This window comes from Nitrosomonas oligotropha, assembly GCF_009833085.1.
Taxonomy (GTDB): domain Bacteria; phylum Pseudomonadota; class Gammaproteobacteria; order Burkholderiales; family Nitrosomonadaceae; genus Nitrosomonas; species Nitrosomonas oligotropha.
On record NZ_QRBZ01000031.1, the window covers coordinates 1 to 184,737 of the forward strand.

Consider the following 184,737-nt stretch of genomic DNA (forward strand, 5'->3'; position numbering starts at 1 on the left):
AATCGGGTACGTTTGTGTATGTTCATCTACAGTATTCTCCTGAATACTGTAAACAACGCTAGAAATTCTTACACATTAGGTTGTTAAAGTACTTAGGGTATGTGATTCATTATTTCTAACCGGCGCAGAGCAAATAAATAGTAATAGAGCTTGAACTCACCAACTGTGCGAAAAATCACAGCGCATCGTTTATTAAACCCTGCGCGATTGATTTATCGGTATATCCGGAAACGGCTTTAGAAAGAAGAATATATCTTTTGGTAGATTTATCGGGTTGCAAATATTGTGGATAACTTTGTGAGTAATTCATGTATTTGGAAATTTAACTCATCGATTTCAAAAGATTTCCATCGGTTTGCTCACTTATTTTATACATTGATTATGGACTAATGATCATCAAGTTATTACTGATTTTCATGCTGCATGCTGATTGAATCAAATGGGATCCATAATTGATTCCGTTTGTGGATTGTTTAAATGATCGAATAAAAAATATGGTGGATTGAATCGATAGAGAATTTTCTGGGATGGAGTTTTTCGTTCAATACGTCGATATAAAGCCGATTTTTTGCTTTATTCGAGATATCGATGTAGGAAAATATGAGTATAATGGTAAGAAGACACACTAGGTGATGTTTCTAAGACGATGATTTTCTTAGAGCTGGTTTGATATCCGATGCGTAATAAATGACATAATTGATTTAAGATTATTTTAAGTTAGCGATGCTTATATTTTTCTCCCAAGAGAAGACCGGTTTATTGGATCCGTATAAGGATCTTTTTGAAATTCGCCATTTCAGTGATTTCTCGGATTGGGAGAAAAATAAAATCATTCCTTCCGCGTTTATCATCGCGGGAAATGATAAACAATATACTGCATCGATTCTTGGCAAGATACGCCGAGACGACGAAGTTTTTGCGTCACTGTGTTTTGCAGCGGACCCGGTTGCAGCATCTGATAACTTGTTGCTTGATGGCCAATTGCCACAGCCGGCGGTTTTACTGGAAGCGGTTAATCAAGTTGAAAACCTGCTGAAGTCGCTCAAGGGCAACGAGACCTATATCACCCACCAAGGGCGGTTAATAAAATACCTGTGGCTACGCCCTGATTTCATTCTTCAGCCGCACCATGAGTGGAAAAATCCGCGTTTTTATCGCTATCCTCTGTTGGAAGCGTTGAGTCAGGACAGATCCGATTCTTTCGAGTGGCTGCGCAATCTCGCTAATAACAAAATAATCGAAGCTTTGACGATGCTCGACCGGCAGCGCGAATGTGCCTATTGCCGCTCGGCGCACTTGAGCTTTATTGATATATGCCCGAATTGCCAGTCGATCGATATCAAGCTGCAAGCTTCCCTGCATTGTTTTACCTGCGGTTGTGTCGATGTGCAGGATAAATTCATGCATAGCGGCACGCTGGTTTGTCCCAAATGTCATACACATTTGCGGCATATCGGCAGCGACTATGACCGGCCGATCGAGAATTACCGTTGCCATTCTTGCAGTCATTCGTTTGTAGAAGGCGATGTGCAAGTCCGCTGCGCGATGTGTGAAAAAGAGATGAAGCCGGGCGAACTCATCTTGAATGAAGTACACAGCTGGCGCTTGAGCGATAAAGGACGAACGGTTGCTTTCCGGGGGGAAGTATTCGACTTGTCCTCGGGATTTGATCAGCTGGATTTTATTTCCCGTGAGTTATTCATGCACGATCTTGACTGGCAAATGGTCACGTCCCGGCGTTATCCCCATGTGCATTTCAGTTTGTTCGGGATCTACTTCGCCAATCTGCCGGATCTGGTCGAACTTTTTAACCATGCGCGTCTGCTGCAAATGCTCGAAGCCTTTGCGCAACGATTGAGAAGCCTGCTCCGGACCCCGGATCTTTCCACGCGAACTTCCGAGAATATGCTGTGGCTGCTGTTACCGAATACCGATGAACAAGGGTTGCGCGGTTTTCAAAAACGTATCGAAAGTAGTATGAATGTACTGCTGGAAGAAAGTGAGCATAAGCTGGATTTTCGTTTTATCGGTGTCTCCTCGCAGAATATACCTGAGAAGGAAAGTGCTCCGCTCCTGTTGGCGCGTCTTGCGGGCGAGTTGTTGTAGTTCATGGAAAGTCTGAATCAAGCCTGGAGCTTTTTTCTTATCGCAACGTCGCGCTTCCAGGATATCGAATACGTCTTCATGCTGATTCCATTCGTATTATTTTTTGAATTACCGCTGTATTTTGTCAATTGGATGAGCGTTTTCCGCTATCTGTTTAAGAAGTCGGTGGAAGCGCCGGTGTCGCTCCCTTATTATCCGCGTGTGACGTGTGCAATTACCTGCTACGCCGAAGGAAAGGCGGTGCAGAGTACGGTGATTTCGTTACTGGAACAGCTCTATCCGGGGCATATTGAAATCATTGCGATGGTCGATGGCGTGCAGAAAAATCTGGCTACTTATCAGGCATTGAAAGAACTCGTGCCGGTGGTTGCAAGATATCCCAAGCGCTCATTGGTCGTCATTCCGAAAATTCAACGCGGCGGCAGGGTCTCATCACTGAATGCCGGACTTAACCGGGCGCAAGGTGAGATTTTTTTCGCTTTGGATGGTGATACATCGTTCGATAATCAAATGGTCAATTCCGCTGCTTCTCACTTTCGCAATCCTGATATCGTCGCGGTGACGGGACCGATGCGCGTGCGTAACGCCAGAAAAGCGATTATCACCCGGTTGCAGAGTCTGGAATATATGTTGACCATGCAGGTAGGGAAGCTAGGGTTTGCGAAGCTGAATGTCATTAACAACGTTCCCGGCGCGTTCGGTATTTTTAGAAAATCCTTCATTCAGAAAATAGGCGGATGGAATACCGGAACCGCCGAAGATCTTGATATGACACTGCGTATTAAGCAATACCATCAGCGTTATCCGCATCTGAGAATTGAGTTTGAACCCGGCGCGGTTTCGCATACCGATGCGCCGGAGAGTTTCAAGGATTTTTTCAAGCAACGCCTCCGCTGGGATGGCGATCTTTGGTATATCTACTCGAATAAACACAAGTACGGTATTTCCGCAGCGACCATGGGATGGAGCAATTTTATATTTCTGCTCTGGTACGGCATTTTGTTTCAGATCGTCATGCCTTTTTCCATCGTGATTTATACCATCTACATGGCGGTAAAGCTGCCCATGCTCACTTTTTTTCTAAGCATGGTGCTGGTCTATTTGTTCTATTTAAGCTTGATTACCCTGCAATACATTTTTTATCTTGTGCTCGTCTCAGACAGAAAATGGGAGGACTGCGAAGCGGCTTTGATCCTGCCTATTTACCCGCTGTTCCAGTTTGTTTCGCGGGTCTGGAGCATTGTTGCAATCTCAAACCAGATACTGAACAAAGGGCACTTGGATTCCGCGATGGCGCCTTTGTGGGTGCTTAAAAAGGGAAAACAGTAAAAGTGCGCTTTTTCCCGCTACTGATGTTGCTTCTGATGCTGACAGCCAATGCAGCCGCTGAGGTTAAAATGCTGACCGAGTTTTATACGCATCTGGAGCAAGCCGCAACGGTTTTGAAGGCGAAGGCCGATTTAGAGGCGCAACGCTCGAATTTACACGTGCAGGAAGCGCAGAAAGGCTGGGAAGTATTTGGCGGGATATCGGCGGGTTATCAAAAAAGCCCTTTTGCCAGAGAGCCTTTCGGACATTTCTTCGATCCAATCGGCCGCATCGGAGTGCGTTATCCCTTGTTAGGCAGCGCGGAGAGACAGCAACGGGCGATCGATGACGCCGCAACGCAAGTAAAAATTGAAGATGTCCGTCTGGACTGGAGTAAACGGCTGGCGCGGCTTTTTATGGAAGAAAACTACGCGGCGTATTGGAGCGTGCGGAAAATGCTGGCTTTGACCGAAGCCTACTTGCGTTTGCGTGACGACGGCGTGATTTCCATACTGCATAAACGGCGCGAAGCGGGCTTGTTATTCACGTCGGATTATCTCGAGTTTCTTTCCGCTTTTGACCGCGCGGAACGATCGCAAATCGAATTCAGCAATAACCGCGATCAAGCATTGATCAGACTGGGGTATTTGACGAATTCGGAAATACGGCCATTCGAGCCGGTAAAGCCGGTTTTATATGCGATCGACAGTAATGCGCCGATCGATATCGAGCAACTGGATCTGAAAATACTGCAAGCGCGCATAGAAAATATTCAAAAGACCAAAGAGACCGAAAACTGGCGTGGCATTGATTCGGATGTCAACGCCACCGCTTTTGGCGGTCCGGCCATTCCGCATCCGTCGCCTGAATCCATGCAGATGGGCTATGGCGGCGCAGTCGGTTTTAATTTCCGTATGCCGATCGAAATTATGAGTGTGCGGAAGAATGAAGAGTCGCGCTTGAACAGTCTGTTGATCAGTCTGCGGGCGGACTACACGCATCGCGATCAGGAACTGCAACACGAATTCCGCGCTTTGCTCAGCAGTTATCAGCAGCTCGCGCAGCAAATCAAGTTTCAGCATACGCGCCTTGAAGCGGCGCGTGAATTGATCCGTGAAAGACATTTACGCCTGAAGATTCTGGATGGCGATGTGATCGAGAAATATTTTCAAGCGGTTAATACCTATTACCGGGTGGCTATCGAGAACGTCGAAACGGAATCGGAACAATGGAAGCTGCACATCCGGTTGCGGCAATTCATTACGCTGCTGGAGGGAAAAGGCCGGGATATTCACCCGGAAATCAATTTAAGCCACTTGGCCGATCCGCTGCACCAAGCGGCATCGTTTCTTGTCAACGGAGAAAAGACCAAGGCTGCGCCGAAGCGCACCAGTTTCTCTGCCACCGGTAATGCAGCAGCGTCGTCCGGGCGCGTGGCCGTGTATGTCTGGAACTTTGACAAATTGAGCGCGCAACCCGGTTTATGGGAGAAGAATCAAACCATCGAGATCGACCGTTTCCTGATTTCTTTGGATCAGCAGCAGATTGCAAAATTTGCCGCAAATCCTGCGCCGCTTAAGAAATTTCTAACCGAAGCGCAGCGGCGCGGGAAAAAAGTTGAATTGCTGCTGGGCGATCCCGATTGGATTCTGCCGGAGCAGCGCGAGAAGCTGCTCATGATCGTCAAGAAATTGAGCAACATCAATTTCGATGGCCTGCATCTGGATATCGAGCCGGATCAACTGGAATCGGACTTGCCTGGCAAGGCGCGTCTGGAAGAATTGATCGAAACGGTGCGCCAAGTATCGGCTGTTTCTCCGTGGCCGGTAGGCGCCAGTATTCATCCGCGCTATCTGACCAAAGCCGCATCATTTGATATTTGCGTGCCCTGCGAACTCAAAGCGAAAGGGATCAAAGAGATTACTGTCATGTATTACGCGATGAATCTGACGAATATCGTTACCGCGCTCAAGTCGGCCATGAACCAATATCCGGATCTGTCATTCAGTCTGGCGCAAAGCCTGGAATCAGAATTGGGTCCGGAGAATAGTTATGCGCATAAGCCGCAATCCATTTTTATCCATGCAATGAAACAATTGCAGGATCAACTTCGGGCCCCTAATTTTACCGGGCTAGTTATTCAATCATGGCAAGATTTGGTAAGCTATCTTCATGAAAATACGCTTTAATCAACCAGAAAATAAAGCTCTGGATATCGACCGGGGATTACGTGTGCAATATAGTGCCGCCAAGCGGACCAGCAAGCCGTGGCGCTGGTATTTGATCATTGCCATTTCCAGTCTCCCGGTGGTGTATTTGCTGGGGACGATAGTGTGGGACACGATCAGCATTGAGGCCAATGGCCGCATCCGGGTGCCCAGTTTTACCGTACGTACCGCTGTGGATGGCTATGTTGAGAAGCTTTTTGTCGAGCCGCTGCAGACCGTTTCCGAAGGCGCGCCGTTGGCTGCGCTGGCGAATAGCGCATTGCTGGATAGCCGTGACCGCTTGCAGGTGGAACTGGACGGGCTGAAACAGGAAAAGCACAAGATGTTGTTGCAAGCCGGCGATTCCAGAACAAGTTCGGCGCAGTTGCTGAAATTCGCGCACGAACAGAAGCATTTCGCATCTCAACGCTTGCGTCAGTATGAGACCCTTTACAAGCAGGGCGCTGCAACACAAGCTGAAATTGCGCTGGCGCGGAGTCAATTAAACTCGGCGCTGGAAAATCTGGTGGCGCTGGAGAAGTCGGAACGCCAGGAACGTGACCGGATGTATAGCCAGGAACAGGGCCAGTCTCCGGAAATACGCATGCTGTCTAACCGGATCAATCAGCTGCAACTTGAATTTGATAAGGTTCAGGATCAAGTCCTGCAGTTAAGCCTTTTTGCGCCATCGGGCAGCGGCATGGTGACAGAAATGTTCACGCAACCCGGAGAGTTTCTGGGCCGTGGCCAAGCCTTGCTTGAGATCATATTTCTCGAGAAAGTGCATATCGATGCATTTATTCCGCCCAAATACCAGGACTATGCCGTCGTGGGGCAGATGGTTACGGTCAAATTTCCTAACGGGGAAAAAGCCAAAGCAAAAATAGTTTCCGTGCCCGGCGTGATGCAGAAGTCTACGACGGCTGAAATTAATCCGCTGGAAACGGTCCGTTTTGCCATATTGGCGCAATTGGAATTTGTCGGGAACGTGAAAAACCGGTTAATCAATGGCATGCCGGTTACGATCTATTTAGACTGACAAACCAGCCGGGCAAAATGCGCTAAATCCCGGAGACCGGAAGCCAGCCGGTTTCTTATTCCACCAGGAATGTGCTCCGCCTCTTGAGGTATCATCTTATTTACCCTGAGCAATTTTGATTTATCCACATTTTTTGTGGATAACATTGTGTATAAGATTTATTTTCGATCATTAACTTGATGGGCGCTAAAGAGAATTCTCACGCTGCCTAATAATTTAACACTTTAATTATGTATTATGTATCATCCGGTTATAAGTGTTTTCTTTTTTCCTATAACAACCGGCTATGTATTGCATGGCATGTTAACATTGGCCGCGGTGTGCTTTGCATAAACGGATAATGGATACAACCGGCATTCGCAAGTTTGCTTTCCTCTCTTAAGCTGTTCAATCGGGTGTTCTGAAATTTTTACAATGTTATGCTGAATATTCAGTCTTTGACTTACCTGCAAGGCGGGACTCCGCTGCTGGAAAATTGCCATTTGCAGATTTTTGCCAATCAGCGTGTGGGTTTGGTTGGTAAGAACGGGTGCGGGAAATCCACTTTGTTCCGCTTGATCCGGGCGGTGATCAAGCCGGATAACGGCGAAGTCAGCTTGCAATCGGGCAAAACCGTTGCGTTCGTTGAGCAGGAGATCGCGAATTCGGCGCAGTCTGCCATTGAGTTTGTACTGGATGGTGATGTGGAGTTGCACCGGCTGGACAAGATTCTGGCTCAGGCTGAGCACGACACCGCTTGGTTTGAAGCGCAACAGCGCTATGAAGCCATTGACGGCTATACCGCGCGTGCGCGGGCGGCGCAGCTATTGAGCGGATTGGGTTTTGCCAACGCCGCGCTGGAACAACCGGTTGATCATTTCTCGGGCGGCTGGCGGATGCGCTTGAATCTGGCGCGCGCCTTGATGCACCGTGCCGATTTGCTGTTGCTCGATGAACCGACCAATCACCTGGATCTGGAAGCGATTCTCTGGCTTGAGCAGTATCTGGCGCGTTATCCGGGCAGTTTGATCGTGGTATCGCATGATCGCGAGTTTTTGAATGCGTGCGTCAATCGCATCGCGCATATCAACGACCGGAAAATCGACAGTTATAGCGGTAATTATGATGATTTCGAGCGCGCGCGCGCCGAGCGTCTACTGCAACATAGCCAGGCTTTGCAGCAACAACAAAGACAAATTGCGCACATGGAGGATTTTGTGCGGCGCTTCCGCGCCAAGGCCACCAAGGCCAAACAAGCGCAAAGCCGCATCAAGGCGCTGGAACGTTTGACGCGACTGGCGCCGCTGGCTGTGGAAGATGGCCACTACGACTTGCAGATCGAAGCACCGGAGCGCAGTCCCGATGTGTTGCTGCGCGTACAGGACATGAGTTTCGGTTACGGCGATCACCCGCTGTTTCAGCATGTTCATCTGATTCTGCAGGCGGGTGCGCGGATTGCATTGCTGGGACCGAACGGTGCGGGAAAGTCGACATTGATCAAACTGCTGACCGGAGAAATTCAACCGGCAACCGGTTCATTGGAGTGGGCGCAGAATATCCGTATCGGTTACTTTGCGCAGCATCAGCTGGAAAATCTCGACGGTAAGGCGACGCCTTTGCAGCATATGCAGAAACTGGCGCCGACGCAAACCGAACTGGATTTGCGGAAATTTCTGGGGCGATTCGGGCTTGGCGGAGAGGGTGAAGATCGCCCGGTCGCGAGTTTTTCCGGAGGTGAAAAAAGCCGTCTGGCGCTGGCTTTATTGGCCTGGCAAAAACCGCATTTGCTGTTATTGGATGAACCGACCAATCACTTGGATCTGGATATGCGCGATGCGCTCACGTTCGCGCTGGAAACCTATAGCGGCGCTGTGGTGCTGGTTTCGCACGATCGCAGCCTGGTGCGTGCGGTGGCGGATGAATTGTGGCTGGTGGCGGATGGCAAAGCACAGCTGCTTGATGGTGATCTGGAGGATTACAAAAACTGGATAGAAGCGCGTCGCTCTAGTGAGGCTGCGGAATCAAAGCCAGCTTCGCAGAAAATCCAGCCTAAACCAGCAGCGAAACCGAACAAAAAAGCATTGCTGTCCAAACAAGCCAAACTTGAAGCGGCTTTGGCGATTGCGCAAAGGGAATTAGCCGAAGCGAACGGCCGTTTAGCGGATCCGGCGACGTATACGAACTGCCCGCGCGATGAAATTGACAGGCTCAGCGCCCTTCATGCGGCACTGGAGAAAAAAGTGGCTGAACTTGAAGAAAACTGGCTGGAACTGGAAATGGCGATGGAGGAATGAATAAATGCGATTGAGGAAAATCAGGCCAGGGTCAATCCGACTTAAACCTGCATGTTCATGATTTCCTGATAGGCGGTCACCAGCTTGTTACGGACTTGAACCATGGATTGGAAAGATACGTTGGCTTTTTGTAACGAGATCATCACTTCATGCAAGTCGACATTCGATTGATCGCTGACAAATTGTTCACTGAGCTTATCTGCACTTTTTTGCGCATGATTGACTTGATCGACAGCCGCTTTTAGTTTCTCGCTGAAATCAACACCCGCAACTTCATCCGCGCCCGATAGTTTTTTTACACCGGAAGCCAGCGCCGATGTCGCTTGCAGCTGCTGCAAAATGTTATCAATTCCGGTCTTGTCCATGATTCACTCCAACATAAAGTTTTTTAAGTATCGCGTAAAAAATCATAAAATTCAAATGATCTTAGTCAGCTCTATCGGTCAAAGCTGAGGTTTTAATTAGCCCGACATGCGGTATTGTTGCAATTTATACCGTAGTGTCCGCTCGGAAATCCCCAGCTTCTTTACGGCCAGTTTGCGGGAACCATTAACGGCTGCCAAAGTTTCCAGAATATGTTTGCGTTCGAGCGTTTTCATATCTTCCGAAGATGATTCCTGCTGAATAACTTCCGCAACCTGGATGGGATCCGCGTGCGGCAAATGGAGATGCTCGGTGTCAATGATGTTATCCGTTGCCAGAATCATGGCGCGTTGCATGACATTTTCCAATTCTCTGACATTGCCCGGCCAGGGATAGTGCGTGAGTGTGCCGATTGCGGCTTGCGTCATTGTGCAGGGCGGTTGCGCCGAACCTGCCGTTGCTTCCGCAAGCACGCGCTGCGCCAGAGGTTCGATATCCAACGGCCGCTGCCGCAGCGATGGGATCTCGATGGGAAACACATTGAGGCGGTAATACAGATCCTCACGGAACCGGCCGCTTTTGACCATCGCCATCATATCGCGATTAGAAGTCGCCAGAACACGGATGTCCAATTTGATCGTTTTATGCCCGCCGACACGCTCCACTTCTCTTTCCTGCAGGACGCGTAGCAATTTGACTTGCAGTTCCAGCGGCATTTCGGAAATTTCATCCAGCAGCAAGGTGCCGCCTTGTGCTTGCTCAAACTTTCCGGGCTGAGCCTGTGCCGCGCCGGTAAAAGCGCCTTTTTCATAACCGAATAGAGTCGCTTCCAGCAGATTCTCCGGAATCGCCGCGCAATTGATCGCGACAAAAGGTTTTGCCGCGCGCTGTGAATGTTGATGAATAAAACGCGCGATAACTTCCTTGCCGCAGCCGCTTTCACCCGTCAGCATGACGGTTGCCGGTGATTGCGCCACGCGCTTGGCCAGGGATAGCAGTGCCCGTGTGCGTGGATCCTTGGCGACGACGTTGTCATCCTGTTCCGGTTCGGATAAGGCGTAGCGCTTGATATGCGCCAGTAAATTGTCCGGATCGAACGGCTTCAACAAATAATCGCATGCGCCTGTCTGCATCGCGGCGACCGCTTTTTCCACATCGCCGTAAGCCGTCATCAGCAATACCGGCAATTCCGGGTTGAATACCTTGATTCTTTTTAATAATGTAAAGCCGTCCACCGGTTGCATTTGCACATCGCTGACGACCATGCCCACCTGGGATTCTTGCAGAATAGCCATGGCAGTATTGCCGTTTGAAGCGGCCAATGCCGGGTAACCGGCCAATTTCATCGTGGTGCAGATCGCTTCCAGCAAATCCTGATCGTCTTCCACCACCAGAATGGGCAGTGCTTTCATGATTTCTCTCCTCTATTTCTTGGCAGCCGTATCATAAATTCGCTTCCCTCGCCCGGCGATGAATGGATTTTCACGTCACCGCCCATGGACTCGATGACACCGCGGACGATGGCTAAACCCAGTCCCGTACCTTCCGCGCGCGTGGTGAAGAAGGGTTCGAACAATCTTTCTTGCAGCGCCGCGTCGATGCCCGGCCCATCGTCATGAACACTCAGGATGATATGGCTTTCTTCCAGCCGGCTGGTCAGAATGATCCGTCCACCCGGAGACGAGACTTGCATGGCGTTTTCCAGCAGATTGATCATCGCGCCGCATAACGCCTGACGATCCGTAATCATCGCTGCCATTGCGCTCTGATCATGGACTACGAATTGCAAATTTTTCTGCACGATGTGAGGCTCGACCACTTGGCGCAGCTCGGCCAGCAAATCGCTGATCACGACATTTTCGCGCCGTCTGGCTTCGCCTTTGACAAAACGCAGCATGTCCTTGGTCAAACGCTCCAGATGATGCAGCCGCTCAATGGTTTTGGTTGCGAATGTGTGCCGCTCGAAGGGCGTTAGTGCATCACTTCCCAAATGGTTGGCATACAGTAATGCGGTCGAAAGCGGCGTGCGCAGCTGGTGCGCAAGATTAGCCGCCATTTCGCCCATCGAAGTCAGGCGCTGATTACGCCGGATCTGTTCCTGCATGGCATACGCTTCGGTGATGTCATTGATCAGCAAAATCTGTCTGCCCGCCAAATCGGTGGCGCTGCTCTCGATACGGATGCGCCGTTGTTCCATCGCTTGCTGCCGTTCCAGCAGCCATTCGTTGGTGATCGCGGTAGGCGCTAAGCGCTCCTGAACGACGCGTTGCCAGTTCGATCCGACCAGCGATTCGCCAAGAATGGCGATAGCAGCCGGATTGACTTGCTCGATACGTTCTTGCGCATCGAGCGCGATCACTCCCCCCGGTAAGGCATTTAATAACAGACTTAACTGCTGCGACAGGTTTTCTTTCGCGATTAACTGCTTGTGCAATTCACCGTTAGCAAGCGCCAATTCGCGCGTCAGTTGCGCGACCTGATGTTGTAACCCCTGATAGACGCCGGACAGCTGTTCCGATGCCTCGTTAAAGGCTGCAAACGCCAGCTTGAGCTGTTCCTGGTCCGCTGGTATCGCTTTAATTTCACTGACGGTTTTGGTTTGCACGGGTTTCAATGACGGTTGTTGGGGATGGTCAGTAGCTTACCACCGCTACCTGTTCCGATCATGTTGCGAATAAGGCAAGCAAACCTATTCTATTTAAGCATTCAGATTTTATAAGTTTATAGATAATCATCGCATCAATAGAAATCCATTCGCAGTGAATGGGGTTGATGTTGTTACGGCATGGCGATTGATAAGTTAAACAGCGGCTTTGCAAATCCTATGCCTGGTGATTCTGATTGGGTAACAGTCAGTTAATTAATTGTGAAAAGAAATTTTAAGTTTGTCATTGACAGTAAAGCGACCATTGATCAATGGCTTGAAACTTGAGCAGGAGAATAGCGCGTGGCCACAGTACCGAGTGAATCCAATACAACAACACCCGCCTCAGCAATGAGTTTGGGCCAGTTTAGCCAGTTATCCAATCAAAAAAAGCTTGGATTGATTCTCTCGGCGGCGGCTGTTATCGCGTTGCTGGTAGGTGCTTTGATGTGGAGTCAGACACCGGAGTATCGCGTGCTCTACAACAATGTGCCGGATCAGGATGGCGCTGCCATTATCGGCGCTTTGCAGCAAATGAACGTGCCGTACAAGTTTTCCGAAAGCGGCGGCGCTATTCTGGTGCCCGAGAAGCAAGTGCATGAAGCGCGGCTGCGCTTGGCGGGTCAGGGACTACCAAAAGGCGGTCTGGCGGGATTCGAGCTAATGGAAAATCAAAAATTCGGCGCCAGTCAATTCCTTGAACAGGTTAACTACCAGCGCGCGCTGGAGGGTGAATTGGCGCGTTCGGTTCAATCCATCGCCGCAGTGCAAAGCGCGCGCGTGCATTTGGCAATCGCCAAGCCATCCGTGTTTTCACGGGAAAAACAGCAGCCGAGTGTCTCGGTACTGCTCAATTTACATCCGGGCAGGGTGCTGAGTGTTGAACAAGTCAGCGCGATTGTGCATTTGATGTCCAGCAGCGTGCCCAATTTGCCGGTAAAAAATGTGACGGTGGTGGATCAGCACGGCAATCTGCTCAGTACACAGAACGACAAGCAAGATTCCAGGTTTGACGCGAAGCAATTGGAGTATATCCAGGAGCTTGAGGAAAATTATATCCGCCGCATCGAAGCCATTTTGACGCCGATTACCGGTGCTGCCAATGTGCGTGCCCAAGTGACTGCCGATGTGGATTTCTCCCGCGTTGAGCGCGCCGAAGAAATTTACCGGCCGAATAATACCGAGTCTGAAGCAGCTGCAATTCGCAGCCAGCAAACGCTTGAAGCGACTTCGACCGGTTCAAAAGTGGATGGCGGAATTCCCGGCGCATTGTCCAATCGTCCGCCCGAGCCAGCCTCTGCGCCCATTGAAGCGGGCGGGGAGAACAAGGAAGGCGGCGATAAAGCGGCCGTGCCGACGGACAAGAAGAAAGAATCGACGACCAATTACGAAGTCGACAAAACCGTGCAGCATGTCCAGCAATCGACAGGCAATATCAAGCGCTTATCCGCGGCAGTCGTGGTGAATTACCGCAAGAAAGTGGATGAAAACGGTGAAGTCACGAATGAACCGCTAACGGCCGATGAAATCAAGGAAATCAACAATCTCGTGCGCGAAGCCATGGGTTATAACGAGAAACGCGGTGATTCACTCACGGTAACCAACAATTTATTTACGCACACGGGCGACATGGTGCTGGATGTCCCACTCTGGAAAGATCCCGATGTGATCATGCTGGCCAAGGATATCGGCAAGCAATTATTGATCGCGGCTGTGGTTTTATTTTTCTTGTTAAAGATACTCAAGCCGTTCCTGAAAAGCTTGACGCCCCCAGCTGCTCTTCCGCCGCCAGCGGAGCAAGGGCAATTAAGCGATGGCAGCGCAGCAGTAGGTCAATTGCCGGGGCAAGTCGATGAAGCGGCCATTCAAGCGATTCAGAAATCGATTTTCGATGAGAATCTCAAGCGCGCCAAGCAATTGGCCTTGGATGAACCTGCTATTGTCGCTAATGTGGTGAAAGATTGGATGGGTAAAAATGGATGATGATGGAATCAAAAAAAGTGCGATTTTGCTGATGACCTTGGGCGAGCAAGAAGCGGCATCCGTGATTAAGCTGCTGGGCCCCAAGGAAGTGCAAAAGTTGGGCGAAACGATGTCCACCCTGCAAAACATAACACGTTCCGAGATCGAAGGGATCGTAACGGAATTTTGCAATGAAGCGGAAGGAAGAACCACGTTGGGGCAAGGCTCGGCGGATTATATCCGGAAAGTTCTGACCAGTGCGCTGGGCGATGAAAAAGCGGCCAATCTGATTGATCGCATTTTGCAAGGCGGCGATACCAGCGGGATTGAAGGATTGAAGTGGATGGATGCGCCCTCGGTGGCGGAGCTGATTAAGAATGAACATCCGCAGATCATCGCCACTATCCTGGTTCATCTGGAACGGGATCAGGCGAGCGAGATTCTAAGTTTGTTCAGCGAGCGGCTGCGCAACGATACGTTGCTACGCATTGCTACACTCGACAGTATCCAGCCCGATGCGCTGCGCGAACTCAATGACGTGCTGACAAAATTGTTATCGGGCAGCAATAACATCCGCAAAGCGGCGATGGGCGGCGTCCGGGCTGCTGCGGAAATTCTCAACTTTGTGCCGACTGCGCAGGAAGCCAGTGTCATTGAGAATGTCAAACAATATGACGAAGAGCTGGCGCAAAAAATCATGGATGAGATGTTTGTATTCGATAATCTGATCGATATCGATGATCACGGTATTCAATTGCTGCTGCGCGAAGTTCAGTCGGAATCCCTGATTGTTGCCTTGAAAGGCGCGCAGGAAGAACTGCGTAAGAAAGTTTTCAAGAATATGTCGCAGCGTGCCGCTGAAGCCCTGCGCGAAGATCTTGAGAGCAAAGGTCCGGTGCGCGTGTCCGAAGTCGAAGCCGAACAAAAAGAAATTCTCAAAATTGTGCGCCAATTGGCTGACGATGGGCAGATTGTATTGGGTGGAAAAGGTGACGATGGTTTCATTTGATCAATGCGCAATAGCCCGGTCTGTTTATTACTGAAATGCAGGTATATCGATGATTGCAAGTGACTTTGTTCCCAAAGAAAAGCTCAGTGCTTATCAACGCTGGGAAATGGATTCCTTTGAAACGGCGGATATGCCGCAAGAAGCCGGGGAGATTGACGCTGATTCGGGCGTACAGCCGGAAGATGAGCTGCAGGCTCCGCTGCCTGCCGAAGAAGTTGCCGCAGTTTTTCAAAACGCCAAGGATAAAGGGTATGCGGCAGGTGTGCAAGAAGGCCATGCGGCAGGGTATGCAGAAGGCAGAAAAATAGCGGAAGCTGAAGTTAAAACGGAAGTGGCGCATATTCAAGCGCTACTGCACAAGCTGGATCAGGATCTTCATGACATGGATCAGCGTGTGGCGGATGATCTGCTGGAATTGGCGCTTGCGCTGGCAAAAAAAATAGTAACGGAAGCATTGAAATTACAGCCCGAGCTGATCATACCGATCGTGCAGGAAGCCATCCGCAACTTGCCTAACAGCGTGCAGAATCCCCGTCTTTTCTTACACCCGGAGGATGCCAAATTGGTGCTTGCGCATTTGAGCGGCCAACTGGAGCAGGATCATTGGAGCATCCGTGAGGACGAACAATTATCCCGGGGCGGTTGCCGTATTGAAGCCAATGGCAGCGAAGTCAACGGAAGTCTGGAGGTACGCTGGCAGCGGGTATTGTCAGCCATCGGGCAGCAAGATGCCTGGCTCGATAGGAAAAATTAATATGTCGCGCCATGAGCAATGGGGTGGTTTTCTGAAGAACTGCACGCAACTGATTCACCCCTCGAGCCCATTCTTATTAAGCGGAACCATTACGCGCGTTTCCGGATTGGTCATGGAAGCAGTCGGGTTGAAATTGGCCGTCGGGAGCAGCTGCAATATTTTCCTTTCGAATGGTCATAGCGTATCAGCCGAGGTTGTGGGATTTTCCGGAGAACGCTTGTTTCTCATGCCATCCAGTGATGTGTATGGCTTGTCACCCGGTGCGAAAGTGGTTCCCGCCGAGCTCATGGGTGAATTGCCTCGTCTGGGTACCCCTCAGCATCCGCGCCGGCGCGCGGCCGACCGCGCCAAACATATTTCGGTCGGCCCCGAACTGTTGGGGCGTGTGCTGAACGGTGTCGGCGAACCGTTGGATCGTCTCGGACCTACTCGCGCGGAACACAGCGTACCGCTTTATAGCCGGCCCTATAATCCATTGGAACGAGTGCCAGTGAGTGAACCGCTGGATGTTGGCGTGCGAGCGATTAACACATTGCTGACGGTTGGCCGAGGTCAACGGATGGGATTGTTTGCCGGTAGCGGTGTGGGTAAGAGCGTATTGCTGGGCATGATGGCGCGTTATACCACGGCCGATGTCATCGTGGTCGGCCTGATCGGTGAACGGGGGCGCGAGGTTAAGGAATTTATCGAAAACATTCTGGGAGAAGAGGGGCTTGCGCGTTCCGTGGTGGTTGCTGCGCCTGCCGATACCTCGCCGTTGCTACGCCTGCAAGGCGCAGCCTATGCGACGGCCATTGCCGAATATTTTCGCGATAGCGGTAAACATGTGCTGCTCATTATGGACTCCTTGACACGCTATGCCATGGCGCAGCGTGAAATCGCTCTGGCCATCGGCGAACCTCCGGCAACCAAAGGCTATCCGCCATCGGTATTTGCCAAGTTACCGCAATTGGTGGAGCGGGCCGGTAATGGCAACCAGAATAGCGGTTCGATCACGGCCTTTTATACTGTGCTGGCTGAGGGAGACGATCAGAACGATCCGATCGCCGATAGCGCACGTGCCATTCTGGACGGTCATATCGTTCTGTCGCGAAGACTGGCTGAGTCGGGACACTATCCCGCCATCGATATCGAAGCTTCGATCAGCCGTGTCATGACCAGCGTGGTGCCTCAGCAGCAGACCAATCTGGCGCGGTTGTTCAAAAGTCTCTATTCACGCTATCAGCGCAGTCATGACTTGATCAGCGTTGGCGCTTATGTCGCGGGTACTGATCCGGAGCTGGACCGGGCTATCCGGCTTTACCCATCGTTGGAGAAATTTTTACTGCAAAATATGTTTCAACACGAAAACTTTGCCGATAGCCTTGCAACACTATCCAAATTGTTCGAGAGCGAAGGAATCCGCTAACCAAGGATAAATGATCATGCCAACAACGTCATCGCTGAAACTACTGCTGGAATTGGCGCAGCAACAAACGGATGCTTCCGCAAAGCATTTGGGAAAGTTAAATTTTCAACAGCAGGAAGCGGAAAAGAAATTAAATTTGCTATTGCAATACCGCCATAGTTATCAATCGCATTTTCAGAATTTCACCACAACGGGGATTGATCATATCGAGTGGCTTAATTTTATTGCATTCATGGATAAGCTGGATGCGGCCATCACGGAACAGCGTCAAGCGGTTTTACATGCGCAAAATAAAAGAAAAGCCGGCAACGATGAATTTTTATCCTGCCAGCGTAAATTAAAATCCTTCGATACCTTATCCCAGCGTCAACAAAGTGCTGAGAATCAAAAACAAATAAAACAAGAGCAAAAGATACTGGATGAATTCGCTCTGAATTCCTTTCATCGTAATGCTTCTGTCAGGGAAAGTTGATTACAACCATAGCAATAGCTGGATTGGTATAGATATTGCTTATTCATAGCATAAATTAATCGTACGAGACCATAAACCTATGTTAAACATATCGGCTGCACCTCAAATCAAATCGTCGGGTGAAAGCACAGCAGCGCTGATAGGTGCTGGCTCATCAGGGACTAACACTAACGATGCGGTGACGGAAGACTTCGGTAAAGTCCTTGATCGTCAAGTATCGGAAGCAACAGAAAAGCAGGATAAGCAGAATAAGCAGAATGATGCAACGAATGCTGCCGCTCAAGAGCGTTCGGATAACGCAATTCCTGAAAAAGATAAGGATACGGATTCCGCTGCGGATGCTCCCACGGAGGGTACTAACAGTTTTATCCAAAGCTTGTTGACTGATGCGACAACAGCATTTAAAACGACGCCGTCGTTACAGGCCATGGGAACCGTAGTCAATCCGGATGCGATGATGGCGGCATCCGCGCTGCCGCAAGGCGTAACTTCGTCACCGGTCAATACAGCATTGCCTGAGGAAGGTGAACAAATTGCCCATGCTGTGATTCCGGTTGTTAATCAATTACTGCAGCAAGGCCAAAGCCAGGCAAATTCAGTTGCGGGCAACCAGGCTTCGTTGCCCAATAACTATTGGCAATATTTCGGAACGGCAGATTCTGCCGCTTACGGCAAATTTTTACCCGCTTCAGAAATGAAGGAAGATATTCAACTCGATACTGCAGCACCGACATTTAAAATCCAGGAAGAGTCCATCACAACACCATCACTCGGCTTAAATAGCACCACAGCTGCAACTGCTCAGACTGCGGTTTCACCGGATGTCAAAGTCGATGCACCCGTAGGTCAGCACAGATGGGGCGGTGAATTTGCGCAAAAAGTTGTCTGGTTGACAACGCAGCAACACCAGGTTGCTGAGATCCGTCTGAACCCGGCTCATCTCGGACCGGTTGATGTGATGTTGAGTATTACGCAAGATCAAGCGACCGCGCAATTCGTATCGCCTCACGCAGCGGTACGCGACGCGATTCAGGAAGCTTTGCCGAGACTGCGGGAGATGATGGCGGAGAATGGGATTCAACTCGGCAATGTCATGGTTGGCGCTGATTCATTTCAACAGGAAAATAAACAGCAACAAGCGCAGTATGCTGGAAAAGACACGGGCAGTATGAGTGGCCTGCGGCAGGAAGTGACCAGCCAAATTCAAGCGGCTGCCGTGCCGGTCAGACATCAAGGCCTGGTTAATACCTATGCGTGATCATCGGTCCGGTCAGTTGGTTTTTACACAGTGACAATCCCGTATGCGTTATCGGTCACGCTCTCAGTCTTGTATTGGCGTGACCGATGTCCCTGATCTTGATCGATTGACCCGGATTCCGGTTTCCCTGCAATTCAAGCAGCAATTAACCGCCTGCTTCAGATTTATCAAAATTCCTTTTTTTTCAACCCCAAAATCAGTGCAGATGCGCTGAATCCCACGCCAGCTTTCCTAGCTGAAAATAGCGACATTATTTCATTGTTATTTGTGACATCGCTTTATGGTCATCTCGCCCATAATGGATTTCATTCAATGAGGAGTTGCGCAAAATGGCAAAAGCGATGGAAGCACCAGCTGCAGAAGGTAAAAAAAGCAAGAAGGGATTGATCATTATCATCTTGATAGCAACCATTGCGATCGGTGCGGGCGCCGGTGGCACATGGTACTTCATGAAGATGTCGGGCGGCGAAGAAGCCGAACCGGAAAAACCAAAAGCTAAGCCTACTAAGTTTATGGAGCTGGATATTTTTACGGTTAATTTGCAACCGGAAGACAACAGTCAATATCTCCAGGTCGGATTAACAGTCAAGGTCCGCGAAACCGAGGTCGTGCAAGAAATTACCAAACAAATGCCCGATATCCGCAACCGGATTCTGATGCTGCTTTCCAGCAAAAAGGCAACCGACATTGCGGGCATTCAAGGGAAACAATTATTGAGCCAGCAGATCGTTGAAGAAATCAAGCAATCGCTGGGTTCGGAAGATCTGCAAGAAGATGTGCGGGAAGTGTTGTTCACATCATTTGTGATCCAGTAATCATTCATGGCTGAAGATTTTCTTTCACAAGACGAGGTCGATGCACTTCTCAAAGGCGCCACGGGCGAGAGCGATGAAGTGCAGGAGGAAGAGGATCGTGGCGGGGTCCGGCCTTATAACCTCGCAACGCAGGAACGCATTGTTCGTGGCCGGATGCCGACCTACGAGATTATCAATGAACGTTTTGCGCGTTTCTTCCGCATTGGCTTGTTCAATTTCATGCGCCGCACAGTGGATATTGCCGTCGGTCCGGTCAAAGTAATCAAGTTTAGCGAATTCGTGCGTAACTTGGTGGTGCCGACCAACCTCAACATGGTGCATATGAAACCATTGCGCGGTACGGCGTTGTTTGTTTTCGATCCCAATTTGATTTTCCTGATTGTAGATAACTTGTTTGGCGGCGACGGCAGATACCACACGCGCGTGGAAGGAAGAGATTTTACCCAGACGGAGCAACGCATTATTCATCGTTTGCTCGAAGTGGTATTTGAAGATTATGAAAAATCGTGGAAATCGGTGTATCCGGTTAAGTTTGAATACATCCGTTCGGAAGTGAATCCGCAGTTTGCCACGATCGCAACACCGAACGAAGTCGTCGTGACCGTCACTTTCGATATCGATATGGGTAACCAAGGCGGTGAATTCCATGTCTGTATTCCCTATTCGATGATTGAGCCCATCCGCGATACTTTGTATAGCGCGCTGCAAGGCGATCACCTGGAAGTCGACAAACGTTGGATCAAGTTGTTGTCACAACAAGTACAAGGGGCGGAAGTGGAGTTGGTTGCTAATCTCGGACAGACAAAAGTGACTTTTGAACAGATTCTCAGCATGCAAGCCGGGGATATCGTCCCGCTGGAGATTCCTAAGTCCATTACCGCGCATATCGACGGAGTGCCGGTTATGGATTGCCGCTACGGCACCATGAATGGGCGTTATGCGTTGAGAGTCAACAATATGATTGCGCCGTCCGAGTCTGAATAATTTATTGGAGAGCAGTGAAATGTCTGAGACTACAGCAAACGATCAAACCGGGACCGACGACTGGGCTGCTGCGATGGCGGAACAGACGGCGTCTGCGCACAATGATTCCGCAGGACAAGAAACGGAAGTGGACGATTGGGCTGCTGCGATGGCGGAACAAGCAGCATCCGATCAAGGTTCACCGGCTGGCGCGGAGAAACATGGCACCCCCATCATGGGTGCGCAGACGGCATCCGCATCGGTTTTTCAGGAATTCTCAAAAGACGGTGTAGCGAATAATACCCGTCATGATATCGACTTGATTCTCGATATTCCCGTGCAGATGACGGTTGAACTGGGCCGCACCAAGATTGCCATCAAGAATTTGCTGCAACTTGCTCAGGGCTCGGTGGTGGAATTGGACGGCATGGCCGGCGAACCGATGGATGTACTGGTCAACGGGTGCCTGATCGCGCAAGGTGAGGTCGTGGTGGTGAACGATAAATTCGGTATCCGCCTGACCGACATCATCACGCCCAGTGAACGTATTCGCAAACTTAACCGCTAGAGTGCAGCTATGTTAATTCGCTATGGAATGTTCTTGCTGCTGACCCTGTCATTTTCCGCCCTTGCGGAAACCGGGAAAACCAGTTATGTGCCGCCTGCTCCGGTGATATCCACTGAAAGCACGGTGCAAATGATCGGCGCGTTATTGCTGGTATTGGCCGTGATCGTGGGAGGCACGTGGCTGCTCAAGCGCTTCTCATTGATACCCACAGCGGCATCGGGCGTTGTCAAAGTTGTCGCAGCTGCCGGAGTGGGGCAGAGAGAACGGGTGGTAGTGGTCGAAATCGATCAGACCTGGCTAGTGCTCGGTGTGGCGCCCGGCCGTGTCAATAAGCTTCACACCATGACCAAACCGGCATCCGATGCGCCCGGCACGAAGCCGGATCATCCTCCGGTGGAGACATTCGCCACGCAGCTTAATCAGAGTATGGAAAAAGAAAATGCATAACCGATGTGTGTCCGTCACTCGTTCCTTGTTTCCATGGCATGGATTCGGAATGGTGCTTGAGCGTAGCGTGCGTAACTTGAACATGCGTAACGCATTGCGGGCCATGCTGTTATTGACCGGTTTGATCGCCGTGCCTGCTTTCGCGCAGAAGTCCGGTTTTCCCGCATTCACCAGCTCACCGAACGTGGATGGAAGCGCGACTTATTCGCTCAGTCTGCAAACGCTGATCCTGCTGACCTCGCTGACGTTTTTACCGGCGGTGGTATTAATGATGTCGAGTTTCACGCGGATTATCATTGTCTTGTCGTTGCTCAGGTTGGCCCTGGGCACGCAATCCTCTCCTCCTAACCAGGTGTTGCTGGGTTTGGCGTTGTTTCTGACCTTTTTTGTCATGTCGCCGGTTATAGACCGGGTATACAACGAAGCGTATTTGCCGTTTTCGCAAGACAAAATCAATATCATGGAAGCGGCCGATAAAGCCAGCGTGCCGCTGAAAGAATTCATGCTGCATCAAACCCGGGAAACCGATTTGGCCTTGTTTGTGCAGATCTCCGGCAGTGAAGAAATTGAAAGCCGCGACAAGGTGCCGCTGAAAATACTGGTGCCCGCGTATATCACCAGCGAGTTGAAAACCGCATTTCAGATCGGTTTCGTTATCTTCATTCCCTTCCTGATCATCGATCTGGTGGTGTCAAGCGTGTTGATGGCGATGGGTATGATGATGCTGTCGCCGATGATTATTTCACTGCCGTTCAAATTAATGCTTTTTGTTCTGGTCGACGGCTGGCATTTAATTATCGGCTCGCTGACACAAAGCTTCTATACCTGAAAGGAAATTCATTATGACTCCAGAAAGTGCAATGACAATCGGCCGCCAGGCGCTTGAAATCACCTTCATGATTTCTGCGCCGCTGTTGCTGTCGGCGCTGGCAACTGGTTTGCTGGTGAGCATCTTCCAAGCGGCGACGCAGATCAATGAAATGACTTTGTCATTCATACCGAAATTGCTGGTTATGTTTTTGGTTATCGTATTGGCCGGACCTTGGATGATTACCCTCATGACCGATTATATGCAGCGCCTTTTTACCAGCATTCCTTGGCTGGCGGTCGGTTGATCTTGAAAAAATCTTCGTTAGTTACTGTGTGTGCCAGAAACCGGTTGCGCCGATCCGGTCAATGAGTGATCGATTGCCATGATCAGTATCACGACTGCCGAATTAAACACATTGCTGGGAGCATTTATTTGGCCACTCAGCAGAATTCTGGCATTGGTGGCAACCGCTCCCCTTTTGGGCAACCCGAGTGTTCCGGTACGGGTCAAATTGGGGCTGGCAGTGATGATTACTGTGCTGGTTATGCCGCTGGTGGAAAAGTCATTGCCGCAGATTGATCCCGCTTCAGGCGTCGGTTTCGCCATTTTATTGCAGCAAGTATTGATCGGCATTGCCATGGGTTTGGTCATGCGGATTGTTTTTGTGGCGGTGGAAATGGCGGGCGAATTGATCGGTTTGCAAATGGGGTTGGGTTTCGCAGTTTTCTTCGATCCGCAAAATTCCGGCCAGATCGATATTGTAGGCCGCTTCCTGGGGGTGATTGCCAGTTTGGCATTTCTTGCCATCGACGGGCATCTGATAATGATCACATTGATTTCGCAGAGCTTCAGCACCCTGCCGATTGGGCTGGAAGGAATGACGAATGCGACATTTACGACGCTTGCCAACTGGGGTGGTGAAATTTTTAAATCCGGCCTGCAATTGTCGCTGCCCGTTCTCACTGCATTACTGATCACTAACTTGGCTTTGGGTATCCTGACACGCGTGGCGCCGCAGTTGAATATTTTTGCGGTGGGTTTTCCCTTGACACTGTCCATCGGTCTGCTTGTGATGGCGCTGAGCATGCCTTTTTATGCGCCGATTCTGGAACATTTGGTGCAAGACGGCTTGAATCTGATGATGGGGATTCTAAATGTCAATAAAATCAATATGCCATAGCTGTTTATCCAATTTTGACAACAGTAATACGCTGTAGATTATTAAATAAACTGACTTTCTGCATCTCGGCGTATAAACAGACAATTTTTCCCTTCTTTTTCAATGCAAGCAATTTATTCAAAGCTGCTAAAGTGAGTATCTATATATCAAGAAAAGCTGCTGATTATTACTATGAGCGTGTTCCAATAATTGCTGGTTCGGTTAATCATTTATGACATTTAAGTCGCGTTTATTCAGTTCGTTGCGCAAGCTGTCGACATCACCGGAATCTCAACCCGGTGACGAGGTTGCCGCGTCTGATGATGAGTCACAGCCCGATCACGCGGCTGATTCCAGTCAGCAATTTGCATCGGCCGATGAGATCAAGCAGTTGCTTGATTCCGCTTACCGTAACCGGTTGAGCGCGGAGGATCAGGCCATCAAAGAGGCTCATAAGCGGATTGAAGCGGAAAATATTGCAAAAGTGGCTGCTGAAGCGCGGGCGAGAGCCGAAGCTAATGCCAGAATTGCGGCTGAAACCCGGATTCAAGCTGAAGCGATTGCTACCGATCAAGCTCGGGCTAGGGCCAAGCTGGAAACCATGGCTATCAGAGAAGCCAATGCGCGCCGGGAACTGGAGCTGAAAGGCAGACTGCTGGCGGAAGAAAAAATCAAAGCCGAAAAAGCGTTGAGTGCTTTACTGGAAGCCAAAATCAGAGCGGAAGCTTCGATTGTGGAAAAAATGCAGCGGCGCGTTGAGGAAGAAGCAGCCGCTTTGGATCAAGCGCATGCCACGGCATCAAAGGAAAGCGAGGCTGCGGAAGCTGCGCTGAATCGAAGCAAGGCGGCGGAGGAAGCGCGACTTGCTGCGCAGGCCGCGATTGAAGCGGAAACCGCTGCGGCAGCGCTGGAACATGCAAGGATTCAGGAAGCGCAAAAAGTAGCGGCATTGGCTAAAGCGCGCGAGGAGCTTGAGAAGCAGGCCATGGAAGATGTGCAGACCCGCTTGCAACTGGAAACGCAAGCGCTGGCGCAAGCCGACCGCCGTTTGTTTGAAGAAAGAAAAGCGAAAGAGAGAGAGGAAGATAGGTTAAGAGCGGAAACTGCCGCGGTACAAGCCGCGCTGGAGAAAGCCGAAGCCGAAGCCATTGCAGCCGAGCAAGCCGGAGAAAGAGCTGAATTGGACGCGCAAGCCGCCATAGCGGCACGTGATAGGGCCGATGCGGATAAAGTGGCTGCTGAAATGGCTGAATCGATCCTGGCAAAAGAACATGCCGCCGCCGATGCGGTAAAAGCTCGCTTGGCTGCGGAGTCCGAGTTGCTGGAAGAAGCCAATCAGCGGGTGCGAATTGAAGCTGAGGCGCTCGCTGCAGCGGAAACGGCTTTGCGTGCTGAGAAAGAAGCTAAAGCGATGGCCAGCGAGAAAAAGAAAGCGGAAGCCGCTGCGGCGAGAGAATATCAGAAACGGATCAAAGCGGACGAAGAGGCAACGAAGGAAGCTGAAGCTCGCGCCGAAGCTGAGAAAGCCGCCAGGAATGCAGCAAAAAGCAGATTGTCAGCCGAATTGCGATTGAGAGCCGCAGAGGAGGCGAAGGCGCAGATGGATATGCTTGCGGCTGAGGAAGCAAACACTAAAGCGGATTTGGAGCAACGTTTGCAGGAAGATGCGGAAATACGCACGAGAACGATAACCGATGCAAAACGGGCAGTGGCTGAACGCCTTGAAATTGAGCAAAAAATTACAGGACTGGCAATTACCAGAGCGCAAGCGAAAATTATCGCAACGAATAAAGCCAGAGCGCAGCTCGAGGCGGAAAAAAACGCAACGAGAATCGCGTTGGAAAAAGCCAGAAAAGAATCCGCTGCGCTAGTTGCCCTGCAGGAACGTATTGCATTGGAATCAAAAGCCCTGGAAGCGGCGACGGCAAGGGAGGCTGTTGAGGTCATGGCGAAAGAAGCGCTATTTGTGCGTTCCCAGGCGGATAAGGAAGCAACTGCGGCTGCAACTGCACGGATTCGAGCCGAGATTGCCGCTGCGGAACACTCCCGTAACCGGATTGCTTCTGTTCTGAAAAAGCAGCAATCAGATGATTTGTTACCTAAAACGGCAGTAAACGGTTCATCTTCCTATCGATCAAAGCGCTAAAAGGAGTTTGTTTTAGCGCGTCAGTAAATTGAGGGATTTTACTCAATCCAGGCTTCACTGAAGCTCTGTACCATGGTCATTTTCTTCTGTAAAAACATCTGCAAAAGGTGTTATCCGTTATAATCCGGAAACTATTTGATGTGCTGAAAATTGGTGATTAAACCGGTTGTTGTTTTGGTGCAACACCAGCTTAATATTGCCTTGACAGGGAAAAGCACCTTATATAAGCTGCGGATTGGTCAAATATGACACACTTATATTCATTAAGCAATGTCAGCGGTAAGCGTTTGAATGAAAATTTTCCAGCCAGCAAAAAGTGCATTATTTAAGATTAATGATCAGAGTTGGCACGCTCAACCAGAATTTCTTGCTAGTCAAAGCGAGATGACAAGTACTATTACTTCGAGGGGAAGATCTTGAGTTCGACAATAACCAAGTTGAACGCTCCGTTAACGCAAGCGTTTGATTTTCAACCTTCAAGCGAATTACAGTTAATGCCGACGCCGACGCTCAATACGCTATCGCAGCAATTGGCCGGTTTTAATACTTTAACGAGTGCATTAGAGTACGCAGCGGAAGGGGTAACGGGGTATAACTTTTATGACGCAAGAGGCAACTTGCGTTCGATTTTGCCTTACAGTGCGCTTCGGCATAACGCCCGTACATTGGCTCGGCGTTTGTCGGGTTTTAATCTGCCTCGTGGCAGCCGAGTGGCAATCGTTGCCGATACTTCGCCTGAGTTTGTCGAATTGTTTTTCGCATGCCGCTATGCCGGATTAGTTCCATTCGCGATGCCGATCCCAGTTAATCTTGGCAGTCATGCAATATACGTTCAGCAATTGAGAGGTATGCTTGAGAGTAGTCAAGCGAGTATAGCGCTGGCAAATATTGATTATTTTGGTTTTCTGGAAGAAGCCGTTGTAGGAGTCACTCACATACAGTGGGCGGGTACTCCGGGAAAACTAAGTGAATTGCCGGAGCTGGATGTCGAGTTACAACCCAATCATCCGGATGAAACCGCTTACTTGCAATTTACCTCAGGTAGTACGCGTACACCTAGAGGTGTAATTATTACTGAGCGGGCTTTGATGTGTAACTTGCAAGGTATAGTTCGCAATGGTTTGGAAATAAAACCCGATGATCGATCGGCATCGTGGTTGCCTTTTTATCATGATATGGGATTGGTTGGCTTGGTTCTGGCGCCAATGGTTACACAAATTTCTGTAGACTATTTGGCGACGCGGGATTTTGCTATTAGACCCTTGCAGTGGTTGCGCTTAATCAGCCGTAACCGTTGTACCGTAGCTTTTAGTCAGCCTTTTGGGCTTAAGCTTTGTACTCTTCGGGTAAGGGAATCGGATCTTAAAGAACTGGATTTGAGTTCTTGGCGAGCTGCTGGCATTGGAGCTGAAATGATCCGGCCTGAAACTTTGAGAAATTTTGCGGAAAAATTTGCATCAGCAGGTTTTGATGGGAATGCTTTTCTGCCTTGCTATGGTCTTGCAGAGTCAACTCTTGCAGTTACTTTTTCAAAGATTGGTGAAGGATGCAAAAGCATACAGGTTGATAGTAAGGCACTGATTGATAAAAGAATGGCTGTTAGATTGCAAGCTGATGGGCGTAAGCAAAATGAGTTTGTGAACTGCGGACAACCGTTACCTGGTCATATCGTCAAGATAGTCGATGAAGATGGTCAGCAATTATCAGAAATGATGGTTGGTAGTGTGCTAGTGCAGGGCGATAGCGTCATGACCGGCTATTACAATAATCCGGAAGAAACTAATAAAGCACTGAAGTCTGGTAATTGGTTGGATACCGGTGATATCGGCTTTCTGTTTGAAGGTGATTTGTACATTACTGGGCGCCGTACCGATGTCATCATTGTGAATGGTCGGAATATTCGTGCGCAAGATATAGAAGAATTAGCGGAACAACAACCGGAAGTCAGATCGCGCGAAGCATCTGCATTCGGAGTAAATGATGAGGATGGCACCACAACTATCGTGCTGGTTATTGAATGTAGGCTCACTTCTGTCGCAGAGCGTCAGTCATTGACAACCAGACTGCAACAGCTTGTTTATATGGCATTTGGAGTTAATTGCGTTGTGGAATTGGTTCCGCCGCATACTTTGCCGCGTACCTCTTCTGGAAAACTGTCACGTTTCGCAGCAAGACAAGGTTACATACAGAGGACAAACTTGACGGGGCAATTGTCTTTTGTAGAATCGGGTGATAGATAACGCGCGTACCAGAATAGTAGCCGTAACCGGTGCTACTGGCTTTATTGGTAGTGTATTAGTAAAAAAACTGATTCAGAGCGGATGGAATGTTCGTGCGCTCACCCGGACAAATCGATCTTCAAGTGATGAATCCATTCAATGGGTTCAAGGTGACTTAGATAATCTGACAGCGCTGCATCATTTAGTCGATGATGCAGCGTTTGTTATTCACTGCGCTGCAACAGTAAGGGGCAGCTCTTTTCGTGAATTTTCACATATCAATATCACGGGCACCCAGAATCTTTTACGTGCTATTGCTCAAAAGAAACAATCTCCTCGGTTTTTATTAATCTCATCTCTAGCTGCACGGCAACCGGAACTATCCTGGTATGCACAAAGTAAATACTTGTCTGAGCAAACGCTCGTTACAGACTCAGAGTCATTACGGTGGACAATATTCCGGCCGACGGCTGTTTATGGTCCCGGCGATAAAGAGTTAAAGCCGCTTTTCCAAGCAATGCATCGTGGAATATTTCCGGTTGTCGGAAAACTCAACAATCGGGTCGGGTTAATTCATGTCTATGATTTGGTTTCCGCTGTGGAAGCCTGGTTAGCCTCCGAGAATAACCGCAATGGAATTTTTGAGCTGGACGACGGTACACCGGGAGGATACAGCTATCAGGGTTTGGCTGAGATGGCGCAACGGGTATGGAAGCGTCCGGTGCATTGTATTACGGTACCCAATATGCTGATTCGGAGCATAGCTTCAACGAACCTTTGGTTTGCTCGATTGCTCCGGTATTCCCCCATGCTGACCCCGGGAAAAGTGAATGAGCTACAACATCCTGACTGGGTATGTGATAATACCCCGTTAATCCATGCACTTCCCGCGTGGCGGCCGAGTATTCGTTTACAAGATGTATTATCTGAAGTAATCTAACTTCAAATTTAACCACGCTGAATTTAATCTATGACTGAAAGTAATTACGATGAGATCATGCAATTGCTCTGTGATCGCCTTAGTAGTTTAACCAATTCCAATGCGCAAATTACTCCCGAGACCAATCTAATAAGCCAATTATCCATTGACTCAATCAAACTTCTTAATCTGATCATGGAAATTGAAGACACTTTTGATGTTTCAATTCCGATCAACGCGTTAACAGATGTGCAAACTGTCCGTGAATTGGTCGACTTGGTCTATAAAATTAAAACAGCGTCATAATGAATTTACTTGAGAAAATTGATGCAGCCGCAGCTGCAAGAATAGCGCTTCTGCCTAATGGTGTGGGAGCTTTTGGCATTCCGATCGAAGAAGTATATTCTGCGACAGAAGCCAGGATTGGAGATCGCCGCGTACTCTTGTTGGGTACTAATAATTATCTGGGTTTGACTTTTGCTCCGGAGTGTATCCAGGCCGCGCACGATGCTATTGATAAGGAAGGTACCGGCACTACGGGGTCGAGAATGGCGAATGGCAGCTATTTCGGCCATCGTGCTTTGGAAAGGGAATTCGCCGATTTTTATCAATGCAGTTCCAGCATCGTTTTTACAACAGGCTATCAAGCGAATTTGGGTACGATTTCGGGTTTGGTCGGGCCGGGGGATACGGTATTAATCGATGGCGATTCCCATGCGAGTATTTATGATGGCTGTATTCTCAGCGGGGCCGATATCATTCGCTTCAAGCACAATGATACGGCTGACATGGAGAAACGCCTGCGCCGGCTGGGTAATCGCATTGAAACTACGCTGATTATTGCTGAGGGAATTTATAGCATGCTGGGCGATCAGGCGCCTTTGGCAGAAATTGTCAGATTAAAGAATCAGTATGGTTGTCTATTGCTGCTTGATGAAGCGCACTCACTGGGCGTTTTGGGTGAAACAGGCCAAGGCTTGGTGGAAAAAACAGGGTTGTTGCAAGAAGTTGATTTTATTACCGGAACCTTCAGTAAAAGCTTGTGCAGTATCGGTGGATTTTGTGTGAGCAATCATCCGCAGCTCGAGCAATTGCGCTATATCAGTCACCCCTATATCTTTACCGCATCACCGTCCCCTGCAACGATTGCTTCAACCCGTGCAGCACTAGAATTATTGCGTAACGGAAGTCATCTGCGGAAACAATTGTGGAATAACTGCACACAGCTATATTCTGCCCTCAAGGAAGCCGGTTATGAGCTTGGTCCGGATCCTGGCCCGGTTATCGCAGCGGTTGTGGACACGCCGCAACAAGCCCTATTGCTGTGGCAAAGACTGCTTGAGCATAATATTTATGTGAATTTGATTTTGCCGCCCGCGGCACCGGAAGGTAAATCGCTGGTACGATGCAGCGTGAACGCGGCGCATACTCGCGATCAGATCCAGCATGTGGGCGATACTTTTACAAAATTATTTAAAGAAATAAACTGACATTGCTAAGTTCCGCGATGTTATGTTGTACCAGTTGTTTAACTGAACAAAATAGAAAAGAATTCCTGCTGAATACTGATTTTGCCGATACGTAACGAGATCTGATACGGTCTTTTTCTGGAGGTGCCGCCATGAGAATGTTGCAAGGATTGGTATTCGTATTTTTTTCTTGCTTCACCCATAACAATGTATACGCAATCAGCATTGTGTACCAAGGGTTTGAATGCCTGAATGCCGTCAATACGGAAGATCCGGCGCCGAATAACGGCACGCCCGTCCAGAGCAGATTTGAAGTCATTGAGGACTCCGGAGACGGAATATACCGTTTAAAGCTGACTGGCGGCATTCCTCGCTTCGTCAGTAACGATCGTACGGTATGTATTGATAAAGCGACGGCTATCGGCTATTCCGGCATTCCTGAAATCGATGGCTTGCCTCAACCCTTAGACTCAATCGATGCGACCGGTTATTTTGATGGGGAAGAGCTGATAATTGTCACCAGTTCACTCTATACCGACTTAAGCGCTAGAAGAAATCCATTTTCGTCATTCACGACCAGTTTTATTTTCCCTTTTACAAATACGCTGATCTTTAATTTTAATTCTACGGTATCTACTTTTAGATTGAAGAAAATGGTTCGTAATCGAGGGTTTGTGCATACCAGTGGGTCCACAAACTCGATCACGCCATTTTTTGAGACAGTGTTGCCATCGTTTAACAAGGAAGCGCAGGATAAGCCAGTCATATTGACTCCGTTCGCTACGATAGAATATAAGCTGGAGAAATGATTTGGTGATAAATATCCCAATGCGCTGATAGCAGTCTGCTTGTGTGTATTGTAAGTTGACAACGCCGCTTCTCCCTGGCCTTGATGATTTGGCAATCAATGGTTTCTTAGCAGGTTTTCGGCAAGCGCCAGTGATGTGAAATATAGGAGTGGGAATCGCGCCTCCAATCACCATAAAAGTTAAGCTCATCACTAAATAGTGTATTCGGATTGCGTTATGTGCCGAAAAGTGTGATAGTTCACATCGCAACATAATAAGTTAGTCCGCGTAATAATAAATAAAAAACATGTTGTGGTAAGTTTAAGGACTAATAAAATAAGGCGCTGAAGTTAAACAAGTTTGTCATTGAAGTATGTACTTGATGCAAATTTAATGACGTTTCACATATACATTTTCACTATGGAGGGTAGCAATGAAATCTAGTAAGATCAGTAAGTTAGTGGCTTATACTATTCTTTTGTTATCATTGGGATTATTGTTTGGCTGTAAACCAATTTTTGAAAAGAAACCAATTCCTAAAGATAACAAAGATGCAGCGGCAGCACCTGCTGCAGCGGCTGCTCCGGCAGCAGCTCCTGCTCCAGCAGCACCAGCCGCAACACCTGCTCCGGCCCCAGCTCCAGCTGAACCCGCAGCTAAAATTGAAGAAGTGCAAAGTATACAGAGCATAGAATCAGCAGCTTCGACTCAGGAAGCTCAGCCAAGCGCAGCCGCCGCACAATCAGTGGATGATGGTAATGATGTGGTGAAAGTGACTCCGGTAATTATGCGGAAAATACAGCAAGCACTTGCAAATGCAGGGTTTAATCCTGGTCCGGCAGATGGTGTCAGTGGTGCTAAAACAGTGGCAGCTATCGAAAGCTTCCAAAAACAAAATAACATTCCAACCGGTAAAATCACCAAAAGAACGTTACGCGCGTTGGGTGTTGATTTCTAAGCAGCAAATTACAGCATGAGATTTTATACACCAAGGATCATGGTCCTTGGTGTATTTTTATCGGCTGGGTAATTTTCAATAATCAGGCAATTTATTCTGCGTTGTAATATTATTGAAGCCAGTTCTTAGTTTTCCGGTTGATTTAAAAATATTTGCTATACGAGCAACCATGTTCTATAGTTAAATTTCAAATCCGGTTTCAGAGTTTATTCAGGTAATTATAGATCTAAAGATGCTGAACAATATCCATAGTCATTGGTTGTGAATATCTACTTTAGTTTTTAAATTCCACAGCATAAGTTGAGTTTCGCCAAATGGCGCAAACTGATTGCATGTATGTCAGCATTTTCCGGATAGATTTGCGTTAATTACGCGATTGGTTTTGTTAAATTTCGTTCAGTAGCATTAGTCATTAATTTGCTTTTGAAGTACTTTTGGAGGTTTTGCTCATGGGAGTTCCTTTACGTCAACAGATTGCGGTTGGCACTTATCTAATCAAACAGAAGTTAAAAGGGGTTAAAAAATATCCTCTGGTACTGATGCTGGAGCCTTTATTCCGCTGTAATCTGGCATGCGCCGGGTGCGGAAAAATTGCGCATCCGGAAGATGTGCTCGATCAACGTCTTTCGTATGAAGAGTGCATGGAGGCAGTCGATGAATGTGGCGCGCCCATGGTGTCAATCCCGGGTGGTGAACCGTTACTTCATAAAGAAATGCCGCAAATTGTCGCGGGCATTATTAAACGGAAGAAGTATGTTTATCTGTGTACAAACGCACTGTTATTAAAGAAACGGATCGATGACTATACACCGTCGCCTTATCTGACTTTCTCCATTCATTTGGATGGCATGAAGGAACGGCATGATGCTTCAGTTTGCCAGGATGGTGTTTTTGATCGTGCGGTTGAGGCGATCAAGCTGGCATTGGATAAAGGTTTCAGAGTGACTGTTAATTGCACGCTATTCCAAGGCGAAACACCGGAGGATGTTGCTGAGTTTCTCGACTATGCCATGGAACTGGGTGTTGAAGCCGCCACAATTGCGCCGGGATTCAGCTATGAGAAAGCCCCGCAACAGGATGTTTTCATTAAAAGCCAGGATACCAAAGTATTATTCCGCGGCATTTTTGAATTGGGTAAAAAATTAAAGCGCAAATGGAGATTGAATCATTCCGCGCTGTATCTGGATTACCTGGCCGGAAATCAGGATTATGAGTGCACGCCGTGGGGAAATCCGACACGCAATGTATTCGGTTGGCAGAAACCATGCTATTTGTTGTCTGACGAAGGTTATGCAAAAACCTTCAAAGAGCTTCTCGACGATACGCCGTGGGAAAAATACGGCACGGCAAATAATCCAAAATGCGCACAATGCATGGCTCACTGCGGATATGAAGCGACTGCGGTGGAAGATACCCTGCAACGGCCATGGAAAGCGATGGTAGCAGCGATGAGAGGACCCAGAACGACCGGTCCTATGGTTGCTGAGCCTACGCCTAAGTGGGCAACTGAAGAAAGCAAAGCATCCAAGAAGCTTTCAGATATAACGGTCACGCTGATTAACAAATAACAGATGCAGGTACTGAGACCGGTTTTTAGAATCTGCCCGGAATAATGGTGGAATTAGTTTTATACGCCTCTATTTTCGGCGCTATATGCTGGGTAGCACTGGCATTGCTCCCGTGGCGCCCCTGGAGCACGCGCGAGAAGATAGAAACGCCAGCATTATTCCAATCCGGTGAAGAATTGGGCGATATTACCGTACTGATTCCGGCGCGCAACGAAGGTCCTTACATCGGGCACACACTCAATGGTGTTAGAGCACAGGGCGTCAATGTGCGTATCATTGTGATCGATGATCAATCCAGCGACGATACCGCTGAACAAACAAGGCGCAGCGGTGCGCAGGTATTATCCGGTACCGCGCCGCCTGCGGGGTGGAGCGGTAAATTATGGGCGCTGGAGCAAGGATTGCGGGAAGTTAAAACTCCCTACACTCTATTACTGGATGCGGATATCGAACTGACCCCAGGGATTGTTCCTGAGTTGCAGCGCAAAGCACGCGCTGAGAATCTGGCATTGGTATCATTGATGGCTGAGCCGCCAATGGTGAACTTCATCGAGCGCTTACTGATGCCCGCATTTATATTTTTCTTTAAGCTGTTGTATCCTTTCGGTTTGGCGAATAAACCGCAATCCCGCATTGCAGCAGCAGCGGGCGGATGTATTCTGGTGGAAACACAAGCATTGCGCTTAACCGGGGCGTTTGCCAATCTGCATAATGCGCTGATCGATGATTGCACTTTAGCGGCGCATATCAAACGCGCGGGTTTGCGTACTTATATCGGACTCAGTCATGCGGCGCGGAGTCATCGCGGTTATCATGCATTGCAGCCGATTTGGGAAATGGTCGCTCGTACTGCTTTCACGCAATTAAAATACTCGCTGAATTTGCTCATCGTCTGCACGGTGTTAATGACTTCGATGTTTTGGGCCGCACCGTTTGCATTTTTGCTGTCATCAATGGAAGCCTATACAGTGAGCGCATTGGCATGGATAGCTATGTTTTTTACCTATGCGCCAACTTTAACTTATTATCATCGTTCTCCGCTCTGGGGGCTGGCATTGCCCGCAATCGGCACATTGTATCTTGCCATGACCTGGACATCGGCACTGCGCTACTGGCGCGGGGAGCGTGCTCGTTGGAAAGATCGTCATTATGAAAGTAAAACAAACTATTAAATTGTTGCTGGCAGGATGCCTGATGCTGGCGCTGCTGTTATCTGTATCTCCGGTATTAAGCGCATCTGGCGCTGGTCCGGACAATCCGGAACAAGTTATCGGCCAATTGCAATCTTCTCTGCTCCAAGTCATGCGTGAAGGTGAGAAGCTGGGGTATGAAGGACGCTATAAATTTCTCGAGCCGGTCATTGACCAGTCGCATGACATCGATCTGATCATCAAGACCATACTCGGTGCAACTTACTGGTCGCAATTGGACAAAACGCAGCAAGACCTGATTGTAAGCACTTTCCGCCAATTGAGTATTGCCACATACGCCAGCCGGTTTACCCAATACGAGGGAGAACAGTTTAAGATCATCGAGCAACGCGCCTTGCCGCGCGATCAAACCCTGGTGCGCAGCCAGCTGACAAAATCCGACGGTGGTACGGTAAATTTCGATTACGTGTTACATCAGGCGGAAGGACACTGGCGGATCGCCAATATCCTGTTTGACGGCGTGAGCGACCTTGCCATAAAACGCGGCGAATATCGTGCCGTGTTGCAACGGGATGGTTTTGCTGCATTGATAGAACTGCTGAAGGAAAAAATAACGTTAGCGCAGCAGCAGAACTAACAATCAGACCGTCTCAGCTTCACTGACGGGTTCCGGTTTACTATCTGTTTCCGCTGTTTCCGCACGCATTAAAGCCGCTGCAAAAAAGCCATCGGTCTGATGCAGCCGTGGAGATAGTTGTAAGAATTCCCCGGTATTGAGCGGTATTTTCTGCTGCGATAGCAATTCCGAACAATTCAATAAAGTAAATTGCGGATGTGTGGCAAGAAAATCGCCAATAACGGCCTGATTTTCTTCCGGAAGGAAGCTGCATGTCGCATAAACCAGGCGGCCGCCGGGTTTAAGCAAACCGGCAGCGGCGGACAGAATGGCCGCTTGTTTTGCCTTCAATTCTTCGATGCTCTGTGCGGATTGGCGCCATTTTAGATCCGGGTTGCGCCGCAAGGTACCGAGACCGCTGCAGGGCGCGTCGACCAAAACGCGATCTATTTTTCCCGACAATCTCTTGATCTTGCTGTCATTCTCATCCGAAATGCGCTGCGTATGCAAGTTCGACAAGCCGGAGCGCTTGAAGCGGGGTTTCAGATTACTCAATCTTTTTTCCGAAACGTCAAACGCATAAAGACGTCCTTTTGAATTCATCAAAGCGCCCAGTAGCAGCGATTTCCCGCCAGCACCGGCGCAGAAATCGACAACCATTTCGCCTCGCTTCGGCGCCAGTAAGTAGCCGAGCAACTGGCTGCCTTCGTCCTGTACTTCTATTTTTCCCGATAAGAAGAGCGCATGGCGATTGATCGCGGGCTTGCCAATGAGGCGGATACCGCAAGGGGAATAAGGCGTTGCTTGTGCTTCGATGCCTTCCTGCGCCAATGTTTCAAGTACCTCAGCGCGCTTGGCGAGAATAGTATTCACCCGCAGATCGAGCGGCGCCGGTTGTTGTAAGGAAAGCCCCAAATCAAGAATATCGCTATCCGGCATGCTGTGCTGCAATTTTTCCACCACCCATGCAGGAAATTCCGCCTGGATTGCCAGCGGTAACGTATCCGGTTTGCTGCCTTTGATTTCCGCCAGCCATTTGCTTTCCGTTTCGCTGATCAGCGGTGACAATTCACGTAAGTTCATGCCTTGAAATTTAGCCAGATAAGCGAGCACCAAAGCGCGTGGCGTTATGCCGTTTGTCAGGCTTTCAAGAAAAAAACGGTGGCGTAAAATGCCAAAAACAGTTTCCGCGATGAATGCCCGGTCTTGCCCGCCAAGCATGGGATTTTCCCGGAAAAAGCGGCGCATGATGGCATCGGCGGGATATTCCAGCGGCAGTACGGTACGCATGGCGACGATGGCCGCGTCTAATTGAGGAGGTATTAAATGCATTGATTTCCAGTGTGTAAGCTATCAGCGTAGCAAATGAATTAATGATCCGGTTTATAGCTGATATTAACTTCGGTCACTATTTTATCGATTTCCCTGCCATTATCCTCGACCGAAACAATACGCACGGGTAGCATGTGATTGTTCAGCGCGAGCCATATTTTCCTTTTAAGCTTGGAGTGTTTTTCTTCCTGCCGGGTTAATACCATTGTCTCCATTTTCCCAATCGGTGTATTGAGGGTTTCTTTCGATAGGGTATAGCGTGTTAACTGCAGGTTGTGGCCATTGGTAACGTACCGGTCAACATGGTGTTTCGGCAGCTCGGTAAACATAAAGTTGTACGACAAACTGAGACGATCCACCGTGCCATCCGGCAATTTTTCTTTGACATGATGACCTTGATGATTCAGTGTGATGATATGGTTATGCCAGTCAAATTCAGCGACGCTGGGTTGTTTCTTACCGCGTTTTTCATAAGCGCGCACTGGCCGTAAACCATTTTTGGTGACGATGCCTTCGCTATGGCGCATGATGCTATTCGGTTCGATGAGTTTATACATGCCGATGGCTTGCGCTTCGCTGTTGATCGAATAATGCGCCTTGCCATCGACGTGCTTGATCTCCATCACTTCATCGATTTCCCCTTCGCCGATATCAGTCGTCACCGCATATTTAATTTCGATGCGCGACGGCAAATCCGTCGCCATGACCGGGAAACTGAGCAATCCCAGCAGAAAAAGCAATGCCGCACATTTCATTCCGGCAATCCTGGTGAAAAGAGCGCAACTTCACTGACAGTGGCGCCGGTTACTTCAACCTGGTTTCCGTTCAGGCGGATCCGGTCTTCCATGAACCAGCGGACAGCCTGCGGATAAATGCGGTGCTCTTGCTGTAAAACCCGGGTAGCCAAGGTTTCTTCGCTATCTCCCGGTAATACTGGGACAGCAGCTTGAATCACAATCGGACCGTGATCAAGCTGTGGCGTGACAAAATGCACCGTGCAACCATGAATCCTGATGCCTTCTTGCAGCGCCCGCGCGTGTGTTCCTAATCCTGGAAAAGCAGGGAGTAAGGAAGGGTGAATATTCATTAACCGCCCTTGGTAACGTTGTACAAAGCGATCGCTAAGTATACGCATGAAGCCGGCCAGTGCAATCAGTTTTGGCTGACACGTGTCAATTTTCTCCGCCAATGCCGCGTCGAATGTCTGACGGTCCGGAAAATCGCGGTGATCCAGAATCAAAGTTTCCACACCCAGCTGCCGCGCAATTTCCAGCCCGCTCGCATGGAGATTGTTACTGATCACTGTAATACGATCCACCTGCAATTTCGCTTCCAGCAACGCCTGCATATTACTGCCGCGGCCGGAGATCAGAATGACCAGAGATTTCATATGATGCAGTTGCCGGAATAGGAGTTTATACGAGTACGGTGGCTGGCTGATTAGCCGTACGCGGCTTGATTTCTCCAATCCGCCATGCGGTTTCTCCCGCCGCATGCAAACTGCTCAGCGCGGTTTCGGCATGCTCGGGGGCGACAACGATCACCATGCCGATACCGCAATTGAATACGCGCGCCATTTCATGATCGGCGACATTGCCCTGTTGTTGCAACCAGCGGAACAATGGCGGCATTTCCCACGCATCGCGGTGTAAAACCGCCGCAAGCTGACCGGGTAAAATGCGCGGTACATTTTCCACTAGGCCGCCGCCGGTGATATGCGCCAGACCCTTGACCGGCAGTTGATTGATCAGCGCCAGCAACGGTTTGACGTAAATGCGTGTCGGCGCCATGATGACATCGGCGAGGGGCTGGCCGTGAAAATCTCCGGACAAGTCGGCGTGACTATGCTCGATAATCTTGCGGATCAGCGAATAACCGTTGGAATGTGCGCCGCTGGAGGCAACACCCAACACGATATCGCCCGCTTGTATCGCCGCGCCGCTGATAATCCGCTCTTTTTCCACCGCACCCACGGCGAACCCGGCCAGATCGTATTCATCGTGCGGGTACATGCCCGGCATTTCCGCCGTTTCCCCGCCGATCAGCGCGCAACCGGCCAGTTCGCAACCGCGCGCGATACCGCTGATCACTGCTGTCGCCGTTTCCACCTGTAATTTCCCGCAGGCGAAATAATCCAGGAAAAACAGCGGCTCCGCGCCTTGCACCAGAATATCGTTGACACTCATCGCCACCAGATCAATGCCGATGGTGTCATGCCGGTTGAGCTGGAACGCCAGCTTCAGCTTGGTGCCCACGCCATCGGTACCGGAAACCAGCACCGGGTTTTGGTATTTCTTGGAAATCTCAAACAATGCGCCAAAACCGCCAATGCCGGTAAGTACCTCCGGCCGCAGGGTGCGCTTGGCCAATGGCTTGATATTTTCAACCAGACGGTCGCCCGCGTCGATGTCGACACCGGCATCCCGGTAGGATAATGGCGTTGTGTTCGGATGATCAGATTTGGATGAGGTCAAGTTGGATTCCCATGCGGTTAAAATGAATGCTACCGGCAAAATGGGATTTTACCGCAAATGAGCGATGCGCATGATGCGCGCAGATAAAAATCTCCGTCCGGCTATGGTTTTCCTGGGGATTGTTTGGATTGGCTCTGTATTTTGTTGCTATTCCACCGGTTTGACTTATACTCAAGAAGCAGTTGAAGTAAAAGAAGTTCTATCAGTATACAGTGTGGTAAGAGTAGGTTGATCAACGTACTTTAATTGGAGGTGGAATATGAAAACAATTCACGGTCGTGGACTGGGCTGGCATAGAGACCTGCCCGATATGCGGGATCACACGCAATCGACATCAGCGGTTGCAAAAGTTCTGGCAAAATCGTCAGCGTTGAAAAAAGCCGCGAAGACTTTACCGGCTTCGGTCGATCTGCGTAAATACTGCTCGCCGGTCGAAGACCAGGGGCAGCTCGGTTCCTGTACAGCCCATGCGGGCGTCGGCATGGTGGAATACTTCGAGCGTCGCGCTTTTGGAAAACACGTCGATGCATCGCGGCTGTTTTTATACAAAGTCACCCGGCAACTGCTGGGATTCACCGGTGACGATGGCGCATATTTGCGAGACACCATGAAAGCGCTGGTGCTGTTCGGTGTTCCGCCGGAAAAATATTGGCCTTACGATGTCGCCAAGTTCAACGATGACCCTTCCAATTTCTGCTTTTCGTACGCGCAGAATTATCAGGCGATCAATTATTACCGGCTTGATCCACCCAATACACCCACAGCCACCGTGCTGAAGAACGTAAAAACCAGTCTCGCTGGGCAGCTTCCCGCGATGTTCGGTTTCTCGGTTTACAGTTCGATGCCGCGATCCGGCGATGGCAAAGGGGAAATCCCTTATCCCACCGGTGGCGATACCTTGGATGGCGGGCACGCGGTGCTTGCGGTCGGGTATGACGACCAGAAAAAAATCGGTTCCACCAAGGGCGCATTGTTGATTCGTAATTCCTGGGGAACGGATTGGGGCGACGGCGGCTATGGCTGGCTGCCGTATGCGTATATCGAAGATGGCCTCGCCGACGACTTCTGGTCGCTGGTCAAAGCGGAATTTGTCGATAGCGATTTGTTTAAATAATTGGTTTAAGAATTTCAAAGTAAGAGACTTGTAGTCAATGATTTATTCTTTGTTCTGGAAAATGTAAAGTAATTAGTTTCAGTATTTAAAATTGGTTTCGTGAATTTTTTGTAATTTTTTTGTGAATATTTTGTGAACTTTTGTGATTCCTGGTTGCCTCATTACATGTTTTTAACTGACTATCAATGAGGAGAGAATCTTGGAAAGATTAGGAAATGCTTATTTTGCAATCATATTTATTCTGTTTATGCTGCTTACTTTGGAATGGTTCTCGTAAGCAGTAAGCGGTAATCATTAATTTGAAATAGAGCATTTGCATCAAGAAATGCTCTATTTTTTTATGTTTCCCCGCGTAGCTGCGGCAAAATTCAAATCCGGTATGAAATCGTACCTGCCCTCAATGTAAAAAATCCACAAGCATGCCGCTCAACCATTTCTAAATTTGGGAGTGCTTGGCTTAAAAAGCTATCCATCAGCACTTTGCGTGGGATACAGGCATATCTTTGTTATTTGGGTTTATTGCGGCTTTCCGGAAGAATGAAATTTTATTCGGAAAAGTTGTTTCCCGAATGATTGCATCACTCGCATTCAAATCCATCGGTTCTGTATCTTGGAATTTTTCCCTCATTCAAATCCCCTCTTGTTTTTAACAGCAAAAATATGTGCAAGAATGGTATGATCTGCGCTAATTTTTGTTGTTGTAATACGGTTTTGCAGTAGTTTTTCTGGGTGGAGTCAATTAATCATTTTTCCAGCGTTGCTGGCTGGTTTTCCAACACCGGGGTAGTTCATGTCTTTCAGTATCGCTCATTTGTTATCGCAACATCGCACCGACAAATTTGATCTGCACGATCGTTACCTGAATGCGCAAATGGTCAGGGTGCTGAAGACAATCGGCTACGACCGCAATTATGAGCGCGCGATCGGGCAGTATTTGTACGACGAGCAGGGAAACGAATATCTCGATTTGCTGAGCGGTTTCGGGGTGTATGCCTTCGGCCGCAACCATCCGGTGATCGTCAATGCGCTAAAAGAAGTGTTGTCGCTTGAAATGCCCGATTTGGTGCAGATGGACGTGTCGATTTTGAGCGGTCTGCTGGCCAAGGAGATTTTGACCACGACACCGGATAATCTGGAACGGGCGTTCTTTTGCAACTCCGGCACCGAGGCCGTCGAAGCGGCGATCAAGTTCGCGCGTTACTTCACCAAGCGCAACCGTATCATTTGCTGCGATCATGCGTACCATGGCTTGACGATGGGGGCGTTGTCGCTGAACGGCGAGCAGATTTTCAAGGATGGCTTCGGGCCGTTGCTGCAAGATTGCGGTTCGGTGCCATTCAACAATCTGGCTGCCTTGGAGCAAGCGCTCAGCAGCCGTAATGTCGCGGCGTTCGTGGTCGAGCCGATCCAAGGCAAAGGCGTGAATATCCCGGACGATAACTATCTGCCCGAAGTCGAACGCATGTGCAAGAAATACGGCACCTTGTTTGTCGCGGATGAAATCCAGACCGGCTTGGGACGTACCGGTAAATTCTGGGCGGTTGAGCATTGGGGCGTGAAGCCTGACATGATTTGCATGGCCAAGGCGCTGTCCGGCGGGTTTGTGCCGGTGGGTGCGGTGGCGATGACGCAGCCGATTATGGATAGCGTGTTTAACCGCATGGACCGCGCGGTGGTGCATGGCTCGACATTCTCCAAAAATAATATGGCGATGGCGGCGGGATTGGCCAGTCTGGAAGTGATCAAAAGTGAAAAACTGGTCGAGAACAGCGCGAAGGTTGGCGCGGATGTGATCGCACGATTGAATGCCTTAACCGGGCAGTTTGAATTTCTGAAAGAAGCGCGCGGCAAAGGATCGATGATCGCGGTGGAATTCAAATCGCCCGACAGCTTCTCGTTAAAAGCCGCTTGGATGATGCTGGAAGCAGCCAACAAAGGACTGTTCTGCCAGATGATCACGATTCCGTTGTTCAAGGAACACAGAATTCTGACGCAAGTGGCGGGGCATGGCATGAATGTGGTCAAACTGCTACCGCCGCTGATCCTGACACAAAAAGATTGCGACCGCATTATCAGCGCGTTTACCAAGACAATCGCCGATACCCATCAAGTGCCGGGTTCCATTTGGGAGCTTGGCAAGAATCTGGCCAGCCATGCGCTGAAATCAAAGGCCGGGCAAGGCTAGAATCCGCATGAATACCGAACATTCCGACGAATTACATTATTTCTGGTGGCTGGCGCTGGCTTGCGTGTCGGGCGGGGTGCTGTACCTGCTGAGTCCGATTCTGACGCCCTTCTTGCTCGCTGCGGTCATTGCATATATTTGCAATCCGATGGTGACGCGCATGGCGGGCAGAAATATCTCGCGTACCGCAGGCACGATTTTGGTGATGCTCTTGCTGCTTGGCATGTTCGCGGCGCTGATTTTGATCATGGTGCCGTTGTTTGAGGAAGAAGCCAGACGGATGCTGAACAAAATGCCGGTTTATCTCGAAGTGCTGCGGACCAACGTGATTCCGTGGCTGGAGGCTCGGTTTAATATCAGCCTGCAACCGGACATGAATGTGCTGAAACAAGCGATATCGGAACACTGGCAAAGCGCCGGCGGGGTGGCGGCGAAAGTGCTGCCTTCGTTGACCAGCGGCGGCATGGCCATCGTGGAATTTCTGGTCAATATGTTGCTGGTGCCGGTGGTGTTGTTTTATCTGCTACGCGATTGGGACATGCTGATCAAGCTGATCGATGAAATGATCCCGCGCTACTGGCACAAGCAGATTTCCCTATTAGCCCGGGAAACTGACCAGATTCTCGCGGAATTCCTGCGCGGGCAATTGTCCGTCATCGTACTGATGAGCATTTGTTACATTACCGGCCTTTGGCTGGCGGGATTGGAGTTTGCGTTGCCGATCGGGCTGGTTGCGGGCATTCTGGTTTTCGTGCCGTATCTCGGCATGATTGTCGGTTTGACGCTGGCGACACTGGCTGCTGTGATGCAGTTTCAAGATTGGAGCGGATTGATACCAGTGTGGATCGTGTTTGGTAGTGGCCAATTGCTTGAAGGCATGCTGTTTACGCCTTGGCTGGTGGGTGACCGCATCGGCTTGCATCCGGTCATGGTGATTTTCGCGTTAATGGCGTTCGGTCAATTATTCGGTTTTTTCGGTATCCTGCTGGCGCTGCCGGTGAGCGCCGTATTGCTGGTATGGCTGCGGCACCTGCATCAGCATTATCTGGTCAGCAATTTCTACAATTCATAGCCCTGCCGGTTCAGAATCTGGCGGCATCCCTGAGTCATGATGATGCAACAATTGCTGCTCGATATTTTGCCGCCGCCGTCCCCCGCGCTGGAAAATTTTCAACCGGGAAAAAATGCCGAATTGTTGCATATGCTGACCGGTATTTTGTCCGGGCGGGAACAGGAACGTTTTGTTTATGTGTGGGGTAAACCGGGGTGCGGCAAAAGTCATGTGCTGCAAGCGGTTGTTGCTGCGTATACACAAAGAAACCTAAAAGCGGTATATTGCAGCGCCAAAAAGCAGCGTGAATTTCCGGTCGAGAACGACCTGGATTGCATCGCGATCGACGATATTGATGACCTGGACGCAGCGGCTCAGATCGGATTGTTCAATCTGTATAACCAGTTGCGCGACGAAGGCCATGCCTTGTTGCTGCTGAGCGGCACAGTTGCGCCGATGTATTTGAATTTGCGCCAGGATCTGGTGACGCGCTTGGGTTGGGGGTTGGTTTTTCAGGTGCATGAGCTGACCGAAGAGGAGAAAATCCAGGCGATGAAAACGCATGCCGCAGATCGCGGTTTTGAGATATCGCAGGAAATTTGTCTTTATTTGTTGCGGCACGGGCGGCGCGATTTACCGTCGCTGATGATGACGCTGGATGCTTTGGATCGCTATTCGCTGGTGCATCAGCGTCCCATTACCATTCCTTTGTTACGAGAATTATTACAGGTGGCTTCATGAATTTAGCATTATTTGATTTGGATAACACGCTGATTGCAGGCGATAGCGATTTTCAGTGGGCGCAGTTTTTGATTGAAAAGAAAGCGCTGGATCGCGAGTTGCACGAAGCGAAAAATATCGAGTTTTACGAGCAATACAAAGCCGGGACACTGGATATTCATGAATTTCTGGATTTTCAGCTCAAGCCGCTGGCGCGTCATCCGCGCACTCAGCTCGAAGCATGGCGTAAAGAATTCATGACCAAAAAGATCACACCATTAATTGCGCCAGGTACACGGAAATTGATCGAACAGCATATGCTGGATAATGACCTGTGCATCATTATTACCGCCACCAACAGTTTTGTCACCGCGCCCATCGCGCAAGCGCTCGGCATCGAGCACCTGATTGCAACCGAACCGGAAGAAAAGAACGGCGAATTTACCGGCCGGGTGTTCGGCACACCGTCATTCCGCGAAGGAAAAGTTGAACGGCTGGAGAAATGGCTGGATGCGCACAATTTGACGTGGCTGTCGTTCTTGCGCAGCTGGTTTTACAGCGATTCGCTGAACGATCTGCCGCTGCTCAGCAAAGTAACGCACCCGGTCGCGGTTGATCCCGATCCGACGCTGAAAAGCCACGCCGAGAGAAACAACTGGCCGATTATCAGTTTGCGTTAGTGTTAATCCGTGTATCGCCCATTGCTCTGCTGAGTTTTCGTTATGATTCAATCAAATTGCACGGAATAAAACAAATCGACCGCACTATCCTCACCGGCTTGAGTGACGATGGTAATTCTTGGTGTCAGACTGTAATTCAGCTTCGTTATACCGATCGTGGTTGCCGTTAGGCCCCGCTCGTAAGTCAAGTAAGCGCGCGATGAAATGCGCTTGCCGATCACGCCGATCTGCCCGGTCAATGAACTGCCGAAGCTTGCTTGTTTGAAAGTGATTTCATCCACACCGAGTGCTTGGGTGATTCGACCGGTGATACCGCTGCCGGATTGACCACCGAGTATCGATCCGGCGGCTGATAGCAGCACCGAAGTATCGAGTGGCGTCGGGTTTTCTGCCCAGCACGATCCAGGACAGCTTTTCGATGTCGGGTACCTCCGGCGACGATACCAATCTTACCCGCGGGTGGCGTACCGATCCGTCGATTTCAACACCGGCCTCGACTGCCAGCCCCTCCCGCACGGCCAGTACGCTCAGATTGGGATCGTCGAGCGGCCCCTGGAAACTGACGATGCCGCGTTTGACCGTCAAATTCTGCCCGTATGCTTTGAATGCAGTATCCTGCGCAGCGATCACACCGGTGAGCTTGAGCTGCTGATTGTTGTCGTTGCGGACTTGCAGCTGGCCGGCCAGGCGGCCTTCCAAACCGGCGGCGCGAATATGGAATTTCTCCCCCAGATTAAAGTTCATCGCAAGATCCAGCGCCAGTTTCTGCGTACGTTGCGGTGCTGGGGTATTGACCAGAACGACATCGTCCGGCAGTGACGGGCGATCTTCCGGCGGCTGCATGATCAAACCGGCGTCGGCCCGTAAATCGCCGGCAATGCTGAGGCGGTTTTGCTGCAAACGGGCGGTGCCGCTGCCGGAAGAGACGATCCAATAATCAGTTTTATGCACGAGCGGCAGCCGATCGATGGAGAAATCGAGGTGACTTGGGCCGCCGGTTAATCCGGCCTTGCCGCTGACAGTCACCGACCCTGCTGTATCTTGCAGCGCCAGATTGCCGAACAAGCGGCTGTCCGGCGGCGGCCCATGAGGACTGGCGAAGTGCAGCCGGTCGATGTGCAAATCCGCTTGCTGAAAATGCGCGGTCAGGGTGCCTTGCTGCAGGCGAATACCCTGTTCCAGTAAAGCCAGATGTAAATTTGCGCCGGACACCGTACCGCTGATATCGGGCTGTTGCAGTGTGCCCCGGATTCCAGCTTGAATGTGTAATTCGCCATCGGCGTGCAGATCGTTACTGAACGCATTGAGCCACTTCAAGCTGGCGATGCTGGCTTGGATATTCCCCTGCAACGGCGATTCTTTGGCCATGGACCATTGTGCTTTCGTTGGTTGCAGCGGCATCGTCACCTCCGCCTGAACGCTGCCCAGTGTTTCGCTATTCAGCGTGAATTGTCCGGATAGTTTTCCCTGCCGTGCGGTTGCTTGCAGCTGTAATTGTTGCAATCCCAATGGCTGCGGTATGTCTCCGGGCAAATACAAGTCGCCGCGTTCGCGCTGGATGTGCAATTCGCCGCTCAGCTGCGTGGCGGCATCGAGATGCCAGCGGCCGCCCAATTGTAACGGAGCTTCTTTTGCGCGCACCGGGGTGCCGGGCAGCAGGCCAATGCCGGTGAAATCACCGCTGGTTTTCAGGCTATCCGGGGTCCAGTGCAATTGTTCGATGCGGATCGATCCGCCAGAAAGCGAAAACCCGGCATCATGCAACATAAGCGATGCCGTGCTGGCCGCGAGTGTGGCCGGTGCCAGCAGGCGAACCGGCATGTCACCGATGGCAGACAGTTCAGTCAATTGGCCTTGCCAGCGCAGCGGCTGCCCCGGTTTTGCCTTGCTCAAACTGCCGTTTGCCGCCAATCGTACCGCGATATCCCGGTTGATAGCGGCATTGACCATGAGGTGGTGGTGGCCGGTTTTACCGTCGAGGGTAGCTAGCAACTGCCTGATCGTTGCTCGCTCATGCGCGCGGTAGGTATCGGCTGTTACGCTCAGCGCAATGGTGTCATCTTGCTGCCACCGCGCGCTGGCGGATAGGCCCGAAAATTGTTGTTTACCGGGTAATTCCAGATGTTTGCTGGTCAGTTTCCAGTCGAGATCCGGTGTTTTTAGAGTGCCGCGGAAACTAAGCTGCGTCTGCAAATCGCCCGATACGCCCAAACCCAGCTGCGCCAATGCAGGGACATTGACCGTCAATTGAACGTCGTGCCGTTCGCCGTCCTGGCGGCCCTGCGCCAGCAGCCGGTTTGAACCCGCCAGCAATTCGGCCTTGCCGCTGAAGCGGCCGCCAGCGGTGAATGCGATCTCTCCCGAGCCGCTGACAGGCGATTTCGCCAAGCGGCTTTTTTGCATAGCGTATTTCAAAGTACCGGTAACCGCCGGTAGCCGTTGGCCGGATAACTGTAAGGTGGCGTTCAGGCTGGAATCGACTGCTTGAATAAAATCCGCGCTGTTGAAATCAATCAACTCTCCCGACAATTCAAACGACTGATCTCCAGTCAACTGCAATTTGCCTTGACCGGCCAATCGGGACCGGTTGCGTTGCACATTGAACTGCTCGAGCATGAGCTGTTCCGGGGTGCGGGCAATGCTGGCAGTCAAACGCAACGACCGGTCGCGCAGATCGATGCGGGCAGATTGCTTTTCCGTACCGCCGGTGAGCTCAATCTTGCCGGAAATTGCGGCGGTTTGCAGGCGGCTGTCGAGCTGCTGCGGATCGAGCCGCTCAACCGCTAAGTTCGCGGTGAGAGTGTGCTTGCTCCAGTCCCAAGCCAACGCTCCGCGCACAACTCCATCCTTTCCGGATTGCGCATGCACATCCGGTAGCGTCAGCAATTCCGGAGAAATTTGCACGCGAGTATGAATGAGGGACAGCGGAATACCATTTTGATCGAACGGCGCGGGTGCATGATTTTCGATGTTGATGTTACCGGCCAATTGCCCGGTCTTGTTTTGCATCAACTGTGCCGACAGCGACAGCTTTGCTTGCGGCGCATTGGCCAGAAAATCGGCCGGATTCCACTGTTCCAGGATAGCGTGTAACTGCGTCAGCGGGTTCGCGGCAAACGGCTGCACTTGTGCTTGCAGTGTCATATTGGCCGCAGGCGGCTTGCTGGCGGATTGAATCGTGAGCTGTTTCAGATTACCGGTAACGGTTGTGTCGATACCGCCCCATGAGCCGTCAGCGGCGATGACGATACGGGCGGACAAGGCATACGGCGCGTTGCCTGCGAGTTCCGCCTGCAATTCGACAGTTGCCCAAGGCGTTGTGAAATTCAGCTGCGTGAGCCGGTGATACTTACCGTCGCTATCCAATGCCAGTACTAAATTGGATATGACCGGCGCGGCATTTTCCTGGGTTGCCGCGTTAAGATGAATTGAACCGGCAGTCAATTCCGCAATCGATAATCCGAACGGTAGCAGCAAACTGTCCGGCGGTTGCGGGGCGGCGGGCGTGGTCTCAGTCATATGCTGATTGATCCAGATTGATTCCAACGCCAGCCGGTTGATACCGATCCGCCGCTGCAACAATTGTCCGGGATTCCAGCGCATGTGGAGATTCTCCAGCGTCAGTGCCAGTTCACCGTTGTTGAAATGAATATTTTCAATGTGCAGGTCTTGCAGCGTGCCGTGTACACCGGTCAATTGAACCGTGCCGCCGCTCCAACGGTTAACAGCGGCGGCCGTCGATTGCAATCCGGATGAGCTATACAACAACCAATAACCGGCAATTACCGTTAACACCAGCCAAAGCAACAGACTGCCGACCAACGTGCGATAACGCCGGGCGGTTTTCGGGGAAGGCGGTTTTACGATGTGTTGCTCGGACATAAACGATCCTCAGCCGGTCAGAAAGCGACGGCCATTGAAAAATGCACGCGCAACGAACCGGTTTCGTGGCCGCGCGCCAGATCGAGCGCGAGCGGTCCCGCCGGGCTGCGCCAGCGGACACCGGCGCCGTAGGCGAGAAACATCCGCATGTCTTGCCAGCGGTCGGCCGCGCTGCCAATGTCGGCAAACGCCGCCGCGCCCCATTGCTGGGTCAGCCAATGGGTATACTCGGCGGTACCGGTCGCCATCACCCGGCCGCCGACGATGGCATTGCCTTCGTGGACACCGATGCCTTTGAAATCGTAGCCGCGCAGCGATTGAATACCACCGGCGCGAAACAGGTACTCCTGCGGAATGCCGAATCGTGACGATGCCAGGGTATAACCGGCTTCCGCGCGCAGGAAGAAAACGTCGCGCGATCCCACCGGCCACCAGCTTTGATGCCGCGCATACGTGCGGATAAAATCCTGATCCGATAGCAATTGCTGACTGCCGCCGCCGATGCGCACTTCGGTGATGTGGCCGCGCCGGATATTGACCGGATCGTCGACAATCTGCCGCCGCCAGCGCCAATCCAGCACCAGCGCTTCGTTAATCTGATTGATCGCGCCGTCGGGTTTTTTATGTTCGCGCTGCCAATTCAAACCGAATTGCATGAACATGGTTGGTGTCTGGTAATTGCGCGAAATACCGACTTTCTGGTAGACGGTTTGCAAGCCTTGAATATCGGTCATCTGCAGGCTGGCGCCGAGCGAATAATTGATCTGATTTTGATCGGGCAGGGTATCGATTCCCGCGAGAAACGTTTGCCGCTTTTGCTCGAGACGCAGCAAGCTGGTGAGATTCCAGGCGCGGTCAAGTAAATTATGATGATGGTAATTGACTTCACCGCGCGCGCCATTGTTGGAACTGTAGCCCACACCGAAAGCAAAGCGTTGCGCCTGCGCTTCCGTCAGCATGACTTTAACCGGTATCGACCGGTGCTGGGCGATATCGGGCGCGATACTGACTGAAACCGTGCTGAATTGCGGTTTTTTCTGCAATGCGAGTTGATATTGATGCAGCAAATCGCGTTGATAAATATCGCCTGGTTTGAAAGGCGCAAGCTGCGTGATCAGTGATGCATCGTAACGTTCCAGGCCGGAAACTTGAGTTTCTCCAAGATAGAAAACCGGTCCGGAATCGATAGTGACGGTAAGGTCAGCGCGCGCTGCGCCGGGGTCGACACTGGCTTGGCTGCCTTTGATGACGGCGGCGGCGAATGCTTGTTGGGTGATGCTATCAATCAAAGCGGATTTTGCCTGCTCCCAATCGGCGGAGCGAAAGGGCAGCCCGGTCTTTAACGGCCACACAGCGCGAAGCTGCTCGATGCGCTTGCGGTGTTCTTCATCGCCACTGGTAATATCGCCAGCAAATTCAAGGTTAACCGAGCCTACGCGGGTCACTTCGCCAGGATCAATTTTGATCTCGATTGATTGCTCTGGTGCCGGCTTTGTTACGGAAATCGTGGCGTTGAAGTAACCTTCAGTCGCCATAATTTCCTTGATTTCTTTCTGTAAGCGATGCACGAATATGTTTTCATCAAACTCGCTGGCGAATGACTCTGTGGGTAATTGAATATATTTATTGAGTAATTCTTGTACCGGTTGCGGCGCCGATAAGGAGACGATAGCCGTCTTACCGGGCAAATCGGAAGTTTCTTGCGCAACCGCGTGGAAACTAGACAAGACCAATAGCGCAACCAAATAAAAACGGATATTACGGAATCGATTAGGCAACTGATAATTAGATTAATAAATCCTGAATACTGAGAAATGAACTATCGCCATCGTTCGAGTGGCTTATTCTACAAGTATGGGCACGGCTAAAGGAAAAGGGTTCCCTCAGGCAGGAAAATAATGAACTTACTTTTACGGGGTTTTCATGAGCATGAATGCACTGACGGTACAGGAAAACCCCTTTGTCCGGTTGCTAAGAGGGTAGTGGTGTGATGATAAGATGTGATCACTTGTGACGGGTGATTGTTGGGCTTTCTTTGGCAGCTCAACTTACCGTACTTGATTTATTCTGCAATTCGATTGAACCAGTAACCGGGTTTTCTGCTTTGGTGCATCACGGCAACCACATAGATTTTTTCTTTTGATTGCCTGTAAATTACAGCAAATGGGAAGCGGGTAAGGATATAACGCCGGAATCCTTTTCCGAATTGAGGCCATACACCAGGAAGTTCGGCGATGGCTGCATAAGCGCTTTCAAGCTCATTGATGAAATCACCGCCTAATCCTTTTGCCTGCGATTCATACCAGACGACCGATTCACGTATATCGCGCGCGACTTCAGGATGAAAGTAAACGTTTGTCACAACTCACGGTTCAATTTCAGCTTGATTTCTTCCCAGCTAACCGGTTGCACCGCACCGGACTCAAGTTGCGCGAACCGGCGTTCTGCGATTTGAACCCATGCCTCATCAACATGTGCTTCGTTGGCGTCATCCAAACTTGAAATCAGGCAATGCGCGAGCGTCGCTTTTTCATGGGGCGACAATGTCTTGATATTTTCCAGAATCCATTTCATTTTATCGGGCATGATAAACTCTCCGAAACCTTCATTAACAGGCAGTTTATCATTGAATGATGAGTTGGGTTCCGGTATTGATATTTGGAAATTTATCCTGGATGACGCAAGCTTAGCCGGAATGATTGCTAGTACCAGGAGTTATTGCATCAGTCTCAATTTTATCTTCTTTCTGATTCTTAAAATCAGTTCGTTTGTTACTTTCAATAACTTGTACTAGTACTAAATCAGATACCCAAACGATAGCCTGTGATTTTTCCAGATTTTGAAGAACTTCGTAGGTAAAAAAAGCTTTTCTTGCCGGATCATGTACAAGCTCATGCCTTAATTTGAAGATATTCTGCAGTCCTATTAAATCGTCATCTTTTAAAACATGAATATTTTCCGGCTTAAAATCGGGGTCAAGTGATACATGAAGATTAAGTACAATTTTCCAGAAATTTCCGCTAGTGAAATTTGAGAATACTTTGTCAATTCTTTCCGCATTTTGAAACGATTGATTACTAGTAATTAACTCAACTGGGTGAATGCGATGTCGATAAATATCAAGAATATCAATGATGTCGTATTTCTCAGAATGCAAGTGTTTTAACTTTGGCTCAAGAAACTCTTCGGTGCAGTGCCTAAATATAGCATCAAGCATATCTCTATAATACACCTCGATAGCAGTCACTGCAGTTATAACAATTGAACGTTCCAGCAACAATGAAAATTGCGGAGAAACCTCTCCTTTAAGTAGTGCGCTTGCCCCTGTTATGCACTGCTGAATAGATTCATAAAAATTATCAAATGGGCGGGCCAGTCGCGTTTTTCGATTGGCCCTCGTTTTGAGAATCTGATCACGATTCATGAATTTATTTTATATATATTACTTTGGCAACACTGCTAGTTCATCCAGATAATTCGTCCACCAGCTCATCATTTTACGCCGCTCCGGCAAATGCTCAACATAGTTATAAACTGCAACCCTTTATTGCGTTCCACATCGGCCTGTTATCGTTTAGTCGCGTCATGGAGCCATCCAAGCAGCAATAAGTCGCGTTCTGGTATCACTCATTTATAAAATAAACAATCTTTCATTTTATTCACGAATTAATGCAGTGCTATCTATGCATGATCGGAACATTTACCATTGCACTTAATGACACCTTACATACTAATCTTCCCGTCGCAATTGGGGAAACAAAATCACGTCGCGGATACTGGGACTGTCGGTCAGCAGCATGACCAGCCGGTCGATACCGATGCCTTCCCCGGCGGTCGGTGGCAGACCGTATTCCAAGGCGCGGATATAGTCCGCGTCGTAGTGCATGGCTTCGTTATCGCCGGCATCCTTGGCTTTGGCTTGTTCCAGAAAGCGCGCTGCTTGATCTTCCGGGTCGTTTAATTCCGAGAATCCATTGGCGATTTCGCGTCCGGCGATATAGAGTTCAAAGCGGTCGGTGATCTCGGTGTTGTTGTCATTGCGCCGCGCCAAAGGGGATACTTCCGCCGGATAGTCGATGATGAATGTCGGTTCAAACAGCAAATGTTCGGTGGTTTCGTCGAATAGTGAGAGTTGCAAGCCGCCGATGCCGTCGTTCGGGTTGTAATGAATGCTTAGTAGATTCAATTGATAAGTCAAGAAATCACGGTCGTGCAGTTGCGCATTGGAATATCCCGGATGGAATTTCCGGATGGCTTCGGTGATGGTTAGCCGGGCAAATGGTTTTGCCAAATCGATGGTTTTACCTTGATACGTGACTTCGGTCGTGCCCAGTACTTTGTGCGCAATTTCCGCCAGCATTTTCTCGGTGAAGTCCATCAGATAGGTAAAGTCCTGATACGCCTCGTAGAACTCCACCATGGTGAATTCCGGGTTATGCCGGGTGGAAATGCCTTCGTTACGGAAGTTTCGGTTGATTTCAAATACCTTTTCCATGCCGCCGACCACCAGCCGTTTCAGGTAAAGCTCGGGCGCGATGCGCAAGTACAACGCCATATCGAGCGCGTTGTGATGCGTGGAGAACGGCCGCGCCGTGGCGCCGCCGGGAATCGGGTGCATCATCGGGGTTTCGACTTCGAGATAGCCGCGCGCCACGAAAAATTCGCGCATGGCTTGAATGATTTTCGAGCGCGCCGTGAACACCTTGCGCGCGTCTTCATTGGTGATCAGATCGAGATAACGCTGGCGGTATTTTTGTTCCTGATCGGCCAAACCGTGAAATTTTTCCGGCAGTGGGCGCAGCGATTTGGTCAGCAACTGTAAAGCCGTGACGCGGATCGACAGTTCGCCGGTTTTGGTTTTGAACAACGTGCCTTGCGCGCCGAGGATGTCGCCCAAGTCATGGTGCTTGAACGCTGCATGCACGGCTGCGCCGGTGTGATCGTCCGATATGTACAGCTGAATGCGTCCGCTCATGTCCTGGATCGTGGCGAAACTGGCCTTGCCCATGACGCGCTTTAACATCATCCGTCCTGCCACTTTGACCGTAACCGGCGATTCTTCCAGTTGTTCCTTTGAGGATTCATCGTACTGTTGATGCAGTTCCGCCGCGACCTGTTCGCGCCGGAAGGTGTTCGGGAAAGCATTGCCCGCCTGCCGCAATTCGGCCAATTTGGCGCGGCGCTCGGCAATAATTTGGTTTTCATCCTGAGGAGCGGCTGATTGATTTTCCTGAGTCATGTTCTTGTTTACGAAAGTAAGTAATAGATTAAATGGATTGTTTGTCGTTTGGGCGCTCATTATACGCTGCAAGCAGGGGATTCGTGACAGAGTGTGCGGCTTCAATCCGGTTGTGGTTTTTATATCCGGTTTGGTAAAGTACTTATTTTCCGGCGCGATGATTTCAAGATATCCTACATCTGCGGGATAGTTTCTTTCCGGGATAACCGAAAATGACTAGCGATTGAATGATGAATGACATCTATTTATTAAAAGTCGATTCGGTTACATTGATCACTGGTCAAAGAAACTTGAAATCCTCCAAACCGGAACGGAAGACCACTTAAGCCAATGGCTTAATCTCACTCAATGGGTTTAAAAAAGATGCTGCATATAGCGACGATCCATGATTTGAATACAGTGTATGACGTTGAAGATAATTTCACCGTGAACGGAAATGTTCGTGCTAACGGCCAAGGAATCACTAATCCGGCAGCGATGTCCGCAATGACCGGCGCTACCGCCAGTAATCAACGATGTACTTAAGGCTGAAACCGTCCATTCTCCTTCAGCGCGCAAAAAAGGAGAAAGGAGATCCAGCGGCTTCCGCTACTGCCGGTTCCGAACGGCGGCGGAACGAGCGGCGACAGCAGGAGGACAGGCGCAATGTCACGGTTTTGCGCGGACAGGCGCGCTATAACCGGCGGCGGCATGAACGGCGCGATGTGCTCATGCAGCGTGATCCGGCTTCCGGTTTGTCCATTGAATCAATAGCCGGACGAATGGATGCATCCGGGTCGTCTGCGCAATGGAGTGCTCCCCTTCGTTTATGGATTATTTCCGGACGAGAGGATTTAACGAGCCTGTTGCAAAACTACGCGGAGCAAGTGCCCGTTATCAGTGTGCTTCCGTTCAAGCTCGATCAGCTTAAAGATCGCTATGAGGAATTGGAGGATTCCGGTTCCAATGTAATTCTGATCGATACCGCTTTACCCGAAGCCGTAGTCATCGAGCAGTTGCGCGCCATCAGAAGAAGCCCATCGGATGTAAAAATAATCTTGTTGTACGATAACGTTGTGCCTGATCTGGTCCAGGCTATTGTGGAATTTCGCGTATCAGGACTCCTGCTGACCGGCGTCAGCCAGGAATTTTTTTTGAAGGCGGTGTATGCCGTGCATAGAGGACAGTATTGGTTTCCGCGTCAACTGGTAAGCCGGATACTGAGTTTTTTCAGTAGCCAGCGCAATCGCTCCACTGGTGTACAGTCAGGCGCTATTGTTTTTACCGAATGCGAACAGAAGGTCATCAATTTGCTGGTTCAAGGGTTAAGCAACAAGCAGATTGCAATGCGTTTGGCCGTGAGCCCGGAAACCGTCAAGTCGCATCTGAAAGCCATTTTTGCAAAAACCGGGGTCAGTAACCGCAATCAGCTGATCTCTCTGTGTCTCGCCGGAATGCGCAGCGGTCAGCTGAATCTAGCGAGTAGCGAGGGGTAATCCGCAGGATCCAAGGAGTGTTTCTTTCAACGATCCGTTCTGGCAACTTCAACCCGGTTGCGGCCTTTGTGCTTGGCTTGGTAAAGCGCTTCATCGGCCCGTTGCAGCAGCAAATGTTCATCCAACGATTCTTCACCCGTGGCGATAGCGACGCCCAGACTGATGGTCGCCGGAATCAATGTCTGGTTGGTGTTGATTTCCTCGCTGGCGATGGCTTTGCGGAATCGTTCCGCGGCTTTTACCGCGCCTTCCTGACTAAACGGTGAAATGATCGCCAGAAACTCTTCGCCTCCGTAGCGCCCGATGTATTCATGCGAACGGGCCGATTGCGTCAAACGATTGGCGATTTCGCATAACACCGCGTCACCGGCGGGATGGCCGCAGGTGTCGTTGATGTTCTTGAAGTGATCGATATCGATCATAATCACCGCGATGCCAAACCCGCCGCGCTTGGCGCGTAGAATCTGCTTGTGCAAGATATCGAAGATGGCGGGGCGGTTGAGCAAGCCGGTTAATGCATCGTGCGTGACGCGCTGCTCCAGTGATTTCTTCTGTGCGATCAGTTGTTTGTTGAGTTTTATGCCTTTGTACAGCTGCGTTTTCTCGATAATCACGGCCAGTTGGCTGGCGATTTGCAGCGATAAATCCTTATGCAGGTTTTTATAAGCATTTTTTTTGCGGCAGGAAAAGAAAAGAAAGCCAACTGGTTTGCCGTCTGCAATCAAAGGACAAATCAGGCAAGAGCGGATACCTTCCTTAAAAATGGCTTGCGCCAGCCTGGATTCCGCATACATTTGCAAATGCGTGTTTAGATCATCGATGATCAGCATTTCATTGAGATCGATGAGGGTATGTAAGCTGCGATCCGTCATGGGAATGGATAAACCGGGGATTAATTCCGGCCTGTCATAGTTTGCACGCGACCAATGCAGTTTCAGTTTGTTTCGATCACTCTCCAATAAAGCCAGGCTGATCCGGTCGTAAGGCAAATGCTCCTGGAAAGATTCATAAATATGATTCAGCACATCGATCAACTGTAAATTGAGGTTGCACTCAACCATGATTTTGTACAGCGACTGACTTCTTTCCGATTGTTTTTGCAGGTAAGCGGATAACTCTTTGAGCGATTTGCCCAGGTTGCCGATATCGTCGTCCCCGGTGGGAATATCCGGTGCGAAATCACCACGCGCCATTGCTTCAGCCGCTTTACGCAAAGCCAGGATCCGGTCATTTTTTTTCATCTTTTCACCAATCCGTTCAAATAGTGACGTGCTTCAGCTCAAACTGTGCATTTATCCGTTCATGTCAATTCTTGCATCAGGGGCTTTGATGTAATTTACAGCGTATTAATTCACAGGAAAAGATATTACGTAAATAAATATAGCGTATTAAGCCATCGAACGGTTAGATATCATCGGCGGTAAATATTTTCATGATCATTCCGGTAACACGGCATATTAAGGCACTGTCAATGCTAAAATCCGGAATAACTCTGATTAAACCGGATAACAACATAACAAACAGAATGATCGGGATTTTAGTTCTTACACATGAAGATTTAGGCGAACATTTGATCCGCTGCGCGAGCCACGTCGTCGGCATGAAGCCGCCGCAATTGATGCATCTGGGTGTTTTTATTCAGGATGATCCCGATGCGGTGTTAATCAAGGCGAGTGAATTGATTCGGCAACTGGATAGCGGCGATGGTGTTTTGATATTGAACGATATGTTTGGCGCGACGCCCTGTAATATTGCCAGCCGGTTGGTGCAATCCGGCAAAGTGGCCTGTCTGTCGGGCGTCAACTTGCCGATGCTGGTGCGGGTGTTGACTTACCGGCATGAGCCGTTACCGGCCGTGATCGAAAAAGGCTTGAACGGCGGTCAACGCGGTGTGATACAAATTGATGCGGAACCTTGTCATGCAAATTAAAGAAGTCGAAATTATCAATAAACTCGGATTGCACGCGCGCGCTTCCGCCAAACTGACCAAGCTGGCCAGCCAATTCAAGTGCGAAGTCTGGGCGACGCGCAATAACCGCCGCGTGAATGCGAAAAGCATCATGGGGGTCATGACGCTCGCGGCCAATAAAGGCTCGCGCATTCAGCTGGAAACTAACGGCGATGACGAAGTGGAAGCGATGACAGCGCTGGTTGCGTTGGTTGAAGATTATTTTGGCGAGGGCGAATGAGCTTTATATTGCAGGGTTCGGGCGTATCGGAAGGCATTGCCATCGGGCACGCGCATCTGGCTGCTCCGGCTGCGTTGGAGGTGATGCATTACCTGATTCCCAAGCATCAGGTGGACAAGGAAATTGCCCGGCTGGATAGCGCTTTTGCGGTAGTGCGCAAGGAGTTTGAGGCGCTGCAGAAATCGGTTGCCGACGGACATGCGCGCGCTGAGTTCAGTGCATTTCTGGATCTGCATTTGATGATTCTGGACGATCCGACCTTATCGGACGCCACCCGCAACATGATTACACACACGCTGTGCAACGCGGAATGGGCGCTGACGCAGCAGATGCAGGTGCTATTGGAGCAGTTCGAAGAAATCGAAGATACCTATTTGCGTGAACGCAAGGCCGATGTCGTTCAAGTGGTCGAACGTGTGCTCAAGGCGATGCTAGGGCATCCCGGTTATTTGCCGGTGGCGTCACGCTTGACCGGCGACAGCATTCTGGTGGCGCATGATCTGAGTCCCGCCGATGTGATGCAATATAAGCAGCACCAGTTCACCGCATTCCTGACCGACTTGGGCAGCCAGACATCGCATACCGCGATTGTTGCGCGCAGTCTCAATATTCCTTCGATCGTGGCATTGCATCACGCGCATCAGCTGATTCAGGAAAACGACTGCCTGATTGTCGACGGCACGCAAGGCATTGTTATCGTCAATCCGGATAAATGCGTGCTGGATGAATACCGCTTGCGGCAGAGCCAGCTCGAGCTGGAAAGAAAGAAACTGCAACGTATCAAGAGTATTGCGGCGATGACGCTGGATGGCACGCTGATCGATTTGTACGCCAATATCGAACTGCCGGAAGATATCGCGCAGGTTAAAGAAAGTGGGGCCACCGGCATCGGTCTGTTCCGCAGCGAATTTCTGTTTCTGAACCGCGACGATTTGCCCGGCGAGGATGAACAATTTGAAGCGTACCGCACCGTTGCGGTCAAAATGCACAAACAGCCGGTGACCATCCGTACGTTTGATCTGGGTGCGGATAAAAATCTCAAAGGCAGCGAGCAAGTGGCGGCTAATCCGGCGCTGGGTTTGCGCGCGATCCGCTTGAGTCTGGCCGAGCCGAAAATGTTTCACACGCAGTTGCGCGCCATTTTGCGCGCTTCCAAGTACGGCGATGTGCGTATCCTGGTGCCGATGCTGTCCAATATCGCGGAAATCGATCAAACCCTGGTTCATATCGAGTATGCGAAACAGGCATTGCGCGATGACAAAATTGATTTCGACGAGCACATCAAAGTCGGCGGTATGATCGAGATTCCGGCCGCTGCGCTGAGCCTGGATATTTTCATGCGCAAACTGGATTTTCTGTCGATTGGCACCAACGATCTGATTCAATACACCCTGGCGGTCGACCGCATCGACGATACCGTGGCGCATCTGTACGATCCCTTCCATCCGGCGATATTGTGGCTGGTTTCGCATGTCATTCAAAGCGCCAATCGCGCCAAAGTGCCGGTATCGATTTGCGGGGAAATGGCGGGTGACAAGCAGTTCACGCGGCTGCTGCTGGGCCTGGGGTTGCAACAGTTTTCCATGTATCCGGCGCAATTGCTGACGGTGAAAAACCAGATCTTGAAGAGCAATTTGCCTGATATCATTCCGTTAGCGCAAAAAATCATCAAAGCCGATCAACCGGAAAAGATCGCCGCATTGATAGCTAAGTTGAATGATTAAAACGCGCTGCCGGGTTGAATCATGGTTTTCCCTAGTGTGTGCCTCTTTTTTTGGCGATATAATGGTTGCCTGATATTCAGCCGTTTCTTCGGGATTTTCCTAAGCTACTATACATGCAAGAATCAAAATCAGTCGGTGTGGTAACACCGCAGTACGTGCAAATCGACAAGCCGTTGCAGTTGAAAAGCGGATTGTCGCTGGAAAGCTATCACTTGGTGTACGAGACCTACGGGCAGTTGAATGCCGCGCGCTCCAATGCAATCTTGATTTGTCACGCGCTTTCCGGCAACCATCATGTGGCCGGTGTGTATGCCGGGAATGAAAAGAGCGCTGGCTGGTGGGACAACATGGTGGGTCCCGGTAAGCCGATCGATACCAACCGTTTTTTTGTCATCGGTGTCAATAATTTGGGCGGCTGTCACGGCTCCACCGGCCCGGCCAGTATCGATCCGCGCACCGGCAAACAGTACGGCGCGAGTTTTCCGGTGGTGACGGTGGAAGATTGGGTCGAGGCGCAAGCGCAGTTGGCTGAGCATTTGGGCATCGAGCAATTTGCCGCCATTATTGGCGGCAGCTTGGGCGGTATGCAGGCGATGCAGTGGACGCTCGACTATCCGGAGAGAGTACGCCATGCGTTGGTGATCGCAGCCGCGCCAAAATTAACCGCGCAGAATATCGCGTTTAACGATGTGGCCCGCCAGGCAATCATGACCGACCAGGAATTTTACGGCGGTAATTTTTATGCCTACGACACTTTGCCGCGCCGTGGTTTGCGGCTGGCGCGCATGCTGGGGCATATCACCTATCTGTCCGACGATTCGATGGCGGCGAAATTTGGCCGCAGTTTGCGCAAGGATGAGCTTTCTTTCGGCTTCGACGTGGAGTTTGAAATCGAATCGTATTTGCGCTATCAAGGCGACAAATTCGCCGATTTGTTCGATGCCAACAGCTATCTGCTGATGACCAAGGCGCTCGATTATTTCGATCCCGCTGCGGCGTACGGTGGCGATCTGAGCGCGGCATTCCGCGCGGCCAAGGCGAATTTCCTGGTGGTTTCGTTTACTTCGGACTGGCGTTTCTCGCCGCAGCGTTCCCAGGAAATCGTCAAAGCGCTGTTGGATAACGAACTGAACGTCAGTTACGCGGAAATCAGCTCCAGCCATGGGCACGACTCGTTTCTGATGGAACCGTCCTGTTATCACCAGCTGGTACGGGCGTACATGGACAATATTTCGATCTAAGTAAAATCATGACTGATACTCCAGCACCTTCCACCCTTGCATTACGTCCGGACTTTGCCGCCATTGCCGAATGGATCAAACCCGGTGCGAAAATACTCGATTTGGGTTGCGGCGACGGTTCGTTGCTGCGTTATTTGCGCGATACGCGCAATGTGTTCGGTTACGGTGTCGAAATCGACGAGGCCAATCTGCTGAAATGTTTCCGCAACGGCATCAATGTGATCCAGAATGATCTGGAAGCGGGATTGTCGAGCTTTGCGTCGGACTCGTTCGATTATGTGATTTTGTCGCAAACCTTGCAGGCGATGCGGCATACCGAGGGCATCATTCAGGAAATGTTGCGTGTCGGTAAGGAAGGCATCGTTTCGTTTCCCAATTTCGGCAACTGGAAAAACCGCATGCAGGTGATTTCCGGCCGGATGCCGGTGTCGGAGACACTGCCATACCGCTGGTACAACACGCCCAATATCCATCTCTGCACGCTGGGCGATTTTGAAGAACTGTGCCAGCAATGCAACGCAAGCATTCTGGAGCGCAAAGTGATGAGCAATCATTACCGTCCGGTTAATTTTCTGCCGAATCTGCGCGGCATGCTGGCGTTTTACCGCTTTGAACGGCGGACGTGATTTCTGGCCGCTGAGCAACTCGGCAACAACTGTAATTCACCGCGCCGTATTTCCACCCTGCGCTTTAGCGCTTCCCATCTGTTCCAACGCTTTGAGTTCCGCCACGGAAAAGCCCGCCTGCTGTCTTGCTTCGTAGTGGAACGGGCCCAATACTTGTCCGCTAAAGTATTGTCCGACTAATGTATGAAATGTCTGCTCCGGATCGAGTCCGCGTTGCCGGCATAAATACTGAAACCAATGCGATCCGATGGCGACATGTCCGATTTCGTCGCGCCAGATAATCTCCAGCACCGCTACAGTCTTCTCATCGCCCGCCTGACGCAGCCGCTGGATCATGCCGGGCGTTACGTCCAATCCCCTGGCTTCCAATACGCGCGGCACCAGCGCCATACGCACCAGCGGATCGAATGCCGTGCGCGTGGCCATGCCCCACAAGCCGTTATGCGCAGGAAAATCGCCGTAATCGCTGCCGAGTTCGTTCAGGCGTTGGCGTAGCAATTGGAAGTGATACGCTTCCTCAACCGCTACCGTTATCCAATCGCTGTAAAACGCTTGCGGCAGATCGTGGAAACGATACACCGCATCCCACGCCAAATTGACGGCGTTGAACTCGATGTGCGTGATCGCATGAATCAAAGCCGCTAACCCTTCTTTTGTATTTAAACGGCGTTTCGGCACATCAACCGGCGCGACCAGCGCAGGCTTCATCGGGCGACCGGGTTCTTCAACCGGTTCAGGCTTACCTGGGGATTGCAGGGATAACAGGCCATCACGCCATGCCTGCGCGGTTTGCCGGGTCAAATGCAGTTTTGCTTCGATTTCACCGGCTGCAAGGCAGCGGGCTGCGGCATCAAACAAGGATTCCATAACTCAGACAGACCCAATAATTCAATCACGCTATTCTCCCGTGTTTTGAGCGGAATGACCAATCCGGCGATGCGGAATTGGCGGTGAAAAAGAAATTCTGGTTCAAACCGAAAGATCGCTGTATTCTTGGATGACAGAAATTTTCTTTAATCATTATCTCCGTTGAGCGACCTCACTGCTATGGCTGATATACCGGGCGATCCATCACTTCAAGTTCATTTGCCGGAAGGGCAGCCGGTATTGCGCATGGTGCCGATGCCAGCGAATACCAATTATGCCGGCGATATTTTCGGCGGCTGGATCATGTCGCAAGTCGATATGGCCGGCAGCATTCCGGCGATCCGCCGCGCGCGCGGACGGGTTGCGACCATCGCGGTCAATTCCTTCGTATTCAAACATCCGGTGTTTGTCGGCGATCTCGTCAGTTTTTATGCCGATATCGTCAAGATAGGGCGCACCTCGATTACCGTCGACGTGACCGTCTATGCGCAACGCGGCGTGCGCGAAGGCGGCGAGGAAATCTGCATCAAAGTGACCGAAGCGGTGTTGACGTATGTTGCGATCGACAACAACCGCAAGCCAAGAGCGGTGCCGCAGGATTAACGTTGTTGCGTTGAAACCCGGCGGTGCTGCACTGCTTTAAGGTGTTAGCCCCGATCGATAAAAGTATGCTTTCCCGTTTGCATGTCTACGCGAACAATTCGCGATCGCGAATCTTCCGGGCGTCGGTGTAGTCCTCGTCCCACCAGGGTTTCTCGCCGGGATTCCGCGGCGGTCTGGCAAGCACGAATTGTTTCCTGGCTTTCTTGGCTTCCTGTTGTGCCACGCGGAAATGGTGGTGGTCAAAAATGCGCAGCGCCTCAATCATGTAGGAGACGGCAATGCGGCGGTCGCGAATCAGCAGGAGGTTTTCCCCGTTCTTGAGGTCCGCCGGTGAGGAAAAGTTGTACGAGCCGAGATAAACCCGGGCGCTCGGTTGATCGAAGTCAATGACAACGAATTTGTGGTGCATGCGGATGCCGCTGCCGCCTGACGGTTCGGCGGAGAACGGCTCAGGGATGTTTTTTGTCAGTGCGGAAGGAAATACGGGGGCGATATTGCCGTTTGGTTTTTGCAAATCGAGACCGCCGACTTTGCGGTCGGAAATACCATACACAAAGATGTCCGCGTTACTGGTCACATTGGTGATTGCATCGAGAATCGGCCCGGGCGTCTGGTACAGGAACGCCAGCGAATAGAACAGCGACGATGTTGTCTTGCCGCCGATGTCGTTAGCCACCGTTTGCAATAGCGCGTTCGACTTGTTGTGGGGTGAAAATGCCACGCGCGCATCGATCTTCGTCAGCCCCAGATCGTTCCATTGCGCCGATGCCGCGCCAGCGAAATCTTTCGGTTTCTGCGACCAATAACCCTCAAACGCCGTCAGGAATGGTTTAATCGCACTAGCTCCTTGCAGAATCATGGCGTTATTCGATTGCACGAAAAAACCGCGCCAGCTGAAATTGGTCGAGCCGCATACGGCCTTCTGAATACTGGGGCCGTCGGCCACGATGATTTTATTGTGCTGGAGCGACAGCATGTGCTGCCGTTTCACGTTTTCCGCACCTGCCGAGACTGTGAGCCGCTGTGCCGCGAGATTTTCACTGGCGTCATCTTCGCCGTGTTCCTGGCTGTCGTCGATGATGATCTTCAAACGCTTGCCGAGTTTCTCCAGGCGCGTCAGAACGCCGGGTTCGTTGAGATCGTAAGCGATTACGCGAACCTGAGCCTGTGGGTCGGCAATGGCCTGATCGAGTACTTCGAGAATGGCGTTACGCGCCTCGAATCCCATCCATGCGAGCGCTTCTTTGGTTTTGGGGTGGGTCGGGGTGAAAGTCAATCCATCGGTTGCCTTTGCCGGTAACAATGTCGAGATATCGCCCGCCAATGCGTACCGGTCGACAAATGCCTGCGAGGAGACGAAGCCGCGCGTGAACGTGACGTTGAGCAATCCCGGATAAGTTTCGCGCCGTAGTTCGATAGCCACTTCCTGGGCGTCGCCATAGCTCAGTTCATCGGCGGCATTCATAAACACCGGCGTGACTCTGTAGATGAATTCGCCCTCGAGTTCGGCGTTACGCGGGAAATGCACCCAGCGGAATTTCTGGATCGGCGAGAGCCGCGTCGATAATTGGGTGGGATTGAGCTTGCCATCGGCGCTACGAAAACCGAGGCGGTTTTTCAATGCGAAAAATCGATCCCCGCGAGGTTCTTTATACTCGATGGCAAAACCAGCGAAATCCTGCGGCGGCCTACCGTTTTTCCAATTCATGGCAATGAGCGCCATGCCATCGCCGCGATGAAGCTTGAGCGTGAACAGCGCTGCCGCATTCTGACCACTGATCTGAAATTCACCTGTCATGACAACCTCCCGGATGGATAAGCCGATGGTAATGCACACCACGATAACCCCGCGCGACCTGACCGGGTCGGCTCTGCAATACCGGTCGGAGCAGGGTGTTGCATGATCATAATCCAATTCATAAGCGATGTCCCGGTTCACGAAGCGGCCATCGAAATGGCGCAGACTGATGTCCGGATAAAATTTTTTCGCGATTTGCATCCAATAAGGCCATTGATACGTATCTCTTAATGACGGCGCACCCGACAACATGGGCACACCGCGCATGGACCGCTTTAATCATTCAGGAGATACTCATCATGAAACTCGGATTTAAAAAAGCCAGCCCGCTCATCGCAGTATTTTGTCTACTTAGCGCCAGTGCCAGCCTGCACGCGTTCACTCTGCCGGAAGGTTATCAAGGCCGGTTTTTGGTGCCGCGCACCTTGGCGATTCAATCCGGCATCATCAATCCGGAAATCTACCCATCATCCGGCTATCCAACACCGCAACCGGGGTTTGAAAACAACATCACGCAGCAGGAAGGCTTGCGCATCTGCTTCTATGAACTCGAAGTCGATGTACGCAACTGCCAGCATGCGTTCCAGAATAATGTCGCGGGTTATAACGAATGCATCACCATGGCGGGGGAGTCGCACACCAGCTGCTTGACGTGGGTGCAAAAACTGCCGGTGGAGGAAAATAGTAATTAGGTGGTTGAATGGGTTTTTGATGCGCCTCCTTCGTCGGCGCATCATACCGTGCTTAGGTTTGTTGATGTACTAAGATTTTATTATTGTCCGTAGTTTTTCTTTTAGCGATTCAACTAAACTTGGTCCCTTGGCAGCTCTATCATTACCCCCCTTTTCTTTATACGAATCAAATGCCAGATGTATAGATTTATTTATACATTCATCGGTAATTTGCTTAACGTCCAACTTCGCTACAGAATTATTGTTTGGGTAAATGCTTTGAGTAAGTTGTGCTGTAACAGCATAAAGAACATAAAATTTAATATCGTTTATTTCTGTTGCTGTAAATTTTTTGTTAGCCTTAAGTACTATTTCTATATTTCTACCCCATGAGGATAATATGTAATAAGTATTTAGGTCATTGTTCTTGTGAAATAATTTGTTATATGAATCATCATCTTCTAAAAGAGTAGAAGGCCTAGCCCTAGCATAATCTGGTTTTTGCATAAGAGAAGACATTAAACACTGTGACATGAAAGGTATACTAATAATATCTTTAGGTTTTTTCCCCTCATTTTTGTAATAATTCTTACGCCTATCATAGAAAAGTCCTTTGAGTTTTAGGAACTCCTCAATTTGCCTATGCACCTGATCTGTTGCTCTCAATGATGCTTTTGGAATAGGTGTCTGGCTATTTGTAGCGCGTATGATCTTATCTCTAGTCTCTTCATTCTCCGGAACAATAACTCGGATTAGTACATCTCTTTTTTCATGATCTAGCTTATGATTATTTCTTGAGAAATATCGAAATATCTCATTAGAGGTCTGCAATCCGTTAACAATTTCAGGATTATGAATTACTAGTTCTTTTCCTCCTGGAGCAGATGCCTCGCTTGCTAAAATTGTTACTCCGTTATTTAACCACCAAAATTCCTCTGTACCGGGATTTTCTAAAGTATCTTGTATTTCATTGTTGATATTCGCCTTTCTTTGATAATCACGAACATTTGATTCGAAAATATGCTTTATTAATTTACCTTCCTCATCAGTAATAAATTTGTAGTATTCAGCTAAATTTGCCAGTGCAATAAATACTTGAGGGGTGGTCGAAAGCGGATTCTCAGAAATTCTTAGTCTAAAAACATCATTTACTCTCTCTTGAGCGAGTTTCATTAATTGATCTGAACCAACGAATGAAACTTCAACAATAGTGCCTGGAAGTTTCTCAATGATATCTTTTCTCAGGTCGTTAGCTTGATTCTCTACATTGGGGTGAACATCAATTCCTTTTGAAACATAGTGGATCGTAATTTTTAGTTTCGGTTTTTTGGTAATTAAACCCAAATATGTGGTTTTAAAGAGCTCAAATGCAGAAAGGACTTTGTCATTGTATCTTCCTTCAAATTCAGTTCGATCAAAATCCAGGTCAAAAAGACTCCTGCAAAGCCTTGATAGTTTTAATAGTGTTTCTTCGTTAAATGAATTTTCGTATTTGGCTTGAATTAGAATAAACTCAATATCAACATTCTTTTTATACTTATCTTTAATATCTTCATCTTCTTTTACTAGTTCGCCATTGACAAAGAGATAAATGGAGTCAGCTCCCCCGTCATGGCTTTCACCGCAACGACCTGATTCAACTTCCTCGAAGCTCAGCTCAAAATCTTTTAGAACCTGCAACGAGGCATAAAACTCAAAGAAATCACTTACAGAACTATCTTCTTCATAGTTTTCTAGTTCTTGCTTAATAATTTCTTCTAAAAGAATTTGATTGTTTTTTGACATTTCTTCACTTTGAAATAGAAGTAGTTTAATTTGTGTCTATTTTTATGAATCCAATAGACTGATCTGTTTTTTACTAGAGATTATTTCAGTTTGTTTCAAAAACAGTAATTGCTGAATTTAATCGTTGCAATAGCCATACCATTGGTATCTTCTTATCTGGATTTGTTGTTAGCCGATCCAACAACCGCCGTTTACTCTCCCCTGTAACCACCAGCACAATCTGCTCGCTTTGCGCCAGCAGCTTCAACGAAAGACTGACGCGCAGCGATGGCGCAACCGGTGGTGCGACTGCAATGCAGTGATGGGTGTCAGCTAAATCGGGATTCATGCCGGGAAACAGCGAGGCAATATGCCCATCTTCGCCCAGTCCCAACACCGTCAGACTCAATGGCAGCGGCAGTTTATCCAAGCGTTGGTGGATTGTTTCGATGGCGTCAAAAGGATTATCGTGATCAGTTTTGAGTCCCACGAAGCGCGCGTTTGCGGGAAGGTGATTCATCATGTGCTGCTTGACCAGATGCTCGTTCGATTGTGCATCGTTGACATCGACCCAGCGTTCATCGGATAGCGTGACGGTGATCCGATCCCACGGTAACTGACACTTCGCTAGTGCGGGCAGATAGTGGCGTGGGGTATTGCCGCCGGGGACGACCAGGGTGGCTTGGGGTTTGCGGCTTAAGGTGTTGCGTAGTGTGGCAGCGGCAAAATCGGCGAAGCCTTGGCTTAACGATTCGATATCCGGGAAGGCGCGCCTTTGGATCATGGAACTGCCAATGTTATTGCACCAATCCGCGTAAATCCGGGACGATCTCGATATGCGCCGGGAAAGGATTCGGGTCGCCGGGAAAGACGCGGCCCAGGAAAGCGGTGTTGTTGGCTTGCGCGCCTTCCAAATCCGCCATGGCGTCGCCGATCATCAGCACTGCTTCGGGCTTCAGGTTATGCGCCGACAAGATTTCCGCGATAATGGTTTTTTTCAGCGCCGGTGCGCCGCGCACAGCGGTGAAATAAGGTGCTAAGCCGCGCCGCTCGACGATCACTTTGAGTTCGACTTCCGGCGTGCCGGAGGCGACAAATAATGGAATTTTTTGGGATTGCTGACGGATCAATTCGATTGCGCCGGGTACGGCTTCGGCGGCGATGACGGCTTCCACGACAAGTTCGGAGAAGCGGATGTCCAGTTGCTTTTCTTCTGCCTCCGTCAGTGGCGGTTGATTGAGAAAATGTTCTTGGAAATGACGGAATTTGCGGTAGCGCGACATGCCGCCATTTTGCGTGTGAAATTGCACCACTGCCGCGACGACATCCGCGCCGTACGGGCGATAGAGTTCCGCGAATGCCTGCGTTTTAATTTTGCCGGATTCGACGACAACGCCGTCGAAATCAAAAACGATCGCTTGCCAGTTAACGTTTCTCATGGCTACGCGCGATTGTCCGATGTGGATGGGGTGGCGTCGTCGTTTTCATCGCCATGCCGCAAATCCTGGTGGATTTCCCGCAAGCAATCGAGAATACCTTGTCCCAGATCGACGTGTTCATTGAGCACCAGCTTGCGCCCGATGCGCGGTTGAAATGCGTATGGGGTGATTTCGTAGTGATGCACCGCGTTGGCTTCATCGAAATGCAATTCCACTGGCCACGGCAGGATTTCCGAGATCATCGTCATGACATCTTTGATGCGTAACCTTTCCTGGCCGGTCAGAATCATGTGCCGGTTGGCAAATTCGGGCGCCAATATTTGCACGCTCATGCGCGCCGCATCTTCCACATGGATATATTCACGCATGGCGTCGCCGCTGCCTTTGTACGTGATGGAATGATGCGCGACCGCTTCGTGCAGCATGCGGTAGATGCCGTTGCGTTTATCGGAGCGCCGCCCGTACAGCGAGCCATAGCGCAGAATGCTGTAATCCAGGCCGTAGCGCTCGTGGTAGGTCTCGGTGAAACGTTCCGCGGCCTGTTTACTGGCGCGGTAAAAAGAGCCGGATTCGGAATAGACATAAATGCTGCTGGCGAACACAAACCGGCGCGCCCCGGCGACACGCGCGGCTTCCAACGCGTGCATGTTGCCCAGCACGTTGATGGTCGCGGTCGGGATCGGTTTGTCGTTGGCTTCGTCGATATCGGCGATGGCGGCGAAGTTGTAGACGATGGAAGTGCCTTTGGCGGCTGCGATCACTTGATCGAGATTCATGATGTCGCCGATGATCATTTCCTGATTGCTTTTCAGATACGGCGACGGACTGCGGTCGAATAGCCGTACCCGGTAACCTGCGGCCGATAATGCATCCGCGACGTGGCTGCCGAGAAACCCGCTGGCGCCAAATACCACAACCTGTTCATTCACCATAGTGTTATCCGTTATTGACGAGACCTGATTTGATTAAGCCCTGCAGCAGATTTTCCGCCGCTTCGATTTCCATGCGCTGGCGCGATTCGCGCGCCAGGGAGCCGACATGCGAGGTCAGAATGACGTTGCTGCATTCGAGCAGCGAGCCGTGATACGGTTCCTGCTCAAAAACATCCAGCGCCGCGGCGCTGATTTTGCCGGATTGCAGTGCGGCCAGCAGTGCGTTTTCATCGACCAATCCGCCGCGCGCCGCGTTGATGACGATGGCTTCCGGTTTCATCGCGGCGAATGCCTTGGCATCCAGTAAATGATGCATATCCGCGCTATACGGAGTATGCAGCGTGACAATGTCGGCGCTGGCCAGCAATTGTTCCAACGGCAGCATGCTGACACCGTCCGGTATTTGGCTGGCATACGGATCGTGCGCGACCACCGTGGCTTCAAACGTCTGGCACAAGCGCGCCACGCGGCGGCCGATGTGTCCCAAACCGATGACGCCGACGGTTTGCGCCGCGAACAAGCGGCCTTGCGTACGCGGCCATTCGCCCTTGCGTACCGCCCGGTCGATCGGGTTGATTTGCCGCAATAGGCTCAGAATGTAACCCAGCGTCAGCTCCGCCACGGCTTGTGCGGGCGCTTCCGGTGTATTCAGAACATGAATGCCGCGATTTTTCGCTGCCGCCAGATCGACGCTATCCATGCCGGCGCCGCAGCGCGAGATGACTTTCAGATTCGGCGCGGCTTGAAACACCCGTTCGGTCAACGGTTCGATCCCGGCGATCAGGCCGGTAGCGCCGCCGCTCAGCAGCGCGATGATTTCATCTTCGGTGAGCTTGCGTTTGTGCGGATTGGTGATGACCTGAAAACCGTGTTGCAGCAGGCGCTGAATGGCCGGATTGTTACCGGTATCGAACGACGACGTGGAAATGACAAATGAGCTCATGATGTTTTCAAAGTGGCGCGGATGCTTTGTAAATGCGTGCGGCAGATGGAATCGAGAATGCGGATATCCAATCCATAACCGAGGAAATTAAAACCGGCTTGAATGCGTTGCTGCAATGCTTGCGGATCCGGTTCGATGACGTGAATGCCGCCGGGTTTCTGCGCGCGGCGGCCTGCTTCCAGCACTTGCGCGATGGTCGCTTGCACATCCGGGTGATTGAGATCGCCGGGGCGTCCCATCGAACCGGATAAGTCGTACGGGCCAATGATATACGCATCGATACCGGGAACAGCCAGAATCTCGTCAATCGCTTTGACCGCGTCGACATGTTCGATCATGACGACGATCACCGCGTTTTCTTCCAGCCACTGCCGGTAAGCCTGGAAACTCGAACCATAACCCTGCGCACGCGCCAGACCGACGCCGCGTTGTCCGCGCGGCGGGTAGTACACGCCATCCACCGCTGCTTTGGCATCGGCGGCGGATTTGATCATCGGCACCATGATCCCAGTAGCACCGGCGTCCATGACACGTTTGATCTGATCGGGATGATTGGAAGTGAGGCGCACGATGGCCGGACATTGCTTGCCGTCCAGCACTTGAATAATGGCTTGCACTTCGCTGAGTTCCAGCACGCTGTGCTCCATATCCAGCACCAGCCAGTCAAATCCGGCCGATGCCATGATTTCGGCAATCGACGGATGCCCCAATGTAACCCACGAACCGATGGTCAATTCAGACCGGTTCAATCTTGATTTCAATGACATAATGATTCCTAGTAGCGGGAAAGTAACGGGTCGGATTGCATCAGTTTTTCAACCCGCGCCAGATCGGCGGGGGTATCCACGGCCTGGGTATCGAATCCGGTAGGCACCATTTTCACCTGCATGCCATGCTCGAGCAGGCGCAGCATGTCGATCGATTCCAATTTTTCCAGCGGTGTCGGTGTCAACTGTGTGTATTGATACAAGGTGCTGCGGCGGAATGGAATAATGCAGACCTGCTTGTATGCCGCGGTATCGGCAAAACCGCTTTTTGCGATTGTCGGAATCGGGCGGCGCGACATATACAGCGCGTCGTTGTGTTGATTCATGACGACCTTGATGGTATTGGCGTCGAGGTAATCGGCTTCATGGTCGATTTTGCGTACCAGATTGACACAGCCCAGTTTCGGGTCATCCTTGAAAGGCGCTACGGCGGTATCGATCATATCGGGGTGCGTCATCGGTTCATCGCCTTGCACCATGACGATCAGATCCGCATCCAGGTAAACCACCGCTTCCGCGACGCGATCGCTGGCGCGTTCGTGTATATCGGAGGTCATGATGACTTGTGCGCCGAAACCTTCCGCAGCTTGGCGGATTTCTTCATCACAGGTGGCGATATAGGTGGCGTCGAGTGATTTACTCATGGCCACGCGTTTATAGATGTGTTCGATCATCGGGCGTCCGAGGATTTTTGCCAGGGGTTTGCCGGGGAAACGCGATGAGCCCATGCGGGCCGGTATGACAGCGATAGTTTTCATGAAAATGTTGTGTGTTTGGTTAATGGTTGAGTACAAAAAGTTACCGTCTAAGGCGATGTGCTGATTATCCGGTTTTTCCTCTTTTCTGGGCAACACTTATTGTTAAATTTAATTGATTTTTTGGGTACTGTGGTTTTATCCCGGTTGGCGTGCTGGTAATTGGATAGGCGCAAGAGTAGAATGAGCGCGCTTTTCAGAATCTTTTGTTTAAACTGGGGAAATAGTAGAGATGCTGCGTATCCTGAATATTTTTGTCTTCGCATCACAGCAATGAAAGCGCTTTTTTTTCTTCGTCACTATAACGATATCGATCATGTTACTCCGGTCATTTACAAATGGATTAAGTCCGGTCATCAATGTGATGTGGTATTAATCGGTTCCACCCAATTCCGCCGCGATTTCCGCATTCAATACTTGAGTCAGCTCGAAGGTGTGCGCGTTGCGCATATGAGAGAGCTGTTTCCGCTGGCCGAGTATATACAATGGCGTTTACAGATGCTGATGCTGACGCGCAATGTGCGGCGTATCAAAGTGATCGGCGGTCTGGCTGAGAAACTGGCCGATCGTTACGATGGAAAGCAGCGTGAACCGTTGTGGCGGCATACCGCCGATTTTCTGCTCAACCGGTGTTTTGGCGCTACAGGGAAAGGTGTTGTCGCATTTGACTGGATTGAACGCAATTCGGTGATTTGTTTGGAATGGGTTGAAGTGGTGATTGCCATGGCAAAAGAACGCGGTTTGGGTACGATTTCGCTGCCGCATGGCGATAGTCCGCATTACAGCCAATTGATCCGGCGCGGAGAAAGACAGCTGAAGCCCGATGCCACATTTTCGGCGGCGACGATATTCGATAGGGTGGTTGTGCCCAATGAATTATGTTCCGTGCGTTTCCGCCCGTTTATGACGGACAATCAGCTGGCGGTATTGGGTTCGCCGCGCTACTGTGAAGAGTGGCTAAAAATACTGGCCGGGTTGATGCCGCCTTCGCCGTTGGTCCGTTCGGATAGCCGATTGAAGATTGTTATGTTTCTGAGAAAAGCCAACTTCACGACATTCTGGGAAGAAGTCGGTGAAGTGGTGCATATGATCGCCGAATTTCCCGGTGTCGAGTTGGTCATCAAGCCACATACCCGCAGCGGCTGGAAACAATCCCTGACCACCGATAGTTCAATTAAAAAATTACCCAATGTTCGTGTTGCGAGTGATGACGCGCATTCGGTGCATTTGATGAACTGGGCGGATGTCATCATCGATCTGGCGACTTCCGTGGTATTTGAAGCGGTCAGGGCGAGAAAGCCGGTTCTGGCGGCTGATTATTTGATCGCGGCGCGTTCTGCGGTGGCGTATTACATGCCGGAAACCGAACTGAAAAGCCGTGACGATGTATATGAAAAAATCAACCATTTCCTGACGCATGGCTGCGATGCTTTCTATATCGAAGAACACCGGCAGCGTTTCTTGCAGGAAATGCTGGATTACCCGGATGCCGATGTGTTGCCCCGTTATGTATCCCTGCTTGAACAGCTGGCGGATTGAGTGCGGTCTTTCAAGCTGCCGTGCGGCGATCAGATGTACCGGTAAACCATGAGGGAGTGTGAATGCGGATAAAAGACATCTTGAATGAATTGGTGGTGGCCGCTTACAAATTGAAAGGCGGCTGTACCGATGTGCTGGTGAGGGGGCAGCGTATTTTAATTTCTGTCGATCACTTGCGCACACTCAATCGCGCCAAGACGTATTCAAAAAAAGAACCCGATACCCTGGATTGGCTCGATAGCTTTGAACCCGGCTCGTGCTATTTCGATATCGGCGCCAATATCGGGCAATATTCGCTATATCCGGCCAAAAAATACGGCGATAAAGTGCAGGTATTTGCGTTTGAACCGCAAAGCAATAATTACTATGCGCTCAATAAAAATATCTACCTGAACAACCTGGGGAAAAATATTTTATCTTACTGCGTGGCGGTGTCGGGACGCAGTGAATTTTCCAAATTGTTTATTCCCAAATTCATTCCGGGCGGAAACCGTTCGCAGTTCGGACATGAGGACCTGGAGAACATGAAAATGTCGGCAACGCATATCCAAGGGATGTTCGGCGTGACATTGGACGATCTGTGCGGACAATGGGGGTTCCCGGTGCCGAATTACATGAAAATCGATGTCGATGGCATTGAAATTCCCATTTTGCAGGGCGCATCGGCGGTTTTGGCAAACCCGGCGCTGAAATCCGTGATCATAGAGCTTGGCACCGATACCGAGCAGGAAAAAGCCATTGCCATCATGAAACAGGCCGGTCTCGAAGTGAAGCAAAGACCGTCCAAAAACTGGGGCGAAAGCTATTTGATTTTTGGCCGGGTGTGATGCATTAAAATTTCTCAGGCAGAACATGACGAGTGAAACTGCTGCGCCAATCATTGATGTCGTAATCCCTGTTTATAATGCAGCGGAATTGACCAAGCGGTGCATTGATTCCGTCATCGCCTGCTTGGGTTCATCGATCAGAACAATTCATATCCAGGACGATGCATCGGCGGCTGAAACCCGCGCCATGCTCGACAATTTATCTTATTCCCAACTGCATGTTTACCATGCGCCTGAAAATCAGGGGTATGGGAAGTCTGTCAACGATGCGGTGGCGCGTTCCGATGCCGATTGGGTGCTGGTGCTGAATTCCGATATCGAAGTGTTGAATAATTTTCTGCCATCGTTGTGCGGCGCCTTTGCCGCCGATCCCCAGCTGGCGGTCATTAGTCCGATGGAAGGCGATAGTGCGGAAACACAGGCCGGCCGTTACGTGCGGCAGCCGGGCGGATATATCGCCACCTATCGTTTCAGAGGTTACGCATTTTTGATCCGCCGCGCTGTTTTTCAGGCAATGGGCGGTTTCGATGCGCAGTTTGGCCGGGGCTATTATGAAGATACCGATCTGGGGCGGCGGTTGGATCAACAAGGCTGGCGCATGGGTGTGCATCCGGATGCAACCGTTCGTCACGAAACCGGCGCATCGTTCGGGCGCGGGAAAGCTTACCGGGAATTGGTGCAACGTAACCGGTCGCTCTATTTGTCGCGTTATCCGCTGGCCCGGCAAAATGTGCTGGCCGTTTCCGGCGATGCTGCGTGGGCTGGCTTGCCATCCCGGATCGCGGATTCTATGGAACAAGTGATGCGGCAAGGCGGGCGGTTGCATTGGCTGACACCGGCGTCATTGCCGCAGTTGCCGTGCCTGCAACTGCGTAACGGTAAAGCGGGCTTTAAAACGATCGTGAAACTGATGCTGCGTGGCTGGTCACGCCAAGATAAGCGCATCACCGCCGTGTGGATTTTGCCGGGCGTACCGGCGGGACTGCGCATTATATTGGCGCTGTTCGTCCGCGTGTACCGGCTGGAAATGCGCGAGTGGAAAGCGGATTAGCTTGCACCGGAATAATGGCCTTTCACGTTATCGGGAATTTCACCACGACTTATAAAAACTTCGCTTGACTGGCTTTATGCAAATATCCATCACACGGCAGGAAATATTCATCCGGTTCGCGCTGGTTCTCGTCTGCGCGGGATTCTGGCGCGGCGAAGTGAATCTGCTTGCCTTTCCATTGTTGATTATTGCTAGTTTGATGGACGGTGGTTTGTATCGATTGCATCAGGCTCTCAAGCTGCCTTTGGTGCAAGCGATTGTGCTGCTGTGTATGTTGTTGCTGGCCGGATTGCTGTGGAGCGAGCCGCTCGATCATGGCAGGATGAAATGGGTGAAGTACTTTACCTTGCTGATTCTGGTTCCATTCTATTTATTGCTGAATAAGGAGCGCTTGCCCTGGGCAATCGGTGGATTGGTTACGGGTTATCTGCTGGTTCTTGGTTTAGGTGTGTATCAGTGGCAGGTGACAGGTGAGCAAGGAATTGCGCTGTTGAAAATGTCCTATCTGAGCTTTTCGGCGATGCTTGGAGCGGGCGCAATCGTGGCTGTCGGACTGGCTTGCGTGAGCCGCTCGGTGCCGCTGGCAATCGTCTTGTGGATGGCTGCCATCGCATTAATTTATGTGCAGTTTCATCAGTACGGCCGGGTGCTTCTGCTGGCGACGCTGATGGCCGTCGTGTTGCAAATTTACCTGCGCTATAAACTGGATATACGGAAATTCTTCGGTATTTTTGCAGTTGTGTCGATAGCCGCCGGGATTTTTGCCTATAGCAGCCCTGCCTTTCAAGAAAGATTGCTGTTGGTTAAAAGCGATATCGAATTGTTGCAGCAAGGCAATTACAGTTCCAGTTTGGGATACCGCCTGGCCATGTGGGATGTCGGCTTGCATGGCATTGCCGAGCGTCCATGGACCGGGTATGGCACGGGTGCGCCGGAGCGTTATTTCGATACCACGATTCAGACTTACAAAAACGGTCTTTATAAGGACTTACCGGCATTCCAGAAGACATCGCATTACCATAACGACTGGATTGAAATCGGCATGCATGTCGGTATCGCGGGCCTGCTGGCGGTGCTATTTCTTTATTGGGCCTGGTATCAGACATTCCGGAGAATCGGCTTGGGTCTGCTCGGGGCCGGTTTGGTAAGTTATATTTTTCTCGCAGGGCTGACGGATGCCTTTCTTATTTTCAGTAGGATGCCGGTATTATTGCTGGCGATCACCGCGATCGCCATGCGCTGGCATCAACAAAAACCGGAAAGGACTTAAGCGGCGATGTCAGCAGAACGGATTGGCACGGAAACAAATGCAACTTGCTATTCGTGCGGCAAACCCGGCGAAGTCCTGTATCGCGGCCTGACTGACCGGCTGTTTGGCGCGCCGGGTGAGTGGACACTGAGAAAATGCACGGATGCCGAGTGCGGTCTGATCTGGCTTGATCCCAGACCGGCGGTGGACGAAATTGGCAAGGCTTACCGCAATTATTATACGCACGGCCATGCGAATCACGCGCGGCAATCACGTTGGACGCGCATCGTTCGTGCTATTTTGCATACCCTAAGTATCCATTTGCTGGGATTACGGCGTGAACGGCGGCGTTATAAGCGTATTTATCTGGATCAAACACCGCCGGGACGACTGCTGGAAGTAGGCTGCGGTAATGGAAAACGGCTGGCGCGCATGCGCGCATTGGGCTGGGAGGTGATGGGGCAGGAAATTGACCCGGTGGCTGCGGAACATGTGCGTCATGTAAAAGGAATCCCGGTGCATTTAGGGCCGCTTGAAACCATCGAGCCGGGTGAATATGATGTCGTGCTGCTGAGTCACGTGATCGAGCATGTGCACGATCCTGTGGCGATGCTGATGACTTGCCATCGTTTGCTGAAGCACAATGGTCTTCTTGTGGTGTTGACGCCGAACGCCGCGAGTTATGGGCACAGTCAGTTTGGCGCCGCATGGCGCGGTCTTGAGCCGCCCCGGCATTTGCATCTATTTACCAGCCAAACGTTAAGCCAACTGGCGCAGAAAGCCGGTTTCAGCGACCCACGCTGCTGGACAACACCGGTCGGTGCGTACGGCATTGGTCAGAGCAGTCCGCCATTGACTGAGGCGGGAATCGGACAGCAGTCCGTTACGATGCGCGATGTCCTACGGGGATTCAGGTTTCAGGTGGCGGCCAGCCTGGTTTTTCTGCTGAATAAAAACTCCGGTGAAGAGTGTGTGTTAATGGCATCAAAGAAAACAACTCCGATCTGATTAGCGATCATAAAGGGGAAATCAATGAACGATATTCAATCAGCGGTTATTCCTGAGTCAGGCGGATTCATTCCGGTTAATCCGGCAATCGAAGCGTATATGCGTACTTTGCTTACGCACAGCGATCACCCGGTGCTTGCTGAGATGGAAGAATTTGCGCAGCTGAGAAATTTCCCCATTGTTAACCGCTTGACCGGTATTTTTCTTGAAACTCAGGCGAAAATGATTAATGCCAAGCGGATATTTGAATTTGGCAGCGGTTATGGCTATTCGGCGTATTGGTTTGCAAGAGCGGTCGGCGCCGGCGGGCGTGTGATATGCAGCGACGCGAATGCCAGTAATCGCGCGCGTGCGGAGAAATATCTCACTGCTGCTGATGTATGGCAACGGATAGAATTTTGCGTGGGGCTGGCGCAGGATGTTTTTGCCCAAACGGATGGAATATTCGATATTTGTTATAACGATGTAGACAAGAGCGATTATCCGGAAATCTGGCGGATGGCGAAGCAGCGTATCCGTTCCGGCGGGTTGTATATTGCCGATAATGTGCTGTGGCATGGCCGTGTCGCGTTAAAAGGCTCGCAAGAGACGATGAGTGGTTCGACAGAAGCCATTATGGAACATAACCGGCTGATTTTTAATGATCCTGATTTTGATGCGTTTATCAATCCGACCCGCGACGGTGTGATCGTTGCCAGAAAGAAATAATGGCCGCACGCGTCTCTGAGCTGATTGCTTGTTCATGCAATTGGCATGGCGGTTTAATCGATAAATTGGTATAGTTAATATACTTTTCGTTTGCAGTGCGGCATGTTTTTTATGATATGCACAGTGCTATAAATTATCTTTTTCAAGGAAATCAATTTTTATGCAAATTCATGTTTACGATACGTATGTTAAGGCAAAAGATGGACATACCATGCACTTTGATGTATTCACCGCAGTGAAAGATGATCAAAAAGCGGTTGAATATGCCAAGCAATGGTTAACGTCAATTGGAGAAAGCACTGCGGTTGTGACCAGCCGGGAATGCAGTTTTTGCCATAGCCAAAGTGCTCCGCCAAATGTGACTGATGAAATCACGAAAAACGGTTTTTATATTTATAAGATGGAAGGCTGTTAATAATCTTGGCGGATGGTTGGTAATCGGGATTGAAGATGCTTCCTATCTCTTGACTCCGGTCTATCGCTGAAAAATCGTATCGACAATACTTCTCAAGGTTTTTAAAATGAAGCGGAAATGTAGAAAATTGATATTGGCTGGCGTTATTTTTTCACTCTGTAATGCAGCGCAAGCCGCGGAGCCCAAACTGCTCGGCCAGCATGGCGACTGGACTGCCTATATGTTCATGGAGAACAATAGCAAAGTGTGTTACATGGTGAGCCAGCCGAAAAAATCGGAAGGGAATTACTCAAAGCGTGGCGATGTATTTGCGTTGATTACCCATCGCCCTGCGGAAAAGAGTAAAAATGTTTTCAGCTATATCGCCGGTTATCCCTATAAGCCGGGAAGTGATGCGACGGTTACTGTGAACAATCAGAATTTCAAGCTGTTTACTCAGGATGACTCAGCGTGGGCTCCCGATCAAGCCACCGATAATAAAATCACGGATGCGATCAAACGTGGAAGCTCCCTGGTGGTTAAAGGTGCGTCGGCTCGCGGCACGGAAACCGTGGATACTTTCGGGTTGGGCGGTTCGACTTCCGCGTATAAGGCGATCTCGGCTGAATGCGGTGTGAAATAGCCGGTTTCTTATCGCGCAATCGAGAGAATATCGACCCGGCAGGCGGGAAAAAATATGACTGACAAGATCGTTATTTATCAGAAACCAGCTTGCAGCAAATGCAGGGCGACTCTATCTTTGCTCCAGGAAAGTGGCGAGGAGTTCGAGTCGATCAATTATTACGAGGTGCCTTTAACAGCGGATAAGCTGCGTGAGTTAATCCTAAAACTTAACCTGCCGGTGCGCGATATTCTGCGTAAAGATGAGTCCGCCGCGCGTGACTTAAGTGCGGCATCGGATGATGAAATCCTGGCGGCTATGGTTAAAAATCCGGATCTGATTCAGCGGCCCATCGTGGTGCGGGGTAACCAAGCCAAAGTATGCCGCCCGCCGGAAAATGTTTTGGAGCTGCTTAAATAAGATTAACGTCAACAGCAGAGTTGTGTTGTTGCGTGTATCAATCTGCGGTGCTTTTTGATAGGCGAGGATCAGTGCCGACATTGCACTGATCCTGATTGTGATGTTTGCTGTGCTGCGTCTTACTCTGCTGCTGCGGATGCTGCGTTTTTGTTATCACTAGAAGAAGCACGAGCAGGCAGTTTTTCGCGAATCCGGGCCGACTTGCCTGCACGGTCTCTGAGATAATAGAGTTTTGCACGGCAAACATCACCGCGGCGCTTGATTTCTATGCTCGCTATCAATGGCGAATAGGTTTGGAAAGTACGTTCAACGCCTTCTCCGCTTGAAATCTTGCGGACGGTGAACGCTGAATTCAAACCACGATTGCGCTTGGCAATTACTACACCTTCGTAAGCCTGTACGCGTTTACGATCACCTTCAACCACATTGACGTTGACAATGACGGTATCTCCTGGAGAGAAACCAGGTATTTCTTTATTCAGGCGTTTAATTTCTTCTGCTTCTAATTGTTCGATGATGTTCATGATATTTCCCCTCTTTTTACCTGGATTTACAAGATTGTTTAAATTCTTCCAACAGTTTTTCTTCTTCCCGCGTCAAGCCATGCGCAAATTTTAACTCAAATAAATCAGGCCGCTTTAACCACGTTCTACCAATCGCTTGCTGTAACCGCCAGCGGCGGATATGGGCATGATTGCCTGACATCAATATTTCCGGTACACGATTTCCTTGATACACCTCGGGTCGAGTGTAATGCGGATAATCCAATAATCCATCCACAAACGAATCTTGATTTGCAGATTCGGGATCACCCAGAGCCCCCGGAATTTGCCGCACTATACAGTCGATTAACACCATTGCAGCCAGCTCACCGCCGGAAACTACATAATCGCCAATAGAAATCTCAATTTCCACTTGACGATTGATTAAGCGTTCATCCACGCCCTCATATCGCCCGCACAGCATAATCAATCCCGGCAGTTTGCTCAGCTGTGTAACCATTTTGTGGTCAAGCCGTTTTCCCTGTGGCGTTAGATAAGCAACCGCGGGTTTTTCAATCCCGGCAACATGCTGTCTCGCTTTGGCTTGTACGATGGCATCTTCCAGCGGTTGAGCCATCATGACCATTCCGGGGCCACCGCCGTATGGACTGTCATCTACCGTGCGATAATTATTGCTGGTAAAGTCGCGCGGATTCCATGTGTTGAGACGAAAGATATTATTCCTGTTCGCTTTTCCTGTTATGCCATAGTGCGTGACGGCGTCAAACATTTCCGGAAATAGCGTAATAACATCGCATTCAAAAGGCATCGCTTATTATTACCTTAATCGTCTTTGCCCCAATCCACTGTAATTCGAGAAAGCTTCAAATCAACTTCGATGATGAACCGATCAACAAAAGGAATGAGGATCTCTTTTTTATCCTCGCTCCCATTTTGTATGCACAAAACATCATTTGCGCCCGTCTCAAGTAAACCGGCAACCTTGCCTAATTCTTCGCCCGCTTGATTTTGCACCGTAGCGCCAATCAAATCCGACCAGTAGTAACCATCCATTCCATCTTCGGATAAATCAGGAAGCTGGTCGCGCGGGACTGCTATCTGCATTCCGTTTAATGCGAAGGCTTGCGTGCGATCGGTGTATTCGGCGAATTTTGCATTCAGGATGCTGCCATTCATACGGCCGGAAACGACATGCACCTTCTGCCAGTCTTTATTATCTTTACTCAGCCACCATACCGGATATTCCATTAATCCATCGATGTATTCTGTATACGGATTAACTTTTACCCAGCCATAAACGCCAAATGGGCCGATAATATGGCCCATTATCACCATCGGTGTATTTCGTTCGCTTATTTTAGCTATTTGCTGATGCTACTTTGCTGGTGGAAAACTGTTTGATTAACCGGGTTGCCGTTGACGATAACTGAGCACCTTGGGATTGCCAATAAGCAACACGATCCAATTGAACGCGCAATGCTTCTTCGCCACCAGTGGCCCGCGGATTATAAAAGCCAACACGCTCGATAAACCGGCCGTCACGTGCGTAGCGGGAATTAGCTACCACCATGTTAAAAAACGGACGTTTTTTTGCGCCACCCCTTGCCAATCTGATTATAACCATGTTTTTCCTATGAATCTGTCAGTCTAAAAGTATGAAGCTTGAATTTAATTAACATTTAATTTTACAGTAATTCTTGCGATTCTGACAAGTGATAAAATAGCCATGCATTACCATGATGCTCTTAAAGCAAGCACGGATTATCATGTCCAATTACTGTATTTCTGAAGCGGGATTATAAATTGCTCTCAAAGTTTTCCAAAAACTTGATTATCGATGAATCAAACCAGTGCGTTTCATGCGGCTTATGTCTACCGCATTGTCCGACATATCGTGTCTTGAAATCGGAAGCGGATTCTCCGCGTGGGCGTATCGCGTTAATGAATGGTGTTGCGAATGGGCGGATTGCTTTGAATGCGCGATTTATTCAACACATGGATCGTTGTTTGACGTGCCGGGCTTGTGAGGCGGTTTGTCCGAATAGTGTTTCATATGGACGTTTAATCGACGAAACGCGTGCGCTGATTGCAGATCAATCAAAATCCGCGGTGGCCGTCCGGAAATCAAACTGGCGCGTTGCGCTGGAACGGCTATTGCTGACCCAGCCGGCGCGTTTGGACCGGTTGCGCCGATTGCTGCATTTTCTGCAAAAAAACGAGTGGTTGCGCGGGTTGCGGAGATTAAACCTGATCGAGAACAATCGAATACTTAAATTCATCGTTCAGCTTCCGGTGGTTAAGTTTCCTTATGCAGCGGCTACGGGTGGAGAAAATACTGCAAGCAATAGCAGCACTTGGCGGGCGGTTTATCCCGCGCAGGGCGAGAAACGCGGTGAAGTTGCTTTGTTTTTAGGGTGTGTGGCGCGTGTGACCGATGTGGCCACCTTAAATTCGAGTATTTATGTATTGAATCGCTTGGGCTACACAGTCCATATTCCGCGCGATCAAACGTGCTGCGGTGCTATCTATCAGCATAGCGGTGCGCTGAAGCAGGCTAATGAGTTGGTGCAGCGGAATAAATTGGCTTTTGCTGAATTTGATACAGTGATCAGTGCCGCCTCGGGTTGCGGTGTGCAATTACTGGAATCCGGTGTTGCCGGAGAGCAGGGCAGAGTTATCGATATCAGTCATTTTTTGATGGCGGTAAAGGGGTGGGAAAGTATTGACATTGCGCCGTTGGCGCAAAAAATACTGGTGCACGAGCCGTGCAGTTTGCGGCATGTATTGCGTGAGCAGACCTATCCCTATCAATTGATTGCCCGGATACCCGGCGCGGCAGCGGTGCCTTTGGCTGGCAATGATCAATGCTGCGGCGCAGCGGGTACTTACTTCATCGATCAACCCGAAATTGCGGATACGTTGCTGCAAAACAAGATAACCGCAGTCAAGGAAAGAAAGGCTCAGTACCTGGTCACTTCGAATATCGGTTGCGCAATGCATATGGCCAATGGATTGTACGAAAACGGAATTCATGTCGAAGTGCTGCACCCGGTTACGCTGCTGGCTAGACAAATGGGGTTGGAATTATAACCGGGTAAATTTTAGTGTACCTAAATGCGGGCATATCGGCCTATAATGGCACGTCAATTCTTATTCAAGGATGAAGTAAAAGACGATGATTACTATCGATAAGCTTATCATTGGTTTTGACAGCGCCCTGCGGACACTCTCGACACCGGCTCAGACTTTGCGGCCTGTGCCTGGCAATGAACTGCCGGAAGCTGAGATGACGGATGCGGAAAAACGATTATCGTGTGCGTTGATGCGGGTAAATCATGTCGGTGAAGTATGCGCGCAAGCGCTGTATCAGGGGCAGGGACTGACAGCACGCAATGAAACGGTGCAGCAAACGCTGATGCAGGCCGCGCGTGAAGAAACCGAACATCTGGCTTGGACGGAACGCCGTATCGCTGAACTGGGCGGGCATAAAAGTTTCCTGAATCCGCTCTGGTACGGCGGATCATTTGCCATCGGTGTGGTGGCAGGCATGCTGGGGGATAAATGGAATCTGGGTTTTCTGGCTGAAACGGAGCACCAGGTCGGCGCCCATCTAGCCGGTCATCTGGAGCGTTTGCCCAATCATGACGAGAAAAGCCGCGCCATCGTGTCGCAAATGAAAATTGACGAAGCCAGTCATGCGACCATGGCATTGTCATACGGTGGCGCAGAATTGCCGTTGCCGGTGAAATTAACCATGAAACTTGGATCGAAATTAATGACTCATACCGCATACTGGGTTTGAGCGCGGCATTACCTTGGAAAGACATCGGATAAGAGAGAAATCAGAATAGTCAGGTCACCGGTCAAAACACATTCGCAATGAAAAGTATTAATCTGACACATCATTTTCTAATTGCAATGCCGGCAATGGCAGATTCTGTCTTTTCCAAAACACTGACGTATGTTTGTGAACATAACGAGCAAGGCGCGCTCGGTATCGTCATCAACCGCCCCACCGATCTGACACTGATCAACCTGTTCAAACAATTGGGTATTCCACCGGCAGATTCTCTGGCGGATGCGGCACCTGTGTTATTTGGCGGGCCGGTGCAACTCGATTGCGGATTCGTGCTGCATCAACCGGTCGGTAAGTGGCAATCCACGCTGGCCGTGAATGGGGAAGTGGGATTGACCACCTCATTGGATATTTTAAAGGCCATCGCCAATGCCGAAGGGCCGGATCAAGTCTTGATCGCGATGGGCTATGCGGGCTGGGCCGCGGGCCAAATCGAGCATGAATTAGCGCAGAATGCCTGGTTGACCGTGCCTGCATCCACGAATGTGATATTCGATATACCAACAGAAGAAAGGCTTCCGGCTGCGATGCAGCTGCTGGGGATTCAGGATGCCAATCTCTCCAATGAAGTCGGGCATGCCTAAACATTAGTACGTATGGCGGAAAGTCTTCTCGATAAATCACCGGAAAGTCATGTACCCGGACAGCTTCCAGCTGGAGCTGTGCTGGCCTTTGATTTCGGGAAAAAACGCATTGGTGTGGCGATGGGTAATACAGCTGTGGGAGTGGCGCACCCGCTGGCAACGGTGGACAGTGAAGTGACGGAGCGGCGTTTTGCGCTGATCGGACAACTGATCCAAACCTGGCAGCCGGTTTTGCTGGTCGTGGGTTTGCCACTGCATAGTGACGGCACGGTGCACGAATTAACGCAATTAAGCCAGCGTTTTGCGCGACGGCTGTCAGGCCGCTTTAATATCAAAGTGATCATGAAAGACGAGCGCTATACCAGCGAAACAGCCAGTGCAACGTTACGTGAAGCCGGTATCACGGGAAGAAAACAAAAAGCGGTATTGGATCAGGTCGCCGCACAACAAATCCTTCAATCATTCTTTGACGAGCAGTATGCAATTACCAGACGCTGAGAAAGCATTCGACAGTCTTGCTAAAAAAATCCAAGCCGATGCCAACAAGGATTTTACGCTGGTCGGTATTCACACCGGCGGGGTGTGGCTGGCCGAGCGCCTGCATCAAGCACTGGGGATCAAGCAACCGCTAGGAACGCTGGACGTTGCTTTTTATCGCGACGATTTCGATAAAATCGGCTTGCATCCGCAGGTTAAACCATCGGAAATACCGTTTGCAGTGGAAGGCGCGCATATTCTGCTGGTGGACGATGTATTGCAGACGGGACGCACCATCCGCGCCGCGATCAATGAATTGTTCGATTACGGCCGTCCCGCTTCGATCAGTTTTGCCGCGTTGGTCGACCGGGGCGGCAGGGAATTGCCGATAGCCGCGCAATATACCGGCATTATGCTGGAGTTACCGGCGGATAAAATGCTTGAGTTAAAGTGTGGAAAGAACGGCAAGTTAAGCTTTCATTTGTACGATAAGAGCCTTCCAGAATGATCAATAGGAACCCGCAGCTGGATGAAAATGGCGTGTTGCAGCATTTGCTGACAACCGAGGGATTACCCGCTTCTGTTTTATTGCACATCCTCGATACCGCCGAGTCATTTGTCGGTGTCACGGAACGTGATGTCAAGAAAATTCCCTTGTTGCGCGGGAAGTCGATATTCAATCTTTTTTTCGAACCCAGTACGCGTACGCGCACAACTTTTGAAATCGCCGCCAAACGTTTATCGGCGGACGTATTCAATCTCAATATTGCCGTTTCCGCACAATCCAAGGGCGAAACACTGCTGGATACGGTGAATAATCTTTCCGCGATGAATGCGGATATGTTTGTCGTGCGGCATGCGCAGAGCGGCGCGGCGCACTTGATTGCGAAACATGTGCAAGCGGATATTCATGTGATCAATGCCGGCGATGGCAGTCACGCGCATCCGACCCAGGCTTTATTGGATATGTTTACGATCCGGCGTTATAAGCGCGATTTTCGTAATTTGCGCGTGGCGATTATCGGTGACATTTTGCATTCCCGGGTGGCGCGTTCCCAGATTCATGCATTGACAACGCTCGGTGTGCCCGAAGTACGCGTGATCGCGCCTAAAACGTTGCTGCCCAAAATGGTGGAACGCTTGGGGGTGCACGTTTATCACGATATGGCCAAGGGACTCAAGGACATTGACGTATTGATGATGTTGCGTTTGCAGAATGAGCGCATGAAAGGCGCGAATCTGCCCAGCCCGGAGGAATATTTTAAATATTACGGATTGACTCCGGAGAAGCTGTCGCTCGCCCGGCGCGACGCCATCGTGATGCATCCGGGGCCGATGAATCGCGGTGTCGAGATTGATTCGGAAGTCGCGGATGGCAAACAGTCGGTGATTCTCCCGCAAGTGACATTCGGCATAGCGGTGCGGATGGCGGTGATGTCGATATTAGCGGGCAATCAGGTTTAGAGGCGGTTGCATGAAAATTCATATCAAAAATGGGCGCTTGATCGATCCAAAAAACGGTATCGATGCCGTGCAGGATATTTTTATTGCCAAAGGTAAAATTGTTGCAATCGGCGCGGCGCCGGATGAGTTTCAAGCCAGCCGGGTGATCGATGCGCAATCGCTGGTGGTGTGTCCGGGACTGGTCGATTTGTCGGTGCGTCTGCGTGAACCGGGGCTTGAATATATGGCCACGCTGGAATCGGAAATGGCCGCGGCGGTTGCCGGTGGTGTCACGAGCATCGCCTGTCCGCCAGACACCGATCCGCCCTTGGATGAACCGGGCTTGGTGGAAATGCTCAAGCATCGCGCCAAAAGCCTCCATCAGGCGCATGTCTATCCGATTGGCGCATTGACGCAAGGATTGAAGGGCGAACGCTTGACCGAGATGGCCGAGCTGAACGACGCCGGATGCGTGGTTTTTGGGCAATCGGATGGGTTATTACCGAACTTGCGGGTGCTCATGCAGGCCATGTTGTACGCATCGACATTCGGTTTCAGTGTGTGGCTGCGGCCGCAGGAAATCACGCTGACCGGCGATGGCGTGGCGCATGATGGTGAAGTCGCGACCCGGCTGGGTTTGCTGACAGTTCCCGTATGCGCTGAAACGATCGCCATCGGCAATATTATTTTATTGACCAAGGAAACTGGCGTCAGAGTGCACTTGTGCCGGATCTCCAGCGCCGAAGGCCTGGCGATGATTCGTACAGCCAGGCAGCAAGGTTTGCCGATCACCTGCGATGTGTCGATTAATCATCTGCACTTATCGGATATGGATATCGGGTTTTTTGATTCCAATTGTCATCTGATGCCGCCGTTGCGCAGCTCGAGTGATCGCGACGCGTTGCGTCACGGTTTGCTGGATGGCACGATCGGCGCGATTTGCTCTGATCATGCACCGGTAGACGAAGATGCCAAATTATTGCCGTTCGGTCAATCCGAGGTTGGCGCGACGGGGGTGGAGTTGTTGCTGCCGCTTACTTTGAAATGGGGAACGGAAATGCGCCTGCCATTGCTCAACGTGTTGTCCAAGATTACCTCGGATCCGGCCCGGATACTGGGGATTGACGCAGGGCATTTATCGCTCGGCAGTGCTGCGGATATCTGTATTTTTGATCCTGACCATTACTGGAAGGTGACCTCGTCAGCGATTCTAAGCCAAGGAAAGAACACGCCGTTTATGGGAATGGAAATACCGGGCGGTGTTAAATATACCCTGGTGAACGGTCATATTGTTTATGAGCACTGAGCTTGGCGGAATTTTGTTTATTCAACAGCGCAATTGTTACAGAATTCGTTTTTAACCGATCATTTGGAGCAACATGTCAAACCCATTACTTGATTTTTCCGGACTGCCGCGTTTTGCGGAAATCAATAACGAACATATCACACCGGCGATTGAAACGCTGTTAAAGGAAAATCGCGCGGTGATTGACAAAGTGCGGGCGGATGACAGCACGCCTTCCTGGCAGACTTTTGTGCAGCCGATGACGGATGCCAATGAACGGTTATCCCGCGCTTGGGGACAAGTATCACATCTGAACGCAGTGATGAATACGCCGGAGCTGCGTGAGACCTATAATGCCAATCTGCCTTTGATCACGCAGTTTTATGCCGAATTGTCGCAGGATGTGCGGTTGTTTGAGAAATTTAAACAGTTACGTGCGAGTGCGGAATTCGATCAACTGACCCCGGCGCGGAAGCGAATCATCGATAATGAATTGCGCGATTTCCGTTTGGGCGGCGCCGAGTTACCGGCTGAAAAGAAACAACGTTTCCTGCGAATCCAGGAAGAACTATCAAAGTTGACATCCACGTTCAGCGATAATTTGCTGGACGCCACCAATGCCTATTCATTATTGATTGAAGATGCGGAGAAGGTAGCGGGTATTCCGGACGATGTACTGCAACCGGCGCAGCAGTCAGCCACAGCGGATGGCAAAACAGGCTGGAAATTCACTCTGCATATGCCGTCGTATCTTCCCGTGCTGCAATATGCCGATAACCGCGAATTGCGCGAACAAATGTACCGCGCCTATGCGACGCGCGCCAGCGAGTTTGATAGCCAGGGCGATTCGAGCAAAGATAATATGCCGCTGATCAATAAAATACTGGAACTACGCCGCGAAGCGGCGCACATGCTGGGCTATGATAATTATGCCGAGGTTTCGCTGGCGACAAAAATGGCAACCTCTCCGCAGCAAGTTTTGGATTTTCTGAAAAAACTGGCTGCCAAGGCAAAACCGTACGCTGTGGCCGATCTACAGGCATTGCAACAGTTTGCCGCGGAAAAATTGAATCTGACTAAACTTGAAGCGTGGGATTTGGCGTATGTCAGCGAGAAATTGCGGCAAGAGCGCTACGCTTTTTCCGATCAGGAGGTTAAACAATACTTTCCTGAAGATAAAGTGTTGGCCGGTATGTTTAAAGTGGTGGAAAAACTGTACGGCATCCGCATCACGCTTGCCGCGCCTGCACGCAATATTCAGCGCTGGCATCCCGATGTGAAGTTTTTTGATATTCATGACGCCAACGGTGAGCTGATCGGTCAATTTTATTTGGATCTCTACGCCCGGCCTACCAAACGCGGCGGCGCCTGGATGGACGACGCGATTACACGCCGCCGGATCGATCATCAGCACACGCGGAAATCCACCATACAATTACCGGTTGCCTACCTGACGTGTAATTTTTCGGCACCGGTTACGATGGATGATCAACCGCGCCCGGCTTTATTTACGCATAATGAAGTGATCGTGTTGTTTCATGAGTTTGGTCATGGTTTGCATCATTTAATGACCAAAGTGGAAGACTTGGGTGTATCCGGAATTAACGGCGTTGAATGGGACGCGGTGGAGTTGCCAAGCCAGTTCATGGAAAATTTCTGCTGGGAATGGGATGTATTGACCGGAATGACGCAGCACATTGAAACAGGAGAATCATTACCCAAAGCGCTGTTCGATAAGATGATCAAGGCCAAGAATTTCCAAAGTGGCTTGCAGATGCTGCGGCAGATTGAGTTTGCGCTGTTCGATATGCATGTGCACTTCGACTTCAGACCGGACAGCGATCGGACGGTATTGCAGTTATTGGATGATATCCGCAATCAGGTCGCAGTGATTATTCCACCAGGCTTTAACCGTTTCCCCAACAGCTTTGCGCATATTTTTGCCGGAGGTTATGCTGCGGGCTACTACAGCTATAAGTGGGCGGAAGTGCTTTCGGCGGATGCCTATAGCATGTTTGAAGAAACCGCTTCCGATGGCGTGGTGAATGCCGCGACGGGTTCGCATTTTCTGGAAGAAATTCTGGCTGTGGGAGGAAGCCGCTCGGCGCTCGAATCGTTTATTGCGTTTCGCGGCCGCGAGCCGGAATTGGATGCATTATTGCGCCATAGTGGGATGGAAACGGCTTAACCGGAGAATTGCATCACTTTGTCCATTCTATTGTTGAGCCGATAATTTATAAAGTGCAGGCATAATCTGTCGTATATTGACCGCTGGGTGCCTGATGCATTGGAAGCTTCTTAATTATTCCGCTGAGTATCGATGGATGGCCGTCTGAACAAAAATAGCACTTTGTGCGGGGGTGTATTGAACCTATCGTATAAATGTGGCAAGATCGACCAAATTTTTATTAGAAGAAATAAGAACATGATTAATATTATCCGTACCGTAGCTGTCGCTGTACTGGTTTCTAGTTTATTTTTAACGGGTTGTGCCTCAACGAAGACAACGGCGAGTGCGAGTGCGAGTGCGAACAACCAGAACAATGCGAACGATCCGCTGGAATCGATGAATCGCGCTGTTTTTAATTTCAATGAAATGGTGTACGACAATGTTTTTGACCCTGTGGCCAGAGGCTATAAACGGGTTACACCTGATCCGATTGAAATGGTTGTCGGAAACTTTTTCTCCAATTTGAATGAAGTGGTGGTCATCACTAACTCAATGCTGCAATTAAATTACGAAAGCGCGCTTGCCAGCAGTGCACGTTTATTGGTCAATACCACTTTCGGGATATTCGGTATGATCGATATCGCCAGTGATATCAGTGCTGTGAGCGATATTAATCTCAACAAGCGCAACGAAGATTTCGGTCAGACATTGGGACGCTATGGTGTCAGCAGCGGACCTTACATCGTATTGCCTTTGCTGGGACCAAGTTCTGTTCGTGATACGTTCGGTATCGCTGTCGACAGCTTCTTTATGGATCCTGTGACACAAGGGGTGACGGGTGTCTTTATGACCAATGTTCCTTATCTTAATACAACAGCGCTACGTTTCCCTGTGGCTGCAGCGAGAACGGTTAATGCAAGGGCGCAATTCCTGGAACAAGATAAGACACTGGAAGAAGCTGCATTGGACAAGTATGAATTCGTACGCGATGCTTATTTGCAAAGACGTACAAGTCTGGTGAACAACAAGGCTGAAGAAAAATAAATAGCGCGGGAATCGTTTTGATCTTCGGATGCGTGCCGCATCCGGACGCGTACCGATAGAGTAGATACAAACAAGGCACATTGATTAGGAAGAACTCCGCTAATCAGTGTGCTTTGTTTTTTGTCAATCCAAGAAAAGAAGCCGATGCTGCTATGCCGCTACGATGGTGGCCATAGATCGAGTATCAATGAGGTGGATTTAGAGATGGTGGAGATCTGAGTTAATGAAAAATCCCGTAGTTATTATTGGAAGCGGATTAGCCGGTTATGCGGTGGCGCGTGAATTGCGTAAACTGAATACGGAACTTGATGTTGTCATGCTATCTGCCGATCATGGCGGTTTTTACTCCAAGCCCATGCTGTCAAATGCATTGTCATCCGGGAAAACCCCCGAGTCGATTGTCAACGGTGACGCCGTTCAAATGGCGGCACAATTGAAAATTTCCATTCGACCTCACTGCCGTGTCAGCGCGATTGATCAAGCCGCGCGTGCGGTGACATTGGCCGATGGTGAGAAAATTCCTTACAGCCAATTGGTTTTGGCGTTGGGTGCCGATCAAGTGCATTTGCCCCTTTCAGGCGATGGTGTGGCGGATATATTGACGATTAACGATCTCGACGATTATAAAAAATTTCGTGTTGCACTGACCGGAAAAAAACGTATCAGCATCATTGGCGCGGGTTTGATCGGTTGCGAGTTTGCCAACGACCTGGCGACCGCCGGTTACCAAGTCGATGTGATAGATATCAGCGCGCAGCCGCTGGGGCGTCTTTTGCCGCCAGCGGGCGGGGCATTTATACGGCAAAGGCTGGAAGCGGCGGGTGTGGTTTTTCATTTGAACGCATCCACGCAGTCTGTTGATCAAGCGCAAGAAAGGCAACGCCTGACATTCGCCGATGGAAACGTAATTGAATCAGATATCGTTCTGTCCGCGGTCGGGTTACGCGCGCGAACACAACTGGCCGCAGCGGCCGGTATTCCCGTTAATCGTGGAATTGTCGTTAACCGCTTGTTACAAACACAGTTTGACGATATCTACGCCTTGGGGGATTGCGCCGAAGTGGCAGGAAAAGTGTTGCCTTTTGTGATGCCGATCACGCATGCAGCCCGCGCCCTGGCGGCAACGCTTGCAAGCAACCCGACTGAAGTCCGCTATCCGGCGATGCCGGTTATCGTAAAAACACCTGCATGTCCTGCGGTTGTTTCGCCGCCTGATTTCACTATAAAAGGTGAATGGCATGTGGAGGCTGATCAGAATGGCGTAAAGGCGCTCTACCAGGATGAAACCGGCCGGTTGCTTGGTTATGCTCTGTTGGGTGCGGCGACACAAGAAAAAAATAGCCTTACTCCCCACTTACCTCCGGTATTGGAGTAAGAAACATTTCTTGCTTTTGGTGATCTACTCCCGGACGAGCCATTAAAAAAATTCACAATATTTGCAGCGATGAAATTTCTCTTTGATCTATTTCCGGTAATTTTATTTTTCCTGGCGTTCAAGCTGTACGATATCTTCATCGCCACTGCGGTTGCGATAGTGGCAGCGATTGCACAAATAGCCTGGCTTTGGTTTCGCAATCGCCACGTCGATAAAATGATGTGGATCAATTTGGCTGTTATTGTCATTTTTGGCGGTGCGACATTAATATCCCAGGATGAAACATTCATCAAATGGAAACCGACCGTGTTGTATTGGTTGATTGCAACCGTTTTATTGGGATCCAATGTAATTTTCAAAAAAAACCTGATACAGGCAATGCTCGAAAAACAGATGGTTTTGCCGCCTTTGGTCTGGAGCAGGCTCAATTTAAGCTGGGTGGGGTTTTTTCTAACGATGGGGTGTGTCAACCTGTATGTCGCGTTTAATTTTCCGGTGGATACCTGGGTTACATTCAAGTTGTTTGGTGCTACGGGAATGATGCTTGTTTTTGTAATCGCACAAGTGATGATGTTAGGAAAATATTTGCAAGATGCCCCGGCTGCATTGACTGAGGATGCTCCTGTCAATGAACCGGATGATTTCAAGAATGAAAGAGAAAATAAAGCGAATAAGGAACGATAATGTTATACGCCATTAATGGAGAAGATGTGCCGGACAGCTTAGGAAAACGGATGACAGTCCGTCCGGAGCATCTGAAAAGAATTCAAGTATTACAAGATGAAGGACGCTTGATTTTAGCCGGGCCTTATCCGGCTATCGACAGTCAAGATCCTGGCCCTGCGGGGTTTTCCGGCAGTTTGATTGTGGCCGAGTTTGAGTCCCTGGAAGCAGCGCAGGCATGGGCTAACGCCGATCCCTACGTTAGCGCGGGCGTCTATAAGAAAGTGACCGTAAAACCTTTTAAAAAAGTGCTGCCGGCATAAAGCAACGGCAGCATCATGTCTTCAACAGTATCAAGTTATTCAATAGAAATAATGGTCTGTAGAGATTCACGTCGATTCAGTTAAGGCGTATACTTTCTTGCGGCGATATATTCTGGCGAATATAAATTTTATCTCAATCACAAAAAAGGAAATTCAATGCGTTTGACGAAATTCTCACAGGCAATGATGATTAGTGTTTTAGGAGTGATTACACTATCAGCTCAAGCCCAATCAACAGGTACCGTGGCTAAGGTAAATGGCGTAGCGATTCCGCAGTCACGTCTGGAATTAATGGTGAAGGCCAGTGCGGCGCAGGGTCAGCCTGATGGTCCGGAAATGAGAAAGGCTTTGCGTGAAAATCTGATCGCTGAAGAGATTCTCGCGCAAGAAGCAGCGAAAAAGAAATTGGATAAAGATCCCGATGTCATCGCACAACTTGAAATAGCCCGCCAGGCAGTGCTGGTGAGAGCTTTTCAGGCGGATTACATCAGAAATAATGTGGTGAGTGAAGAGACTTTACGCAAAGAATACGAAGTTCTGAAAGTGCAAATGGGGGACAAAGAATACAAGGCACGCCATATTCTTGTCGCCAATGAAAATGAAGCCAAGGATATTATTGCAAAACTCAAAAAAGGCGGTAATTTTGCAAAAATAGCGGAAGAGAAATCGATTGACGACGGCAGTAAAGAAAATGGCGGCGAGCTTAATTGGAGCCCACCGGCCGCTTATGTCAGACCATTTTCCGAGGCGCTGGTGAAATTATCCAAGGGGGCATTGACGGAACAACCGGTGCAAACTTCTTTTGGCTGGCACGTGATTCAGTTGATGGATATCCGCCCAATGGAAGTACCGCCTTTTGAAGAAGTGAAACAAAATATTCAGCAACGTGTATTGCAGCGCGAATTTGGAACAGTGGTACAAGAATTGCGCAGCAAAGCAAAAGTAGAGTAACGCTTGTAATTGCGATGCGCCCCGGGTAGATCGGACAGCGATGCTGTATTTTTACAGCGAAGCAGTTTTTTCCACCCGGGGAGATAGCGCGCAAAGTAACTCATAGCTGGTCGTACCAGCGCTCTGAGCCACTTCATCAACACCCAATCCCTTTCCCCACAATGTAACCGGACTATTCAGTCCGGCATTTTCAATACCGGTTAAGTCTACCGCGAGCATGTCCATTGACACCCGGCCCAACAACCGGCTGCGTTGATTATTGACCAATACCGGGGTGTTCGTCGGCGCATGGCGTGGATATCCATCCGCATAACCGCATGCGACAATGCCGATGCGCATTGGCTCGGCCGTTTGAAAAAGGCCGTGATAACCGACTCTGTCACCAACTCCCAAATCCTGTGTGGCGATAATTCTGCTCGATAGTGTCATGACGGGCCGCAGGTCTAATTCCGCCGCAGTTTTATCTGTAAAAGGCGAAGCGCCGTATAGCATAATGCCAGGGCGCACCCAATCGGTATGCGTGACAGGATAACGAATAATCGCTGCTGAATTTGCGAGTGAGCTGGGATAACGGCGGTGCTCTTTCGTGATGGCTTCAAAGTACTGTAACTGTCCAATGACATTCTCTGCTTCGTCGGGCTCATCAGCGGAAGCAAAGTGTGTCATCAATGTAATGTTTTTGTAGTATTGCTTTTCGATCAGTGTGCCGATGGCTGGTGAAAATTGCTGTGGCGCCAGCCCCAGACGATTCATCCCGGTATTGATCTTGATAAACAAATCAATGTTGTAATGTTTGGAGGCTGACAACATGGCAATTTGCTCAGCATGATGAACGACCGCGCTCAAACGGTATTGCTCAAGGATTGCTAATTCTCCGGTTGAAAAAAAACCTTCCAGGAGCAGGATGGGATGCTGGTAACCGGCGTCGCGCAGGCATATTGCCGCATCCAGTTCCAGTAGCCCGAATCCATCGGCGTCTTTGAGGGCGCTGGCGCTATGGAGTAATCCATGGCCGTAAGCATTGGCTTTAAGGATGGCCATGATGCGCGATTGTGGAGCATGTTGGCGGACTACGGATAGATTATGAGTTAAAGCGGCAAGGTCGATAAAAGCTTGGGTAGGGCGTGGCATTAATTTAATGTTCAGAATAAGCAAGAGCGAGTATTATTCGCAAGTTTTTTATAATAATCTAATTTTGTGATGCCGATTTAACTTTTATGTCGCCATACCTTAACATGCGAAGTGGCATGATGTGCTAATCTTGTGCACGCGACTGGAAGCGCTTAAAGGGATCAACAGCTGGTGATTTTGTTACACAGGCGATGTATCGCATGCAAGAATGATTCAATATCCTGAATCCACTCAGAAAAAATAAATATACAAGGAAATAGCTTGGAACGCGGTTTTTATACGATTATGGCAGCGCAGTTTTTCTCTTCATTGGCAGATAACGCGTTGCTGGTTGTGGCGATTGCATTGTTGATTGATTTACATGCACCGGCCTATTTAACACCCATGCTGAAGTTTGTTTTCGTGTTGTTCTACGTTATTTTGGCTCCTTTCGTTGGCGCATTTGCGGATTCTATGCCGAAAGGGCGCGTCATGTTTATTAGCAACACCATTAAAATTACCGGTTGCGGATTACTCTTCACCGCGATGCATCAATATTTCGCATTGGCTGCGTATGCGGTTGTGGGGCTCGGTGCGGCCGCCTATTCGCCAGCCAAGTACGGCATCTTGACCGAATTGTTGCCTGCGGAGAAATTGGTGATTGCCAATGGTTGGATCGAAGGATTAACGGTGGCATCGATAGTACTGGGCACGGTATTGGGCGGCGTGCTCATTACTCCTTCCGTTGCCGACGTGCTGCTGCAGTTTGATTTTCCTGTTATTGACATGGGGATCGATAACGCATTGGAAAGCGGTATCCTGATCATTGCTGTCATTTATGCCATCGCGGCACTGTTCAATTTGTACATCCCGAATACCGGCGTTGATCATCGTATTCCCAAAAAGAACCCTTTCTTTCTGATTCACGAGTTTAGTCACTGTGTGAAATTATTATGGACCGATAAGCTGGGACAAATCTCGCTTGCGGTGACCACGCTGTTTTGGGGAGCAGGCGCGACCTTACAGTTTATTGTGTTGAAATGGGCGGAAGTGGCGATGAATTATCCGCTCAATCAAGCTGCGCAATTACAGGGTGTGGTTGCAGTGGGGATTGCCGTGGGTGCTGTGATGGCAGCCCGGTGGATTTCGCTGCGCCAGTCTGTCAAAGTAATTCCACTGGGCATTGCGATGGGTATTGTGGTGATGGCAATGATTCTGGTGAAAGACCTGTGGATCGCAATCACATTGCTGATGCTGATTGGCGGCCTGGCAGGATTCTTCGTCGTGCCGATGAATGCTTTACTGCAACATCGCGGACATATTTTGATGGGTGCCGGGCATTCCATCGCGGTGCAAAATTTCAATGAAAACCTGAGTATTCTGGCGATGCTGCTACTCTATGCGCTGCTGATATGGTTTGAAGTGCACATCTATATTGTGATTGCCGCTTTCGGCCTGTTTGTTTCTGTCATGATGGCATTGATCCGGAAATGGCATTTGTTGAATCAAAGTAAGGAAGATTCGCTTCATTTGATCGGGGCAAAGAAAACACACTGATTTCGCATGCAACTCTGTCGCATGAAGAACAAATGCTATCGCAGTGATTGCATCGTCGTTTGTGCGAAACACAAATCTTTCCAGGCTTTTGCTTTTTCAGGCAGAGAACGCAGCAGATAAGCCGGATGGTAGGTAACAATCAACGGTATGCCGGAATAATCGTGTACTTTCCCGCGCAAACTGGAAATGCTGTCGTCGCACTTCAAAAGATTCTGCGCGGCAACTTTGCCTAAGGCGACGATGAGCTTGGGTCTGATTAATGCAATCTGCCGGGTTAAGTAAGGCTCGCATTGCAGTGCTTCATTCGCGCTCGGATTTCTGTTATTGGGCGGGCGGCACTTGACGATATTGGCGATATAGACTTGTTCGCCGCGCTTTAAGTGAATCGCGGCGAGCATTTGGTCCAGCAGCTTGCCGGCTTGACCGACAAACGGCTCGCCGATTTCATCTTCGCGCGCGCCGGGACCTTCTCCAACGAACAACCAATCGGCATTCTCAGCGCCGACGCCAAATACGGTCTGGATGCGTGTCTGGCTTAAAGGGCACGCAACACAATGCGTTACCGCCGCCTTCAATTGATCCCAATCCATCTGCGCGATGGGCGGCTGCGCTGTGCTTTTCCCAAGCTCGGGCGGCAGTGGAAAATTTCTGCTTTCAGCAACCTGCGGCTCCGCGGTGTCTGATTTTAAGCGCCACACCGGCAGCAAATTCAATTCCTTCAGTATTTGCCTGCGCCGGGTATTCATAACATCAGCCGCATGACAAGCGCATCTTCGCGTCCACACATGGCGGGGTAATAGCCTTTGCGTGTGGCGATATGCTGAAAACCCATTTGTTTGTACAGCTGCGCGGCACCTTGATTGGATTCGCGCACGTCCAGGAAAATCGATTTTGCGTTTTGTTCTTTGGCATGCTGAATGAAGAATTGCAGCATTTTTTTGCCCAAGCCCTGTTTTTGCCAATTGGCGGCAATGCCAAGGGTGAGGATATGGGCTTCTTCAGGACTCATCATCATGATCCCGTAACCCATCAGCGTATCGGTTTGGTGCAGAACCCGGCACACATATCCGGTTTTGATGGAATCGGCAAAATTTCCCAGTGACCATGGAAACAAAAAGATCTCCCGTTCGATCAGGATAATACGATCCAGATCCGAGAGCTGCATCGGTCTGATTTCAATAGGTTGTTGCGCTGCCATGTTCATCGCTCGTTTTCCTTTAGCGCGACTTTGTTGCGGATGTATACGGGCATTGCATGAGCCGGATCAACGCATGCGCCATCGCGGAATTTAGGAAGCGCAAGTTGTGCCACTTCGTGCGCCCGCGGATGCAATCCATAATGGGTCTGTTGTATATGTTCGCAATACAACTGCGATAAATCCGGGTACACATCAAAACCGCTGCCGCATCCATGCCACCCATTACCGGAAACTGCGGGCGCTTGTTGCGGCAGGCAGAGTGCGGGCGGGCTGATAACTGCCCAGTCAGCATGTGCCGATTTCCGATAGGCGGCATGATAAAGCTCACCCATACGGGCATCAAGCGCCACGATCACTTTCTCTGCGTCAGTTTGTTGCGAGACGGCTTCCAGTGTGCTGATTGCCGCAACCGGCAGGCCGGTGGCGTAAGCCAAACCTTGTGCGACGCCGCAGGCAATGCGTAGACCGGTAAAAGATCCTGGGCCTGCGCCGAAAGCGATGCCGTCCAATTGTTGCAATGTTAATTCTGCTTCGGCCAGGAATTTTTGCACCATCGGGAGAATAATTTCAGAATGAGTCCGCCCGGCAAGGATTTCCTGACCGGATATAGTGCCATCCAGATTGAGTGCGACGGAGCAGAATTCAGTAGAGGTTTCGAGAGCGAGAATTTTCAAGTTAATTGCGAGCCGAGGTATGTGGGAGTTTTACTGTCAATACGATTGAAAAATAAGTTTAAGCTATGGAGTGTTTGCCACCGGCTGCTTATTTTAACCGCCAATGATCGAGTGGAACATAGTCAACGCCTGTTTGTGTTAGTTTCGACTGCAACAGAGTCCATTGACTGACAGGCCAATGAATAGGATCGATCAGATCAATATTGACCGCACGCACGGCTTTCCGGAAGAGCGTAATGTGCGGTTTGTAAACCCGGCGGTCAAATACGAATCTGTCTTCTGACAGAGTTGATTGTAATGCAGTGACCAGATCGAACAGTTCAGCCGGGAATTGCTTCGCGTGAAGGTAAATGATTTGATTGTGTTTCCAGTAGCTGATCTTATCCAGACAAAGCGCAAATTTCTTCGCCGCTATTTTTCTCATGATGTGCCGGAGCGTTTCGATGCGCTGAGCGCTGACATTACCCAGAAATACCAGCGTGAGGTGAAAATGCGGCATTACGATTTGGCGCCCGCCGCAAATGGGCGCCAGTAATTTAGCCTGATGCGCCAGCTGTTTTTGTACAAATTTACTGGGAGAAATAGCAAAGAATACACGAAGGGATTTTATTTCCGGATCTGTATCTTGTTTAGTCAATCTTGCTTTCCACGCGGTCGATCAAGCATACGACTTCGGCTGCGATGCCTTCTTTGCGGCCGATTGCACCCAGATGCTCGGCTGTTTTGGCCTTGATATTGATATTGCGCGCCGATGTTTGCAGATCTTGCGCAATATTGGCGATCATTGCCGGGATATGCGGCGCCATTTTTGGAGCTTGGGCAATGATGGTGGCATCAAGATTGACGATTTGGTAATGATTATTTTCCAGCAAGCTATATACATTGCGCAGCAGCACGCGGCTATCGATATTTTTGTAGCGCGGATCGGAATCGGAAAAGTGTTGTCCGATGTCTCCCAATGCCGCCGCACCCAACAGCGCATCACAGATGGCGTGCAATAACACATCCGCGTCCGAGTGGCCAAGCAGCCCTTTTTCATGCGGGATCGTAACACCGCCTATGATCAGCTGACGGCCTTCAACCAGTTGATGAACGTCAAAACCTTGTCCTATTCTTATTGTGCTCACGGATGATTCCTCTTTTGTATGATCAATTCGGCCAAAGCCAAGTCCTGCGGGTAGGTTACTTTAAAATTGTACGCATCGCTAGGCACCAGTTTAGGATGGAGCCCCAGTGCCTCAATGGCGCTGGCATCGTCCGTCACATTCATGTTTGCTGCATTTTGCAATGCCCGGGTGAGCAGCTCGCAGCGGAACATTTGCGGTGTTTGCGCCTGCCACAAGTTATCGCGTGATTCAGTTTGTCGCACGTGGTTGTCTGCGTCACCGCGCTTCAAAGTATCGGCAACAGGTACGGCTAACAATCCACCTACGTTGTCACTGGCTAATTCACCGATCAATTTATTCAGCTGATCCGATGTCAGGCAGGGTCTGGCAGCATCGTGCACCAATACCCAGTCTTGTGGATTGATCAGGTTCTTTTGTTGTGCGGCGATCAGGCCATTGAGTACGCTGTCCGCCCGAGTCGCGCCGCCGAACTGTAATACTGTTAATTTTTGAGAGAATTCGGACCAATCGTATTGAGACCAATGAATGTCGCCGGGTGACAATACGATAAATACTCCCGCAATCGATCGATTGTTGCATAATGTTTTGATTGCATGATAAATCATGGGCCTGCCGCACAACGGCAAGTATTGTTTGGGGAGTTCGTTTCCCATACGTGAGCCTGAGCCTGCTGCGGGAATTAAGGCAAAAAATTGGGACATTATTTAAGCGGTGATGAGATCTGGTTTAAAAAATAGGCTGGCGGATAAAAATGTGCGGTCAGCTAAGTATATATAAGCCGATCATTATAATTTTTTATTTGCCGCTTGTTTGAAATTGTAGCCAATGGTTTGTGCGTGTATTGGGGATATAAATGCAATGACTGGGTTGACGGAAGGCGCACGGAACTAAAATCCAGTAAACGGTATAATCAGCAAATTCAAACTCAAGGTGGAATATATGGAAGCAGAACAAATCAATGCAGTTTCTAATCTTCTCCAGGATCTGGGTAATCGTGCCGGTGAATTACGGAGGTTTCTTTGACTTCGATGCTAAACAGACCCGATTAAACGAGTTAACACGACTGCTTGAGGATCCGGCAATCTGGAATGACAGTAAGCGCACCCAAGAAATTGGGCAAGAGAAAAAGTCGCTGGAAGATACTGTGGTGACATTGGTATCGATGGAGCAGCAGTTGCAGGATGCGGAAGAGTTATTTCAAATTGCGAAGGAAGAAAACGATGAGGCGGCGCTTGAGAGTATTGCCGTTGATGTCAATAAGGTAGAGCAGGTCATTGCGAATCTGGAATTTCGCCGTATGTTTTCCGATCCGATGGATCCGAAGAATTGTTTTGTGGATATTCAGTCGGGCTCGGGGGGAACGGAAGCGCAAGATTGGGCTGCCATGCTTGAACGCATGTATCTGCGGTATTGTGAAAGGCAAGGGTGGGCGGTTGAAGTTCTGGAAGAGTCGCCGGGGGATATTGCCGGCATCAAGAGTGCTACCTTGAAAGTGACGGGTGAATATGTGTATGGGTATTTGCGCACTGAAACGGGCGTACACCGATTGGTGAGGAAATCGCCGTTTGATTCCGGTAACCGCCGTCATACATCATTTGCAAGTGTATTTGTATATCCGGAAGTCGACGATACGATAGAAATTGAAATTAATCCGGCCGATCTGCGCATAGATACATTCCGCGCATCGGGTGCGGGAGGTCAGCATATCAATAAAACCGATTCCGCTATTCGTATTACTCACAACCCGACGGGGATCGTTGTGCAATGTCAAAGTGGACGTTCGCAACACCGCAATAAGGCGGATGCGATGGTTATGCTGAAATCGCGCTTGTATGAAGCGGAGTTGCGTAAGCGTAACGAAGAAAAGCAAGCCATAGAAGAAACGAAAACGGATATAGGCTGGGGTCATCAAATCCGGTCTTATGTATTAGATCAGTCGCGCATAAAAGATTTACGGACAAATGTTGAAATCGGTAATACGCAAAGTGTTTTAGATGGAGATTTGAACAGCTTTATTGAAGCAAGCCTGAAACAAGGTGTGAAGTATTAATTTTAGTAAAAAAATTGAGTAGCGTGAGTGACTGTAATTAAAAGCATTTTGTCGGTAGAAGGGTTCTTTGAGGCTATTTTGTGAAAATTATCTGCAGAAATTGCTTGACCGGTCTTTTAGACTCTGTATAATTCCGCTTCTCGCTACTGCGCAACATTAAAAACAAGTAGCGACGCTCTTTAAAAAATTACAATCGATAGGTGTGAGTACTTAAATTGAGAGTAGATTCGATTCGAAAGAATCAAGAATCAAAAAAATTAAGTGCTCGCAAGAAATAAGTAGATATTGGTTTTTATTAATCAACATCATAATACGTCAAGCGAGAGTTTTACCAGAATTAAACTTAAGAGTTTGATCCTGGCTCAGATTGAACGCTGGCGGCATGCTTTACACATGCAAGTCGAACGGCAGCACGGGTGCTTGCATCTGGTGGCGAGTGGCGGACGGGTGAGTAATACATCGGAACGTGTCCTGAAGTGGGGGATAACGCATCGAAAGATGTGCTAATACCGCATATTCTCTGAGGAGAAAAGTAGGGGATCGAAAGACCTTATGCTTTTGGAGCGGCCGATGTCTGATTAGCTAGTTGGTAGGGTAATGGCTTACCAAGGCAACGATCAGTAGTTGGTCTGAGAGGACGGCCAGCCACACTGGGACTGAGACACGGCCCAGACTCCTACGGGAGGCAGCAGTGGGGAATTTTGGACAATGGGCGCAAGCCTGATCCAGCAATGCCGCGTGAGTGAAGAAGGCCTTCGGGTTGTAAAGCTCTTTCAGTTGAAAAGAAAAAATTGTGACTAATAATCATAATTCATGACGGTATCAACAGAAGAAGCACCGGCTAACTACGTGCCAGCAGCCGCGGTAATACGTAGGGTGCAAGCGTTAATCGGAATTACTGGGCGTAAAGGGTGCGCAGGCGGTTCTGTAAGTCAGATGTGAAATCCCCGGGCTTAACCTGGGAACTGCGTTTGAAACTGCAGAGCTAGAGTGCAGCAGAGGGAGGTGGAATTCCATGTGTAGCAGTGAAATGCGTAGAGATATGGAAGAACATCGATGGCGAAGGCAACCTCCTGGGCTAGCACTGACGCTCATGCACGAAAGCGTGGGGAGCAAACAGGATTAGATACCCTGGTAGTCCACGCCCTAAACTATGTCAACTAGTTGTCGGGTCTTATTAGACTTGGTAACGTAGCTAACGCGTGAAGTTGACCGCCTGGGGAGTACGGTCGCAAGATTAAAACTCAAAGGAATTGACGGGGACCCGCACAAGCGGTGGATTATGTGGATTAATTCGATGCAACGCGAAAAACCTTACCTACCCTTGACATGTCAGAAAATTTTCAGAGATGGATTTGTGCCCGAAAGGGAATCTGAACACAGGTGCTGCATGGCTGTCGTCAGCTCGTGTCGTGAGATGTTGGGTTAAGTCCCGCAACGAGCGCAACCCTTGTCATTAATTGCCATCATTTAGTTGGGCACTTTAATGAGACTGCCGGTGATAAACCGGAGGAAGGTGGGGATGACGTCAAGTCCTCATGGCCCTTATGGGTAGGGCTTCACACGTAATACAATGGCGCGTACAGAGGGTTGCCAACCCGCGAGGGGGAGCTAATCTCAGAAAGCGCGTCGTAGTCCGGATCGGAGTCTGCAACTCGACTCCGTGAAGTTGGAATCGCTAGTAATCGCGGATCAGCATGTCGCGGTGAATACGTTCCCGGGTCTTGTACACACCGCCCGTCACACCATGGGAGTGGGTTTCACCAGAAGCAGGTAGTCTAACCGTAAGGAGGGCGCTTGCCACGGTGAGGTTCATGACTGGGGTGAAGTCGTAACAAGGTAGCCGTAGGGGAACCTGCGGCTGGATCACCTCCTTTCAAGAGTATCTCATTTAAGTACTCACAACCTATCGATTGTTTATAGGCAAGACTAAAAATCAAAAGCTTGTGCTAATGTTCGAGTGGAATTTGGGCTCATCAAGGGTCTGTAGCTCAGTTGGTTAGAGCACACGCTTGATAAGCGTGGGGTCGGTGGTTCAAATCCACCCAGACCCACCAACATAAGGGGGTGTAGCTCAGCTGGGAGAGCACCTGCTTTGCAAGCAGGGGGTCATCGGTTCGATCCCGTTCACCTCCACCAATTTATAGTTCTTAAGTGTTAGTGAGAACTATTTTTTATCATCATGAGCTTGTGTGATAAGTTTCTTGCCTATTGAAATTAATTTTGTTCTTTAAAAATTTGGAAAAAGTAAAATATTTATTTGTATAAAATAATCGCAAAGATTTTGATTATTTTTAAAATAAATTATGGGTTAGATTGTATCTTAAAGATAGTGCAGTAAGTAATAGAAACTATAGCTAAGTTATTAAAGTTATAGGATCAAGTGAATAAGTGCATGTGGTGGATGCCTTGGCGATTACAGGCGATGAAGGACGTGGAAGCCTGCGAAAAGCTTCGGGGAGCTGGCAAACAAGCTATGATCCGGAGATATCCGAATGGGGAAACCTGACTCTTGCTTAATTAGTTTTGTTATGTGTATTTGAGTAAAATTAATTGAGCAAGAGTCAACCTTAGCTGAATATATAGGCTAAGTGTGGCGAACCTGGTGAACTGAAACATCTAAGTAACCAGAGGAAAAGAAATCAACCGAGATTCCCAAAGTAGTGGCGAGCGAACTGGGATCAGCCTTCAATATTTAATATTTGAATTAGTCGAATTTTCTGGAAAGTTAAACCGTAGTGGGTGATAGTCCCGTAGGCGAAAATTCAAATATAGAACTAAGATTGAGATAAGTAGAGCGGGACACGTGAAATCCTGTTTGAAGATAGGGGGACCATCCTCTAAGGCTAAATACTCGTAATCGACCGATAGTGAACCAGTACCGTGAGGGAAAGGCGAAAAGAACCCCGGAAGGGGAGTGAAATAGATCCTGAAACCGCATGCATACAAACAGTGGGAGCCCGTAAGGGTGACTGCGTACCTTTTGTATAATGGGTCAGCGACTTACATTCAGTAGCAAGCTTAACCGAATAGGGGAGGCGCAGCGAAAGCGAGTCTTAATAGGGCGTATAGTTGCTGGGTGTAGACCCGAAACCAGATGATCTACTCATGGCCAGGATGAAGCGAGGGTAACACCTCGTGGAGGTCCGAACCCACTAATGTTGAAAAATTAGGGGATGAGCTGTGGGTAGGGGTGAAAGGCTAAACAAATCTGGAAATAGCTGGTTCTCTCCGAAAACTATTTAGGTAGTGCCTCATGTATCACCTTTGGGGGTAGAGCACTGTTATGGCTAGGGGGTCATTGAGACTTACCAAACCATTGCAAACTCCGAATACCAAAGAGTGCGAGCATGGGAGACAGACATCGGGTGCTAACGTCCGGTGTCAAAAGGGAAACAACCCAGACCCTCAGCTAAGGTCCCCAAGACACAATTAAGTGGGAAACGAAGTGGGAAGGCATAGACAGTCAGGAGGTTGGCTTAGAAGCAGCCATCCTTTAAAGAAAGCGTAATAGCTCACTGATCGAGTCGTCCTGCGCGGAAGATGTAACGGGGCTCAAATTGTGCACCGAAGCTAGGGATTTACATTTTATGTAAATGGTAGGAGAGCGTTCCGTAAGCCTGTGAAGGTGGTTTGTAAAGACTGCTGGAGGTATCGGAAGTGCGAATGCTGACATGAGTAGCGATAAAGGGAGTGAAAGACTCCCTCGCCGAAAACCCAAGGTTTCCTGTGCAACGTTAATCGGCGCAGGGTGAGTCGGCCCCTAAGGTGAGGCAGAAATGCGTAGCTGATGGGAAACTGGTTAATATTCCAGTACCTTTGTTCAATGCGATGTGGGGACGAAGAAGGTTAACTCGGCCGGGTGTTGGATGTCCCGGTTCAAGCGTGTAGACGTGCCGTTTAGGTAAATCCGGATGGCTTAGTTGAGGCGTGATAACGCAACACTCTTCGGAGTGCCAAGTGAGTGATACCATGCTTCCAGGAAAAGCCACTAAGCTTCAGTTGAATAGAGACCGTACCGTAAACCAACACAGGTGGGTAGGATGAGAATTCTAAGGCGCTTGAGAGAACTCAGGAGAAGGAACTCGGCAAAATAGCACCGTAACTTCGGGAAAAGGTGTGCCCTTTGTATGTGTAGCGCCTTGCGCGTGAAGCAGAATAGGGTTGCAATGAATTGGTGGCTGCGACTGTTTAATAAAAACATAGCACTCTGCAAACACGTAAGTGGACGTATAGAGTGTGACGCCTGCCCGGTGCCGGAAGGTTAAATGATGGGGTGCAAGCTCTTGATTGAAGCCCCGGTAAACGGCGGCCGTAACTATAACGGTCCTAAGGTAGCGAAATTCCTTGTCGGGTAAGTTCCGACCTGCACGAATGGCGTAACGATGGCCACACTGTCTCCTCCTGGGACTCAGCGAAGTTGAAATGTTTGTGAAGATGCAATCTCCCCGCGGCTAGACGGAAAGACCCCGTGCACCTTTACTGTAGCTTTACATTGGACTTTGATAACACTTGTGTAGGATAGGTGGGAGGCTTTGAAGTGAATTCGCTAGATTTCATGGAGCCATCGTTGAAATACCACCCTGGTGTTGTTGAGGTTCTAACCTAAATCCATTATCTGGATTGGGGACCGTGTATGGTAGGCAGTTTGACTGGGGCGGTCTCCTCCCAAATTGTAACGGAGGAGTACGAAGGTACGCTAGGTACGGTCGGAAATCGTGCTGATAGTGCAATGGCAAAAGCGTGCTTAACTGCGAGACTGACAAGTCGAGCAGGTGCGAAAGCAGGTCATAGTGATCCGGTGGTTCTGTATGGAAGGGCCATCGCTCAACGGATAAAAGGTACGCCGGGGATAACAGGCTGATTCCTCCCAAGAGTTCATATCGACGGGGGAGTTTGGCACCTCGATGTCGGCTCATCACATCCTGGGGCTGTAGCCGGTCCCAAGGGTATGGCTGTTCGCCATTTAAAGTGGTACGTGAGCTGGGTTTAAAACGTCGTGAGACAGTTTGGTCCCTATCTGCCGTGGGCGTTGGAAGTTTGAGAGGACCTGCTCCTAGTACGAGAGGACCGGAGTGGACGCACCTCTGGTGTACCGGTTATGACGCCAGTCGTATCGCCGGGTAGCTATGTGCGGACGAGATAACCGCTGAAAGCATCTAAGCGGGAAACTCTCCTCAAGATAAGACTTCCCGAGGGTATAACCCTCCTAAAGGTTCGTCGAAGACTACGACGTTGATAGGTCGGGTGTGGAAGCATAGTAATATGTTAAGCTAACCGATACTAATTGACCGTGAGGCTTGATCCTATAACTTTGATAATTTAGACTATTGATATATTCTGACTCATTTTACTTTTTCCTTTTTGAATAATGTTTATTTAACGTTATTCAGTGCCAAGTTACGCTTGGCGGCCATAGCACTTTGGACCCACCTCTTCCCATCCCGAACAGAACCGTGAAACGAAGCTGCGCCGATGATAGTGTGCATTCGCATGTGAAAGTAGGTTACCGCCAGGCACTCTTTATTAGAGACCTCTCATCAAGATTAAATTTGATGAGAGGTTTTCTAGTTTCTGCTCCCTCGATTCGTAAAACTGCGAAATTTCTTCAATAATCTTGTTGCTGATAATAACCGACAAGAATTTTCTTTGAATCAAAATTGCAATTATTTGCAATATTTTCAATAATATTCATTTCTGATTTAAGTGGACGGCTATGAGTGAATCTGAAGTTAAGAAAGAAGATTGGGAAAGAACGCTACTTGAAAATCTTGCTCTGGCATCGCTTCGAGAGCAGCGCCGCACGCGCAGCTGGGGAATATTTTTTAAGCTAATTACTTTTTTATATCTTTTCATTTTATTGTTTGTTGCCTTAGGCTGGATTGAAGACGGCAAAGTTAGAATTGCCGAGAAGCATACCGCTCTGATTGATTTGCGCGGCATGATCACTCCCGATAGCATGAGCAATGCAGATAAAGTTAATGCCAGTCTGCGCTCTGCATTTCAAGATAAAAATACTAAAGGTGTAGTGTTACGCATTAACAGTCCTGGAGGGAGTCCGGTTCAAGCAGGATATATCAATGACGAAATACGTCGCCTGCGCGCCAAATACCCTGATATACCACTTTATGCTGTAGTCGGGGACGTTTGTGCATCAGGTGGATACTATGTTGCTGTAGCTGCTGATAAAATTTTTGTTGATAAAGCCAGCTTGATTGGTTCAATTGGTGTATTGATGGATGGTTTCGGTTTTGCCGGCACTTTGGAAAAATTGGGTGTTGAAAGGCGACTGCTTACTGCTGGTGAGAATAAGAGCTTCCTTGATCCTTTTACGCCGCTGGATCCTGCACAAAGGGAGCATGCGACACATTTGCTGCGTGAAATACATGAGCAATTCATTCAAGTAGTAAAACGGGGTCGAGGCGAACGTCTAAAAGATGTTCCGGAAATATTCAGTGGAATTGTCTGGACGGGTCAAAAAAGCATTGATTTAGGACTTACCGATGCAATGGGCAATGCCGAATATGTCGCGCGCGAAATTATTCAAGCTGAAGACTTGGTTGATTTTACGCCGCATGAGGGTTTGTCGGACTTGTTCAGCAAACGATTTGGTCAAATAGTTTTTAATATGCTTTCCGACCATGCACTAACATTGCGGTAAGAGAAAAATACATTTTCAAACTACTTATTATTGAGCAGCTCTGTTAGTGTTCGCGCTGCTCCGGTTTGCCATGAAGGCAAAACAAGAGCAAAATTTTTTGTCAGTTTTTCAGTATTGAGACGGGAATTGAACGGACGTTTTGCAGGCAGTGGAAAATCACTGCTAGCGATCGGTTGCAACGCGATGGATTGTATTTTGAGTGGGTAGTTCGCGCGTTCTGCATTTTCCAGGATAAATTTAGCAAAGCCATACCATGAGGTGTTCCCACTGGCAGTTAAGTGATACAAACCGGATACCTTGGGTTTTTGCTCAATCATGCGTAATGCATGAGCGGTGATATCGGCAATTAGCTCTGCTCCGGTTGGCGAACCGATTTGATCGTCGACTATGGTCAATTTATCGCGCTGCTGTGCCAAGTGAAGTATCGTTTTTATGAAATTATTTCCATAAGCGGCATAGACCCAACTGGTACGAAAAATCAAATGTAAGCAGCCGGAAGAGCGGATGCTTTTTTCACCTTCCAATTTAGATTCCCCATAGACATTAAGTGGATCGCAGTCATCAGTTTCCAAATAGGGTTGGCTGCTTCGACCATTAAAGACGTAATCCGTCGAATAATGAATGAGCCATGCATTGAGTCTTTTTGCTTCTTGTGCCAGAACAGCAGGTGCCTGAGCATTGAGCGCATAAGCTCGTTCAGGTTCACTTTCAGCTTTATCGACCGCGGTATAAGCTGCTGCATTGACGATGATATCGGGTGAGACTTGCCGGATAGTTTGTTGTATACCGGCGAGATCGTCCAAATCACCGCAAAATTCTTCACTGCTTGAGCTTAACGCGATTAATTCGCCCAGCGGTGCAAGACTGCGCTGCAATTCCCATCCTACCTGGCCATTTTTGCCGAATAATAGAATTTTCATGACTGTAATCCGGTGTAATGTTTTTTTATCCATTCCTGGTAAGCACCGGTTTGCACATCAGTTACCCATTGCCGGTTATTCAAGTACCACTGAATGGTTTTACGTATGCCGGTAGCAAAGGTTTCGACCGGTCTCCAGCCAAGTTCGCGTTCGATTTTCGTCGCATCGATGGCATAGCGCCTGTCGTGCCCTGGCCGATCCTGAACGTGCGTGATGAGGTTATGGAAATTTGTGCCGGGATAAGATTCTTCCAGCAGGTCACAGATGGTATGCACAATTTCGATATTAGGCTTCTCATTCCAGCCGCCTATATTATAAGTTTCTCCAGGAGCGCCGCGCTCCAATGCCCACCGGATCGCGCTGCAATGATCGGTAACATAGAGCCAGTCACGCACTTGTTGACCGTCACCATATACCGGTAAGGATTTTCCTGCTAACGCATTCACGATCATTAACGGAATCAATTTTTCCGGAAACTGGAATGGGCCGTAATTGTTAGAACAATTGGTGGTCAGTATGGGTAACCCATAAGTGTGGTGATAGGCGCGCACTAAATGATCGCTGGCCGCTTTGCTGGCTGAATAGGGGCTATTGGGTTCATAGCGATGCGCTTCTGTAAATGCGGAATCAGTTTTTTTCAATGAACCGTAAACCTCATCGGTTGAAACATGAAGAAAGCGGAAACTTTGTTTTGCAGAGAATTCCAGCTCGCGCCAATAAGCATGTGTTGCTTCCAATAAGCGGAACGTACCCAGAATATTGGTTTGAATGAAATCTTCCGGTCCGAGAATGGAACGATCGACATGGCTTTCAGCAGCCAGATTAATGATTGCGCGCGGTTGGTACTGAGTCAGCAATTGTGAAACCAACCGGGTATCGCCGATATCGCCTTTTACAAATATGTGCCGCGAATCTTGAGACAATGGCGCTAGATTTTGCAAATTTCCGGCATAAGTCAATTTATCGAGATTGATGATCTGTTCATCCGATTGCATCAACCAATCGAGAACAAAATTACTGCCAATAAATCCTGCGCCTCCCGTGACTAAAATCATGCAATTTTCCAGTTGATTAAATCAGTAATCTGAATTCCGGTCTTGTTCATGCTGAATCCCACAGCGGTAAAATCCCCGTTTCTCCCGATTTTACTTGAAATTCACAATCGATGCCGATCCCCGGAACCCATACCAGTTGTTCACCGCAGAACAGTAACGGTAAGGTATTGCGTTGCCAGGGCGGAATGGATGCTTCTTGCAGTAAGTTTTTCAAGCTTCTGCGCGGGCGATTGCAAGCCGGCATAAAACGTTCGCCGCCTTGCCGGGAACGAACAGTCACGGGCGCATTTGATAATTTTTGTTGACTGATACCTTGATCCTTAACGTGCGTAAAACGGATGCTGCCGCTCAGATGCCGCAGCGCTAGACACGATTCTCCCTGCCATGCGCATTGTTCTGGGTTTTGCGGTGAAGGTTGTTTAGGCAGGATATGGACAGCACCTTTGAAACAACGAATTTCGCTATGGCCAAAAACGATATGGAGCCGGTTATCGCTATCCGCGGATAAAAGCTGATTCACAATATCTTCCAATTTTGCTGTGCTGGGAAGTACTGCACCCTGTTGCGACAACATATAGCGCAGGAGATTTTTTGCACGTGGAAAGCTGAGCGTGCGTATGCGCTCGACTTGAAGCAAGCCGGAGACAACGCAATTTTCACTATCCATTGCCGCCAGTTCGTCCAGTAGTGACGACGCTTCGGACAGGTGACGGCTGGTGCGCAGCAGTGTTTTGGGATAACTGGGATAGCGTTTCTTTAGTAAAGGCAGAATCTCGTGCCGCAGGAAATTCCGGTTGAAACCGGTGTCGTTATTGCTCTCGTCGTTGATCCAGGTTAATTGATTCTTTTGAGCGTACGCTTCAATTCTGCTACGGGAAATTTCCAGCAGCGGGCGGAGAATTTGCGGCGCGGCATCGGAATCTTGTTTTCTGATCAGCGGCATCGCGCTCAACCCGCGGATTCCGGCGCCGCGAAATAATTGCAGTAACAGTGTTTCGGCCTGATCGTCCAAGTGTTGCGCCACCACCACGAAATCCGCTTGCATGCGGCTGAAGATGCGATAACGTTCTTCCCGGGCAATGGCTTCAAGACTTGTTCCGGTTTCTTTTTTAAGTTGCAGGGTAGCGATTTGGATTGGAACACCATAAGCTGCGCAGAGATCGCTGCAGAAATGGCTCCAACCGGCTGCATTGCGGCTGATGCCGTGATTCACATGGACAGCGGAAAGCGTAAAGGGTATCTGTTGGGATAATTGAGCGAGTATATCCAGTAGCACGACTGAGTCGACACCGCCGCTCAGTGCAATGGTAAGATGATTGCCCGGTTTTATATGCGCAAGTAATACAGCTTCAGCGTCACCCAGCAGGCTATTCGATTTTGACTTCCTTGAATGAGCCATATGCCATAAGCCGGTCCAGACGTTTTGCCAGAAGCGTTTCACTGGATTGATCTTGAAATTTGCGCAGCGACTCCTGCAATACGGCTTTTACCGATTGCATGATGGCCGGGTAATCCCGGTGAGCGCCCCCTATCGGTTCCGTAATGATGCTGTCGATCAAATTCATTGCTTTCAGCCGGTCGGCCGTAATGCCCATGATTTCCGCGGCTTCGGGGGCTTTGTCGGCGCTTTTCCACAAAATGGAAGCACAGCCTTCCGGCGATATGACGGAATAGGTGGCATACTGCAGCATGTGTATCACATCACCCACGGCAACAGCCAAAGCACCGCCGGAACCACCTTCACCGATAACGATGCAGATAATGGGAATTTTTAACTCTGCCAGAACATAAAGATTTCTGCCGATGGCTTCGGATTGTCCACGCTCTTCTGCATCAATACCGGGATATGCTCCGGGTGTATCGATGAAAGTAATCAGCGGGATCGAGAATTTTTCCGCCAAGCGCATCAAGCGCAATGCTTTGCGATAACCTTCCGGTTTCGGCATGCCAAAGTTACGGTAGATTTTCTCCCGAGTGTCACGCCCTTTCTGATGGCCGATCACCATAACGGTCTGACCGTTAAATCGCGCCAAACCACCGACTATTGCATGATCATCCGAGAAATTCCGGTCGCCATGCAGTTCTTCGAAGTCGGTAAATAGATGTTCTATGTAGTCCAATGTATAGGGGCGTTGCGGATGGCGCGCGACTTGCGAGATTTGCCAGGGTGTCAGTTTTGCGTATACATTTTTTGTCAGGGATTGGCTTTTTGCTTGTAAACGTGCAATTTCAGCAGAGATATCCAAAGCCGAATCATCTTGCGCAAAGCGTAATTCCTCAATTTTTGATTCAAATTCGGCGATATTTTGCTCAAATTCCAGAAAAGTGATTTTCATGTGGGCTAAGATATAATCCTAAAAACGAAATGATACAGGATTTGCGGCTAAATCTGCACCGCCGCATGCAGCAAAATCATGTTGAGCTCGACCTGAGCATTGTACGTTTTAATGCAAACTTGTCTGTTCAATGGACATTCTTTTTCGATGTAATAGGGCCGATGGGCCGCCTGGATGACATGAGGATTTTTTATGAACCGGCGCAATTTTCTGCAACAAATGAGCGTATTGGCCGCGTTACCAGCCGTTTCGCTGATGTGGCCGTTGCGGCTCGCAGCAATGGGTATCAACCCGGCGATTGTACCGCTCAATAAGCCGCACGAAGCATGGCGCGGACTAGTGGCGCCGGAAGCCTACCGGATTTTGTTTGAGGAACAAACCGAAGAGCCCGGCAGTAGTGAACTGAATGGCGAAGAGCGGGATGGGACATTCATTTGTGCCGCTTGTTACTTGCCGCTGTTTGAGAGCCGGAATAAATATGAAAGCGGAAGCGGTTGGCCCAGTTTTACGCAACCGATTGCCGGGCATGTCGGCACCAAAGCGGATTATCAGTTGATTTTTCTGCGTACCGAGTATCATTGCGCGCGTTGCGGAGGACATCAAGGGCATGTTTTTAAAGATGGTCCACCGCCCAGAGGGGAGCGCTGGTGCAATAACGGATTGGCGCTGAAATTCGTGCTGCAAACAGAATCATTGTCGGCATTGAGAAACTGAGAAATGGTCAGGAGATTGAACATCAATAAAATAAACACTATTTCCTTGGGCGATGTGACTCCGAAGATTTTTTTGCGTGATTACTGGCAGAAGCAGCCGTTGCTGGTAAGAAATGCTTTACCGGGTTTTAATGGCTTATTGACACGTGAAGAATTGATGGCATTGGCGTGTGATGAAGATGCGCAATCCCGTCTTGTGATACAGAAAAGCGGCAAATGGCATCTCACGCATGGCCCGTTAAGTGACCGTGATTTGGCAAAGCTGCCTAAAAAACAATGGACATTGCTCGTGCAAGATGTGAATCATTTTCTTGCTCCGGCGCGCGATTTGTTATCAAAGTTCCGATTCATACCGCACGCCCGGCTGGACGATTTGATGGTGAGTTATGCCCCTAAGGGCGGCGGGATCGGGCCGCATTTCGATTCCTATGACGTGTTCCTGCTGCAAGGAATGGGTTCCAGACGGTGGCAGATATCCGCGCAACTGGATGATGAATTTATCGCCGATGCGCCGCTCAGGATTTTGAAGAATTTTCAACCCGAGCAGGAATGGGTGCTCAATCCCGGCGATATGCTCTACTTGCCGCCCAAATACGCGCATAACGGTATCGCCGTGGATGACTGTATGACATATTCCATTGGTTTCCGTGCTCCCAGCCAGCAAGAATTGATAACGCAATTTCTCGTTCATTTGCAGGATACTATTTTAACGGATGGCTGGTATTCCGATCCCGGTTTGCAATGGCAATCGCACCCGTCAAAAATCAGTACTGCAATGCAATCCCGGGTTAAATCAATCTTGAAGAAGATTAACTGGGGGCGCGATGACATCGAGGATTTTCTGGGTATTTATCTCTCGGAACCTAAATCGCATGTTTTCTTTGCGCAACCCGCTAAATCATCGTCATTGCGTGTTTTTCTAAAGCGGATTAAAGAGAATGGAGTGCAGCTGGATTTAAAAAGCAGAATGTTAAGCAGCAACGATAAATTCTTTATTAACGGCGAGACTGTTGAAGTCGGCGCTGATGCATACAAGACATTGATCGAGTTAGCTGACAATTATGAATTGCCGCCCGCTTGCGGAATGGACAAAGAAACTGAGGAAATTCTTTATCAGTGGTATGTCAGTGGCTATATTCAAGTTAAAAACTAAGCGCTGTCTAAAGTAAAGTTTTTGTTCCATCGAATCGCCGGTTAATTTCCTCTGCGACGACTTGTTACTACATTGAATAAATTGAGTAATGTGATCTGGTGAGGCAGAATTTCTTGAATCAAATTTGTATAATCGGATGAGTTCGATTATCCTATTGCACGCAAATCAAAACGAAGAAAATGGGAGATTGAATGTTTAGATTTTCACTGATAGTAATCGCTTTTGCTATATTGACATTAAGTGCTTGTGAAGGAAAGAAAAGTCTTGATGGTTATCCAATGGATAAACCACCTCCATCCGCTTATGGACCTAGAGATTCTGAACCTCAAGGATTAAAATAAAAGGGGTTAGCAAGTAGCAGAGTTACTGCGAAAATATTTTCGCAGTAATCGTCAAAAAGCTGCTTAGAAACACTCTACTTGAGTCACAGATTCTGATAAGGGAATTTGTGACTCGATGATTGATTATAAAAAGATAAATTTACCGGATATTGTTGGTGATTCGTTTTTTTGTACATCAATCAAAATCTCTGGTTTCCATTTTCTCACTGCTGTACTCAAGTAACAGGAAATGGATTTGCAGAAAACGGGAGATCATTCAGATATTTTTATTGTCCGGATGATTAAAACCTGAATGGCAGATATGAATGGATTACTTTCGGCTCAGTAGCATGCTTGAAAGATAAGTTAAATTTGTTATATACTGCGTTGTTTACTTTAAGAACTTTTTATAAGGAAAATCATATGAAATATGCTCTTCTGGCTGCATTTTTACTATCGGTAACTTTATCAGCATGTGGTGGAAAACCTAGCCAAGCACTGCCTGAAACTGAAAAAGCAAACTACGAAAAAATCATCAGTGGTGGCGAAGCAGATAGTAAAAAATAATTCTTCTGCTTGGAAGGATTAATAAAAAACCGCCTTAGGGCGGTTTTTTATTTGTAAATTTGTTTCTATTTTTTGTGCTCTTTAATAAAAGAGAAGAGCTACTACAAAACTAACGCCTCAGGAATCTCATCCAGTCTGAATTGCTCCTGCTATTTAAGCTGCTCGTGCAATAGCTTCAGAATGCGGCTTGCAGTGGCAGAGCCTACGGCTGTTCCATCGTCATTCAGCAGAGTGACATTACTGATATTTGTGCCGGTGTTATGCACCTGTATGCGGTATTTTGCAGCTTTCGCGCTATCTTTATCTCCGCTGCGCCAGAACATGATATTGGAGAGAATACCTTCGTCATCGCCTTTTTTCTTGCTGTCTTTATCAGGACTAACGTAACGTACGAAATAGATGCCTTGCTCTCGATTGCGATCCTCAACGGTAAAGCCAATTCGATCCAGTGCTAAGCCGACTCGCCGCCATGACCGGTCAAATGCTTCGTTAACGACCAGCGAAGTGCCCTCTGAGTTGATGAACGCGCGTTCCGAGGTCGAACTTCTGCCGGTGGTCAGCTCCAGTTTTGCCTTTTGTTCCTCGACGCCGAAGCGCATCATCAAGCGGGATAGCATTTCCGCTTCCAAATCGGGATCTGCCGGGCGCGGTTGCCAGATTGTGCGGTTGAGACTGCCGCCTTCCAGCACTTCAGTCATACCGCGATGGCTGATATATACCTCAGTGGTTGTGTCGTTGCGTTCCAGCCGGGTACGGAATTTGTCGCGTTCAGCAGTTGAATAAATACTGTCCAGAAAGGTGGAAAGAAAAGTACGAATGATATCTTGCGGAATCTTGGCCCGGTTCTCAGCCCAATCGGTTTCCATAATACCGGCTTCGGGGACTTCCATTTTGATCAAGAAACCCAGTTCTTGCCAGAATTCCTTAACTACCGGCCAAACGGCTTCGGGCGGTTGAGGAATCACCAGCCAGCGTTGCGTTCCGGCGCGTTCAATATGCACATTCTGAATGGATAGCGGTATTAAGGAGGAACTGGCGGTTTTTTGCTGTCCGCCGCGTTCGTTGTTGTAGCTGGAGAAAGTGGTGCTGCCGGATGAATTCGCCTCGGGAATTGCGTAACGCTCATCAATAGCCGGTTGAATCAGATCGGGCGGAATTTCCAAAGGCGGCAGTTTTCCTGCGGACTTGTAATCGATGGTTTTAGTTTCCGGGAACAGGTCGATCATTTTGCAACCTGTGCTTGCCAATGAAAGCGTCAATACCAGAGACGGTATAGTGACTTTCCGCCATTTCATTTTTGACATCTTACCTCTTCAAATCGTGGATATTGGCTGACCGCATTGCTTCGCGAATAAGTTGGTGGTATTGGCTGGACAAAGGTGTGAGCGGCAGACGGATTCCGGGACCGATCAATCCCATTTGCTCGACAGCCCATTTTACCGGGATAGGATTGGCTTCTACGAACAGATCGAGGTGTAAACGCAAAAGCTTATTATTGAGCGCACGCGCGGTATTGAGGTCACCTGCAAATGCCGCAACGCACATGTCGTGCATCATCCGGGGTGCTACATTGGCCGTGACTGAAATCACACCATGCCCGCCCAGCAGTAAAAATGCCAGTCCGCTGACATCATCTCCGCTATAAATGAAGAAATCCGACGGCGCGCGTTGTAACAGATCGGAGCCGCGCCCGATATCGCCGGTGGCATCTTTAATGCCGACGATGTTGGGAATCTGCGCTAAACGTAACGCCGTATCGTTGCGGATATCGGCTACCGTCCGGCCCGGAACGTTATATAAGATGTGCGGGATATCAACGGCCTCGGCGATTGCTTTGAAATGTTGATACAACCCTTCCTGCGTCGGTTTATTGTAATAAGGCGCGACCGAGAGGCAGGCATCAACGCCGGCATTCTTGGCGTAAATCGATAAATCGATCGCTTCTCGTGTTGAGTTGGCGCCCGTACCGGCAATCACCGGTATGCGTCCGGCCACATGATCGACCGCGGTACGCATTAACAGGTGATGTTCCTCAAAATCTACTGTCGGGGATTCGCCGGTCGTACCAACGATGACGACACCGTCGGTACCCTGGTCTATGTGGAAATCAAGCAGCGTGCGGAAGCGATCGAGATCCAATCCGCCTTCTTCATCCATCGGGGTGACGATAGCAACCAAGCTACCTTTAAACATGACAATCTATCCGGTAAAAAGAATACATTTTACCCGAATCTCATTGTGTGTAAGTATATTCACCACGTCTCCCGGTCTATTTTTTCTGACTGCCCGTTTCCAATCGCATTTCGGAACGCATTGACATCATACGGCTTATCCGCTCACACGGGTGAAACGGATCGTGTCATCGCTGAGATCAACCTTAATCGTGTCTTTTGCAACAAATTTTCCTTCCAGTATCTCCTTAGCCAATGGATTTTCAATTTGTGTCTGGATCGCGCGTTTTAGCGGACGTGCGCCGAATACCGGATCAAAGCCAACTTCCGAGATCGTCGACAGTGCCGCATCGCTGACCTCAAGTTTCATTTCCAGTTTCGCCAATCTGGCTTCAAGATACTGCAACTGAATCTTAGCGATGGATCGAATATGCTGCTGATCCAACGCATGGAACACGACCACTTCATCGATACGATTAATGAATTCCGGCCTAAAGTAGGTTTTTACCTCACCCATCACAGCCTGTTTGATAACTTGATAATCGTTACCCGACATTTCCTGAATCATTTGCGATCCCAGGTTGGATGTCATGACGATGACGGTATTTTTAAAATCAACCGTGCGTCCTTGGCCATCGGTCATGCGCCCGTCATCCAGAACTTGCAATAACACATTGAATACATCGGGATGCGCTTTTTCCACTTCATCCAGTAGAATGACCGCGTACGGTTTTCTACGCACCAGTTCGGTCAAATAACCGCCTTCCTCGTAGCCGACATAGCCCGGCGGTGCGCCGATCAAGCGCGCAACCGAGTGTTTTTCCATGAATTCGGACATGTCGATACGGATCAAATGATCTTCCGAATCGAACAGAAAGCCGGCCAAGGCTTTGCACAACTCGGTCTTGCCCACACCGGTCGGACCCAGGAACAGGAACGATCCATACGGCCGGTTCGGATCGGACAGACCGGCGCGGGAACGGCGGATGGCGTCGGACACCAGCCGTACCGCTTCATCCTGCCCGACCACGCGGTCATGCAGCTTTTGTTCCATCAGCAGCAGTTTTTCGCGCTCACCCTGCATCATTTTCGATACCGGAATACCGGTCGCGCGCGACACCACTTCGGCGATTTCTTCCGCGCCCACTTGGGTGCGTAATAGTTTAGGTCTGGCTGCAGTGGCGGTATCAGTATCTTCACTCTGTTGTTTCAGTTGCGATTGCAATTGCGCTTCCAGTTGCGGCAGTCGTCCGTACTGCAATTCCGAAACTTTCTGCCAATCGCCTTTACGGGTGGCCGTTTCGATTTCCAGCTTGATTTTTTCCATTTCCTCTTTGACTTGCTGCGAACCTTGCACCTGGAATTTTTCCGTTTTCCAGATTTCCGCCAGATCGGCGTATTCGCGTTCTTTTTGTTTTATTTCATCTTCCAGCAGCTGGAGGCGTTTTTGCGAAGCTTCGTCCTTCTCTTTTTTGATCGCTTCACGTTCAATTTTAAGCTGTATCAAACGCCGGTCCAGTTTATCCAGCGCTTCCGGTTTGGAGTCAATTTCCATGCGGATACGCGCCGCAGCTTCGTCGATCAGATCGATCGCCTTGTCCGGCAGGAAGCGGTCGGTGATATAGCGGTTGGATAATTCCGCCGCCGCGACAATGGCGGGGTCGGTGATATCCACGCCATGATGCACTTCGTATTTTTCCTGCAAGCCGCGCAGGATTGCAATGGTGGCTTCCACACTCGGTTCTTCCACCAGCACTTTCTGGAAGCGCCGTTCCAGCGCAGCGTCTTTTTCAATGTATTTGCGGTATTCATCCAGGGTGGTCGCGCCGACGCAGTGCAATTCTCCGCGCGCCAATGCTGGCTTTAGCATGTTACCGGCGTCCATCGCGCCTTCCGCCTTACCGGCACCCACCATGGTATGCAGCTCGTCGATGAAAACAATGGTTTTTCCTTCATCCTGTGCGAGTTCTTTCAGTACCGATTTGAGACGTTCTTCAAATTCGCCGCGATACTTCGCGCCAGCGAGCAGGGCGGCCATATCCAGAGAGAGAACGCGTTTGTCTTTCAGGCTTTCCGGCACTTCCCCGTTGATTATGCGCTGCGCCAAGCCCTCAACGATGGCGGTTTTACCCACGCCCGGCTCACCGATCAGCACCGGGTTGTTTTTGGTGCGCCGTTGCAGCACTTGTATTGCCCGGCGGATTTCATCGTCGCGCCCGATCACCGGATCCAGTTTGCCTTGACGCGCGCGCTCGGTGAGATCCAGCGTGTATTTTTTCAAGGCTTCGCGGCTGCTTTCCGCTTCCGCGCTACTGACCTGTTCGCCGCCACGGATGGCGTTGATGGCGCGTTCCAATGCTGCGGCATTGGCGCCATGCTGTTTGAGTAATGCGCTAATCTCGCCTTTGTCCTGCAAACAGGCCAGCAGGAACATTTCTGAAGCGATGAATTGATCATTGCGTTTTTGCGCTTCCTTATCCGCGAGATTAAGCAAATTATTCAGGGGGCGTGAGATATGCACTTCCCCGCCCGCATTTTCCACTTTCGGCAGGCGCTGCACGCTCTGTTTGACGCTCTCCAGCAGCGGTGTGGTATTGACACCGGAGCGTTGCAATAAAGAAACGGTGCTGCCATCGTCTTGTTGCAGTAACGCCAAAAGAAGATGCTGCGGTTCGATGGCCGGATTATCCTGACCGACCGCGATACTTTGCGCATCCGCGAAGGCTTGTTGAAACTTAGTGGTTAGTTTGTCAAAACGCATTAAATTCTCCCATCGTAGGTTGTTGTTGCCTACGTGGGGGAAATGTGTGAAATTTCAAGAGTGAATTAACCGGTCGAACGGATGGCGTGAATCTTGTTCTTATGTGGCGCGGGTTTAATGAGTATGTGTTCGATCTCAGCGGCAGTGACCGGCTTGCTGAAATAATAGCCCTGGTAGTGATTGCAGTGCTGAGCGCGCAAGAGATTGAGTTGTTCCTCAGTCTCTATGCCTTCCGCGATGACATCCATTTCCAGGCTGTGCGCCATCGCGATGATCGTTGCGACAATGGTGTGGTCGCTTCTGTCGGTGACGATGTCGCGCACGAAGGTGCGGTCGATTTTGAGCGTATGAATCGGGAAACGCTTCAGATAGCTGAGACTCGAATAGCCTGTGCCGAAATCATCAATCGAGATACGAATGCCCATGGCGTTGAGACAATTGAGCGTTTCCACGACTTTCTCAATATTATCGATCAGCATGCTTTCGGTGATTTCCAGCGTGATGTACTGGGCCGCTATGCCGGTTTCTTCAAGGATGCGGGCAATATTGCCGGTGAGTTCCTTGTCACGGAATTGCCGTGCCGACAGGTTAATCGCTACTTTAGGCACGCGATAGCCTTGCGCCTGCCAAGTTTTGATTTGTTCGCACACTGTTTTCAATACCCACTCACCGATCGGAATAATTAAACCGGTTTCTTCCGCCAGGTTAATGAATTTATCCGGTGCGATCAGCTTGTGTTGCGGATGCCGCCAGCGTAGTAGTGCCTCCACGCTATGCAGCCGATGATCCGGCATATCCATGATCGGCTGGTAATGTAAAACTAACTCATTGCGCTCCAGCGCATAACGTAAATCGAGACTGAGCGTGTGCCGTTCATGCGCCGATTTATTGAGATCATCGGTGAAGAACTGATAGTTGTTGCGGCCGTTTTCCTTGGCGTGATACATCGCCACATCGCTGTTCTTCAACAAAGTTTCCGCATTTGCGCCGTCATTCGGGAAAACGGCGATGCCGATGCTGCCGCAGATGTGTAATTCATTCTTGTGGATGTAGTAGGGGCGCATCAATGCATCGAGAATTTTCTGCGCCACTTTGGCGGCATCCAGCGATTCGGCAATCGTATTCAGTACCACAATAAATTCATCGCCGCCCTGCCGGGCCACGGTATCTTCGCTGCGCACACAAGTCAGCAATCTTTCCGCAACGGCTTGCAGCAGCAGGTCACCGATATCGTGACCGAGTGAGTCATTGATCGTTTTGAAATGATCCAGATCGATAAATAACACCGCCATTTGCTTATGACTGCGTGTATCGTGCACCAGCGCTTGTTCGATACGGTCTTGCAGCAAATGCCGGTTGGGCAGGCCGGTCAGGGCATCGTGCGTGGATATTTCGATGATGCGTTTTTCCGCTTCTTTGCGCTCGTACCAGCGGCTCAGGTCATGCGCCACAGTATCGATGAGATTTTGCTCGTAAGGCAGGGAAAACGGGAAATCTTGCGTATAGGATACTCTTAACCGCCCGCATGCCTCCCCATTGGCGATAATCGCCGCGCTGATTGCATTGGGAAGATCGGCTTGATAGCGGGCGGTGGCGAACTGTTTGCCGCCCAAGGTGATAAAAGCACCGGCTGCTTCGGGGAATTGCAACGCTTGTGTCAGCGATTTGAGTATGTTCTGGCAAGTTTTTTCTGTGTCTTGATCTTGCTCCAGATAGTTGCGTACCGCATGTAAACAATTACTCTCCTTCAAGCGCTCGCTGAGGTCGAGGTCTTTTTGCTTGCGTGCGGTAATATCGACTTTCACGGAGAGGTAACGATCGATTTCTCCATTTAGCCCGACAAGCGGTACGATGGTCGAATCGACCCAATACAGCTTACCCGATTTACTGCGGTTGCAAATTTCCTGGTGCCAGGTTTGACCTTTGGCGATTGCAGTCCACATCCCGGTAAAAAATGACGGTGAATGCGTGCTTGAGTTTAATATGCGATGATCCTGTCCAATCAGTTCCTCGGGCGAATAACCGCTGACTTCACAAAACTTTTCATTGACTTGGATAATCTTGCCCTTAAGATCGGTGATCGAAATTAAAGCGAGCTTACCAATCGCGTTTAAATAAGCGGTTAATTCCGAAGAAATTTTCTCAGCGTTGTTTTTGGCTTGAATGAGTTTATGGTGCGCCTCAGCCGAATCATTCTGGGAGTTGATTGTTTTATGGATGAGCGGTTTGATCAGCCAATACACGACAGCCATACCGATGGCGACCAGTAAGCCTAAGTACAATGAAATGGTTTGGATCTGGCTGGAAAGATTACTGTACAGTTCTTTTTCATCGATCTTGAGTACCGCGCCCAATCCGTAAGCAACCGGTGAATAGGCTGCCACCACATCGATTTGGCGGTAATCCTTGGTGAATTTAACACCCTGTTGTCCTTCCAGTGCGAAATGCAGCGGTAATGGGTTATTGGACATGATGCGCTGCATGCGCTGAAACTGGTTTCCATTGATTGCGCGCAGGAAGCAATCCATCTCGAAATAACTTTCCTTGACCGGTGCGCACAAAAGAAAATCACCGGTTTCCCCGATTAAGACGGCTTCCCTGAATATCCTGGCCAGATCGGGAGCAAGTTCTTCGGTGACGACTCTGCCAATGAATTGATTGTTTTCATTGACGATGCGCAGGGAATTGCGGATAACGAACTGTTCCCGCCACAATAATGCCGTGTCGATATCGGCCCCGGTGTTCAGTTCGATGCGCGAATTCGGATGACTGGAATGGACTCCTGCATCGAGTATGAGATTGTCTTCGGCGTCATAGATACTGATGCCGGAGAAATGAGTGGTCAGTATTTTTTCCGCGACGCGCTGTAGATCGGCGATGCCTTCTTGCCTGGATTCATCCGTCCGCGTTTTTTCTAGGCTTTGAGTCAGCAGGGTGCTGGTGGCTACGATTTTGGTGTTGGATACGGAATGCGCAATTTGATTTTCGATCAATTTCACCGTGTTTTCCAGCGCCATTCTGAGCCCGGAAGTCGTCATCGCTTCCGTTTGCGGCTGCATGACGCTATACACAGAGAATCCCGCTGACAAGATGAGCGCACTCAGTGTCAGTCCGCTGATAACACGGATCTTTTTGTCATCCTGATTGATAAAAAAGCGGAACATTATGTATCGTATGGCTACCTGCTGGTCTGTAGGAACGGTATAAGGCGTAAGGCATGTATTATCGGTAGCCGGGTAGTGGACTTAAGCGTTATTTAGAGGGCTTTTTTTCCCCTTATTCTCAGTATGATAGGGAAAGCTTGCAGGGGAGGTTTTTTACATCGGACGAGAAGTTCAAGCGTAATGGCGAATCTGTCAATCTATGTTTTTTTCTTCAGCGGTACCGGGTAGGGGTACAAAATATTCAGCGCGACACTTTTTCCGGCAGTTTCGACGATACGCACATGTTCACGCTTAAATTGCCGCGCGTGACGCAAGCCGCACGAATGCGCGATCATGTTGATTTCTTTGTTGACGTTGCGGGCATAATTCGCAACCCGCAGATATTTTTCTTCCACCACCAGACCGTTTTGCAGCCGTTCGTTGTGCGTCGTGATGCCGGTGGGGCAGGTGTTCAGATGGCAGCGCATCGCCTGGATACAACCCAATGAGAACATAAAACCGCGCGCGGTGTTGACAAAGTCGGCACCGGCGCAGAGCGCCCAGGCCCCTTCTGCGGATGTCACCAGTTTTCCGGCAGCGATTACATAAATACGCTTTTTCAGGTCCGCTTGCAATAAAGCATCGACAACGCGCGGCAGGGCTTCCGCGATCGGCAAGCTGACGTGATCCATCAGTGTCTGCGGCGCCGCGCCGCTGCCTCCTTCGCCGCCGTCGATGGTCAGAAAATCCGGCGCATAATCGAGTCCGCGGCGGTTGATGCTGTCGCATAGCTCATTGATGAAATTCCAGCCGCCGATCGCCGTCTTGATGCCGACCGGACGCCCGGTCAGTTCTCGGATGTAATGGATTTTATCGAGCAGCTCGTCGATGTTGTTGATGTCCTTGTGGCGATTCGGGCTGATCGAATCCTGATTAACCGGGATGCCACGGATCGCGGCGATCTCGCTATGCACTTTACCGGCCGGCAGCAATCCGCCTTTGCCGGGCTTCGCGCCTTGCGACAGCTTGATTTCAAACGCCTTGACCACTTTGCTCAATTCTTTCGCGCGCTGCGGCGAGAAATTGCCGTGCTCGTCGCGGATGCCGTATTTCGCGGTGCCGATTTGCATGATCACATCGCAGCCGCCTTCCAGGTGATACGGCGCTAAACCGCCTTCGCCGGTATTCAACCAGCAACCGGCCTGCGCGGCGCCGAGCGATAACGCGCGTACCGCAGGCTTGGAAATGGCGCCGTAACTCATGCCGCTGATATTGATGATCGATTTCGCCTCGAACGGCTGTTCGCAGTAGCCTTCGCCGATATGCAGCGACGGCGTGGGCAACTGATCTTCTTCCTGAATCGGGAAAGCGGCGTTGACAAAAATAATCGAACCCGGCTGGCGCAAATCGTTGGTCGAACCGAAGCCGACCACGCTGCCTTTATTCTTGGAATTCTTGTAAATCCAGCCGCGCGTGGCGCGATTGAACGGCATTTCATCGCGATCATTGGCGAAGAAATATTGCCGGAAGTATTTGCCCTGGATCTCGAAAAAATAGCGTAAGCGTCCAATGACCGGATAGTTGCGCAGAATCGAGTGCTTTTTTTGCGTTACATCTTGGATGAACCAGACGACGATCATGCCGACGGTAACAACACCCAGCATTGTGGCAATGCTATAAATGATCAGATCAATCGCGCTGGACATACAATCTCCTGGTTATGCTGGGCAACCTATATACTATCTGTTCGATGAGTGTAAGTGAACTGTGCGGACAGTATGGAAAACCGCCGGAAATACGGCGATGCCAGTCCGGTAACCTATAATGCGCTCTCCGTTGATAATAAGGGAACAAAAGAATTGAAAGATTTACACGATGAAATTCACGCCAATGTGCAACGCGCGCTGCAAGAGGATATCGGCAGCGGCGATTTGACGGCTACATTGATTCCGGAGGAAACCGCTTTAGCTGCTACTGTGGTTAGCCGGGAAAACGCGGTGTTATGCGGCATGCAGTGGTTTGAGGCGTGTTTCCGGTTGCTGAATCCGGCAACCGTGGTCAAGTGGTTTGCCAAGGATGGCGATGCGGTGCGGGCCGGGCAGGCGCTTTGCCGTATTCAAGGCAATGCCCGCACGATGCTTACCGCCGAGCGTTCGGCGTTGAATTTTCTGCAACTGCTATCCGCTGTGGCGACGCAAACGCGGCGTTATGCCGATGCCATTGCCGGTACTCGGGCGGTGATCGTCGATACGCGCAAAACGCTGCCGGGATTGCGCGTGGCGCAGAAATACTCGGTTACGTGCGGCGGCGGGGTGAATCATCGAATTGGTTTGTACGACGGAATTCTGATCAAGGAAAATCACATCATCGCGGCGGGCGGCATCCAACCGGCGTTAAAGAAAGCGATGGCAATTGCGCCACCGGGTGTTTTTGTCCAGATTGAAGTGGAATCATTGCAGGAATTACAGGAAGCACTGACAGCCGGTGCTCGCATGGTGTTGCTGGATAATTTCGCGCTGGATCAGCTGGCGGATGCCGTGGCGCTGACCCGCGGGCAAGCGGGTGAAGCGGTGATCCTGGAAGCCTCCGGTAACATTACCTTGGATAATGTACGCCAGGTGGCGGAAACGGGTGTTGACCGGATATCGATCGGCAGCTTGACCAAGAATATCCAAGCGATCGATTTGTCGATGCGGTTTGCCGAGCCGGGATAAAACCAACCGTGCAGCCAAGCGGTTTTTTTTATTCGAGCGGCTGCTTGGTTTCCGGATCCAATGCCAGGATGTTCGCTGGCGCATTTTCTGCATCCAAAACCGGCTCAAACCAAGCCAGATTCTCATGCAATTTGACGACTTCGCCGACAATGATCAGTGTGGGTGGAGTCAAATGAGCGGCTTCCGCCAGACCGGGCAGTGTGCGCAGGGTTCCGGTGACGATTCTTTGTTTTTGCGTGGTGCCTTGCTGGATGATGGCGGCGGGCGTGCTGCCCGGCAGTCCGTGCGCGATCAATTGCTGGCAGAGTACCGATAATCCCAGCAGCCCCATATAGATCACGATAGTTTGATGGGGGCGGGCGAGATGGGGCCAGTCGAGATCGATGCTGTTGTTTTTCAGGTGGCCGGTGACAAAAATGCACGATTGCGCATAATCCCGGTGCGTGAGCGGAATGCCCGCATAAGCCGCAACACCCGAGGCGGCGGTAATGCCGGGTACCACCTGAAAAGGGATATGGTGCGCGGCCAAGGTTTCGATTTCTTCACCGCCACGGCCGAAAATAAAAGGATCGCCGCCTTTCAGCCGCAATACCCGCTTACCTTCTTGCGCCAATCGCACCAGCAGCTGGTTGATCGATTCCTGCGCCAGGGTATGACGGTTGCGTTCTTTTCCGGCATAAATGCGCGTGGCGTCGCGGCGCACCATATCCAGAATCGCTGGAGAAACCAGGCGGTCATAAACGACGACATCGGCTTGCTGCATCAGGCGCATGGCGCGAAACGTCAGTAAATCGGGATTTCCCGGACCGGCGCCGACCAGATACACTTCGCCCTGCGCCGGTTCGTCTTTTTCCTGTTGCAGCGATTGCAACAAATAATCCTGCGCCGCTTGATCCTTCCCAGCCAATACCATGGCCGCAAACCGGCCTTGCAGCGCTTTCTCCCAGAACATGCGGCGTTTTTCCGGGTGAGTGAAGTGTTGTTTGACCTGACTGCGGAAATTGCCTGCCATAGCCGCCAGTCGGGCATAAGCCGCCGGTATCATGGTTTCGAGTTGCGCGCGTAACAGTCGCGCCAGAACCGGGGATTGCCCGCCGCTGGAGATGGCGATCAGCAGCGGTGAACGGTCGACGATGGACGGCATGATGAAAGTACATAATTCGGGATCATCCACGACATTGACCGGAATTTGCCGTTGCTGTGCCGCTGCGGAAACCTGCCGGTTGGTCACGCGGTCATCGGTTGCGGCAATGACTAAAACGATATTTTCCAGATGTCTGGGCTGGAAATATTCAGCATGGTGCTGGATTTTTCCGCACGCGAGGTATTCATTCAATACCGCATCCAATTCGGGCGAGACGATTGAAACGTGCGCCCCCGCCTGGAGCAACAGCATAGTCTTACGCGTGGCGACTTCACCGCCGCCGACGACCAGGCAAGCTTGGTTTTTGATATTGAGGAAGACCGGCAGAAAATCCATACTGTTTTGAAGAGTTCTTTAATCCCAATAATAAAGGAAGCGCTGATCAATTCTAAGCCAAATACCGGCTTATGCGTTAATCAGCGCTTCCTTGAGTGGCGGCTATTTTCTACAGCGCTATCCGCGTGTGGAAGTTTTTACCGGGTGAAGTCTATAGGCTGGATTCCAGCTTAAGTATATCTTCCAGTTTGATGTTCGTTCCGGTTCCTTTGAATACCGTGCCCACTTTTTTCTTGTTCAGATGCTCGATATTGAGGTTGTAGACTTCTTTGGACAGCGGGAAATATTTGACTTCCGTCACCAGCGCCGCGGCATTCTGCATGTAGAAGTTAACAAATTCCTGAACTTCGGGTTTTTCAGTGGATTTGGCGTTGATGTAGATGAATATCGGGCGCGATAATGGCTTATAGCTATTATTTTCTACCGTTGTAGCGGAGGGCAGCACACCGCCGTTGCCATTATCAATCGCGACAGCACTGATTTTTTTGCTGTTTTCGATGTAATAGGCGAAACCGAAGAATCCTAACGCGTAAATGTCACTGGCGACGCCTTGTACCAGGACGTTGTCATCTTCCGATGCGGTGAAATCGCCGCGGCTTGATTTGGCTTTGCCGACAACGGCTTCGGTGAAGTATTCAAAGGTGCCGGAATCCGCGCCGGGACCATACAGTTTGATTTTTTTGTCCGGCCATTCGGGATTGATTTGATTCCAGTTGGTGATTTTACCTTGCGCACCCGGTTCCCAGATTCTTTTCAGTTCATCGACGGTGATGGTTTTGCTCCAGGTGTTTTTAGGATTTACAACGACGGTTAAAGCATCAAATGCGATGGGCATTTCGATATATTGCACGCCTGCTTCCTTACAGGCTTCCATTTCCAATTGCGTGATGGGGCGCGAGGCATTGACGATATCGATCTCATTGCGGCAGAATTTTTTGAACCCGCCGCCTGTTCCGGAAATACCCACGGTCACACGAACCGCGCCGCGTTTGGCGATCTGGAAGTCTTCCGCAACGGCTTCGGTAATGGGGAAAACCGTGCTGGAACCATCGATCTTTACGATCGGACTGGCGACTGCTGTTGCAATAACCGACGTGCTCAAAAGTGCAGCCGCTAAGAATGTTCTGAAATTAAACGAGGTCAACATGAATATGTTCTCCAGGTGAGTCAATAAAATGGTCATGAAAGATTGTGCAACCGTTGTGGTATCTTATTTCAGAATTATTACAGGATTATGACAATCATTTTTTTGCCATAAGGCCGATGCGCGTGTGTTGGTTTTTTGCGGCTTTTTGCAAAAGAGCTACCGCTAAAATGACACCCGCATCAAGAATTGCTGGCAGTCTGGATAGTTTCAGCGATACGCTCAGCCCAGTGATTGATTTTATGTTTCGATTCCCCTTCAACCATGACGCGGATCAGCGGCTCCGTGCCCGATGCGCGAATCAGCACGCGGCCTTTATCGTTCAAATCGGTCTCGGCTTCTTCCCGTACGGTTTTGACCGCTCTATTGGTACTGAAATTAAACGGTTTGGGAGTTTTCACATTGATCAGGCGTTGCGGGTAAAGTGCAACGCCGCGCATGAACTCGGCCAGTGTTTTATGGGTATCGCGTAACGCGTACAACACTTGCAGGGCGGAAATGATGCCGTCGCCGGTTGTGTGTTTGTCCATGCAAATGATATGCCCGGAATTCTCGCCGCCGAGCTGCCATCCTTTTTCTTGCAATAATTCCAGCACGTAGCGGTCACCGACATTGGCGCGGAGAAACGGAATATTCATTTTTTTGAATTGAGCTTCGATCGCCAGATTGGTCATCAACGTACCGACAACACCACCGGTCAGCGCTTTTCTTTGCAGGCGGTGCTTGGCGATGATATAGATCAGCTGATCGCCATCATAAATTTGGCCTTTTTTGTCGGCCATCATGAGCCGGTCGCCGTCGCCATCCAACGCAATACCTAAGTCGGCGTGATGCTGTTTGACTGCTTTTTGCAATGTGGCGCAATGCGTAGCACCACATTCAAGATTGATATTAAGCCCATTCGGTTGAACGCCTATGGGTATGACATCCGCCCCCAATTCGTGCATGACGTGACCGGCGATATGATAAGCAGCGCCATGCGCGCAATCGACGACGATGCGCAGTCCGCGTAGATCGAGATGATAGGGGAAGGTGCTTTTGCAAAATTCGATATAGCGGCCGGCGGCATCGTCAATCCGTTGTACTTTCCCCAATTGCGCGGAAGGTTTGGTTTCGATGGGCGTATGGATGCCGCTTTCGATTTTATGTTCTATCTCATCCGGTAATTTTCTACCTTCGGCAGAAAAGAATTTGACACCGTTATCTTCAAATAGATTATGCGATGCCGAGATCACGATCCCGGCTTGTAACCGTAAGGCGCGGATTAGATACGCGATGGCCGGCGTCGGCATCGGCCCGGAGAGGAGGACATCCACACCGGCGGCGCATAATCCTGCTTCCAAAGCGGATTCCAGCATATACCCCGATACCCGGGTATCCTTACCGATCAGAACGGTCGGGCGTTTGCCTTGCATCAGATGCCAATCGGCAGCAGCAAGCACTTTGCCGGCGGAATAACCCAGGTGCATAATGAAGTCGGGTGTAATGGGCTCTTTACCTACACGCCCGCGGATACCATCTGTTCCAAAATATTTTTTAGTCAATTTGAGCGGTGTTTAATTGCGATTCGATGCGGTTGAATGGATTTCCTGCGTGACACAATTTTTCATTGCCGTGTAGACAGCAAGCGCTTCCTTGGTAGCTTTGACATCGTGCACACGCACAATTTTGGCACCTTTGACTACTGCAAGCAAGGCTGCCGCGATACTTTCATGGATCCGATCAGCTGCGCTGTTTCCCGTGACGGCGCCGAGCATCGATTTGCGCGATAAACCTGCTAACAGTGGAACACCAAGTGAGGTCAACTGATCCAGCTGGTTTAACAGGGTGAAGTTATGCTGTAGCGTTTTGCCAAAACCAAAACCCGGATCGATCACCAACCGGTCTTTCGCTATGCCCGCCGATTTCGCGGCTTGGATGTGTTGTTGCAGGAAGTCTTTGACTTCATGAACGATATCTTTGTACTGCGGGTTTTCTTGCATATTCCTCGGTGTGCCTTGCATATGCATTAAACAAATTTGCACCTGCGCATGCGGAGCTACCGCTTCCAGGGCGCCGGGGCTACGCAGCGCATTGACATCGTTAATCATGAAAGCGCCTGCTGCTATGGCTTGCTTCATCACTTCGGGTTTGGAAGTATCAACCGATAGGGGAATTTGACTATCGGTGAGCGCTTCCAGTACCGGGATGACACGATTTAACTCTTCATCGATGCTGACTTGCTGACTCCCCGGTCGCGTTGATTCTCCGCCAATGTCGAGGATATCGGCGCCTTCATCGATCAAATGCTTGGCGTGGGCAATCGCTTGCTGTGCCGATAAGTACAGCCCGCCATCCGAGAAAGAGTCGGGTGTCACGTTGATGATGCCCATGATCAACGGGCGATTGCTTGACAGGATTGGGTTTTGCACGAATGAAGACACAGTCGGATAAAAGGAGTTGTAGAAATGAAAACGGGATACGATTTTATGGTCGTATCCCGTTTATCCCGATTACTGACGATTAATCAGCTTCTTTTGCAATCTCTTGCGGTGCAGCGGGTTCTTTAGGTTCATCCGTTTTTACCGCAGCAGATGGTCCTTCAGTTGCCACTGTGGATGACATCGATTGAGGTGGTTTGGGTGGACGCGGTGGGCGGCCATCCATGATATCGTTGATTTGATCGCTATCAATCGTTTCCCATTCCAGCAATGCCTTAGTCATGGCTTCAATCTTGTCTTTGTTTTCTTCAATGAGTTTACGAGCGATTGCATATTGCTCATCTACGATGCGGCGAACTTCCGCATCGACGGTCTGCATCGTTTTTTCACTCATATTTTTATGTGTGGTTACTGAACGGCCGAGAAAAACCTCGCCTTCATTCTCACCATAAACCATCGGTCCAAGCTTGTCGGACATCCCCCACTGGGTAACCATTTGCCGCGCCAGTTCGGTAGCACGCTCAAAGTCATTGGATGCGCCGGTAGTCATTTGATGCATGAAAACTTCCTCAGCGATACGGCCGCCAAACATCACGGAAATTCTTTGCAGAATTTCTTCGCGTTCCATGCTGAAACGGTCTTCCGTTGGCAATTGCATCGTGACACCCAATGCGCGGCCACGCGGAATAATCGTTACTTTATGCACCGGGTCGGTTTTCGGCAGCAATTGAGCTACTACCGCATGACCCGATTCATGGTAAGCGGTATTCCGGCGTTCGTGCTCCGGCATGACCATCGAGCGGCGTTCCGCACCCATGAAAATTTTGTCTTTTGCGCGTTCAAAATCTTCCATGTCGACCAGACGCTTGTTGCTGCGCGCGGCAAACAACGCTGCTTCATTGACCAGATTGGCCAGATCTGCACCCGACATACCGGGTGTGCCACGCGCCAGAATGTCCGCTTTTACATCGGGTGAAAGCGGTACTTTGCGCATATGCACATGCAGAATTTGTTCCCGTCCACGAATGTCTGGCAGAGGCACAGTGACTTGACGGTCAAAACGGCCGGGACGTAACAATGCAGGGTCCAATACATCCGGACGGTTCGTTGCTGCGATTACGATCACGCCCATGGCGCCTTCAAAACCGTCCATTTCCACCAGCAATTGGTTTAGCGTTTGCTCGCGTTCGTCGTTCCCGCCACCCAGTCCGGCGCCGCGTTGACGGCCTACCGCATCAATCTCGTCAATGAAAATAATGCAGGGTGCATGTTTTTTAGCTTGCTCGAACATATCACGCACACGGGATGCGCCCACGCCGACGAACATTTCAACGAAATCCGAACCGGAAATGCTGAAGAAAGGTACTCCCGCTTCTCCTGCGATTGCCCGCGCCAGCAATGTTTTACCGGTACCTGGGCTGCCTACCATCAAAACACCGCGAGGGATTCTTCCGCCAAGTTTCTGGAATTTGGACGGGTCGCGCAGGAATTCAACCAGCTCCGATACTTCTTCTTTTGCTTCCTCACAGCCTGCGACGTCGTTGAAAGTCACTGTGTTGGCTGATTTATCCAACATGCGCGCCTTGCTTTTGCCGAATGAGAAGGCGCCGCCATTGCGTCCGCCACCTTGCATTTGCCGCATGAAGAAAATCCATACCGCAATCAGTAATAGCATTGGGAACCATGAGATGAAAATACTCATCAGCATGGATGGTTCTTCTTCCGGTTTAGCTTCAACAATCACGCCGGCTTTGAGTAGATCACTGACCATCCATGGATCGGACGGCGCATAGGTGGTAAAGCGTCTGCCATCGGATTTCGTGCCTTTCAGGGTACGGCCTTCAATGACAACTTTGGCAATTCTGCCTTGATTCAATTCAGAAATGAATTGAGAATATTCCATTGGTACTTGCGTCGGTTGACGTACGCTGAATTGGTTAAATACGGTCATCAACACGAGTGCAATTACCAGCCAAATGGCCATGTTTTTAATTAAGTTATTCAAGATAGCTCTTTGGTTTGCACCTTAAAAATCATTGATTGGACATTCTAACTCTATTTTGTCAAATAGAACAGAACAGTTCATGTTATAGAAATTTGCTATCAAACTCTCATCCTACTCTTTACATTTGTCTTAATCACTGGGGGGATCCATTCATTTCTCAGCGATTTCCGGTGTTACTTTTTTCCGAGTCCTAATAAATATAATTCGTTGCTGCGATTGCGCGAGGCTTCCGGTTTTCGTACCGAAACGCTTTTGAATCCGGCGCGCATATCGCGATGAAACTGATCAAAATCCCTGCCTTGAAAAACTTTGACTAGGAAATTTCCGCCATAGTTCAGTTGCTCCATCGAGAATGCCAGCGCCAGTTCGGCCAAGTACATACTTCTGGCTTGATCGCTGACTACGATACCACTCATATTGGGCGCCATGTCTGAAATGACAAGATCCGGCTGCCGCTCCTCCAGATGTTTTCTTAATTCCAGCAAAGTACGTTCTTCTCTAAAATCGTCCTGAATGAATTCCACACCGGGCAAAGGCGCCATTTCCAGAATGTCCAATGCAATCACTTTCCCTGTCCGGCCTACTTTCTGGCTGGCGACTTGAGACCAACTGCCGGGTGCAGCACCTAAATCGACAACAATCATACCGGATTTAAGTAGATGATCCCGTTCGGCGATCTCAAGCAGCTTGTAAGCGGCGCGAGAACGATAGCCTTCTTTCTTGGATTGCTTGACGAAAAAATCATTAACATGTTCTTTCATCCAAGCTTTGCTGGTTTTAGCCCGTTTCATCAAGTAAAATAATACGTTTAAAGAGAATTTATGTTAACACTAACAATTGCTCAGCGGCGTGAATTGAAAGCGCAAGCACACGCGCTGAATCCGGTCGTAATGATTGGAAAATCGGGATTATCCGCCACGGTTATTGAAGAATTGGAGCGCGGACTTACAAGTCATGAACTGATTAAGGTTAAGGTTCAAGTCGACGATCGGACTGCCAGGAATGCGCTGTTTGAAGAAATCTGTGAGAAGCTGAGTGCCGCACCGGTGCAGCATATCGGAAAAACTTTTGTTATTTACCGTCCCAAAACGGAAGAAGCGGGTAAAAAAACCGAACGTTCCGCGCAAAAAAAGAAGCGCGAGCCGTTTCGCACCAAACGCAGTTATCAGAATTGAGCGTTAGCGGCATCAAACGTATTTGACATCAAGTATTTCATATTCACGTAATCCGCCGGGCGCCTGAACTTCGGCGATATCACCGGCATATTTGCCGATCAAGGCGCGTGAAATAGGAGAGCTGATGGAAATTTTTCCATTCTTGATGTTGGCTTCATCGTCGCCGACGATTTGATAAGTCACCGTCTCGCCGCTTTGCAAATCTTCCAGTTCAACGGTGGCGCCGAAAACACAAGCACCATCGGCGTTAATCAGTGCAGGATTGATGATCTGAGCGCTGGAGAGTTTACTTTCCAGGTCGGCAATACGGCCTTCAATAAACCCCTGTTTCTCCTTGGCAGCATCATATTCTGCATTTTCGGACAGATCGCCGTGCGAACGCGCCTCTGCTATCGCCGCGATGACTGCGGGGCGATGTACGGTTTTCATTTCGTGCAATTCTTTGCGTAGCGCTTCCGCTCCGGCTACTGTTAAAGGGATCGTGCTCATTGTATTTTTTTGCCTTTCATTTACATTCTGTTCCGTGATAATCAGAGAAAACCGGAAGCTATTTTTTACTTATGCCTTGAGTTGTACATGCAATTTCTGCAAATTATACGCTTGCAGTTCACGCTTGCTGGTAATGCCCACGCATGCTGCGCGCGCCCCCGCTAATGTCGTATAGTAGGTCACTTTCGCCTGCAAAGCGGCATGACGGATCGAATAAGAATCCTTTATCGCGCTGCGCTGGTTTTTGACGGTGTTGACGATCAAGCTGATTTCACCATTCTTGATCATGTCGACAATGTGCGGGCGGCCTTCCGCTACCTTATTGATAATGATGACGTCGATCCCCGCTTCGGTTATAGCTGCGGCAGTACCGCGCGTAGCATAAAGGGTGAAACCAAGTTCTGCAAGGTTGCGCGCGATTTCAACCGCATGCGGTTTGTCCGATTGGCGCACACTGATGAAAATCTTACCCGAAGTGGGGAGACGGACATCGGTCGCCAGTTGGGATTTCACAAAGGCTTCGGCAAAAGTGGTGCCCATGCCCATGACTTCGCCGGTCGACTTCATTTCCGGCCCCAGTATCGTATCAACGCCGGGCAGCTTGATAAAGGGGAAAACCGCTTCTTTGACCGAATAATACTCAGGAATCACTTCTTCGGTAGCGCCCTGGTCAATCAAGCTCTTACCAGTCATGCAACGCGCCGCAATTTTGGCCAGCTGTAGACCGGTTGCCTTGGAAATGAAGGGTACCGTGCGCGATGCCCGGGGATTGACTTCGAGGACATAGACGGTGTCGTCTTGAATCGCGAACTGCACGTTCATCAATCCAACCACATGCAGCGCTCGCGCCATTTCGGCGGTCTGGTAGCGCAATTCGTCGAGCATTTCCGGCTGCAGATTGAAGGTCGGCAGTGAACATGCGGAATCACCCGAATGCACACCGGCCTGTTCAATATGTTCCATGATGCCGCCAATCAGCACGGTTTCTCCGTCGAAGATGGCATCGACATCGACTTCCGTGGCGTTAGTTAGAAAATGATCCAGCAGCACCGGGGAATCGTTGGAAACTTTAACGGCTTCACGCATGTAGCGTTCCAAATCGGCTTTTTCATGCACGATTTCCATCGCGCGGCCGCCCAATACGTAGCTCGGCCGTACCACCAGCGGATAGCCGATTTCCTCGGCGGCGATCAAGGCGGCTTCCGGATTGCGTGCGGTGCGATTGGGCGGTTGCCGCAATCCCAGTTGTTGCAGCATTTGCTGAAAGCGTTCGCGATCTTCCGCGCAATCGATCATATCCGGACTGGTGCCGATAATCGGCACGCCGTTGGTTTCCAGATCGCGCGCAAGTTTAAGCGGTGTTTGTCCGCCATACTGTACGATCACGCCATCGGGTTTTTCCACCGCAACGATTTCGAGCACGTCTTCCAGTGTCAATGGTTCAAAATACAGGCGATCCGATGTGTCGTAGTCGGTGGAAACCGTTTCCGGGTTGCAATTGACCATGATGGTTTCAAAACCGTCTTCGCGCAGCGCCAGAGCCGCATGCACACAGCAGTAATCGAATTCGATGCCTTGCCCGATGCGATTAGGTCCGCCGCCCAGCACCATGACTTTCTTTTTGCCGGATGGATTGGCTTCGCACTCGTCTTCGTACGTCGAATACATATACGCCGTACTGGTCGAGAACTCGGCCGCACAAGTGTCGACACGTTTATAGACCGGGTGCAGATTGAATTGATGGCGGCGCGAACGGACTGCGGTTTGCCCGGTATTGAGCAGCTTCGCCAGGCGCCGGTCGGAAAAACCGCTGCGTTTCAATTTGCGCAGCGCCAGATAATCCAGAGCTTCCAGCGCCGTACCGGTTATTGCTTGTTCCTGTTTGACCAAATCTTCGATTTGCGCCAGAAACCAGAGATCGATGTGCGTCAGCTGATGCACTTCTTCCAATGACAAATGACAGCGGAACGCATCGGCGATAAACCAGATCCGCTCGGGGCCGGGATTGGCCAGTTCGGTGTGGATGGTTTCCAGGTTGTCGGTTTTTTCGTCCAGGCCGTCTACACCGGTTTCCAGTCCGCGCAATGCTTTTTGCAGCGATTCCTGGAACGTGCGGCCGATTGCCATCACTTCACCGACCGATTTCATCTGTGTGGTCAGGCGGTCATTGGTTTGCGGAAATTTTTCAAAAGCAAACCGCGGCACTTTGGTGACGACATAATCGATGGTGGGCTCGAAGGAGGCCGGGGTAATACCGCCGGTGATATCGTTGCCCAGCTCGTTCAGCGTGTAACCGACGGCCAGTTTGGCGGCGATTTTGGCAATGGGAAAACCGGTCGCTTTCGATGCCAGCGCGGAAGAGCGCGACACGCGCGGATTCATCTCGATCACCAGCATGCGGCCGTCGTCGGGGTTGATGGCAAACTGCACATTGGAACCGCCGGTTTCCACGCCGATTTCCCGCAGCACCGCAATCGATGCATTACGCATCAGTTGATATTCTTTATCGGTGAGCGTTTGCGCCGGTGCGACGGTAATCGAATCACCGGTATGCACACCCATCGGGTCGAGGTTTTCGATCGAACAGACAATGATGCAGTTGTCGTTTTTATCCCGGACCACTTCCATCTCGAACTCTTTCCAGCCGATCACGGATTCTTCGATCAGCAGTTCCTTGGTGGGCGAGGTTTTCAATCCGCGTTCGCAGATATCCAGAAATTCTTCGCGATTGTAGGCAATGCCGCCGCCGCTGCCGCCCATGGTGAACGAAGGGCGGATAATGGCCGGATAACCGAGCATCGCTTGAACCTGCATGGCTTCTTCCAGACTGTGCGCAACCGCGGAGCGGGCCGAGCCCAAGCCGATACGGGTCATCGCCTGCTTGAATTTTTCCCGGTCTTCCGCCATATCGATGGCTTCGCGCGAAGCGCCGATGAGCTCGACACCGTATTTTTCCAGCACGCCATGCTTGACCAGATCGAGCGCGCAATTCAATGCGGTTTGCCCGCCCATTGTGGGCAGTAGCGCTTGCGGCCGTTCGATCGCGATGATTTTCTCAATCATGGTCCAGGTGATCGGCTCGATATACGTGGCATCGGCCATTTCCGGATCGGTCATGATGGTGGCGGGATTCGAGTTCACCAGAATGATGCGATAACCTTCTTCACGTAAGGCCTTGCAGGCTTGCACGCCGGAATAATCAAACTCACAAGCTTGGCCGATAATGATCGGGCCAGCACCGATGATGAGAATGGACTGGATGTCGGTACGTTTAGGCATACTCTCTAGCGGATGAACATGGCGTAATTATTGGGAATGCTGGCTTTTATAGCGCTGCATCATGGCGATGAATTTATCAAACAAATAATCCGCTTCATGCGGCCCTGGGCTGGCTTCCGGGTGACCCTGAAAACAGAAGGCCGGTTTATCGGTTAACTCGAATCCTTGCAGACTCCCATCAAAGAGCGAGACATGCGTAATCCGCGCGGTTGCGGGCAATGTGTCGATATCGACGGCGAAACCGTGATTCTGGCTGGTGATGATCACTTTGCCGCTGGCCACATCCTGCACCGGGTGGTTGGCGCCGTGATGGCCGAATTTCATTTTAATGGTGCGCGCGCCGGTGGCTAGCCCAAGCAATTGATGGCCCAGGCAGATGCCGAATAGCGGGATATTCTTTTCCAGCAAGGCTTGCGTGGCGGAAATGGCGTAATCGCACGGCTCCGGATCACCGGGACCATTGGACAGAAAGATACCGTCAGGCTGTGTTTTCAGAATCTCCTCGGCCGGGGTTTGCGCCGGGAATACCGTCACCTTGCAGCCGCGCTGCGCCAGTTTGCGCAAAATCGTGCGTTTAATGCCGAAATCGAAAGCGGCGACGTGAAATCTGGGATTGTCCTGAGTCCGGAAACCGGATTCGAGCGACCATTCGCCTTCCGTCCATGTGTACGATTGGCGGCAGCTCACCACTTTGGCGAGATCCATCCCGGCCAGTCCGGGGAACGCCCGGGCAGCCTGCAATGCTTTTTCCTCGTCGATATCGCCCGCCATGATGCAACCGGCTTGCGCGCCTTTTTCGCGCAAAATCCGCGTCAATTTACGCGTATCGATTTCAGCGATGGCGACGACATTCTGTTCTTGAAGGAACTCCGGTAATGTGCGGGTTTTACGAAAACTGCTGGCCATGAGCGGCAGATCACGGATCACTAATCCGGCGGCGTACACTTTATCGATGTTACCGGATTCAAAATCTTCCGGATTGGTGCCGGTGTTGCCAATATGCGGATAAGTCAGGGTAATGATTTGCTGGCAATACGACGGATCGGTCAAAATTTCCTGATAACCGGTCATCGCCGTATTGAACGCCACTTCCCCAGTGTTGATGCCTTCAATGCCAATAGACACGCCACGAAAAATTGTTCCATCGGCAAGTGCGAGGATGGCGTGCGGTCGTTGTGACACAAAAAACTCCTTGGAAACTGACAAGATCTGGAAAATGGACTGGGGCTATTCAGTGAAATACCCCAGCTATTGAAGACGGAATTATACGTGAAAAAGGTTTATTTTTGTATGTGCGCGGTTTCGCATGCAACAAAGTTGTCTAGGCGTTCCGGATAATCGGGCAACCGGGTTGCGCATTCCATGCCGGAAGGAAGAAAGTAAGTCCCGGTTTCCTTGCGGTTGTTTGCATTGATCATCGATGCAGCGGTCGTCACTGGGGCTTTTTAAAGGAATGGTAGTGCAAGTTTTGTTTTTAAAACGATAATAGGGCAAAATTTGCCCATTTTTCTTGGCCGGTATTTTTGCAGTGCGGCAATTCATTGCGATCAAACCCCGTCAGGTTTTGTGCGCTATCATCGGATCAATATTATAAGAACGAATAATCATGCATGTCTTCAAGTCTAAAATCGATAACTGGGTACTGGTTTGTTTGTTGCTATCCGTCTCCGCTTGCCTGATGGGCGCATCCGTCCCGCTGATGATCGGCGGCATCACTAACTATGTGTTTGCGGCGATCATATTGATTGCGGGTGCTGGCTTTCCGATCTGGATCTATGCTTCGACCCGGTATATCGTCAGCGGCGATAATCTCAAGATCATCAGCGGCCCGTTTACATGGGATATTCCCATTCAGTCGATCGTATCCCTGCAGGAAACCCAGATCGCGGCGACAAGCCCGGCTTTGTCGTTCGATCGTCTGCAAATCACCTACGGAGAAGATAAAGTCATCATCGTCTCGCCAATCGATAAAGAAAAATTCATACAAAAACTGGGTAAGGAAAAATTAATCGCTAGCGCTCAGCGCAGCGAGACAAGAGCTGCTGTGAAGGATTCCAGAAAAAAGGCTAAGAAAAACAAAACAAACCGGAACAATACTTAGGTCATGATGGTGAGCGGAAAGGGCTCAGCGGCAGAGCGCCATCGTGCGATGCTTTCCGGAATCATGCCCATTCATCATCGCTTGCAAAATCCTAATGTAGATGGTCATCTTCGCATATTGATTTATCATTGAGGTAGTCATGGGTAATGCCAAGCAAACCAAGTCTCAGCTATTGGAAGAACTGCAGCGATTACATTCCGAATTGGCTGCTGTCGAGTTGATGACCGAGAAACGTACTCATGAGCTTTATGTCAGTGAGGAACGCTTTTCGTTGGCGATGCGCGGCGCCAACGATGGGCTGTGGGATTGGAATCTGGAAACGGATGAAGTGTATTACTCGCCGCGCTGGAAAAGCATGCTGGGTTATGCGGAGGATGAGCTGGCGAATCAAATCAGCACCTGGGAGAACCTGGTTAATCCCGATGACAAAATTGTCGTGCTGGAAAAAGTGCAGGATTACTTCGATGGCCGCAAAGATTCGTTTGAGGTTGAAATGCGCATGCGCCATAAGGATGGCCACGAAGTTTTTGTGCTATCGCGTGCTTTTCTGGTCACGCGCGCGACGGACGGTAAGCCGTTACGTCTCATTGGCACCCATGTCGATATCACCGAACGCAAAAAAGCCGAAACCTTTGACAATCAATACGCCGAAATACTGGAGATGATTGCGATAGGGCGTTCCGCGCCGGATATTTACGATGCGATTGCGCTGATGTACGAAGCCCGCCACCCCGGCATGCGCTGCTCGATGCTCGAATTGAGCGGCAATAAATTGCTGCACGGCGGCGCGCCCAGTTTGCCGCAGGCTTATTGCGAAGCCGTGCACGGTCTGGAAAACGGGCCCAGTGTCGGTTCCTGCGGGACATCCACTTTTACCGGGCAGCGGGTGCTGGTGGAAAATATCGAAACTGATCCGAAGTGGGCGAAAATCAAGCATTTTGCGCTACCGCACGGCATGCGGTGTTGCTGGTCCGAGCCGATCAAAAGCTCGAGCGGAAAAGTGTTGGGCGCATTCGGCATGTACTACAATCACCCCGCACTGCCGGACGAGAAGGAATTAAAAGATCTGATATCCGCCGCCCGGCTGACGGGAATCGTCATGGAACGGGATCAAGCGCAAAAACGTATCCGTAAGCTGGCGTATACCGACGAACTGACCGGACTCGCCAGCCGCGCCTCGTTCATGCAGCGCATGGAAGAAATCACCAAATCGTCTTCCCGGCACGGCCGCCGTTTTGGGCTGTTGTACATTGACCTGGATAACTTCAAATGCATTAACGACAGCCTGGGACATGACGCCGGCGACTTGTTGCTTAAAACCATAGCAGTGCGATTGATCCATACTTGCCGGGACATAGACTTCATTGCCCGGCTGGGCGGCGATGAGTTCTGCATCCTCATTGAAGAAGTCGAAGCGGATTACGCCGCCAATGTGGCGAAACGCTGTCTTGAAGCCATATCCCAACCGATCGGGATTTATTCCAGAAAAATCGCCCCGGCTTGCAGTATCGGCATCGCCTATTATCCCGATGATGGCGAGAATCTTTCCGCTTTACTCAAGGCGGGCGATATTTCGCTGTACACCGCCAAGGAGAATGGAAAAAATCAGTATGCGTTTTATAAAGCCGAGCGGACTCACAAGGCCGAGTATCGTTTTCAAATCGAGCAGAATCTGCGGGAAGCCATCGAAAAACAACAGCTGTCCCTGGTGTATCAACCGCAAATCAATATCATGAGTGGAGAAATTTTTGGCGTCGAAGCGCTATCGCGCTGGTATCACCCGCAATTGGGACAAGTCCCGCCCAATGATTTTATCGCCACCGCCGAAAGAATCGGCATGATCAAACCGCTCACCGAATGGGTGCTGCGCACCGCTTGCAGTCAACTGGTGGCCTGGAAGCAAGAAGGCTTTCGCACGCTTCGCATGGCCGTCAATATTTCCCCCAGTCTTTTTCTGGACAAAGGATTTGTGTTGCTGGTCAAACGCATCATCGATGAAGTCGGCATCGCGCCGGCCGAATTGGAACTCGAAGTCACGGAAGGCATCGTGCAAACCGACCCGCGCAATCTGACCATTTTTCAGGACCTGAAAGATCTGGGCGTGTTACTGTCCATCGACGATTTCGGCACCGGTTATTCCTCTTTCGCATCGCTTAAGCACTTGAAAGCGGATTACCTGAAAATCGACAAATACTTTGTTGACGACATGCTGACCGACAAGAAAACACTCACTCTGGTCAGCTCCATGATTGAAATGGGGCAGAAACTTGGCTACGGCATCATTGCCGAAGGCGTGGAAACATCGGAACAACTGAAAATTCTTAAGAACCTTGGCTGTGAGATGGTGCAGGGCTATCTGTTCAGTAAACCGGTCGCTCCCAGTAGCATTTCAGAATTTCTGAACAATCAAACGCACAAAGCGATTCTTGTTCAAGGCCGGTTGGGTGAGACTGCGTAGTTGATTATGCTTTGCGGGTAGAACTGCTGCTTAATTCTTGTAAACTGAAAGGCCCGATGTTTCTGGTGTGTTTATCTTCTTATTCGACCAATGAATCAACGCTTCCCTAATCGGCATTTCTTAATCGGCGTTCTATTGTTGTGGTGTTGGACGTCGTTTGCCGCAGCGAATGAAAAAATTGTTCATGTCATCGATTTTTCCGGCAACTCGAATGGTAGCGCCGTTTCCTGGTTGAAGGAGCGAGGATTCGAGCTTCAACTGGATGCAAAAAAACTGAACCCTAGATTTGAGAATGATGCCCTGGTGATCAGCGCGGACGGCGAGATGGCGGGATTGTTTGGCTTGAAGTTGAAGCAACAGAACTTTATTCACAATGTGAAGCGGGTGGAAATCGTTTGGGGCGTGAACAAGTATCCCCAGGGCGCAAATTGGAATGCGGGAATTAACAGTGTTCCCATTGCCGTGATGTTGTCCTTTGGAACCGAAAAGCTTTCAAGCGGTTTGCCTTTCGGCATTTATGCCGCGCCCTATTTTTTGAGTCCTTTTATTGGCAAGGCCGAAGAAGTGGATCGAATGTATGTGGGCAAGCTATGGAAAAAGAGCGGGCGATATTTTTGCGTGGCTTCCGGGAATCCGCCGGGAACAGTGATTACCACCGATTTTGAAGTCGATGAAAAATTCCGCACCACTTTCAACCACGATAAAACACCGCCGATCACAGGAATTGCTTTCCAGGCCAATACCAACAATACCCAAGGCGGCGCCGAAGCGTTTATCAAGAAGATTACCTTTTTGTCGCGTTAAGTGTCTATTCGTCCGGCAAGATGAAATGCAAGGTTGAGCTTCCTTTGACAGATCAATCTATTGCGCTTAAGAGAAGCAGAATGAATACTAATAGTGGTGAATGAAAGTAAACCGCCAACTTCAAAATGATGCCAGTGAACACATCAACTATCTATATTGGTGCCTAGCCCAGTACCGAAGCGTTCTTCTGGACAAAAGAAAGTGCGAGAAGCAACCGCGTCAAAGTGTTCGCGAATCTCAGGAGCTATTTTCGTGAGAGGTGACTCTCCAGTGACTTCAAAGAGACTCTCGATGAGTTCGAGAAGAGTCAAATCTAGAGACTTTGGTTGGAAAACCGTTAGCTCGAAGCTAGGGCGCGGTTTCTTGGGCTGAAGGGACGTGAGTGTAACCACGTATTTTCCGAGTACTATGATCGGATAGATTCGGTTATCAAAAAACTCGATTGAATTTTCGATAGAATCCAGAAGTGACTTAGGTGATAACGAGGTCTCATAAGCAAAGATCGCATAGCGAGACCTCGGGTCGGAACAGACCATCTTGGTGGTAATCATCGAATTCAATGCTGATCGGAGTTCTTGTCGAGTAAGTTTGGACTTGACCTCGATGCAGGCCACTACTGAATTATGAAAGTAAACGCCAAAGTCACCGATCTCTTCGATCGGGGGGTACTTGCGGGTGTCGATGATGAGTAGGTCTTGCTCAGAACTCGCACCATGGCCAGGGATGTAGAATGCGCCGTGGCGAATAACTAGGTGGCTTGGTAGTACTCGTTGAAGTACGGCTGCTAGGTAAAGCTCCCGCGAGCGACCGATTGATGGAGCATGCCGAAAGAGATCCGAAATTCGCTGATACTGGGAACATAATTCTTGTGCCCACGATGCGTAGACCCTCAAAAGACCGGGATCTGTATGCGTGTCAGTTGTGTGAATGCGCGAGTTTCTAGTGAGACCGGGCTTGGTGGAAGATGGCATGGGGGAAATTTGGTTAACTATAATTAAGCATCTGAGATGAATGGAGATAATTCGTCATAAACAAAATCTAATACAAATAGCTGTTATGGTTTCCAATATAAACACCAAAGCATCTATCACCCCACCCCAATCTCAATCAACACCTCATTCGGATTGACCGATTCGCCTTTGATCACGTGCACGGCTTTGACAATGCCGCTGATCGGGGCGGTGATTTCGGTTTCCATTTTCATCGCTTCGGTGATCAGTACCGGTTGACCGGCGGTGACTTTCTGGTCGATTTTGACGAGCACGTCGAGGATGTTGCACGGCATGCTGACAACGACATCGCCTTCATTCGAGGGGCTGCGGCGTTTGCTGGCGATGGCGCTTTTGACGGCGCCTTGGGTGCCGCCGTCGAGTACGATTTCATCGAGGGTTTCGACGACGATCTCTTCCGGCATGCCGTCGACCATGAAATAGAAGTGCCGCAGCGACTGATTTTTCGGGCTGGTACCAGTGACTTTGACGTGGTACGACTCGCCGTGCAGCGCGACGTTGAATTCGGTCGGCGCTTTTTGTACGCCGTTGGCCGTTGTTGCCGCCATCTCCAATGGTTCGGGAACCAGATTTCCGGTTGAGCGTAGTTCCAGAAACTGCTTGCCGACTTCCGGGAACATGGCGTAACTCAGCACGTCTTCATCGTTCGATGCCAGATGACCGATTTCCCGGCGCAGGTGGTCGAATTCCGGTTTCAGCAGATCGGCGGGGCGGCAGTCGATGATGTCCTCTTTACCGATGGCGCGTTTTTGCAGTTTGGCGTCAATCGGCGCCGGGGCCTTGCCGTAGCCGCCTTGCAGATAACGCTTCACTTCGTTGGTGATGGTGTCGTAGCGCTTGCCGGTAAGCACATTGAGCACCGCCTGGGTGCCGACGATTTGCGAGGTTGGCGTGACTAGCGGCGGATAACCCAAATCTTTGCGCACGCGCGGAATTTCCGCGTAAACCTCGCTGATGCGATCCAGCGCGTTGCGCTCCTGCAATTGATTGGCCAGATTCGAAATCATGCCGCCGGGCACCTGAAACACGTGCACACGGGTGTCGACGCCGGTGAATTCGCTCTCGAAACGGTGATATTTTTTTCGGATTTGCGCGAAATAATCGTTCACTTCTTGCAATTTTTGCAGATTCAGGCCGGTATCGTGATCCGTGTCTTGCAAGGCCATGACCAGGCTTTCGGTCGGCGGATGACTGGTGCCGCCCGACCACGACGATAAGGCGGTGTCGACATGGCGGCAACCGGCTTCGATGGCTTTCAGCTGGCACATTTCGGCCAAGCCGGAAGTGGCGTGCGAATGCAGATGGATCGGCAGATCGGTGGTATCTTGCAGCGCCTTTACCAGTTCGCTGGTCGCATACGGGGTCAACAGACCGGCCATATCCTTGATCGCGATCGAATCGCAACCCAAAGCAGCCAGATCTTTGGCCAGTGTGACGAAGCTTTTGACGTCGTGCACCGGGCTGGTGGTGTAGCAGATCGTACCTTGCGCGTGTTTGCCGGATTCTTTGGTGGCTTCGATGGCGGTTTTGAGATTGCGCACGTCATTGAGCGCGTCGAAAATGCGGAACACATCCATGCCGTTGGCCGCGGCGCGTTTGATGAACGCGCGCACCACATCGTCGGAATAATGCCGGTAGCCGAGTAAATTCTGCCCACGCAGCAACATTTGCAGCGGTGTGTTCGGTAATGCGGCTTTCAGTTTGCTCAAGCGTTCCCACGGGTCTTCCTTCAAAAAGCGCAAACAGGCGTCGAACGTCGCGCCGCCCCAGCATTCCAGCGACCAATAACCGATGCTGTCGAGCATTGAACAAGCCGGTAGCATGTCTTCGGTGCGCATGCGAGTGGCGATCAGGGATTGGTGCGCATCGCGGAGAATGACGTCGGTAATGTGAACTTTTTGCATAGCGTATCCTTGATTGACCAGTGAATCCCTACAGACCCGTGTGCGAAGCGACGACCGCCGCGATCACGCTGGCCAGCACTTCCGGGCGGGGTTTATCGGAATATTGAACGAGGTTCGGGTTTTGTTCGACAAAACCGGTATTGAATTGCCCTATACGGAATTGCGGGTGTTTCAGAATCTTCAAATAATACGGAATCGTGGTTTTGATACCGAACAATCCCATATCGCGCAACGTGCGCTCGCCGCGCTTGATCACATCTTCCCAGGTCAGCGCGCTGACGATGACTTTCGCGACCATGGAATCGTAAAAGGGCGGGATTTCGTAACCGGTGTAAATGGCCGTGTCGGTGCGCACACCCGGGCCGCCCGGCGCGTAATAGCGGGAAATGCGGCCAAAACTGGGCAGGAAATTATTTTTCGGATCTTCGGCGTTGATGCGGAACTGGATCGCATAGCCGCGCCGGACAATTTCTTCTTGTTTAAAGCGCAACGGCAAGCCCGCCGCCACGCGGATTTGTTCCTCGACGATGTCGACGCCGGTGATGGTTTCGGTGATGGTGTGCTCGACCTGCACGCGGGTGTTCATTTCCATGAAATAAAACCGTCCGCTGTCGTCGAGCAGAAATTCCACCGTGCCTGCATTGGTATAACCGACCGATTTCGCGGCAATCACCGCCAGGCCGCCGATATACTGGCGTTGCGCTTCGTCGAGTTGCGGCGACGGCGCGATTTCGATCAATTTCTGGTTGCGGCGCTGAATCGAGCAATCGCGTTCATACAGATGAATGACATTGCCGTGATGATCCGCCAGCACTTGCACTTCGATATGCTTCGGATTGACGATGCATTTTTCCAGGAACACATCGGCGCTGCCGAATGCTTTGGTTGCCTCGGAAATCACCCGCACGTAATTGCGTTTTAATTCCTCGGCATTATCACAGCGCCGGATACCGCGTCCGCCACCGCCGGAAGTCGCTTTCAGCATCACCGGATAACCGATCTGCCCGGCAACTTTCAGTGCTTCGTCGACCGAATGCAAATTGCCTTCCGATCCCGGTGTCACCGGAATACCGGCGGCGATCATCGACTTGCGCGCCTCGGTTTTATCGCCCATGCGATGAATCACGTCAGGTTCGGGGCCGATGAAAATCAAGCCGCGCTCCTTACAGGCGCGCGCGAATTGCGCGTTTTCGGACAAAAATCCATAGCCGGGATGTATCGCATCGCAACCGGTCGCCAGCGCCAGATCGACCAGCGCGTGAATATTCAGATAACACGCCATCGGCTCGCTGCCGATACAGTACGACTCATCCGCTTTCTTGACATGCAGCGCGAAACGATCCGCTTCCGAATAGATCGCCACCGAACGGATGCCCATCTCGGCACACGCCCGAATGATGCGCACAGCAATCTCGCCGCGATTGGCAATGAAGATTTTACGTAACATCATTTTTGGGGCCGCTTTGAAAAACGTAATGCCGGTATTCTACCTGATCGATTCCGGTTAGGGCGTTTGAAAGGAAACTTGAGAAACTGCTGTGCTGATAACCCGATGATCGTCTTCTGGTAATTGCTCGTTTCTGTTTTCTGGGTTTCCTTGGGTTGATGTTTTTTTTTAAAACGGAATCATCGCATCCAGCGAGAATAAAAACTGATCCTTTTTGCCGTCGAACGGGTGGAAAGCCGTGTTGATGCCATCTGCCCGGTCGTAGCGGATATTCTTGCGGATATTGAGATTGCGCACCGGCTTCCAGCCTTTGTTCCAGTGCATCGCCGGTTTCCAGTTCATACCCAGGGTAACGGCGTAATAATCCGCAGGTGCGCTGGCGAAAGGAATATTCCCGGCATAGCTGACGCCCTTATTGTTCATTGCCGACAGAATACGATAAGGGGAAAACACCCGCCAGCCATTGCGGTCGTGAAACCGTTCGGCGCGAATGCCGATCGACAGGTTTTTTTGCAGATCGTAAGTCAGGTGGGTATTGATGCTATACCAAGCGGCGTTGCTGATTCCTCCGGGCAGGCTGATATCGGCCGCCCAGCCATGCGTATGCTGTAATACGCCGTGCATCTTGGGTGTGAGCCAATGTTGCAGCACCACGCTGTACATCATCCATGGTTGATTCACCGCTGTTTGGCCATAGGTACCGCCCAACGCCATACTGGTTCTTTTATCGTCGCTATTCCATGTTAGATTGGCCAATCCGCCCCAGTTGTCGAGCTGTTTGTCAAAGCCGCCGTCCCATCCGCCAGTGGCGCTGCCGGTGGTCGCCGCACCCTGGATGGTCCAGTTTTTATCAATGTTGTAAGTGCCTAGAAAACCGGTGTGCGTGAACGGCTCGCCGCTGTTCAGGATATATGCGCGGGTGTAAAAAAAATTGTCAGGCGCGGGAACGCTTTCATAACCCAGCGGCGTGTAAAAATGTCCCGCCTTGATGTTTAGACCGTTGCCGACCGGTACGTGCGTTTCCAAATAAGCTTGCGGCAGCGCGATGCCATAGGTGCGCGTCGACTTGCAGCAGAGATTCAAATCCCAGTTGCCTCGCTCCGATGGTTCGCCGGTATTTTCGTCGAACGCGGAAATACCGAAGGCCTGAGTGTAAATGGCATCGGTTCCGAACAGGAAATCGAAGCGCCCGCCAAGACTCCAATTGGAAGTATCCGTTTCGACGCTGCGTTCGATAAAGAGATTTAGCTGATTCAATTGAAACCGGTTGGCGCGATCGGCGAAGGTAACCGCGCCGTTGAAACCATCCGACGGATTATTAGCATTGTAGGTTGCGCCGCCATTGATCCAGCCGCCAATTTGCAAGCCGCTGCGTTTATAGAGTTCCGGTAAGCTGTTGGCATGAGCTTGGTCAAGCGTGATGATTGCCGATAAAACTATTCCGAGTACTGTACTGATCGTGTTCATGTGGTAATTCATAGTGTTGTTCCTGATGTTTAGTCAAAACAACTCAAAGTTGGCATGCTGCGCGAAACGATTCACTTCGGAATAAAACGTAGCCGGACGGATTGATTACTCAATCAATCCGGACAAGTTAATGCTGCATTTTCAATTGGAGTTGTTTAGGAAAGCCGTTATTGTGTTTGTAATGTAGAGTTCACAACCGATCCCGAAAAATATTTCAATTATTCTTCAACTGATCAATCACCACTTGGCGGATATCATAATTATCTCCTGGATTAACAATGACGAAATCCGGGTTGCCCGGTTTCAGATAGTCCAAACCGAGATCTTTGCCGGATGCGAGAAAGTCGTTGATCGCGAGTTTGTAGGTTTTTTGGGTATCCAGTGGTTTGCCGTTAATTTGCCAAGCGCCGTTGACCTGCTGCGTGTTGGCGGATTGCAGAAAGCCGCCCGCACCGGTGTTCGCTATCCCTTGATTCAATGTCTTTAACAGCAAACTGCCTTTGATCGCGGCCAGTTGCACTTTGCCGCCGAACGGCAGTACCCGGATAACATCGTAGACGGTGATTTGACCGGCGGGCAGTACGTCGTCGATGCGGATCGAACCGCTGTTGTAGAGCGAGAGTTCGGCTTCGGGGTAGGGGCGCAGCAGGCTTTTGGCGATCAGTTCGGTCAGGTTGGTTTTACGGGTGCGTACATTCGATTCGAGTCCGTCCAACGCTTCGGTGGTGGTCGTGACCACGGCTTCGGGTTCAAATCCCTGCTGCCGGAAGGCATCGAAAGCGATCTTCATCCATTTGTCGACCACGGTTTTGACGGCGGGATCTTCGGCCAGACTGTCGTTGATCGGAACAAACGTGGGTTTGACTTCGGTTTTGCCGGTTTGCGGATCGAAATAAAGATCGACCACGTACACCGAGCGCACGTTGGCGTCACCTTTCAGTAAAGGGGTGAAATTGCCGCGCCAGTTTTGATAGTTGACATGTTCATGTCCACCGAGCAGCAGGCCGATTTGCGGAAATTTTTGCAGCAGTTCGATATCGTCGTCGATGGCTTGGTGCGTCAGGGCGATCATAAAATCGGCCTGCCCGTTGAGTTGCTTGATTTGCTCAGCAGTGGCTGCGATGGGATCGGAGTAGCGCACGTAGCCCGGATTATTAGCCGCCAGCGTTAGGCCGAACATACCGATCCTGAAAGTTTTTCCGCTTTTTTTATCCGCGATGGGAATCACCAGATTCTGTTTGACGCCGGCATAAGGTTGGCCGTCGGCGGCAAACACATTGCTCGATACCCAGGCGAATTTCGCTTCTTTCATGCGTTGGTTGAATTGATTTTCTTTGACATCGAATTCATGGTTGCCGAAGGTGGCGTAGTCGAGCGCAAAGTGATTCAGCACATCGACCATTTGCCGCCCGGCCAGCCAGTCGCCTTCATACTGAGCGGTGCCGATTGCGGACGGACTGAACAGATCGCCGCCCAATGTGGTGATGATATTGGGGTTGCGCGCCAGCAATTGTTTGCGCAAGGTGGCGACCCGTGCAATGCCGCCTTCCTTGCCGCCGCTGACCGGGGTGATTTCGTAAATATCGTTAAAGTGGAGAATCGTCACGTGAATCCGGTCATCACCGGCGGGTGCGGTGGGCGCTGTGGCGCAGGCAGTCAGCGCGAAAACAAAAACGATCGAGAGTAAAACGGCGAATGGTTTTTTCATGATAACACCCCGTATTTTGATGATTGTCATATCTACAGTATTGCTCAAAGCCCGTTGCTGTCATTCACTGTGCCGGCCGGGTTCTTTGGTTGCTGGCAAACGGTTTCAAGCCGGTGCAGCGAAAAAGCTAATGCGATTCCTTAAGGTTATACCGTAAAGTTGCTATTTGTATCAAATATGTTTCTGAGATGTGCGAGTATTGCTATGATCAGCAACGGATTGTGAATATAATCGGGAACTGCCAATAAGAAAAATACAATCCGCCAGGATTGAGCGTTAGCGTCAAGCACGGGCCTCAAGAAGAAATAATCCAAAGTCAGGTAATGTAAGAGCAGGAGTTTACGGGTATGAGTGCTGTACGTGTCCTAAACAATGCTGATTGAACAAATTCAAGTGAAAGGGGAATTATCGTGGAACAATACTTCATTTCGTCAGAAAAACGGTTTTTATTTCGTTATTCAGCCTTGGTTCTTTTCATTGGAATACTATCTGGTTGTAATGTGAGCTTAATACCGGAAACCGAACAAGCGCAAAATCGCTACGCAGTTACTGTTGAAAAAGATCATCTTGGTGATAGCTATACAGAGATTAAATACCTTGATCAGGGCTGGAAAGCTGAAGACAGTTTGTGGTTTTATAACATCACCCAAGGGTCAAACCTGATGCCCTATGATTTCTTCCTGGTGTTGGAAAAACCGGGAGAATCTCAGCTTTTCCGTTCCGATGAGAATATGAATTTTTATCGCTATTTACCTCAGAAGGCTTCGTCGGGCAATCCTGATGCATTGCCGGTCGGTTGGGTTAAAGATAGCTACAAGGGCAAAGAATATGTCGGTTTAACTTGCGCGGCTTGCCATACCGGGCAGATCAACTATAACGGTGTAGGTATCCGCATTGATGGTGGTCCGGCCACCGCGGATATGGAAAACATCATGATCGATTTGGCAAAAGCCTTGAAACATACGCGCGAAGACGCGGAAGCCAAACAGCGGTTTGTCAAAAATGTATTGGCCAAGGGGAATTACAAGTCGGAAGCTGATGTGCTTACTGATTTAAGTAAATATGAACAACGTATTTACAGCTATACCTATATCAATGCAAGTCCGACTTCTTATGGCTATGCGAGGCTTGATGCCTTTGGTCGCATTTATAATCGAGTGCTAGAGCATATCATCAACGAAAAGGAACTGAGAGAGTTATTACATGACCGGAAGGTACGGTTTGATAAAGAATTGACGAAGGCTCAAATCGAAGAGATTTCACAGCTGGATAAGACAGTGACTGAGAAAGAAATCGACGAGATCCTGTCAAAGGTAGATAAAGTAATAACGGGAGAGCAACGTGATCATTTGATGGAGCAGCTTAAAAAGCACCTTACACCTTTGCAGATAGCGCTACTGAATGATGCAGTGTTCAATAGACCTGACGCACCTGTTAGCTATCCTTTTTTATGGGATATTGCTCAACACGATTATGTGCAATGGAATGGGATAGCTGATAATGCCGGGCTGGGGCCGATCGGCCGGAATGCAGGCGAAGTAATTGGCGTATTTGGCACTCTTGATTGGAGAGAAGAAAAGGGGGTGTCATTGACATCGCTTCTCTTTCAAGGTTCTGGCACCACGCGGGTCAAATTTGACTCTTCCATTGATGTGCAAAACTTACATAGAATTGAATCGCATCTGAAGAAATTAAATTCTCCGGTATGGCCGCAAGAGATTCTAGGGAAGATCGATATGGAAAGAGCTGCTAATGGTGAAGTATTGTTTCACGAGTATTGTGCAGCCTGCCATGCCGCGATTGATCGTACGGATCCCAATCGCCGTGTCATCGCTAACATGACAAGAGTAAGTGATGTGAAAACGGATCCAACCATGGCTGAGAACAGCTTTGCTTATCAGGGATACTCCGGCATTTTGCGCAATCAGTATGTAAGGCTTGAAGTAGGTAATCTTTTGCTAGATAAAAGGGCTCCTGTTGCAGCTTTGCTAACCCAAGCGACCAAGAACGTAGTGGCTACCCCTGCTGATCCCGATAAATGGTTTTTTCAATATTGGGCGGACTGGGCTGATAATCTCATAAGAGCATATATTGAAAATGAGATTAAATCTTCAATCAAAAATGGCAACTATGATCCGGATACTACTGTCAATCCACTGGCCTCGCTCAATGCCTACAAGGGACGGCCTTTGAATGGAATCTGGGCGACTGCGCCGTATTTGCACAATGGCTCGGTTCCATCGCTGTATGATTTATTATTACCTAAAAAACGTGAAGGTGATCCGGATGATGGGGAATACCGTCCTGATCAATTCGAGGTTGGTTCGCGCGAATTTGATCCGGTCAAAGTGGGACTGAAAAGCAGCGGATATAAAAGCTTTACTTTCGACACCAGTTTTCCTGCCAATAGCAACGCCGGGCACGAATATGCATCCGGAAAAACAGCGCAACCGAATGGAGTAACTCTAAGACCGCTGAGCAAGGAAGAAAAACTCGATTTGCTGGAATATCTTAAAACTCTGTAATTGGACACTCTTTAGTAATCATTCTTAACTTGCGATTCCCCATGGTCTGGCCACGGGGATGTTTATTGAACAAGGAGTATTGAAATGAGTACAAGCTATCTTGAACGGTATGATGCAGCTCCCGATGCGGAAAAATTCCCGTTGGTGCGCCGCTGGATGGACAAGGAACCTTTACCTTTTTTTAAGGAATTGCGCGCTAAACGTCCGATCCTGGTGACGCCGGATTGTACCTTGGTGACCCGGTTTGACGATGTCAGGGAAATACTGCTGATGTACAAGGTATTCACCGTCAAACCGTATGTCCCCAAAATGGACAATTACCTCATGGCGCACGATGATGATGCACTGCATACCCGTGAGAAATCGCTGATGCAATTTATGCTGAATCGTGACGACTTGCCCAGAGTGCGCAATCTGGTTGCGGATATTGCCAGTGGTATTCTCGGTAACGCCAATGGGCAGATCGAAGTGGTGAACAAATTTTGCCGCATGGTTCCGGCGACATTGGTGCAGAAGTATTTCGGACTGACCGGCGCGAACCGGGAAGACTTGATCGAGTGGTCTTACTGGAATCAATACGATACGTTCCATAATCAGCCATTCGATTTGCTGCCTCCGGAATTGTCACAACGCATTATCGACCGGCATAGTGAAACTTCCAAAAAACTGGGAGACTACATCACGATGCTGATTGCGAAACGGTTACTGGCAGTGAAGCTCGAGAAATTGACGTTTTCAACCATTGTCAGATTGGATGATGACATCGTTACCCGGATGCTGCGCACCAGTTTTGCGAAAGAACTGGACTTTGATATCAAACGACTGGGTGTGAATGCCGGCGGCTTGTTGATCGGTGCGATCGAGACCACTGCGCAAGCCGTAGCGCAAGTGCTGCAATATTTGTTCCAGCATTCGCAATGGCTGGCGGCGGCAAAAGCGGCTGCACAGAAGGAAGATACAACCGAGTTCGACGGTATCGTATGGGAGGCATTGCGTTTTGCTCCGATCACGTCGTATTTGTTCCGCACTACAGTGAGCGATTATACGGCGGCGAAAGGAACAGACCACGAAACGGTTTTGTGTGCCGGTACTTATGTTTTGCCGGTGACGTTATCCGCGACATTCGATGAGCGGGCATTTGAATCACCGGATGAATTCATTCCGCAGCGCAATTGGTATAACTATTTTCACTTCGGATTCGGTAACCATGAATGCCTGGGGCGTTACGTAGGCATGGTGATGATTCCTGAAATGGTCCGGCAAGTATTGCTGCAGAAAGATATAGCACCGAAAAGCGATATAGACTACAAATCCGGACCGTTCCCCGAAGCATACGATCTTTCCTGGGCAACAGCGTAGAACGGGGTAGGTTGCTGCTTTTGAGTGGCTGTTAAAGTGTGCGGAGCAGGCGGGTAGCTTGGGCAAGGTGCCCGACCGGTGTTTTCTCTGTACTGTGTGTAAGTAATTTCTTCTTTCGTGATAAAAAGACAGTGCTCTACAGCCTCAGTTGCTTGTGATTTTCAACCATAGAGCACTGTCCACCCTCTAGTGAACTTTAGTAACTCGATTTTTCTTCAGTCGATCTGGCTTTTCCGCCACCTTCCTGATCGCCCGATGGTATTTGATGGAAAGGCTGGATGGTTTTACCGTAAGCGTCCGGATCGGGCGATTCCGGCGCTGTTGGTTTTCCACCGCAGGCAACTAGAACTAAAACCGCCGATACTGCCAAAAATTGTGCAATTCTCATATAGAACCTTCTGAATGGTAGTTGTTAATTAATTTTGTATGACGACGATTCGCAGAATACCGTTTACAGTTCCGCGAAATATTGATCTTGATCAAATTAAATTCACCTTGACATCAAACACCTGCATACAATCCGAATCTAAGCTATAACTTATACTGGAAATGTAATCAGTGGCGCAGATCGGAATACGCTTTTATCAATCACTGAATGATTTTCTTGCGCCAGGGCTGGGCGATGCGGAGATTATTCACAACTTTGAACGGAAAGCCTCGGTTAAGGACATGATCGAATCGTTCAATGTGCCGCATCCGGAAGTTGAACGAATTGCGGTGAATGGTATTGCAGTAGATTTTAACTATACTGTGCGGGATGGCGATCATATCGAAGTTTTTCCACCGGGCGAGAGTTGCAGCGGTATACCGGCACTGCAACTGCGCGCGGAGTTATCGCAGCCGCCGCTGTTCGTGGTCGATAGCAATCTTGGAAGATTGGCGCGCTACTTGAGGTTGCTTGGATTCGACTGTCTCTATCGCAATGATTACGACGATGGCGCGGTGGCAAAGATTGCCAGTGAGCAGCGGCGCGCGGTGCTTACCAGGGATCGTTCGTTATTGAAACGCAGGATCATTACGCACGGGTATTTTGTGCGCGCGGATAGACCGAAAATGCAGACTCGGGAAGTTCTGCAAAGATTTGCGCTATATTCCTTGATCAAACCGTTAACGCGTTGTACCCAGTGCAATGGGTTGTTGATAGAGACCGGCAAGAAATCTATCGAACATCGCCTGGAGCCGTTGACAAGGCGATATTACGATAAATTTTTGATTTGTCCGGAATGCGATAGGATTTACTGGCAGGGGAGTCACAGTATGCGCATCAAGCAGCTTCTTGACGAATTCGTTGATGAGAAATCGCAATCGGCGCCTTAAATCGAGGCTGATATTTTCCGTCGTTTGAATCGCATTCTGCTTGGGTTTTTGTATTCAGTATGCATTCAGATTTACCTCGTTATGATGGTGTCAAATAGCAGGCGAAGCCGGTTGGTGACTGAGGAAGCCGGTGGTGATGGTTAGAGATTTGATTAACGGATAAAAGTTGTAGTGAATTCTGATTGAGGTTGATATGAAAAAATATAAATTAGCGTGCTTGGCTATCGTCCTCTGCGGAATATTTTCAGTGAATCCAGCAAGCGCTGAGGGAGATGGCGGTGGCTCTGATGGCGGGTTCGATGGCGGTGATTTCGGCGGCGACTATGGTGGCGATTTCGGTGGTGATTTTGGCGGTGACTATGGTGGTGATTATGGCGGTGATTTCGATTCGGGCGGATATCCGGATTACTCCGATCAGGGCGGTTTTGACCAAAGCGATGCTTTCGATCAGAGCGATCAATTCAACCAACCGGAAGATTTTGGAGCAGCCGATGATGCGTTCCAGGGAAATGATTTAGAGCAAACCGACGCAGCGGGCCAGCCGGATGATTTCACTCCGGAAAATACGCCGGATAACAGCACTGATACAGCATCCGGTAACGATGGGCCTGCGGATGAAGCCTTAAAAAAAGAGTTACCGGATCAATCCGTGGATAGCACTTCGGATCCAAATCAAGGTGCTCAAGCGGATGCTCAGGGTCAACAAAATGATTCAAGTCCGAATGCGGAATCTACCGATTCAACGCAATCCGCAGGGACAACGGATTCTACTGGGGCTGCCGAAACTGCTTCTGCTACGGGTGGCCAATCCGTCCAGAATGGCAGTACTGCTGTCCAAGATGGTTCCTCCACACAAAATGTGAATATTCAGAACAATACGAATGTAGATCAAAATACTGCCGGAAATGATCATGGCCATCATCATGGAGGAGGGCATCATCATCACGATAACTTTGGTTTAGGATTTGGTTTAGGTCTGGGCGTGGGGATGGGATTCGGATTCGGGCCATTTGGTTATTACAGTCCGTTTGTTCCCTTCGGTTATTATGGTTTTGGCGGACCATTTAGCAGTTTTGGTTTTTACGGCGGCCGGGGTGTTGGCGTGGGATTCTATAATAGTTATGCCGGTTTTGGCCCTTACCGCTATTTCGAACCGTATTACCCCTTAGGCGGATATCTGGCTGCCTCGCCGGTGTTTTCGTCACCCATGGCATTAGCGCCGGGCAGAGCTCCCACCTATGTTCAACGGAATGAAGTTTCCGGACCTGCGCCTGTGCAGCAAAAAAACTACTGGTATTACTGCCGCAAGCCGGAAGGATACTATCCTTATGTGAAGCAATGCTCAGGCCAATGGATCAAAGTTCCACCGCAACCTTCCTGAGTCTTTGATTCCACAAACGCTCTGATCAAGAGTAAGCAGACTTACATAAATTATAGGAACGGTGATATTCAGGGACTGTCGATATCATTTCGATGCTCCTGCCTGGTTGCTGAGAATATTTCCCAAACAACCATAAACATGGCTGCGATGGCCGGGCCAATGATAAGGCCGTTGAGTCCGAATATTTGAAGGCCACCCAGTGTGGAAATTAGCACTACATAGTTAGGCAACTTGGTATCCTTGCCCACTAAAGCGGGGCGCAAGAAATTATCCGCCAGCCCCATTACGAGAGCGCCGAAGGCAATCAAAATCAAGCCCTGCCACAAGGCACCGGTTGCCAGTAAGTAGATCGCCACTGGCAACCAGACTAGGCTAGCGCCGATTGCAGGCAACAGTGAAAGAAAAGCCATTATCACACCCCATAGTAATGGTGCGTGAATCCCCAGAAACCAGAAGATCAAACCACCGAGCATACCCTGCAATATCGCTACGAAAATACCGCCTTTAACCGTGGCGCGAACGGCCGTGGTGAACTTGGCAAAGAGTACGCGCTGCTGCTCAGCCTGCAATGGAATCGCCTTCTTGATATTTCTGAACAATGCGTCCCCATCGCGCAGCAAAAAGAACAGAAGATATAGCATGACACAAACGTTGACGATGATGTGAAATGTGAATTGACCGATGTTGAGGATCTGTGTGGCGAAAAATTGGCTACCCTGTCGAAGGCCGACGGCCAGTTTTTCCTGCACCGCGACAAGGTTCGTCAGCCCTAATTGCACCATCATTTTTTGAATCCAAGCGGGTAAAGCATCCCAGACCTGATGAAAATAGAGACCAAAATCCAGCTTGCCGGCATGAATCATGTCATACAGGCTGGCAGCTTCCTGCATTAAGGATGTGGCAATCAACATCAGTGGCAGGATCACTAATACAATGATAATTAGAATTGTAGTAAGAGCAGCGGCACTGGGGCTCTGCCGCATAGATTCTGATAACCGCCGGAACACCGGCGCAAACACAATGGCCATAACTGTTCCCCAGAGAATCGCGCCGAAGAATGGCCATAAGATCCAGGCGAAGGCCAGCGAAGCTGTAACGAGGAGCACTAGGAAAGTCTTCTCTTCGAGTCTGTACATACTAATTCCCTTCAGTTTGCTCATATCGATTATGTAGTTCGCTGTCAAATCCGGAATTCAGCGGACACACCGTTCTCGTATTTCTCTGCATTAGAAACAGTTAAAAAATATAAATCCTTCAAAAAAAGCAGTATTTTAGGTCAAAATTTTAAAAACTAAGTTTTGCAGAAACCTTCTTGTTATATTGGTCTAAGCGCGTATGCCCTTAATTGTCAAATGCTGGTTCCCCAACTTAAATCCTCGGCAATTTTCACTGTACTGACAACAAAATTATTATGTAATCGGTAGACCCGCTGAAATACAGCAGGTATATCAAGTTTAAGGGGGTTACTCTCGAGTACGAAATTCCGTGAAAGTGTCACGATGGTAAAAAGTATTGGCCGTTTCGATTAATACTTTAGATGGCATGCAGCCAACTCGTGTGCAGATCGTGTCCCACAGGCCGTCATCAGTGATTACAGATTCTGCGAGTTGTTTTCTTATTTTGCGTAGCACAGCAAGACCTGCACTGCCAGTACCGATAATAATCGGAGTCCAGTATTTCATTCATGGCATTTCCATCGCTAACGATGTAACAGATTGCAGTTGTTACAGACCGAATACATAATTTGACTACAAACATTGATAATGCTTATTGTGACTCCTTTTGTTTCATTGAATCACTGAATGTTGTATATAACGCATTGATCGTGACCAATTGATTGAGCGCACTCATTAAGGTGCTGGCAATGTCTTTAGTTTCCGTAACCTGGGATTCTTCGTCAGTGCCATGAGGTTTGGAAGATTTGCTTTTGGTGAGTTCCCCAAGTACAAATCCGATACCGCCCGCTAATAGCAAGCTTGCTGGAGCAGTCATTTGTTGTTGTGTTTTCTGAATGAGGTCATCAGTACGAATAGCAACCATACGCTGGTGTTTCAGTACCTGCAACTCCGCATCCTTTATTTGCGCTGTTAAAGATTTGGGTTCGTTGCCGTTTAAAATTGTGTCTGACATCAGGATTCCTCCGTGTTTCCGGGGGCTGGCGGCATGGATCGAAGGCTGCGGAAGGTTGCTGGGAATCGCAAATAATAGCCTTTGCTGCGTATCACGCTCCATAGAACCAGCGCAAGCAGTAAATTTAAAACGACGGTCAACAGTATTAGCAGAATATAATCTGTCAGTATGCCATACTGGTTTAGCGCCAATATGACAGCTGCCAGGAATCCTAGCCACGCGACACTCAGCACAACGGCTGCCATTATACCGGCCACGATCATGACCACTAAACTATTGCCCGCCTGCTGTGCCTCAAGTGCCAGGAGCCGGAAATGCATGTGATTCAATTCACGCAATTCATGCCATAACGACTTTAAATCATCAGTCACGCCGGAATCGTTTTCAGAGAGAGAATCCGCCGCAGCTTGCTCAGATGCCTCATTTTTTGTGGCGTTTGAATCCATCGTATTTAGCGATTATTCAATAATCTGCTCAGAAGAAAACCCATCCCTGCCGCAATACTGACCGATGTGATTGGATTTTCGCGGATATAAGCGGTACATTCCTTCATCAGCCGCTTCTCAGCAAGTTTCAGTTGATCTCCTTTGTCGACAATTTTATCAGCGGTCTGATTAGTTACCTGGGCAACCTTATCTATCGTCTCATGCGCGAGATCATTCAGTTGATCTCCTTTATCAGCAATTTTATCTGCAACCTGATGGGTTGCATGAGCGGCCTTATCGACTGCTTCATGCGCTAAATGGGATGCTTTGTTTACAGTTTCCATGTGATATTCCTGTTATCGTTTACTTAAACTGTGCATTAGATTCACAGACTTATGAGATTCTTAGTTTAACGATTGTTAAACCACTTGCTTAATAGAAAACCTACGCCTATCGCGATACCTACCGACGTCATTGGATTATCTCGAACATAATCGGCAGCCTCTTTCATCAATCGCTGCTCGGCATGTTGCAATTGCTCTCCTTTTTCACTCATTTTATCTGCGACCTGTTTGGTGGCTTTGCTGGCCTTTTCAGCAGTTTCGTTTGCCATATCGGTTACTGTATCTACAACTGTGTCTACATTTTTCATAATGAAGCCTCTTGGTTTTAATTTGAACTGTACGTTATGTACGGCTTTAGGTTGATGATATGTGCTAGGTCAATGATTACAGGGAAACTTTCAATTGAGAATTCATCCTTTGTGATACTCATCGATGCCATTGCTTAATCGCAAATATTCTGACAATCAATCTGGTTTTATTCTCGTGCAAGAAACGGCTCTAATGTTTCATCTGAGCCTTGGCATCGTTTGTTGCCTGGATCTTCGCGGCTTTCGCTTCTTCGATACAAACATCTTTAACGTTACCGTCAAAGTCATCGCATTTCTCGACCGCTATAGAATAATCGCCATCGACCTTAGCAATACGAGCTTCGTATTGAGTCTTATCGGTAGGCTTATACTTGGCTTCAAGACCGGCTTTGTCCGCGTTATGACGTGCTTTTGCTTCTGCAGTGCAGATGTCTTCAGCATTACCTGAAAATGACTCGCACTTTTCTTTTGATACCTTGTAGATTGAATCAATTTTATCTTTATAAGCTTTATATTCATCTTTTGACATTTCTTCAGCTGCCGCATTGGCACCACCGAAGGTAATACCTATCGCAAGTAGAAATGAAGTGATAATAGAAGTTTTCATGATTTCTCCTGATATATTTTGGGGTAACTCTACGAATTAAGCTTTGCTATAAACATGGGAGCGGGCAATTCACTGCAATTGCATCGTCCCATGTCCTGTCTTTTGCAACCATGTCATACATCAAATGGATAGACTAGCGACTTATTGCTTGGTAGTTCCATAATAAGAATGAATTTCATTTTCCCAGGATTTGTCCGCCATATTCGGCCAGTTGTCCTTATCGAATCCCGGTGCATTTTCAAGACGATTCTTATCGACATTGAGTACAAAATGTTTTTCTTTTGTATCTAGCTTTAGCGCATTCCAAGGTACCGCAAACAACTTGCTTCCTATCCCCAAAACACCGCCAAAGGACAGTACTGCATAACAAACTTTACCCGTAGCTGTATCCAGCATGATTTCTTTAATGTCCCCCAGGTCATCACCATTTTGGTTGCAAACATCGTTTCCAATAAGTGTTTCGGCACCCATCAAACGAGCCCCAGAGGCTTGGTTATCACCTTTGTAAATACCATGTGTATCGCGATCTTCGTAATTCATATAAAGCTCCTGCAAAAATGACTTTGGTAAAGGATCCTTTCATCATATTCTTGTGATCAGAGAATCCTGTGATAGAGCGTGTATGATTTTTTCTACACCTCGCCAGTAACAATACGCGCGAAGCTCAGCACAGTCGGTTCGGTAGCTAACTTAGGCCACATTAATGGGCTGCAAGAAATCTCAGGGTGTAGAGGAGATCGGCGTGGATAAAGTACGCCTGATTGCTCTGGTGGCGGTGGGTTGGGCTATCTTCCAGTCAGATAATTTCTTGCTGCATTAGTCAATCTTTTGGTTTTGATTTAATAATGCGGGGTGTCACCCAATCTCATACTGTTAAGCTATAGTAATTCAGACCCGATCTGAACAGTCACACGATTTGACGATGTGCCTGTTAGATCAAATTCAGTTATTCAATGCGGTGATTTTATCGTCCCATACCTCCTTTGCGTCAATTAAAGTTTGCATTGGTGTGCGCTCACAGCACATCTTGCCCTGGTGAGTACGCGTACTGTTGTAATACACCATCCATTCATCCAGATCGTGTTGTAACTCTTCGATGGACTGGTAAATCTTGCGCCGGAATGCCACCTGGTAGAACTCCTGTAAGATGGTTTTGTGGACTCGCTCGCAGATACCGTTGGTTTGCGGATGATTGGCTTTCGTTCTGGAATGCTCAATGTCGTTGAGTGCCAGATAGAGCTGGTAATCGTGATTCTCCGGCTTACCGCAATATTCGGTACCACGGTCGGTCAGGATGCGGATGAGCCCATGCTCTGCTCAGCGAAGAACGGCAGTACCCGGTCGTTGAGTAAATCAGCCGCTGTGATCGGTGTTTTGGTGGTATACAGCTTAGCAGCGGCCCACTTGGAATAGGTATCGACGAAGGTTTGCTGGTAAATTCGTCCCACGATTGAGAGTGCCGAAGTTGTTTCTATCACATTTAATCAATGTTTATTGTTAAAATTCTTCCCAATCTTCTTTACCGCCTGATGCAACTTTGCGAGTTGGCATCGCTAATATTCTCAGGTGCCGTTTCTGCCTTGGTATTCACTGCAGCTTTCCTGATCGCTGATCTACAGTTGGATAGCATTGTTACACTACACCAGGGTTTTTTGTGGGCGGCACGACTGCGGCTTGTTCACCATGGTTAGCGAATTTGAATACACTTACCGCCCGAATTAATGCTTTGGATTGTTCCCTCATTGATTCAGCAGCGGCGGATGCTTCTTCTACCAAGGCTGCATTTTGTTATGCCACTTATATTCTATAAAATTTGTTGATTAATTAATGTGATGTGCAGTAAGGCCCATGTCGCTGCGGCTCATTAGCTTTTCGATGTCGATCAATATCAGCATCCGCTCATCCACCGTACCCAGGCCCATGATATATTCCGTATTGATCACCGAGCCTAAACCCGGTGCTTGGCGCATTTGCTCATCCGCTAGAGTAATCACGTCTGATACCCCATCAACCACAATCCCCATCACCCGGCCTGCTACCGTGAGTATGATGACCACTGTGAATTGATCATACGTTGCGTGGTCCAGATTAAACTTTATCCGCATGTCGATGATCGGGACGATAATGCCGCGCAGATTAATTACGCCCTTGATATAGTCTGGCGAATTCGCAATATGCGTGATGGAATCGTAACCTCGGATTTCTTGTACTTTCAGAATCTCAATTCCATACTCCTCGCCTCCCAAACGGAACGTCAGAAATTCATTCGTGGCCAGATCGCTTGCTATCGCTGGCACCCCTGTTACGCTATTTGCTTTCAGTTCTTGCAATGACATTGATTCCTCCACTAGCTGTAATAAAACCTAATTCGTACTCTTAATCTTCTGGATGATTCTTGGAATAAAAACACATTGCTGCGTTGGAATGAACTATACCCGCGGGGACTTGCTGAATTGTTGAGAGAATGTAAACTTTTTGCAAACTATCGGACACAAAGAAAAGACTATTGCATGACCTCAAGCAGGCGTGCGGTTTTGGCGGCGACGTACCCGTTGATGAAGCCGGATGTAAACTAGAAAGTATCCGGAAAACACTAGATGCCGCGAAGGGTGAGAGGTGTTTTTCCGGCGTGCGCCGGGTGGTTGTAAGCGCGTTGGATAATCTGTAATCTATAGCCAGCGTGCCAGTCTGCTGGAGTAATTAAAATTTTATTTTTTACCGGAATTGATAATGAAGAAAAAACAAATAGTAATCCTGATTGCTTTCTTGCCGGTCATACCGTTGTTAACCGGCTGCTGGACGTTAGTGGCCGCCGGGGCGGGGGCCTACGGAGGGTATAAAATGAAGGAAAACGGTTATACCCTGCAAAACCCGATCACCAAGGAAAGAAAATCCAATAAATGAGATTGGGTTATTTCATTGTTTTTGCTGAGTCTTCCGGATTTTCTTTTTTACGGAAGCTGTCATAAATCATCAACGCGGCACCGATAAAAATAGCGGAATCGGCGATGTTAAACGCCGGCCAATGGTAATTCCCAATATAGAAATCCAGAAAATCGACCACATGACCGAGCGTAATGCGGTCGTATAAATTTCCCAGTGCGCCGCCCAGAATCAAACTCAGCGATACACAAAATAATTTCTCCTGCTGGTATTTATTCAGCAAAAAGATAATCACTAAGGCCGCACTGCCCGCGATTCCGCTCAGGAACCAGCGTTGCCAGCCGGGTTGCTCGCTGAGGAAACTGAATGCGGCACCGGGATTGTAGGTCAGCACCAAGTTGAAAAAACCGGTGAGCGGGATGCGCTCACCGAATTCCAGCGTGGATTCGACCCAGTATTTACTGGCGAGATCCAATATCAGAACAATCAAAGCGATGCTCAAGCTGATGTAGAGTTTCATAATAAGACAGTTTTCTGTTCAGTGATTAGCCGTGAAACTTCATGCAAAGTGCCGTTCTTCGCCGCTGCCATGCAGATTGGCAACGCAGCGTGCGCACAACGTGGGATGTTCCGCATGCTGGCCGGTATCCTTCCGGTAGTGCCAGCACCGTTCGCATTTCGTATGCGCGCTGGATGTCACGGTCATGCCTTCCTGCTGCGGGTCATTGACTGGAATCAGGCGCACTTCGGAGACGATCAATACGAAACGCAAGTCATCGCCCAGTGCATTCAGTAAGGCGAAATCTTCCTGATTGGCGCGGATTTCTACTGCAGCCGCCAATGAGGAACCGATTTCTCCTTGTGTGCGGGAGTCTTCCAATTTTTTCAGTACGTGCGAACGCAGCGAGCGGATTTTCGCCCACCGTTGTTGCAATGATTCGGTATCCGGTTGTGCCGGAAGATCGTGCCAGATATGAAATAACACACTATCCTGAGTATCGCCCGTCAAATGCTCCCAGACTTCTTCCGAGGTAAAACTCAAAATCGGCGCAAACAGCCGCACCAGGCTATGTGCAATGTGATGCAGCGCAGTCTGTGCCGAACGGCGCGGAAGACCTTTGGTTGCTGCCGTGTACAGGCGATCCTTGAGGATATCCAGATAAAATCCTCCCAGGTCTTCGGAGCAGAAATTGTGCAGTTTATGCACGACCTGATGGAATTCGTAGCGTTGATAGCTTTGCGTTAAGTCTTCCTGAAAAGCTTGGGTCAATGCCAGCATATAGCGGTCGATTTCCAGGCAGTCCGTCACGGCGACGGAGTCTGTGTGCGGATTAAAGTCCATCAGATTGGCAAGTAAAAAGCGCAGCGTGTTGCGAATCCGCCGGTAGCTTTCCACCACACGTTTCAGAATTTCCTCGGAGATAGAGAGTTCGCCGGAATAATCGGTGGAAGCGACCCACAGCCGTAGAATATCGGCGCCGGAAGTATCCATCACTTTTTGCGGAGCAATGACATTGCCTTTGGATTTACTCATTTTGTGACCGCTGCCGTCGACCACGAATCCATGTGTGAGCAGTGCATCGTACGGCGCACGGCCATCCATGGCGCAACCGGTCAGCAGTGAAGACTGAAACCAGCCGCGATGCTGATCCGAGCCTTCCAGATACAGATCTACCGGGAATTTGAGCTGCGCATCGGCTTTGACAACCGTGTCATGCGTGGTGCCGGAATCGAACCAGACGTCCAGCGTGTCGGTCAGCTTTTTATATGTTTGCGCTTCGTCGCCGAGCAATTCGGCGGTGTCGAGCGCAAACCAGGCTTCGATACCGTGCTGCTCGACTTTTTGCGCGACTTGCTCGAGCAGTTCCAGCGAGCGCGGATGCAGTGCGTGGGTATCTTTATGCACAAAGAAGGTCATCGGCACGCCCCAATTACGCTGACGGGATACGCACCAGTCCGGGCGGTTTTTGATCATCGCTTCCAGGCGCGCTCTGCCCCATGCCGGATAGAATGCGGTGGAGTCGACCGCTTGCATGGCCAGATCGCGTAACGTCTTATTCCCAGCGTTTGCAGCAGTTGAGCTGTGCAGATTCATACCGATGAACCATTGCGGGGTTGCGCGGAAAATGATGGGTGTTTTGTGCCGCCAGCAGTGCGGGTAGCTGTGCTCGATTTTTTTCAGGCAAAACAGATGTCCGCTGGTTTTGAGCGTATCGATGACGATATCGTTGGCTTTCCATACCGAAAGCCCGCCCACCAAAGGCGTGCCGGCGGTAAACTTGCCGTTGCCGTCTACCGGGCTGTCACTTGGCAGGCCGTAATTCTGACCGGCAAAATAGTCATCCAAACCATGCGCGGGTGCCGTGTGCACCAGCCCGGTACCGGCTTCCAGCGTGACATGTTTGCCGCAAATGATTTTTACCGTGCGTGGTTCAAATGGATGTTGCAGCGCCAGATGTTCCAGTGCCCGGCCTTTACAGGTGGCGAGCGTTTCACCGGTTAAGTCATAGCGCGTCAGACAAGCCTGCTGCAATTCACTGGCAAGAATCACCAGACCGCGTGTGGTTTGCACCAGCGCGTAGTCGAAATCGGGATGCACGCTGACCGCTTGGTTCGCCGGTAATGTCCACGGTGTGGTGGTCCAGATGATGGCGTAAGCTTGCGCATTTTCAGGAATGGCGATGCCGAAGATACTGCTCAGCGATGAATGCGCGGATTGAACGGCAAATCCCACATCAATCGCCGGAGAAGTTTTGTCTTCGTATTCCACTTCCGCTTCGGCCAAAGCGGAACCGCAATCGATACACCAATTGACCGGTTTCTGCCCTTGATACAGATAGCCGCTTTGATAAATTTTTCCCAGCGCGCGGATAATACCGGCTTCGGTTTTGAAACTCATCGTGAGATAAGGATTATCCCAGTCACCCAGCACACCCAGACGAATGAAATCGGCTTTTTGACGTTCCACTTGTGCCTGCGCAAAAGCGCGGCAGAGTTCGCGTACTTTATCGGCGGGCAAATGTTTGCCGTGTTTTTTTTCGATCTGGTGCTCAATCGGTAAGCCATGGCAATCCCAGCCGGGAACGTACGGCGCATCAAAACCGGACAGTGTCTTGCTCTTGATGATGATGTCCTTGAGAATTTTATTGACGGCATGACCGATGTGAATGTCGCCGTTGGCATAAGGCGGGCCGTCATGCAGAATGAATTTGGGGCGTCCTTTGCTGACGGCGCGGATCTTTTGATACAGATTTTTTTCTTGCCAGGCTTTCAGCATACCCGGTTCGCGGCTGGCCAGATTACCGCGCATCGGAAACGGTGTGTCGAGTAAATTGAGCGTTTTCTTATAATCAGTCATGAAAGTTCAATGGATGGGTTAAAGGGCGTTACACGTGCTATTGGATTGAATCGGGGCGGTCATAAAAAAGCTTTTGGCTTGCGCGACATCTTTTTCGATTTGCCGGATGAGCGTGTTGATATCCACATATTTTTCTTCGTCGCGTAATTTGTGCAAAAAGTTGACCTGTAAATGCTGCCCGTAAATTTCCTGATGAAAATCGAACAAGTGGACTTCCAGCACAGGCTTGCCATTGTCATGGGTTGTCGGTCGCACACCCAAACTGGCCACACCTTGCAGCGGCGTGGCGGGTGAGGATGGCATGGCGCCGTACACGGACACGACAAAAATACCCGAAAGCGGCGGGCGGTTATGCTGCAATTGAATGTTCGCGGTCGGAAATCCAAGCTGTTTGCCTAATTTATCTCCATCCACGACCCGTCCGCTGATGCTGTAAGGTCTGCCGAGCAGTTTTCTGGCGGTGTCGAGATCGCCGTTGGCAAGCGCTTGCCGGGTTGCGGTACTGGAAACGCGCTGCCCGTCGATGGTAACACTGGGCATGGCTTCGACGGAAAAGTTATTTTCCGCTGACGAAGCTTGCAACATGGCGAAGTCACCGGCGCGCCGCGCGCCAAAGCGGAAATCATCGCCGACCAGCAGCCAGCGCACCGCAAGTTCTTTATTCAGAATGTCCGCAATAAATTGCTCCGCGCCGATTCTGGCAAAGTCGTAATTGAAACGGCAGATGTGGATGCAATCGACTTCCGTCTGAATCAAGCAAGTTAATTTTTCCCGCAGGCTGGAGAGTCTTACAGGCGCTTGATCCGGAGCGAAAAATTCACGCGGATGCGGTTCGAAAGTCATGACACAGGCTGGAAGCCCTAACTGACTGGCGGTTTCTTTCAAACGGGAAAGCATGGCCTGGTGGCCTAAATGGACCCCATCGAAATTGCCTATGGTCAGTGCAACCGGTGTTTTAGCACCGGACGGCACTTTTCGCCATGTATGCATGCGCTCGAACCCAAAAATTAGCAATTCTAGCGTGTTTAAGGTGAACAGGTCTAGCTTGCACTGCGTTGCCGCGCATATTGAATTCAAATAATTATAGATACTTACTGGAAAGAACGCTGCCGGGAAAATTGCTGGCAGGACAGATTAGTGCTCGCGTTGATTTATTAATTTAGTTATATTCCTGCTATCGTTTTTGTCATGTTGCGGCCAAATAATTGAAGCATTCAAATCAATCAATCAAATCAAGCGAAAGAGAGGACCGGATCCTGCAGGCGCTGGCCGGGATGCTGGAGTATCCGCATAGGGTTAAGATCACCACGGCTGCATTGGCAAAGCAATCGGGCATTTCGGAATCGGCGATCTATCGTTGCTTTTCCAATAAGTCGCACATGTTTGCGGCTTTAATCGAATTCATTGAGAAAACATTGTTTGTGCTGATCAATAAAATCCTGCAAGAAGAGCAGTCGAATGCCAGACAGATTGAAAATTTGTTACTGTTATTGCTAGGGTTTTCGCAAAAAAATCCCGGCATGACGCGGATTTTGATTGGCGATGCACTGGTTAATGAAAACGATCATTTGCAATTGCGCATTCATCAGTTGCACGACCGGCTGGAGGCGACTTTAAAACAGGCATTACGGTTCGCCGTCAGCGAGCAACGGTTGACAGCGGATGTGGATATTGCGGCGCAGGCCAATTTGTTCATGTGCTTCGTGATTGGCCGCTGGTATCAGTTTGTTAACAGCGGATTCAGGCGCAATCCGCTGGCCAATTGGGAAACGCAACGAATAATTTTGTTGCCGAAGGAGCTGCTTTAAAGCGCAATAACTGGTGGATTCTGATGCCTTAGTTTTTCCGGTCATTGCGCCGGCATACCGGACAGAACGGGTCTTTGTTTAATCTGACCGAGCGCCAGTTCATTGCGAGACCATCTAGTAGCAGCAGGCGGCCGTTCAGACTTTGGCCGATATCTAATAGAATTTTTAGCGTTTCCGCAGCCTGCATACTGCCGATGATACCCACCATGGGCGAGAATACGCCCATGATCGCGCATGGCATATCTTCCTGGTCTCCGTCAAGCGGATATAAACAATGATAGCAAGGGCTGTCGTTATGGCGTAAATCGAACACACTGATTTGACCGGAAAATTGCACTGCTGCACCGGAAATCAGCGGTTTCTTATGAGTGACACAAGCCTGGTTGACATGATGGCGGGTACTGAAGTTATCGCTGGCGTCAATGATCGCATCGGCTTGCGGGACCAGCTGCGACAATGTTTCTGCATCGACATGCGCTTGGATTGCAGTGATCTGGATTGCGGGATTGATTCTGTGCAGCGTTTGTTTTGCCGACTGTGTTTTGGCTAAGCCGATGGCGCCGCTATCATGGATGATCTGCCGCTGCAGATTGGTTAGATCAACTTGATCGCCATCGCAAATGGTCAGATGGCCAATTCCGCTGGCGGCGAGATACAGGGCGGCGGGAGAACCCAAGCCGCCCGCACCGATAATTAATACACGCGATTGATTGAGCTTTTCCTGCCCCGCAATATCGATTTGCGGGAGCAGGATATGACGGCTGTAGCGAAGTAACTGCTGATCATCCACGATCCCTGAAATCAGCTCTTGGTTTCGGTTTCATCGCTTTTTTTCTCGGGTGATGCAGTAATGCCCTTGAAGTAATTCATGGCTTGTTTCAACAAGAGATCTTCCTCCGAGCCAAACTCGATTGGAGCTTTATTCTTGTCTTTGTTTTTCTTTTCTTTCTTCTCTTTTTTGTCGCTGGCGGGTTTCAGCGCTGCTTTTTCAGCTTCCGAAGCAGCTTTTTTCTCCGTTTTCTTGCCATTGGACAAATGCCGGTTTAAGTCCGCTTCCCGCAAACGCTGTTCATCACCGCTGTCGGCTTCATCCAGGACATCGGGTGTAATTCCTTGTGCCTGAATAGATTGGCCATTCGGTGTGTAATAGCGCGCGGTCGTCAGTTTGATCGCGGTATTGTTACCCAACGGTAGAATCGTTTGCACGGACCCTTTACCGAATGTTTGCGATCCCATCACGATGGAGCGTTTATGGTCTTGCAGCGCCCCCGCAACAATTTCCGATGCGGAAGCGGAACCGCCATTAACCAGGGTGATCATCGGTACCGTTTTAACCGCGGATGGCAATCCTTTCAAATAATCTTCATCCGGCCCGCGCAGATAATATTCCGGGTTGGCGTGCAATTTCATTTTTGCATCCGGACTGCGGCCTTCGGTATAAACGACCAGAGCATTTTCTGGCAGAAAGGCAGCCGATACGGCGACAGCGCCATTAAGCAATCCACCGGGATCATTGCGTAAATCCAGAATTAGTCCTTTCATGGCGCCGCTGTTTTCGGCAAAAAGCGTTTTGATAGCTTGCGCCAGATTTTCACCGGTTTGTTCTTGGAATTGCGTGATACGGATATACGCATAACCCGGTTCGATCATTTTCGATTTAACGCTTTGGATTTTGATAATATCGCGCACCAGATTAAAGACCAGCGGCTCTGTTTCACCTTCCCGCACAATCGTGATCTTGATCGAAGTGTTGGGCTTGCCGCGCATCAGCTTGATCGCATCATTCAGTGTCATACCCTTGACGACGGTATCATCCAATTTGACGATCAGATCGCCGGTTTTGATACCCGCGCGGAACGCCGGTGTGTCTTCGATCGGCGATATGACTTTGACGACACCGTCTTCCATCGTCACCTGGATACCCAGACCGCCGAATTCACCTTGTGTGCCGATTTGCAGCTCTTTGTATTCGTCTTTATCGAGGTATGACGAGTGCGGATCCAGTCCGATCAGCATGCCATTGATCGCCTCGGTGATCAGTTTCTTGTCTTCCACGGACTCAACATAGTCGCTTTTGATCCGGCCGAACACTTGGGCAAAGGTGCGCAGTTCTTCGATCGGCAGCGGATGAATGGCCTCGATACTTTCTTTCTTGGCAATAGCAGAGAAATTCAAACTGAGCATCATTCCAGCAATTGCACCAATCAGAATTAAACCTGTTTTTTTGATTACGTTACTCATTTAAGCTATCTCCGCACTGATCAAATTTATGTAAATGGCTGTTGCGTTCATTCTATTTTTATCCACGTCAACGGGTCAAACGGCTTTCCCCCGTGCCGAAGCTCAAAATATAAACCTGAATCGGCATTACCACCGCTATTTCCAACGGTTGCAATCGTTTCGCCGCCGCGAGTCGACTCACCAATTTGTTTGTGAAGTGTTGCATTATTGCCATATAAGCTCATGTAGTTGTTTCCGTGATCCAGAATTATCAAATTACCAAAACCTCTTAACCAATCCGCAAATACGACCCGGCCTGCGGAAATTGCTTTGACTTCACTGCCATCGGGCGACTGTATGAATAAACCTTTCCATGTCACATGCTTACCTGAACGTTGACCACCAAAAGTATTTACAAGTTTCCCGCGCACCGGCAAATTTAATTTACCCTTTAACGTTGAGAATGCAGCGCCTGTAGTGGAAGCATCAGGGAGCTTGCTATTAATCGCTGTGGTATTGGATTTTTCTTGTACAAGCAATTGGTTAATTTCGTTTACTAAATTTGTTAAGCGTTTTTCATTCTGCTCGAGTTTATTGATTTCCTGTTGCTGCTGAGAAATTTGATTGGATACTTGCGCTAGGAGTGTTTGCTGCTTGGTTTTCTCTTGTTGAAATTTTTTTCGTTGATCGAAATATTCTGCTTGGATAGCGGTTATTTCGTCTTTCTTTTGACGGCTGGTTTGTGCTAGAGCTTCGATTTCTTTCTGATTATACTGGAGATTCTTGATGCTATCCGAGCGAGCGAGCGAGAGTTGCCGGTAATAATAAATGTCGCGTGCGATCTGATGCGGATTTTGCTGATTCAACACCAACCGCAAATAATCTTGTTGTCCTCCGACATATTGTTGATAAAGCAATTTTTCCAGTTGATTTCGTACGATGCCGATTTCATCGCTGAGTTTTTTGTGCTGTGCTTGCAACTGCTTGTATTCTTCTATGGCTTGCCGGTCGTGCTCAATCAGTTTGGTCATTTTTTGCGTGATGGCGCTGATTGCCCGCTCAGTTCCTTGCAATGCATCCGCTGCGCTCTGTTTTAGCGCTTCTTTGTTGGCTAAATCTTTTTGTAATGATTGGATACGTTCACGCAGCAGTTTGAGATTTTCCTGATTGCTTGAGAATGCGGATGACGGGCAAAACAAGATCAGCGCCCAAATCGCCAGAATTGACCGGTAATGTTTTATGTGAATTAAATTAAACGTATGAACTTCCAGATTGATAAGATTTATTCGAATCGTGTGCCCGGTGACACTCATGCATCGGAATCAGTGAATGGATTATATTTTAAGCACTTGATCTGCCTTGGTTAGCGACGGTTTGCATTGCTTCCTGGATTTCAGCTAAGTTCCCAAGATAATAATTTTTAACCGGTTTTAGATTATCGTCTAATTCATAAACTAATGGAACGCCGGTCGGTATGTTGCAGTTTAGAATATCTTCGTCGGAAATGTTATCCAGATATTTAACAAGCGCGCGCAAGGAGTTACCGTGCGCTGCGATGATGACACTCTTGCCCGCCTGAACTTGCGGTGCGATGGTTGCATTCCAGTAGGGCAGGAATCGGGCAACCGTATCTTTCAGGCATTCCGTTACCGGGATGTCGTTCTGCGCCAGGTTTTTATAACGCGGATCGGTACCGGCATAGCGGGCATCGTCAACGGTTAATGCGGGCGGTCTGACATCATAGCTGCGCCGCCAGATGAGGACTTGTTCGTCACCATATTGCGCCGCGGTTTCGGCTTTGTTCAATCCTTGCAGTGCGCCATAGTGCCGTTCATTCAGGCGCCAGGTGTGCTGGATAGGAATCCACATTTGATCCATTTCATCCAGTACGATCCATAAAGTGCGGATAGCCCGTTTGAGGACGGATGTATAGGCAATATCAAATGCAAACCCGTGTTCGCGTAATAGCCTGCCGGCACTTTGAGCTTCCTGTATGCCTTGAGGCGTTAAATCAACATCTGTCCAGCCAGTAAATCGATTTTCTTGATTCCAGGTACTTTCTCCATGCCGCAGGAGAACAATTTTCTTCATATTGGCCTTTTGATAAAAAGGAAATGAGTATCGTCAAGCAGATTAAAAAACGCAGCTATTTTATTATACTTTTGATTGTAAACACAGCATTAGACTGATTCTTTGGCATGAAAAAAATAAGAATGCTTTATTTTCATGAAAAATGATGACAGATTTTTGTATTTCTTGTTAAGTTAATTAAAGATGGAATAGATGATGTATTCGTGGATTTGAATGCGATAAGTCGGTGAGCATGATGCTATGATGTGCGAGGTCAAATGTCTGGCAGCAGAGAATCCCTTAACTTTTCAGTTTCTGATAAAATTCAGAGTTTGAAAAAATCTAATAAAATAAAGCTTATATGGAATTGTCATTATTATTGCAAGATCATTTTCTTCTCAGGTTAGAGAATTTATTGTTCGTTATCACCGCGGTTATCAGCGGTTCATTATTGTTATGGTCGATGGTAACGCAGGGCGGCATCAAGGAAGTCGATACACGTACCGCGGTACAGCTCATCAATTACCAGGATGCATTGGTACTGGATGTGCGTGACGATAGCGAGTTTGCCGCAGGGCATTTGCCGAATGCCAAGCATATCCCGGCGGAGAAAATTGAAGAACGCTGGGCGGAGTTACAGAAATTTAAGGAAAAGCCCGTCGTGGTGGTATACCGGGGTGGTATTCGATCCAATACTGCCAGCCTGGTTTTGAAGAAAAACGGTTTTTCCCAAGTGGTTAATCTGATGGGCGGGATTGATTCCTGGAAGCGTGCCGGCTTACCCATGGTTAAACGATAAAGGAAGTGAAAGTAAATGCCTCGGGTTATCATGTATACCACTGGTTTCTGCCCCTATTGTAAAATGGCGGAAAGCTTGTTGCGCGCAAAGGGAGTCCAGGAAATTGAGAAAATCCGCGTCGATCTGGAACCGGAGCAACGCATCGAAATGATGGGAAAAACAGGGCGCCGCACAGTCCCGCAAATCTACATCGGTGAAAAGCATGTGGGTGGGTACGATGACTTGGCGCAACTGGATCGCGCGGGTGAGCTGGCGGCTCTGCTGTCAAGTTAATTGCAGCCGCGTTGATTGATGCGATAGCAATTGGTATTTTAGGTTTGTTTTATTAATTCACTATATTGGACAAGATCAATATGAGCGAGCAACAGCAACCGGTTTTTGCCATAGAAAAAATCTATGTGAAGGATTTATCCCTGGAGATTCCCAATGCACCGAATATCTTTCTGGAAAGAGATACGCCGGAAATTAACTTGCAGCTGGGAACCAAGAGTCAAGGAATCGGTGAAGGATTGTATGAAGTATTGTTAACCGTAACAGTGACGGCTAAGATAAAAGACAAAAACATGTTTTTGGTGGAAGCTCAGCAAGCGGGGATTTTCCGTATTCGGAATATACCGGCTGGAGAGATAGAACCGGTGCTGGGAATTGGTTGCCCCAATATTCTGTTTCCTTATTTGCGGGAAGTGGTGTCGGATATTGTGACGCGCGCCGGATTTCCGCCGGTAATTCTCAATCCGGTTAATTTTGAGGCCATTTATCAGCAGAAAAACGCGGAAACAAAACCGAATTAAAAGTAACCGCGTGCATGGAGATGAACATCGCATGAAAAAAAGCTCATTGATTGATTCATGCTGGTTAAAAAATAAAGTAGGAATTTTTCTGGCCGGTATTTTTCTGCAGTCTCCCGGTTATGCAGTTGCTGAAATGGAATTTTTCTCGATCGCCGACAGCGCCGTTGTCATGTATGACGCGCCGTCGCTGCGAGCCGATAAACTGTTCGTGGCGGATCGTCATCTTCCCGTAGAGGTTGTGGTGGATGTCGATGGCTGGGCGAAAGTTCGCGACAGTAGTGGAAGTCTTGCCTGGGTGGAAAAGAAAGCGTTGAGTCAGCAGCGCTTTGTGGTGGTGACGGTGCCATTGGCCAGTGTCCACAAATCAGCCGATGCAAACTCTGAATTAGTGTTCCAGGCTGAAGAGAACATTGTCTTGGAATGGTTGGATTCCGATAGTAAAGGCTGGGTCAAAGTGCGGCACGCTGGCGGTCAAACCGGTTATGTCAAAGTCAATCAGGTTTGGGGGTCATGAAAATTGCGGTACTGGGCGCGGGTGCATGGGGATCCGCCTTAGCGATTAGCCTGTCAGCGCGCCATCAGATTCATCTATGGACAAAGGATCCGGATCATGCAACTGAGATGGATCGTCAACGAATTAATCAAGCTTTCCTGCCGGGCCACTTACTGCCTGAATCCCTGAAGATTACTGCAACGCTGGAAGAAGCGTTGAAGGATGCCAATCTGGCGTTAATCGTTGTGCCTGTCGCCGGTTTGCGTGACACATTGCGGGGCATTGTCGCCAGTAAGATCAAAGTGCCGGTTATCTGGGGATGCAAAGGTTTTGAGTCAGAGACTACTTATCTGCCGCATCAAATTGCTACCGAAGAATTTTCCGGTCTATTGCCGCCTTGCGGTGTATTGTCCGGGCCGAGTTTCGCGGAAGAAGTGGCTCAAGGACTCCCGACCGCTTTGACACTGGCATCCAAAGATATCGATTTCGCCAGTAAAATGGCTGCAGAATTGCATAGTGCAAGGCTGCGCATCTATACCAGTGATGATATTGTTGGGGTGGAAACCGGAGGGGCGGTGAAGAACGTGATCACGATTGCAGCCGGTATTTCCGATGGCATCGGTTTTGGACATAATGCCAGAGCAGCACTGATTACACGAGGATTATCAGAGACTATGCGATTGGGGCTTGGCCTGGGGGGGAGCATGAAAACTTTCATGGGACTGGCCGGAGTTGGTGACTTGATTCTGACAAGTACAGGTGATTTATCCAGAAATAGGCAAGTCGGATTGATGCTGGCGGAAGGGAAATCGCTGGCTGATATTTTAAGTGCATTAGGACATGTCGCCGAAGGCGTGCACACGGCGAAATCGGTTCTGCAATTAGGCAATCAATTGAAGATTGAAATGCCCATCACTCAAGCGGTTTGCGATATTCTGCATGGCGTAGTATCCGCCAAGAAAGCGGTCGAAGTGTTGTTAAATCGCGAACAGAAATCGGAAATTTATTAGCGTGGAATTTATCCCGAGAAGTTCAAGTTTATTCTATTTCTGGTGACTAGTTATTTGTTTTTATGAAATTTTATAACTGATGCAGTTGGTTGGCTTCTTCTGAAACGGTTGATTTGCTTGATAAATAGTGCGGCGAGAACACGCTAATTCGCTTGACCAGCCGTTAACAGCTTGATATAAGAGCGTCTGCAGTACTTGCTTGTGATTTAATTACCATTAACCAAGAAGGGGAATTATATGAACAAATCCGAACTCATCGAAGCTATCGCAAAATCGGCTAAAATTTCTAAAGCTTCCGCGGGCAGCGCATTGGATGGCGCATTAGCAGCAATAAAAGGTGCACTCAAAAAAAATGAAAGTGTTACTTTGGTCGGATTTGGGACTTTTAAAGTAGGCACAAGGGCTGCGCGTACAGGCCGTAATCCCCGTACGGGCGCTGCAATTAAAATCAAAGCAGCGAAGGTTCCTAAATTCAGTGCTGGTAAAGCGCTTAAAGATGCAGTAAACTAGCGCACTTTCTTGACCGGGTGCTTAGCTCAGCTGGTAGAGCGTCGCCCTTACAAGGCGAATGTCGGCGGTTCGATCCCGTCAGCACCCACCAGTCAAATTTGCTAGTTCTAGGAGTGGTAGTTCAGTTGGTTAGAATACCGGCCTGTCACGCCGGGGGTCGCGGGTTCGAGTCCCGTCCACTCCGCCAAATTAGGTTTTCAGCTTACGATAAGTAAAAAGCTCTTTGATCGTCATTTCACTTTCTAGCATTCTCAGGTTCTAATTGTGTTTGATTTCGTCAACCGTAAAAAGCGTGTCGTACAAGTCTTCATGGGCTTGCTAATATTACCCTTCTTGTTTTGGGGTGTTGAATCGTATCGTACGATGGGCGGCGAAGGTTATGTTGCGGTAGTGGATGGTGAAGAAATTCCACGGCGTGAATATGAGCAAGCACTACGTGATCATCATGAAAGAATGCGCGCGATGCTGGGTGCAAATTTCGATAGCGCGATGCTAGATACTTTTGAAGTAAAAAACTCGGTGCTGGAAAGGCTCATTCAGCAGAGACTATTACACCGGGAAGCTGTTAGTAACGGTTTTACCGTACTGGATTCACAGCTGATCAAAACTCTCCGGGAAGCCTCCGCATTCCAAAAAGATGGTAAATTTTCCAAGCAGCAATACGAAGAATTGCTGCGCAATCAAGGGTTAACTCCAGCGGTATTTGAGTCGCGTGTACGTCAGGAGCTTCTGCTTCAGCAATTATTAGACGGTTACAGTGACAATGCATTTGCTCCCAAAGCAGTGGCCGAGAAAGTTCATTATCTTGCTGAAGTTAAACGCGAAGTAAATCAATCACAAATCACGCCTGAACAATTTCTATCGCAAGTGACACCGGAAGAGTCCGATATTACGAGTTATTATGACAAGCATAGGGCTGATTTTGACTTGCCGGAACGTGCGCGAGTTGAATATTTGGTGTTAACGCTGGATGCAGTAGCCAAGAATGAAACAGTGAGCGATGAAGCGATTAGTACTTATTTTTCCGAGCATCAGAATGAATTTGGTAAAGCCGAAGAACGTAAAGCCAGTCATGTTTTGATTACTATAGCAGCTGATGCCACGGATGACGAGAAACGCGCAGCAAAAGAAAAAGCCGAAAGCATTCTGGAGAAAATTAAGCAAAATCCTGATCAGTTCGCAGAAATTGCCAAGCAAGATTCGGATGATCCAGGTTCGGCAATGCGCGGCGGAGACCTGGGCTTCTTTGGCCGTGGTGTCATGGTTAAAGCCTTTGAAGATAAAATTTTTTCAATGCAGCTGGATGAAGTGAGCGATATCGTGGAGACGAATTTTGGTTTCCATGTCATCAAACTGACCGCTATCAAGGAGGAAAAACGTCCTGATTTGGAAGAAGTGCGCGAACAGATTGCAAATAAACTCAAATTAGAGATGGTGAGCAGTATTTTTGGAGAAATTGCCGAGGACTTCAGTAATATAGTTTACGAACAAGGTGATAATCTGCAAGCTGCGGCAGAGAAATTTGAACTATCCACACAAGAGAGTGATTGGATTACGAGAGATAAGGCAGAGCCGTCCATTCTTGCGAATGAGAAATTGTTGTCCGCAATCTTCTCGGCGGATGTGATTTCAAACCACCGTAATACTGAAGCAATTGAAGTGCAGCCCGATACATTTGTGTCAGCTCGCATTCTTGAGCATAAGCCTGCTACGACGCAATCGCTTGAGGTCGTCAGAGAGCAGATCGTGGAAAAGCTTAGAAAGCAAGTGGCTGAAGCGAAAGCGGTGGAGGAAGGGCAAGCCAAGCTGGTGCGCTTACAAGCTGGTGAAGCAGTGAATGATGTTACCTGGGACGAAGTCAAGCAGATTTCTTATATGCAGCCGCAAGGACTGGATCATGAAACATTAAGAGCTGTTTTTAGAGCCAAGACTAATGCTCTGCCAGTGTATACGGGGGCTATTAATCCAAAAGGCGGATTTAACCTGATACGAATCAACAAAGTCGTTGAGTCCGAATCTGCAGATAAAAATAAATTGGATGTTTTTACCAAACAGCTCCAGCAGATGATTACACAAGAAGAAGTCTCGTCATACTTAGCTGCCCTTAGGCAGCGTTACGATGTAAAAGTTAAGCAAGACGGCTTCTAGTTTCCTGAATTTATTGCACGCTGTGTTTAGCAGTTAATCGTTCAGATTAAACGCAACGGTGTTAAATCCTGCGTCGACATAAGTTATTTCCCCGGTAATGCCACTCGCAAGATCGCTGCACAAGAAAGCCGCAACGTTGCCGACTTCATCCGTGGTTACATTGCGCCGCAATGGTGAGACCTTCTCCGTATAACCTAATAATCTCCCAAAATTTCCGATACCTGCGGCGGCCAATGTTTTGATCGGACCGGCGGAAATGGCGTTGACGCGAATACCTTTAGGACCCAAGCTGGAAGCCATGAAACGGACATTTGCTTCGAGACTTGCTTTAGCCAAACCCATGACGTTATAGTTCGGCATGACCCGGACTGCACCCAAGTAGCTTAATGTCAGCAAAGCGCCATTGCGGTTTTGCAGTAACGGTAATGCGGCTTTGGCAAGTGCGGAAAAACTGTAGGCGCTGATGTCATGCGCGATGCGGAAAGCTTCTCGATTGACGCTGTCCAGGTAATCACCGGTTAATGCTTCGCGCGGTGCGAAGGCAATGGAATGCACAATACAATCGAGTGAATCCCAATGTTTTTGCAAGTTCTCGAAACAGGCGGCGATTTCATTGTCATTGGCGACATCGCAAGGAAATAGCAGATTGCTATCAAATTCTGCCGCCAGCTTTTCCACCCGCCCACGAACTTCTTCGCCCTGATAAGTGAAAGCCAGCGACGCACCTTCTCGTTTCATAGCTTTTGCAATACCGTAAGCAATGGACCGGTTGCTGAGCAGCCCGGTGATGAGAATGCGTTTATTTGCCAGAAACCCCATATAATTTCCTTGTAGAATTGAGTAAATTGTCAAATTATAGCCGATGGGTGGCATAAGATGGAATTGTGTAAAGGGAGATATATAGGATGCTAGTGTCATTTTTACTTAAAACATGGATTCCAGCGAAACAAAATTGCAATGGATAAACGGATTCTTTTGCCTGGATTGTTGATACTTTTGGCTTGGCTTACCGCGTGTAGCGGACATCAATGGAATAATCCCTATGCAGCGGAAGATACGGAAAAAAACATTCTCTACACGGTATTCACAGAACGGCCTAAGCATCTGGACCCGGTGCAATCCTATAGTTCCAATGAAATTCAGTTCACTGCACAAATTTATGAGCCGCCGCTGCAATATCATTATTTAAAGCGGCCATTCGTGCTGATTCCGGCTACAGCAGAAGAAATACCCGTAGTGCAGTATTTGGATGCTCACGGCAATCCATTGCCGGGCGATGCGCAGCCGGATGATATTGCCTATAGCGTGTATGAAATTACAATCAAAGCAGGGATTCATTTTCAACCTCACCCGGCATTTGCACGCGATACGCAGGGTCACTGGTTGTACCATGATCTGAACCAGCAGGAGATGGCATCCGTGCGGAAACTTGCGGATTTTTCGCAAACCGGTACCAGGGAATTGGTGGCGGAAGATTATGTATATCAGATCAAGCGCTTGGCGCATCCAAAATTGCATTCGCCGATTTATGGGCTGATGGCTGATTATATTGCCGGACTCAGGGAATATGCCGATGTGCTGAAGCAAGCCGAGCAGAACCGGCCGGAGGAAAAAACATTCCTGGATTTAAGAGAGTATCGATTGGAAGGCGTGCAAGCTGTCGATAGATACACTTACCGCATCACAATAAAAGGCAAATACCCGCAATTTGTGTATTGGCTGGCGATGCCTTTTTTTGCCCCGATTCCATGGGAAGCGGATCGCTTTTATTCGCAGCAAGGATTAAAACAAAAAAATATCACATTGGATTGGTATCCGGTTGGCACCGGCCCCTATATGCTGACCGAGAACGATCCTAATTCACGGATGGTATTGGAGAAGAACCCGAATTTCCATGATGAATACTATCCTGCCGAAGGCATGCCGGGAGATGAGGAAAATGGCCTTCTCGTAGATGCCGGTAAGAAATTACCATTCATTGATAAAATTATTTTCACCCGGGAAAAGGAGAGTATTCCAAGATGGAATAAATTCCTGCAAGGTTATTACGATGCCAGCGGTATTGGCTCGGATAGCTTCGATCAAGCTGTGCAGCTGGTGGGGCAGGGTGAAGCGACGGTGACCGAGGCAATGGCTGAGCAGGGGATACGGCTGGAGACGGCGGTGGCGGCATCGACTTACTACATGGGATTTAATATGCTCGATCCGGTCGTCGGCGGCAGAAATGAACGAGAGCGCGAATCGGCTAGAAAACTGCGCCAAGCGATTTCGATCGCCGTGGATTACGAAGAGTTTATTTCGATTTTTGCCAATGGCCGTGGAATGCCGGCGCAAAGTCCCATTTCGCCGGGTATTGCAGGCTACCGGGAGGGTGAGGAGGGCATCAATCCGGTGGTATACGACTGGATAAACGGTGAGCCGCGGCGCAAATCAATTCAAGCTGCAAAAGCATTGCTGGCGGAAGCGGGTTATCCGGACGGAATAGATCAACGGACCGGTGCGCCGCTCATTTTATATTTTGATGTGACTGCGCGCAGTGCTGAAGATAGGTCCAGACTGGATTGGATGCGTAAGCAATTTCAGAAATTAAATATCCAGCTGGTCGTGAGAAGTACTGATTACAATCGCTTTCAGGACAAGATCCGCAAAGGGAATGCGCAGATCTTTGAATGGGGCTGGAATGCCGACTATCCGGACGCGGAAAATTTTCTATTCTTATTGTACGGACCGCAACGTAAAGTAGGTAATAGTGGTGAGAATGCGGCGAATTATCACAATGCGCAATACGATCGCTTGTTTGAGCAGATGAAAAATATGGAGGACGGGCCTCAGCGGCAACAAATTATTGACCGCATGATTGAGATTTTGCGCTTCGATGCACCGTGGTTATGGGGGTATCATCCGAAGGACTATGGCTTGTATCACGCCTGGTATCAGAATGTAAAACCCAACCGGATATCGAATAATAATCTGAAATATTTCAAAATCGATACTGCCTTGAGGACGCAAAAGCGCGCCGAATGGAATGAGCCGGTTATATGGCCAGTAGTGTTGATTTTGGCTGTGCTGGCAGTCAGTTTTGTTCCCGCTGTGAATGCCTTTCGCCGCCACGAGAGCAGTACCGCCGTGCGCGCAGCTTCTTCGGATACTACGGGCTAAGTTAAATGCTGAGTTATATCATCAGGCGCATTTTTTATGCGATTCCGATTCTGATCGGGGTTAATCTCATCACATTCGTGTTGTTCTTTGTCGTGAATACACCCGATGACATGGCGCGAATGCAGTTAGGAATTAAGTATGTAACACCCGAAGCGATCGAAAAATGGAAGGCGGAACGAGGTTATGATAAACCGTTGTTATTCAATCAGGAAGCGGAAAATCTGGATAAATTGACCAATACCATTTTTTTTGAGAAATCGGTATCCATGTTTATTTTTGATTTCGGGAAAGCGGATGATGGCCGGGATATCGCTCAGGAAATCAAGTCGCGCATGCTGCCAAGTCTGGCGATCGCGTTGCCAGTCTTTGTGTTGGGTTTGATTGTGTACATTACTTTTGCGTTGCTGATGGTTTTTTTTCGCGCCACTTACATCGATTTCCTGGGTGTGGTTTTGTGCGTGGCGCTGATGTCAATTTCCAGCTTATTTTATATTATCGTCGGACAATTTCTGATCAGTAAGCTATGGCACTGGGTGCCCATATCCGGTTACGAAACCGGGCTTGATGCCGCAAAATTTTTATTTTTACCGGTTATCATCGGTGTGATCAGTAGTGCGGGATCCAATATACGCTGGTACCGCACCATATTTCTGGAAGAAATGAATAAGGAATATGTGCGCACAGCCAGGGCCAAAGGACTATCCGAACGCATTGTGCTATTCCGGCATGTTCTTGGGAATGCGTTGATTCCAATTTTAACCGGTGCGGTTGTTGTGGTACCTTTACTATTTCTCGGCAGCCTGCTGGTTGAGTCGTTTTTTGGCATCCCGGGATTGGGCAGCTATACCATCGACGCGATTAACTCGCAGGATTTTGCGATTGTAAGGGCAATGGTTTTTTTGGGTTCTTTGTTATATATCATAGGCTTGGTTTTGACAGACATATCGTACACACTGGTGGACCCAAGAATCCGCTTGTCTTAGTGAGGTAAAGACAGAATTCGCTATTTCTGGTAGATGACAAAGTTTTGTGGCATCGAAACATACGCTAACAACTGTAAATGTGTTCTTGCCAAAAACTACGGATGGCATTAATCCCTGTCTATCTACAACTTCCCGTTAAAACTAGATTGACTTATCAGTCCAATATATTCATAATCGCCAGTTTCGTTCGGAGGGGTTCCCGAGCGGTCAAAGGGATCAGACTGTAAATCTGACGGCTCTGCCTTCGAAGGTTCGAATCCTTCCCCCTCCACCAATTTTGGAAATGCAGTAAGAATAGCAGGGCAATAGCTCTTGCTGATATGGGTTTAAGTTGTGCTTCTTGCAAGCGGCGAACTAGTGCGGGTGTAGCTCAATGGTAGAGCAGAAGCCTTCCAAGCTTACGATGAGGGTTCGATTCCCTTCACCCGCTCCAAATGGGAATTAGCAGTTAAAACGGTAAAGTAGGGTTGTTTATGCTTGCCCATGTAGCTCAGTGGTAGAGCACTCCCTTGGTAAGGGAGAGGTCGCCAGTTCAATCCTGGCCATGGGCTCCATAGGTTGTATGTAAAATTGTATGGTTAAGCACGCATAGGGGAAACAGATATGGCAAAGAGTAAATTTGAGC

The 184,737-nt window shown here is 49.5% G+C and carries 168 protein-coding genes, 7 tRNA genes, 3 rRNA genes and 1 pseudogene; 101 read left to right on the forward strand and 78 right to left on the reverse strand.

The window, feature by feature from the left end:
• Nucleotides 1-723: 723 nt before the first annotated feature.
• The 5 genes from ABD07_RS09830 (at nt 724) to ABD07_RS09850 (ending at nt 8,933) form a co-directional block, all read left to right on the forward strand.
• Entirely contained in the window at nt 724-2,106 is a 1,383-nt protein-coding gene (locus ABD07_RS09830) for a TackOD1 domain-containing metal-binding protein (RefSeq protein ID WP_160818126.1), read from the forward strand.
• Nucleotides 2,107-2,109: 3 nt separating this feature from the next.
• Nucleotides 2,110-3,435: a glycosyltransferase family 2 protein gene (locus ABD07_RS09835; protein ID WP_160818127.1), complete on the forward strand. Its 1,326-nt coding sequence runs from the start codon at nt 2,110-2,112 to the stop codon at nt 3,433-3,435.
• A gap of 2 nt (nt 3,436-3,437) precedes the next feature.
• Nucleotides 3,438-5,603, forward strand: coding sequence for a TolC family protein (locus tag ABD07_RS09840; protein WP_338040581.1), 2,166 nt, complete (start codon nt 3,438-3,440; stop codon nt 5,601-5,603).
• Entirely contained in the window at nt 5,587-6,660 is a 1,074-nt protein-coding gene (locus tag ABD07_RS09845; RefSeq protein WP_160818128.1) for an HlyD family secretion protein, read from the forward strand. Before ABD07_RS09840 ends, ABD07_RS09845 begins: the two co-directional genes overlap by 17 nt.
• Before the next feature lie 419 nt (nt 6,661-7,079).
• Nucleotides 7,080-8,933: an ABC-F family ATP-binding cassette domain-containing protein gene (locus tag ABD07_RS09850; protein WP_160818129.1), complete on the forward strand. Its 1,854-nt coding sequence runs from the start codon at nt 7,080-7,082 to the stop codon at nt 8,931-8,933.
• Nucleotides 8,934-8,974: 41 nt separating this feature from the next.
• Here ABD07_RS09850 and fliE read toward each other — a convergent pair whose 3' ends face one another.
• The 3 genes from fliE to ABD07_RS09865 form a co-directional block, all read right to left on the reverse strand.
• The gene (fliE, locus tag ABD07_RS09855; RefSeq protein ID WP_160818130.1) at nt 8,975-9,298 is read right to left on the reverse strand and encodes a flagellar hook-basal body complex protein FliE; all 324 of its coding nucleotides are present in this window, start codon (nt 9,296-9,298) and stop codon (nt 8,975-8,977) included.
• 96 nt (nt 9,299-9,394) lie between these two features.
• A complete protein-coding gene (locus ABD07_RS09860; RefSeq protein WP_164502818.1) occupies nt 9,395-10,708 on the reverse strand; it encodes a sigma-54-dependent transcriptional regulator in 1,314 nt (437 codons plus the stop codon).
• Nucleotides 10,705-11,901: an ATP-binding protein gene (locus ABD07_RS09865; protein WP_160818131.1), complete on the reverse strand. Its 1,197-nt coding sequence runs from the start codon at nt 11,899-11,901 to the stop codon at nt 10,705-10,707. The genes ABD07_RS09860 and ABD07_RS09865 overlap by 4 nt, the downstream gene beginning before the upstream one ends.
• 342 nt (nt 11,902-12,243) lie before the next feature.
• Here ABD07_RS09865 and fliF point away from each other — a divergent pair, with 342 nt between their 5' ends.
• From fliF to ABD07_RS09980, 23 genes are all read left to right on the forward strand, one after another.
• The gene (fliF, locus tag ABD07_RS09870; RefSeq protein WP_160818132.1) at nt 12,244-13,923 is read left to right on the forward strand and encodes a flagellar basal-body MS-ring/collar protein FliF; all 1,680 of its coding nucleotides are present in this window, start codon (nt 12,244-12,246) and stop codon (nt 13,921-13,923) included.
• A complete protein-coding gene (gene fliG / locus ABD07_RS09875) occupies nt 13,916-14,911 on the forward strand; it encodes a flagellar motor switch protein FliG (protein ID WP_108697389.1) in 996 nt (331 codons plus the stop codon). Before fliF ends, fliG begins: the two co-directional genes overlap by 8 nt.
• 49 nt (nt 14,912-14,960) lie before the next feature.
• Nucleotides 14,961-15,665: a flagellar assembly protein FliH gene (locus tag ABD07_RS09880; RefSeq protein WP_160818133.1), complete on the forward strand. Its 705-nt coding sequence runs from the start codon at nt 14,961-14,963 to the stop codon at nt 15,663-15,665.
• A 1-nt stretch (nt 15,666) separates the two neighbouring features.
• Nucleotides 15,667-17,073, forward strand: coding sequence for a flagellar protein export ATPase FliI (gene fliI / locus ABD07_RS09885; RefSeq protein ID WP_160818134.1), 1,407 nt, complete (start codon nt 15,667-15,669; stop codon nt 17,071-17,073).
• A gap of 16 nt (nt 17,074-17,089) precedes the next feature.
• On the forward strand, nt 17,090-17,545 hold the full coding sequence (fliJ, locus tag ABD07_RS09890; RefSeq protein WP_108697392.1) for a flagellar export protein FliJ: 456 nt from the start codon (nt 17,090-17,092) through the stop codon (nt 17,543-17,545).
• A gap of 79 nt (nt 17,546-17,624) precedes the next feature.
• Nucleotides 17,625-18,803, forward strand: a complete 1,179-nt coding sequence (locus ABD07_RS09895; RefSeq protein WP_160818135.1) for a flagellar hook-length control protein FliK — start codon at nt 17,625-17,627, stop codon at nt 18,801-18,803.
• Nucleotides 18,804-19,132: 329 nt separating this feature from the next.
• Entirely contained in the window at nt 19,133-19,618 is a 486-nt protein-coding gene (gene fliL / locus ABD07_RS09900) for a flagellar basal body-associated protein FliL (protein WP_160818136.1), read from the forward strand.
• A 6-nt stretch (nt 19,619-19,624) separates the two neighbouring features.
• Nucleotides 19,625-20,602 carry a flagellar motor switch protein FliM gene (fliM, locus tag ABD07_RS09905; RefSeq protein WP_108697395.1) on the forward strand — a complete coding sequence of 326 codons (978 nt, stop codon included), beginning with the start codon at nt 19,625-19,627 and terminating at the stop codon, nt 20,600-20,602.
• Between the two features lie 19 nt (nt 20,603-20,621).
• Complete coding sequence (fliN, locus tag ABD07_RS09910) at nt 20,622-21,149, forward strand: flagellar motor switch protein FliN (RefSeq protein ID WP_108697396.1); 528 nt, start codon at nt 20,622-20,624, stop codon at nt 21,147-21,149.
• 9 nt (nt 21,150-21,158) lie between these two features.
• Complete coding sequence (fliO, locus tag ABD07_RS09915; RefSeq protein ID WP_108697397.1) at nt 21,159-21,596, forward strand: flagellar biosynthetic protein FliO; 438 nt, start codon at nt 21,159-21,161, stop codon at nt 21,594-21,596.
• A gap of 82 nt (nt 21,597-21,678) precedes the next feature.
• A complete protein-coding gene (gene fliP / locus ABD07_RS09920) occupies nt 21,679-22,425 on the forward strand; it encodes a flagellar type III secretion system pore protein FliP (RefSeq protein WP_160818248.1) in 747 nt (248 codons plus the stop codon).
• Between the two features lie 13 nt (nt 22,426-22,438).
• Complete coding sequence (gene fliQ, locus ABD07_RS09925) at nt 22,439-22,711, forward strand: flagellar biosynthesis protein FliQ (RefSeq protein WP_108697398.1); 273 nt, start codon at nt 22,439-22,441, stop codon at nt 22,709-22,711.
• A 78-nt stretch (nt 22,712-22,789) separates the two neighbouring features.
• Nucleotides 22,790-23,587, forward strand: coding sequence for a flagellar biosynthetic protein FliR (gene fliR / locus ABD07_RS09930; RefSeq protein ID WP_160818137.1), 798 nt, complete (start codon nt 22,790-22,792; stop codon nt 23,585-23,587).
• Nucleotides 23,588-23,798: 211 nt separating this feature from the next.
• Nucleotides 23,799-25,712: a coiled-coil domain-containing protein gene (locus tag ABD07_RS09935; RefSeq protein ID WP_160818138.1), complete on the forward strand. Its 1,914-nt coding sequence runs from the start codon at nt 23,799-23,801 to the stop codon at nt 25,710-25,712.
• A 416-nt stretch (nt 25,713-26,128) separates the two neighbouring features.
• Nucleotides 26,129-27,952, forward strand: coding sequence for a fatty acyl-AMP ligase (locus tag ABD07_RS09940; protein WP_160818139.1), 1,824 nt, complete (start codon nt 26,129-26,131; stop codon nt 27,950-27,952).
• On the forward strand, nt 27,942-28,871 hold the full coding sequence (locus ABD07_RS09945) for an NAD-dependent epimerase/dehydratase family protein (protein ID WP_338040582.1): 930 nt from the start codon (nt 27,942-27,944) through the stop codon (nt 28,869-28,871). The genes ABD07_RS09940 and ABD07_RS09945 overlap by 11 nt, the downstream gene beginning before the upstream one ends.
• 30 nt (nt 28,872-28,901) lie before the next feature.
• Nucleotides 28,902-29,156 carry an acyl carrier protein gene (locus ABD07_RS09950; protein WP_108697401.1) on the forward strand — a complete coding sequence of 85 codons (255 nt, stop codon included), beginning with the start codon at nt 28,902-28,904 and terminating at the stop codon, nt 29,154-29,156.
• The gene (gene spt / locus ABD07_RS09955) at nt 29,156-30,340 is read left to right on the forward strand and encodes a serine palmitoyltransferase (RefSeq protein WP_108697402.1); all 1,185 of its coding nucleotides are present in this window, start codon (nt 29,156-29,158) and stop codon (nt 30,338-30,340) included. Before ABD07_RS09950 ends, spt begins: the two co-directional genes overlap by 1 nt.
• A gap of 131 nt (nt 30,341-30,471) precedes the next feature.
• Entirely contained in the window at nt 30,472-31,128 is a 657-nt protein-coding gene (locus ABD07_RS09960) for a hypothetical protein (RefSeq protein WP_160818140.1), read from the forward strand.
• Nucleotides 31,129-31,540: 412 nt separating this feature from the next.
• Nucleotides 31,541-32,065 (forward strand): peptidoglycan-binding domain-containing protein, encoded by a 525-nt coding sequence (locus ABD07_RS09965; RefSeq protein ID WP_160818141.1) that lies wholly within the window; start codon nt 31,541-31,543, stop codon nt 32,063-32,065.
• A gap of 449 nt (nt 32,066-32,514) precedes the next feature.
• On the forward strand, nt 32,515-33,633 hold the full coding sequence (gene hpnH, locus ABD07_RS09970; RefSeq protein WP_108697405.1) for an adenosyl-hopene transferase HpnH: 1,119 nt from the start codon (nt 32,515-32,517) through the stop codon (nt 33,631-33,633).
• 44 nt (nt 33,634-33,677) lie between these two features.
• Nucleotides 33,678-34,805 (forward strand): glycosyltransferase, encoded by a 1,128-nt coding sequence (locus ABD07_RS09975; RefSeq protein ID WP_160818142.1) that lies wholly within the window; start codon nt 33,678-33,680, stop codon nt 34,803-34,805.
• Nucleotides 34,783-35,421 (forward strand): ABC transporter substrate-binding protein, encoded by a 639-nt coding sequence (locus ABD07_RS09980; protein ID WP_164502820.1) that lies wholly within the window; start codon nt 34,783-34,785, stop codon nt 35,419-35,421. The genes ABD07_RS09975 and ABD07_RS09980 overlap by 23 nt, the downstream gene beginning before the upstream one ends.
• 3 nt (nt 35,422-35,424) lie before the next feature.
• On the opposite strand, the gene ABD07_RS09985 is transcribed toward ABD07_RS09980, so the two are convergent.
• The 4 genes from ABD07_RS09985 to purM are packed head-to-tail and all read right to left on the reverse strand — an operon-like array spanning nt 35,425 to nt 39,206.
• Entirely contained in the window at nt 35,425-36,732 is a 1,308-nt protein-coding gene (locus ABD07_RS09985) for an RsmB/NOP family class I SAM-dependent RNA methyltransferase (protein WP_108697407.1), read from the reverse strand.
• 38 nt (nt 36,733-36,770) lie between these two features.
• Nucleotides 36,771-37,487, reverse strand: coding sequence for a DUF3108 domain-containing protein (locus ABD07_RS09990; RefSeq protein ID WP_160818143.1), 717 nt, complete (start codon nt 37,485-37,487; stop codon nt 36,771-36,773).
• Nucleotides 37,484-38,122: a phosphoribosylglycinamide formyltransferase gene (gene purN, locus ABD07_RS09995; protein ID WP_160818144.1), complete on the reverse strand. Its 639-nt coding sequence runs from the start codon at nt 38,120-38,122 to the stop codon at nt 37,484-37,486. The genes ABD07_RS09990 and purN overlap by 4 nt, the downstream gene beginning before the upstream one ends.
• Before the next feature lie 25 nt (nt 38,123-38,147).
• Nucleotides 38,148-39,206: a phosphoribosylformylglycinamidine cyclo-ligase gene (gene purM / locus ABD07_RS10000; protein WP_160818145.1), complete on the reverse strand. Its 1,059-nt coding sequence runs from the start codon at nt 39,204-39,206 to the stop codon at nt 38,148-38,150.
• A gap of 259 nt (nt 39,207-39,465) precedes the next feature.
• Between purM and ABD07_RS10005 the strand changes: the two genes are divergently transcribed.
• From ABD07_RS10005 to ABD07_RS10025, 5 genes are all read left to right on the forward strand, one after another.
• Nucleotides 39,466-40,320 (forward strand): C1 family peptidase, encoded by an 855-nt coding sequence (locus ABD07_RS10005; RefSeq protein ID WP_108697410.1) that lies wholly within the window; start codon nt 39,466-39,468, stop codon nt 40,318-40,320.
• 790 nt (nt 40,321-41,110) lie between these two features.
• Nucleotides 41,111-42,505 carry an aspartate aminotransferase family protein gene (locus ABD07_RS10010; RefSeq protein WP_160818146.1) on the forward strand — a complete coding sequence of 465 codons (1,395 nt, stop codon included), beginning with the start codon at nt 41,111-41,113 and terminating at the stop codon, nt 42,503-42,505.
• Between the two features lie 7 nt (nt 42,506-42,512).
• Nucleotides 42,513-43,577 (forward strand): AI-2E family transporter, encoded by a 1,065-nt coding sequence (locus ABD07_RS10015; RefSeq protein ID WP_160818147.1) that lies wholly within the window; start codon nt 42,513-42,515, stop codon nt 43,575-43,577.
• 36 nt (nt 43,578-43,613) lie between these two features.
• Nucleotides 43,614-44,297: a DnaA regulatory inactivator Hda gene (gene hda, locus ABD07_RS10020; protein ID WP_338040583.1), complete on the forward strand. Its 684-nt coding sequence runs from the start codon at nt 43,614-43,616 to the stop codon at nt 44,295-44,297.
• Complete coding sequence (locus ABD07_RS10025; RefSeq protein WP_160818148.1) at nt 44,294-44,956, forward strand: histidinol-phosphatase; 663 nt, start codon at nt 44,294-44,296, stop codon at nt 44,954-44,956. The genes hda and ABD07_RS10025 overlap by 4 nt, the downstream gene beginning before the upstream one ends.
• A 47-nt stretch (nt 44,957-45,003) precedes the next feature.
• On the opposite strand, the gene ABD07_RS15205 is transcribed toward ABD07_RS10025, so the two are convergent.
• The 7 genes from ABD07_RS15205 to lysS form a co-directional block, all read right to left on the reverse strand.
• A complete protein-coding gene (locus ABD07_RS15205) occupies nt 45,004-45,318 on the reverse strand; it encodes a translocation/assembly module TamB domain-containing protein (protein WP_338040584.1) in 315 nt (104 codons plus the stop codon).
• The gene (locus ABD07_RS15210; RefSeq protein WP_275689500.1) at nt 45,230-48,838 is read right to left on the reverse strand and encodes a translocation/assembly module TamB domain-containing protein; all 3,609 of its coding nucleotides are present in this window, start codon (nt 48,836-48,838) and stop codon (nt 45,230-45,232) included. The genes ABD07_RS15205 and ABD07_RS15210 overlap by 89 nt, the downstream gene beginning before the upstream one ends.
• A gap of 17 nt (nt 48,839-48,855) precedes the next feature.
• Complete coding sequence (locus tag ABD07_RS10035) at nt 48,856-50,565, reverse strand: autotransporter assembly complex protein TamA (protein ID WP_240142510.1); 1,710 nt, start codon at nt 50,563-50,565, stop codon at nt 48,856-48,858.
• 335 nt (nt 50,566-50,900) lie between these two features.
• On the reverse strand, nt 50,901-51,200 hold the full coding sequence (locus tag ABD07_RS10040; protein WP_160818150.1) for a type II toxin-antitoxin system RelE/ParE family toxin: 300 nt from the start codon (nt 51,198-51,200) through the stop codon (nt 50,901-50,903).
• Nucleotides 51,197-51,424, reverse strand: coding sequence for an addiction module protein (locus tag ABD07_RS10045; protein WP_160818151.1), 228 nt, complete (start codon nt 51,422-51,424; stop codon nt 51,197-51,199). Before ABD07_RS10045 ends, ABD07_RS10040 begins: the two co-directional genes overlap by 4 nt.
• A 100-nt stretch (nt 51,425-51,524) precedes the next feature.
• Nucleotides 51,525-52,262: a HEPN domain-containing protein gene (locus ABD07_RS10050; protein ID WP_160818152.1), complete on the reverse strand. Its 738-nt coding sequence runs from the start codon at nt 52,260-52,262 to the stop codon at nt 51,525-51,527.
• Between the two features lie 306 nt (nt 52,263-52,568).
• Nucleotides 52,569-54,077 (reverse strand): lysine--tRNA ligase, encoded by a 1,509-nt coding sequence (gene lysS / locus ABD07_RS10055; protein ID WP_160818252.1) that lies wholly within the window; start codon nt 54,075-54,077, stop codon nt 52,569-52,571.
• A 515-nt stretch (nt 54,078-54,592) separates the two neighbouring features.
• Between lysS and ABD07_RS10060 the strand changes: the two genes are divergently transcribed.
• Nucleotides 54,593-55,552, forward strand: a complete 960-nt coding sequence (locus ABD07_RS10060) for a helix-turn-helix transcriptional regulator (RefSeq protein ID WP_160818153.1) — start codon at nt 54,593-54,595, stop codon at nt 55,550-55,552.
• Between the two features lie 26 nt (nt 55,553-55,578).
• On the opposite strand, the gene ABD07_RS10065 is transcribed toward ABD07_RS10060, so the two are convergent.
• Entirely contained in the window at nt 55,579-56,793 is a 1,215-nt protein-coding gene (locus ABD07_RS10065) for a diguanylate cyclase (RefSeq protein ID WP_160818154.1), read from the reverse strand.
• Nucleotides 56,794-57,077: 284 nt separating this feature from the next.
• On the opposite strand from ABD07_RS10065, the gene ABD07_RS10070 reads away from it, so the two are divergent.
• From ABD07_RS10070 to metW, 5 genes are all read left to right on the forward strand, one after another.
• Nucleotides 57,078-57,482, forward strand: coding sequence for a PTS sugar transporter subunit IIA (locus ABD07_RS10070; RefSeq protein ID WP_160818155.1), 405 nt, complete (start codon nt 57,078-57,080; stop codon nt 57,480-57,482).
• Nucleotides 57,472-57,741 carry an HPr family phosphocarrier protein gene (locus ABD07_RS10075; RefSeq protein ID WP_160818156.1) on the forward strand — a complete coding sequence of 90 codons (270 nt, stop codon included), beginning with the start codon at nt 57,472-57,474 and terminating at the stop codon, nt 57,739-57,741. The genes ABD07_RS10070 and ABD07_RS10075 overlap by 11 nt, the downstream gene beginning before the upstream one ends.
• Nucleotides 57,738-59,465: a phosphoenolpyruvate--protein phosphotransferase gene (gene ptsP / locus ABD07_RS10080; protein ID WP_160818157.1), complete on the forward strand. Its 1,728-nt coding sequence runs from the start codon at nt 57,738-57,740 to the stop codon at nt 59,463-59,465. Before ABD07_RS10075 ends, ptsP begins: the two co-directional genes overlap by 4 nt.
• 113 nt (nt 59,466-59,578) lie before the next feature.
• Nucleotides 59,579-60,706: a homoserine O-succinyltransferase MetX gene (metX, locus tag ABD07_RS10085; protein WP_108697425.1), complete on the forward strand. Its 1,128-nt coding sequence runs from the start codon at nt 59,579-59,581 to the stop codon at nt 60,704-60,706.
• 8 nt (nt 60,707-60,714) lie between these two features.
• On the forward strand, nt 60,715-61,332 hold the full coding sequence (gene metW, locus ABD07_RS10090; protein WP_160818158.1) for a methionine biosynthesis protein MetW: 618 nt from the start codon (nt 60,715-60,717) through the stop codon (nt 61,330-61,332).
• A 36-nt stretch (nt 61,333-61,368) separates the two neighbouring features.
• On the opposite strand, the gene ABD07_RS10095 is transcribed toward metW, so the two are convergent.
• A complete protein-coding gene (locus ABD07_RS10095) occupies nt 61,369-62,199 on the reverse strand; it encodes a ferritin-like domain-containing protein (protein ID WP_160818159.1) in 831 nt (276 codons plus the stop codon).
• Between the two features lie 180 nt (nt 62,200-62,379).
• On the opposite strand from ABD07_RS10095, the gene ABD07_RS10100 reads away from it, so the two are divergent.
• Entirely contained in the window at nt 62,380-62,802 is a 423-nt protein-coding gene (locus ABD07_RS10100; protein ID WP_108697533.1) for an acyl-CoA thioesterase, read from the forward strand.
• Nucleotides 62,803-62,887: 85 nt separating this feature from the next.
• Here ABD07_RS10100 and ABD07_RS10105 read toward each other — a convergent pair whose 3' ends face one another.
• A complete protein-coding gene (locus ABD07_RS10105; RefSeq protein WP_205010683.1) occupies nt 62,888-64,867 on the reverse strand; it encodes a phospholipase D-like domain-containing protein in 1,980 nt (659 codons plus the stop codon).
• Nucleotides 64,868-64,899: 32 nt separating this feature from the next.
• Here ABD07_RS10105 and ABD07_RS10110 point away from each other — a divergent pair, with 32 nt between their 5' ends.
• Nucleotides 64,900-65,292: a hypothetical protein gene (locus ABD07_RS10110; RefSeq protein WP_160818160.1), complete on the forward strand. Its 393-nt coding sequence runs from the start codon at nt 64,900-64,902 to the stop codon at nt 65,290-65,292.
• A 69-nt stretch (nt 65,293-65,361) separates the two neighbouring features.
• On the opposite strand, the gene ABD07_RS10115 is transcribed toward ABD07_RS10110, so the two are convergent.
• The 7 genes from ABD07_RS10115 to ABD07_RS10145 all read right to left on the reverse strand — a co-directional run bounded on the left by ABD07_RS10115 (nt 65,362) and on the right by ABD07_RS10145 (nt 71,874).
• On the reverse strand, nt 65,362-67,056 hold the full coding sequence (locus ABD07_RS10115) for an AIPR family protein (protein WP_160818161.1): 1,695 nt from the start codon (nt 67,054-67,056) through the stop codon (nt 65,362-65,364).
• Between the two features lie 85 nt (nt 67,057-67,141).
• Complete coding sequence (gene pgl, locus ABD07_RS10120) at nt 67,142-67,819, reverse strand: 6-phosphogluconolactonase (RefSeq protein ID WP_160818162.1); 678 nt, start codon at nt 67,817-67,819, stop codon at nt 67,142-67,144.
• A 13-nt stretch (nt 67,820-67,832) separates the two neighbouring features.
• The gene (locus tag ABD07_RS10125; protein ID WP_160818163.1) at nt 67,833-68,474 is read right to left on the reverse strand and encodes an HAD family hydrolase; all 642 of its coding nucleotides are present in this window, start codon (nt 68,472-68,474) and stop codon (nt 67,833-67,835) included.
• Between the two features lie 2 nt (nt 68,475-68,476).
• Entirely contained in the window at nt 68,477-69,406 is a 930-nt protein-coding gene (locus ABD07_RS10130; protein WP_160818164.1) for an NAD-dependent epimerase/dehydratase family protein, read from the reverse strand.
• 4 nt (nt 69,407-69,410) lie between these two features.
• Entirely contained in the window at nt 69,411-70,349 is a 939-nt protein-coding gene (locus tag ABD07_RS10135) for a phosphoglycerate dehydrogenase (RefSeq protein WP_160818165.1), read from the reverse strand.
• Entirely contained in the window at nt 70,346-71,116 is a 771-nt protein-coding gene (locus ABD07_RS10140; protein ID WP_160818166.1) for an HpcH/HpaI aldolase family protein, read from the reverse strand. The genes ABD07_RS10135 and ABD07_RS10140 overlap by 4 nt, the downstream gene beginning before the upstream one ends.
• A gap of 8 nt (nt 71,117-71,124) precedes the next feature.
• Nucleotides 71,125-71,874, reverse strand: coding sequence for a 3-deoxy-manno-octulosonate cytidylyltransferase (locus ABD07_RS10145; RefSeq protein ID WP_160818167.1), 750 nt, complete (start codon nt 71,872-71,874; stop codon nt 71,125-71,127).
• Nucleotides 71,875-72,144: 270 nt separating this feature from the next.
• Between ABD07_RS10145 and ABD07_RS10150 the strand changes: the two genes are divergently transcribed.
• The 9 genes from ABD07_RS10150 to ABD07_RS10190 all read left to right on the forward strand — a co-directional run bounded on the left by ABD07_RS10150 (nt 72,145) and on the right by ABD07_RS10190 (nt 79,689).
• The gene (locus ABD07_RS10150) at nt 72,145-73,410 is read left to right on the forward strand and encodes a hypothetical protein (protein WP_160818168.1); all 1,266 of its coding nucleotides are present in this window, start codon (nt 72,145-72,147) and stop codon (nt 73,408-73,410) included.
• Nucleotides 73,411-73,472: 62 nt separating this feature from the next.
• Complete coding sequence (locus ABD07_RS10155; RefSeq protein WP_160818169.1) at nt 73,473-74,237, forward strand: FkbM family methyltransferase; 765 nt, start codon at nt 73,473-73,475, stop codon at nt 74,235-74,237.
• Between the two features lie 25 nt (nt 74,238-74,262).
• Nucleotides 74,263-75,288: a glycosyltransferase family 2 protein gene (locus ABD07_RS10160; protein WP_160818170.1), complete on the forward strand. Its 1,026-nt coding sequence runs from the start codon at nt 74,263-74,265 to the stop codon at nt 75,286-75,288.
• Between the two features lie 76 nt (nt 75,289-75,364).
• Entirely contained in the window at nt 75,365-76,558 is a 1,194-nt protein-coding gene (locus ABD07_RS10165) for an O-antigen ligase family protein (RefSeq protein WP_160818171.1), read from the forward strand.
• Between the two features lie 6 nt (nt 76,559-76,564).
• Nucleotides 76,565-77,545: a class I SAM-dependent methyltransferase gene (locus tag ABD07_RS10170; protein ID WP_160818172.1), complete on the forward strand. Its 981-nt coding sequence runs from the start codon at nt 76,565-76,567 to the stop codon at nt 77,543-77,545.
• Between the two features lie 24 nt (nt 77,546-77,569).
• Nucleotides 77,570-78,253 carry an O-methyltransferase gene (locus ABD07_RS10175; protein ID WP_160818173.1) on the forward strand — a complete coding sequence of 228 codons (684 nt, stop codon included), beginning with the start codon at nt 77,570-77,572 and terminating at the stop codon, nt 78,251-78,253.
• 160 nt (nt 78,254-78,413) lie between these two features.
• On the forward strand, nt 78,414-78,668 hold the full coding sequence (locus ABD07_RS10180) for a DUF2024 family protein (protein WP_108697440.1): 255 nt from the start codon (nt 78,414-78,416) through the stop codon (nt 78,666-78,668).
• A 106-nt stretch (nt 78,669-78,774) separates the two neighbouring features.
• A complete protein-coding gene (locus tag ABD07_RS10185) occupies nt 78,775-79,290 on the forward strand; it encodes an invasion associated locus B family protein (RefSeq protein WP_160818174.1) in 516 nt (171 codons plus the stop codon).
• A gap of 54 nt (nt 79,291-79,344) precedes the next feature.
• The gene (locus ABD07_RS10190) at nt 79,345-79,689 is read left to right on the forward strand and encodes an arsenate reductase family protein (RefSeq protein ID WP_160818175.1); all 345 of its coding nucleotides are present in this window, start codon (nt 79,345-79,347) and stop codon (nt 79,687-79,689) included.
• 119 nt (nt 79,690-79,808) lie between these two features.
• On the opposite strand, the gene rplS is transcribed toward ABD07_RS10190, so the two are convergent.
• The 4 genes from rplS to rpsP are packed head-to-tail and all read right to left on the reverse strand — an operon-like array spanning nt 79,809 to nt 81,816.
• Nucleotides 79,809-80,213, reverse strand: coding sequence for a 50S ribosomal protein L19 (gene rplS / locus ABD07_RS10195; RefSeq protein WP_108697443.1), 405 nt, complete (start codon nt 80,211-80,213; stop codon nt 79,809-79,811).
• A 16-nt stretch (nt 80,214-80,229) separates the two neighbouring features.
• The gene (gene trmD, locus ABD07_RS10200; protein WP_160818176.1) at nt 80,230-81,000 is read right to left on the reverse strand and encodes a tRNA (guanosine(37)-N1)-methyltransferase TrmD; all 771 of its coding nucleotides are present in this window, start codon (nt 80,998-81,000) and stop codon (nt 80,230-80,232) included.
• Nucleotides 81,001-81,014: 14 nt separating this feature from the next.
• A complete protein-coding gene (gene rimM / locus ABD07_RS10205) occupies nt 81,015-81,527 on the reverse strand; it encodes a ribosome maturation factor RimM (protein WP_160818177.1) in 513 nt (170 codons plus the stop codon).
• A gap of 22 nt (nt 81,528-81,549) precedes the next feature.
• Nucleotides 81,550-81,816, reverse strand: a complete 267-nt coding sequence (rpsP, locus tag ABD07_RS10210) for a 30S ribosomal protein S16 (RefSeq protein WP_108697446.1) — start codon at nt 81,814-81,816, stop codon at nt 81,550-81,552.
• A 203-nt stretch (nt 81,817-82,019) separates the two neighbouring features.
• Here rpsP and ABD07_RS10215 point away from each other — a divergent pair, with 203 nt between their 5' ends.
• From ABD07_RS10215 to ABD07_RS10275, 13 genes are all read left to right on the forward strand, one after another.
• On the forward strand, nt 82,020-83,282 hold the full coding sequence (locus ABD07_RS10215) for a (Fe-S)-binding protein (RefSeq protein WP_240142517.1): 1,263 nt from the start codon (nt 82,020-82,022) through the stop codon (nt 83,280-83,282).
• Between the two features lie 85 nt (nt 83,283-83,367).
• Nucleotides 83,368-83,994, forward strand: a complete 627-nt coding sequence (coq7, locus tag ABD07_RS10220) for a 2-polyprenyl-3-methyl-6-methoxy-1,4-benzoquinone monooxygenase (RefSeq protein ID WP_132424613.1) — start codon at nt 83,368-83,370, stop codon at nt 83,992-83,994.
• A 77-nt stretch (nt 83,995-84,071) separates the two neighbouring features.
• Nucleotides 84,072-84,632, forward strand: a complete 561-nt coding sequence (locus ABD07_RS10225; RefSeq protein ID WP_160818179.1) for a YqgE/AlgH family protein — start codon at nt 84,072-84,074, stop codon at nt 84,630-84,632.
• 12 nt (nt 84,633-84,644) lie between these two features.
• A complete protein-coding gene (gene ruvX / locus ABD07_RS10230) occupies nt 84,645-85,130 on the forward strand; it encodes a Holliday junction resolvase RuvX (RefSeq protein ID WP_160818180.1) in 486 nt (161 codons plus the stop codon).
• Nucleotides 85,111-85,617, forward strand: coding sequence for a bifunctional pyr operon transcriptional regulator/uracil phosphoribosyltransferase PyrR (gene pyrR / locus ABD07_RS10235; protein WP_160818181.1), 507 nt, complete (start codon nt 85,111-85,113; stop codon nt 85,615-85,617). The genes ruvX and pyrR overlap by 20 nt, the downstream gene beginning before the upstream one ends.
• Nucleotides 85,614-86,573 (forward strand): aspartate carbamoyltransferase catalytic subunit, encoded by a 960-nt coding sequence (locus ABD07_RS10240; protein ID WP_160818182.1) that lies wholly within the window; start codon nt 85,614-85,616, stop codon nt 86,571-86,573. The genes pyrR and ABD07_RS10240 overlap by 4 nt, the downstream gene beginning before the upstream one ends.
• A 10-nt stretch (nt 86,574-86,583) precedes the next feature.
• Nucleotides 86,584-87,858, forward strand: coding sequence for a dihydroorotase (locus ABD07_RS10245; protein WP_160818183.1), 1,275 nt, complete (start codon nt 86,584-86,586; stop codon nt 87,856-87,858).
• A gap of 73 nt (nt 87,859-87,931) precedes the next feature.
• On the forward strand, nt 87,932-90,025 hold the full coding sequence (locus ABD07_RS10250; RefSeq protein ID WP_160818184.1) for a M3 family metallopeptidase: 2,094 nt from the start codon (nt 87,932-87,934) through the stop codon (nt 90,023-90,025).
• Between the two features lie 132 nt (nt 90,026-90,157).
• Nucleotides 90,158-91,051 (forward strand): MlaA family lipoprotein, encoded by an 894-nt coding sequence (locus tag ABD07_RS10255; RefSeq protein ID WP_240142511.1) that lies wholly within the window; start codon nt 90,158-90,160, stop codon nt 91,049-91,051.
• A gap of 223 nt (nt 91,052-91,274) precedes the next feature.
• Complete coding sequence (locus ABD07_RS10260; protein ID WP_160818185.1) at nt 91,275-92,426, forward strand: NAD(P)/FAD-dependent oxidoreductase; 1,152 nt, start codon at nt 91,275-91,277, stop codon at nt 92,424-92,426.
• A gap of 69 nt (nt 92,427-92,495) precedes the next feature.
• On the forward strand, nt 92,496-93,110 hold the full coding sequence (locus tag ABD07_RS10265; protein ID WP_160818186.1) for a septation protein A: 615 nt from the start codon (nt 92,496-92,498) through the stop codon (nt 93,108-93,110).
• On the forward strand, nt 93,110-93,412 hold the full coding sequence (locus ABD07_RS10270) for a YciI family protein (protein WP_160818187.1): 303 nt from the start codon (nt 93,110-93,112) through the stop codon (nt 93,410-93,412). The genes ABD07_RS10265 and ABD07_RS10270 overlap by 1 nt, the downstream gene beginning before the upstream one ends.
• Nucleotides 93,413-93,568: 156 nt before the next feature.
• Nucleotides 93,569-94,363, forward strand: coding sequence for a peptidylprolyl isomerase (locus tag ABD07_RS10275; RefSeq protein ID WP_108697458.1), 795 nt, complete (start codon nt 93,569-93,571; stop codon nt 94,361-94,363).
• A gap of 51 nt (nt 94,364-94,414) precedes the next feature.
• Here the strand turns inward: ABD07_RS10275 and alr are convergent, their stop codons facing one another.
• Nucleotides 94,415-95,494 carry an alanine racemase gene (gene alr / locus ABD07_RS10280; RefSeq protein WP_160818188.1) on the reverse strand — a complete coding sequence of 360 codons (1,080 nt, stop codon included), beginning with the start codon at nt 95,492-95,494 and terminating at the stop codon, nt 94,415-94,417.
• A gap of 261 nt (nt 95,495-95,755) precedes the next feature.
• On the opposite strand from alr, the gene lplT reads away from it, so the two are divergent.
• Nucleotides 95,756-97,030 carry a lysophospholipid transporter LplT gene (lplT, locus tag ABD07_RS10285; protein ID WP_160818189.1) on the forward strand — a complete coding sequence of 425 codons (1,275 nt, stop codon included), beginning with the start codon at nt 95,756-95,758 and terminating at the stop codon, nt 97,028-97,030.
• Nucleotides 97,031-97,065: 35 nt separating this feature from the next.
• Here lplT and ABD07_RS10290 read toward each other — a convergent pair whose 3' ends face one another.
• The 6 genes from ABD07_RS10290 to ispD form a co-directional block, all read right to left on the reverse strand.
• A complete protein-coding gene (locus tag ABD07_RS10290) occupies nt 97,066-97,776 on the reverse strand; it encodes a uracil-DNA glycosylase (RefSeq protein ID WP_160818190.1) in 711 nt (236 codons plus the stop codon).
• A complete protein-coding gene (gene rimI, locus ABD07_RS10295) occupies nt 97,773-98,228 on the reverse strand; it encodes a ribosomal protein S18-alanine N-acetyltransferase (protein WP_338040585.1) in 456 nt (151 codons plus the stop codon). Before rimI ends, ABD07_RS10290 begins: the two co-directional genes overlap by 4 nt.
• Before the next feature lie 2 nt (nt 98,229-98,230).
• The gene (tsaB, locus tag ABD07_RS10300; RefSeq protein WP_108697463.1) at nt 98,231-98,902 is read right to left on the reverse strand and encodes a tRNA (adenosine(37)-N6)-threonylcarbamoyltransferase complex dimerization subunit type 1 TsaB; all 672 of its coding nucleotides are present in this window, start codon (nt 98,900-98,902) and stop codon (nt 98,231-98,233) included.
• Nucleotides 98,903-98,990: 88 nt separating this feature from the next.
• Complete coding sequence (thpR, locus tag ABD07_RS10305) at nt 98,991-99,539, reverse strand: RNA 2',3'-cyclic phosphodiesterase (protein ID WP_160818191.1); 549 nt, start codon at nt 99,537-99,539, stop codon at nt 98,991-98,993.
• Nucleotides 99,532-100,029, reverse strand: coding sequence for a 2-C-methyl-D-erythritol 2,4-cyclodiphosphate synthase (gene ispF, locus ABD07_RS10310; protein WP_108697465.1), 498 nt, complete (start codon nt 100,027-100,029; stop codon nt 99,532-99,534). The genes thpR and ispF overlap by 8 nt, the downstream gene beginning before the upstream one ends.
• A complete protein-coding gene (gene ispD / locus ABD07_RS10315) occupies nt 100,026-100,730 on the reverse strand; it encodes a 2-C-methyl-D-erythritol 4-phosphate cytidylyltransferase (protein WP_108697466.1) in 705 nt (234 codons plus the stop codon). Before ispD ends, ispF begins: the two co-directional genes overlap by 4 nt.
• A 238-nt stretch (nt 100,731-100,968) precedes the next feature.
• Between ispD and prfB the strand changes: the two genes are divergently transcribed.
• From prfB to ABD07_RS10350, 7 genes are all read left to right on the forward strand, one after another.
• A protein-coding gene (gene prfB, locus ABD07_RS10320) for a peptide chain release factor 2 (protein WP_160818192.1) occupies nt 100,969-102,079 on the forward strand; the annotation gives its coding sequence in 2 pieces (ribosomal slippage) (nt 100,969-101,049 and nt 101,051-102,079; 1,110 coding nt in all).
• A gap of 339 nt (nt 102,080-102,418) precedes the next feature.
• A 16S ribosomal RNA gene (locus ABD07_RS10325) occupies nt 102,419-103,956 on the forward strand.
• 103 nt (nt 103,957-104,059) lie between these two features.
• Nucleotides 104,060-104,136 (forward strand) — tRNA-Ile (locus ABD07_RS10330).
• A 6-nt stretch (nt 104,137-104,142) separates the two neighbouring features.
• Nucleotides 104,143-104,218: transfer RNA gene (locus tag ABD07_RS10335), tRNA-Ala, on the forward strand.
• A 238-nt stretch (nt 104,219-104,456) separates the two neighbouring features.
• Nucleotides 104,457-107,387, forward strand: a 23S ribosomal RNA gene (locus ABD07_RS10340).
• A gap of 97 nt (nt 107,388-107,484) precedes the next feature.
• Nucleotides 107,485-107,597 (forward strand): 5S ribosomal RNA (rrf, locus tag ABD07_RS10345).
• The 16S, 23S and 5S rRNA genes sit together here with 2 tRNA genes alongside, the layout of an rRNA operon.
• Before the next feature lie 198 nt (nt 107,598-107,795).
• A complete protein-coding gene (locus tag ABD07_RS10350) occupies nt 107,796-108,740 on the forward strand; it encodes a S49 family peptidase (protein ID WP_160818193.1) in 945 nt (314 codons plus the stop codon).
• A 20-nt stretch (nt 108,741-108,760) separates the two neighbouring features.
• Here ABD07_RS10350 and rfbD read toward each other — a convergent pair whose 3' ends face one another.
• From rfbD to ABD07_RS10370, 4 genes are read right to left on the reverse strand one after another with little or no spacing between them, the layout of a single operon-like run.
• Nucleotides 108,761-109,660 carry a dTDP-4-dehydrorhamnose reductase gene (rfbD, locus tag ABD07_RS10355; protein ID WP_160818194.1) on the reverse strand — a complete coding sequence of 300 codons (900 nt, stop codon included), beginning with the start codon at nt 109,658-109,660 and terminating at the stop codon, nt 108,761-108,763.
• Nucleotides 109,657-110,715, reverse strand: coding sequence for a dTDP-glucose 4,6-dehydratase (rfbB, locus tag ABD07_RS10360; RefSeq protein ID WP_160818195.1), 1,059 nt, complete (start codon nt 110,713-110,715; stop codon nt 109,657-109,659). Before rfbB ends, rfbD begins: the two co-directional genes overlap by 4 nt.
• Before the next feature lie 46 nt (nt 110,716-110,761).
• Nucleotides 110,762-112,114, reverse strand: coding sequence for a tRNA lysidine(34) synthetase TilS (gene tilS / locus ABD07_RS10365; protein ID WP_160818196.1), 1,353 nt, complete (start codon nt 112,112-112,114; stop codon nt 110,762-110,764).
• On the reverse strand, nt 112,083-113,051 hold the full coding sequence (locus ABD07_RS10370; RefSeq protein ID WP_108697472.1) for an acetyl-CoA carboxylase carboxyltransferase subunit alpha: 969 nt from the start codon (nt 113,049-113,051) through the stop codon (nt 112,083-112,085). Before ABD07_RS10370 ends, tilS begins: the two co-directional genes overlap by 32 nt.
• A gap of 192 nt (nt 113,052-113,243) precedes the next feature.
• Here ABD07_RS10370 and msrB point away from each other — a divergent pair, with 192 nt between their 5' ends.
• The 4 genes from msrB (at nt 113,244) to ABD07_RS10385 (ending at nt 115,804) form a co-directional block, all read left to right on the forward strand.
• The gene (gene msrB, locus ABD07_RS10375; protein ID WP_160818197.1) at nt 113,244-113,765 is read left to right on the forward strand and encodes a peptide-methionine (R)-S-oxide reductase MsrB; all 522 of its coding nucleotides are present in this window, start codon (nt 113,244-113,246) and stop codon (nt 113,763-113,765) included.
• A gap of 21 nt (nt 113,766-113,786) precedes the next feature.
• Nucleotides 113,787-114,917, forward strand: coding sequence for a JmjC domain-containing protein (locus tag ABD07_RS10380; RefSeq protein ID WP_338040586.1), 1,131 nt, complete (start codon nt 113,787-113,789; stop codon nt 114,915-114,917).
• Nucleotides 114,918-115,108: 191 nt separating this feature from the next.
• On the forward strand, nt 115,109-115,258 hold the full coding sequence (locus ABD07_RS14700) for a hypothetical protein (RefSeq protein WP_164502821.1): 150 nt from the start codon (nt 115,109-115,111) through the stop codon (nt 115,256-115,258).
• 402 nt (nt 115,259-115,660) lie between these two features.
• On the forward strand, nt 115,661-115,804 hold the full coding sequence (locus ABD07_RS10385; protein ID WP_160818199.1) for a putative periplasmic lipoprotein: 144 nt from the start codon (nt 115,661-115,663) through the stop codon (nt 115,802-115,804).
• A 149-nt stretch (nt 115,805-115,953) separates the two neighbouring features.
• Here the strand turns inward: ABD07_RS10385 and bamC are convergent, their stop codons facing one another.
• The 5 genes from bamC to ABD07_RS10410 all read right to left on the reverse strand — a co-directional run bounded on the left by bamC (nt 115,954) and on the right by ABD07_RS10410 (nt 125,585).
• Nucleotides 115,954-117,108, reverse strand: a complete 1,155-nt coding sequence (bamC, locus tag ABD07_RS10390; RefSeq protein ID WP_160818200.1) for an outer membrane protein assembly factor BamC — start codon at nt 117,106-117,108, stop codon at nt 115,954-115,956.
• A 1-nt stretch (nt 117,109) separates the two neighbouring features.
• Nucleotides 117,110-117,997, reverse strand: coding sequence for a 4-hydroxy-tetrahydrodipicolinate synthase (gene dapA / locus ABD07_RS10395; RefSeq protein WP_108697476.1), 888 nt, complete (start codon nt 117,995-117,997; stop codon nt 117,110-117,112).
• A 135-nt stretch (nt 117,998-118,132) separates the two neighbouring features.
• Entirely contained in the window at nt 118,133-120,736 is a 2,604-nt protein-coding gene (gene clpB, locus ABD07_RS10400) for an ATP-dependent chaperone ClpB (protein ID WP_160818201.1), read from the reverse strand.
• 65 nt (nt 120,737-120,801) lie between these two features.
• Nucleotides 120,802-123,900 carry a sensor domain-containing protein gene (locus ABD07_RS10405; protein WP_160818202.1) on the reverse strand — a complete coding sequence of 1,033 codons (3,099 nt, stop codon included), beginning with the start codon at nt 123,898-123,900 and terminating at the stop codon, nt 120,802-120,804.
• Nucleotides 123,901-124,097: 197 nt separating this feature from the next.
• Nucleotides 124,098-125,585 (reverse strand): FMN-binding glutamate synthase family protein, encoded by a 1,488-nt coding sequence (locus ABD07_RS10410; protein WP_160818203.1) that lies wholly within the window; start codon nt 125,583-125,585, stop codon nt 124,098-124,100.
• 153 nt (nt 125,586-125,738) lie between these two features.
• Here ABD07_RS10410 and nadC point away from each other — a divergent pair, with 153 nt between their 5' ends.
• Nucleotides 125,739-126,593, forward strand: a complete 855-nt coding sequence (gene nadC, locus ABD07_RS10415) for a carboxylating nicotinate-nucleotide diphosphorylase (protein WP_240142518.1) — start codon at nt 125,739-125,741, stop codon at nt 126,591-126,593.
• Nucleotides 126,594-126,621: 28 nt separating this feature from the next.
• Here nadC and cysG read toward each other — a convergent pair whose 3' ends face one another.
• From cysG to ABD07_RS10445, 6 genes are all read right to left on the reverse strand, one after another.
• The gene (gene cysG / locus ABD07_RS10420) at nt 126,622-128,073 is read right to left on the reverse strand and encodes a siroheme synthase CysG (RefSeq protein WP_160818204.1); all 1,452 of its coding nucleotides are present in this window, start codon (nt 128,071-128,073) and stop codon (nt 126,622-126,624) included.
• 151 nt (nt 128,074-128,224) lie between these two features.
• On the reverse strand, nt 128,225-129,220 hold the full coding sequence (locus ABD07_RS10425; RefSeq protein ID WP_160818205.1) for a PstS family phosphate ABC transporter substrate-binding protein: 996 nt from the start codon (nt 129,218-129,220) through the stop codon (nt 128,225-128,227).
• A 179-nt stretch (nt 129,221-129,399) separates the two neighbouring features.
• Nucleotides 129,400-130,761: a phosphoglucosamine mutase gene (gene glmM / locus ABD07_RS10430; protein WP_160818206.1), complete on the reverse strand. Its 1,362-nt coding sequence runs from the start codon at nt 130,759-130,761 to the stop codon at nt 129,400-129,402.
• 12 nt (nt 130,762-130,773) lie between these two features.
• A complete protein-coding gene (gene folP, locus ABD07_RS10435) occupies nt 130,774-131,589 on the reverse strand; it encodes a dihydropteroate synthase (protein ID WP_160818256.1) in 816 nt (271 codons plus the stop codon).
• Between the two features lie 130 nt (nt 131,590-131,719).
• Complete coding sequence (gene ftsH / locus ABD07_RS10440; RefSeq protein WP_108697489.1) at nt 131,720-133,642, reverse strand: ATP-dependent zinc metalloprotease FtsH; 1,923 nt, start codon at nt 133,640-133,642, stop codon at nt 131,720-131,722.
• Between the two features lie 173 nt (nt 133,643-133,815).
• Nucleotides 133,816-134,433, reverse strand: coding sequence for an RlmE family RNA methyltransferase (locus tag ABD07_RS10445; protein ID WP_160818207.1), 618 nt, complete (start codon nt 134,431-134,433; stop codon nt 133,816-133,818).
• A gap of 30 nt (nt 134,434-134,463) precedes the next feature.
• Between ABD07_RS10445 and yhbY the strand changes: the two genes are divergently transcribed.
• Nucleotides 134,464-134,817 carry a ribosome assembly RNA-binding protein YhbY gene (gene yhbY, locus ABD07_RS10450; protein ID WP_160818208.1) on the forward strand — a complete coding sequence of 118 codons (354 nt, stop codon included), beginning with the start codon at nt 134,464-134,466 and terminating at the stop codon, nt 134,815-134,817.
• Between the two features lie 12 nt (nt 134,818-134,829).
• Here yhbY and greA read toward each other — a convergent pair whose 3' ends face one another.
• From greA to ABD07_RS10470, 4 genes are all read right to left on the reverse strand, one after another.
• On the reverse strand, nt 134,830-135,306 hold the full coding sequence (gene greA, locus ABD07_RS10455) for a transcription elongation factor GreA (RefSeq protein ID WP_108697492.1): 477 nt from the start codon (nt 135,304-135,306) through the stop codon (nt 134,830-134,832).
• Between the two features lie 69 nt (nt 135,307-135,375).
• Nucleotides 135,376-138,585: a carbamoyl-phosphate synthase large subunit gene (carB, locus tag ABD07_RS10460; RefSeq protein ID WP_160818209.1), complete on the reverse strand. Its 3,210-nt coding sequence runs from the start codon at nt 138,583-138,585 to the stop codon at nt 135,376-135,378.
• A gap of 27 nt (nt 138,586-138,612) precedes the next feature.
• Nucleotides 138,613-139,767: a glutamine-hydrolyzing carbamoyl-phosphate synthase small subunit gene (gene carA, locus ABD07_RS10465; protein ID WP_160818210.1), complete on the reverse strand. Its 1,155-nt coding sequence runs from the start codon at nt 139,765-139,767 to the stop codon at nt 138,613-138,615.
• A gap of 98 nt (nt 139,768-139,865) precedes the next feature.
• Nucleotides 139,866-140,021 (reverse strand): hypothetical protein, encoded by a 156-nt coding sequence (locus ABD07_RS10470; protein WP_160818211.1) that lies wholly within the window; start codon nt 140,019-140,021, stop codon nt 139,866-139,868.
• 170 nt (nt 140,022-140,191) lie between these two features.
• Here ABD07_RS10470 and ABD07_RS10475 point away from each other — a divergent pair, with 170 nt between their 5' ends.
• The 3 genes from ABD07_RS10475 to ABD07_RS10485 all read left to right on the forward strand — a co-directional run bounded on the left by ABD07_RS10475 (nt 140,192) and on the right by ABD07_RS10485 (nt 143,948).
• Complete coding sequence (locus ABD07_RS10475; protein ID WP_160818212.1) at nt 140,192-140,686, forward strand: PH domain-containing protein; 495 nt, start codon at nt 140,192-140,194, stop codon at nt 140,684-140,686.
• Nucleotides 140,687-140,825: 139 nt separating this feature from the next.
• On the forward strand, nt 140,826-143,144 hold the full coding sequence (locus ABD07_RS10480; protein ID WP_160818213.1) for a bifunctional diguanylate cyclase/phosphodiesterase: 2,319 nt from the start codon (nt 140,826-140,828) through the stop codon (nt 143,142-143,144).
• A gap of 90 nt (nt 143,145-143,234) precedes the next feature.
• Nucleotides 143,235-143,948, forward strand: coding sequence for a DUF3047 domain-containing protein (locus ABD07_RS10485; protein ID WP_160818214.1), 714 nt, complete (start codon nt 143,235-143,237; stop codon nt 143,946-143,948).
• 143 nt (nt 143,949-144,091) lie between these two features.
• Here the strand turns inward: ABD07_RS10485 and ABD07_RS15350 are convergent, their stop codons facing one another.
• The 5 genes from ABD07_RS15350 to ABD07_RS10505 form a co-directional block, all read right to left on the reverse strand.
• Nucleotides 144,092-144,919 (reverse strand): DUF6602 domain-containing protein, encoded by an 828-nt coding sequence (locus ABD07_RS15350; RefSeq protein WP_420813527.1) that lies wholly within the window; start codon nt 144,917-144,919, stop codon nt 144,092-144,094.
• 116 nt (nt 144,920-145,035) lie between these two features.
• Nucleotides 145,036-146,862 (reverse strand): sodium-extruding oxaloacetate decarboxylase subunit alpha, encoded by a 1,827-nt coding sequence (oadA, locus tag ABD07_RS10490; protein WP_160818215.1) that lies wholly within the window; start codon nt 146,860-146,862, stop codon nt 145,036-145,038.
• Nucleotides 146,863-146,890: 28 nt separating this feature from the next.
• Nucleotides 146,891-148,309: an acetyl-CoA carboxylase biotin carboxylase subunit gene (locus tag ABD07_RS10495; RefSeq protein ID WP_160818257.1), complete on the reverse strand. Its 1,419-nt coding sequence runs from the start codon at nt 148,307-148,309 to the stop codon at nt 146,891-146,893.
• 168 nt (nt 148,310-148,477) lie between these two features.
• Nucleotides 148,478-149,788, reverse strand: coding sequence for a porin (locus ABD07_RS10500; RefSeq protein WP_160818216.1), 1,311 nt, complete (start codon nt 149,786-149,788; stop codon nt 148,478-148,480).
• Nucleotides 149,789-149,990: 202 nt separating this feature from the next.
• Nucleotides 149,991-151,484, reverse strand: coding sequence for a bifunctional metallophosphatase/5'-nucleotidase (locus ABD07_RS10505; RefSeq protein ID WP_160818217.1), 1,494 nt, complete (start codon nt 151,482-151,484; stop codon nt 149,991-149,993).
• Nucleotides 151,485-151,894: 410 nt separating this feature from the next.
• Between ABD07_RS10505 and ABD07_RS10510 the strand changes: the two genes are divergently transcribed.
• Both ABD07_RS10510 and ABD07_RS10515 read left to right on the forward strand, forming a co-directional pair.
• The gene (locus ABD07_RS10510; protein ID WP_160818218.1) at nt 151,895-154,009 is read left to right on the forward strand and encodes a di-heme-cytochrome C peroxidase; all 2,115 of its coding nucleotides are present in this window, start codon (nt 151,895-151,897) and stop codon (nt 154,007-154,009) included.
• A gap of 84 nt (nt 154,010-154,093) precedes the next feature.
• Nucleotides 154,094-155,368, forward strand: a complete 1,275-nt coding sequence (locus ABD07_RS10515) for a cytochrome P450 (RefSeq protein WP_160818219.1) — start codon at nt 154,094-154,096, stop codon at nt 155,366-155,368.
• A gap of 196 nt (nt 155,369-155,564) precedes the next feature.
• Here the strand turns inward: ABD07_RS10515 and ABD07_RS10520 are convergent, their stop codons facing one another.
• The gene (locus tag ABD07_RS10520) at nt 155,565-155,756 is read right to left on the reverse strand and encodes a hypothetical protein (protein ID WP_160818220.1); all 192 of its coding nucleotides are present in this window, start codon (nt 155,754-155,756) and stop codon (nt 155,565-155,567) included.
• A gap of 170 nt (nt 155,757-155,926) precedes the next feature.
• Here ABD07_RS10520 and ABD07_RS15290 point away from each other — a divergent pair, with 170 nt between their 5' ends.
• Together ABD07_RS15290 and ABD07_RS14725 are read left to right on the forward strand one after the other, a co-directional pair.
• Nucleotides 155,927-156,685, forward strand: coding sequence for a Mut7-C RNAse domain-containing protein (locus ABD07_RS15290; RefSeq protein ID WP_160818221.1), 759 nt, complete (start codon nt 155,927-155,929; stop codon nt 156,683-156,685).
• Between the two features lie 247 nt (nt 156,686-156,932).
• Nucleotides 156,933-158,066 (forward strand): mucin-associated surface protein, encoded by a 1,134-nt coding sequence (locus ABD07_RS14725; RefSeq protein ID WP_193566055.1) that lies wholly within the window; start codon nt 156,933-156,935, stop codon nt 158,064-158,066.
• 68 nt (nt 158,067-158,134) lie between these two features.
• Here the strand turns inward: ABD07_RS14725 and ABD07_RS10535 are convergent, their stop codons facing one another.
• The 10 genes and pseudogenes from ABD07_RS10535 to ABD07_RS10580 form a co-directional block, all read right to left on the reverse strand.
• A complete protein-coding gene (locus ABD07_RS10535; protein ID WP_160818222.1) occupies nt 158,135-159,202 on the reverse strand; it encodes an AI-2E family transporter in 1,068 nt (355 codons plus the stop codon).
• 327 nt (nt 159,203-159,529) lie between these two features.
• Nucleotides 159,530-159,748 (reverse strand): hypothetical protein, encoded by a 219-nt coding sequence (locus ABD07_RS10540; protein ID WP_160818223.1) that lies wholly within the window; start codon nt 159,746-159,748, stop codon nt 159,530-159,532.
• Nucleotides 159,749-159,833: 85 nt separating this feature from the next.
• The gene (locus tag ABD07_RS10545; RefSeq protein ID WP_160818224.1) at nt 159,834-160,196 is read right to left on the reverse strand and encodes a hypothetical protein; all 363 of its coding nucleotides are present in this window, start codon (nt 160,194-160,196) and stop codon (nt 159,834-159,836) included.
• On the reverse strand, nt 160,196-160,642 hold the full coding sequence (locus ABD07_RS10550) for a phage holin family protein (protein ID WP_160818225.1): 447 nt from the start codon (nt 160,640-160,642) through the stop codon (nt 160,196-160,198). Before ABD07_RS10550 ends, ABD07_RS10545 begins: the two co-directional genes overlap by 1 nt.
• Nucleotides 160,643-160,647: 5 nt before the next feature.
• Nucleotides 160,648-160,965 (reverse strand): ElaB/YgaM/YqjD family protein, encoded by a 318-nt coding sequence (locus tag ABD07_RS10555; RefSeq protein ID WP_160818226.1) that lies wholly within the window; start codon nt 160,963-160,965, stop codon nt 160,648-160,650.
• 65 nt (nt 160,966-161,030) lie between these two features.
• Nucleotides 161,031-161,273: an ElaB/YgaM/YqjD family protein gene (locus ABD07_RS10560; protein ID WP_160818227.1), complete on the reverse strand. Its 243-nt coding sequence runs from the start codon at nt 161,271-161,273 to the stop codon at nt 161,031-161,033.
• Nucleotides 161,274-161,463: 190 nt separating this feature from the next.
• Nucleotides 161,464-161,880, reverse strand: a complete 417-nt coding sequence (locus ABD07_RS10565; protein ID WP_160818228.1) for a hypothetical protein — start codon at nt 161,878-161,880, stop codon at nt 161,464-161,466.
• Between the two features lie 141 nt (nt 161,881-162,021).
• A complete protein-coding gene (locus ABD07_RS10570; RefSeq protein WP_160818229.1) occupies nt 162,022-162,420 on the reverse strand; it encodes a PRC-barrel domain-containing protein in 399 nt (132 codons plus the stop codon).
• 402 nt (nt 162,421-162,822) lie between these two features.
• Nucleotides 162,823-163,328 (reverse strand): annotated as a pseudogene (locus ABD07_RS10575) (integrase core domain-containing protein); the annotation flags it as partial.
• Nucleotides 163,329-163,700: 372 nt separating this feature from the next.
• Nucleotides 163,701-164,216, reverse strand: coding sequence for a chemotaxis protein CheW (locus ABD07_RS10580; protein WP_160818230.1), 516 nt, complete (start codon nt 164,214-164,216; stop codon nt 163,701-163,703).
• Between the two features lie 170 nt (nt 164,217-164,386).
• On the opposite strand from ABD07_RS10580, the gene ABD07_RS10585 reads away from it, so the two are divergent.
• Complete coding sequence (locus tag ABD07_RS10585; RefSeq protein ID WP_160818231.1) at nt 164,387-164,548, forward strand: hypothetical protein; 162 nt, start codon at nt 164,387-164,389, stop codon at nt 164,546-164,548.
• A gap of 62 nt (nt 164,549-164,610) precedes the next feature.
• A complete protein-coding gene (locus ABD07_RS14705) occupies nt 164,611-164,784 on the forward strand; it encodes a hypothetical protein (protein ID WP_164502823.1) in 174 nt (57 codons plus the stop codon).
• Nucleotides 164,785-164,791: 7 nt separating this feature from the next.
• On the opposite strand, the gene lspA is transcribed toward ABD07_RS14705, so the two are convergent.
• Genes lspA through ABD07_RS10600 form a run of 3 tightly spaced genes read right to left on the reverse strand, consistent with a single transcriptional unit; the run spans nt 164,792 to nt 169,111 of the window.
• A complete protein-coding gene (lspA, locus tag ABD07_RS10590; RefSeq protein WP_108697511.1) occupies nt 164,792-165,283 on the reverse strand; it encodes a signal peptidase II in 492 nt (163 codons plus the stop codon).
• Nucleotides 165,284-165,322: 39 nt separating this feature from the next.
• Entirely contained in the window at nt 165,323-168,121 is a 2,799-nt protein-coding gene (gene ileS, locus ABD07_RS10595) for an isoleucine--tRNA ligase (RefSeq protein WP_160818232.1), read from the reverse strand.
• An 18-nt stretch (nt 168,122-168,139) separates the two neighbouring features.
• On the reverse strand, nt 168,140-169,111 hold the full coding sequence (locus tag ABD07_RS10600) for a bifunctional riboflavin kinase/FAD synthetase (RefSeq protein WP_160818233.1): 972 nt from the start codon (nt 169,109-169,111) through the stop codon (nt 168,140-168,142).
• Nucleotides 169,112-169,326: 215 nt separating this feature from the next.
• Here ABD07_RS10600 and slmA point away from each other — a divergent pair, with 215 nt between their 5' ends.
• On the forward strand, nt 169,327-169,929 hold the full coding sequence (slmA, locus tag ABD07_RS10605) for a nucleoid occlusion factor SlmA (protein ID WP_160818234.1): 603 nt from the start codon (nt 169,327-169,329) through the stop codon (nt 169,927-169,929).
• Between the two features lie 28 nt (nt 169,930-169,957).
• Here slmA and ABD07_RS10610 read toward each other — a convergent pair whose 3' ends face one another.
• From ABD07_RS10610 to gpmA, 4 genes are all read right to left on the reverse strand, one after another.
• Entirely contained in the window at nt 169,958-170,719 is a 762-nt protein-coding gene (locus ABD07_RS10610) for a molybdopterin-synthase adenylyltransferase MoeB (RefSeq protein ID WP_160818235.1), read from the reverse strand.
• Between the two features lie 11 nt (nt 170,720-170,730).
• Nucleotides 170,731-172,170, reverse strand: a complete 1,440-nt coding sequence (locus ABD07_RS10615) for a S41 family peptidase (protein WP_160818236.1) — start codon at nt 172,168-172,170, stop codon at nt 170,731-170,733.
• Nucleotides 172,171-172,217: 47 nt separating this feature from the next.
• Nucleotides 172,218-173,129, reverse strand: coding sequence for a murein hydrolase activator EnvC family protein (locus ABD07_RS10620; RefSeq protein WP_240142513.1), 912 nt, complete (start codon nt 173,127-173,129; stop codon nt 172,218-172,220).
• A gap of 361 nt (nt 173,130-173,490) precedes the next feature.
• Nucleotides 173,491-174,240 (reverse strand): 2,3-diphosphoglycerate-dependent phosphoglycerate mutase, encoded by a 750-nt coding sequence (gpmA, locus tag ABD07_RS10625; protein ID WP_160818238.1) that lies wholly within the window; start codon nt 174,238-174,240, stop codon nt 173,491-173,493.
• 394 nt (nt 174,241-174,634) lie between these two features.
• On the opposite strand from gpmA, the gene ABD07_RS10630 reads away from it, so the two are divergent.
• The 9 genes from ABD07_RS10630 to ABD07_RS15295 all read left to right on the forward strand — a co-directional run bounded on the left by ABD07_RS10630 (nt 174,635) and on the right by ABD07_RS15295 (nt 179,970).
• Nucleotides 174,635-175,018 carry a rhodanese-like domain-containing protein gene (locus ABD07_RS10630; RefSeq protein WP_420813528.1) on the forward strand — a complete coding sequence of 128 codons (384 nt, stop codon included), beginning with the start codon at nt 174,635-174,637 and terminating at the stop codon, nt 175,016-175,018.
• A gap of 15 nt (nt 175,019-175,033) precedes the next feature.
• Nucleotides 175,034-175,291: a glutaredoxin 3 gene (gene grxC, locus ABD07_RS10635; RefSeq protein WP_160818240.1), complete on the forward strand. Its 258-nt coding sequence runs from the start codon at nt 175,034-175,036 to the stop codon at nt 175,289-175,291.
• Between the two features lie 80 nt (nt 175,292-175,371).
• A complete protein-coding gene (secB, locus tag ABD07_RS10640) occupies nt 175,372-175,809 on the forward strand; it encodes a protein-export chaperone SecB (RefSeq protein WP_108697521.1) in 438 nt (145 codons plus the stop codon).
• A gap of 31 nt (nt 175,810-175,840) precedes the next feature.
• Complete coding sequence (locus ABD07_RS10645) at nt 175,841-176,323, forward strand: SH3 domain-containing protein (RefSeq protein WP_160818241.1); 483 nt, start codon at nt 175,841-175,843, stop codon at nt 176,321-176,323.
• Nucleotides 176,320-177,312, forward strand: coding sequence for an NAD(P)H-dependent glycerol-3-phosphate dehydrogenase (locus ABD07_RS10650; protein WP_108697523.1), 993 nt, complete (start codon nt 176,320-176,322; stop codon nt 177,310-177,312). Before ABD07_RS10645 ends, ABD07_RS10650 begins: the two co-directional genes overlap by 4 nt.
• 237 nt (nt 177,313-177,549) lie before the next feature.
• On the forward strand, nt 177,550-177,822 hold the full coding sequence (locus ABD07_RS10655; protein ID WP_090315671.1) for an HU family DNA-binding protein: 273 nt from the start codon (nt 177,550-177,552) through the stop codon (nt 177,820-177,822).
• A gap of 15 nt (nt 177,823-177,837) precedes the next feature.
• Nucleotides 177,838-177,913, forward strand: a tRNA-Val gene (locus ABD07_RS10660).
• A 19-nt stretch (nt 177,914-177,932) separates the two neighbouring features.
• Nucleotides 177,933-178,009 (forward strand) — tRNA-Asp (locus ABD07_RS10665).
• 77 nt (nt 178,010-178,086) lie between these two features.
• Nucleotides 178,087-179,970, forward strand: a complete 1,884-nt coding sequence (locus tag ABD07_RS15295; RefSeq protein ID WP_160818242.1) for a SurA N-terminal domain-containing protein — start codon at nt 178,087-178,089, stop codon at nt 179,968-179,970.
• Nucleotides 179,971-180,003: 33 nt separating this feature from the next.
• Here ABD07_RS15295 and fabI read toward each other — a convergent pair whose 3' ends face one another.
• Nucleotides 180,004-180,789 (reverse strand): enoyl-ACP reductase FabI, encoded by a 786-nt coding sequence (fabI, locus tag ABD07_RS10675; RefSeq protein ID WP_160818243.1) that lies wholly within the window; start codon nt 180,787-180,789, stop codon nt 180,004-180,006.
• 138 nt (nt 180,790-180,927) lie between these two features.
• On the opposite strand from fabI, the gene ABD07_RS10680 reads away from it, so the two are divergent.
• The 5 genes from ABD07_RS10680 (at nt 180,928) to ABD07_RS10700 (ending at nt 184,666) form a co-directional block, all read left to right on the forward strand.
• Nucleotides 180,928-183,129, forward strand: a complete 2,202-nt coding sequence (locus ABD07_RS10680; RefSeq protein ID WP_160818244.1) for an ABC transporter substrate-binding protein — start codon at nt 180,928-180,930, stop codon at nt 183,127-183,129.
• A 5-nt stretch (nt 183,130-183,134) separates the two neighbouring features.
• The gene (locus ABD07_RS10685) at nt 183,135-184,112 is read left to right on the forward strand and encodes an ABC transporter permease (protein ID WP_160818245.1); all 978 of its coding nucleotides are present in this window, start codon (nt 183,135-183,137) and stop codon (nt 184,110-184,112) included.
• Between the two features lie 189 nt (nt 184,113-184,301).
• Nucleotides 184,302-184,386, forward strand: a tRNA-Tyr gene (locus ABD07_RS10690).
• A gap of 85 nt (nt 184,387-184,471) precedes the next feature.
• Nucleotides 184,472-184,545 (forward strand) — tRNA-Gly (locus ABD07_RS10695).
• 46 nt (nt 184,546-184,591) lie between these two features.
• Nucleotides 184,592-184,666: transfer RNA gene (locus tag ABD07_RS10700), tRNA-Thr, on the forward strand.
• Nucleotides 184,667-184,737 lie beyond the last annotated feature (71 nt).

What these genes read in the sequence shown, in the direction of transcription:
- ABD07_RS10520 (WP_160818220.1), bottom strand. Translation starts at nt 155,756, where the DNA reads ATGAGAATTGCACAATTTTTGGCAGTATCGGCGGTTTTAGTTCTAGTT.
- ptsP (WP_160818157.1), top strand. Translation starts at nt 57,738, where the DNA reads ATGAGCTTTATATTGCAGGGTTCGGGCGTATCGGAAGGCATTGCCATC.
- ABD07_RS10065 (WP_160818154.1), bottom strand. Translation starts at nt 56,793, where the DNA reads ATGAAAAAAAATGACCGGATCCTGGCTTTGCGTAAAGCGGCTGAAGCA.
- ABD07_RS10570 (WP_160818229.1), bottom strand. Translation starts at nt 162,420, where the DNA reads ATGAATTACGAAGATCGCGATACACATGGTATTTACAAAGGTGATAAC.
- pgl (WP_160818162.1), bottom strand. Translation starts at nt 67,819, where the DNA reads ATGATCCAAAGGCGCGCCTTCCCGGATATCGAATCGTTAAGCCAAGGC.
- fliP (WP_160818248.1), top strand. Translation starts at nt 21,679, where the DNA reads ATGCGTAACGCATTGCGGGCCATGCTGTTATTGACCGGTTTGATCGCC.
- fliL (WP_160818136.1), top strand. Translation starts at nt 19,133, where the DNA reads ATGGCAAAAGCGATGGAAGCACCAGCTGCAGAAGGTAAAAAAAGCAAG.
- ABD07_RS10185 (WP_160818174.1), top strand. Translation starts at nt 78,775, where the DNA reads ATGAAGCGGAAATGTAGAAAATTGATATTGGCTGGCGTTATTTTTTCA.
- ABD07_RS10535 (WP_160818222.1), bottom strand. Translation starts at nt 159,202, where the DNA reads ATGTACAGACTCGAAGAGAAGACTTTCCTAGTGCTCCTCGTTACAGCT.
- ABD07_RS10075 (WP_160818156.1), top strand. Translation starts at nt 57,472, where the DNA reads ATGCAAATTAAAGAAGTCGAAATTATCAATAAACTCGGATTGCACGCG.
- ABD07_RS09975 (WP_160818142.1), top strand. Translation starts at nt 33,678, where the DNA reads ATGGTGGAATTAGTTTTATACGCCTCTATTTTCGGCGCTATATGCTGG.
- greA (WP_108697492.1), bottom strand. Translation starts at nt 135,306, where the DNA reads ATGAGCACGATCCCTTTAACAGTAGCCGGAGCGGAAGCGCTACGCAAA.
- ABD07_RS10495 (WP_160818257.1), bottom strand. Translation starts at nt 148,309, where the DNA reads ATGTTACGTAAAATCTTCATTGCCAATCGCGGCGAGATTGCTGTGCGC.
- ABD07_RS10160 (WP_160818170.1), top strand. Translation starts at nt 74,263, where the DNA reads ATGACGAGTGAAACTGCTGCGCCAATCATTGATGTCGTAATCCCTGTT.
- fliN (WP_108697396.1), top strand. Translation starts at nt 20,622, where the DNA reads ATGTCTGAGACTACAGCAAACGATCAAACCGGGACCGACGACTGGGCT.
- ABD07_RS09960 (WP_160818140.1), top strand. Translation starts at nt 30,472, where the DNA reads ATGAGAATGTTGCAAGGATTGGTATTCGTATTTTTTTCTTGCTTCACC.
- fliO (WP_108697397.1), top strand. Translation starts at nt 21,159, where the DNA reads ATGTTAATTCGCTATGGAATGTTCTTGCTGCTGACCCTGTCATTTTCC.
- folP (WP_160818256.1), bottom strand. Translation starts at nt 131,589, where the DNA reads ATGGGCATCATCAACGTGACACCCGACTCTTTCTCGGATGGCGGGCTG.
- trmD (WP_160818176.1), bottom strand. Translation starts at nt 81,000, where the DNA reads ATGCCTTTTGAATGCGATGTTATTACGCTATTTCCGGAAATGTTTGAC.
- ABD07_RS10370 (WP_108697472.1), bottom strand. Translation starts at nt 113,051, where the DNA reads ATGAAAATCACTTTTCTGGAATTTGAGCAAAATATCGCCGAATTTGAA.
- ABD07_RS10270 (WP_160818187.1), top strand. Translation starts at nt 93,110, where the DNA reads ATGTTATACGCCATTAATGGAGAAGATGTGCCGGACAGCTTAGGAAAA.
- ABD07_RS10545 (WP_160818224.1), bottom strand. Translation starts at nt 160,196, where the DNA reads ATGTCAGACACAATTTTAAACGGCAACGAACCCAAATCTTTAACAGCG.
- ABD07_RS10540 (WP_160818223.1), bottom strand. Translation starts at nt 159,748, where the DNA reads ATGAAATACTGGACTCCGATTATTATCGGTACTGGCAGTGCAGGTCTT.
- ABD07_RS09985 (WP_108697407.1), bottom strand. Translation starts at nt 36,732, where the DNA reads ATGCATTTAATACCTCCTCAATTAGACGCGGCCATCGTCGCCATGCGT.
- ruvX (WP_160818180.1), top strand. Translation starts at nt 84,645, where the DNA reads ATGGCGGAAAGTCTTCTCGATAAATCACCGGAAAGTCATGTACCCGGA.
- ABD07_RS09880 (WP_160818133.1), top strand. Translation starts at nt 14,961, where the DNA reads ATGATTGCAAGTGACTTTGTTCCCAAAGAAAAGCTCAGTGCTTATCAA.
- ABD07_RS10410 (WP_160818203.1), bottom strand. Translation starts at nt 125,585, where the DNA reads ATGTCCAGCGCGATTGATCTGATCATTTATAGCATTGCCACAATGCTG.
- ABD07_RS10135 (WP_160818165.1), bottom strand. Translation starts at nt 70,349, where the DNA reads ATGAGCTCATTTGTCATTTCCACGTCGTCGTTCGATACCGGTAACAAT.
- ABD07_RS10250 (WP_160818184.1), top strand. Translation starts at nt 87,932, where the DNA reads ATGTCAAACCCATTACTTGATTTTTCCGGACTGCCGCGTTTTGCGGAA.
- ABD07_RS15210 (WP_275689500.1), bottom strand. Translation starts at nt 48,838, where the DNA reads ATGTCCGAGCAACACATCGTAAAACCGCCTTCCCCGAAAACCGCCCGG.
- cysG (WP_160818204.1), bottom strand. Translation starts at nt 128,073, where the DNA reads ATGGATTTTCTGCCGGTCTTCCTCAATATCAAAAACCAAGCTTGCCTG.
- ABD07_RS10260 (WP_160818185.1), top strand. Translation starts at nt 91,275, where the DNA reads ATGAAAAATCCCGTAGTTATTATTGGAAGCGGATTAGCCGGTTATGCG.
- fliM (WP_108697395.1), top strand. Translation starts at nt 19,625, where the DNA reads ATGGCTGAAGATTTTCTTTCACAAGACGAGGTCGATGCACTTCTCAAA.
- ABD07_RS10050 (WP_160818152.1), bottom strand. Translation starts at nt 52,262, where the DNA reads ATGAATCGTGATCAGATTCTCAAAACGAGGGCCAATCGAAAAACGCGA.
- tilS (WP_160818196.1), bottom strand. Translation starts at nt 112,114, where the DNA reads ATGGCTCATTCAAGGAAGTCAAAATCGAATAGCCTGCTGGGTGACGCT.
- gpmA (WP_160818238.1), bottom strand. Translation starts at nt 174,240, where the DNA reads ATGAAGAAAATTGTTCTCCTGCGGCATGGAGAAAGTACCTGGAATCAA.
- ABD07_RS14700 (WP_164502821.1), top strand. Translation starts at nt 115,109, where the DNA reads ATGTTTAGATTTTCACTGATAGTAATCGCTTTTGCTATATTGACATTA.
- ABD07_RS10095 (WP_160818159.1), bottom strand. Translation starts at nt 62,199, where the DNA reads ATGGAATCCTTGTTTGATGCCGCAGCCCGCTGCCTTGCAGCCGGTGAA.
- ABD07_RS10180 (WP_108697440.1), top strand. Translation starts at nt 78,414, where the DNA reads ATGCAAATTCATGTTTACGATACGTATGTTAAGGCAAAAGATGGACAT.
- ABD07_RS10140 (WP_160818166.1), bottom strand. Translation starts at nt 71,116, where the DNA reads ATGTCATTGAAATCAAGATTGAACCGGTCTGAATTGACCATCGGTTCG.
- ABD07_RS10155 (WP_160818169.1), top strand. Translation starts at nt 73,473, where the DNA reads ATGCGGATAAAAGACATCTTGAATGAATTGGTGGTGGCCGCTTACAAA.
- ABD07_RS10445 (WP_160818207.1), bottom strand. Translation starts at nt 134,433, where the DNA reads ATGAAACGGGCTAAAACCAGCAAAGCTTGGATGAAAGAACATGTTAAT.
- ABD07_RS10680 (WP_160818244.1), top strand. Translation starts at nt 180,928, where the DNA reads ATGGATAAACGGATTCTTTTGCCTGGATTGTTGATACTTTTGGCTTGG.
- ABD07_RS10290 (WP_160818190.1), bottom strand. Translation starts at nt 97,776, where the DNA reads ATGAATACCCGGCGCAGGCAAATACTGAAGGAATTGAATTTGCTGCCG.
- ABD07_RS10485 (WP_160818214.1), top strand. Translation starts at nt 143,235, where the DNA reads ATGAATCAACGCTTCCCTAATCGGCATTTCTTAATCGGCGTTCTATTG.
- lspA (WP_108697511.1), bottom strand. Translation starts at nt 165,283, where the DNA reads ATGAAACTCTACATCAGCTTGAGCATCGCTTTGATTGTTCTGATATTG.
- clpB (WP_160818201.1), bottom strand. Translation starts at nt 120,736, where the DNA reads ATGCGTTTTGACAAACTAACCACTAAGTTTCAACAAGCCTTCGCGGAT.
- carB (WP_160818209.1), bottom strand. Translation starts at nt 138,585, where the DNA reads ATGCCTAAACGTACCGACATCCAGTCCATTCTCATCATCGGTGCTGGC.
- ABD07_RS10515 (WP_160818219.1), top strand. Translation starts at nt 154,094, where the DNA reads ATGAGTACAAGCTATCTTGAACGGTATGATGCAGCTCCCGATGCGGAA.
- msrB (WP_160818197.1), top strand. Translation starts at nt 113,244, where the DNA reads ATGAACCGGCGCAATTTTCTGCAACAAATGAGCGTATTGGCCGCGTTA.
- ABD07_RS09835 (WP_160818127.1), top strand. Translation starts at nt 2,110, where the DNA reads ATGGAAAGTCTGAATCAAGCCTGGAGCTTTTTTCTTATCGCAACGTCG.
- ABD07_RS10125 (WP_160818163.1), bottom strand. Translation starts at nt 68,474, where the DNA reads ATGAGAAACGTTAACTGGCAAGCGATCGTTTTTGATTTCGACGGCGTT.
- dapA (WP_108697476.1), bottom strand. Translation starts at nt 117,997, where the DNA reads ATGTTTAAAGGTAGCTTGGTTGCTATCGTCACCCCGATGGATGAAGAA.
- ABD07_RS09990 (WP_160818143.1), bottom strand. Translation starts at nt 37,487, where the DNA reads ATGAAATGTGCGGCATTGCTTTTTCTGCTGGGATTGCTCAGTTTCCCG.
- coq7 (WP_132424613.1), top strand. Translation starts at nt 83,368, where the DNA reads ATGATTACTATCGATAAGCTTATCATTGGTTTTGACAGCGCCCTGCGG.
- fliQ (WP_108697398.1), top strand. Translation starts at nt 22,439, where the DNA reads ATGACTCCAGAAAGTGCAATGACAATCGGCCGCCAGGCGCTTGAAATC.
- ABD07_RS10655 (WP_090315671.1), top strand. Translation starts at nt 177,550, where the DNA reads ATGAACAAATCCGAACTCATCGAAGCTATCGCAAAATCGGCTAAAATT.
- hpnH (WP_108697405.1), top strand. Translation starts at nt 32,515, where the DNA reads ATGGGAGTTCCTTTACGTCAACAGATTGCGGTTGGCACTTATCTAATC.
- ABD07_RS09850 (WP_160818129.1), top strand. Translation starts at nt 7,080, where the DNA reads ATGCTGAATATTCAGTCTTTGACTTACCTGCAAGGCGGGACTCCGCTG.
- oadA (WP_160818215.1), bottom strand. Translation starts at nt 146,862, where the DNA reads ATGCAAAAAGTTCACATTACCGACGTCATTCTCCGCGATGCGCACCAA.
- ABD07_RS10255 (WP_240142511.1), top strand. Translation starts at nt 90,158, where the DNA reads ATGGATGGCCGTCTGAACAAAAATAGCACTTTGTGCGGGGGTGTATTG.
- ABD07_RS10580 (WP_160818230.1), bottom strand. Translation starts at nt 164,216, where the DNA reads ATGTCATTGCAAGAACTGAAAGCAAATAGCGTAACAGGGGTGCCAGCG.
- ABD07_RS10275 (WP_108697458.1), top strand. Translation starts at nt 93,569, where the DNA reads ATGCGTTTGACGAAATTCTCACAGGCAATGATGATTAGTGTTTTAGGA.
- metW (WP_160818158.1), top strand. Translation starts at nt 60,715, where the DNA reads ATGACTGATACTCCAGCACCTTCCACCCTTGCATTACGTCCGGACTTT.
- ABD07_RS10240 (WP_160818182.1), top strand. Translation starts at nt 85,614, where the DNA reads ATGATCAATAGGAACCCGCAGCTGGATGAAAATGGCGTGTTGCAGCAT.
- fliE (WP_160818130.1), bottom strand. Translation starts at nt 9,298, where the DNA reads ATGGACAAGACCGGAATTGATAACATTTTGCAGCAGCTGCAAGCGACA.
- ABD07_RS10025 (WP_160818148.1), top strand. Translation starts at nt 44,294, where the DNA reads ATGAATTTAGCATTATTTGATTTGGATAACACGCTGATTGCAGGCGAT.
- rfbB (WP_160818195.1), bottom strand. Translation starts at nt 110,715, where the DNA reads ATGATTTTAGTCACGGGAGGCGCAGGATTTATTGGCAGTAATTTTGTT.
- ABD07_RS10130 (WP_160818164.1), bottom strand. Translation starts at nt 69,406, where the DNA reads ATGGTGAATGAACAGGTTGTGGTATTTGGCGCCAGCGGGTTTCTCGGC.
- fliI (WP_160818134.1), top strand. Translation starts at nt 15,667, where the DNA reads ATGTCGCGCCATGAGCAATGGGGTGGTTTTCTGAAGAACTGCACGCAA.
- ABD07_RS10600 (WP_160818233.1), bottom strand. Translation starts at nt 169,111, where the DNA reads ATGCATACATGGCGAAAAGTGCCGTCCGGTGCTAAAACACCGGTTGCA.
- rplS (WP_108697443.1), bottom strand. Translation starts at nt 80,213, where the DNA reads ATGAACATCATCGAACAATTAGAAGCAGAAGAAATTAAACGCCTGAAT.
- ABD07_RS09830 (WP_160818126.1), top strand. Translation starts at nt 724, where the DNA reads ATGCTTATATTTTTCTCCCAAGAGAAGACCGGTTTATTGGATCCGTAT.
- fabI (WP_160818243.1), bottom strand. Translation starts at nt 180,789, where the DNA reads ATGGGGTTTCTGGCAAATAAACGCATTCTCATCACCGGGCTGCTCAGC.
- ileS (WP_160818232.1), bottom strand. Translation starts at nt 168,121, where the DNA reads ATGACTGATTATAAGAAAACGCTCAATTTACTCGACACACCGTTTCCG.
- ABD07_RS14705 (WP_164502823.1), top strand. Translation starts at nt 164,611, where the DNA reads ATGAAGAAAAAACAAATAGTAATCCTGATTGCTTTCTTGCCGGTCATA.
- ABD07_RS10100 (WP_108697533.1), top strand. Translation starts at nt 62,380, where the DNA reads ATGGCTGATATACCGGGCGATCCATCACTTCAAGTTCATTTGCCGGAA.
- ABD07_RS10175 (WP_160818173.1), top strand. Translation starts at nt 77,570, where the DNA reads ATGAACGATATTCAATCAGCGGTTATTCCTGAGTCAGGCGGATTCATT.
- rimM (WP_160818177.1), bottom strand. Translation starts at nt 81,527, where the DNA reads ATGGTGATAATGGGCCATATTATCGGCCCATTTGGCGTTTATGGCTGG.
- rpsP (WP_108697446.1), bottom strand. Translation starts at nt 81,816, where the DNA reads ATGGTTATAATCAGATTGGCAAGGGGTGGCGCAAAAAAACGTCCGTTT.
- ABD07_RS10265 (WP_160818186.1), top strand. Translation starts at nt 92,496, where the DNA reads ATGAAATTTCTCTTTGATCTATTTCCGGTAATTTTATTTTTCCTGGCG.
- ABD07_RS10190 (WP_160818175.1), top strand. Translation starts at nt 79,345, where the DNA reads ATGACTGACAAGATCGTTATTTATCAGAAACCAGCTTGCAGCAAATGC.
- hda (WP_338040583.1), top strand. Translation starts at nt 43,614, where the DNA reads ATGATGATGCAACAATTGCTGCTCGATATTTTGCCGCCGCCGTCCCCC.
- alr (WP_160818188.1), bottom strand. Translation starts at nt 95,494, where the DNA reads ATGCCACGCCCTACCCAAGCTTTTATCGACCTTGCCGCTTTAACTCAT.
- yhbY (WP_160818208.1), top strand. Translation starts at nt 134,464, where the DNA reads ATGTTAACACTAACAATTGCTCAGCGGCGTGAATTGAAAGCGCAAGCA.
- bamC (WP_160818200.1), bottom strand. Translation starts at nt 117,108, where the DNA reads ATGTCAAAAATGAAATGGCGGAAAGTCACTATACCGTCTCTGGTATTG.
- ABD07_RS10645 (WP_160818241.1), top strand. Translation starts at nt 175,841, where the DNA reads ATGAAAAAAAGCTCATTGATTGATTCATGCTGGTTAAAAAATAAAGTA.
- ABD07_RS09895 (WP_160818135.1), top strand. Translation starts at nt 17,625, where the DNA reads ATGTTAAACATATCGGCTGCACCTCAAATCAAATCGTCGGGTGAAAGC.
- ABD07_RS10005 (WP_108697410.1), top strand. Translation starts at nt 39,466, where the DNA reads ATGAAAACAATTCACGGTCGTGGACTGGGCTGGCATAGAGACCTGCCC.
- ABD07_RS09860 (WP_164502818.1), bottom strand. Translation starts at nt 10,708, where the DNA reads ATGAAAGCACTGCCCATTCTGGTGGTGGAAGACGATCAGGATTTGCTG.
- metX (WP_108697425.1), top strand. Translation starts at nt 59,579, where the DNA reads ATGCAAGAATCAAAATCAGTCGGTGTGGTAACACCGCAGTACGTGCAA.
- ABD07_RS10425 (WP_160818205.1), bottom strand. Translation starts at nt 129,220, where the DNA reads ATGTTGACCTCGTTTAATTTCAGAACATTCTTAGCGGCTGCACTTTTG.
- fliG (WP_108697389.1), top strand. Translation starts at nt 13,916, where the DNA reads ATGGATGATGATGGAATCAAAAAAAGTGCGATTTTGCTGATGACCTTG.
- ABD07_RS10350 (WP_160818193.1), top strand. Translation starts at nt 107,796, where the DNA reads ATGAGTGAATCTGAAGTTAAGAAAGAAGATTGGGAAAGAACGCTACTT.
- ABD07_RS10225 (WP_160818179.1), top strand. Translation starts at nt 84,072, where the DNA reads ATGAAAAGTATTAATCTGACACATCATTTTCTAATTGCAATGCCGGCA.
- ABD07_RS10015 (WP_160818147.1), top strand. Translation starts at nt 42,513, where the DNA reads ATGAATACCGAACATTCCGACGAATTACATTATTTCTGGTGGCTGGCG.
- ABD07_RS10405 (WP_160818202.1), bottom strand. Translation starts at nt 123,900, where the DNA reads ATGTTCCGCTTTTTTATCAATCAGGATGACAAAAAGATCCGTGTTATC.
- ABD07_RS10685 (WP_160818245.1), top strand. Translation starts at nt 183,135, where the DNA reads ATGCTGAGTTATATCATCAGGCGCATTTTTTATGCGATTCCGATTCTG.
- ABD07_RS10560 (WP_160818227.1), bottom strand. Translation starts at nt 161,273, where the DNA reads ATGAAAAATGTAGACACAGTTGTAGATACAGTAACCGATATGGCAAAC.
- ABD07_RS10650 (WP_108697523.1), top strand. Translation starts at nt 176,320, where the DNA reads ATGAAAATTGCGGTACTGGGCGCGGGTGCATGGGGATCCGCCTTAGCG.
- ABD07_RS09950 (WP_108697401.1), top strand. Translation starts at nt 28,902, where the DNA reads ATGACTGAAAGTAATTACGATGAGATCATGCAATTGCTCTGTGATCGC.
- ABD07_RS15350 (WP_420813527.1), bottom strand. Translation starts at nt 144,919, where the DNA reads ATGCCATCTTCCACCAAGCCCGGTCTCACTAGAAACTCGCGCATTCAC.
- ABD07_RS10550 (WP_160818225.1), bottom strand. Translation starts at nt 160,642, where the DNA reads ATGGATTCAAACGCCACAAAAAATGAGGCATCTGAGCAAGCTGCGGCG.
- ABD07_RS10060 (WP_160818153.1), top strand. Translation starts at nt 54,593, where the DNA reads ATGTACTTAAGGCTGAAACCGTCCATTCTCCTTCAGCGCGCAAAAAAG.
- ABD07_RS10145 (WP_160818167.1), bottom strand. Translation starts at nt 71,874, where the DNA reads ATGAAAACTATCGCTGTCATACCGGCCCGCATGGGCTCATCGCGTTTC.
- ABD07_RS10500 (WP_160818216.1), bottom strand. Translation starts at nt 149,788, where the DNA reads ATGAATTACCACATGAACACGATCAGTACAGTACTCGGAATAGTTTTA.
- ABD07_RS09845 (WP_160818128.1), top strand. Translation starts at nt 5,587, where the DNA reads ATGAAAATACGCTTTAATCAACCAGAAAATAAAGCTCTGGATATCGAC.
- fliJ (WP_108697392.1), top strand. Translation starts at nt 17,090, where the DNA reads ATGCCAACAACGTCATCGCTGAAACTACTGCTGGAATTGGCGCAGCAA.
- ABD07_RS10615 (WP_160818236.1), bottom strand. Translation starts at nt 172,170, where the DNA reads ATGAGTAACGTAATCAAAAAAACAGGTTTAATTCTGATTGGTGCAATT.
- ABD07_RS10245 (WP_160818183.1), top strand. Translation starts at nt 86,584, where the DNA reads ATGAAAATTCATATCAAAAATGGGCGCTTGATCGATCCAAAAAACGGT.
- ABD07_RS10475 (WP_160818212.1), top strand. Translation starts at nt 140,192, where the DNA reads ATGCATGTCTTCAAGTCTAAAATCGATAACTGGGTACTGGTTTGTTTG.
- fliR (WP_160818137.1), top strand. Translation starts at nt 22,790, where the DNA reads ATGATCAGTATCACGACTGCCGAATTAAACACATTGCTGGGAGCATTT.
- ABD07_RS09965 (WP_160818141.1), top strand. Translation starts at nt 31,541, where the DNA reads ATGAAATCTAGTAAGATCAGTAAGTTAGTGGCTTATACTATTCTTTTG.
- ABD07_RS10110 (WP_160818160.1), top strand. Translation starts at nt 64,900, where the DNA reads ATGAAACTCGGATTTAAAAAAGCCAGCCCGCTCATCGCAGTATTTTGT.
- ABD07_RS10010 (WP_160818146.1), top strand. Translation starts at nt 41,111, where the DNA reads ATGTCTTTCAGTATCGCTCATTTGTTATCGCAACATCGCACCGACAAA.
- lysS (WP_160818252.1), bottom strand. Translation starts at nt 54,077, where the DNA reads ATGACTCAGGAAAATCAATCAGCCGCTCCTCAGGATGAAAACCAAATT.
- purN (WP_160818144.1), bottom strand. Translation starts at nt 38,122, where the DNA reads ATGAAATCTCTGGTCATTCTGATCTCCGGCCGCGGCAGTAATATGCAG.
- ABD07_RS09980 (WP_164502820.1), top strand. Translation starts at nt 34,783, where the DNA reads ATGAAAGTAAAACAAACTATTAAATTGTTGCTGGCAGGATGCCTGATG.
- ABD07_RS10170 (WP_160818172.1), top strand. Translation starts at nt 76,565, where the DNA reads ATGTCAGCAGAACGGATTGGCACGGAAACAAATGCAACTTGCTATTCG.
- secB (WP_108697521.1), top strand. Translation starts at nt 175,372, where the DNA reads ATGAGCGAGCAACAGCAACCGGTTTTTGCCATAGAAAAAATCTATGTG.
- ABD07_RS10115 (WP_160818161.1), bottom strand. Translation starts at nt 67,056, where the DNA reads ATGTCAAAAAACAATCAAATTCTTTTAGAAGAAATTATTAAGCAAGAA.
- ABD07_RS10565 (WP_160818228.1), bottom strand. Translation starts at nt 161,880, where the DNA reads ATGAAAACTTCTATTATCACTTCATTTCTACTTGCGATAGGTATTACC.
- ispD (WP_108697466.1), bottom strand. Translation starts at nt 100,730, where the DNA reads ATGTCCCAATTTTTTGCCTTAATTCCCGCAGCAGGCTCAGGCTCACGT.
- ABD07_RS10045 (WP_160818151.1), bottom strand. Translation starts at nt 51,424, where the DNA reads ATGCCCGATAAAATGAAATGGATTCTGGAAAATATCAAGACATTGTCG.
- spt (WP_108697402.1), top strand. Translation starts at nt 29,156, where the DNA reads ATGAATTTACTTGAGAAAATTGATGCAGCCGCAGCTGCAAGAATAGCG.
- ABD07_RS09935 (WP_160818138.1), top strand. Translation starts at nt 23,799, where the DNA reads ATGACATTTAAGTCGCGTTTATTCAGTTCGTTGCGCAAGCTGTCGACA.
- ABD07_RS10105 (WP_205010683.1), bottom strand. Translation starts at nt 64,867, where the DNA reads ATGCGCGGTGTGCCCATGTTGTCGGGTGCGCCGTCATTAAGAGATACG.
- rimI (WP_338040585.1), bottom strand. Translation starts at nt 98,228, where the DNA reads ATGGCAGCGCAACAACCTATTGAAATCAGACCGATGCAGCTCTCGGAT.
- ABD07_RS10505 (WP_160818217.1), bottom strand. Translation starts at nt 151,484, where the DNA reads ATGAAAAAACCATTCGCCGTTTTACTCTCGATCGTTTTTGTTTTCGCG.
- ABD07_RS10070 (WP_160818155.1), top strand. Translation starts at nt 57,078, where the DNA reads ATGATCGGGATTTTAGTTCTTACACATGAAGATTTAGGCGAACATTTG.
- ABD07_RS10165 (WP_160818171.1), top strand. Translation starts at nt 75,365, where the DNA reads ATGCAAATATCCATCACACGGCAGGAAATATTCATCCGGTTCGCGCTG.
- ABD07_RS10480 (WP_160818213.1), top strand. Translation starts at nt 140,826, where the DNA reads ATGGGTAATGCCAAGCAAACCAAGTCTCAGCTATTGGAAGAACTGCAG.
- ABD07_RS10385 (WP_160818199.1), top strand. Translation starts at nt 115,661, where the DNA reads ATGAAATATGCTCTTCTGGCTGCATTTTTACTATCGGTAACTTTATCA.
- grxC (WP_160818240.1), top strand. Translation starts at nt 175,034, where the DNA reads ATGCCTCGGGTTATCATGTATACCACTGGTTTCTGCCCCTATTGTAAA.
- pyrR (WP_160818181.1), top strand. Translation starts at nt 85,111, where the DNA reads ATGCAATTACCAGACGCTGAGAAAGCATTCGACAGTCTTGCTAAAAAA.
- ABD07_RS10150 (WP_160818168.1), top strand. Translation starts at nt 72,145, where the DNA reads ATGAAAGCGCTTTTTTTTCTTCGTCACTATAACGATATCGATCATGTT.
- ABD07_RS10555 (WP_160818226.1), bottom strand. Translation starts at nt 160,965, where the DNA reads ATGGAAACTGTAAACAAAGCATCCCATTTAGCGCATGAAGCAGTCGAT.
- rfbD (WP_160818194.1), bottom strand. Translation starts at nt 109,660, where the DNA reads ATGAAAATTCTATTATTCGGCAAAAATGGCCAGGTAGGATGGGAATTG.